General features: G+C 71.7%; 158 protein-coding genes and 5 pseudogenes. 87 read left to right on the plus strand and 76 right to left on the minus strand.

Features of this window, described 5'->3' with window-relative positions:
- Positions 1-131: 131 nt before the first annotated feature.
- Positions 132-887 (minus strand): dienelactone hydrolase family protein, encoded by a 756-nt coding sequence (locus AB0N16_RS27650; RefSeq protein ID WP_365801203.1) that lies wholly within the window; start codon positions 885-887, stop codon positions 132-134.
- Between the two features lie 112 nt (positions 888-999).
- Positions 1000-1620, minus strand: a complete 621-nt coding sequence (locus AB0N16_RS27655) for an L-threonylcarbamoyladenylate synthase (RefSeq protein ID WP_365801205.1) — start codon at positions 1618-1620, stop codon at positions 1000-1002.
- 420 nt (positions 1621-2040) lie between these two features.
- Between AB0N16_RS27655 and AB0N16_RS27660 the strand changes: the two genes are divergently transcribed.
- The gene (locus AB0N16_RS27660) at positions 2041-3570 is read left to right on the plus strand and encodes a helix-turn-helix domain-containing protein (RefSeq protein ID WP_365801207.1); all 1530 of its coding nucleotides are present in this window, start codon (positions 2041-2043) and stop codon (positions 3568-3570) included.
- A 135-nt stretch (positions 3571-3705) separates the two neighbouring features.
- On the opposite strand, the gene AB0N16_RS27665 is transcribed toward AB0N16_RS27660, so the two are convergent.
- The 7 genes from AB0N16_RS27665 to AB0N16_RS27695 form a co-directional block, all read right to left on the minus strand.
- A complete protein-coding gene (locus tag AB0N16_RS27665) occupies positions 3706-4938 on the minus strand; it encodes a cytochrome P450 (RefSeq protein ID WP_365801209.1) in 1233 nt (410 codons plus the stop codon).
- Positions 4935-6161, minus strand: coding sequence for a cytochrome P450 (locus AB0N16_RS27670; RefSeq protein WP_365801211.1), 1227 nt, complete (start codon positions 6159-6161; stop codon positions 4935-4937). The genes AB0N16_RS27665 and AB0N16_RS27670 overlap by 4 nt, the downstream gene beginning before the upstream one ends.
- A complete protein-coding gene (locus tag AB0N16_RS27675; RefSeq protein WP_365801213.1) occupies positions 6158-6781 on the minus strand; it encodes an ATP/GTP-binding protein in 624 nt (207 codons plus the stop codon). The genes AB0N16_RS27670 and AB0N16_RS27675 overlap by 4 nt, the downstream gene beginning before the upstream one ends.
- Positions 6753-7115, minus strand: a complete 363-nt coding sequence (locus tag AB0N16_RS27680) for a DUF742 domain-containing protein (protein ID WP_365801215.1) — start codon at positions 7113-7115, stop codon at positions 6753-6755. Before AB0N16_RS27680 ends, AB0N16_RS27675 begins: the two co-directional genes overlap by 29 nt.
- Positions 7112-7534 carry a roadblock/LC7 domain-containing protein gene (locus AB0N16_RS27685; protein ID WP_360494230.1) on the minus strand — a complete coding sequence of 141 codons (423 nt, stop codon included), beginning with the start codon at positions 7532-7534 and terminating at the stop codon, positions 7112-7114. Before AB0N16_RS27685 ends, AB0N16_RS27680 begins: the two co-directional genes overlap by 4 nt.
- The gene (locus AB0N16_RS27690; protein ID WP_365801217.1) at positions 7531-8967 is read right to left on the minus strand and encodes an ATP-binding protein; all 1437 of its coding nucleotides are present in this window, start codon (positions 8965-8967) and stop codon (positions 7531-7533) included. The genes AB0N16_RS27685 and AB0N16_RS27690 overlap by 4 nt, the downstream gene beginning before the upstream one ends.
- Positions 8968-9184: 217 nt before the next feature.
- Positions 9185-10432 (minus strand): serine hydrolase domain-containing protein, encoded by a 1248-nt coding sequence (locus AB0N16_RS27695; protein WP_365801219.1) that lies wholly within the window; start codon positions 10430-10432, stop codon positions 9185-9187.
- 221 nt (positions 10433-10653) lie between these two features.
- Here AB0N16_RS27695 and AB0N16_RS27700 point away from each other — a divergent pair, with 221 nt between their 5' ends.
- Entirely contained in the window at positions 10654-10827 is a 174-nt protein-coding gene (locus tag AB0N16_RS27700) for a hypothetical protein (RefSeq protein ID WP_365801221.1), read from the plus strand.
- 5 nt (positions 10828-10832) lie between these two features.
- Here the strand turns inward: AB0N16_RS27700 and AB0N16_RS27705 are convergent, their stop codons facing one another.
- Positions 10833-11300 (minus strand): hypothetical protein, encoded by a 468-nt coding sequence (locus tag AB0N16_RS27705; RefSeq protein ID WP_365801223.1) that lies wholly within the window; start codon positions 11298-11300, stop codon positions 10833-10835.
- A 335-nt stretch (positions 11301-11635) separates the two neighbouring features.
- Between AB0N16_RS27705 and AB0N16_RS27710 the strand changes: the two genes are divergently transcribed.
- Both AB0N16_RS27710 and AB0N16_RS27715 read left to right on the plus strand, forming a co-directional pair.
- Positions 11636-12985 (plus strand): transaminase, encoded by a 1350-nt coding sequence (locus AB0N16_RS27710; protein ID WP_365801225.1) that lies wholly within the window; start codon positions 11636-11638, stop codon positions 12983-12985.
- A gap of 38 nt (positions 12986-13023) precedes the next feature.
- Positions 13024-13464 (plus strand): Lrp/AsnC family transcriptional regulator, encoded by a 441-nt coding sequence (locus AB0N16_RS27715; RefSeq protein ID WP_365801227.1) that lies wholly within the window; start codon positions 13024-13026, stop codon positions 13462-13464.
- 31 nt (positions 13465-13495) lie between these two features.
- On the opposite strand, the gene AB0N16_RS27720 is transcribed toward AB0N16_RS27715, so the two are convergent.
- The 6 genes from AB0N16_RS27720 to AB0N16_RS27745 form a co-directional block, all read right to left on the minus strand.
- Positions 13496-14593, minus strand: a complete 1098-nt coding sequence (locus AB0N16_RS27720; RefSeq protein ID WP_365801229.1) for a PP2C family protein-serine/threonine phosphatase — start codon at positions 14591-14593, stop codon at positions 13496-13498.
- Between the two features lie 263 nt (positions 14594-14856).
- Positions 14857-15744 carry a Gfo/Idh/MocA family oxidoreductase gene (locus AB0N16_RS27725; RefSeq protein ID WP_365801231.1) on the minus strand — a complete coding sequence of 296 codons (888 nt, stop codon included), beginning with the start codon at positions 15742-15744 and terminating at the stop codon, positions 14857-14859.
- A gap of 47 nt (positions 15745-15791) precedes the next feature.
- Positions 15792-16775 carry an ATP-grasp ribosomal peptide maturase gene (gene tgmB / locus AB0N16_RS27730; protein ID WP_365801233.1) on the minus strand — a complete coding sequence of 328 codons (984 nt, stop codon included), beginning with the start codon at positions 16773-16775 and terminating at the stop codon, positions 15792-15794.
- A 15-nt stretch (positions 16776-16790) separates the two neighbouring features.
- Entirely contained in the window at positions 16791-16982 is a 192-nt protein-coding gene (tgmA, locus tag AB0N16_RS27735; protein ID WP_133024031.1) for a putative ATP-grasp-modified RiPP, read from the minus strand.
- Between the two features lie 177 nt (positions 16983-17159).
- The gene (locus AB0N16_RS27740) at positions 17160-18026 is read right to left on the minus strand and encodes a fructosamine kinase family protein (protein ID WP_365801235.1); all 867 of its coding nucleotides are present in this window, start codon (positions 18024-18026) and stop codon (positions 17160-17162) included.
- A gap of 27 nt (positions 18027-18053) precedes the next feature.
- Positions 18054-18521 (minus strand): hypothetical protein, encoded by a 468-nt coding sequence (locus tag AB0N16_RS27745; protein ID WP_365801237.1) that lies wholly within the window; start codon positions 18519-18521, stop codon positions 18054-18056.
- A 675-nt stretch (positions 18522-19196) separates the two neighbouring features.
- On the opposite strand from AB0N16_RS27745, the gene AB0N16_RS27750 reads away from it, so the two are divergent.
- From AB0N16_RS27750 to AB0N16_RS27760, 3 genes are all read left to right on the plus strand, one after another.
- Positions 19197-20585 carry a glycoside hydrolase family 43 protein gene (locus AB0N16_RS27750; protein WP_365801239.1) on the plus strand — a complete coding sequence of 463 codons (1389 nt, stop codon included), beginning with the start codon at positions 19197-19199 and terminating at the stop codon, positions 20583-20585.
- A 236-nt stretch (positions 20586-20821) separates the two neighbouring features.
- Complete coding sequence (locus AB0N16_RS27755) at positions 20822-21391, plus strand: hypothetical protein (RefSeq protein WP_365801241.1); 570 nt, start codon at positions 20822-20824, stop codon at positions 21389-21391.
- A 235-nt stretch (positions 21392-21626) separates the two neighbouring features.
- On the plus strand, positions 21627-22181 hold the full coding sequence (locus tag AB0N16_RS27760) for a class F sortase (protein ID WP_365801574.1): 555 nt from the start codon (positions 21627-21629) through the stop codon (positions 22179-22181).
- Between the two features lie 246 nt (positions 22182-22427).
- On the opposite strand, the gene AB0N16_RS27765 is transcribed toward AB0N16_RS27760, so the two are convergent.
- The 6 genes from AB0N16_RS27765 to AB0N16_RS27790 all read right to left on the minus strand — a co-directional run bounded on the left by AB0N16_RS27765 (position 22428) and on the right by AB0N16_RS27790 (position 30037).
- The gene (locus tag AB0N16_RS27765) at positions 22428-23435 is read right to left on the minus strand and encodes a LacI family DNA-binding transcriptional regulator (protein ID WP_365801243.1); all 1008 of its coding nucleotides are present in this window, start codon (positions 23433-23435) and stop codon (positions 22428-22430) included.
- Between the two features lie 2 nt (positions 23436-23437).
- Positions 23438-24742 carry a glycoside hydrolase family 27 protein gene (locus AB0N16_RS27770; RefSeq protein ID WP_365801245.1) on the minus strand — a complete coding sequence of 435 codons (1305 nt, stop codon included), beginning with the start codon at positions 24740-24742 and terminating at the stop codon, positions 23438-23440.
- Between the two features lie 17 nt (positions 24743-24759).
- Positions 24760-26283 carry an alpha-L-arabinofuranosidase C-terminal domain-containing protein gene (locus AB0N16_RS27775; RefSeq protein WP_365801247.1) on the minus strand — a complete coding sequence of 508 codons (1524 nt, stop codon included), beginning with the start codon at positions 26281-26283 and terminating at the stop codon, positions 24760-24762.
- A gap of 420 nt (positions 26284-26703) precedes the next feature.
- On the minus strand, positions 26704-27540 hold the full coding sequence (locus AB0N16_RS27780; RefSeq protein WP_365801249.1) for an ABC transporter permease subunit: 837 nt from the start codon (positions 27538-27540) through the stop codon (positions 26704-26706).
- Positions 27537-29093: an ABC transporter permease subunit gene (locus AB0N16_RS27785; RefSeq protein WP_365801251.1), complete on the minus strand. Its 1557-nt coding sequence runs from the start codon at positions 29091-29093 to the stop codon at positions 27537-27539. The genes AB0N16_RS27780 and AB0N16_RS27785 overlap by 4 nt, the downstream gene beginning before the upstream one ends.
- Positions 29090-30037: an ATP-binding cassette domain-containing protein gene (locus AB0N16_RS27790; protein ID WP_365801253.1), complete on the minus strand. Its 948-nt coding sequence runs from the start codon at positions 30035-30037 to the stop codon at positions 29090-29092. Before AB0N16_RS27790 ends, AB0N16_RS27785 begins: the two co-directional genes overlap by 4 nt.
- Positions 30038-30162: 125 nt before the next feature.
- On the opposite strand from AB0N16_RS27790, the gene AB0N16_RS27795 reads away from it, so the two are divergent.
- Positions 30163-31413, plus strand: coding sequence for a HAMP domain-containing sensor histidine kinase (locus tag AB0N16_RS27795; protein WP_365801255.1), 1251 nt, complete (start codon positions 30163-30165; stop codon positions 31411-31413).
- On the plus strand, positions 31410-32087 hold the full coding sequence (locus AB0N16_RS27800; RefSeq protein ID WP_365801576.1) for a response regulator transcription factor: 678 nt from the start codon (positions 31410-31412) through the stop codon (positions 32085-32087). The genes AB0N16_RS27795 and AB0N16_RS27800 overlap by 4 nt, the downstream gene beginning before the upstream one ends.
- Positions 32088-32311: 224 nt before the next feature.
- Here AB0N16_RS27800 and AB0N16_RS27805 read toward each other — a convergent pair whose 3' ends face one another.
- Both AB0N16_RS27805 and AB0N16_RS27810 read right to left on the minus strand, forming a co-directional pair.
- Complete coding sequence (locus tag AB0N16_RS27805; RefSeq protein ID WP_365801257.1) at positions 32312-33757, minus strand: glyceraldehyde-3-phosphate dehydrogenase; 1446 nt, start codon at positions 33755-33757, stop codon at positions 32312-32314.
- Positions 33758-34146: 389 nt separating this feature from the next.
- Entirely contained in the window at positions 34147-34461 is a 315-nt protein-coding gene (locus AB0N16_RS27810; protein ID WP_365801259.1) for a hypothetical protein, read from the minus strand.
- Between the two features lie 362 nt (positions 34462-34823).
- Here AB0N16_RS27810 and AB0N16_RS27815 point away from each other — a divergent pair, with 362 nt between their 5' ends.
- The 16 genes from AB0N16_RS27815 (at position 34824) to AB0N16_RS27890 (ending at position 94975) form a co-directional block, all read left to right on the plus strand.
- Complete coding sequence (locus AB0N16_RS27815; protein ID WP_365801260.1) at positions 34824-36056, plus strand: DUF1343 domain-containing protein; 1233 nt, start codon at positions 34824-34826, stop codon at positions 36054-36056.
- A complete protein-coding gene (locus tag AB0N16_RS27820) occupies positions 36053-37036 on the plus strand; it encodes a GNAT family N-acetyltransferase (protein ID WP_365801262.1) in 984 nt (327 codons plus the stop codon). Before AB0N16_RS27815 ends, AB0N16_RS27820 begins: the two co-directional genes overlap by 4 nt.
- On the plus strand, positions 37033-38349 hold the full coding sequence (locus AB0N16_RS27825) for an ABC transporter substrate-binding protein (protein ID WP_365801263.1): 1317 nt from the start codon (positions 37033-37035) through the stop codon (positions 38347-38349). Before AB0N16_RS27820 ends, AB0N16_RS27825 begins: the two co-directional genes overlap by 4 nt.
- Positions 38343-39314 carry a sugar ABC transporter permease gene (locus AB0N16_RS27830; RefSeq protein ID WP_365801266.1) on the plus strand — a complete coding sequence of 324 codons (972 nt, stop codon included), beginning with the start codon at positions 38343-38345 and terminating at the stop codon, positions 39312-39314. Before AB0N16_RS27825 ends, AB0N16_RS27830 begins: the two co-directional genes overlap by 7 nt.
- A complete protein-coding gene (locus AB0N16_RS27835; RefSeq protein ID WP_365801268.1) occupies positions 39311-40180 on the plus strand; it encodes a carbohydrate ABC transporter permease in 870 nt (289 codons plus the stop codon). Before AB0N16_RS27830 ends, AB0N16_RS27835 begins: the two co-directional genes overlap by 4 nt.
- Before the next feature lie 321 nt (positions 40181-40501).
- Entirely contained in the window at positions 40502-41806 is a 1305-nt protein-coding gene (locus tag AB0N16_RS27840; RefSeq protein ID WP_365801270.1) for a cytochrome P450, read from the plus strand.
- 344 nt (positions 41807-42150) lie between these two features.
- Positions 42151-55335, plus strand: coding sequence for a type I polyketide synthase (locus AB0N16_RS27845; protein WP_365801272.1), 13185 nt, complete (start codon positions 42151-42153; stop codon positions 55333-55335).
- A 12-nt stretch (positions 55336-55347) separates the two neighbouring features.
- A complete protein-coding gene (locus AB0N16_RS27850) occupies positions 55348-65682 on the plus strand; it encodes a type I polyketide synthase (protein ID WP_365801274.1) in 10335 nt (3444 codons plus the stop codon).
- A 13-nt stretch (positions 65683-65695) separates the two neighbouring features.
- Positions 65696-81721: a type I polyketide synthase gene (locus tag AB0N16_RS27855; protein WP_365801276.1), complete on the plus strand. Its 16026-nt coding sequence runs from the start codon at positions 65696-65698 to the stop codon at positions 81719-81721.
- 2 nt (positions 81722-81723) lie between these two features.
- Positions 81724-87105 (plus strand): type I polyketide synthase, encoded by a 5382-nt coding sequence (locus AB0N16_RS27860; protein ID WP_365801278.1) that lies wholly within the window; start codon positions 81724-81726, stop codon positions 87103-87105.
- Positions 87102-88598: an FAD-dependent monooxygenase gene (locus AB0N16_RS27865; protein ID WP_365801280.1), complete on the plus strand. Its 1497-nt coding sequence runs from the start codon at positions 87102-87104 to the stop codon at positions 88596-88598. Before AB0N16_RS27860 ends, AB0N16_RS27865 begins: the two co-directional genes overlap by 4 nt.
- Before the next feature lie 48 nt (positions 88599-88646).
- A complete protein-coding gene (locus AB0N16_RS27870) occupies positions 88647-89891 on the plus strand; it encodes a cytochrome P450 (RefSeq protein ID WP_365801282.1) in 1245 nt (414 codons plus the stop codon).
- A gap of 86 nt (positions 89892-89977) precedes the next feature.
- Positions 89978-91210 carry a cytochrome P450 gene (locus tag AB0N16_RS27875; RefSeq protein WP_365801284.1) on the plus strand — a complete coding sequence of 411 codons (1233 nt, stop codon included), beginning with the start codon at positions 89978-89980 and terminating at the stop codon, positions 91208-91210.
- A 206-nt stretch (positions 91211-91416) separates the two neighbouring features.
- Positions 91417-92199 (plus strand): alpha/beta fold hydrolase, encoded by a 783-nt coding sequence (locus AB0N16_RS27880; RefSeq protein WP_365801286.1) that lies wholly within the window; start codon positions 91417-91419, stop codon positions 92197-92199.
- A 48-nt stretch (positions 92200-92247) separates the two neighbouring features.
- Positions 92248-93585, plus strand: coding sequence for a crotonyl-CoA carboxylase/reductase (gene ccrA, locus AB0N16_RS27885; protein WP_365801288.1), 1338 nt, complete (start codon positions 92248-92250; stop codon positions 93583-93585).
- A 145-nt stretch (positions 93586-93730) separates the two neighbouring features.
- Positions 93731-94975, plus strand: a complete 1245-nt coding sequence (locus AB0N16_RS27890; protein ID WP_365801290.1) for a ThuA domain-containing protein — start codon at positions 93731-93733, stop codon at positions 94973-94975.
- A gap of 55 nt (positions 94976-95030) precedes the next feature.
- Here the strand turns inward: AB0N16_RS27890 and AB0N16_RS27895 are convergent, their stop codons facing one another.
- Positions 95031-95972, minus strand: a complete 942-nt coding sequence (locus AB0N16_RS27895; protein WP_365801292.1) for a D-2-hydroxyacid dehydrogenase family protein — start codon at positions 95970-95972, stop codon at positions 95031-95033.
- A 245-nt stretch (positions 95973-96217) separates the two neighbouring features.
- Here AB0N16_RS27895 and AB0N16_RS27900 point away from each other — a divergent pair, with 245 nt between their 5' ends.
- Both AB0N16_RS27900 and AB0N16_RS27905 read left to right on the plus strand, forming a co-directional pair.
- The gene (locus AB0N16_RS27900) at positions 96218-96691 is read left to right on the plus strand and encodes a hypothetical protein (RefSeq protein WP_365801294.1); all 474 of its coding nucleotides are present in this window, start codon (positions 96218-96220) and stop codon (positions 96689-96691) included.
- Positions 96688-97692, plus strand: a complete 1005-nt coding sequence (locus tag AB0N16_RS27905; protein WP_365801296.1) for an RNA polymerase sigma factor — start codon at positions 96688-96690, stop codon at positions 97690-97692. Before AB0N16_RS27900 ends, AB0N16_RS27905 begins: the two co-directional genes overlap by 4 nt.
- A 194-nt stretch (positions 97693-97886) precedes the next feature.
- Here AB0N16_RS27905 and AB0N16_RS27910 read toward each other — a convergent pair whose 3' ends face one another.
- On the minus strand, positions 97887-98492 hold the full coding sequence (locus AB0N16_RS27910) for a GPP34 family phosphoprotein (RefSeq protein WP_365801298.1): 606 nt from the start codon (positions 98490-98492) through the stop codon (positions 97887-97889).
- A gap of 394 nt (positions 98493-98886) precedes the next feature.
- Here AB0N16_RS27910 and AB0N16_RS27915 point away from each other — a divergent pair, with 394 nt between their 5' ends.
- Entirely contained in the window at positions 98887-99741 is an 855-nt protein-coding gene (locus tag AB0N16_RS27915; RefSeq protein WP_365801300.1) for a PaaX family transcriptional regulator C-terminal domain-containing protein, read from the plus strand.
- On the opposite strand, the gene AB0N16_RS27920 is transcribed toward AB0N16_RS27915, so the two are convergent.
- Positions 99738-100157: a RidA family protein gene (locus tag AB0N16_RS27920; RefSeq protein ID WP_365801302.1), complete on the minus strand. Its 420-nt coding sequence runs from the start codon at positions 100155-100157 to the stop codon at positions 99738-99740. The two genes, AB0N16_RS27915 and AB0N16_RS27920, sit on opposite strands and share 4 nt — an antisense overlap.
- A gap of 187 nt (positions 100158-100344) precedes the next feature.
- Here AB0N16_RS27920 and AB0N16_RS27925 point away from each other — a divergent pair, with 187 nt between their 5' ends.
- The 4 genes from AB0N16_RS27925 to AB0N16_RS27940 are packed head-to-tail and all read left to right on the plus strand — an operon-like array spanning position 100345 to position 105805.
- Positions 100345-100827 (plus strand): cupin domain-containing protein, encoded by a 483-nt coding sequence (locus AB0N16_RS27925; protein ID WP_360496034.1) that lies wholly within the window; start codon positions 100345-100347, stop codon positions 100825-100827.
- Positions 100824-101723: an acyl-CoA thioesterase domain-containing protein gene (locus AB0N16_RS27930; protein ID WP_365801304.1), complete on the plus strand. Its 900-nt coding sequence runs from the start codon at positions 100824-100826 to the stop codon at positions 101721-101723. The genes AB0N16_RS27925 and AB0N16_RS27930 overlap by 4 nt, the downstream gene beginning before the upstream one ends.
- Before the next feature lie 45 nt (positions 101724-101768).
- Positions 101769-103409, plus strand: a complete 1641-nt coding sequence (locus tag AB0N16_RS27935; RefSeq protein WP_365801306.1) for an AMP-binding protein — start codon at positions 101769-101771, stop codon at positions 103407-103409.
- 11 nt (positions 103410-103420) lie between these two features.
- Positions 103421-105805 (plus strand): bifunctional salicylyl-CoA 5-hydroxylase/oxidoreductase, encoded by a 2385-nt coding sequence (locus AB0N16_RS27940; RefSeq protein ID WP_365801308.1) that lies wholly within the window; start codon positions 103421-103423, stop codon positions 105803-105805.
- Here AB0N16_RS27940 and AB0N16_RS27945 read toward each other — a convergent pair.
- Entirely contained in the window at positions 105788-106144 is a 357-nt protein-coding gene (locus tag AB0N16_RS27945) for a hypothetical protein (protein WP_365801310.1), read from the minus strand. The two genes, AB0N16_RS27940 and AB0N16_RS27945, sit on opposite strands and share 18 nt — an antisense overlap.
- The gene (locus AB0N16_RS27950) at positions 106141-106794 is read right to left on the minus strand and encodes a response regulator transcription factor (RefSeq protein ID WP_365801312.1); all 654 of its coding nucleotides are present in this window, start codon (positions 106792-106794) and stop codon (positions 106141-106143) included. The genes AB0N16_RS27945 and AB0N16_RS27950 overlap by 4 nt, the downstream gene beginning before the upstream one ends.
- 409 nt (positions 106795-107203) lie before the next feature.
- On the opposite strand from AB0N16_RS27950, the gene AB0N16_RS27955 reads away from it, so the two are divergent.
- Together AB0N16_RS27955 and AB0N16_RS27960 are read left to right on the plus strand one after the other, a co-directional pair.
- The gene (locus tag AB0N16_RS27955; RefSeq protein ID WP_365801314.1) at positions 107204-107713 is read left to right on the plus strand and encodes a transglycosylase SLT domain-containing protein; all 510 of its coding nucleotides are present in this window, start codon (positions 107204-107206) and stop codon (positions 107711-107713) included.
- Between the two features lie 414 nt (positions 107714-108127).
- A complete protein-coding gene (locus tag AB0N16_RS27960; RefSeq protein WP_365801316.1) occupies positions 108128-108295 on the plus strand; it encodes a methyltransferase in 168 nt (55 codons plus the stop codon).
- A gap of 10 nt (positions 108296-108305) precedes the next feature.
- On the opposite strand, the gene AB0N16_RS27965 is transcribed toward AB0N16_RS27960, so the two are convergent.
- Entirely contained in the window at positions 108306-109760 is a 1455-nt protein-coding gene (locus tag AB0N16_RS27965) for a cytosine permease (protein ID WP_365801318.1), read from the minus strand.
- A gap of 239 nt (positions 109761-109999) precedes the next feature.
- Between AB0N16_RS27965 and AB0N16_RS27970 the strand changes: the two genes are divergently transcribed.
- Together AB0N16_RS27970 and AB0N16_RS27975 are read left to right on the plus strand one after the other, a co-directional pair.
- Positions 110000-110803, plus strand: a complete 804-nt coding sequence (locus AB0N16_RS27970) for a serine hydrolase (RefSeq protein WP_365801319.1) — start codon at positions 110000-110002, stop codon at positions 110801-110803.
- A 194-nt stretch (positions 110804-110997) separates the two neighbouring features.
- Positions 110998-112086: an AI-2E family transporter gene (locus AB0N16_RS27975; RefSeq protein WP_365801578.1), complete on the plus strand. Its 1089-nt coding sequence runs from the start codon at positions 110998-111000 to the stop codon at positions 112084-112086.
- A 15-nt stretch (positions 112087-112101) separates the two neighbouring features.
- On the opposite strand, the gene AB0N16_RS27980 is transcribed toward AB0N16_RS27975, so the two are convergent.
- Both AB0N16_RS27980 and AB0N16_RS27985 read right to left on the minus strand, forming a co-directional pair.
- A complete protein-coding gene (locus tag AB0N16_RS27980) occupies positions 112102-114354 on the minus strand; it encodes a nitrate- and nitrite sensing domain-containing protein (RefSeq protein ID WP_365801321.1) in 2253 nt (750 codons plus the stop codon).
- A 234-nt stretch (positions 114355-114588) separates the two neighbouring features.
- A complete protein-coding gene (locus AB0N16_RS27985) occupies positions 114589-114873 on the minus strand; it encodes a hypothetical protein (protein WP_365801323.1) in 285 nt (94 codons plus the stop codon).
- A gap of 236 nt (positions 114874-115109) precedes the next feature.
- Between AB0N16_RS27985 and purU the strand changes: the two genes are divergently transcribed.
- A complete protein-coding gene (gene purU, locus AB0N16_RS27990; protein WP_365801325.1) occupies positions 115110-116018 on the plus strand; it encodes a formyltetrahydrofolate deformylase in 909 nt (302 codons plus the stop codon).
- A 118-nt stretch (positions 116019-116136) separates the two neighbouring features.
- Here the strand turns inward: purU and AB0N16_RS27995 are convergent.
- Positions 116137-117027: pseudogene (locus AB0N16_RS27995) on the minus strand (YceI family protein); the annotation flags it as partial.
- Positions 117028-117216: 189 nt separating this feature from the next.
- On the minus strand, positions 117217-118554 hold the full coding sequence (locus tag AB0N16_RS28000) for a jacalin-like lectin (RefSeq protein ID WP_365801328.1): 1338 nt from the start codon (positions 118552-118554) through the stop codon (positions 117217-117219).
- Positions 118555-119131: 577 nt separating this feature from the next.
- On the opposite strand from AB0N16_RS28000, the gene AB0N16_RS28005 reads away from it, so the two are divergent.
- Positions 119132-119734: a lamin tail domain-containing protein gene (locus AB0N16_RS28005; protein WP_365801580.1), complete on the plus strand. Its 603-nt coding sequence runs from the start codon at positions 119132-119134 to the stop codon at positions 119732-119734.
- A 63-nt stretch (positions 119735-119797) separates the two neighbouring features.
- Here AB0N16_RS28005 and AB0N16_RS28010 read toward each other — a convergent pair whose 3' ends face one another.
- Positions 119798-120751, minus strand: coding sequence for a ScbA/BarX family gamma-butyrolactone biosynthesis protein (locus AB0N16_RS28010; RefSeq protein WP_365801330.1), 954 nt, complete (start codon positions 120749-120751; stop codon positions 119798-119800).
- 391 nt (positions 120752-121142) lie between these two features.
- Here AB0N16_RS28010 and AB0N16_RS28015 point away from each other — a divergent pair, with 391 nt between their 5' ends.
- From AB0N16_RS28015 to AB0N16_RS28030, 4 genes are all read left to right on the plus strand, one after another.
- Positions 121143-121874, plus strand: coding sequence for an HAD family phosphatase (locus AB0N16_RS28015; protein ID WP_365801333.1), 732 nt, complete (start codon positions 121143-121145; stop codon positions 121872-121874).
- Positions 121871-122644, plus strand: a complete 774-nt coding sequence (locus tag AB0N16_RS28020; protein WP_365801335.1) for a glucose 1-dehydrogenase — start codon at positions 121871-121873, stop codon at positions 122642-122644. Before AB0N16_RS28015 ends, AB0N16_RS28020 begins: the two co-directional genes overlap by 4 nt.
- Positions 122645-122787: 143 nt before the next feature.
- Complete coding sequence (locus AB0N16_RS28025; RefSeq protein ID WP_365801337.1) at positions 122788-123459, plus strand: ScbR family autoregulator-binding transcription factor; 672 nt, start codon at positions 122788-122790, stop codon at positions 123457-123459.
- Between the two features lie 225 nt (positions 123460-123684).
- A complete protein-coding gene (locus tag AB0N16_RS28030; RefSeq protein WP_365801339.1) occupies positions 123685-124299 on the plus strand; it encodes a ScbR family autoregulator-binding transcription factor in 615 nt (204 codons plus the stop codon).
- Between the two features lie 317 nt (positions 124300-124616).
- Here AB0N16_RS28030 and AB0N16_RS28035 read toward each other — a convergent pair whose 3' ends face one another.
- The 3 genes from AB0N16_RS28035 to AB0N16_RS28045 all read right to left on the minus strand — a co-directional run bounded on the left by AB0N16_RS28035 (position 124617) and on the right by AB0N16_RS28045 (position 128849).
- Positions 124617-125888, minus strand: coding sequence for an FAD-dependent oxidoreductase (locus AB0N16_RS28035; RefSeq protein WP_365801341.1), 1272 nt, complete (start codon positions 125886-125888; stop codon positions 124617-124619).
- Positions 125889-126177: 289 nt separating this feature from the next.
- Positions 126178-128091: a cellulase family glycosylhydrolase gene (locus tag AB0N16_RS28040; protein WP_365801343.1), complete on the minus strand. Its 1914-nt coding sequence runs from the start codon at positions 128089-128091 to the stop codon at positions 126178-126180.
- A 56-nt stretch (positions 128092-128147) separates the two neighbouring features.
- Positions 128148-128849: an alpha/beta fold hydrolase gene (locus AB0N16_RS28045; protein ID WP_365801345.1), complete on the minus strand. Its 702-nt coding sequence runs from the start codon at positions 128847-128849 to the stop codon at positions 128148-128150.
- 173 nt (positions 128850-129022) lie between these two features.
- Here AB0N16_RS28045 and AB0N16_RS28050 point away from each other — a divergent pair, with 173 nt between their 5' ends.
- Positions 129023-129712 (plus strand): DUF6215 domain-containing protein, encoded by a 690-nt coding sequence (locus AB0N16_RS28050; protein WP_365801347.1) that lies wholly within the window; start codon positions 129023-129025, stop codon positions 129710-129712.
- 93 nt (positions 129713-129805) lie between these two features.
- On the opposite strand, the gene AB0N16_RS28055 is transcribed toward AB0N16_RS28050, so the two are convergent.
- The 4 genes from AB0N16_RS28055 to AB0N16_RS28070 all read right to left on the minus strand — a co-directional run bounded on the left by AB0N16_RS28055 (position 129806) and on the right by AB0N16_RS28070 (position 135115).
- Positions 129806-130414: a hypothetical protein gene (locus tag AB0N16_RS28055; protein WP_365801349.1), complete on the minus strand. Its 609-nt coding sequence runs from the start codon at positions 130412-130414 to the stop codon at positions 129806-129808.
- Between the two features lie 410 nt (positions 130415-130824).
- On the minus strand, positions 130825-132858 hold the full coding sequence (locus tag AB0N16_RS28060) for an NAD(+) synthase (RefSeq protein WP_365801351.1): 2034 nt from the start codon (positions 132856-132858) through the stop codon (positions 130825-130827).
- A gap of 184 nt (positions 132859-133042) precedes the next feature.
- Positions 133043-133879, minus strand: coding sequence for a PaaX family transcriptional regulator C-terminal domain-containing protein (locus AB0N16_RS28065; protein ID WP_365801353.1), 837 nt, complete (start codon positions 133877-133879; stop codon positions 133043-133045).
- Positions 133880-134122: 243 nt separating this feature from the next.
- Positions 134123-135115: a phospholipase D-like domain-containing protein gene (locus AB0N16_RS28070; RefSeq protein WP_365801355.1), complete on the minus strand. Its 993-nt coding sequence runs from the start codon at positions 135113-135115 to the stop codon at positions 134123-134125.
- Between the two features lie 833 nt (positions 135116-135948).
- Here AB0N16_RS28070 and AB0N16_RS28075 point away from each other — a divergent pair.
- Positions 135949-138333, plus strand: a complete 2385-nt coding sequence (locus AB0N16_RS28075; RefSeq protein WP_365801357.1) for an excinuclease ABC subunit UvrA — start codon at positions 135949-135951, stop codon at positions 138331-138333.
- 149 nt (positions 138334-138482) lie between these two features.
- The gene (locus tag AB0N16_RS28080; protein WP_365801359.1) at positions 138483-138989 is read left to right on the plus strand and encodes a MarR family transcriptional regulator; all 507 of its coding nucleotides are present in this window, start codon (positions 138483-138485) and stop codon (positions 138987-138989) included.
- A 96-nt stretch (positions 138990-139085) separates the two neighbouring features.
- Here the strand turns inward: AB0N16_RS28080 and AB0N16_RS28085 are convergent, their stop codons facing one another.
- The 3 genes from AB0N16_RS28085 to AB0N16_RS28095 all read right to left on the minus strand — a co-directional run bounded on the left by AB0N16_RS28085 (position 139086) and on the right by AB0N16_RS28095 (position 142065).
- Positions 139086-139517, minus strand: a complete 432-nt coding sequence (locus AB0N16_RS28085) for a universal stress protein (RefSeq protein ID WP_365801582.1) — start codon at positions 139515-139517, stop codon at positions 139086-139088.
- Positions 139518-139812: 295 nt separating this feature from the next.
- On the minus strand, positions 139813-141039 hold the full coding sequence (locus AB0N16_RS28090) for a glycoside hydrolase family 88 protein (RefSeq protein WP_365801361.1): 1227 nt from the start codon (positions 141037-141039) through the stop codon (positions 139813-139815).
- Positions 141040-141492: 453 nt separating this feature from the next.
- A complete protein-coding gene (locus tag AB0N16_RS28095; protein ID WP_365801363.1) occupies positions 141493-142065 on the minus strand; it encodes a helix-turn-helix domain-containing protein in 573 nt (190 codons plus the stop codon).
- A 138-nt stretch (positions 142066-142203) separates the two neighbouring features.
- On the opposite strand from AB0N16_RS28095, the gene AB0N16_RS28100 reads away from it, so the two are divergent.
- Positions 142204-143019, plus strand: coding sequence for an oxidoreductase (locus AB0N16_RS28100; RefSeq protein ID WP_365801365.1), 816 nt, complete (start codon positions 142204-142206; stop codon positions 143017-143019).
- A 421-nt stretch (positions 143020-143440) separates the two neighbouring features.
- Here the strand turns inward: AB0N16_RS28100 and sigJ are convergent, their stop codons facing one another.
- Complete coding sequence (gene sigJ / locus AB0N16_RS28105; RefSeq protein ID WP_365801367.1) at positions 143441-144382, minus strand: RNA polymerase sigma factor SigJ; 942 nt, start codon at positions 144380-144382, stop codon at positions 143441-143443.
- 157 nt (positions 144383-144539) lie between these two features.
- Between sigJ and AB0N16_RS28110 the strand changes: the two genes are divergently transcribed.
- Positions 144540-145169, plus strand: a complete 630-nt coding sequence (locus tag AB0N16_RS28110; protein ID WP_365801369.1) for an LUD domain-containing protein — start codon at positions 144540-144542, stop codon at positions 145167-145169.
- 141 nt (positions 145170-145310) lie between these two features.
- On the opposite strand, the gene AB0N16_RS28115 is transcribed toward AB0N16_RS28110, so the two are convergent.
- Positions 145311-145541 (minus strand): helix-turn-helix domain-containing protein, encoded by a 231-nt coding sequence (locus AB0N16_RS28115; RefSeq protein WP_365801584.1) that lies wholly within the window; start codon positions 145539-145541, stop codon positions 145311-145313.
- Between the two features lie 344 nt (positions 145542-145885).
- Between AB0N16_RS28115 and AB0N16_RS28120 the strand changes: the two genes are divergently transcribed.
- The 4 genes from AB0N16_RS28120 to AB0N16_RS28135 all read left to right on the plus strand — a co-directional run bounded on the left by AB0N16_RS28120 (position 145886) and on the right by AB0N16_RS28135 (position 148693).
- The gene (locus AB0N16_RS28120) at positions 145886-146524 is read left to right on the plus strand and encodes an HD domain-containing protein (protein ID WP_365801371.1); all 639 of its coding nucleotides are present in this window, start codon (positions 145886-145888) and stop codon (positions 146522-146524) included.
- A gap of 262 nt (positions 146525-146786) precedes the next feature.
- Positions 146787-147707, plus strand: coding sequence for an NADP-dependent oxidoreductase (locus AB0N16_RS28125; protein WP_365801373.1), 921 nt, complete (start codon positions 146787-146789; stop codon positions 147705-147707).
- Positions 147708-147986: 279 nt separating this feature from the next.
- Positions 147987-148472, plus strand: coding sequence for a DUF2975 domain-containing protein (locus AB0N16_RS28130; RefSeq protein WP_365801375.1), 486 nt, complete (start codon positions 147987-147989; stop codon positions 148470-148472).
- Positions 148472-148693 (plus strand): helix-turn-helix transcriptional regulator, encoded by a 222-nt coding sequence (locus AB0N16_RS28135; protein ID WP_030724363.1) that lies wholly within the window; start codon positions 148472-148474, stop codon positions 148691-148693. Before AB0N16_RS28130 ends, AB0N16_RS28135 begins: the two co-directional genes overlap by 1 nt.
- Positions 148694-148824: 131 nt before the next feature.
- Here the strand turns inward: AB0N16_RS28135 and AB0N16_RS28140 are convergent, their stop codons facing one another.
- The gene (locus tag AB0N16_RS28140; RefSeq protein ID WP_365801586.1) at positions 148825-149499 is read right to left on the minus strand and encodes a lytic transglycosylase domain-containing protein; all 675 of its coding nucleotides are present in this window, start codon (positions 149497-149499) and stop codon (positions 148825-148827) included.
- A 662-nt stretch (positions 149500-150161) separates the two neighbouring features.
- Between AB0N16_RS28140 and AB0N16_RS28145 the strand changes: the two genes are divergently transcribed.
- The 4 genes from AB0N16_RS28145 (at position 150162) to AB0N16_RS28160 (ending at position 158427) form a co-directional block, all read left to right on the plus strand.
- Positions 150162-150287 carry a hypothetical protein gene (locus AB0N16_RS28145; RefSeq protein WP_365801377.1) on the plus strand — a complete coding sequence of 42 codons (126 nt, stop codon included), beginning with the start codon at positions 150162-150164 and terminating at the stop codon, positions 150285-150287.
- On the plus strand, positions 150284-152680 hold the full coding sequence (locus AB0N16_RS28150) for a glycosyl hydrolase family 65 protein (RefSeq protein ID WP_365801379.1): 2397 nt from the start codon (positions 150284-150286) through the stop codon (positions 152678-152680). The genes AB0N16_RS28145 and AB0N16_RS28150 overlap by 4 nt, the downstream gene beginning before the upstream one ends.
- 412 nt (positions 152681-153092) lie before the next feature.
- The gene (locus AB0N16_RS28155; RefSeq protein WP_365801381.1) at positions 153093-157277 is read left to right on the plus strand and encodes a beta-galactosidase; all 4185 of its coding nucleotides are present in this window, start codon (positions 153093-153095) and stop codon (positions 157275-157277) included.
- Between the two features lie 271 nt (positions 157278-157548).
- Positions 157549-158427 (plus strand): oxygenase MpaB family protein, encoded by an 879-nt coding sequence (locus AB0N16_RS28160; protein ID WP_365801383.1) that lies wholly within the window; start codon positions 157549-157551, stop codon positions 158425-158427.
- A gap of 268 nt (positions 158428-158695) precedes the next feature.
- On the opposite strand, the gene AB0N16_RS28165 is transcribed toward AB0N16_RS28160, so the two are convergent.
- The gene (locus AB0N16_RS28165) at positions 158696-159577 is read right to left on the minus strand and encodes a class I SAM-dependent methyltransferase (RefSeq protein ID WP_365801385.1); all 882 of its coding nucleotides are present in this window, start codon (positions 159575-159577) and stop codon (positions 158696-158698) included.
- A gap of 522 nt (positions 159578-160099) precedes the next feature.
- Here AB0N16_RS28165 and AB0N16_RS28170 point away from each other — a divergent pair.
- The 10 genes from AB0N16_RS28170 (at position 160100) to AB0N16_RS28215 (ending at position 175707) form a co-directional block, all read left to right on the plus strand.
- Positions 160100-161683: an ABC transporter substrate-binding protein gene (locus tag AB0N16_RS28170; RefSeq protein ID WP_365801389.1), complete on the plus strand. Its 1584-nt coding sequence runs from the start codon at positions 160100-160102 to the stop codon at positions 161681-161683.
- A gap of 2 nt (positions 161684-161685) precedes the next feature.
- Complete coding sequence (locus AB0N16_RS28175) at positions 161686-162642, plus strand: ABC transporter permease (RefSeq protein WP_365801391.1); 957 nt, start codon at positions 161686-161688, stop codon at positions 162640-162642.
- Positions 162639-163538, plus strand: a complete 900-nt coding sequence (locus AB0N16_RS28180) for an ABC transporter permease (protein WP_365801393.1) — start codon at positions 162639-162641, stop codon at positions 163536-163538. Before AB0N16_RS28175 ends, AB0N16_RS28180 begins: the two co-directional genes overlap by 4 nt.
- A complete protein-coding gene (locus AB0N16_RS28185; RefSeq protein ID WP_365801395.1) occupies positions 163538-165292 on the plus strand; it encodes an ABC transporter ATP-binding protein in 1755 nt (584 codons plus the stop codon). The genes AB0N16_RS28180 and AB0N16_RS28185 overlap by 1 nt, the downstream gene beginning before the upstream one ends.
- Complete coding sequence (locus tag AB0N16_RS28190; protein ID WP_365801397.1) at positions 165289-167298, plus strand: CocE/NonD family hydrolase; 2010 nt, start codon at positions 165289-165291, stop codon at positions 167296-167298. Before AB0N16_RS28185 ends, AB0N16_RS28190 begins: the two co-directional genes overlap by 4 nt.
- On the plus strand, positions 167295-167963 hold the full coding sequence (locus tag AB0N16_RS28195; RefSeq protein ID WP_365801399.1) for a TetR family transcriptional regulator C-terminal domain-containing protein: 669 nt from the start codon (positions 167295-167297) through the stop codon (positions 167961-167963). Before AB0N16_RS28190 ends, AB0N16_RS28195 begins: the two co-directional genes overlap by 4 nt.
- 538 nt (positions 167964-168501) lie before the next feature.
- Entirely contained in the window at positions 168502-169980 is a 1479-nt protein-coding gene (locus AB0N16_RS28200; protein WP_365801401.1) for a glutamate--cysteine ligase, read from the plus strand.
- A 484-nt stretch (positions 169981-170464) separates the two neighbouring features.
- Positions 170465-172525: a discoidin domain-containing protein gene (locus AB0N16_RS28205; protein ID WP_365801403.1), complete on the plus strand. Its 2061-nt coding sequence runs from the start codon at positions 170465-170467 to the stop codon at positions 172523-172525.
- Between the two features lie 158 nt (positions 172526-172683).
- Complete coding sequence (locus tag AB0N16_RS28210; RefSeq protein WP_365801405.1) at positions 172684-174354, plus strand: cellulase family glycosylhydrolase; 1671 nt, start codon at positions 172684-172686, stop codon at positions 174352-174354.
- Positions 174355-175212: 858 nt separating this feature from the next.
- Positions 175213-175707, plus strand: coding sequence for a DUF3566 domain-containing protein (locus AB0N16_RS28215; RefSeq protein WP_365801407.1), 495 nt, complete (start codon positions 175213-175215; stop codon positions 175705-175707).
- A gap of 60 nt (positions 175708-175767) precedes the next feature.
- Here the strand turns inward: AB0N16_RS28215 and AB0N16_RS28220 are convergent, their stop codons facing one another.
- The 4 genes from AB0N16_RS28220 to nhaA all read right to left on the minus strand — a co-directional run bounded on the left by AB0N16_RS28220 (position 175768) and on the right by nhaA (position 181572).
- Positions 175768-176229: a GreA/GreB family elongation factor gene (locus tag AB0N16_RS28220; RefSeq protein WP_365801409.1), complete on the minus strand. Its 462-nt coding sequence runs from the start codon at positions 176227-176229 to the stop codon at positions 175768-175770.
- A 132-nt stretch (positions 176230-176361) separates the two neighbouring features.
- A complete protein-coding gene (secY, locus tag AB0N16_RS28225) occupies positions 176362-177675 on the minus strand; it encodes a preprotein translocase subunit SecY (protein WP_365801411.1) in 1314 nt (437 codons plus the stop codon).
- A gap of 204 nt (positions 177676-177879) precedes the next feature.
- Entirely contained in the window at positions 177880-179484 is a 1605-nt protein-coding gene (locus AB0N16_RS28230; protein ID WP_365801413.1) for an adenosine deaminase, read from the minus strand.
- A gap of 177 nt (positions 179485-179661) precedes the next feature.
- Positions 179662-181572 (minus strand): Na+/H+ antiporter NhaA, encoded by a 1911-nt coding sequence (gene nhaA / locus AB0N16_RS28235; protein ID WP_365801415.1) that lies wholly within the window; start codon positions 181570-181572, stop codon positions 179662-179664.
- Positions 181573-182060: 488 nt separating this feature from the next.
- On the opposite strand from nhaA, the gene AB0N16_RS28240 reads away from it, so the two are divergent.
- Positions 182061-183245, plus strand: a complete 1185-nt coding sequence (locus tag AB0N16_RS28240; protein WP_365801417.1) for a type III polyketide synthase — start codon at positions 182061-182063, stop codon at positions 183243-183245.
- Positions 183246-183337: 92 nt separating this feature from the next.
- On the opposite strand, the gene AB0N16_RS28245 is transcribed toward AB0N16_RS28240, so the two are convergent.
- The 4 genes from AB0N16_RS28245 to AB0N16_RS28260 all read right to left on the minus strand — a co-directional run bounded on the left by AB0N16_RS28245 (position 183338) and on the right by AB0N16_RS28260 (position 188415).
- Positions 183338-185488, minus strand: coding sequence for a SpoIIE family protein phosphatase (locus tag AB0N16_RS28245; protein WP_365801419.1), 2151 nt, complete (start codon positions 185486-185488; stop codon positions 183338-183340).
- 376 nt (positions 185489-185864) lie between these two features.
- On the minus strand, positions 185865-186548 hold the full coding sequence (locus AB0N16_RS28250; protein WP_365801421.1) for a 3-oxoacid CoA-transferase subunit B: 684 nt from the start codon (positions 186546-186548) through the stop codon (positions 185865-185867).
- On the minus strand, positions 186545-187216 hold the full coding sequence (locus tag AB0N16_RS28255; RefSeq protein ID WP_365801423.1) for a 3-oxoacid CoA-transferase subunit A: 672 nt from the start codon (positions 187214-187216) through the stop codon (positions 186545-186547). Before AB0N16_RS28255 ends, AB0N16_RS28250 begins: the two co-directional genes overlap by 4 nt.
- Positions 187213-188415, minus strand: a complete 1203-nt coding sequence (locus AB0N16_RS28260) for a thiolase family protein (RefSeq protein WP_365801426.1) — start codon at positions 188413-188415, stop codon at positions 187213-187215. The genes AB0N16_RS28255 and AB0N16_RS28260 overlap by 4 nt, the downstream gene beginning before the upstream one ends.
- A gap of 85 nt (positions 188416-188500) precedes the next feature.
- Between AB0N16_RS28260 and AB0N16_RS28265 the strand changes: the two genes are divergently transcribed.
- Both AB0N16_RS28265 and AB0N16_RS28270 read left to right on the plus strand, forming a co-directional pair.
- Positions 188501-189418, plus strand: a complete 918-nt coding sequence (locus AB0N16_RS28265; RefSeq protein WP_365801428.1) for a LysR substrate-binding domain-containing protein — start codon at positions 188501-188503, stop codon at positions 189416-189418.
- Positions 189415-190359, plus strand: coding sequence for an AraC family transcriptional regulator (locus AB0N16_RS28270; RefSeq protein ID WP_365801430.1), 945 nt, complete (start codon positions 189415-189417; stop codon positions 190357-190359). The genes AB0N16_RS28265 and AB0N16_RS28270 overlap by 4 nt, the downstream gene beginning before the upstream one ends.
- A 12-nt stretch (positions 190360-190371) precedes the next feature.
- Here AB0N16_RS28270 and AB0N16_RS28275 read toward each other — a convergent pair whose 3' ends face one another.
- Genes AB0N16_RS28275 through AB0N16_RS28285 form a run of 3 tightly spaced genes read right to left on the minus strand, consistent with a single transcriptional unit; the run spans position 190372 to position 194120 of the window.
- Entirely contained in the window at positions 190372-191280 is a 909-nt protein-coding gene (locus AB0N16_RS28275; RefSeq protein WP_365801432.1) for an intradiol ring-cleavage dioxygenase, read from the minus strand.
- Complete coding sequence (locus AB0N16_RS28280; RefSeq protein ID WP_365801434.1) at positions 191277-192323, minus strand: maleylacetate reductase; 1047 nt, start codon at positions 192321-192323, stop codon at positions 191277-191279. Before AB0N16_RS28280 ends, AB0N16_RS28275 begins: the two co-directional genes overlap by 4 nt.
- 3 nt (positions 192324-192326) lie before the next feature.
- Complete coding sequence (locus AB0N16_RS28285; RefSeq protein WP_365801436.1) at positions 192327-194120, minus strand: FAD-dependent monooxygenase; 1794 nt, start codon at positions 194118-194120, stop codon at positions 192327-192329.
- A 523-nt stretch (positions 194121-194643) separates the two neighbouring features.
- Here AB0N16_RS28285 and AB0N16_RS28290 point away from each other — a divergent pair.
- Together AB0N16_RS28290 and AB0N16_RS28295 are read left to right on the plus strand one after the other, a co-directional pair.
- The gene (locus tag AB0N16_RS28290) at positions 194644-195372 is read left to right on the plus strand and encodes a GntR family transcriptional regulator (protein ID WP_365801439.1); all 729 of its coding nucleotides are present in this window, start codon (positions 194644-194646) and stop codon (positions 195370-195372) included.
- Between the two features lie 286 nt (positions 195373-195658).
- A complete protein-coding gene (locus tag AB0N16_RS28295; protein ID WP_365801441.1) occupies positions 195659-196816 on the plus strand; it encodes a DUF3103 family protein in 1158 nt (385 codons plus the stop codon).
- Positions 196817-197004: 188 nt separating this feature from the next.
- Here the strand turns inward: AB0N16_RS28295 and AB0N16_RS28300 are convergent, their stop codons facing one another.
- A complete protein-coding gene (locus AB0N16_RS28300; protein ID WP_365801443.1) occupies positions 197005-198492 on the minus strand; it encodes an FGGY-family carbohydrate kinase in 1488 nt (495 codons plus the stop codon).
- A 146-nt stretch (positions 198493-198638) separates the two neighbouring features.
- Here AB0N16_RS28300 and AB0N16_RS28305 point away from each other — a divergent pair, with 146 nt between their 5' ends.
- Positions 198639-199067: a ricin-type beta-trefoil lectin domain protein gene (locus AB0N16_RS28305; RefSeq protein ID WP_365801445.1), complete on the plus strand. Its 429-nt coding sequence runs from the start codon at positions 198639-198641 to the stop codon at positions 199065-199067.
- 125 nt (positions 199068-199192) lie between these two features.
- On the opposite strand, the gene AB0N16_RS28310 is transcribed toward AB0N16_RS28305, so the two are convergent.
- The 3 genes from AB0N16_RS28310 to AB0N16_RS28320 form a co-directional block, all read right to left on the minus strand.
- Positions 199193-199813: a histidine phosphatase family protein gene (locus tag AB0N16_RS28310; protein ID WP_365801447.1), complete on the minus strand. Its 621-nt coding sequence runs from the start codon at positions 199811-199813 to the stop codon at positions 199193-199195.
- Positions 199814-200109: 296 nt separating this feature from the next.
- Positions 200110-201222: a histidine kinase gene (locus AB0N16_RS28315; protein ID WP_365801449.1), complete on the minus strand. Its 1113-nt coding sequence runs from the start codon at positions 201220-201222 to the stop codon at positions 200110-200112.
- Positions 201219-201887, minus strand: coding sequence for a response regulator transcription factor (locus AB0N16_RS28320; RefSeq protein ID WP_365801451.1), 669 nt, complete (start codon positions 201885-201887; stop codon positions 201219-201221). Before AB0N16_RS28320 ends, AB0N16_RS28315 begins: the two co-directional genes overlap by 4 nt.
- A 260-nt stretch (positions 201888-202147) precedes the next feature.
- Between AB0N16_RS28320 and AB0N16_RS28325 the strand changes: the two genes are divergently transcribed.
- The gene (locus tag AB0N16_RS28325) at positions 202148-203200 is read left to right on the plus strand and encodes a serine hydrolase domain-containing protein (protein WP_365801453.1); all 1053 of its coding nucleotides are present in this window, start codon (positions 202148-202150) and stop codon (positions 203198-203200) included.
- A gap of 64 nt (positions 203201-203264) precedes the next feature.
- On the opposite strand, the gene mgrA is transcribed toward AB0N16_RS28325, so the two are convergent.
- The 4 genes from mgrA to AB0N16_RS28345 form a co-directional block, all read right to left on the minus strand.
- The gene (gene mgrA, locus AB0N16_RS28330) at positions 203265-204308 is read right to left on the minus strand and encodes an L-glyceraldehyde 3-phosphate reductase (RefSeq protein WP_365801455.1); all 1044 of its coding nucleotides are present in this window, start codon (positions 204306-204308) and stop codon (positions 203265-203267) included.
- Positions 204309-204507: 199 nt separating this feature from the next.
- Positions 204508-208227: a family 78 glycoside hydrolase catalytic domain gene (locus tag AB0N16_RS28335; RefSeq protein ID WP_365801457.1), complete on the minus strand. Its 3720-nt coding sequence runs from the start codon at positions 208225-208227 to the stop codon at positions 204508-204510.
- 757 nt (positions 208228-208984) lie between these two features.
- Positions 208985-210112 carry a glycoside hydrolase family 19 protein gene (locus AB0N16_RS28340; protein WP_365801588.1) on the minus strand — a complete coding sequence of 376 codons (1128 nt, stop codon included), beginning with the start codon at positions 210110-210112 and terminating at the stop codon, positions 208985-208987.
- Positions 210113-210197: 85 nt separating this feature from the next.
- Positions 210198-211016: a lectin gene (locus tag AB0N16_RS28345; RefSeq protein ID WP_365801459.1), complete on the minus strand. Its 819-nt coding sequence runs from the start codon at positions 211014-211016 to the stop codon at positions 210198-210200.
- Between the two features lie 628 nt (positions 211017-211644).
- On the opposite strand from AB0N16_RS28345, the gene AB0N16_RS28350 reads away from it, so the two are divergent.
- From AB0N16_RS28350 to AB0N16_RS28360, 3 genes are all read left to right on the plus strand, one after another.
- Entirely contained in the window at positions 211645-211890 is a 246-nt protein-coding gene (locus AB0N16_RS28350; protein ID WP_365801461.1) for a DUF5133 domain-containing protein, read from the plus strand.
- 341 nt (positions 211891-212231) lie between these two features.
- Positions 212232-212534, plus strand: a complete 303-nt coding sequence (locus AB0N16_RS28355) for an MBL fold metallo-hydrolase (RefSeq protein WP_365801463.1) — start codon at positions 212232-212234, stop codon at positions 212532-212534.
- A 6-nt stretch (positions 212535-212540) separates the two neighbouring features.
- Entirely contained in the window at positions 212541-212813 is a 273-nt protein-coding gene (locus tag AB0N16_RS28360) for a hypothetical protein (RefSeq protein ID WP_365801465.1), read from the plus strand.
- Positions 212814-213045: 232 nt separating this feature from the next.
- On the opposite strand, the pseudogene AB0N16_RS28365 reads toward AB0N16_RS28360, so the two are convergent.
- Both AB0N16_RS28365 and AB0N16_RS28370 read right to left on the minus strand, forming a co-directional pair.
- Positions 213046-213249 (minus strand): annotated as a pseudogene (locus AB0N16_RS28365) (hypothetical protein); the annotation flags it as partial.
- A 158-nt stretch (positions 213250-213407) separates the two neighbouring features.
- Positions 213408-213974, minus strand: a complete 567-nt coding sequence (locus tag AB0N16_RS28370; protein ID WP_365801467.1) for a dihydrofolate reductase family protein — start codon at positions 213972-213974, stop codon at positions 213408-213410.
- 519 nt (positions 213975-214493) lie between these two features.
- On the opposite strand from AB0N16_RS28370, the gene AB0N16_RS28375 reads away from it, so the two are divergent.
- The 3 genes and pseudogenes from AB0N16_RS28375 (at position 214494) to AB0N16_RS28385 (ending at position 216372) form a co-directional block, all read left to right on the plus strand.
- Positions 214494-215195: a 2-phosphosulfolactate phosphatase gene (locus tag AB0N16_RS28375; protein WP_365801469.1), complete on the plus strand. Its 702-nt coding sequence runs from the start codon at positions 214494-214496 to the stop codon at positions 215193-215195.
- 67 nt (positions 215196-215262) lie between these two features.
- A pseudogene (locus AB0N16_RS28380) lies at positions 215263-215499 on the plus strand (hypothetical protein); the annotation flags it as partial.
- Between the two features lie 159 nt (positions 215500-215658).
- Positions 215659-216372: an alpha/beta hydrolase gene (locus AB0N16_RS28385; RefSeq protein WP_365801471.1), complete on the plus strand. Its 714-nt coding sequence runs from the start codon at positions 215659-215661 to the stop codon at positions 216370-216372.
- A 4-nt stretch (positions 216373-216376) separates the two neighbouring features.
- Here the strand turns inward: AB0N16_RS28385 and AB0N16_RS28390 are convergent.
- Both AB0N16_RS28390 and AB0N16_RS28395 read right to left on the minus strand, forming a co-directional pair.
- Positions 216377-216481, minus strand: a pseudogene (locus AB0N16_RS28390) (HXXEE domain-containing protein); the annotation flags it as partial.
- Between the two features lie 185 nt (positions 216482-216666).
- Positions 216667-217356, minus strand: a complete 690-nt coding sequence (locus AB0N16_RS28395; RefSeq protein WP_365801473.1) for a hypothetical protein — start codon at positions 217354-217356, stop codon at positions 216667-216669.
- 192 nt (positions 217357-217548) lie between these two features.
- On the opposite strand from AB0N16_RS28395, the pseudogene AB0N16_RS28400 reads away from it, so the two are divergent.
- Positions 217549-217751 (plus strand): annotated as a pseudogene (locus AB0N16_RS28400) (transposase); the annotation flags it as partial.
- A gap of 347 nt (positions 217752-218098) precedes the next feature.
- Positions 218099-219295, plus strand: a complete 1197-nt coding sequence (locus AB0N16_RS28405) for an MFS transporter (protein WP_365801475.1) — start codon at positions 218099-218101, stop codon at positions 219293-219295.
- Between the two features lie 84 nt (positions 219296-219379).
- Here the strand turns inward: AB0N16_RS28405 and AB0N16_RS28410 are convergent, their stop codons facing one another.
- Both AB0N16_RS28410 and AB0N16_RS28415 read right to left on the minus strand, forming a co-directional pair.
- On the minus strand, positions 219380-219919 hold the full coding sequence (locus tag AB0N16_RS28410) for a GNAT family N-acetyltransferase (protein ID WP_365801477.1): 540 nt from the start codon (positions 219917-219919) through the stop codon (positions 219380-219382).
- Positions 219920-220095: 176 nt separating this feature from the next.
- Complete coding sequence (locus AB0N16_RS28415; protein ID WP_365801479.1) at positions 220096-221214, minus strand: NAD(P)/FAD-dependent oxidoreductase; 1119 nt, start codon at positions 221212-221214, stop codon at positions 220096-220098.
- A 53-nt stretch (positions 221215-221267) separates the two neighbouring features.
- Here AB0N16_RS28415 and AB0N16_RS28420 point away from each other — a divergent pair, with 53 nt between their 5' ends.
- The 4 genes from AB0N16_RS28420 (at position 221268) to AB0N16_RS28435 (ending at position 224852) form a co-directional block, all read left to right on the plus strand.
- The gene (locus AB0N16_RS28420) at positions 221268-221960 is read left to right on the plus strand and encodes a TetR/AcrR family transcriptional regulator C-terminal domain-containing protein (protein ID WP_365801481.1); all 693 of its coding nucleotides are present in this window, start codon (positions 221268-221270) and stop codon (positions 221958-221960) included.
- A 1227-nt stretch (positions 221961-223187) separates the two neighbouring features.
- Positions 223188-223763 (plus strand): sigma-70 family RNA polymerase sigma factor, encoded by a 576-nt coding sequence (locus AB0N16_RS28425; protein ID WP_365801484.1) that lies wholly within the window; start codon positions 223188-223190, stop codon positions 223761-223763.
- Positions 223760-224431 carry a hypothetical protein gene (locus AB0N16_RS28430; RefSeq protein ID WP_365801486.1) on the plus strand — a complete coding sequence of 224 codons (672 nt, stop codon included), beginning with the start codon at positions 223760-223762 and terminating at the stop codon, positions 224429-224431. Before AB0N16_RS28425 ends, AB0N16_RS28430 begins: the two co-directional genes overlap by 4 nt.
- A 121-nt stretch (positions 224432-224552) precedes the next feature.
- Positions 224553-224852 (plus strand): hypothetical protein, encoded by a 300-nt coding sequence (locus tag AB0N16_RS28435; RefSeq protein ID WP_365801488.1) that lies wholly within the window; start codon positions 224553-224555, stop codon positions 224850-224852.
- Between the two features lie 186 nt (positions 224853-225038).
- Here the strand turns inward: AB0N16_RS28435 and AB0N16_RS28440 are convergent, their stop codons facing one another.
- Positions 225039-225245 carry a hypothetical protein gene (locus AB0N16_RS28440; protein ID WP_365801490.1) on the minus strand — a complete coding sequence of 69 codons (207 nt, stop codon included), beginning with the start codon at positions 225243-225245 and terminating at the stop codon, positions 225039-225041.
- 188 nt (positions 225246-225433) lie between these two features.
- Between AB0N16_RS28440 and AB0N16_RS28445 the strand changes: the two genes are divergently transcribed.
- Positions 225434-225673, plus strand: coding sequence for a hypothetical protein (locus AB0N16_RS28445; RefSeq protein WP_365801492.1), 240 nt, complete (start codon positions 225434-225436; stop codon positions 225671-225673).
- A complete protein-coding gene (locus AB0N16_RS28450) occupies positions 225673-226053 on the plus strand; it encodes a toxin Doc (RefSeq protein ID WP_365801494.1) in 381 nt (126 codons plus the stop codon). The genes AB0N16_RS28445 and AB0N16_RS28450 overlap by 1 nt, the downstream gene beginning before the upstream one ends.
- 319 nt (positions 226054-226372) lie before the next feature.
- On the opposite strand, the gene AB0N16_RS28455 is transcribed toward AB0N16_RS28450, so the two are convergent.
- Positions 226373-228100, minus strand: a complete 1728-nt coding sequence (locus AB0N16_RS28455) for an MFS transporter (RefSeq protein WP_365801496.1) — start codon at positions 228098-228100, stop codon at positions 226373-226375.
- A gap of 428 nt (positions 228101-228528) precedes the next feature.
- On the opposite strand from AB0N16_RS28455, the gene AB0N16_RS28460 reads away from it, so the two are divergent.
- Positions 228529-230604: a glycosyl hydrolase family 28-related protein gene (locus AB0N16_RS28460; protein ID WP_365801499.1), complete on the plus strand. Its 2076-nt coding sequence runs from the start codon at positions 228529-228531 to the stop codon at positions 230602-230604.
- Positions 230605-230686 lie beyond the last annotated feature (82 nt).

The following is a 230686-nucleotide window of genomic DNA, read 5'->3' on the forward strand; positions in this document are numbered from 1 at the left end:
CTTCCTAATTTGGGCCCTCCCCTGTCGGTGCGCCCCCCCGGGGGGCGGGTGCGGGGGGGCAATCACATGGTGGGGGCGTTACGGGGGGCCCCGCGGGCGGGGGCCCCCCCGATTCTCGGGACGCGGTGGGATCAGAAGGTGCGCTTCAGCAGACCGAACAGCGCGTCCCAGTGACGCTCGGCGGCCTCGGCGGAGTACGAGGGGGTGTCGGCCTGGGTGTAGCCGTGCTCGGCGCCCCGGTAGATCTCGCAGGTGTTGCGGACCCCGGCGGCGGTGAGCGCCTCCTCGAAGGTGCGGATCTGCTCCTCGGTCATCGACTGGTCCTGGTCGGCGAAGCCGAAGTACACCTCCGCCGTGATTCCGGCGGCCAGCAGGTGCGGGCTGTCCGCATCCTCGGTGACCAGGCGGCCGCCGTGGAAGCCGCCCACGGCCGCGACCCGGTCCGGGAACGCGGCAGCGGTCCGCACGGCCAGCCGGGCGCCCATGCAGTACCCGGTGATCGCGACCGGCCCGTCGGCCACCAGCGGGCTCTCGGCCAGCCAGTCGAGGTAGGCGGCCGAGTCCCGGTCGATGAACTCGGGCGTCAGCGACATCATGATCGGCATGATCCGCTGCCAGATCGTCGGGTCCGCCGAGGGGTCGATGAACTCGGGGAGGTCGATGACGGGCGTGCGGCCACTGCGGTAGAAGACGTTGGGGACCAGCACCGTGTAGCCCGCGCCGGCGAGCCGGTCCGCCATCGACTTCAGGTGCGGGCGGATGCCGTAGGCGTCCTGGTAGAAGAGCACGCCGGGGTGCGGGAGTCCGTCGGCGGGGTGGGCCAGGTAGGCGTCGGCGACGCCGTCCTCGGTGGTGATGTCCACGTCGGTTCCCTGTACGGCGGTCATGGCGCAGTGCCTCTCTGTGGAGTCGGCGTCGGGTCGGGGGAGGCCCGGCGCGGCATGTCACGATCATCGTGGCACGCGAAGGTGAGAGGACCCTCGCGCGGGGACCCCGGCGTCACTCGAAGCGCGAGGTGTCTCCCGCGCCCCGGCGGACGATCGCCGCCTCGCCGCCGGAGAAGTCGATGACCGTGGTCGGCTCGGTGCCGCAGTCCCCGGAGTCGACCACCGCGTCCACCTGGTGGTCGAGCCGGTCCTTGATCTCCCAGCCCTGGGTCAGCGGCTCCTTCTCGTCCGGCAGCAGCAGGGTGCTGGAGAGCAGCGGCTCGCCCAGCTCCGCCAGCAGCGCCTGGGTGACCACATGGTCGGGGATACGCACCCCGACGGTCTTCTTCTTCGGGTGCAGCAGCTTGCGCGGCACCTCCCGGGTCGCCGGCAGGATGAAGGTGTAGCTGCCGGGGGTCGAGGCCTTCACCGCCCGGAACACGTCGTTGTCGACCCGCACGAACTGGCCGAGCTGGGCGAAGTCGCGGCACATCAGGGTGAAGTGGTGCCGGTCGTCCAGGTGCCGGATGCCGCGGATCCGGTCGATGCCGTCGCGGCTGCCGAGCTGGCAGCCCAGCGCGTAGCAGGAGTCGGTCGGGTATGCGATGAGTGACCCCGAGCGCACCGCGTCGGCGATCTGGGAGATGCTGCGCGGCTGCGGGTTGTCGGGGTGCACGTCGAAGTACTTCGCCATTCGACGAGCTTATGCCGTACGGGCCCGGACGACCGCGCGGACCCGGTGGGGCGGGTGCGTTCCCGGGTCTGTGGGTCCGGTAGGGCGGGTGCGTTCCTGGGTCGTTGTGGGTCCGGTGGGGCGGGTGTGGGCCTGGATCGGTGTGGGACCGGTGTCGCCTTTTTCGGAGCCCGGCGGAGGGTGCTGATCCGTCCCAGCCCGCGTCTTCGGAATCCGTGTGCATACCCGCCGGACTTCCGGGGCACCCGCCTATCAGCCGCCCGAGGGCCCTCCCCCCCGGCCCCGGGTGAGGCGTTCTCTGCCGGCGGCCCCTCCCCCGAGGGCCGCCGGCGGAGGTGTAGCGGCGGCCGGGACCCGCCCAGGTTCATCGGGTAACGTCCGTAGGCCGAGGCGGACGCTAGGGACGAGGAGCAGGGCGAGATGGCAGGCCGGGAAGGCGAGGGCCCGCACCCCCCGGCATCCCACGGCGACACCTGGGCCGCGCAGCTCCTCGACCATCTGCGGCCCGGCGCCCGTGACCCGCGCCGCGTGGTCGCCTGGCTCGCCCGCGCGGTGCAGGCCACCGTCTGCCTCCAGGACGCCGACGGCACCCTGCTCGCCGGGGAGCGGCTGTCCCTCGACGACGGCCTCGTCGCCGAGGTGGTCACCGGCCGGATCTCCGCCGCCGCCGTCCAGGACGGTAAGCGGCATCTCCGGGTGGTCTCCGTGCACGCCCCAGAGCAGCGCCCGGGGGCCACCTCGCTGCTCGCCGTGGCCCGTGCCACCCCCTTCGACCGGCGCGCCGCCGAGATCGTCACCCACACCGCCGGCATCGTCGAACTCCTGCTGCGCGAGCGCGAGTCGACGGCCGCCGGACGCCGGCTCCGACGGGCCACCGCCGATCTGCGCCTGGCCATCCTGCAACTGCTGATGGTGGAGGACACCGTCTCCGCCCGGCGGGTCGCCGCCGGGCTGTGGCCCGGCCTCCTCGACACCGACAGCGTCTGCGTGTACATCGTCGAGGGGCACCCGGCGGACCGCGACGGGCTCGCCGAGGACTGCCTCGACATCACCCGCGGCCAGGCCCTGGTGGTGCGCTGCCCCGCCGTCGACGGCCATGTCATCGTCGTCAGCCCCGCTCCCACGGCGGGTCAGTGGCTGCGCTCGCTGGTCGACGGCCGCCCCGGCACCTTCCTCGGCGGCAGCGTCCGGCAGAGCCTCGCCCGCACCGCCACCGCCTACGGCCAGGCCATCAGCGCCCTGGCCGTCGCCCGCTTCCGCCCCGACCAGGCCGCCGTCTACGCCGAACGCACCCACCCGGAACGGCTGATGGACCCCGCCGCGCTGCACGCCTGGTCCACGACCGTGCTCCGGCCGCTGGACACCCTGCCCCACCACACCCGCGCGGAACTCCTCGCCACCACCCGCCTGGGCCTGGAGTTCACCGCCGTCAGCGCGGCCAAGGTCCTCGGCGTCAGCCGCAACACCGTCCGCGCCCGCATGGACCGCGTGGAGGCCCTCCTGGGCGCCGATTTCTCCGACCTCGCGGTGCGCGCCATCGCTCATCTGGCCCTGAACGCCGAGGCGGCCCGGACCGAGGACCTCGGCGCCACGGCACCCCAGACGTCCGGCGCGCGGCTCGGGGACCTGCTGGCCGGACCCGGACTCCGCGCCTGGGCGCACGACCTGCTGGACCGGCTGACCCGGGACGGCCGTGATCTGCGCGGCACCCTGCGCGCCTGGATCTCCGCCGGCGGCAACGCCGAACGCGCCGCCCAGGACCTGGGGGTGCACGCCCAGACCGTCCGCGAACACGTCCGGGGCGCCGAACCCGTCCTGGAGCGTCAGCTGCTGGCCGCCGGCACCGACCTGTACGAGGTCGTCCTGGCCCACCTCGCCCTCGGGGACCTCACCGCCCCCGCCCTGCTCCGGGCGAATCCGGGCCAACCGGACTCACCTGTGCACGGGTGAGCCCTCCGGGTGCCCGATCGGGCATCGACGCGGTACCCAACGGCCGGATCCGCACGTAAGTTCACGTTCCGCGGGGGCACGACCGGAACGGGGGACCGGTCGCAGCCCCCGCGACCCCGGATCCGCGCGGGGGGCTCACGTCCCGAGCCGTACCGGGATCTCCTGCCAGCCGAAGGCGATGAACGACGGCACCTGCCGCAGTTCCTCCGCCCCGACCGCCAGCCGCAGACCCGGGAAGCGGCCGAACAGGGCGGGCAACGCGGCGAGTGCCTCCGCCCGGGCCAGCGGCGCGCCGATGCAGCGGTGCACCCCGAGTCCGAACGAGAGATGGTCGTCGGCGCCGCGCGCCGCGTCGAACACGTCCGCGTCCGCTCCGTAGCGCTCCGGGTCCAGGCCCGCCGCCGCGTACGTCGTGATGATCGCGTCCCCGGCCGGAACGGTGACGTCCGCCACCTTCAGGTCGGTCACCGCGAACCGCAGCGGCAGTGCGGCGATCGACGGATGAACCCGCAGCGTCTCGTCGATCACCGCGCCCCAGCCGACCGTCCCGGCGCGCACCGCCGCCAGCTGCCCCGGATGTGTCAGCAGCGCCACCACCGCGTTGCCGATCAGGTTGACCGTGGTCTCGAAACCGGCGCCGATCACCAGCAGCAGCGTGTACAGCAGCTCCTCGTCGCTGAGCCGGTCACCGTCCTCGTCGCGGACCCGGATCAGCTCCGTGGTCATGTCGTCGCCGGGACGGGCGGCCTTGTACGCGATCAGCCCGCCGAGGACCGTGCCGATCCGCTCCTGCACGAACGCCGCGTGCTCCGGGGTCGGGTCGGAGGTGTCCATGATGGCCGCGATGAGCCGGCCGGTGTCCTCCCGCATGTCCTCGGGCACGCCGAACAGTTCGCAGATCATCCGCATGGGCAGCGGATGCGCCAGCTCCGCACGGAGGTCCACCACCGAGCCGTCGGCGCCCGCGGCCGCCACCGCGTCGAGCAGCTCCCCGGCGATGGCGGCGACGCGCGGCAGCATCGCCTCGGTACGCCGGTGCGTGAAGCTCGGCGCCACCAGCTTGCGCAGCCGCGTGTGGTCGGGGCCGTAGGCGGAGAGCATGTTGACCACGCCGATCCAGCTGACCACCCAGCCCCAGGAGGGGTGTTCGCCGATCTCCGGCCACAACCGCCAGTGCTGGCGCGGGTCCTTGCTGACCCGGGGGTCGAGGATGAGTTCCTTGAGGACGTCGTAGCCGGTGGGCGCCCAGGCGGGTATGCCGCCGGGCAGTTCAACCGGAACGACGGGGCCGAGGGCACGTAACCGTGCGCTCTCCGCCGCGATGTCGGAGCCGAACGGGTCGAGGGCGATACGGTCGGTGACGGTCACGACGACTCTCCAGGCTGGTCGGGGGAGCGGGGGCTGAACCGGACGGGCAGGGCCGTCAGCGAGCGGTGGAACGGGCCGGGCCGCCAGCTGAGCCGTTCGCGGGGCAGGACCGGGTCGAGGTCGGGCAGCCACAGGGTGAGCCGCTCGATCGCCTCGGTCGCGATGAGCAGCGCGTGGTGCCGCACCGGGCAGGCGTGGGGGCCCGCGCCCCACGACAGGTGCGAGGCGTCACCGGCCCGCCGGCCGCTGCTGACCTCCCGCTCGGCGAACAGCCCCACGGCACCGAAGGAGACGACCACCGGGATCGCCGGCCTGACCCACGCCCCGTGGAAGGAGACGGGCCGGCGGGCGTAGTAGATCCCGTAGTTGGCCAGCGGGGTCTCGTGGTGCAGCACCTCGATCACCGCGTCCATGACCGGGCGGGCGCCGCTGGTCAGCGTGGAGTAGTAGACGGAGTTGCCGAGGACCCGGGACAGTGCGTTGGACACCAGGTTGGTGGTCGGCTCGTATCCCGCGCCGAGGGTGAGGAAGACCTGCCAGGTGACCTCCTCCGGGGTCAGCCCGGCCGGATGGTCCAGGAGCATGCTCGGCAGGTCCTCGCCGCGCTCGGCGACCTTGGCGGCGACCAGCCGCAGCACGTAGTCGGCGAACTCCGCCTCGCCCTCGGCCGCCTGCGCGCCACCCTCCATCATCTTCAGGAGGCCCTCGTTGAGCCGGTCGCCCTGGCTGTCGGGCAGTCCGAACAGGTTGTTGAAGACCAGCGCCATCAGCGGCCGGGTGAAGTCGGCGACGAGATCGGCCTCGCCGCGCGGCCCGAAGCGGTCCACCAGCAGGCGTACCGCCCGGTGCACCAGGGCGCGCAGGTCGTGCGGCTCGATCAGGTCGAACACGTCGATGAGGCTGGTGCGGTAGCGGATGTGGGCGTCGGCGTCGGAGAACAGGGCGTTGGGCCGCCAGCGCATCATGCCGAGCAGCGGGGAGTCCTCGGGGACGGTGGCCTCCCAGTCCCGCGGGTCGTGCGAGAAGGTCTCCACGTCCCGCAGCACGTCGAGGGCGGCATGCCGCTCGGTGATCACGTACGCGGGCGTGCCCGGCGCGAGTTCCGCCCAGCCCACCGGGCCCTGGGCGCGCAACGCCGCGTAGTAGCCGTGCGGGTTCCGGGCGAAGCCGTCCTCCCACAGGCGCACCGGTCCGGAGACGGTGAAGGACTGCTGCACGGTCATCGGGCCTCCGCCGGCCGGTCGTCGATCAGATGCTGTACGAGGGCGAGCAGCGCGTCGACCGAGGAGTGCGGGTCCCGGGCGTCACAGGTCACCATCGGGGTGCCCGGCTCCAGGTCCAGGGCGGCGCGCAGCTGTTCGCCCGTGTAGTGGCTGGGCGCGTCGGGAAACGCGTTGAAGGCGACCGCGTACGGCAGCCCCGCCTCCTCCACAAGCCCCAGCACGTCGAAGGAGGCGTCGATGCGGCGGCTGTCCACCAGGACCAGGGCGCCCAGCGCCCCGTAGGAGATGTCGTCCCACAGCGTCCGGAACCGCTGCTGCCCCGGAGTCCCGAACAGATAGAGCACGATGCCGCCGGCCAGGCTGATCCGACCGAAGTCGATCGCGACGGTCGTCGTCTCCTTCTCCCGCACCCCGTCGAGTCCGTCGACATGGACGGAGGCCTCGGTGAGGTGCTCCTCGGTGTGCAGCGGGCGGATCTCCGACACCGAGTCGATCAGGGTCGTCTTGCCCACCCCGAACGGCCCGGTGACCAGGATCTTCACCAAGTCGCGGGCGGTGTCGGGGAGATGGGGGCCGCCCGCGCGGGGCAGCTCACCGGTGCTTGAGGGCGCGGAGGCCATCGGCCACTCTCTTCAGCAGGTCGGGGTCGAACCGTTCGGCGGGCGGGATCGGCGCGCGGGCCTGGACCAGGTCCCGGTCGACGAGGTCGGCGGCCAGCACCCGGACGGCGGAGACCGGCAGCATCAGCAGCGCCGCCGCCTCCACCAGCGTCAGCGCACCACCGGACAGCAGCTCCAGCAGGGCCTGTTCGGCCGCGGGGAGACCGGCGGGCAGGGGGGTGCCGTCGCGGGTGAGCACCGTCAGCCGTTCCAGATACGGACGGCTGGGCCGAGCCACCCCGCCGGTCGAGAGATACGCGGGGACCAGGGGACGGCCGCCACGGCGGCCGGTCATGCCGGCGCGCCGCCGTCGGAGCCTCTGGGCGCCGCCGCCATCGCCTTCTCGCCGAGCCGGGCCACCTGCGAGTGCACCCGGTGCGCCAGCAGGTCCAGCCGCACCTCCGGGTCGCCGTAGGCCGCCACACAGGTGCCGTGGTCGGTCGGCACGATCAGCACGTACCCGTGGTCCGACTCGACGACCACCTGCCGCACCTCGGCCCGGTCCCGGTCCGCGAACGCGGCGGCCGCGGCCCGGCAGGCGCCCTGCACGGTACTGGTGATCGCGGCCACCCGCTCGGCGGTCGCCTGGGACAGGGCGTCGGTGTAGCCCGTCGCGAGGCCGTCCCGGGTGAGCAGGACGGCGGCCAGTACATGCGGTACCTGCAGGATCGGATCCAGCACCCATGCCGTCTCGCCCGCATCGCGGCTGGTCATCTGGCCGCTCCTCCTTCGTCGTCGGTCAGTTGGGGATCGGGCGCGCCGGCCCGCCTGGGAGTGCGCGCCGCCGCGGTGCCGTACTGCAGGGCCGCGAGCGCGGCGGCCGCCTCCTCGGGGCGCCGGGCGGCCGGCTGCTGCCGCGGTACGCCGGGGACGTCGGGACGGGTACGACGCCGTCGCTGCGGCAGACCGCCCTGGTCCCCCGGCTCCTGGTGGCCGGGGGCGCGCTCGTGCTCGGCCGCGGCGGGCGCCGGTGCCGGTGCGGCCGGTGCCGGTGTGGCCGGTGCCGGGGACTCGGCCGACCGCGGCTCGTGCGCGGCCGGTTCGCGCGCCGGTTTCCGGCGCACCACCGTGCGCTCGCGCGTCGAGCGCGGTGCGCTGGCCGACGGCGGCCGTGCCTCCGGGTCGATCCGGCCGAGCAGATGGCTGTCGACCCGCAGCACCGCGCGCACCCCGCCGTACGGCGAGGGGGAGGAGACGTCGACGCTCAGGTCGAACTGGCGGGTGAGCTGGCCGACCGCGGCCAGGCCCATGCGCGGCGGATCGCCGAGGTCGGTCAGCAGGATCGGGTCGCTGCCCGCCACCAGCCGCTGGCCGCGGGCCCGTTCGTCCTGCGTCATACCGAGGCCGGCGTCGTCGACGGTGACGCACACCCCGTGGTGGACGTGCTCCAGATTGACCACGACGTCGGTGTCCGGTGCCGAGTGGCGCAGCGCGTTGTCGAGGAGTTCGGCGACGATGATGGCGACCGGCTCGACCGCGTGGGACACCAGGGCGGTGCCCGGCTCCAGATGGTTGTGGACCGTGACCCGGTGGTAGCCGGCGAGCCGGGCCTGACCGCCGGTCACGGCGTCCACCACGTGCGACTCCTCGCGGGCCAGCCCCACCCAGGCCCCGCATACCACGGCGGCCACCTGCGCCCGCCGCAGCGACTGCTCGTTCTCGTGGTCCAGCGCGAACAGCGTCTGCGCCAACTCCGGTTCGTCGTAGCGCTGCTGGAGTCCCCGCAGGGCGTCCTGCAGGCGGTACAGGGCGGCCTGGATCTCCCGGGTGGCGCCCCGCAGACCGGCCTGGGCGGCCGCGTCGATCCGGGTGCGCTGCGCGGTCAACTCCTCGCGCAGCGCGGTGAGTACGTACTCCAGCGCGATCCCCGTGGGGGTCCCGGGCGTGTTCTGCCCGGCCGGACCCGGCACCTTGAGGTGCGGATGCGTGAGCTGCGCGGCGGCGGCCGGCATCCGGCGGGCGGCCAGATGCTCGATCTCGGCGATGAACGTGCCCTCGACTCCCGCCAGTCGGGCACGCAACTCCTGCGCCTCGGCCCGCAGTGCCGCCTTCTGGCGCCGGGCCCGCAGCAGGCTGCCACCGAGGGCGAGCGCGGAGAGCGTTCCGGCGGCGAGACCACCGGCCACCAGTTCCGGTAATTCGATCATGGAATCGGTTTCCAGGGGGAGTAGGGCAGCAGTGGGCACGGGGAGCCCAGGGCCCTCCCATGTGGCGCTCGCAGCACAGTACACACCGTCATCGACCGGTCCCGCACGGTGAATCGTTACATCACTTCGAATCCGCTCGGTGAGTGTTCGCTTCTGTGTCAACTGTCGGAAATGCCGTACGGAGAAGGCGAGTTGGAGCCGTGTGCGGTTCGTGCCGTCAGCGCGTGGCGGCGGCCGGCGCCGGCAGGTCGAAGACGTGGGCGGGCGAGATGATCTGTGTGATCGTCCGCCCGACCAGGGTGCTGGGCTCGATGTTCCCCCGGTAGCTGATGTCGGTGTTCAGCAGGACGACCACGGTCGTCCGCGCCGACGGCAGGTAGACGGTCAGGGCCTCGTAACCCGGCAGCGAGCCGTTGTGCCCGATCCACCCCTGGACGTCGAAGATGCCGAGCCCGTACCCGGCGCCCGGGATCTCCGTCGGCGGGGCCGTCAGCCGCTGCTTCTGGACGACCGGGCCGACCATGGCCGTACCGTCGGGGAAGACGCCGGTGGCCGCCGTACGCGCCCACGTGTGCAGGTCGTCCAGATCCGAGATCATCGCGCCGGCCGCCCAGGCCCAGGAGGGGTTCCAGCCGGCGGTCTCCTCCACCTTTCCGGTCGCCGTCTGGTCGGTGTAGCCCTGTGCGTGCGGGGCGGGGAACTCGTTCCCGGTCGGGAACAGAGTGTGGCTCATGCCCGCCGGAGCCAGGACGTGCTCCTGGAGGTAGTCGCCGAGCCGCTGCCCGCTCTCCTTCTCGACGAGCAGGCCGAGCAGGATCAGATTGGTGTTGGAGTAGGAGAACTTCTGCCCCGGCTGGAACAGCGGCGGGTGCTTGAAGGAGTAGGCGAGCAACTCCCGTGGCGTGAAGGGGCGTTGCGGATCCGAGGTCAGCGCCTTGAAGAAGCTGTTGTCCTCGGAGTAGTTGAACAGCCCGCTGCGCATCCCGGCCAGGTCCCGCAGGGTGATCCGGTCGCCGCCCGGCACCCCGTCGAGGTACTCGCCGATGGGGTCGTCCAGGCCCACCTTGCCCTGGTCGACCAGTTGCAGCACGGCCGTCACGGTGAACATCTTGGTCTCGCTGCCGATCCGCATGTACAGGTCGGACGACATCTTCTGCCCGGTGTCCTTGTTCGCGACCCCGAACGAGCGAACGTAGTCGGGCCGGCCGGGTGTCCAGACCCCGACCGTCACCCCGGGCACGTCGGCCTCGCGCATGACCTTCCGCACGGCCGCGTCGAGTTGCCGGGCCACGGCCGGGGTCATGCCCAGGACGTCCGGGCTGCCGGACGGTGACGGGGTGGGCGAGGGCGCGGCGATCGCGGCCGGTGCGGAGGCGGCCGCCCCGTCGGCCGGCGGCACCGTCAGTGTCCCCAGCACGACGGCGATCGCGGCCCCGCCGCGCAGCATGGCGGACGTGTGCGACATGGGCTGACTCCAAGCACGTGAGAGGGACGTGCGGTGGGGTCGGACGTCAGAACCCTGACTTCACAGGATACGAGTGCGCGTCCGACGGTGCCTGTCGACCGGGGGACCCCGGAATGCTTGTAGGACAGGCGGCCGGGTCCGATCGGGGGGCTGTGCTCACCCGACCCGGTGAGCGCGTCGGACGGCGCGTACCGCCGGCGCGTTCCGGGCGTTGCTCCGGCATGGACGGATCCTCACCCACGCCCTGGCACCCGGCCCGGGAGCCGCGCGCCCTCCGCTCCAGCGAGCCGATCTACGCCCAGCTCCGGCAGGAGTGGCGGGACCAGGGCCGTACCGTGCCGGCCGGCCCCGAGAGCCGGCGCGCCATCGTGTTCGTCCCGCCGCCCCGTCGCTGACCTCGCTACTCCCCGCACATCGGGGCCAGCACCGCCAGCGCCCCGTTGGCCTCCCGCAGGGCCACCTCCAGCGTGCCCGGCGGATGCAGCGCACCACTGCCGTCCGGCGGCACCAGCCACTCCAGATACCGCGCCGGCCGGTACGGCGGCGGTACGGCGACCCAGGCGCCCTTGGTCGCATAGCGCAGGCCGGAGCCGATCCAGCCGCCGGACGGATCGGGCGGCAGGAAGAAGCCGACCCGGCCCGCGGCGCTGTCCACCAGGGTGGGCCCGGGCACCGGCAGCGACGGCCGCCACAGCAGGTCCAGGGTGAGCAGACCGAGCCGTTCCGGGACGCTCAGGACGTCCCAGAAGCGGCCCGCCTCCAGCAGGGCCACGCCCTCCCCGTGGTCCCACTCCCGCTTGCACGTCCGGGGGTCCGCCGAGGCCGCCGCGAGCCATTCCACACCCTGCATCCACATCGCGTTCGTCATGCACCGCTCCGGGGGATCACCGCTCACCTGTTTCGGGCGCAGGGAACGACCGACACCGGGCAGTCGGTGCGTTCGCACGCCGACCCGGCATATGCATGCTGGTAGATATTTCTATGTGGCGGAAGGGGTGGCGAACCCTGGCGTTTTGGGGCGAATGTTCGAACACCGAGTGCCGGTGCGCTTGGCGAGCGGTGCGAGGCAGTCCCTCGGGCGCGGGTGGCGCATGAATCCGTCGTCGCGGCAAATGATTCGAGCGTCAGATGTTGTAGTCGCGCTGGTATCGGTCGTATGCTCCCGGCATTCCGTCGCCGCCCGCTCCCGACCAGGGGTATTCCATGGACCGCACCCGACTGCACGCCCTGCTGGCCCGGGAGAGCGCCGAGGCCGAGCGGCGAAATCCCCGCTCCCGAGCGGCATATGCCGACGCCGGCCATCTCTTCGGCCGGGTCCCGATGACCTGGATGAACAAGACCGCCGGTGCCTTCCCGCGCTATCTGGCGACCGCGCGCGGCGCCCGGGTCACCGACATCGACGGGCACACGTACATCGACTTCTGCCTGGGCGACACCGGCGCGATGGCCGGTCACTCGCCGGCCGTCGTGACGGAGGCGGTACACCGCAGGTTCGCCGAGTTGGGCGGGGCCACCGCGATGCTGCCGACGGAGGACGCGGAGTGGGTGGGCGCGGAGCTGACCCGCCGCTTCGGGCTGGCCCGCTGGAGCTTCTCGCTCACCGCGACGGACGCCAACCGGTGGGCGATCCGGCTCGCCCGGGCCGTCACCGGCCGCCCGAAGATCCTGGTGAACAGCTACAGCTACCACGGCAGCGTCGACGAGTCCCTCATCGTCGTGGGCCCCGACGGCCAGGGCGCACCCCGCCCCGGAAACGTCGGCGCGCCCTGTGACGTCACCCTGACCAGCCGGGTCGCCGAGTTCAACGACCTGGCGCAGCTGGAGCGCGAACTCGCCCACGGCGACGTGGCCGCCGTCCTCATGGAACCCGCGCTCACCAACATCGGCATCGTCCTGCCGGAGCCCGGCTACCTGGCCGGCGTGCGCGCCCTGACCCGGCAGTACGGCACGCTGCTGATCAACGACGAGACGCACACCTTCTCCGCCGGCCCCGGCGGCTGCACCGCCGCCTGGGACCTGGAGCCGGACCTGCTGACCATCGGCAAGGCCATCGGCGGCGGCATCCCGGCGGGCGCCTACGGCCTCTCCGCCGAGCTCGCCGAGCGCCTGCTGGCCCGTGCCGACCTGGACCTGGTCGACATGGGCGGGGTCGGCGGCACCCTCGCCGGCAACGCGCTCTCGGTCGCGGCGACCCGGGCCACCCTGGAGCATGTCCTCACCGACGAGGCCTTCGCCCGCATGGCGCGGCTCTCCGAACGCTTCGAGACCGGCGTCCGGCAGGCCGTGGACGCGCACGCCCTGCCGTGGTCGGTCAGCCGGCTCGGGGCCCGCACCGAGTACCGCTTCGCCGCCCCGGCCCCGCGCACCGGCACCGAGTCCGCGGCCGCCGCCGACCCCGAGCTGGAGGACTTCCTGCACCTCTACCTCGCCAACCGGGGCATCCTCCTGACCCCGTTCCACAACATGGCCCTGATGTGCCCCGACACCACCGAGCAGGACGTCGACACCCACACCGCGGTGTTCGGCGCCGCCCTGCTCGCACTGGTCGGCTGAGGGCGGGAAAGAGGACGGGAAGGGGAGTCGGGACCCACATGGACGACATCGACCGGGCCATCCTGCGCGAGCTGCAGAACGACGGCCGGATCGCCTACGCCGACCTCGGACCCCGGGTCGGCCTGTCCGCCTCCGCGGCCCGGCAGCGGCTGCAGCGCCTGCTGGACTCCCGGGCCGTGCAGGTCGTCGGCGTCACCGACCCGATGGCCATGGGCGGCCAGGCGATGGCGTTGCTCGGCATCGGCGTGGACGGCGACCCCCGCGTCGTCGCCGACGCCCTCGCCGCGCACCCCGAAGTGGTCTACTCGGTGTTCGCCTCGGGCGGCTTCGACCTGTTCGCGGAGGTGGTCACCCCCGGCCCGAAGGACCTGCTCGACTTCGTCAACGACGTCGTCCGGCCCATCGAGGGCGTGCGCGAGGTCCGCTCGTTCCCGTACTTCGGCATCCACACCCACCGCTTCCTGTGGGACGTGGGCTGAGCCGGGACGTGGGCCGGGATGGGCCGGGACCTCAGGTGATGGCGGGCGCCAGGACGAGCATGGTGGCGTCGTCCCGCACCTCGCAGCGCCGGGTCAGGTCGGCCCACACCAGTTCGGTGAGCTCGGGGGCCTCCGCGCCGGCGAACACGGCCAGCCGGTCCGGGAGCGGGTAGAAGCGCCCGGCCCGGTCACGCGCCTCCCAGACGCCGTCCGAGGCGATGAACAACCGGTCGCCGGGCCCCAGCTCGACCGTGACCTCCTTCGGCGGTTCCACCCCCACCAGACCGAGCCCCACCGGTGCCCCCGGCGCGACCGCCAGTTCCTGGGCACGGCCGTCGCGCAGCAGCACCGGCGCGGGATGGCCGCAGGCCACCAGCCGCACCGACCGCAGATCGGCGGAGAACTCCACCAGCAGGGCTGTCGCGAACAGCTCCGCGTGCGGTACGTCGCCCGAGTCCACCGTCAGCCGGCGGTCCATCCGCGCCGCCACCGACTCCAGGTCCGGCTGGTCGAGGACCGCCTCCCGGAACGCGCCGAGCAGCGACACCACCGTGGAGACGGCGGCCAGCCCGTGCCCGCGTACGTCCCCCATCACCGCCCGCACGCCGAAGGGTCCCTCCCGCACGTCGAAGAAGTCCCCGCCGACCAGCGTGCCGTGCTGTGCGGCCCGGTACAGCCCGGCGCACCCCACCGCCCCGACCCGCTCCGGCAGCGGCGGCAGCACGGCCCGTTGCACCGCCTCGCCCACCGCCCGCTCGGTGACCAGCTGAGCGTCCCGGTGACTGCGCACGTACGACACGAACACGCTCAGCAGTGCGACGAAGGTGACCGTGAGCAGGTCGGTGTCGCCGGGATGGTTCAGATGGGTGGCGGGCACGTTCAGCAGGACCACGACCAGGCAGCTGAGCACGGCCGTCGCCAGCGGGCCGTACGACAGGACGGCCAGCGGCGGGATGGCCCCGAGCAGGAAGCCGAAGTCGTGTCCGTCGGGGCTGATCAGTGTCGCCGCGGTCACGATCGCGAGCAGCAGCAAGGGCAGCACCCGTACCCAGCGCGGCGGCGGCGCACCCTGCAGCCAGCCACGTCCGTCCCGGTAGCCACGCGGCGACCAGCCGCGCACCGAAGTCACATCCCTAAGCTACGCCCGTGCCCGGGCACCGGTCCCGTGCGGATCTTGAAATGCCGTGGTGGCGCATTCCGCGGGCGGGTCCGGATCGGGGCCCCACCGTTGGGCCGCACGCCCGAGACGGGACGGAAGGAGGCGAGTGTGATGTACCTCACCCACCCCGCGCTCCCTCATGGCCTTCCGGGCGCGACAGGTCGGAGACGGCCCGGGAGCCGGGCGACGACCGCCGCCGGCGCCGGGTGACGTGCCGGACCCTTTGCAGAGCGCTAGCCGACGTCCTTGCCCAGCAGGGTCTCCGCCTCCGTGAGGATCTCGGTGACCCGCAGCGCGAACGCGGCGTCACAGGGGTGCGGGCGGCCCGTGCGGGCGGCGGTGACCAGGGCGTCGGCGGCCCGGGACAGGGCGGGTACCGCTCCTTCCGTACTCCTCGGCAGCAGCGTCACCCCTGCCTCGCCCCGCAGCTCCACATCGGCCCCGGCCGCCGCCGGGGGAGCCGTGAGGCTCAGGGTCACCGTGCTCGACGCGCCGCCGGCATGGTCGAGAACCAGATGGACGGTGTCCGCGGGGCCGTGCACGGCGGCCGCCACCCGCCGTACGTCGCCCAGGACCGGCAGCAGCACGGAAAGGGCGTGCGGGCCCACGTCCCACAGCGCGCCCTTCTCCCGTCGCCACGGCGACGCGGCGAACGGGCTCTCGTCGGTGAACACCGACCCCAGCCACTGCGCCCGTGCCGTGAACCAGCCCGCCGTGGCGGCCTGCTCGCCGATCCACGCCTCGGGTTCGCCCTGGAAGCGGGTGGTGAAGAAGACCACCGAGGCGACCCCGGCCCGCTTGGCCGCCGCCACCACCGCCCGCCCCTCGGCGACGCCGAGCGCGAGGGGCTTGTCCAGCAGCAGATGCCGGCCCGCCGCCGCGGCCCGCACCGCCAGTTCCGCCTGGACGGCCGGCGGCAGCGCCACCGCCACCGCGTCGACATCGGCGAACAGCGCGTCCACGTCGTCGTACGCCCGGACCCCGTACTCCTCGGCCAGCTCCGCCGCAGCTTCCGGGCGGCGGCCCCACACCCCGGTGAAGTCCAGCGATCCGTGCCCCGCCAGCGCGGGGGCGTATGCCGCCCGTGCCCAGGGGCCCGTCCCCAGCAGTCCGATGCGCATCTCCCGTTCCCTTCTCCGTGCCCGGTTCCACCTCGTCGCCCAGACCGTCAAGGCGTCCTGCTTCGCCCGCCGTTGACGTACGGCCGGTGCTGCTCCGTGCCGTGCGCCAGCCAGCCGGCGATGGTCTCGGCGATCGGCTGACCGGTGTCCATCTCGACGAAACCGAACTGACCCGACTGGTTGCACTCCAGGAACCACCAGATGCCGTCGGCGTCCTCCGCGAAGTCGAAGGCACCATAGGCCAGCTCGGCGTCCTTCATATACGTGTGAACGGTCTCGGCGACTCGCGGCGGTACCTCCGCCGCCAGCCAGGGAGAGTTGGACGGGGCGAACCGGACGTCCACGTCGTCGGGACGCGCGTCCGGGCTCACCGGCTTGCGGGCGGCCAGCAGCCGCTCGCCGACCACCGTCAGCCGGATGTCGGCCCGCTTGGCCACCCGTCGCTGCAACAGCGTCGGCCCGAACGCCACCGCCGCGAAGTCGGTGTCCGGTGCCACCCGGCTGGTCGGCACCGCCCGCGGCGGCTCCTGCGGATGCGCCCCCGACACCGGCTTGACCACCAGGTCCGGAAAGCGCTCGGCGAACTCCCTGGCCGCCTGCGGGAACGTGGTGATGAGCGTCGCGGGCACGGCGAGCCCGCTGCGCTGCGCCAGCCGTAGCTGCCACGGCTTGTGGCGGGCCCGGCGGGCCGCGTCCGGATGGTTCATCCAGCGCGCGTCGGTCCCGCGCAGCATGCCGTACAACGCCTGTTCGGACTCCTCGGTCAGCCAGGCGGACGGCTGGGGGGCCCGGGCGGCCGCCACTCCCGGCCTGCGCACCCAGATGGAGCGGAGGCCGTTCATGCTCACCAGGCGCCCGTTCACGGACAGGTGTCCGCGACTGGCGCCCTGCACATACTCGCCCGACAGGGCCACACCGCTGGTCAGATCGGCAGGATCGAGGCGAACGACGGGCACTCCGGTCTCGTGCAGCCGGAGGACCACCATGTCCGCCGTCACGTCCTCGTCACTGGTCAGGATGAGCACGGTCATCGTCGGGGTCCGCGCTCAGTCGTCGAAGTGCGTCTTGGAGCCCGCCGTGGAGGTCGTGGTCCCCAGGGCTCTGAGCGTTGCGTGATCGGTGGCTGCGATCCGGCCATCGAGGAGAACGTTCAACTGCAGTCCGGAGTCATACGCGTACGGAGTGGTGACGTCCAACTGCACTGCGGGGCGTGCGTAGTTGAGCGCGAACGGTTGCATGGTCTCTCCCTGTTTCGTTCTTCCATGCACTTATACGATTCGAACGCGTGGTTGGTTTCCTTACTCTGCGTAATCTCAGTCCTAATTAAGGGGTTGTTAAGGAATCAGCCCGAAACCAAGCGGCGAATAGCTCCCGCCCGTGGCCGATTTCACATGCCGGTCCGGCATGTGACGGCGTCAGATGCCCGCGATGGTCCGGGATGTCTCCAGGGTCCGTTCGGCGTAGCCCCGTCCGAAGAGCGCGGTATGCACCAGCAGCGGAAACAGCTGATGCACCGCCACACGCTCGGCCCAGCCGACGGCCAGGGGGGTCACTTCCTGGTACCCCTCCAGAATCAGGTCAAGGTGCGGGCAGCCGAAGAGACGGAGCATCGCCAGATCGGTCTCGCGGTGCCCGCCGTGCGCGGCCGGGTCGATCAGCCGGACCAGGCCGTCGGCGCCCCACAGGACATTGCCGTTCCACAGGTCTCCGTGCAGCCGGGCGGGCGGCTCGGGCGGCCCCGCCACCTCCGGGAGCCGCTCGCAGACCCGCTCGACCACCGCCGACTCGCCGGGCCGCAGGGTCCCCCGGTCGACCGCCATCCGCAGATACGGCAGCACGCGGTGCTCGGCGTACCAGTGCGGCCAGTCGGTGCCCGGCTCGTTGCGCATCGGGGCGCGGCCGATCCAGGCGTCGTCCGGGCCGTCCGGTGGCGCCGCCCCGAAGGCCGGGGCCCCGGCGGCGTGCAGAGCGGCGAGCGCCTGGCCGAAACGCGTCGCCGCCTCGGCGGCCGGGCGTCCGGCGGGGACCAGTTCGGTCACCAGCCACCGCTCGTCGTGTCCCAGCACCTCGGGCACCGCGACCGCTCCGGCGGCGGCCAGCCAGCGCAGCCCGGCCGCCTCGGCCGGTACCGTGCCGGGGTCGTCGCCGCGCTTGACCATGACGGCGTGCCCGCCCGCGAGCATCACCTCCGCCAGGCTGTCCGACCGTGCCCGCACGGCCGAGACCGGCCGCCCGGTGAGCCGGGCGGCCGCCGCGCCTGCCCCTTCGCCGTCGTCGACCACGGTCACCAGGGTACGGGCCGTCCCAGGTCAGGAGCCCCAGGTGCCCTGGTCCACGGCGCAGTTCCACCCCGTGCCGTGCAGGGCGAACTTCACCTTGTAGGTGTGGGTGTTCAGCAGATGCGTCTGCACCTTCACGCCGAGACTGGCCTTCTTCTTCAGCGTCGTCGTGTACACCGACACCGTCTTCGACGTCTTGTGGCTGACCTTGCCGCCCTTGGCCGTGGCGCTGCCGAAGCGGATGTTCTTCACGTCCGTGACGGTGAACGTGACCTTCTTGAAGCTCTTGCTCGCGCTGGTGTTCTTCACCGCGAAGTACAGGCCGCCGTTGGTGACCCAGCCGCCCGAGTTCACGTAGAAGCGGCTCGGATAGACGATGTCGACCGGGCAGCCGGTGCTCCGGGCCGCCCCGGCCTGCGCGGACGCGCCGGTCGCGAGGCCCAGTTGGGCGGCGGTGACGACGCCGGTGGCAGCCAGGACGCCGAAAGAAGTGAGCATACGGTTCACTGCGGTGATACCTCCCCCTGCGGTATTCATCGGACAGTAGAGGAGGTTGCCACCTCGGCGGCCTGAAAGCACCCGTATTTCCACGGGACTTCCCTGGTCCTGCTCGACAGGCTGCCGGACCTCGCCCTGGCCGTGCCGGCCGCCCAACCGGTATGGCGGACGGCTTCATGAAGCGTATCCCGGAGCGGCTGCCGGTGACCTGGCAGCCCTCAGTCCGGCCGGCCTCGGGCGCAGAGCAGGAGAGTGAGCACACGTCGGGGGAGGCGGCCGGGCATACGGGTCCTGGTCCTTGTCAGGCGGGCTTTCGGAGTCGGACGGCCTTTCGGATCGAGGCTAGACGCGGCCGCGCGGCCGCGCGACCGTACGACCCGACCGGTCCGGACGGGGGAGGGGGCATGGCCGAACCACGCCCGGGGGGCCGGGGACGGGTGCACGGCCGGTACCCCGGCCGCCCTGTGCCCTGGGAAACAGCCAGGTCACATTGACCCTCACAGTGATGGCCCCGGAGCGCGCCCCGCGACCCTCCCGCTCCCGGTGAGGAGAGCGACATCCGAGTAACTCCCTTGTTACGCAAGGATTGACGCGCCCCACGTGCCCCTCTAGTTTCTGATCGCCCCTCCGAACTGCGTTCGAAATCTCGGACACCCCCCTTCGTCTGGAGCGCACATGAACGGCACCCCCCTGTCGCGCCGTCACTTCCTCGGCGCGGCCGCGACCGTCCCCCTAGCCGCCACCGGCGCCCTCGCCCTCGGCGCCGGAACCGCCCGGGCCGCCACCAACTCGGCCTACGTGATGTGCTACTTCACCGAGTCCCCCGACATGCTGGCCGCCAACTACGGCCTGCACCTGGCGGTCAGCACCGACGGCCTCCAGTGGACCCCGCTCAACCAGAACAACCCCGTCGCCACCCCCACCGCGGGCTCGCTCGGCCTGCGCGACCCGTTCATCCTGCGCAAGCAGGACGGCACCTTCGTGGTGCTCGCCACCGACCTGAACGGCACCGACTGGACCTACGTCAGCCAGTACATCCATGTCTGGGACTCCACCGACCTGCGCAGCTTCACCGGCTACCGGCGGATGAAACTCCACGACATGGACACCCACAGCTGGGCGCCCGAGGCGTTCTGGGACGCCGGCCGCGGCGAGTACGGCGTCATCTACTCCGCCGTCAACGACAGCGGCCACAACGTCATCATGATCAACTACACCGGTGACTTCGTGACCGCCGGCGACCCCCAGGTCTTCTTCGACCCCGGCTACGACGTCATCGACGGCGACCTGGCGGTCGGCGTGAACGGCGTCAACTACCTGTACTTCAAGAAGAACTCGACCCTGGTCGGCGCCCGCTCCACCTCGCTCAACCCGGGCAGCTTCACCGAGTTCAGTACGGCCGTCTCGCACAACGGCACCGAGGCGCCGACCCTGGTCAAGTCCCTCGCCTCCGGTTCGACCTGGTACCTCTGGGGCGACACCTGGTCCCCGAACGGCGTCTTCTACGCCTGGGGGACCAGCGCCCTGTTCGCCGGTACCTGGACGGCCCTCGACCAGAAGACCTACACCCAGCCGCTCAACTCCAAGCACTGCGGCATCCAGCCCATCACCTCGACCGAGTACAACAACCTCGTCGCCAAGTGGGGCACCCCCGCCTGGAACCGGCTGAAGTCCTACAACTATCCGGCCCGCTACGTCCGGCACAGCAACTTCGTCGGCCGGATCGACGAATACGCCTTCGACCCGTACACCGACGGCATGTGGAAGCTGGTCCCGGGCCTCGCCGACGGCAGTGGCGTGTCCTTCCAGTCGGTCAACTACCCGACCCGCTACCTGCGCCACTACAACTACCAGCTGCAGCTCGACGTGAACGACAGCACGACCGCATTCGCCCAGGACGCCACGTTCTACCGGACGGCCGGCCTCGCCGACTCCTCCTGGTCGTCTTTCCGGTCGTACAACTACCCGACGCGCTACATCCGCCACTCCGACTACGTGCTGCGGATCGACCCCGTCTCCACGAGCACGGAGCAGGCCGACGCCACCTTCTACGTCGGCTACTGACGCCGCGGCGGGTCCGTCGTGCGGCGACACGCCGACGACGGGCCCGGCCACCCCCGAATGGCGGTGTGCCGCCGGGTGCGATTGACCCAGCCGGGCGGTGTTGGGCGTGTCGTCACCACGGATGGGCGGCCTGGATGGTGCAGCGCGTGGGGCTGGCTGACGGTGGTTCATGTCGGGGCCGGGTCGTTTCAGCCGATGGAGTATCCGCTGCCCGGCCACGGCGGAAGGACATCGAGATGCGTTCTGCCCGCATGATCCTCGCGACGACGGCCGCCACCGCAGCCCTCGCCTTCGCGGCACCCGGCGCTCAGGCCGCGGTCGCGCAGGACTGGGACAACGGAGGCCGTGACGACTCTTCCTACAGCAAGGAGCACAACGACGACAGCAGCCACGAAGTGCCGCGTGACGGGATGTACACGGGCGGCGGAGTACTCGCCGTGGCGAAGCTGAGCGACGAATGGGACTCGGACAGCGGCAGCGACAGCAAGTTCGACCCCGAAACCTACAAGGACAAGGACGAAGGCCAAGGAGGCAAGGGCGGCAAGGGCGACAGCGGAGACAAGGGCGATAAGGGGGACAGCGGAGACAAGGGCGACAAGGGTGACAGGGGGAGTGGCGAGGGCCGGGACGAGGGCGGCTCGTGGGGGGACGACGAGGACAGTGAGAAGCCGCACGGCGGTATGCACACCGGTGGCGGCGGCCTCGCGACGCCCGGGGTGACGGCCGGCGGGCTGGCCGTCCTCGGTGTGGCGGCCGCCGGTGCCTACGCGCTGCGGCGCAGGAAGGCCGTCGGGTCCGTGTCCTGACGGGCTTGCGCATACGGGAGCCGCGGCCGCCGACCGTCGTGGGCGCGGCCGCGGCCCCGTTCCGCCCCTCCCGCTGCCGTGCCGAGAAAGGTGACCTGTGATGGCAGCCGGCTCCTCCTCCCCGAACCCCGAGACCCCCCGCCCCGACGCCCCGGATCCCGAGAACCCGGATGGCACCCGGCGCGCCGGACGGCTGCCCGTGTGGGGCGTGGCCGTCCTGCTCCTGGCCGTGGCGATGCTCTTCGGACACGGCAAGGCCTCCGACGCCTCGGGCAACATGCCGGCCGAGAGCGCGGACGCCGCCCCCTCGGGCGGTGCGCGCCGGTCCGGCGAGGCGCTGTCCCGGTCCGCGCCGACCCGTCTGCTCATCCCGAAGATCGGTGTCGACGCCCCCTTCACCACTCTCACCCTCGCCCCCTCGGGCCAGCTCCAGCCACCGCCCGCCGCCGACACCAACCTCGTCGGCTGGTACGCCGAGGGCCCCGCGCCCGGCGAGGCGGGCACCGCGATCATCGCCGGGCACGTCGACACCAAGACCTCGGCGGCCGTCTTCGTCCGGCTGGACGAACTGGAGCCCGGCGACCGCTTCACGGTGCTCCGGGACGACGGCACGCAGGCGGACTTCGTGGTCGACAGCGCCGACACGTTCGCGAAGGACGACTTCCCCAGCAAACGCGTCTACGCGGACACCTCCCGTCCGGAGGTACGCCTGATCACCTGTGCCGGCGACTACGATCATGACGTGAAGGACTACACCGAGAATCTGGTGGTCTTCGGCCACCTCGTCTGAGCGGCCTCTTCCCCGACTCCCTGGCCTTCGACCCGGACCGCGCGACCCGGACCGCTGACCCAACGCCGAACAGGCGCCTCCGCGGGGCGACCATGATTCGGCGGGTACGGCTGGAGCTCGCCCCCGGCCGGGCCGTCCGGCCGGGGGCCCTGGCGACGGTCCGCCGCGCCCTCGTGATGAAGGTACGGCGGCGCGCCGAGCGCGCATGAGCACGGTAAGGGTGTCGTCCGCGGGCGGCTGAGTGGGTCAGCCGCCCGTCGACTCCCGTACCACCAGGCGGAAGGGGCCGATGAACTCCTCCCGCTCCGGCCCGGGCCCGGCCGGGTCGATGCGCGCCGCCAGCAGGGCGACCGCGCGTTCGGCCATCAGGTCGTGGTCCGGGTCGACGGTGGACAGGGAGGGGACGAGGTAGGCGCTCTCGTCGACGTTGTCGAAGCCGATCACCTTGACCCGCTCCGGCACCCGGAGTCCGGCGTCGGCGAGCGCGCGCAGGACTCCCATGGCCACCGTGTCCGTCACACAGAACACCCCGTCGAGATCGAGGCCGCCGGCCACCTTCTCCCGGATGCGGCGGGCGGCCTCCCGCATGGTGAGCGACTCGGCGGTCACCACCAGCTCCGGGTCGGCCGGCAGCCCCGCGGCCGCCAGCGCCCGCAGATATCCGGCGTGCCGCAGACTCGACACGTCGGCCTCGCTGCCCAGCCGCCCGCACACCAGGGCGATCCGCCGGCAGCCCCGCTCGACGAGATGGCGGGTCGCCGCCTCCGAGGCCGCCTCGTTCGGCATGGCGACATGGTCGACGGGCCCGCCGAAGATCCGCTCGCCCAGGATCACCACCGGATGGTCGACCTCCAGCGCCTCGACATCGGCCGGTCCCATCCCGACGGTGCTGAGGATGAGCCCGTCGTAAAGCCGGTTGCGGGACAGGGCGAGGGCCGCCAGCTCGTTCTCCCGGCGGGCGCCGGTCTGCTCGATGCTCACCCCGAGGCCGTGCCGGTCGGCCGCCGCGATGATGGAGGCGGCCAGCCGGCCGTAGTACGGGCGGTTGATCTCGGGGACCGCCAGGCAGATCGTCCCGGTACGGCCCTTGCGCAGATTGCGGGCGGCTACGTTGACCCGGTAGTCGAGCCGGGTCATCGCCTCCAGGACGCGGTCGCGGGTGGCGGGGCGGACGTTGGGATGGCCGTTGATCACGTTGGAGACGGTCATCGCCGACACTCCGGCCGCCTTCGCCACGTCCTGGATCGTCGCCACGCTCACTCCCGCCTGCTGTCCTCGGCAACAAGACGATAGAGGGCCGCCCCATGGGCGGGCAGTTCGACGATCAGCCGCCGGCCGTCGTGGGCGGTGTCGGTGCGGGTCCAGACCTCCCGGACCCGGTCGCGGGGCTCGGCCCCGATCGACCCCAGGGGTACCTCGAAGCGGCGCTCCTCGTCCGCCAGCGAGAACACCGCCGCGTACCGGGTGTGCCCGTCGGTGTCCCGGGCGGTCCACAGCACCAGGTCCCGCTCCCGCAGCACCTCCCGGTTGCCGGTGCTGTGCCACAGGACGTCGAGCGCCTCGTCGTTGGTGAGCAGTTCGATGGTCTCGGGCCGGCTGGTGGGCAGGTCCCCGCCCATCATCAACGGTGACCGGGAGATCAGCCAGAGAGTGAGCAGACTGGTCTGCTCGGCGTGGGTGAGGGCCGACTGGCGGTCCGCGCCGCGCTCCGCGCGGATGCCGATGCGGCCCAGCGGCAGCATGTCGGCGTCCGCCCAGCCCTGTCGGCCCTGCCAGGGGGCCCAGCGGGCCATCCGCGCGAACTGCGCCTCGACGTCCTCCCAGCGGTCCCACAGGTCGTCGCAGACCCGCCACATGGTGGCGTGCTCCCGCAGGTGGTCGAGGCGCGCCAGGGACATGTCCGTGCCGGGGGAGAGGCTCAGCTCGATCGGCCGCCCGCTGCGCTCGACGGCCCGGGCGTAGGCGGCGATCTCCCGCTCGTGGTACGGGAAGAGCATGTCGTCGGCCTTGACGAAGTCGACTCCCCAAGCCGCGAATTGGGTTACCTGGCTGTCGTAGTAGGCCTGGGCGCCGGGGTGGCCGTGATCGAGGCCGTAGTTGTCGGAGTTCCAGGGGCACACGGAGTCGGTGTCGGCGACGTCGGCGGCCGTGAACTCCGTCCCGAGCACCGGGAGTCCCGCCTCGACCGCCCGCCGCGGGATGCCCCGCATGATGTGCAGCCCGAACCGCAGGCCCATGCCGTGCACTCGCTCGGCCAGCGGACCGAACCCGGCCCCGGCCGCGGCGGAGGGGAACCTGTTCGGTGCGGGGAGCTGACGGCCGTGGGCGTCGAGGACGAGCGGGGCGTCCGGGTTGTAGCCGTGCGCCCGGGCGGTGGGCTCGTACCACTGGATGTCCACGACCACGGTGTCCCAGCCGTGCGGCAGCAGGTGCTCGCGCATGAACTCCGCGTTGGCGAGGACCTCTTCCTCGGTGACGGTGGTGCCGTAACAGTCCCAGCTGTTCCAGCCCGTCGGCGGCCGCAGGTGGCGCGGGGGCAGCGGGCGTGGGGATCGGGTCATGGGCGCACTCCTGGGGGTCAGCGCTGGGTCAGTGGGGCCTGGACGGTGACGAACGAGTGCGGCGGGAGGGAGAGCCGAAGGCCGTGAGCGACGGCCTCGAGGTCCTCGAACGCCTGCGGAGCAACGGCCCTCGAGGCCTTTGGCGAGTTGTGGGCCTGGAGCTTGTCGGCCGTGAGGACCCGGGCGGTCGGCTCGCCCAGGGTGCCGCCGCGCAGGTCGAGGGTGACGTCGGCGGGTTCCTCGGCGTCGAGGTTGCTGAGCGAGATCAGGACCGTGCCGTCCTTCACGCTGGCGGAGGCGGAGAGGGTGTCGAGTTCGGCGTCCCCGACCCGGCGCCGGGTCCCCTCGCCGCGTAGGTGCACCGGTAGCGACGTGGCGTCCTGATGGCCCTTGTTCATCTCGAAGACGTGGTAGGTCGGGGTCAGTACCAGGGTGTCGCCGTCGGTCAGGAGCATGGCTTGGAGCACGTTGACGGTCTGGGCGATGTTGGCCATGTGCAGGCGGGCGGCATGCTTGTGGAAGATGTCGAAGTGGGTGCTCGCCACCAGCGCGTCGCGCAGGGTGTTCTGCTGGAAGAGGAAGCCGGGATCGGTGCCGGGCTCCACGTCCCACCAGGTGCCCCACTCGTCGAGGACCAGGCCGACCGTGCGGCCCGGGTCGTAGACGTCCATCACCGTGGAGTGGCCGGTGAGGATGCGGTCGACGCGGCGGGCCGACAGCATCGTGCGGTAGTAGTCGTCGGCGGTGAACTCGGTGGCGCTGCCCTTGGCCTCCCAGGGGCCGGAGAGCGTGTAGTAGTGCACGGACAGGCCCTGGAAGAAGGTCTTCGGGGTGGCCTCGCAGCCGAAGCAGCTGATCTGCTGCATCAGGGTCTCGGTCCACTTGTAGTCGGCGTCGGAGGCGCCCGAGGCGATGCGGTAGAGCTTGTTGTCGCCGTGGTCGCGGCAGTAGGTGGCGTACTGGCGGGCGAGGTCGGCCGAGTACTCGGCCCGCATGTTGCCGCCGCAGCCCCAGGTCTCGTTGCCGATGCCCCAGAACCTGACCCGCCACGGCGCCGCACGGCCGTTCTCCTTGCGCAGCCGCACCATCGGGCTGTCGCCGTCCCGGGTGAGGTACTCGACCCACTCGCTCATCTCGCGGACGGTGCCCGAGCCGACGTTGCCGCTGATGTAGGGCTCGGCGCCGAGGAGTTCGCACAGGGCCATGAACTCGTGGGTGCCGAAGTGGTTGTTCTCCTCGACGTTGCCCCAGTGCGTGTTGACCATCCGGGGCCGCTGTTCGCGCGGGCCGATGCCGTCCCGCCAGTGGTACTCGTCGGCGAAACAGCCGCCGGGCCAGCGGAGGTTGGGGATGTCCAGGGCGCGCAGCGCTTCGACGACATCCAGACGGATGCCGCCCTCGTTGGGGAGCGGGGAGTCTTCGCCGACCCAGAAGCCGCCGTAGACGCAGCGACCGAGGTGTTCGGCGAAGTGGCCGTAGAGGTGGCGGCTGATGATCGGGCCTGCGATGTCGAGATTGATGATCGCGGTGGCGGTGGGCACGCGGGTACTCCTGTCCGGGAGGCCGTTTGGTCGATATACCGAACGGCGTTCGGAGACCGCTTGTATCGATAAAAAGCTGCCATCGGGGCGGGGATGCGTCAAGGGTGGTGCACCGGGCGGGAAGGGGTCGGGCCGGAAGACGGGCGAAAGGTGCCACGTCGTTGTTTCACCGCTGGCAGAGGCCGGCGCGGGTCGCCCGAAGTGACGCCTCCGGCATCTCACATACGCGGGTCTGCTCCACGGCCGAGGCGTCGGCTACGGGGAGAAGCATCAGGACCGGCATCCCCCAAGACCTCCCTGCACCGCTGCCTGAAGCGGTGGCGGTGCAGGGAGCCGGGTGGCCGTCGCATACCTGCTATAGGTCCGTTCCCGGAGTCGTCGGGGCCGAAGCCACCGCGCTCGCGGTCGGCTCGATTCGGGCTAGGCGTCGCGCCTGTGCAGCAGCAGGCTGCCGACCAGCAGCGCGGCCGCGGCCCACGCCGCGAGCACGCCCAGGCCGGCCCAGGGGCCGATGGGCAGCTCGTGCAGACGGACGGTGGCTTGGACCGCGAGTCCGGCGGTCATGGGCGAGATCTCCTGGAGGCGGCGCTGCCACTCCGGGTCCTTGACCACCTGGGTGACGACCGGGAAGAGGTAGAGCAGCCCGAGCACGATCCCGATGGCGGTCGTGGCCTCCCGGACCGCCGTCGCCACGCCGAGGCCGATCAGGGCGATCAGGACGAGGTAGAGGACCGAGCCCACGGCCGCGCGCAGGGTCGGTCCGTCGGCGAGGGACAGCGGGGCGTAGCCGTGCGCCTCGGTGAATCCGTTGCCGGGCAGGATGTAGCGGCCGACGAGGAGGGAGGCCAGAACGGCAGCCGCCCCGGAGGCCAGGACCACCGTGGTGAGGACCGTCGCCTTGGCGGTGAGGACGGTGAGCCGGTTCGGCACCGCCGTGAGCGTGGTGCGGATCATCCCGGTGCCGTACTCGCCGCTGACGGCCAGCACCGCGAAGACGGCGATGACCGCCTGCCCGACGGTGACGCCGGTCAGGGCGAGCTGGACGGCGTCCCGGCCGCACCCCGCGTCCGGGCACTTCACGGCCTTGGCGGTACCGCAGCCGACGGCCAAGGTCAGCGCCACGGCGAGCAGCAGCAGCCTCCCTGTTCCCCCTGCGGTGCGCAGCTTCGTCCACTCCGCGCGCAGGGCACGGCCGAAGTCCCCTCGCCACGCGCCGTCCGCCGTGCTCGTGAGGCGTGCACCGCTCAGGAGAGTCATACGTCCCTCCCGCGCAGCCGCACCACGGCCAGACCAAAGACGAGCGCGGCGTATCCGCACAGCACGGCGAGGCCGGCCCATGGTGCCAGCGGGTAGTAGCCGGTCGACGGCTGGTACACGCTGAGTACCTGCGCGTACTGCGGCAGGGTCTGCTGGATGGCGAAGCCCGCGGCCGGGGTCACCCGCAGCAGCCATTCCGATGCGCCCGGGGGCAGTACGCCGGAGGTGGCGAGCAGGAAGGGCAGCACGATCGACGCGATGACCAGGGCGACCGCCGTGCCGCTGCGCCGCAGCAGGGCACCGACGCCGAGTGCGAGCACGGCGGCCGCCGCGCAGAGCAGGCCCGTGCCGACCACGACGCGCACCTCGGTCGCCGACGTGACGGGAAAGACATGGAAACCCCTGCCGTGCGCGCTGCGTTCCCCGATGGGAACGGTGATCGCGGCGGCCACCAGGCCGATGGCGGACGCGACGCCACCGGCCACCAGCGCCTTGGCACCAAGCACCTGGCCGCGCAGGGGAGTTGCCGCCATGGTGGTACGCAGCAGACCGCGTCGGTACTCGCCGGTGATGAACACCGTGCCCACGGCGATCACCACGATCAGCCCGGCGAAGGTGCCGACGAGGAAGTTCTCGACGGAGAAGCCGACGCCCATGACGGGCCCGCCGACGACCGGTGCGACGTCACCGGCCCCGGTCACGGTGAACCCGCCGCCATCGATCTGGGTGAAGCCGCCCTTGGTGGTGTTCGGGTAGCTGCCGGAGGTGCCCGCGTCGCTGCCCACATGTATGCCGCTCCACGCGCTCCGGGACCAGCCGCCGGTGAGGCCGGGACGGCCGAAGGTGCCGGTGGCCACAGCGGGGCTGAAGCCCGTGCCCGCCCCGGTGTCCTGCTTCGCCTCCGGTGACGTCGCGAAGAGCCCGGCCTGCACGGTGCGCGCAAGCCCCGGCAGCTTCGCATGGCCGACCCTGGCCCAGTGGGAGCCGTCGGTGGAGGTGGAACCGGTGAGACTGTCACCGGAGCGGACCAGGCGCAGCCAGCGCGGGGACTCCTGGGAGACAGGGCCGGAAGGGCCCGCCGTGTCGTGCGTGTAGTCGTACTGCATGCGCACGCCGTGGCCGCCGGTGGCCATGACCGCCGCGTACGGGGATCCCTGGGTGAGGCTTTCCTTCACGATGATCCCGGCCTTGGCCCAGGGCTGGGCGCTCTGGGCTTTCTTGCCGGTCCCGGGGTCGGCCACACCAGTCAGCGACAGCAGGGGAACGGTCAGGGTGCCGTCGCCGGTGAGCGACTTGCGAACGAAGTAGAAGCTGTCGTTGACGGCCTCGCCGCCGGGGCCCTTCGGGTACGAGGCGGAGTGGGCACCGCGACCGCCGGGGGCGGCCGTGCCGAGCAGGCCGACCACGATCGTCACCAGGAGCGCCCCCGCCATGGCGAGGACCCAGCCGTGTACCGTACGGAACTTCGTCCACTCGGCGTGCAGCGTCCTGAGGAACCCGCTCCGCTCAGCGCGCCTCGTGGCCGGGGGGCGAGGGGTGAGGGTGGCTGTCATCGCGTGGCCTCCCTCGCCGGGATGCCCCGGTACTCCACCGCGTCCCGGGTGAGCTCCATGTATGCCTCTTCGAGCGTCGCCCGATGCGTGGACACCTGGGAGAACGGCACCCCGTTCCGGGCGAGCAGGGCCACGATCTCCTCGTCGGGCAGGCCCGTGACGCCGAGAGTGTCGGGGCCGGTGGCGAGAACGGTGGCGCCCGCGCCGTGCAGGACCTGGGCGGCGCGCGGAGGCGCGGAGGTACGCAGGGTGACCCGGCCGCCGGACGCCGCGGCGAGCAGTTCGGACACGCTGGCGTCCGCGACGACCCGGCCGCGGCCGATCACCACGAGATGGTCCGCGGTGTCCTCGAGTTCGCTCATCAGGTGACTGGAGACCAGGACGGCGCGCCCCTGCCGGGCCAGCGACGACAGGAAGCCGCGCATCCACACGATGCCGTCGGGGTCGAGGCCGTTGAACGGCTCGTCCAGCATGACGATCGGCGGGTCGCCGAGCAGCGCCGCCGCGATTCCCAGGCGCTGGCGCATGCCCAGCGAGAAGCCGCCGGCCTTGCGCCGGGCCGCCGTGCCCAGACCGGCCTGTTCGATGACCTCGTCCACCCGCAGGGCCGGCACGCCCTGTGAGTGGGCCAGCCACAGCAGGTGGTTACGGGCGGTGCGGCTCGGCTGCAGCGCGGAGGCGTCGAGCAGTGCCCCCAGGTGCCGAAGCGGGCGGCGCAGGGTGCGGTACGGCACCCCTGCGACCAGAGCATCTCCCTCCTCAGCCGCGTCAAGGCCCAGGATCACGCGCATGGTGGTGGACTTGCCCGCGCCGTTCGGGCCGACGAAGCCGGTCACCCGGCCGGGCCGCACGGTGAACGTCATCCCGTCCAGAGCCAGCTGTGACCCGAAGCGTTTACGCAGACCGATGACCTCGATCGTCGCCTTCGTACTCTCCTTGTTCATGGGCCCCACCCTGTGACGAAGCGAGTTACAGGGGCCGAACGGCCGCTGTCATCTCCCTGTTAGGCGCCACGGCTTAGCCTGGCCCGGTACGTGTCCTCGTGCGGTGGCGAGAGGGGAGCATGCGGATGAAATGGGGTTCGCCCCGACGGCTCGCGGGCCTGACCGCCCGGCTCGGCCTGCGCCGTGGCACCGCCCGCACCCGCTTCACCGCCTGGTACGTGACTCTGTTCCTGCTGTCAGGAACGGCGCTGCTCGCGATCGCGGCCGTGGTGGCATCCGGCGGATCGCGCTCCAGCCAGACCGCCCCCGATGGCGGCACTCGGCCCGCCACGGCGGCACAGGCCCAGGGCCGCATCGACGACCTGGAGCAGCAGCTGGCTCAGGCGCACGGTACCCCGTCCCAGCAGATCCTGATCGGCTCCGCCATCGCCCTCGGCGTCATGACGGTGATCTCGGTCGGCCTCGGCTGGTTCGTCGCCGGCCGGGTGCTGCGCCCGCTGCGCGTGATGACAGCGGCCACCCGCCGGATCACCGCCGACAGCTTGCACGAACGCCTGGCCATCGGCGGCCCCGGTGACGAGGTGAAGGACCTCGCCGACACCATCGACGACCTCCTCGGCCGCCTGGAGGGCTCCTTCGACGCCCAGCGCCTCTTCGTCGCCAACGCCTCCCACGAGCTGCGTACCCCACTCACCACCATGCGGGCCTCCCTGGACGTGGCGCTCGCCAAGCCGGGCCCGGTACCCGAGACCACGGTCACGCTGGCCGCCAGGATGCGCGCCGAACTCGACCAGGTGGAGCGGCTGCTGGAGAGTTTCCTCGTCCTGGCTCGCACCCAGCACGGCGAGTTCACCGACCGGGCGCGCCTCGGCCTCGGCCAACTCGCGCTGACCGCCCTGACCGGACGGGCAAAGGACATCGAGGCCCAGGGCCTGACCGTGCGCGAAAACCGGATCGACGGCTCCGCGTGGGTGTGGGGCAGCCAGACGCTGCTGCGCCGCGTGGCCGACAACGTGGTCGACAACGCGATCGCGCACAACGCCCCCGGGGGCTGGATCAGTGTCGCGGTACGGGCTGAAGGAGACGACGCAGGCGCGGTGTCCCTCGTCGTCGAGTCCAGCGGACCGGTCCTCGACCAGCAGCGGGTGGCGGACCTCGCGCAGCCTTTCCGCCGCCTGGGCGCCGACCGGACCGGCACCGGCCGGGGCAGCGGCCTCGGCCTCTCCATCGTCGCGGCCATCACCCAGGCCCACCACGGCACCCTGGACCTGCGCGCCCGCCCCGACGGCGGCCTGCGCGTCACCATCACCCTCCCCCGTACGGACGGCAGGGCGACGGCGGGAGCCCCCGACGCGGAGACGGGCGTGGTGTGTTGAGGGTCCTGGTGGTCGAGGACACCCGCCCCCTCGCCGAAGTCATCGCCGAGGGACTGCGCGACCAGGGCATGGCCGTGGACGTGGCCCACGACGGGCTCGACGCCGCGGCCAAGTTGGACGTCACCACGTACGACGTCGTCGTACTCGACCGCGACCTGCCAGGCATCCACGGCGACACCCTCTGCCAGATGATCACCGAGCGGGACGGCCGCGTGATGGTCCTGATGCTGACCGCCGCCGGCTCACCCGGCGACCGCGTCAGCGGCCTGACCCTGGGCGCCGACGACTACCTCGCCAAGCCCTTCCACTTTCCCGAACTCGTCCTGCGCATCCGCGCCCTGGCCCGCCGCCGCCCCGCCGCCCGATCCCGCACTCTGCGCACGGCGGGCATCGAACTCGACCCGATGCGCCGCACCGCCAGCCGCGACGGCCGCCAACTCGACCTGTCCGTCAAGGAGTTCGCGGTACTCGAAGCCCTCCTGAGCGCGAGCCCCGCGTTCCTCAGCACGGAGGGCCTCCTCGAACAGGTCTGGGACGAACACGCCGACCCGTTCACCAACACCGTCACGGTGACCATCAGCCGCCTGCGCCGCAAACTCGGCGACCCCCCGGTCATCGCCACCACGCCCGGCGTGGGGTACCGGATCACCGACCCGTCCGTCCCGCCCGGCTGAGCAGCCGACAGGGGCCGGCGGCCCGCGAGCGGAGGGCGTGCCCGGTGCACCCGACTCCAGTCGTCTGCGCAGCCGACGTCGGAGACTGACACGCGCGATTCCACGCGCCAGAAGTCGTCGCCCACGACCCGGACTTCGCTCGTATTCCGGTCCCTCCCCGGAAATGACGAACGGTCACCTCCCGCGCGCTCGCGAGGGAGGTGACCCGTGCGGAGAGAGGGGCGTCAGACCGCCGTCGCCGGGAACGTCGGGTACTCGACACCGGAGACGTGCTGGACGACCCGGACCACCTGGCAGGAGTAGCCGAACTCGTTGTCGTACCAGAGGTAGAGGATCGCGTTGTCGCCCTCCACCTTCAGGGCGCCGGCGTCGACGATCGACGCGTGGCGCGAGCCGATGAAGTCGCTGGAGACCGCGTCCGGGGCGGTGATGAAGTCGATCTGGCGCCTCAGCGGCGAGGTCAGCGACACCTCGCGGAGGTAGTCCAGGACCTCCTCGCGGGATGCCTCGCGGGCCAGCTGGAGGTTGAGGATCGCGATCGACACGTCCGGCACCGGGACCCGGATCGAGCTGCCGGTGATCCGCGCCTTGAGGTCGGGCAGCGCCTTCGCGACGGCGGACGCGGCACCCGTCTCGGTGATGACCATGTTGAGCGGCGCGGACCGGCCGCGACGCTCCGACTTGTGGTAATTGTCCAGCAGGTTCTGGTCGTTGGTGAACGAGTGGACCGTCTCCACGTGCCCGCGCAGCACCCCGTACTCGTCGGCCATGGCCTTGAGTGGCGGCACGATCGCGTTGGTGGTGCAGGACGCGCAGGACAGGATCTGCTCGTCCGGCTTGATGGTGTCGTGGTTGACGCCGTGCACGATGTTCGGGACGTCACCCTTGCCCGGCGCGGTCAGCACGACCTTCTCGATGCCGGGCCGCAGGTGCGTCGACAGGCCCTCGCGGTCCCGCCACTTGCCCGTGTTGTCGATGAGGATCGCGTTCCGGATGCCGTACGCCGTGTAGTCCACCTGGGACGGGTCGTCGGCGTAGATCACCTTGATCTCGTTGCCGTTGGCGAGGATCGTGCTGTTCTCCTCGTCGACGGTGATCGTGCCCTGGAACTGGCCGTGGATGGAGTCGCGGCGCAGCAGCGAGGCGCGCTTCACGATGTCCTGGGCCCCGCCGCCGCGCACCACGATGGCCCGCAGGCGCAGCCCGTTGCCGGAGCCGGACTTCTCGATGAGCAGCCGGGCGACCAGGCGGCCGATGCGGCCGAATCCGTACAGGACGACATCGCGCGGCTCGCGCTGCTCGATCTTGTTGGCGCCGGTGGCCCCGGCAACCGCCTCCGCGGTGAACGCCTCGACGTCCAGGCCCCGGTCATCGGCCTTGTAGGTCGCGGCGAGCATGCCGATGTCGATCTGGGAGGGGCCGAGGTCGAGCGTGGTGAGTGCCTGCAGGAAGGGCATCGTCTCGGTGACGGAGAGCTCGGCGCCGGCTATCTGGCGGGCGAACCGGTGCGTCTTGAGGATGCTGACCACCGACTTGTTCACCAAGGAGCGGCTGTGGAGGAGGACGGTCACGTCCCGCTCTCGGTGCAGCTTCCCGATGATCGGGATCATCGACTCCGCGATCTCCTCGCGGTTCTTCCAGTTGGTGAACGAGTCGTCGTTGACAGTCACAGATCTACTCTCGATCGAGCTAGGTGGCGCTCATATGCTAAACCGACCGGTCGATGATCGATCAAGGGGGTCCCGGTGTGATGTGGGCCGACCCGGTGTGACGTCCGTCGCGGGGCTCCGATCCGGTGCGGGCTCAGGTCCTGGCGGTGGCCCGCGCGCCCCTGCGCCCGGGTGCCTTCGGCGCGCAAAAAGACCGGTGGCGCCGATCACTGTGTCGAGATCGGCGCCACCGGTCGGGGGCTGGACGGCACGCGGCCCAAGCGGCTCGGGCGGCGTCGGCCGCGGTGCGGCAGCCCGTCGAAGGGGCGCGGGGCCGCACCGCGATGCGGTCCCGCCGCGACGGAGCCGCAGCCGGACGACGGCACGTCACGCCGTCTGCGGGGAAGCGCCTAGCGAGGGTTGAAGATCACGCTCGCGAAGGGGACGCTGCGGGGCGCCGAGTGCCCGGGAGCGATCCGCAGCGCCGTGCCCTTGCACTTCTGCTTGCTGTAGACGACGAGCGCCTTCTTCGTGGCGTTCTGCGGACCGCGCGCCTCCTGCGCCAGGTCCAGGCACCTGCGGTCCGGCGGGTTCTGGATGGCGTACGCCTTGCCCTTGGGTCCGACCCAGACGAACGTCCCGTCGGCGGCGGCGGCAGGACCGATGGTGATGACGGCGAGGGCGAGGCCGCCGAGAACGGCGGCGATCGGACGGCTGAGGCGCATCGTGATGTCCTTCGTGAGCGGTGAGAACGGTGAAAAAGGGCGACGCCGGAATCGACGGGGAGACCGAGGCCCGTCGCCATCACACACCGTCACCGCGCCCGGACGCCCCGACGACACGGAAACGTCCCACGTCCGGGGGACCTCCGTCGACCTGCCGTGACGCTCCGGGCCGCCCGGCGGGGCGGTGAGGGCGAGGACAAGTGCAGGAACCGCCAAGGCGGTTGGCCGATACCGGCCACCCGTGCGGGTGCGACGCGACGGGGGCGGGAACCGTCGGCGATTCATTGACGCTAAATGCGTGACATAAGAGTAAATTCCCGACCATTGCTTGCGAGAGGTGTCACCGGCAGACGGGGCAAGGGATGAGCACGGACGAGGGTGTCGCGGTGACGACCGGGATCGCGCGACTGCACGAGTCGCCCGGACTCGCCGGGCCCGGCCGGTTCGGACTGGTGACCAACCACGCCGGAGTCCTCCCCGATCTGCACCCGGCGGCACCCGCGCTGCTCGCGGCGGGCGCACCGCTGGCCGCCCTGTTCGGTCCCGAACACGGGCTGCACGGGACCGGCCAGGCCGGCGAGACCGAGGCGGTCCGGTTTGCCCCCGGCACCGGCCTGCCGGTGTACGACACCTACCGGTGCGAAGGCGGGCACCTCGACAAGCTGTTGATCGACAGCGGCGTCGACGCCCTCGTGTACGACCTCCAGGACATCGGGGCCCGGTTCTACACCTACGCGTGGACCATGTTCGACCTGATGGTCTCGGCGGCCCGCACCGGCGTCCGGTTCGTGGTCGCCGACCGGCCGAATCCGCTCGGCGGACTCGTCAGTGAGGGCCCGCTTCTGGACCCGGCGTGGGCCAGCTTCGTCGGGCGCGCCCCGATCCCCGTCCGGCATGGCCTCACCTGCGGCGAACTCGCCCGGCACTTCAACGCCTCCGCCGTGCCCCAGGCGGCGGGCGCTGCCGTCGAGTTGACGGTGATCGAGGCCGTCGGCTGGCAGCGCGCCATGGACGCCGAGGCCACCGGGCTGCCGTGGATCGCCCCCTCGCCGAACATCCCGACGCCGGCGACCGCCGTCGTCTACCCCGGCACCTGCCTGTTCGAGGGGACGAACCTCTCCGAGGGCCGCGGCACCACGCAGCCCTTCGAGATCGTCGGCGCCCCCTTCCTCGACGCACGGTTCGCACCGGCGCTCGCCGAACTCGGCCTGCCCGGAGTGCACTTCCGCGACCTGCGCTACGTACCGGCCTTCCACAAGCACGCCGGACGGCCGCTGCGCGGAGTCCAGCTGCACATCACCGACCGCACGGCGTTCGCACCGGTACGCACCGCCGTCGCGATGCTCGCCGTGCTCCGCCGGCTGTACCCGGACGACTTCGCCTGGCACACCGTCGACAGCGGCGCCGAGGGGACCGGTCACCGCCACTTCGTCGATCTGCTGTGGGGCTCCGACCGGTTGCGGAGGGCCGTCGACGCGGGCGAGGACCCGCTGCCGCTGTGCGATCCGCCGGCCCCGCCCGGCCGGTGGGCGGGCGACGACGTACTGCTCTATCCCGCAGAACCGACCTGTTCGGAAGGACGAACCCGTCGATGACCGACCGCACGCCGACAACCCCGGCCGGAATCCGTGGCTTTCGTGCGGGCGACGGCCCCGAGGTGGTGGAGGCCTGGCGCCGCAGCGCACCGGCCGACCCCATCACCCCGGACCGCTTCCGCACCCTGGTGCTGCTCGACCCCAACTTCGATCCCGAAGGGCTGCGGGTCGCCGTCGACGGCGACCGTGTGGTCGGCGCCGCCTACGCGGTACGGCGGGTGACACCGATGGCCGGTACCGACCTGGAGCCCGAGCAGGGCTGGATCCCGTTCTTCTTCGTCACCCCGGCCGCCCGCGGGCAGGGCCTCGGCCGCCGGCTGCTGACCGACGCCCTCGACTGGCTGCACGGCCACGGCCGTACCCGGGTGGACTTCTCGTCGTACACCCCGAACTACGTGTTCCCGGGCCTGGACGCGGAGGCCTACCCGGAGGCGGCCGGGCTCCTGGAGTCCCTGGGCTTTCGCACGCTGTACGAGGCGGCCGCGATGGACCGCGTGCTGGTCGGCTACCGCTTCCCGGACGAGGTCACCCACCGCCTGGACCAACTCACCGGACGGGGCTACCGGTTCGCCACCCCCGCCGACGACGACCTGGTGGATCTCCTCGCGCTCGCCGGGCACCACTTCGGCCCGGACTGGGCGTGCACGATCCGGGCGTGTCTGGCCGCGGGCACACCGCTCGACCGGATCGTCGTCGCCCGCGACCCGGCCGGCCGTATGGTCGGCTGGGCCATGCACGGCGCGTTCGACTCGGTGGACGAACGGTTCGGCCCCATCGGGGTGCTGGAGGAGATGCGCGGCACCGGACTCGGCGAGGTCCTCCTCCACCTGGTCCTGGAACGGATGCGGGCCCTGCGCGCGCACTCCGCGTGGTTCCTGTGGACCGGCGCGCAGTCGCCGGCCGGCCACCTCTACCGCAAGACCGGATTCACCACGACCCGGCTGTTCCGCGTACTGCGCCGGGAGGCGGCCGCCCGATGAGACCGACCCCTCCGGCCGGCCGGCTGAGCCGCCGGCACCTCGCGCTCGCACTGCCCTCGGCGCTGCTCGCGTCCGCCTGTGCCGCGCCGTCCCGGGGCACCGGGCGGGCCGGGGACCCGGTCGTCCTCACCCTGCTCTCCCACTACGCCAGCGGGGAACTCAAGAAGGCCCTGCAGGGCCCGGTCGACGAGTGGAACGCCACCCACGACCGGGTCAAGGTGGCGACGAAGGCCGTCGAGTTCACCGACCTGCTGACCACGTTCATGGTCCGCCAGGCCGCGGGCCAGGGCGCCGACATCCTCCAGCCGTACTGCCTGTGGAACGGCCAGCTCGTCCAGGCCGGCGTCCTGCGGCCGGCCCCGGCCGAGCACGCCGAGGAGATCAGGCGCGGCTACGGCACGGCCGCGGTCGGCTCCTCGTCGGTGGCGGGCCGGGTCTACGGCTACCCGACCGAGACGCAGACGTACGCCCTGTACTACAACAAACGGCTGCTGCGCGAGGCCGGCGTGGACGGACCCCCGCGCACCTGGCGGGAGCTGGAGGAGGCGGCGTACCGCACCGCCCGGCGGGACGGCTACGGCAACACCCTGGTCCAGGGGTTCGGCCTGTCGACCTACGACGACTCCACGACCGTCGGGCAGACCCTCGCGCTGCTCAACGCCGCCGGCGGACGGTTCGTCGCCGCGGACGGCCGGAGCACCGCCATCGACTCGCCGGCCGGCCGGGCCGTCCTCGACCTGGAGCACCGCCTCGTCGCCAAGGGCGCGAGCGACCCCGGCGTCAACGTCTACAAGGCGTTCGCGTCCGGGCAGGTGGCCATGGTGATCAGCGCCGGCTGGTGGACGGCGAACCTCAAGTCCCTGATGGGCGAGGCCTACCGCGACGTCGGCGTGGCGGCGGTGCCCCTGCCGGAGGCGGACGGCCCGCGCGCCACGCTCTCCACCGGGTTCATGCTCGGCGTCAACACCGCGAGCGAACATCCGTACGAGGCCTGGGAGTTCCTGCGCTGGCTCAACACCGAGAAGGTGCGCGGTGCCACCCGGATGAGCGCCCTCCAGGTGTCCGTCGGCTCCCTGACCGGCCGCGCCGACGACATGCGGACCCTCCTCGGCGCGGGCGGCGACCCCAACCTGCGGCCGTTCCTGGACGCGCTGGCCTACGCGGTACCGGAGCCGAACGGGCCGGGCGCGCAGCAGGCCAAGTCGCTGCTGCGGAAGAGCATCGAGGCGCTGTGGACCGGCCAGCAGTCCGTCGACGAGGCCCTGCGCACCACCCGCCGCCAGGTCGACCAGGAGGTGTCGCGCGCATGGTGAACGCCACCCTGACAGCGGAGGCGGCCGAACAGGCGGCCCGCCACCCGTCCGCCGTCGGCGTCCGCGGCGGCGGCGGCGGACGCGACCGGCACCGGCGCCGCCAGGCCGTCGTCGCCTACCTCTTCCTGGCGCCGACACTGCTGTTCTACGCCGTCTTCCTCGTCCTGCCGCTCGCCTTCGCGCTGCTGCTGTCCATGTCCCGCTGGGCGGGCTTCGACCTCGGCGACATCGACCCCGTCGGAACGGACAACTTCGCCGGCCTCTTCGCGGACGGGGCGACGTTCCTGACCCCGGTCCTCACCAACACGCTGCTGTTCGCCCTCGGCACCGTGGCCCTCGCGCTGGCCGGCTCCGTGCTCGTCGCCACCTGTATCGACAAGCTCCGGTTCCAGGGGCTGTGGCGCACCCTGTACTTCCTGCCGATCGTCACGACCGTCGTCGCCGTCGGCAACGTCTGGAAGTACATGTACGAACCCGGTGGCCTCGTCAACGGCGTCCTCAACGCCCTCGGACTCGGCTCGGTGGCGTTCCTCCAGGACCCGGACACCGCGCTGCCGGCGGTCGTCGTCGTCCAGGCCTGGGCCTCGGTCGGCTCGGCGATCCTCGTCCTGACCGCCGGGTTGAAGTCCGTCCCGCAGTCGTACTACGAGGCCGCCGCGCTCGACGGCGCCGGGCCCGTCACCGTCTTCTGGCGGATCACGCTGCCGCTGCTGCGGCCGTCCCTGCTGTTCGTGTGCGTCACCCAGTTCCTCACCGGCCTCCAGTCGTTCGCGCTGATCATCGTGATGACCAAGGGCGGCCCGGGGGACGCCACCGACGTGGCCGCACTCGAGATGTACCGGCAGGCCTTCTCCTACGGCGACTGGGGCACCGCCGGCGCCGCCGCCTTCGTGCTCTTCGCGGTGGTCCTCGCGGTCACGCTGGTCCAGTTGTGGCTCTTCCGGCGCAAGGGGGAGGACGCGTGATCCGCCGACGGTTCCCGTGGCTGTCGTATCTGCTGGTCGTCACCGGCGCCGTGCTCACGGTGGTGCCGTTCCTCGACATGGTGATGACGTCCTTCAAGGGCGCCGACGAGGCCGGCCGGCTGCCCTACCGGTTCCTGCCCGAGGCGTTCGACCTGTCCAACTACCGGGCCGCCGTGCACCAGCTGGACCTGCCGGTGCTCTTCCGGAACAGCGTCGTCGCCACGGCCGTGATCAGCGTTTCGGTGCTGGTCACCTCGTCGCTCGCCGGCTACGCGCTCGCCAAACTCCGCTTCCCCGGCCGGGACTTCGTCTTCCGCCTGGTGCTGTCGACGATGATGTTCCCGCCGTTCCTCTTCCTCGTCCCGCACTTCCTGATCCTGGTGCACTGGCCGCTGGCGGGCGGCAACGACCTGTTCGGGCGCGGCGGGGCCGGGCTGACCGTCAGCATCGCGGCGCTCGCCATGCCGTTCCTCGTCAGCAGCTTCGGGATCTTCCTGATGCGCCAGTTCATGGTCTCCATCCCGGACGAGGTGCTGGAGGCCGCCCGCATCGACGGGGCCGGGGAGTTCACCGTGTGGTGGCGGATCGTCGTCCCGCAGACCAAGCCGGTCCTCGTCACCCTCGGGCTGCTGACGTTCGTCGACGCCTGGAACGAGTACATCTGGGCGCTGCTCGTCTCGACCGCCAACCCGGACGTGATGACCCTGCCCGTCGGCATCCAGCTCCTCCAGGACTACGTCGACCCGACCCGCACCACCCCGATCGTCATGGCCGGCCTGGTCCTGAGCACGCTGCCGGTCCTGGTGCTCTTCCTGCTGCTGCAGAAGTACTACATCCGTGGTGTGATGCTCAGCGGCCTCAAGTGAACCGCGCATCCTACCCAGATCGTGGTGTCGATACGCTCTTTGTCGTAGCACAGCGGATTGTCCCTGGGGTTTGTTCTCTCATCGGCCGTGCGGTACGCCTGCACCATGCAACAGTTCAGTCCATCCGCGCCTAAGCACCTCCCTTGTGGTGAGCGGCCCCAACTGCCCGGGCCAGGGACGTTCCTTGCCGGTCCTGCCTAAAGGACATCCCAGCGTCAGCCCAACTTCTCCAAGGGCCGCTTGACGTCAATTCCACGATCGGGTGACACTGATGTTGCTTTTGACGTTCCTCGATACGTCAGTGCAAAAAATGGAGAGCTAATGTCATTGGAACAGCCCGCCCTCCCGTTATCGCGAAGCGCCACCGAGGTTTCCGCCAGCGAGTTACCCGCCGTTCTCGACGGGTTCGATCTCAGCGACCAGGACCGGTTCGGTGCCGGCTTCCCGCACGAGGTCTTCGCCCGGCTCCGCCGGGAAGCACCGATCCTGCTGCACCCGCCGGGCCGCACCCGTGACGGCGAGAACTTCTGGGTCCTGTCCCGCTACGCCGACGTGGTCGAAGCCGCGGCCCATCCGCTGCTGTCCTCCCAGGGCGGCGGCGACCGCGAGGGCGGCGGCACCCACCTCGACGACCTGCCCGCCGGCACCTACTCCGGCGCGATGCTGAACATGATGGACGACCCACGGCACCGGTTGCTGCGCGACCTGGTCAGCCCCTCGGTCACCGGCCCGGTCCTGGAGGCGCTGGCCGCGACCATCACCGAACGCGCCGAGGCCATCATCGACGAGGTCGTCAAGCAGGGCTCCTGCGACTTCCAGAACGACGTGGCGGGCCGGTACTCGGTCGAGGTCATGGCCGCGCTGATGGGCATACCCCGCGCGGACTGGCCGCAGTTCGTCGACTGGACCGAAGTCGTGATGGGCTACGAGGACCGCGAGTCCGGCGAGGCATCCTCTCGCAGCCAGGCCTCCCTGCTGGCCATGTACCAGTACGGCGTCAAACTGATCGCGGAGAAGCGCGCCGACCCGGCCCGGGACTTCCTGTCCGTGATCGCCGCCGGTGATCTGCCGGAGGGCCACGGCGAACCGCCCCTGCGCGAGTACGAGCGCGAGGTGTTCGTCAACCTGCTGACCCTGGCCGGCAGCGAACCCACCCGCAACGTGATCGCGGTCGGCCTGCTCGCCCTGGCCGAACGGCCGGAACAGTGGCAGGCGCTGCGCGCGGACCGCTCGCTGCTGGACAGCGCGGTCGAGGAGATGATGCGCTGGTCCACACCGACGCCGTACAACCGGCGGACGGCGACCGAGGACTTCACCTTCAACGGCGTACGGTTCGGCCGCGGCGACAAGGTGACCCTGTGGTGGTCCTCGGCCAACCGGGACGAGAGCGTGTTCGACAACGCCATGTCCTTCGACGTGCGCCGGAACCCCAACCCGCACGTGGCCTTCGGCCAGGGGCCGCACAGCTGCCTCGCGGTCGACCTCGCCAGAATCGAACTGCGCACGCTCTTCGGCGTGCTGCTCGACCGGGTCGCCGAGGTACGGCTGACCGGTCCGGTGCCCTGGGCCAACAACAGCAAGCACACGGTGGCCCTGAGAGTGCCCGTGGAGTTCGTCCGCGCCTGAGCGGGCCCGCGTCCTGCCGCGCACGGCGGACGCCCTCACCCCGGCGGCCGCCGCGGCGGTCCGGGGACGACGGTCACGACGTGGTGACCGCGGCAGCCTGAAGCGGACCGGTACCGAACGCCGGTCCGCGCTCCGCCCGCAATCCGATCGGCCCGGTGCTGCCCCGGGCCGGGCCTGCGGCATGCCCGCCGACCGAGACGCGCCGAGTGCGGCCCATGGACCGCCCAGGTCAAGGGACCACTCAGGCCTGCCCGTGGCACAGCGCAACCGTGGACGTCCGGAACACCGACTGCCGGGCAGATCAGACGTGTCCTCGAGGAGACGACGTGGAGGGTGAGACCGGCGTGGGTAACCGAGTGGGCAACGCCGCCGACCAGGAACAGGTGGCCGTCGTCGGCCTGGCGTGCCGGCTGCCGGGGGCGGGAAACCCCGCCGAGTTCTGGCGGCTGCTGCGCGACGGACGGGACGCGCTGGGCGAACCCGGGCCGCGGCGCTGCCACCCGGACGGCCCGGCCGTACCCGTGCTGCCCTCCGGCGAACCGGTACGGGCCGGCTTCCTGGACCAGGTCGACTCCTTCGACGCCGGGTTCTTCGGCGTCTCCCCGGGCGAGGCGGCCGTACTGGACCCGCAGCAGCGGCTGGTCCTGGAACTGGCCTGGGAGGCCTTCGAGGACGCCGGGATCGTCCCGGGCGACGGCGACCGCCCAGGCGGCACCGGGGTGTACGTCGGCGCCACCTACGACGACTACGCGACGCTGCGCGGCGCCCGGCTGAGCCCGCACTCGGCCACCGGACGCAACCGGGCGATGATCGCCAACCGGGTGTCCTACGCCCTGCGGCTGCGCGGCCCCAGCCTGGTGGTGGACAGCGCGCAGTCCTCCGCGCTGCTCGCCGTCCACCTGGCCTGCCGGGCGCTCGCGGCGGGGGAGTGCACGACCGCGCTGGCCGGCGGCGTCAACCTGAACCTCACCCAGGACGGCTACGACGTCACCCGGGCACTGGGCGCGATCTCACCGGACGGGCGCTGCTACACCTTCGACGAGCGGGCCGACGGATTCGTGCGCGGCGAGGGCGGCGCGGTGCTGGTGCTCAAGCCGCTGTCGGCGGCACTGGCCGACGGGGACACCGTGCACGCGGTGATCCGGGGCAGCGCCGTCAACAACGACGGCGGCGGCGACTCGCTGACCGCGCCCCGCCAGGAGGCCCAGCAGGACGTGCTGCGCCTCGCCTGCGCGGCCGCCGGCGTGTCCCCGGCCGAGCTGGACTACGTCGAACTGCACGGCACCGGAACGCCGTTGGGCGACCCCGTCGAGGCCGCGGCCCTCGGCGCGGTGGCCGGACGTGAGCGGGAGCGGCCACTGCTGGTCGGCTCGGTGAAGACCAACATCGGGCACCTGGAGGGCGCGGCCGGCATCGCCGGACTGCTCAAGACGGTGCTCTGCCTGTCGCGCCGGGAACTGGTACCCAGCCTGAACTTCCGCACCCCCAGCCCACGGATCCCGCTGACGGAGCTGGGCCTGCGGGTCGTCACCGAACCCGGCCCCTGGTCTGCCACGAAGGGCCCGCTGCTCGCCGGGGTCAGCTCGTTCGGCATGGGCGGCGCCAACTGCCATCTGGTGCTCACCGAGCCGCCCGCTCCCCGCCCGGCACCGGATCCCGACGCCGAAGGCTACGACGGCCCGGTACTGGTACCGCTGACCGCACGGGCCCCGGCGGCGCTGACCGAACTGGCCGGCCTGGTGAGCGCGTCGGCGGAGTCCCCGGTGGACCTGGCCTACTCGCTGGCCACCACGCGCAGCCCGCTGGAGCGGCGGGCGGTGCTGGTCGCCGAGTCCGCGCAGGAGGTGCCCGGGCTCCTCGCGGCGCTGGCCGGGGACACGGCGAACGCCCGGGTGGTGCGCGGCACGGCCGTCGAGGGGCGGACCGTCTTCCTCTTCGCCGGCCAGGGCAACCAGCGGCCGGGCATGGGCCGGGAGATCTACCGGCGCCACCCCGTGTTCGCCGCCTCCGTGGACGCCGTCGCCGCGGAACTGCGCCCGCACCTGCCGCGGCCACTGCTGGACGTGGTCTTCGCCGAGACGGGCTCGGCGGACGCGGCCCTGCTGGACGAACCCGCCTACACCCAGCCCGCGTTGTTCGCCGTCCAGGTCGGGCTGTACCGGCTGGTGGAGAGCTGGGGGATCACCCCGGACGCCGTCCTCGGCCATTCCTTCGGCGAACTGGCCGCCCTGCACGTCGCCGGCGCGATGTCCCTGGCCGACGCCTGCGCGCTGGTCGCCGCCCGCGGCCGGCTGATGCAGGACATCCCGCCCGGCGGGGCGATGATCCTGGTCGAGGCCTCCGAGGCGGAGCTGCTGCCGGACGTCGAGGCGACCGGCGGACTTGTCTCGATCGCCGCCCTCAACAGCCCTACCGCCACGGTCCTTTCCGGAGACGAGGACGCCACGCTGGCGATCGCGGACCACTGGTCCGCGCGGGGCCGGCGCACCCGGCGGATCCAGGTCCCGATGGCCAGCCACTCGGCACACGTGGACGGCATCCTGGACGGGATGCGCGCGGCCGCCGCCCGGATCGACTGGCGACCCCCGACCCTGCCGGTCATCTCCTCGCTGACCGGCGCCGAACTGGACGTCACCGGCCTCGACTGGCCGGAGTTCTGGGCCCGGCACACCCGCGGTACGGTACGGTTCGCCGACGCCGTCGCCACCGCCTGCGCGGGCGGCGCCCGGACCTTCCTGGAGCTGGGCCCGGACGGGACCCTGTGCGCGATGGGCCCGGGCAGCGCGCCCGAGGACGTGGCGTTCGTCTCCGCGCTGGCCGGCGGGGAGCGCCCTGACCTGCGATCACTGCTCACCGCGGTGGCCCGGGTGCACACCCGCGGTGTCCCGGTGGACTGGGCACGGTTCTACGACGGCTCCGGCGCCCGGCGGATCCCACTGCCCACCTATCCCTTCCAGCGGCGGCGGCACTGGATCGCCGGGGTGACGGGCACCGGCGGCGCGACCCCCGCCGTACCCGCCGCACCTGCCGTACTGGCCGCACCGGAGACCGGGACGCCGGCCCGGCCGGACTCGGGACTCGCCGGGCTGCCCGCGGCCGAGCGGGAGCAGACGGTACGGGCACTGGTGCGCGCCGAGGTGGCCGCGGCCCTGGAGCTGGACTCCGCCGAACAGCTGGACATGCGGCGCCCGTTCAAGGACCTGGGCTTCGGCTCGCTGATGACGGTGGAGCTGGGGCAGCGACTGACCGACGTGACCGGGGTACGGTTGCCCGCCACCGCCGTAATCGATCACCCCACCCCGGAACGGATCACCGCGCACCTGATCGCCGAACTGGCCGCCGGGACAGGGCCGGACGCCGGACTCGAGAGGCCGCTCGCGGATCCCGTGCCAGCCGCCGAGCCGATCGCGATCGTCGGGATGGCCTGCCGGTTCCCCGGCGGGGTCGGCTCGCCCGAGGACCTGTGGGACCTGGTGGCCGCCGGTACCGACGCGATCGGCGGCTTCCCCACCGACCGCGGCTGGGACCTGGACGGGCTCTTCGACCCGGACCCGGAGCGGCCGGGCCGCAGCTACGCGCGCACCGGCGGATTCCTCTACGGGGCCGCCGAGTTCGACGCCGGGCTGTTCGGCATCTCGCCGCGCGAGGCCCTCGCCATGGACCCGCAGCAGCGGCTGCTCCTGGAGACCTCCTGGGAGGCACTGGAGAGGGCCGGCATCGACCCGCTCTCCCTGCGGGACAGCGCGACCGGCGTGTTCTCCGGGGTGATGGCACAGGACTACGGCCCCCGGATGCACGAGGGCGCCGACGGCCTCGACGGCTATGTGCTGACCGGCACCACGGCCAGCGTCGCCTCCGGCCGCATCGCCTACAGCCTGGGGCTGCGCGGGCCCGCGGTCACCGTGGACACCGCGTGCTCCTCGTCGCTGGTGGCACTGCATCTGGCCGCCCAGGCGCTGCGATCGGGGGAGTGCTCCCTCGCGCTGGCCGGCGGCGTGACGGTGATGCCCACGCCGGGCATCTTCGTGGAGTTCTCCCGGCAGCGCGGACTCGCGCCCGACGGGCGGTGCAAGTCGTTCGCGGCGGCGGCCGACGGCACCGGCTGGGCGGAGGGCGCCGGTCAGCTCGTCCTGGAACGCCTGTCCGACGCGCGCCGCAACGGCCACCCCGTGCTCGCCGTGCTGCGCGGCTCGGCGGTGAACCAGGACGGCGCCTCCAACGGCCTGACCGCTCCCAACGGCCCTGCCCAGGAAGGCGTGATCCGTACCGCGCTGGCCACCGCCGGACTGTCCGGCGCTGACGTGGACCTGGTGGAGGCGCACGGCACCGGCACCACCCTGGGCGACCCCATCGAGGCCCAGGCGCTGCTGGCCACCTACGGCCGGGACCGCGCGGGCGACCCGCTCTGGCTGGGCTCGCTGAAGTCAAACATCGGGCACACCCAGGCCGCCGCCGGGGTCGCGGGCGTGATCAAGGTCGTACAGGCGCTGCGGCACGGGCTGCTGCCGCGCACCCTGCACGTGGACGAACCGTCGCCCTACGTGGACTGGGCGTCCGGCGAGGTGCGGCTGCTGACGGAGGAGCGGCCATGGCCCGAGCGCGGACGGCCGCGCCGGGCCGGGGTGTCCTCGTTCGGGATCAGCGGCACCAACGCCCATGTCATCGTGGAACAGGCGCCCGAAACGGTGCCGGCGGAACACACGTCGGCACTGGGCCCGGTGCTGCGGTCCGCTCCGGTGCCGGTGGTGCGATCCGGTCCGGACCCGGTGCTGCGGTCCGCTCCGGTGCCGGTGGTGCTGTCCGGGCAGACCGCGGCCGCGTTGCGGGCACAGGCGGCACGACTGGCCGCACACCTGGAGAGCGACCCGGGCGCGGCGCTCGCGGACGTCGCGCGCGCGGCGGCGACCACCCGGGCCGCCCTGCCGCACCGCGCCGTGCTCACCGCGACCGACCGCACGGATCTGGCACGGGGCCTGCGCACCCTCGCCGCCGACAAGGAGACGCCCGACCTGGTGCGCGGGGTCGCCGACGTCGACGGCCGCACGGTGTTCGTGTTTCCGGGGCAGGGCGCGCAGTGGGCGGGGATGGCGGTGGAACTGCTGGACTCCTCGCCGGTGTTCGCGGAGCGGATGGCTGAATGCGCCTCGGCGCTCGGTGAGTTCGTGGACTGGTCGCTGCTGGGTGTGCTACGCGGGGAGGCGGGTCAGCCGTCCCTGGAGCGGGTGGACGTCGTCCAGCCGGTGTCGTTCGCGGTGATGGTGTCCCTTGCCGCGCTGTGGCGGTCCTTCGGCGTCGAACCGGACGCGGTGGTGGGGCATTCGCAGGGTGAGATCGCCGCCGCCTGCGTGGCGGGAGCCCTGTCCCTGCGCGACGCCGCGAAGGTGAGCGCCCTGCGCAGTGCCGCGCTCGGCGCGCTGTCCGGTGCCGGCGGGATGATGTCGGTGGCGCTTCCGGTCGCCGCACTGGAACCGCGGCTGGCGCGCTGGGACGGGCGGGTGTCGGTCGCCGCGGTCAACGGCCCGGCGGCGGTGGTCCTTTCCGGAGAGCCCGGAGCCCTCCGGGAACTCGAAGCCGAGCTGACCGCCGAAGGCGCGCGGGCCCGGCTGGTCGCGGTGGACTACGCCTCGCACTCCGCACAGGTGGAACGCATCCGCACCGAACTGCTGGACCGGCTCGCCGGACTGGAGCCGTGCACCGCCGAGATCCCCTTCTACTCCACGGTGACCGGCGCGCGGCTCGACACGGCGAGCCTGGACGCCGAGTACTGGTACCGGAACCTGCGCCAGACCGTCCGCTTCGAGGAAACGATCCGTGAACTGGACCGCGCCGGGCACCGCGTGTTCGTGGAGACCAGCCCGCATCCGATCCTGACCGCGGCCGTCCAGGACACCGTCGAGGCGGCGGGCAGCACGGCCGTGGTGGTCGGCTCGCTGCGCCGCGACCAGGGCGGCCCCGGCCGGTTCCTGCGGTCGCTGGCCGAGGCGCAGGTGCGCGGGGTCCGGGTGAACTGGACCGCCGCCTTCGGTGCCCAGGGCCGCCGTGCGGAGCTGCCCACCTACGCCTTCCAACGCCGGCGCTACTGGCTGCCCACCCCCGCGGCCGGCACGGACACCGCAGGGCTCGGGCTGGACGCCACCGCCCACCCGCTCCTGGGCGCCGCCGCACCGGTCGCCTCCACGGGCGAGCTGCTGCTGACCGGTGAGCTGTCCCGGCAGCGGCAGCCCTGGCTGGCCGACCACACCGTCATCGGCACCGCCGTCCTGCCCGGCACGGCCTTCGTCGAGCTGGCCGTGCGCGCCGGGGACGAGGCGGGCTGCCGGGTGCTGGAGGAGCTGACCGTGCACGCGCCGCTGACTCTGCCCGAGCGCGCCGGTGTACGGGTGCAGGTCGTGCTCGGCGCGCCCGGCGAGGACGGCGCCCGCGCCGTGGACGTGTACTCCCGTCCGGGCGAGGGCCCCGAGTGGACGCACCACGCCACCGGCAGACTCGGCATGACGGAGGCGTCCCCGCCCGCGACCGGCGACTGGCTGCCTGCGGGCGCCACGCCGGTCGACCTGGCCGACCGTTACCCGGCACTGGCCCGGCTCGGCTACGGCTACGGGCCGGTCTTCCAGGGCCTGCGCCGGCTGTGGCGGCACGGCGAGGACCTGTTCGCCGAAGTCGCCCTGCCAGAACCGGCGTCGGCGGACGCCGGAGCGTACGGGCTGCACCCCGCGTTGCTGGACGCGGCACTGCACGCGGCCGTCCCGGCCGACGACACGGCCACCATCGGGCTGCCGTTCGCCTTCACCGGGGTCCGGCTGTACCGGACCGGCGCCACCGCGGTGCGGGTCCGGCTGCGCCCCGCGGCCGGGGGAGCCGTCTCCCTCACCGTGACCGACGCCGAGGACAATCCGGTCGCGGCGATCGACTCGCTGGCGTTCCGCCCGGTCAGCGCCGAACAACTCGCCGCCGGCCGCCGGGATCACCTGTACCGCACCGGCTGGGTTCCGCTGGCGTCCCCCGCACAGGACGGGGCCTGGGCGTGGCTGTCGCACCTGGATCCGGACGGACCGATGCCCGCGGTGGTAGGTGCCGCGGTGTCCGGGGTGACCGACGCCCTGGCGGTGACGCGGCGCTGGCTGGCCGACGAGCGGCTCACCGCGTCGAGGCTGGTACTGCTCACCCGCGGCGCGGTCGCCACCGCCCCGGGCGAGCCGGTCGACCCCGATGCGGCGGCGGTGTGGGGCCTGGTGCGCAGCGCGCAGACGGAGAACCCGGACCGCTTCGTCCTGCTCGACACGGACGGCCACCCCGCGTCCGAGGCGCTGCTGCCCCGGCTGGCGGCGACCGGGGAGGCTCAACTGGCCGTGCGTGCGGGGCGGATGTTCGTGCCGCGGCTGGCGCGGGTGTCGGAGACGGCCGGGGAGGTTCCTTGGGCGGCTGAGGACGTCGTGCTGGTCACCGGGGCGAGTGGGACCCTCGGGGGCTTGGTGGCGCGGCATTTGGTGGAGCGTCACGGGGTGCGTGGACTGGTCCTGGCTTCCCGGCGCGGCCCTGGCGCCCCGGGCATGGCGGAACTCGTCGCCGAGCTGAGTGAGTTGGGCGCCGAGGTGACGGTGGCCGCGTGCGACGTCGCCGAGCGGGATGCGGTGGCCGCGCTGCTGGCCGAGCACCCGGTGACCGCCGTGGTGCACGCCGCCGGAGTTCTCGACGACGGCGTGCTGGCCGCGCTCACCCCCGAACGGGTGACCGAGGTGTTCCGGGCGAAGGTGGACGGCGCGCGCCACCTGGCCGAGCTGACCGGCCCGGAACTCAGGGCGTTCGTGCTGTTCTCCTCGGTGGCCGGAACGCTGGGCAACGCGGGGCAGGCCGCCTACGCGGCGGCCAACGCCGCGCTGGACGGGCTGGCGGCCCAGCGCCGGGCCGCCGGGCTGCCCGCGACCGCGGTGGCCTGGGGGCTGTGGGCCGAGCGCAGCGGCATGACCGAGGGCATGGCCGACACGGACCGGGCCCGGCTGGCCCGCGCCGGTGTGGTGCCGCTGGACGCCGCCACCGCACTGGACCTGCTCGACACGGCCACCGCGTTGGACTACCCGGTGCTGGTCGCAGCCCGCCTGGACCCGGTGGCGCTGCGCGAGCGGGCGGCCGAGGGCGTGCTGTCGCCGGTGCTGCGCGCACTGGTGCCGGTGGTGCGTCGCGCAGCCGCCACGGAGGGCGCGGCGGACGGCGCCGAAGGGCTGCGGCGGCGACTGGCGGAGGGCGAACCACTGCGGGTGCTCCAGGACCTGGTGCTCACCCAGGCGGCGACGGTGCTCGGCCACACCGACCCCGGCGGGCTGTCACCGGACCGGCCGTTCAAGGACTTCGGCTTCGACTCGCTGACGGCGGTGGAACTGCGCAACCGGCTCGGCCGGGCGGCCGGCGTACGGCTGCCCGCGACCGTGGTGTTCGACCACCCCACCCCCACCGCACTCGCCGGATACCTGCGCGGCGAACTCGTCGGCGACGCCGCCGTGAGCGCCCCGGCGACCGCCGCGCCGGTGGTGGCCGCCGACGAGCCGATCGCCATCGTCGGCATGGCCTGCCGCTTCCCGGGCGGCGTCGCCTCCCCGGAGGACCTGTGGGACCTGGTGGCCGACGGGGTCGACGCCGTCGGCGGGTTCCCCACCGACCGGGGCTGGGACGTCACCGGCCTGTACGACCCCGACCCGGACCACCCGGGCACCAGTTACACCCGGCACGGCGGCTTCCTCTACGACGCCGGCCGGTTCGACGCCGGGCTGTTCGGGATCTCGCCGCGCGAGGCCCTCGCCATGGACCCGCAGCAGCGGCTGCTCCTGGAAACCGCCTGGGAGGCACTGGAGCGGGCCGGGATCGACCCGTCCTCGGTACGCGGCAGTCAGACCGGTGTGTTCACGGGCGTGATGTACCACGACTACGCCACCGCGCTGCGGGAACTGCCCGAGGGTGTCGAGGGGCACCTGCTCACCGGCACCGCCGGAAGCGTCGCCTCCGGCCGGGTCGCCTACACGCTCGGCCTGCAGGGGCCCGCGGTCACCGTGGACACGGCGTGTTCCTCCTCGCTGGTGGCGATGCACCTCGCGGCTCAGGCGCTGCGCTCCGGTGAGTGCTCGCTGGCCCTGGCGGGCGGTGTGACGGTGATGGCCGAGCCGACCACGTTCACCGCGTTCTCCCGGCAGCGCGGACTCGCCGCCGACGGACGCTGCAAGCCCTTCGCCGGGGCCGCCGACGGCACCGGCTGGTCCGAGGGCGTCGGCCTGCTGCTGCTCGAGCCGCTGTCCGCCGCGCGCCGCAACGGCCACCGGGTGCTGGCCCTGATACGGGGCTCGGCCGTCAACCAGGACGGCGCGTCCAACGGCCTCACCGCACCCAACGGCCCCTCTCAGGAACGGGTGATCCGCACCGCGCTGGCCGCCGCCGGAGTCCGGGCCCAGGACGTCGACGCGGTCGAGGGCCACGGCACCGGGACGCCGCTGGGCGACCCGATCGAGGCCCAGGCGCTGCTGGCCACCTACGGGCGGGACCGCGCCGGCGATCCGCTGTGGCTGGGGTCGGTCAAGTCCAACATCGGGCACGCGCAGGCCGCGGCCGGAGTGGCCGGGGTGATCAAGATGGTGCAGGCGATACGGCACGGCGTGCTGCCCCGCACCCTGCACGTCGACGAGCCCTCACCGCACGTGGACTGGACGTCCGGTGAGGTGCGGCTGCTGACGGAGGCGCGGCCGTGGCCGGACCGCGGCCGCCCGCGCCGGGCCGGGGTGTCCTCGTTCGGCATCAGCGGCACCAACGCGCATGTCGTCATCGAACAGGCGGAGCCGGAACCGTCCGCCGAGGCCGGGCGAGTCGACGGCGCCGGCAAGCCTGGACAGGCCGAAGTGCTCGCTGGGCCCGGGCGGGTTGAAGGGCTTGCCGGGGTTGGGCAGACGGACGTGGTCGCTGAGGCGGGGCGGGTTGAAGGGCTTGCCGGGGTCGGGCAGGCGGACGTGGTCGCTGAGGCGGGGCGGGTTGAAGGGTTCGCCGGGGTCGGGCAGGCGGACGTGGTCGCTGAGGCGGGGCGGGTTGAAGGGCTTGCCGGGGTTGGGCAGGCGGACGTGGTCGCTGAGGCGGGGCGGGTTGAAGGGTTCGCCGGGGTTGGGCAGGCGGACGTGGTCGCTGAGGCGGGGCGGGTTGAAGGGTTCGCCGGGGTCGGGCAGGCGGACGTGGTCGCTGGGACGCGGCCGTACACCGAGCCGTGGCTGATGCCCGTCGTCGTGTCGGGGCAGAGCGACGAGGCCCTGCGCGCGCAGGCCGCCCGGCTGGCTGCGCATCTCGCCGCGCACCCCGGAGACCGGGTGCGGGACATCGCATGGTCCAGCGTGGCCGGCCGGGCCGCGCTGGAGCATCGCGCGGTCGTCCTGGCCGCGGATCCGGAGCAGCTGGGCGAGCGGCTCGGCGCGCTGGCCGAGGGCCGGGACATCCCCGGCGTGGTACGCGGCACCGCGGCCGACACGGCACGGCGGGTGGCGTTCGTGTTCCCCGGCCAGGGCGCGCAGTGGGCCGGGATGGCGCTGGAACTGCTGAACACCGCGCCGGTGTTCGCCGCCCGGCTGGCCGAGTGCGCGGCCGCGATCGAGTCGTACGTCGACTGGTCGGTGCTGGACGTGCTGCGCGGTCTGCCGGGCGCGCCGACGCTGGAGCGGGTGGACGTGGTGCAGCCGGTGACCTTCGCGGTGACCGTGTCGCTGGCCGCGCTGTGGCGCTCGTACGGCGTGGAACCGGAGGCGGTGATCGGCCACTCGCAGGGCGAGATCGCCGCCGCCTGCGTGGCCGGGGCACTGTCACTGGCCGACGCCGCCGCGGTGGTGTGCCTGCGCAGCCGCGCGCTGACCGAACTGTCCGGCAAGGGCGGCATGATGTCGGTGGCGCTGCCCGCCGATGAGGTACGGGCCCTGTTCACCGACGACCGGCTGGGCGTGGCCGCGGTCAACAGCCCCACCTCCACCGTCGTCTCCGGCGACCCGGACGCCCTGGAAGAGCTACGGGCCGCGTGCGAGGAGCGCGGGGTGCGGGCCCGCCGTATCGCGGTGGACTATGCCTCGCACTCCACCCAGGTGACCGCCGTCAAGGACCGCCTGGCCGAACTGCTCGCGGGGATCAGCCCGCGGGCGGCGCGCACCGAGCTGTACTCCACGGTCACCGGGCAGCGGTTGGACACCCGCGAACTCACCGGCGGGTACTGGTACACCAACCTCCGTCAGACCGTCCGGTTCGCCGACGCGGTGCGCGCCGCGCTGGACGCGGGGATCGGCACCTTCATCGAAGTCAGCCCGCACCCGGTGATCGCCCCGGGCGTGCAGGAGACGGTGGACGCCGTCGGCGCGCGGGCCGCCGTACTCGCCACGCTGCGGCGTGACGACGGCGGCTGGCCGCGCTTCGCCCAGTCGCTGGCCGAAGCGCAGGTGCGCGGGGCCGGGGTACGGCTGGCCGAGGTGTTCGAGGGGACCGGTGCCCGACGGGTCGACCTACCCACGTACGCCTTCCAGCACCGCTGGTACTGGCTGGCCGAGCAGGCCGGACCTCGCTCCGACAGCTGGCGCTACCGCGTCGAGTGGCGGCCCGCGGACCCGCCGGAGCGCACCGGACCGGACGGCGAATGGCTGGCCCTGGTGCCCGCCTCCGGCGCCGACCAGGACTGGCTGAAGACGCTCACCGGCGGCCTTCCGGTGCGGACCGTCACCGTGGACACCGGGCACGCCGACCGCACCGAACTCACCGACCGGCTGCGCCGCGCGCTGGCCGAGCACACCCCGCGTGGGGTGCTGTCCCTGCTGGCCGCCGACCGCCGCCCGCATCCGGACCACCCGGTGGTGCCCGCCGGGGTGGCCGCCACCCTGGCGGTGATACAGGCGCTCGGCGATCTGGACGCGACGGTGCCGCTGTGGCTGCTGACCTCCGGCGCGGTGAGCACCGGTGCCACCGATCCGCTGCGCCAACCGAGTGTGGCCCAGGTGTGGGGCCTGGGCCGGGTGGCGATGCTGGAACACCCGGCGTTCTGGGGCGGCCTCATCGACCTGCCCGCCGAACTCGACGACGCCGCGCTGGAACAGCTGCGCGCAGCACTCGCGGGCGGCTGGGGCGCGGAGGACCAGCTCGCGGTGCGCGGATCCGGCACACTGCTACGGCGGTTGGTGCGCGCCCCGCTCGACGGCGGCGCGGCCGGCCACTGGCAGGCCCGGGACACCGCGCTCGTGACCGGCGGCACCGGCGCGCTCGGCCCGGAGGTCGCCCGCTGGCTCGCCACGCAGGGCGTACGGCACGTGGTACTGGTCAGCCGCAGCGGCGCGGACGCCGACGGGATCGCCGAACTGACGGACGAACTCGACGGCCTCGGCGTCCGGCTGACCGCGCGCGCCTGTGACATCGGCGACCGGGCCGCCGTGGCCGCGCTGCTGGCCGGGCTGCGCGAGCAGGGCGAGACGGTACGCACGGTGGTGCACGCTGCCGCGCTGATGCGGCTGGCCCCGCTCCCCGACACCGACCTCGCCGAGTACGCCGACGTCCTCACCGCCAAGGTGCAGGGCGCCCGGCACCTGGTCGAACTGCTCGACCCGGCCGAACTGGACGCACTGGTCTTCTACTCCTCCATCGCCGGGGTGTGGGGCAGCGGCGACCACGGCGCCTACGCCGCCGCCAACGCCGAACTCGACGCCCTCGCCGAGCAGGCCCGCGCCACCGGTCTGCCGGTCACCTCGGTGGCCTGGGGCGTCTGGGACGGCGCCCGCTTCCCCGACGGGGTCGACGCCGACCAGCTGCGCCGCCAGGGACTGCCGTTGATCGCCCCCGGACCGGCGCTGGACGCACTCCGCACCGTCCTCGAACGCGCCGAGAGCGGACTGTCGGTCGCCGACGTCGACTGGGCCAGGTTCATGCCGCTGTTCGCCTCGGCCCGCAGCAGGCCGCTGTTCGCCGAGATCCCCGAGGCCCGGCGCGTGCTGGACGGCCCGTCCGAACCAGGGCCGCAGCCGGCCGGCTCGCCCTGGGCCCAGCGGCTGGCCGGGCTGTCGGACACCGAACGCCGCAGCACCCTGCTACGGCTGGTCCGCGAGCAGGCGGCCGTCGTGCTGGGCCACTCCGGCGCGGCCGCCATCGGCGCCGACCACGCCTTCCGCGACCTCGGCTACGACTCGCTGACGGGGATCGAGCTGCGCAACCGGCTCGGCGAGGCGACCGGCCTGGCGCTGCCGGCCACCCTGGTGTTCGACCAGCCCACCCCGGCAGCGGTCGCCGCATACCTGCGCACCCGGCTCGCGCCCCCCGAACCACCCCTCCTCAGCGAACTGGACCGGCTCGCCGAGCGGCTCTCCCGGGCGGACGCCGACGACGACCGAGCCGGCATCGAACTGCGGCTTCGGACGATGCTCTCGCAGTTCAGCAGCGACTTCACCAGGGACTTCAGCAGGGACTCCACAGGGGACGAGGAGGACTTCGACCCGATGTCGAACGAGGAGATGTACGACCTCATCGACCGCGAACTCGGCGCGAACTGAAGGGGGTTGCACATGTCCGAGGAAGAGAAGCTGCGCGGCTACCTGAACCGGGTCATGGTCGACCTCCGCAAGGCCAACCGCCGCTTGCAGGACGTCGAACAGTCCCGTACCGAACCCATCGCGATCGTCGGCATGGCCTGCCGCTACCCCGGCGGGGTCCGCTCCCCGGAAGACCTGTGGCAGGTGCTCTCCGAGGGCCGGGACGTCACCGGCGAACTGCCCACCGACCGCGGCTGGGACGTCGACGGCCTCTACGACCCCGACCCGGAGCGCTCCGGCCACAGCTACGTACGGCGCGGCGGCTTCCTGGACGACCCCGGCGCGTTCGACGCGGGCTTCTTCGGGATCTCGCCGCGCGAGGCGCTGGCCATGGACCCCCAGCAGCGGCTCCTCCTGGAGACCTCCTGGGAGGCACTGGAACGGGCCGGCATCGACCCCACCGCACTGCGCGGCAGCCGCACCGGCGTGTTCGTCGGCCAGAACTACCAGGAGTACGGCACCGGACTGGCCCACGCCCCCGCCGGCGTCGGGGGACACCTGGTCACCGGCGTGGTACCCAGCGTGCTGTCCGGCCGTATCTCCTACACCCTCGGCGTCGAGGGCCCGGCCATCACCGTGGACACCGCCTGCTCCACCTCCCTGGTCACCCTGCACCTGGCCGTGCAGTCACTGCGCAGCGGAGAGTCCACGCTGGCCCTGTCGGGCGGCGTGACCGTGCTGGCAGGTCCGGGACCGCTCATCGAGTTCAGCCGCCAGAGGGTGCTGGCCGCCGACGGCCGTTGCAAGGCGTTCTCCGCCGATGCCGACGGCATGGGCATGGCCGAGGGCGTCGGCATGCTGGTGCTGGAGCGGCTGTCCGACGCGCGGGCCAACGGCCACCAGGTGCTGGCCGTGCTGCGCGGTTCGGCGGTGAACCAGGACGGCGCGTCCAACGGGCTCACCGCACCCAACGGACCCTCCCAGCAGCGTGTCATCCGCGCCGCCCTGAACGCCGCCGGGCTGACCCCCGCCGACGTCGACGTGGTGGAGGCGCACGGCACCGGCACCTCCCTGGGCGACCCCATCGAGGCACAGGCCCTGCTGGCCACCTACGGCGCCGACCGCGAACGGCCGCTGCTCCTCGGCACGGTGAAGTCCAACATCGGGCACACCCTGGCCGCCGCCGGGGTGGCCGGGGTCATCAAGTCCGTGCTGGCACTGCGCCACGAGACCGTACCGAAGACCCTGCACGCGGACACGCCGTCCCGGCACGTCGACTGGTCCACCGGCACCCTCTCACTGGCCACCGAGGCGGTGCCCTGGCCACGCGAGGAACGGCCGCGCCGCGCCGCCGTGTCCTCGTTCGGTATCAGCGGCACCAACGCCCACGTCATCCTCGAAGAGGCTCCCGAGCCGGAGGACGCGGAGCAGGTGGCGGCCCCGCGGCCGGTGCTCTCCCTCCCGGTGCCGGTGGTGCTCTCCGGCCGTGGCGCGACCGGCCTGGCCGACCAGGCCGCGCGACTGCGCGAGTTCGTCGCGGCCGACCCCGAACTGACCGTGGCCCGACTGGCGTTCGCCACCGCCACCACCCGGGCTGCTCTGGAGCATCGGGGTGCGGTGGTGGCCGCAGACCGGGATGAACTGCTTGCCGGGCTCGCGGAGTTGGCGGACGGATCAGTCACCGGCGTTACCGGGTACGGGGGTGGGCTGACGGGGTTCTTGTTCTCGGGGCAGGGGTCGCAGTGGTCGGGTATGGGGCGGGAACTGGTCGAGCGGTATCCGGTGTTCGCGGAGTCGTTCGGGGACATCTGTGGGCGGCTGGAGTCGGTGTTGGGGCGGCCGGTGCGGGAGGTGGTTCTCGGCGGTGGTGATCGGCTGGGTGAGACGTTGTTCGCGCAGTGTGGTCTGTTCGCGGTCGAGGTCGCGTTGTTCCGGTTGTTGGAGTCGTTCGGTGTGGTGCCGGATTTTGTGGTGGGGCATTCGGTGGGTGAGGTGGCGGCTGCTCATGTGGCGGGGGTGTTGTCGCTGGATGATGCGGTCACTTTGGTGTGTGCGCGTGCCGGGTTGATGCAGGGGTTGCCGTCGGGTGGGGCGATGCTCGCGGTCAATGCCACGGAGGCGGAGGTCGCGGAGGTCCTGTCCGGTGAGGTCGGGATCGCCGCGGTCAACGGGTCTCGTTCCGTGGTCGTCTCGGGTGTCGAGTCGGCGGTGGAGGCGGTCGCGGCGGAAGCGCGGGTGCGGGGTTGGCGTAGTACCCGACTGCGGGTGAGTCATGCGTTCCATTCGTTGTTGATGGAGCCGGTGTTGGGCAGGTTCCGTGAGGCGATAGCCGGGGTTGCCTTCGCCGCTCCGGGCATTCCGTTCGTGTCGACGGTGGATGTGGGTACGGCGCCGGTGGATGCCGATTACTGGGTGCGCAATGTCCGTGACACGGTCCGGTTCGCCGATGCGGTTGCCCATCTGTACGAGCAGGGTGTGACGAGGTTCGTGGAGGTGGGTCCGGATGCCGCGCTGACCGCCGTAGGGCCGGACTGTCTGCCGCAGGAGGCGACGGCGGCGTTCGTGCCGCTGCTCCGCCGCGACCAGCCGGAATCGGTGACGCTGCCCACCGGACTGGCCCGCTTCCACGCACATGGCGGTGGCATCGACTGGACCCGCTATCTACCCGCCGCCGACCCGGTCGACCTGCCCACCTACGCCTTCCAGCACCGCCGCTACTGGCTGGAGAACACCGAGCCGGTCGACCCGGCCGCGCTGGGTGCGCTGCCCGCCGGGCATCCGCTGCTCGGCGCGCTGGTCGCCCTGCCCGGCGCCATCGACACCGTCCTGACCGGGCGGTTGAGCCTGCGGGCCCAGCCCTGGCTGGCCGACCACCGGGTCACCGGCACGGTGCTGCTGCCCGGCACCGCGTTCGTCGAACTCGCCCGGCACGCCGCCGAACTGCTCGGGGACGACCAGCTGGACGAATTGACCCTGGAGGTCCCACTCGTCCTGCCCGCCGAGGGCGCCGTCGCCCTGCGGGTCGTCGTCGCAGAACCCGACGACGCCGGCTGCCGCGGTATCGAGGTGCACTCCCGGCCGGAAGGCTCCACAGCGCCCTGGACCCGGCACGCCACCGGCGTGCTGTCCGAGAACGGCGACGACAGCGGCGGTGTGGATCTCGTGCGGTGGCCCCCGGCCGACGCGGAGCCGGTAGACCTGGACGGCTTCTATCCCCGGCTCGCCGAGACCGGCCTCGGCTACGGTCCGGCGTTCCAGGGGCTGCGGGCGGCCTGGCGGCGCGGCGACGAGATCTTCGCCGAGATCACCCTGCCTGACCGACAGCGAGGCCAGGCAGCGGAGTTCGGCCTGCATCCCGCGCTGCTGGACGCGGCACTGCACGCCCTCGCCCTGCGTGGTGACGACGGCCTGCGGCTGCCCTTCGCCTTCCGAGGGGTCCGGTGGTACGACACGGGCGCGACCGCGCTGCGGGTCCGGCTCACCGTCGTCGGGGAGGACGCGGTCCGGTTGGACCTGGCCGACGGCAGCGGCGCCCCGGTCGGCACCGTCGAGCACGTGGTCCTGCGTGCCCTCACCGGCCAACTGCGCGCGCCCGCACGGCTGGACTCGGTGTACCGGCTGGAATGGACGCCCGCCCGCACCGGACGCCCCCGCGACACGGGAGCCGATGTGCTCCTCCGGGTCGAGGACACGCCCGTGGCCGAGCGGACCGCCGCCGTACTGGAACGGATGCGCGACCGGCTGGCCGAGGAGCCCGCGCCGGGTGGCCGGCTGGTCCTGGTCACCCAGGGCGCGGTCGCGGCCACCGCCGACGAGGTGCCCGACCCGGCCGCCGCGGCCGTGTGGGGGCTGGTGCGCTCGGCGCAGATCGAGTGGCCCGACCGGTTCGTACTGCTGGACACGACCGACCCCGCCGTCACGGACGCCGATCTGACCGCGGCACTGGCCACCGACGAACCTCAACTGGCCGTGCGTGCGGGGCGGGTGTTCGTGCCCCGGTTGGCGCGGGTGACGGAGTCGGTCGGGGACGCTCCCTGGTCGGCCGGGGACGTCGTGCTGGTCACCGGGGCGAGTGGGACGCTCGGGGGCTTGGTGGCGCGGCACTTGGTGGAGCGTCACGGGGTGCGTGGTGTGGTGCTCGCCTCCCGGCGGGGCGGTGACGCGCCGGGTATGGCGGAACTGGGCTCCGAACTGCGTGCGTTGGGTGCCGAGGTGGCGGTGGTGGCGTGTGATGTGGCCGATCGGGATGCGGTGGCCGCGTTGCTGGCCGAGCATCCGGTGACGGCGGTCGTGCACGCGGCCGGTGTGGTGGACGACGGTCTGGTCACCGGTCTCACCGAGGAGCGGCTACGGGCGGTGCTGGCGCCGAAGGTGCTGGGCGCACGCTGGCTGGACGAGCTGACCCGCGACCGGGACCTCACCCGGTTCGTCCTGTTCTCCTCCGCCTCCGCGACCCTCGGCAACGCCGGCCAGGCCGCCTACTCCGCCGCCAACGCCTACCTGGACGCGCTGGCCCGGCAGCGCCACGCCGTCGGGCTCCCGGCCACCTCGCTGGGCTGGGGGCTGTGGGAGCAGCGCAGCGGCATCACGGGCGAGCTGTCCGAGGCAGACCTGGCCCGCATCGCCCGCAGTGGTATCGCCGCCCTGCCCACCGCGGAAGCCCTCGCGCTGCTGGACGCCGCCGTGGGGCTCGGTGACGCGGCCGTACTGCCGCTGCGGCTGGACACCCCGGCCCTGCACCGGCTCGACCCGTTGCCGGCCGTGTTCGCCGGCCTGGTCCGTGGCCGCCGCCGTACCCGCCAGCAGTCCGGCTGGGCCGACCGGCTGCGGGCGCTGCCCGTACCCGAGCGCCGCCGCGCCGCCCTGGACCTGGTGCGCACCCAGGCCGCGGGGGTGCTGGACCTGGCCGGAGCCGAACAGGTCGGCGCCGAGCAGTCCTTCGCCGACCTCGGCGTCGACTCACTGACCGCGCTGGAACTGCGCAACCGGCTCGGCACCGCCACCGGGCTACGGCTGCCCACCACCCTGGTCTTCGACCACCCCACCCCGGCCGCGCTGGCCGGATTCGTCCTCGCGGAGGCCGGTGACCTGCGGACCGCACCGGAACCCGCCGCACCCACGGTCACGGCCTCCGCGGACGAGCCGATCGCGATCGTGGGCATGGCCTGCCGCTACCCCGGCGGAGTCGGCACGCCCGAGCAGCTGTGGGACCTGATCGCCGCGGGCCGGGACGGGATCTCCGGGTTCCCCGCCGACCGAGGCTGGGACCTCGGGGCGCTGCCGGTCGGCCTGGGCGGATTCCTCGACGACGTCGCCGGCTTCGACCCCGGGCACTTCGGCATCTCGCCGCGCGAGGCGCTGGCCATGGACCCGCAGCAGCGGCTGTTGCTGGAACTGTCCTGGGAGGCACTGGAACGCGCCGGGATCGACCCGACGGGTGCCAGGGGCAGCCGAACCGGCGTGTTCGCCGGGCTGATGTACCAGGACTACGCGACCCGGCTCGCGCACGTGCCCGAGGAACTGGAGGGCTACCTGGGCAACGGCAACCTGGGCAGCATCGCCACCGGCCGGGTCGCCTACACCTTCGGGTTCACCGGCCCCGCGGTCACCGTGGACACCGCCTGCTCTTCCTCCCTGGTGGCCCTGCACCTGGCCGCCCAGTCGCTGCGCTCCGGCGAGTCCACCCTGGCCCTGGCCGGCGGGGTGACGGTCATGTCCAGCCCGACCCCGTTCCGCGAGTTCGACCGGCAGCGCGGCCTGGCCGCCGACGGCCGCTGCAAGTCCTTCTCCGCCGACGCCGACGGCACCGGCTGGTCCGAGGGCATCGGCATGCTCGTGCTGGAGCGGCTGTCCGACGCGCGGGCCAACGGCCACCAGGTGCTGGCCGTGCTGCGCGGTTCGGCGGTGAACCAGGACGGCGCGTCCAACGGGCTCACCGCACCCAACGGTCCTTCGCAGGAGCGTGTCATCCGTGCCGCGCTGAGCGCCGCGGGGCTGTCCCCCTCGGACGTGGACATGGTGGAGGCGCACGGCACCGGCACCACACTCGGCGACCCGATCGAGGCGCAGGCCCTGCTGACCACGTACGGCGCCGATCGCGAGCGGCCGTTGTGGCTGGGGTCGGTGAAGTCGAACATCGGGCACACGCAGGCGGCCGCGGGTGTCGCCGGCGTGATCAAGGTCGTACAGGCCATGCGGCACGGGCGGCTGCCGCGCACCCTGCACGTCGACGAACCGACCCCGCACGTGGACTGGTCGGCCGGTGACGTACGGCTGCTCACCGAGGCGATCGACTGGCCGGAGACGGAGGTCCGTCGGGCCGCGGTGTCGGCGTTCGGGGTGAGCGGTACCAACGCGCACGTGATCATCGAGCAGGCGCCGGCTGTTGAGCCTGTATCTGTCGGCGAACCGGTGTTGCCGGTGCCGGTGCCGGTGCCGGTGTTGGTGTCCGGGCGGAGTGCTGAGGCGTTGCGGGGGCAGGCGGCGCGGTTGCGTGAGTACGTGCTTGCCCAACCGGGCGTCGGTGTCGCGGAGGTGGCTCGTGCGGCGGCGCTGTCCCGGTCCGCTTTGGAACATCGGGGTGCGGTGGTGGCCGCGGATCGAGAGGAACTACTGGCTGGGCTTGCGGAGTTGGCAGCTGATGGTGGTGTCTTGGCCGACCGGGGTGGGCTGACGGGGTTCTTGTTCTCGGGGCAGGGGTCGCAGTGGTCGGGTATGGGGCGGGAACTGGTCGAGCGGTATCCGGTGTTCGCGGAGTCGTTCGGGGACGTCTGTGGGCGGCTGGAGTCGGTGTTGGGGCGGCCGGTGCGGGAGGTGGTTCTCGGCGGTGGCGTGGGGCTGGATGAGACGTTGTTCGCGCAGTGTGGTCTGTTCGCGGTCGAGGTCGCGTTGTTCCGGTTGTTGGAGTCGTTCGGTGTGGTGCCGGATTTTGTGGTGGGGCATTCGGTGGGTGAGGTGGCGGCTGCTCATGTGGCGGGGGTGTTGTCGCTGGATGATGCGGTCACTTTGGTGTGTGCGCGTGCCGGGTTGATGCAGGGGTTGCCGTCGGGTGGGGCGATGCTCGCGGTCAATGCCACGGAGGCGGAGGTCGCGGAGGTCCTGTCCGGTGAGGTTGGGATCGCGGCGGTCAACGGGTCTCGTTCCGTGGTCGTCTCGGGTGTCGAGTCGGCGGTGGAGGCGGTCGCGGGCGCGGCGCGGGTGCGGGGTTGGCGTAGTACCCGGCTGCGGGTGAGTCACGCGTTCCATTCGGCGTTGATGGAGCCGGTGTTGGGCAGGTTCCGTGAGGCGATCGCCGGGGTTGCCTTCGCCGCTCCGAGCATTCCGTTCGTGTCCACGGTGGATGTGGGTACGGCGCCGGTGGATGCCGATTACTGGGTGCGCAATGTCCGCGACACGGTCCGGTTCGCCGATGCGGTTGCCCATCTGTACGAGCAGGGTGTGACGAGGTTCGTGGAGGTGGGTCCGGATGCCGCGCTGACCGCCGTAGGGCCGGACTGTCTGCCGCAGGAGGCGACGGCGGCGTTCGTGCCGCTGCTGCGCCGGGACAAGCCCGACGTCCGTTCGCTGGCGACCGGGTTGGCCCGGTTCCATACGTATGGCGGTGGCGTCGACTGGGCGTCGTATCTGCCCGCCGCGGCTCGGGTCGACCTGCCCACCTACGCTTTCCAGCACCGCCGCTACTGGCTGGACAGCGCCGAACCGCCGCACCGGAGCGGCTATCCGCTGCTGGACGCGGCCGTGGAGTTCGCGGAAGAGGACGGTTTCCTGCTGTCCGGGCGGCTGGCCACCCGTGCGCAGCCCTGGCTGGGGGAGCACACGGTGCTCGGCGCGACTGTCGTGCCCGGCAGCGTGTTCGCCGAACTGGCCCTGCACGCGGCCGCGGAAACCGGCGCCGGCGAAGTCGCCGAGCTGACCCTTCAGGCGCCCCTGGTGCTGCCCGAGCATGGGGCGGTCGAGGTACAGATGAGGGTCGGCGCGCGAAGTGCGGCGGGGGAGCGGCCGCTGACCGTGCACGCCCGCCCGGCCGAGGACGGCACCCCGTGGACCTGCTACGCCCGCGCTGTACTCGGCTCGGTGTCGGCAGAACCTCAGGACGCGCAGGACGCCTGGCCGCCGCCGGGAGCCGTCGCCCTGGACGTCGGTTCGGCCTACGTCGAGTTCGCCGCCACCGGGCTGGAGTACGGACCGGCGTTCCAGGGGCTGCGCGCGGCCTGGCGGCGCGGTGACGAGATCTTCGCCGACATCGAGCTGCCCGATCTGACCGACGCCGGCCGTTACGGGCTGCACCCGGCCCTGCTGGACGCGTCGCTGCACGCCCTGCGCTATCTGCACGAGGACGAAGGCGACCGCACCTTGTTGCCGTTCGCCTGGAACGGGATCGCGCTGCGCCGCACCGGGGCGTCCGCGCTGCGGGTGCGGATCTCTCCGGTCGCCGCCGAGGCGGCCAGGATCGAACTGGCTGACGCGACGGGCGCCCCGGTCGGGGTCGTCGAGTCCCTCGCGGTCCGGCCGATCTTGGCCGAACAACTCGGCCACCATGAATCGCTGTACGCCGAGGAGCTGGTGCCCGCCACGCTGCCGGGCGGCCCGGAGCCGACCGTGCTGCACTGCGCCGACCTGGGCGAGCTGCCCGACGGTGAAGTGCCCGAGGTGGTGGTGCTGGCGGCCGGGACCGAGGCCGATCCAGTGGCCGCGGCCGGCCGTGCGCTGGACGCGGTACGCACCTGGCTGGCCACGGACCGCTTCGCCGGCACCGGCAACCGGCTGGCGCTGCGGACCCGGAACGTCCGCACCGATCCGGCCGCCGCCGCGGTATGGGGTCTGCTGCGCTCGGTGCAGCAGGAGCACCCGGACCGCTTCCTGCTGGCAGACCTCGAGGACGCCGACGGCACCAATGGCACCGACGGCACCGACGGCACCGACGGCACCGACAGCGCCGGGATTCCCGCCGCCGCGTGGAACGTGCCCGGTGGGCAACTGGTGGTGCGCGACGGCACGGTGCTCGTGCCACGGCTGTCCCATGTCCCGCTGTCCAGGATCACCGACCGGGACGGCGCCACCTGGGACCCGGGCGGCCCGGTGCTGATCACCGGGGGGCTGGGCGCCCTCGGCGCGGCCCTCGCCCGTCATCTGGCCGGCGACTGCGGAGTACGCGAACTGGTGCTCACCGGCCGCCGCGGCCCGGACACGCCGGGCGCCGCCGAACTGTGTGCCGAACTGCGTGCGTTGGGTGCCGAGGTGGCGGTGGTGGCGTGTGATGTGGCCGATCGGGATGCGGTGGCCGCGTTGCTGGCCGAGCATCCGGTGACGGCGGTCGTCCACGCGGCCGGTGTGGTGGACGACGGTCTGGTCACCGGTCTCACCGAGGAGCGGCTACGGGCGGTGCTGGCGCCGAAGGTGCTGGGCGCACGCTGGCTGGACGAGCTGACCCGCGACCGCGAACTGACCGACTTCGTGCTGTTCTCCTCCGCCGCCGGGGTGCTCGGCGCCGCCGGGCAGAGCGCCTACGCGGCGGCCAACGCCGCACTGGACGCGCTGGCCAGGGCCAGGCACACCGCCGGACTCCCGGCCACCTCGCTGGCCTGGGGTCTGTGGGAGCAGCGCAGCGGCATCACCGGCGAACTGTCCGATGCCGACCTGGCCCGCATCGCCCGCGCCGGGCTGCGACCACTGACCACTCCCGAGGCACTCGAACTGTTCGACCTCGCGCGCATTGTCGACGAACCGGTACTCGCCCCGATGCGCCTGGACCGGACGGCCCTACGGACAGGCGGCCCGGTCCCGGCGGTCCTGCGCGGCCTGGTCCGGGAAGCGTCCACCACCATGGCCGCAACGGACTCCGGCGCTCGCTCCGGACCTGCCGCCGCACTGGCCGCGCTGTCCGGACCCGACCGGGAGAAGGCGCTCGTGGAGCTGGTCCGCGCCGAAGCGGCCCGGGTGCTGGCCTACGACTCACCGGCCGCCGTGGCCGAACACCGCACCTTCGCCGAACTCGGCGTCGACTCGCTTGCCGCGGTGGAGCTGCGTAACCGGCTGTCCGAGACCACCGGCATCCGGCTGCCCGCAGCGGTGGTGTTCGAGTACGCCACCCCGGTGGCGCTGGCCGCGCATCTGCACACGTCCATGCCCGCGGCCGACGGCGCACAGGCCGGCTCGCCGCTCGCCGGGCTCGACCAGCTCGAAGAAGCCCTGGCCGGTGCCGAACCCGGCGCCGTGGACCAGGCGAAGCTGCGCATGCGGCTCACCGCGCTGCTCGCCAAGTACGGCGGCGAGGAGCAGCCCGGCGCCGCACCGGAGCACGACCTGTCGTCGGCCTCCGACGACGAACTGTTCGGCCTCGTCGACGGCCTCGGCGCCGACCAAGGGTGAGGAAGGGAACCGCGTGGCTAACGAGGACAAGCTCCGGGACTATCTCCGGCGTGCGCTGAGCGAGGCGCAGAGTGCGCAGCGCAGGCTCACCGAGATCGAACAGGCCCGGCGCGAGCCCATCGCGATCGTGGGCATGGCCTGCCGCTACCCTGGTGGCGTCGGCACCCCCGAGCAGCTGTGGGAGATGCTGGCCGCGGGCCGGGACGGGATCTCCGGGTTCCCCGCCGACCGCGGCTGGGACCTGGCCGGACTACCGGTCGGGCTCGGCGGGTTCGTCGCCGACGCCGGTGACTTCGACCCAGGGTTCTTCGGCATCTCGCCGCGCGAGGCGCTCGCCATGGACCCGCAGCAACGGCTGCTCCTGGAGACCTCCTGGGAAGCGTTCGAACGCGCCGGGATCGACCCGCTCACCGCACGCGGCAGCCGCACCGGTGTTTTCGCCGGCGTGATGTACCACGACTACGCGACGCTGATGGACAGCGTGCCCGAGGAGCTGGAAGGTTTCATCGGCAACGGCAACGCCGCCAGCATCGCCACCGGCCGGGTCGCCTACACCTTCGGGTTCACCGGCCCCGCCGTCACCGTGGACACCGCCTGCTCCTCCTCTCTGGTCACCCTGCACCTGGCAGTGCAGTCGCTGCGCTCCGGGGAGACGACGCTGGCCCTGGCCGGCGGGGTGACCATCATGTCCACCCCTGGCACCTACGTGGAGTTCGACCGGCTCGGCGGCCTGGCCGGTGACGGCCGCTGCAAGGCGTTCTCCGCCGACGCCGACGGCACCGGCTGGTCCGAGGGCGTCGGCATGCTCCTGCTGGAGCGGCTCTCCGACGCGCAGCGCAACAACCACCCCGTCCTCGCCGTCGTCCGAGGCTCCGCCGTCAACCAGGACGGCGCCTCGAACGGGCTCACCGCCCCCAACGGCCAGGCACAGCGCCGGGTCATCGTCGAGGCGCTGACCAACGCGGCGCTGTCCCCCGGGGACATCGACGCGGTGGAGGCACACGGCACCGGCACCTCGCTGGGCGACCCGGTGGAGGCACAGGCCCTGCACGGCGTCTACGGCGCGGATCGCGACCGGCCGTTGTGGCTGGGGTCGGTGAAGTCGAACATCGGGCACACGCAGGCCGCCGCGGGTGTCGCCGGCGTGATCAAGGTGGTAGAGGCGATACGGCGTGGGGTGCTGCCCCGCACCCTGCACGTCGACGAGCCCACACCGCACGTCGACTGGGCCGGCGGCCCGCTGGAACTCCTCGCCGCATCACGGCCCTGGCCGGAGACGGAGGTCCGTCGGGCCGCGGTGTCGGCGTTCGGGGTGAGCGGTACCAACGCGCACGTGATCATCGAGCAGGCGCCGGCTGTTGAGCCTGTATCTGTCGGCGAACCGGTGTTGCCGGTGCCGGTGTTGGTGTCCGGGCGGAGTGGCGAGGCGTTGCGGGGGCAGGCGGCGCGGTTGCGTGAGTACGTGCTTGCCGAACCGGTTGTCGGTGTCGCGGAGGTGGCTCGTGCGGCGGCGCTGTCCCGGGCTGCTTTGGAGCATCGGGGTGCGGTGGTGGCCGCAGACCGGGATGAACTGCTTGCAGGGCTCGCGGAGTTGGCGGACGGCTCGGTCACCGGCGTTACCGGGTACGGGGGTGGGCTGACGGGGTTCTTGTTCTCGGGGCAGGGGTCGCAGTGGTCGGGTATGGGGTGGGAACTGGTCGAGCGGTATCCGGTGTTCGCGGAGTCGTTCGGGGACATCTGTGGGCGGTTGGAGCGGGTGTTGGGGCGGCCGGTGCGGGAGGTGGTTCTCGGCGGCGGTGATCGGCTGGATGAGACGTTGTTCGCGCAGTGTGGTCTGTTCGCGGTCGAGGTCGCGTTGTTCCGGCTTCTTGAGTCGTTCGGTGTGGTGCCGGATTTTGTGGTGGGGCATTCGGTGGGTGAGGTGGCGGCTGCTCATGTGGCGGGGGTGTTGTCGCTGGATGATGCGGTCACTTTGGTGTGTGCGCGTGCCGGGTTGATGCAGGGGTTGCCGTCGGGTGGGGCGATGCTCGCGGTCAATGCCACGGAGGCGGAGGTCACCGGAGTCCTGTCCGGTGAGGTCGGGATCGCGGCGGTCAATGGTGTGCGCTCGGTCGTCGTCTCGGGTGTCGAGTCGGCGGTGGAGGCGGTCGCGGCGGAAGCGCGGGTGCGGGGTTGGCGTAGTACCCGGCTGCGGGTGAGTCACGCGTTCCATTCGTCGTTGATGGAGCCGGTGTTGGGCAGGTTCCGTGAGGCGATAGCCGGGGTCGTCTTCGCCGCTCCGGGCATTCCGTTCGTGTCGACGGTGGATGTGGGTACGGCGCCGGTTGATGCCGATTACTGGGTGCGTAATGTCCGCGACACGGTCCGCTTCGCCGATGCGGTTGCTCATCTGTACGAGCAGGGTGTGACGAGGTTCGTGGAGGTGGGTCCGGATGCCGCGCTGACCGCCGTAGGGCCGGACTGTCTGCCGCAGGAGGCGACGGCGGCGTTCGTGCCGCTGCTGCGCCGGGACAAGCCCGACGTCCGTTCGCTGGCGACTGGGTTGGCCCGGTTCCATACGTATGGCGGTGGCGTCGACTGGGCGTCGTATCTGCCCGCCGCGGCCCGGGTCGACCTGCCCACCTACGCTTTCCAACGCCGCCGCTACTGGCTGGAGTCGGCCCCCGGTGGCAACCTCGCCGCCTCGGGGCTGCTCCCGGCCGGCAATCCGCTGCTCGGTGCGGCCACCGCGCTGGCCGGGTCGGACGCGTATCTGCTCACCGGCCGGCTCTCGGTGGTGTCCCAGCCCTGGCTGGCCGAGCACCGGGTGTCCGGCGCGATCGTGCTGCCCGGCGCGGCGTTCGTGGAGCTGGCGGTACAGGCCGCCGACCGGGTCGGTTGCGACCGGGTCGAGGAACTCGTGCTGCGGGCGCCGCTGGTCCTGACCGACACGGGTGCGGTACGGCTGCAGCTGGCCGTCCGTGAGGCCCAGGACTCCGGCCATCGCGCCGTGGAGATCTACTCGCTGGCCGAGGACGCGTCCGAGGACGAACCGTGGACGCTGCACGCCACCGGCACCCTCGCCGTCGGCCCGCACGAAACCGTCGCCGCCGAGGAGAACTGGCCACCGACGGGCGCCACGCCGGTGGCCGTGGACGCCGCCTACGCCGATCTCGCCGCTCGCGGCCTCGGCTACGGTCCGGCGTTCCAGGGGCTGCGCGCGGCCTGGCGGCGCGGTGACGAGATCTTCGCCGACATCGCCCTACCTGATGAACTCCGCGACAGGGCAGGCGGGTTCGGGCTGCATCCCGCGTTGCTGGACGCAGCCCTGCACGCGCTCGCGCTCACCGACGATACCGGTACCGCGCGGCTGCCGTTCTCCTGGGCCGGCGTCCGGCTGCACGCCGCCGGAGCAGCAGCCGTGCGGGTGCGGCTCGCCCCCACCGGCGAGGGTGCCTTCGCGCTCGACCTGTTCGACGGCACCGGTGCCCCGGTCGCCTCCGTCGAATCGCTGACTCTGCGGGCCGCCACCGGACAGGGGACGAGCCGGGTGCCCCGGGACTCGCTGTTCCGGCTGGACTGGGACACCGTCCCGGCCCCCGCCGAACCGGCCGCCGGCCGGTGGACGGCGCTGGGTGCGCTCCCCGATTCCCTGGCCGCCGACCTGCGGGCCGGCGGTGCCGACCTCGCGGGTGATGGTGCCGACCACGTGGGTGACGGTGCCGACCTCGCGGGTGAGGGGACCGACCTCGCGGGTGATGGTGCCGACCACGTGGGTGACGGTGCCGCCGACATCACCGTGCTGGCCGTTCCGGTGGGGCAGCCCGCCGAAGCGGTCACCGCCACCGTGCTGCGGCAGGCGCAGGACTGGCTGGCCGACAGCGCGGCGCCCGCCCGGCTGCTCGTGGTCACCACCGGCGCGGTCGCCGGCGAACCCACCGACCCCCCGGCCGACCCGGGAGGGGCGGCGGTGTGGGGGCTGTTGCGTGCCGCGCAGGCCGAACAGCCGGGACGGATCGTGCTGGCCGACCTCGACGACACCGCCGAGTCCCGCCGCGCGCTGTCCTCCGTGCCGGCCATCGAGCAGCCTCAACTGGCCTTGCGTGGCGGTCTGTTGCGCGCGCCCCGGTTGGTCAGGCCCGAGCTGGTGCCGCCCGTGGAACCGCACTGGCGGCTGGCCGTCACCCGCCCGGGCACCCTGGACAACCTCGAGCTGGTGCCGGCCCCGGCCGCGGCGGCCCCGCTGCGGCCGGGCCAGGTGCGCATCGCGGTGCGGGCCGCCGGGCTGAACTTCCGCGACGTGCTGATCGCTCTGGGCATGTACCCCGGTGAGGTGGCCCTCGGCGGCGAGGGCGCCGGCGTGGTCACCGAGGTCGCCGACGACGTCACCGACCTCGCTCCGGGCACTCGGGTCACCGGCCTCTTCGGGGACGCGTTCGCCCCGGTCGCGGTGGCCGAGCGGGCGGCCGTGGCACCGATTCCGGACGGCTGGACGTTCGAGCAGGCCGCCGCCATGCCGATCGCACACCTCACCGCCCGGCTCGGCCTGGTCGAACTCGCCGGACTGCGGGCCGGGGAGAAGGTGCTGATCCACTCCGCGGCCGGCGGCGTCGGCACGGCCGCCGTACAGCTGGCCCGGCACCTCGGCGCCGAGGTCTACGGCACCGCGAGCGAGGGCAAGTGGCAGGTGCTGCGCGACCTCGGCCTGGACGACGCGCACATAGCCTCCTCACGGGACACCGGCTTCGCCGCGAAGTTCGGCCCGGTGGACGTCGTACTGAACTCGCTGTCCGGCGAGTTCGTGGACGTCTCCGCGCAACTACTGCGCCCCGGCGGCCGGTTCCTGGAGATGGGCAAGACCGACCTGCGCGACCCGGCCGACTTCCCCGACATCGACTACCTGCCGTACGACCTGATGCAGCTACCGCCGCAGGAGATGCGGCGGCTGCTGGTCGCGGTGCTGGAGCTGTTCGCCGCGGACGCGCTGACCGTACCGCCGCCGTCCGTGTGGCCGGTCTCCCGTGCGGTGGACGCGTTCCGCCACCTGAGCCAGGCCCGGCACACCGGCAAGCTGGTGCTCACCCTGCCCCGCCGACTCGACCCCCGGGGCACCGCCCTGATCACCGGCGGCACCGGCACCCTCGGCGGACTGGTCGCCCGGCATCTGGTGCGCGAGCACGGCCTACGGCACCTGATTCTGACCAGCCGCCGTGGCAGCGCCCCCGAACTGGAGGCCGAGCTCACCGAACTCGGCGCCGACGTGCGCGTGGTGGCCTGTGATGCCGCCGAACGGGACGCGCTGGCCGCGTTGTTGGCCGACGTGCCCGCCGAACATCCGCTGACCGCCGTGGTGCACGCGGCCGGGGTCTCCGACGACGGGTTGTTCACCGCACTCACCCCGGAGCGGCTGGCCGCGGCGCTGCGGCCCAAGGTGGCCGCCGCACTGCACCTGGACGAGCTCACCCGCGGCCTGGACCTGGCCGCGTTCGTGCTGTTCTCCTCGGCCACCGGCACCCTCGGCGGCCCCGGCCAGGCCAACTACGCCGCCGCCAACGCCTGCCTGGACGCACTGGCCGGCCGGCGACGCGCCGCCGGGCTCCCCGCCCAGTCGCTGGCCTGGGGACTCTGGGCCCCGCCCAGCGGCATCACCGGCGAACTCTCGGCCGCCGACCTGGCCCGGATGGCCCGCGCCGGAGTGCAGGCGCTCTCCGCCGAGGAGGGGCTGGCGCTGTTCGACACGGCGCTGGCCGTCGACGAACCAGTGCTGCTGCCGGCCAAGGTCCGGTTGCACACCGCCGACCCGGCATTGCTGCCACCACTGCTGCGCGGCCTGATACGCGGCCCGCGACGTCGTACCGCCGCGGCGGCCGGGTCCGGTACGGCCGCCCGGGCGGCCCGGCTCACCGCCGAGGAACTGCTGACGCTGGTACGTGCCGAGACGGCCGCCGTCCTCGGCCATGCCGACGCCGACGCCATCGACCCGCGGGCGGAGTTCCGCGCGCTCGGCGTGGACTCGCTGTCCGCGGTGGAACTGCGTAACCGGCTCACCGCGGCCACCGGCACCGCCCTGCCCGCCACCCTCGTGTTCGACTACCCGACCCCCGCCGCGGTCGCCGGACACCTGCGCCAGGACGCGCCCGAGGACACCGCCGCGCCGACCCCGGCCGGCGTCGGCACCGAGGAGCCCATCGCGATCGTCGGCATGGCCTGCCGGTTCCCGTCGGAGATCCGCTCCCCGGAGCAGCTGTGGCGGTTCCTGCTCGACGGCGGTGACGGCATCACCGAGTTCCCGGCCGACCGCGGCTGGGACCTGGACTCGCTGTTCGACGCCGACCCCGACCGGCCGGGCACCTCCTACACCCGGCACGGCGGGTTCCTGCGCGCAGCCGCCGACTTCGACGCCGACTTCTTCGGCATCAACCCGCGCGAGGCGCTCGCCACCGACCCGCAACAGCGGCTGCTCCTGGAGACCTCCTGGGAGACCTTCGAACACGCCGGGATCGACCCGACCGCGGTGCGCGGCAGCCGGACCGGGGTGTTCGTCGGCGTGATGCGCCAGGACTACGGCCCGATGCTGCACCACGCCGCCGAGGGCGTGGAGGGGTACCGGCTCACCGGCAGCGCGGCCAGTGTCGCCTCCGGCCGGCTCGCCTACGCGTTCGGCCTGGAAGGCCCCACCCTGACCGTGGACACCGCCTGCTCGTCCTCGCTGGTGGCACTGCACCTGGCCGCCCAGGCGCTGCGCCGCGGCGAGTGCGACCTGGCGCTGGCCGGCGGCGCCACCGTGATGGCCACCCCCGGGCTGTTCGTGGAGTTCTCCCGGCAGCGCGGCCTGGCCGCCGACGGGCGCTGCAAGTCGTTCTCGGCCGACGCCGACGGCACCTCGTGGTCGGAGGGCGCCGGGATGCTGCTCGTGGAGAGGCTCTCCGACGCCCGCGCGGCCGGGCACCCGGTGCTGGCCGTGGTACGCGGTTCCGCGGTCAACTCCGACGGCGCCTCCAACGGCCTCACCGCGCCCAACGGCCCGTCCCAGCAGCGGGTGATCCGCACCGCGCTGGCCACGGCCGGACTGTCCACCGGGGACGTCGACGCGGTGGAGGCGCACGGCACCGGCACCATTCTGGGCGACCCCATCGAGGCCCAGGCCCTGCTGGCCACCTACGGCCAGGGCCGGGACGGCGAGCCGCTGTGGCTCGGGTCGGTCAAGTCCAACATCGGGCACACCCAGGCCGCCTCCGGTGTCGCGGGGATCATCAAGATGGTCCTCGCCCTGCGGGAAGGGCTGCTGCCCCGCACTCTGCACGTCGGCGCACCCAGCCCGCACGTGGACTGGGCCTCCGGCGCGGTGTCCCTGCTGACCGAGGCACGGCCCTGGCCGGAGACCGGCCGGCCCCGCCGCGCCGCGGTGTCCTCGTTCGGCGTCAGCGGCACCAACGCGCACATCGTCATCGAGCAGGCCCCGGCCGAGGCGGCTCCGCAGCCGCCGGACCGGACGCCCCTGCCGCTGCCGGTGGTGCTCTCCGCGCGCACCGGGACGGCCCTGCGCGCGCAGGCCGCCCGGCTGCTGACCCACCTCGGCGACCACCCGGATCTCGAACCGGCCGCGCTGGCGCACTCGCTGCTCACCACCCGCGCCGCGCACCCGCACCGGGCGGTGGTGCTGACCGGTACGCATGCCAGGGGGCTCCAGACCGGGCTGGCCGCCCTCGCCGACGGCACCCCCGACGCCGACGTGGTCACCGGCTTCGCCGCCGACGCCGGGAAACTGGCCTTCCTGTTCCCCGGCCAAGGCTCCCAGCGCCTTGGGGCCGGCCGCGAACTGGCCGCCGGGTTCCCCGCCTACGCCGAGGCGTTCGACGCCGTGTGCGCCGAACTCGACCGGCACCTGCCCCGGCCGCTGCGCGAGGTGCTGTACGCCACCGAGGGCACCCCCGAGGCCGCCCTGCTCGACCGCACCGACTTCACCCAGGCGGCGCTGTTCGCCGTCGAGGTCGCACTGGTCCGGCTCACCGAGAGCTGGGGACTGCGCCCCGACCTGGTGGCCGGCCACTCCGTCGGCGAGATCGTCGCCGCACACATCGCCGGTGCGCTCACCCTCCCCGACGCCGCCAGGCTGGTCACCGCCCGCGGCAGGCTGATGGCGACGGCCACGGCGGGCGGCGCGATGGTCGCCGTCCAGGCCACCGAGGCCGAACTCGCCCCGCTGCTGGCCGAGTACGCCGGGCGGGTGCGGCTGGCCGCCGTCAACGGCCCGAGTGCGGCGGTGGTGTCCGGCGACGTCGACGCGGTCGCCGAGATCGGCGCGCACTGGCGCGAACGAGGCCGCCGTACCCGGCAGTTGCGGGTCACCATGGCCCCGCACTCCCCGCACGTGGACGGCATCCTGGCCGAGTACCGGGAGATCGTCACCGGCATCCCGTTCAGCGCGCCGCGCCTGCCCGTCGTGTCCACGGTGACCGGGGCACCGCTGTCCGAGCGGGAGATCACCGACCCGCAGCACTGGGTGGCCAACGTCCGGGACAGCGTGCGGTTCCTGCCCGCGGTGCGCGCCCTGGGCGAGGCCGGGGCCACCGCGTTCGTCGAGATCGGCCCGGGCGCCGCACTGACCGCGATGGCCCGCGACTGCCTGACCGCGACCGAACCCGACGGCGGCTCCGTCGACGAACCCGACGGCAGGTCCGTCGACGAGCCCGACGCCGGATCCGCCACCGAGCCCGGCGCCGGAACGGTCGTGCTGCCCACCCTGCGTGACGGCCGGGACGAGATCCCGGCCCTGCTGGAGACACTGGCCCGGCTGCATGTGCACGGCATCTCCGCGGACTGGGCGGCGGTCGGCGAAGGCCGCGCCCCGGCGCCGGTTCCGCTGCCCACCTACGCTTTCCAGCACCGCCGGTTCTGGATGACCGGCGAGACGGCCGCCGACGCCGGCGCGGCCGGCCTCGGCAGCGTCGGGCACCCGCTGCTCGGCGCGGCCGTCACACTGGCGGACGGCGCCGGGGTGCTGTTCACCGGCCGACTGTCCACCACCTCCCAGCCCTGGCTGGCCGACCACGTGGTAGCCGGCCGGATCGTGCTGCCCGGCACCGCGTACGTCGAACTCGTCGCCCGCGCCGGGAACGAACTCGGCTGCGACCGGATCACCGAACTCACCCTGGACGCACCGCTGGTGCTGCCCGAGCGGGGCAGCGCCGTACTCCAACTGGTGCTCGGCACCCCCGACGACCAGGGCCGCCGGACGGTGACCCTGTACTCCCGGGCCGAGGCGGGCACCACCGACGAGCCCTGGACCCGGCACGCCACCGGCACCGTCGAACCGGCGGACGACAGCGCGCCACGGTGGGACGAGTGGCCCCCGGCCGAGTCCGAGTGGGACGAGCCCGGCGGGCTGTACGACCTGCTGGCCGACCGTGGCCTCGCCTACGGCCCGGTGTTCCAGGGCCTGCGCCGGGTCCGGCGGCACGGCGAGGAGCTGTACGCCGAGGTCGCCCTGCCCGAACCGGCCGAGGCCGCGGGCTTCGGGGTGCACCCGGCGCTGCTGGACGCCGCGTTGCACGCGCTGGCCACCGACCCGGGGGCGACCACGGCAGCCCTGCCGTTCGCCTGGACCGGCGTGACCGTCCGGCAGCCCGGCGCCGACTCGCTGCGGGTGCGGTTCACCCCGGCCGACGGCGGCTTCGCCATCGCCGCGTACGACGGCCACGGCGTCCCGGTCCTCACCGTGGACAGCCTCGCACTGCGCCCGGTACCCGCCGGACTGACCGCCTCGGACCCCGGGACCGAGGCACTGCACAGGGTCGACTGGACGCCAGTGCCCATCGCCACGGAGGACCCCTCACCGACCGGCCCCAGCACCGGCACCGAGGACCCCGCGCCCGTCCGGCTCGGCGCAGACCTCGACCTCACCGCGGTGACCGACCCCGGAGAGTGGCTGCTCGCCACGCTGCCCGCCACCACGAACGACCCGGCCGGCATCGCCACCGCCACCCACCGCGTCCTGGCCCTGCTGCGTACGTTCCTGACCGAGGAACGCTTCGCCGGCACCACGCTCGCCCTGCGCACCACCGGAGCCGTCGACGGCACCGACCTGGGCGCCGCCGCCGTCTGGGGCCTGGCGCGCTCCGCCCAGTCGGAGAACCCGGGCCGGATCGTGCTCCTCGACAGCGACGACAGCCTGCCCGACCCCGTCGCGCTGGCCACCGGCGAGCCTCAACTCGCCGTCCGGGACGGCGTGGTGCGCGTACCCCGGCTGGTCCGAGCCGACGCCGGCGAGTCCGCCGTATGGGACCCGGAAGGCACGGTGCTGATCACCGGCGGTACCGGCGCCCTCGGCTCGGTACTGGCCCGGCACCTCGCGGCCGAGCACGGCGTACGGCACCTGGTGCTCACCGGCCGCCGTGGCCCCGACGCCCCGGGCGCCGCCGAACTGGTCACCGATCTCGCCGAACTCGGCGCCACCGCCCGGGTGGTGGCCTGCGACGTGGCCGACCGGGACGCGCTGGCCACGCTGCTGGCCGGCATCCCCGACGCGCACCCGCTGACCGCCGTGGTGCACGCCGCCGGGGTGCTGGACGACGGGATGCTCGCCGCACAGACCCCGGAGCGCATCGACCGGGTGCTGCGGCCCAAGGCGGCCGCCGCCCTGCACCTGGACGAGCTGACCCGCGGCCTGGACCTGGCCGCGTTCGTGCTGTTCTCCTCGGCCGCCGGGATCCTGGGCAGCCCCGGGCAGAGCAACTACGCCGCCGCCAACGCGGTCCTGGACGGCCTCGCCGCCCGCCGCCGCGCCGTTGGCCTGCCCGCCGTCTCGCTGGCCTGGGGGCTGTGGGCCGGGGGCATGGGCGACACGGCGGACGGCACCGCCCGGCAGCGCGTCGAACGCCTCGGTGTGGTGCCCCTCGAACCGGCCGAGGGCATGCGGCTGTTCGACGCCGCCGTACCCGGCGAGAGCGCCCTGGCCGTACCGGTCCGGCTGAACCTGGCCGCCCTCCGCGAGCAGGCCCGCACCGTCCCGCCAACCCCGGTACTGCGCGGCCTGGTCCGCGTCCCGGCCCGCCGTGCCGGCGCCACCGGCGCGCTCCGGGCGGCGTTCGCCGGGCTCGACGAGGCCGCCCGCGGCCGGCTGGTGCACGACACCGTACGCGCCGCGGTCGCCGCCACCCTCGGCCACGGCAACGCGGCCGAACTGGCCGACCGGCGCGCCTTCACCGACCTCGGTTTCGACTCGCTGACCTCGGTGGAACTCCGCAACCGGCTGGCCGCCGGCACCGGCCTCGCGCTGCCCGCCACCCTGGCCTTCGACCACCCGAGCATCGCGGCCACCGCCGCGTACCTGCTGCGCAGGCTCACCGCGGCCGCCGCCCCGGCGCCCACCGCGCCCCGCCGCACCGGCCCGGCCGACGAACCGATCGCCATCATCGGCATGGCCTGCCGCTACCCCGGCGGAGTGCGCTCCCCGGAGGACCTGTGGCGACTGGTGACCGCGGACGGCGACGGCATCTCGCCGTTCCCCACCGACCGCGGCTGGAACACCGAACAGCTCTACGACCCCGACCCCGACCGCGCCGGGCACACCTATCTCACCAAGGGCGGATTCCTGCACGACGCGGCCGAGTTCGACGCGGGCCTGTTCGGGATCTCGCCGCGCGAGGCCCTTGCCATGGACCCGCAGCAGCGGCTGCTCCTGGAGACGTCGTGGGAGGCGCTGGAACGCACCGGCATCGACCCGCTGTCCCTGCGGGACACCGATACCGGCGTGTTCGTCGGCGTCATGTACCACGACTACGCCACCCGGCTCCCCAGCACCCCCCAGGATGTCGAGGGCTACCTCGGCGCCGGCACCGCGGGCAGCGTCGCCTCCGGCCGGGTCGCCTACACCTTCGGCCTGCAGGGCCCGGCGGTCACCGTCGACACCGCCTGCTCGTCCTCCCTGGTCACCCTCCACCTCGCGGCGCAGGCGCTGCGGGCGGGGGAGTGCTCGCTGGCGCTGGCCGGCGGCGCCACCGTGATGTCCACCCCCGGCACCTTCATCGAGTTCTCCCGGCAGCGCGGCCTGGCCGCCGACGGCCGGGTGAAGGCCTTCTCCGCCGACGCGGACGGCACCGTATGGTCCGAGGGCGTCGGCCTGCTGGTGGTGGAGCGGCTCTCCGACGCGCGCCGCAACGGCCACCGCGTCCTCGGTGTGCTGCGTGGCTCGTCGGTCAACCAGGACGGCGCCTCCAACGGGCTCACCGCCCCCAACGGCCCCTCCCAGGAACGGGTCATCCGCACCGCGCTCGCCGCCGCCCGGCTGTCCCCCGCGGACGTCGACCTGGTGGAGGCGCACGGCACCGGTACCGCCCTGGGCGACCCGATCGAGGCCCAGGCGCTGCTGGAGACCTACGGCGCCGACCGCGAACAGCCTCTGTGGCTCGGGTCGGTCAAGTCGAACATCGGACACACCCAGGCCGCCGCCGGGGTGGCCGGCGTGATCAAGGTCGTGCAGGCGATGCACCACGGGGTGCTGCCGCGCACCCTGCACCTCGGCGAACCGACCTCGCACGTGGACTGGTCGGCCGGTGCGGTACGGCTGCTCACCGAGGCACGGCCGTGGCCGGAGCGCGAGGGACCGCGGCGGGCGGCGGTGTCCTCGTTCGGGATCAGCGGCACCAACGCCCATGTGATCATCGAGCAGGGCCCGGAGGTCCCGGCCCCGCAGCCGGCGCCCCGACGGCTGGTGCCGGTGCCGCTGTCCGGCAACACCGAGGCCGCACTGCGCGCCCAGGCCGGCCGGCTGCGCACCTGGCTGACCGCCGAACCGACGGCCGGAATCACCGAGTTGGCCGCCGCGCTGACCACGGGGCGCTCCGCGCTGACCCACCGCGCCGTGGTGGTGGCGGCCGACCGCGAGGAACTCCTCACCGGACTGACCGCACTGGCCGCCGGGGACGCCGCACCGCACCTCGCCACCGGAACGGCCGGGACCACCGGCCGCACGGTGTTCGTGTTTCCGGGGCAGGGCGCGCAGTGGGCGGGGATGGCGGTGGAACTGCTGGACTCCTCGCCGGTGTTCGCGGAGCGGATGGCGGAATGCGCCTCGGCGCTTGGTGAGTTCGTGGACTGGTCGTTGCTGGGTGTGCTGCGGGGGGAGGCGGGTCAGCCGTCCCTGGAGCGGGTGGACGTCGTCCAGCCGGTGTCGTTCGCGGTGATGGTGTCCCTTGCCGCGCTGTGGCGGTCCTTCGGCGTCGAACCGGACGCGGTGGTGGGGCATTCGCAGGGGGAGATCGCCGCCGCGTGTGTGGCGGGGGCGCTGTCCCTGCGCGACGCCGCGCTGGTGGTCTGCGTGCGGAGCGGGCTGATCGCCGGAGAACTGGCAGGCCACGGCGGAATGGCCTCCGTGACGCTGCCCGCCGACGAGGTGACCGCCCTGCTGCCGCCGGGTGTGACGGTCGCCGCGGTCAACGGGCCCGCCTCGACGGTGGTCTCCGGCGACCCGGCGGCCCTGGACCGGCTGCTGGCCGATTGCGAGGAGCGGGGCACCCGCGCCCGTCGTATCGCGGTGGACTACGCCTCCCACTCCCCGCAGGTCGAACGCATCGAGGCACGACTGGTCGAGGCGCTCGCGGAGGTGCGGCCGCGGGCGGCCGACGTGCCGATGTTCTCCACGGTCACCGCCGACTGGGCCGACACCGCCACGCTGGACGCGGAGTACTGGTACCGCAACCTCCGCCAGACCGTTCATTTCGAAGCAGCAGTCCGCGCCCTGGCCGAGCAGGGCCACCGAGGCTTCGTCGAGGTCGGCCCGCACCCCGTGCTGACGCCCGGCATCGACCAGACGCTGGACGAGGTGACCGTCGTGGGCTCGCTGCGCCGCGACGAGGGCGGCCTCGAACGGTTCCTGCTCTCCGTCGCCGAGGCGCAGGTCGCCGGGCTCCCGGTGCGGCTGACCGCGGCCTTCGACGGCACCCGGCCCGCCGCACCGGACCTGCCCACCTACGCCTTCCAACGACAGCGCTACTGGCTGGCCGCCCCGGAGCACACCGGCACCGACGCGGCGGACGGCACGTTCTGGGCGGCCGTCGACCCGGGCGACCCCAAGGCCCTGGCCGACCTGCTCGGCGTGCCGGCCGAACCGCTCGCCGAGGTGCTGCCCGCACTGGCCGCCTGGCGCGCCGCCCAGGAGACGACCGCCACCACCGACAGCCGGCGCTACACCGTGGGCTGGCGGCCCGTCGAGGCCACCGACGCGGTGCTGAGCGGCACCTGGCTGGTGCTCGGCCCGGACGTCCCGGCCCTGGCCGAGGACTGCGCCGCCGCGCTCAGCCGCGCCGGGGCCGAGGCCCGGGTGGCCGACCTGGACACCGTCGCGGCCGAGGCCGGTACCGCGTCCGGGGTGGTCTCGCTGCTCGGCCTGCTCGAGGGCCAGCACCCGGACCACCCCGCCGTGCCCGCCGGACTGGCCGCCACCCTCGACCTGGTGCGTGCCCTCGCCGACACCGGCACCGCGCTGTGGCTGGTCACCTCCGGCGCGGTCGCCGCCACCCCGGCCGACCGGCTGCCGCGCCCCGAACAGGCCATGCTCTGGGGCCTGGGCCGCACCCTCGCACTGGAGCAGCCGAAGCTGTTCGGCGGCATCGTCGACCTACCCGAGGAACCGGGCCGGGGACTCGACCGGCTGGCCGCGCTGCTGGCCGGCACCGAGGACCAGGCCGCCGTACGCGACACCGGGCTGCTGGTGCCACGCCTCGCGCACGCCCCGCTGGGCGGGCGCACCCCGGCCCGGCCGTGGCAGCCCACCGGCACCGTGCTGGTCACCGACGGCCTCGGCCCGATGGGGCTGCCGGTGGCCCGCTGGCTGGCCGCCAACGGCGCACAGGCGCTGGTCCTCACCACCGACGACCCGGCCGCCACCGCACCGGACGACCTCGGCGTCCCGGTCAGCGTCAGCACCTGCGACCCGGCCGACGGGACCGCGCTCGCCGAACTGCTCGCCGCCGTCCCCGCGGAGACGCCGCTGACGGCGGTGGTGCACACCGCGGGCACCCTGCGCTCCGGCCCGCTGGCCGGCACGGACCTCGCCGAGGTCGCCGCCACCCTCGACACCAAGGTGCGCGGCGCGGCCAACCTGCACCGGCTCACGGGTGAGTTGGACGCCTTCGTGCTCTTCTCCTCGGTCGCGGCGACCTGGGGCGGCAGCGAACAGGGCGCCTTCGCCGCGGCCAACGCCTACCTCGACGCCCTCGCCCAGCACCGGCAGGCCCGCGGGCTGCCCGCCACCGCCGTCGCCTGGGGCCCGTGGGAGGGCGCCGGGTTCGGTGCGGCGGACGCCGGCACCGAGGCCCGGCGCCGGGAGGAACTGCGCCGCCGAGGCGTGGTGGCCCTGCCCCCGCAGGAGGCGCTCGCCGCGCTGGCCGACGCGGTGCGGCACGCCGACACCACCGTGACCGTCGCCGACGTGGACTGGGCCGGCTTCGCACCCGCGTTCACCGCCGCCCGGCCCAGCCCGCTGCTGGGCGACCTGCCCGAGGTACGGGACGCGCTCACCGCCGTGACCGGTGCCCCGGATGCCGCCGAGTCCCGGCTCGCCGACCGGCTGGGCGCGCTGCCCGAGGCCGACCAGCAGCGCGAACTCGTCGAACTGGTACGCCGGGAGGTCGCCGTCGTCCTCGGGCACGGCGACCCGGACGCGCTGCCCACCGGGCGCCCGTTCACCGACCTCGGCTTCGACTCGCTGGCCGCGGTCAACCTGCGCAACCGGCTCGGCGCGGCCACCGGCGTACGGCTGTCGGCCAGTGCCGTGTTCGACCATCCGACCCCCGCCGGACTCGCCGACCACCTGCGCAAGCAGCTCGTGGCGCCGGCCGCCGCGGCCGTCGGCTCGCTGGACGAGGAACTCGACCGGCTGGCCGGCGTACTGGCCGAGGTGTCCGGCGAGGACGACCGGCGGCGGGCACTGACCCGGCTGCAAGGGCTCGTCGGCCGGCTGACCCCGCGCGCCGACGGCGACCGCGAGTCGGTCACCGAGCAGCTCGGGGCCGCCAGCGACGAAGAGATCTTCCGGTTCATCGACTCGGAGTTGAGCTGATCATGAGTGATGTCGACCGTCTCCGCGACTACCTGCGCAAGGTCACCGTCGACCTGCACGAGACCCGGCAGCGGTTGCGGGACTACGAGCAGCGCGACACCGAGCCGGTGGCCATCGTCGGCATGGCCTGCCGCTTTCCCGGCGGCATCGCCTCGCCCGAGGACCTGTGGGAGGTGGTGGCCGCCGGGCGGGACGTGATGTCGGCCTTCCCCCCCAACCGGGGCTGGCCCCTGGACCGCCTCTTCGACCCCGACCCGGACCGGCCCGGCACCACCTACGTCAAGGAGGGCGGGTTCCTGTACGACGTGGCCGACTTCGACGCCACGTTCTTCGGGATCTCGCCGCGCGAGGCCCTCGCCATGGACCCGCAGCAGCGGCTGCTCCTGGAGACGTCCTGGGAGGCGCTGGAACGGGCCGGCATCGACCCCCTGTCGCTACGCGGCAGCCGGACGGGCGTGTTCGTCGGCAGCGGCGCCCAGGACTACGGGATGCTCGCCGCGCAGGCCGCCGAGGACCTGGAGGGCTACCTGCTCACCGGCAACGCGATCAGCGTGCTCTCCGGGCGGCTGTCGTACACCCTCGGTCTGGAGGGGCCCGCGCTCTCCGTGGACACCGCCTGCTCCGCCTCGCTGGTCGCCCTGCACCTGGCCCGCCAGTCGCTGGCCCGCGGCGAGTGCTCGCTGGCGCTGGCCGGTGGCGCGTCGGTGCTGTCCACCCCGGCCGGGTTCGTGGAACTGTCCCGGCAGCGCGGCCTGGCCCCGGACGGCCGCGCCAAGGCGTTCGCCGAGGCCGCCGACGGCACGGCCTGGGCCGAGGGCGCCGGGATCCTGGTGGTGGAGCGGCTCTCCGACGCGCGCCGCAACGGCCACCGCGTGCTCGCCGTGGTGCGCGGCTCGGCGGTCAACCAGGACGGCGCCTCCAACGGGCTGACCGCGCCCAACGGGCCCTCCCAGGAGCGGGTCATCCGCGCCGCGCTTGCCGACGCGGGCCTGGCCGCCGCCGACATCGACGCCGTCGAGGCGCACGGCACCGGGACCGCGCTGGGCGACCCCATCGAGGCCAACGCGCTGCTCGCCACCTACGGCCGGAACCGGCCCGCCGACCGCCCGCTGTGGCTGGGCTCGCTCAAGTCCAACCTGGGCCACGCCGGCGCGGCCGCCGGGGTCGGCGGCATCATCAAGACGGTGATGGCGCTGCGCGGCGACCGGCTGCCCCGCACCCTGCACGTGGACGCGCCCACCTCCGAGGCGGACTTCGCCTCCGGCGCGGTGGCGCTGCTCACCGAGGAGCAGCCCTGGCCGGAGACCGGTCGCCCGCGCCGGGCCGGCGTCTCGGCGTTCGGCATCAGCGGCACCAACGCACACGTACTGCTGGAACAGGCCGATGAGTTCGAGGCACCGGAGCCGGGAACGGCCATGGCGGCCGAGGCGATCGGCATGCTCACGCCGGTGCCCCTGGTGGTCTCCGCCCGCACCCGCGAGGCCCTGCACGCCCAGGCCGAACGCCTGCTGCCCCTGGTACGGAGCGGCACCCCGCTGCCCGACCTCGCGGCGGCCCTGCTGCATTCCCGCGCCGCCCTCGAACACCGTGCCGTGGTCGTCGCCGCCGACGCGGACACCGCCGCCGAGGGCCTGTCCGCCCTCGCCGCCGGTCGGCCACACGACACCGTGGTCAGTGCCACCGCCGCACCGGACGACCGGGTGGTGTTCGTGTTCCCCGGCCAGGGCTCGCAGTGGGCCGGCATGGCCGCCGAACTCCTCGACTGCGCCCCGGTGTTCGCCGCGCACCTCGCCGAGTGCGACACCGCGGCCCGCGCCTTCGTGGACTGGTCCCTCACCGACGTGCTGCGCGGGGCGCCCGGCGCGCCCGACATGGAGCGCATCGAGATCCTGCAACCCGTGCTGTTCGCGGTGATGGTGTCGCTGGCCGAACTGTGGCGCTCCTACGGCCTCACCCCGGCGGCGGTGGTCGGCAGCAGCCAGGGCGAGATAGCCGCCGCCTACACGGCCGGGGCGCTGTCCCTGCACGACGCGCTGAAGATCGTGGTGCTGCGCAGCCAGTTGTTCGCCGACGAACTGCGCGGCAACGGCGCGGTGGTGTCGGTGGCCGCGCCCGAGGAGCAGGTCCGCGCCCGGCTGGTAGCGCAGGGCGACGCACTGCACATCGGCGGGGTCAACGGCCCGAACGCGGTCACCGTCGTCGGCGAGCCGGCCGGCCTCGACCGGTTCGTCGCCGAGGCCACCGCCGACGGGCTGCGCGCCCGCCTGGTCGCCTCCACCGTCGCCTCGCACTGTGACCAGGTGGACCCGCTGCACGACCGCATCGTGGACATGTTCGCGGACGTCCGGCCCACCGCCACCGAGGTGCCGTTCTGCTCCACCGTCACGGGCGCCTTCACCGACACCGGCACCCTGGGCGCGGAGTACTGGTTCGACAACGCCCGCCGGCCGGTGGCCTTCGATCCCGCCGTGCGCACCCTGCTGGCCGCCGGATTCCGGCACTTCGTCGAGGTCAGTCCACACCCGGTACTGGTCACCGCCGTGCAGGAGATCGCCGAGGACGCCGGGGCCGATGCCGCCGCGGTCGGTTCGCTGCGCCGCGACCAGGGCGGCCTGGACCGCTTCCTGCGCTCGGCGGCCGACGCCCACACCCGCGGCGCCCCGGTCGACCTCGGCGCCGCCCTGGCCGGCCGGGACACCGCCTGGGTGGACCTGCCCACCTACCCCTTCCAGCGGCAGCGCTACTGGCCGGAGCCCGGCCCCACCGCCGCCACGGCCACCTCCGATCCGATGGAGTCCGGCTTCTGGGAAGCGGTCGAGAGCGCCGACCTGGCCGGCCTCAGCGACGCCCTGGAACTGGACCCCGCACCGCTGGCCGCCGTACTGCCCGCGCTGTCGGCATGGCGGCGGCAGCGGCGTGAACAGTCCGTCGTGGACTCCTGGCGCCACACCCTGGACTGGTGGCCGGTGCCCGATCCCGCGAGCGCCCGGCTCTCCGGGGACTGGCTGGTCGCCGTACCCCCGGGGCACACCGGTCCGGAACCCGACGCGCTGGCCCGGCACGGCGCCCGGGTGATCCGGGTCGAGGTCACCGCCGGTCCGCCGGACCCGGAAGCCCTGCGCACCGCACTGGCCGGCGCGCAACCCGCCGGGGTGCTCGCCCTGTTGGCCTGGCCGGCCGCCGTGTCCCTGGTCCGCGCCCTCGTGGAAGCGGGCGTGACGGCCCCGCTGTGGTTCACCACCACGGAAGCGGTGGCCCTGGACGCGAAGCCGGACGGCGACCCGGACCGGGCAGGGCTGTGGGGCCTGGCCCCCACCGTCTCCCTGGAACACCCCACCCTCACCGGCGGCATCGTCGACCTGCCCGCCCAGGCCGACGAACGGGCGCTGACCCGCTGGTGCGCGGCGCTGTCCGGGCGGACCGGCGAGGAACAACTGGCCGTCCGCCCGGCCGGGTTGTTCGCCCGCCGCCTGGTCCGCAGCCCGCTGACCGCCCCGACCGGCGCCGGCTGGCGGCCCACCGGCACCACCCTGGTCACCGGCGCGGAAACCGCCGTCGGCGCGGCCACGGCCCGCTGGCTGGCCGCCGCGGGCGCCCCCGCGCTGCTGCTGACCACCGCCCCGGAGGCCACCGTGGCCGCGGACGTCGTCACCGACCTGCGCGACCTCGGCACCGAAGTGCACACAGCCGCCTGCGACCTGACAGATCGTCAGGCAGTCGCGGAACTGCTCGCCGGGCATCCGGTCACCGCCGTGCTGCACACCGCCGTACCGCTGACCGAGACGCCGCTGACCGCCCTGGACGGCACCGCGGCACCCAACCCCGGGGTCACCGCCGCCCGGCATCTGCACGACCTCACCCGCGACACCCCGCTCACCGCGTTCGTGCTGTTCTCCTCCGTCTCCGGCACCTTCGGCGGCGTCGGCCAGGCCGGCTACGCCGCGGCCGCCGCCGCACTGGACGCGCTGGCCGAACACCGCGCCGCCGCCGGACTGCCCGCCCTCTCGGTGGCCTGGGCACCCTGGGACGACCCGGCCGACACCACCGGCGTGGCGGCCACCCGCCGGGAACGGCTGGCCGGACGGGGCATCGCGGTCCTCGACGAGCACCGTGCCCTGGCCGCGCTCGGCGCCGCGCTCACCGCCGGGGACACCCGGCTGCTGCTCGCCGACGTGGACTGGCCGCGGTTCCGGGCCGCGTACACCGTCACCGGACCGCGCCCGCTCATCGCCGACTTCACCCCTGACCGCGGCCGCCGCGAGCCCACCGGCCCGGACACCCCGGACGCCGGCCGGCTGGCCGCCCTGCCCGCCGCCGAGCGGTACGGCGCGCTGCTGGCCGCGATCACCGGGCAGGCCGCGGCCGTCCTGGGCTTCGCCGACGGCTCCGCGATCGACCCGGGCCGCCGCTTCCTCGAACACGGCTTTGACTCGCTGACCACCCTGGAGCTGCGCAACCGGCTGTCGGCGGCCACCGGGTTACGGCTGACCGCGGCCACCCTTTTCGAGCACGACACCCCCGAGGCGCTCGCCCGGCACCTGCGGGGCGAACTCCGCCCGGACCCGGCCGCCACCCCCGAGGCCGGGATGTTCACCGGCCTGTACCGCGAGGCGACCGAGGCCGGGAAGACCGGCGAGTTCATCGAACTGCTCGGGGCCGCCGCCACCTTGCGTCCCACCTTCGGCTCCGCCGACGAAGCCGGACCGCTGCCCGGACCGGTGGAGCTGACCGCCCACGACGAGGGCCCGCTCCTGATCTGTCTGCCCACCGTGCTGGCCACGTCCGGCCCGCACCAGTACGCCCGGTTCGCCGCCGGACTGCGCGGCCGGCGCGCGGTCTCGGCCCTCGCCCTGCCCGGCTACCTCGACGGCGAACCGCTGCCCGCCGACCGGCCCGCCGCCATCGCGGCCACCACCCGGCAGGTGGAGGTGGCGGCGGGGGAGCGGCCGGTGGTGCTGGTCGGCTACTCCTCCGGCGGCCTGCTGGCCGACGGCGTCGCCGCCGAACTGGCCGCACGGGGCCGGCCGGCCGCCGGGCTGGTCCTCGTCGACACCTTCGTCTTCGGACCCGAACTCCCCACCGACGGCGCCGCCCTGTTCGAGCAGATGCTCGCGAGGCTGGCCGACAACGGCGCGGTCACCGACGCCCGGCTCACCGCCATGGGCGGCTATCTCCGGCTGCTCACCGACTGGGAACCCGCCGACTCGACCACGCCGGTCCTGGTGGCCCGCGCCACCGAGCCGCTCACCGGGTTCGACCGCCCGCCCGCCTCCTGGGCCTACCCGCACGACGTGGTGGAGCTGGCCGGCGACCACTTCACCGTCCTCGAAGAGCATGCCGACCGTACTGCCCAGGCGGTGCACGAGTGGCTGGAGAAACAGTGACACAACGACGTACCACCGTTCTGGTCGTCGGCGCGGGCCCGTGCGGCCTGGCCATGGCCGCACAGCTCAGCCGGCTCGGCGTGGCGGTCACCGTGGTCGACGCGGCCGACCACCCGCACACCGGCTCCCGGGCGATCCTGCTGTGGCCGCCGGTACGCGAAGTGCTCGGCGAACTGGGGCTCGCCGAGCGGGCCGCCCGCGACAGCGTCCAGCCCGCCGCGCTCCACTACCACCTGGGCTCCGGCGGCAGCGTGCGCGTGCCGCTCAGCGAGGCCAACGCCCCGCTGATACTGCCCCAGGAGCACACCGGCCGGCTGCTCGCCCAGGCTCTGGCCGACCGGGGCGTCGACGTCGAGTGGGGCACCCGGGTCACCAAGGTCGCCCCGGACGCTCACACGGTCACCGTCACCGCGAGCCGTACGGACGGTTCCACCACCGAGATCGAGGCCGACTGGGTGGTGGGCGCGGACGGCCTGCACAGCCAGGTCCGCGCCCAGCTGGGCATCGACTTCTCCGGCGCCCGGTTCCCGGCCACCTTCCTACTCGCCGAGGGACGCATCGCCGGCGAGCACGGCACCGGCGGGATCAGCACCGAGGAGATCCACTACTTCCTCGCCGACACCGGGGTCGCGCTGATCGCCCCGCTGCCCGGCGGCGAGTTCCGTATCTCCGGCGCCGTCCCGGACGGCACCGAGGCCACCGCCCAGCAGGCCCAGGCGCTGCTGGACGAACGCGGCCCCGGCGGGCTCCGCTTCACCGAGGTGCGCACCGTGACCCTGTTCGCCAGCGACGAGCGGGTGGCCGGCGCGCTGCGCTCCGGCCGCTGCTTCCTCGTCGGCGACGCCGCCCACGTGCACAGCCCGATCGGCGGCCAGGGCCTCAACCTCGGCATCCCCGACACCCGCAACCTGGCCTGGAAGCTCGCCGGCGTGGTGCACGGCCGACTCCACGAGTCGATCCTGGACACCTACGACCCCGAGCGCCGCGCCGCGATCGAGCAGACCCTCCAGGCCACCGGCCGGATGGCCCGGCAAGCCGTGGTCGGCCCGCTCGCCCGTCAGATCCGTAACCTCACCTGGCGGTTGCTCGACGCCACCGGTGTACTGGCCCGCGGCTACGCCCCGATGCTGGCCGGCTGGCGCAGCCACTACCCCGACGTGCTCTTCGGCGGCACGGAACGCGCCCGGCCGCGCCCCGGCACCCGGGACCCCCGGTGGATCCCCAAGGCGTCCGACGAACTGGCCGGCCGGTTCCAGCTGATCACCTACGGCGGCAAGGACACCCGACTGGCCTCCGAGGCCGCGGAGTTGACCGACCGGCTGCCCGAACTGGTCGCGCACTTCCCGCTGGACGGCCCCACCGAGAAGTACGTGCTGCTGCGCCCGGACGGCTATGTGGCCGCCGCGGGCCCCGCCGACCGGTTCCCCGGGGCCGCCGCGAGGCTCGCCGCACTGGTCCCCACCCCGTCGTCCCCGGCCGCGACCACCCCGTGACGGCCGAGCACCCCACGAGCCGAGCACCCCACGATGAGAGGACACGACATGCCCAACCCCGACGGCGCGCCGGCCACCGGCTGTCCCGTGCACGCCGACGCCACGGCGGGCCCTCGCCCCTGGGCGCCCGGGCTGCCCGAACCCGGCCCGGTGGAGCAGCTGTTGCTGCCCGACGGCAACCCGGTCTGGATGATCACCCGGTACGACGACGCGCTCGCCGCACTCAACAACCGCAAGCTCAGCAAGCACTTCGACAACGCGCTGCCCGAACTGTGGCCCTCCGTGGGCTACGACGGCCGTAAGTCCATCCTCAACCAGCACATGAACCTCGCCGACCCGCCCGAGCACACCCGGCTGCGCAGACTGGTCTCCAAGGCGTTCACGCCGCGCCGGGTCGCCGACCTCGGCGAGCGGATCCAGCAGATCACCGACGAACTGCTCGACGCGGTCGCCGAGGCCGGCACCGCCGACCTGAAGGCCTCGTTCATCTCGCCGCTGATCTCCACGGTGCTCTACGAGATGCTGGGCGTGCCGCTCGCCGACGTCGAGGAGTTCGAGCGCAACACCTACATCTTCGTCGGCCTCGGCAACTCCTCAAGCCCCGAGGAGGTCGTCGCCTCGGTCGGCTGGTTCGAGGAGTACCTGACCAAGCTGACCGCGCAGCGCCGTGCCGACCCCGGCCCGGACCTCATCTCCGGTCTGGTGCAGGCCAACGAGGACGGCGACGCCCTCGCCGACCTGGAGATCCGTTCCACCGTCATGCTGCTGCTCCTGGCCGGTGCCGAGACCACCATCAACCTGCTCTCCAACGGCATCCTCGCGCTGCTGCGCAACCCGGAGCAGCTGGCCGAGCTCAAGGACGACCCCGAGCGGCTCGCCCCGGCCATCGAGGAACTGCTGCGGCTGACCAGCCCGGTGTTCACCGTGGTGTACCGCTTCGCCACGGAGGACATGGAGCTGGGCGGGGCGCAGGTCAAGGCGGGCGAGCACGTGATGATCTCACTGGCCGCGGCCAACCACGACCCGGGCCAGTTCAGCGACCCGGAGACGCTGGACATCCACCGTGACGCCTCCAAGCACCTGGCGCTCGGTCACGGCACCCACTTCTGCATCGGCGCCCCCCTGGCCAGGCTCAAGGCCCGGATCGCGCTGCGCACCCTGTTCGACCGGTTCGACGACCTCCGACTCGCCGTCCCCGACGAGAAGCTGACCTGGACGCCCAGCCTGGTGGCCAACAGCCTGGACCACCTGCCGGTGACGTTCACCGCGGCCACCCCGGCCGCCACGGGCTGACCTCTCCCGCGTATCCCCCCTCTCCATACCGAGACTCTCTTCCGCGCGGTGACTGCCGTCCCCGCGCGGGGTTGGGAACGACAGCGATGACCGAGGCACCGATGCTGGACCCGGGCTTCATAGCCCAGCTGCTGCCCTTCGACCCCTTCGACCCGGCCTTCCTGGCCGACCCCTACCCGATCTACGCGCAGATCCGGGAGAAGGGCCCGGTGACCCGCACCCCGCTGGGGCTGTGGGCGGTGACCGGGCACGAGGCCTGCTCGGCCGTACTGCGCGACCAGCGCTTCGGGTGGGGCGACGGCGCCACCGTCGCCGACCACTTCCGCACCGAGGCCGACGGCACGGTGGTGCGGCCGTTCATCTTCTCCGACCCGCCGGAGCACACCCGGATCCGCGCCCTGGTCGGCAAGGCGTTCGCGGCCCGTCAGGTGGACCGGATGCGGACCACCGCCGAGCAGGTCGTGCGCGAGCTGATCGAGACCGCGCGCGCCGAGGCCGGCGACGGTCCGATCGACCTGATGAGCGCGGTGGCGCACCCGCTGCCGGGCCGGATGCAGAACGCGCTCCTGGACGTCCCGGCCGAGCACGCCGCCCGTTTCGACGAGCTGTCCGGGGACATCGCCCGCGGCCTGGACCCGAGCTTCCTGCTCGCGCCCGAGGAGATCGCCAAACGCGACAACGCCCGCGCGGAGCTGTACCGGTACATCGGCGAACTGGCCGAGGAGCGCCGGGCGAAGCCGGGCACCGACCTCATCAGCGAGCTGGTCGCCGTCGAGGAGGGCGGCGACACGCTGACCCCCGAGGAGCTTGAGGTCACCTGCACCCTGCTGCTCTCCGCGGGGTACGCCACCACCGTGAACCTGATCGGCAACGGCATGTTCGCGCTGCTGGGCCGCCCCGACCAGCGGGACTGGCTGCGCGCCCACCCCGGCCAGGTGCCCGCCGCGGTCGAGGAGATGCTGCGCTTCGACACGCCGGTGCAGATGATCTCCCGGGTCGCCCTGGCCGAGGCCGAGATCGCCGGGCACACCATCCAGCCGGGCGAGCAGGTCATGCTGATGATCGGCGCGGCCAGCCACGACCCGGACGTCTACGACGACCCCGACGAGCTGAGGCTGGACCGGCCGGCCGGCCGCAACCTGGGTTTCGGCCTCGGCATCCACTTCTGCGTCGGCGCGCCACTGGCCCGGCTCACCGCACAGGCCGCGGTGTCCGCCCTGGCCGCGCTGGACCTGGAGCCGGTCACCGAGAGCCCGGCCCGGGTGCCCAACATCATCATGCGCGGCCTGGCCGAACTGCCCGTCCGGGTCACCGGCTGACCCGCAGGACACCGGGCGGATGCCCACCGGAGCCCTCCGGTGGGCACGCACCGCATCCCCCACGGCGTCCCGCACCCGACCACACGGCCACGGCCTCACCGCACCCGACCACACGGCCACGGCCTCACCGCACCCGACCACACGGCCACGGCCTCACCGCACCCGACCACACGGCCACGGCCCCACCGCACACGGAGAGTACGGGGATGACCGACACCCTGACCGCACCAGAACTCTGGATCCGCCGCTACCGGCCGGCGCCCCTGCACACCGACCTGTCGCTGGTCTGCTTCCCGCACGCGGGCGGCTCCGCCAGCTACTTCCGGCCGCTCGCCGACGCGCTGGCCCCCGTCGCCGACGTCCTGTCCGTGCAGTACCCGGGCCGCCAGGACCGGCGTGCCGAACCGCCCCGCACGGCGATCTCGCAACTGGCCGACGAGATCCTCACCGTGTTGGAGTCCCTGCCGCGCCGCCGGCTGGTGCTGTTCGGGCACAGCATGGGCGCCTGCGTGGCGTTCGAGGTGGCCCGCCGGATCGAGCGGGACTCCTCGCTCGACCTGCTCGGGCTGGTCGCCTCCGGCCGCACCGCCCCGCCCAAGGTGCGCGACCGCGGGGTCCGTTCGATGGACGACGCAGGTGTCGTCGCCGAGATCCGCCGGCTGAACGGCACCGACGAGCGGCTGCTCCTCGACGACGACGTCATCGAGATGATCATGCCGGCCATCCGCGGTGACTACACGGCGGTGGAGTCCTACCGGTACCTGCCGGGCCCGCCGCTGCGCTGCCCGATCAGTGTGCTCGTCGGCGACGACGACCCGCAGGTCTCCCTCACCGAGGCCGAGGAGTGGCGCGCCCACACCGCCGGCGCCTTCACCCTGCGCGCCTTCCCCGGCGGCCACTTCTACCTGGCCGAACAGCAGGCCGGAGTGGTCCGGGCGCTGACCGAGGACCTGGCGGCCTTCCGCCGCGGCCCGGGACGCGACGCCTGACCGAACCGTCCCCTAGTACGTCCCCCAGACCGAAGGAAGCCTGTGGTGATGACCGACCTGGCCGCCGCGATCGAGTCACCCGACGCGCAGACACGTGACTTCGCGTCCCTTCCGGTACCGGAGTCCTACCGGGCCACCGTGCTGCGCAAGGACGAACAGCACATGTTCGACGGGGTTCCGGTCGGCGACCGCGAACCCGCCAAGGCCCTGCACCTCAGTGACGTACCGACCCCGGAGCCCGGCCCCGGCGAGGCCCTGATCGCCGTCATGGCGAGCTCCGTCAACTACAACACGGTGTGGAGCGCGCTGTTCTCGCCCGTGCCGACCTTCGCCTTCCTCGAACGCTACGCCCGCACCGGCGGCCCGGCCGCCCGGCACGACCTGCCCTACCACGTGATCGGCTCCGACCTGTCCGGTGTGGTCCTGCGCACCGGGCCCGGGGTGCGCCGCTGGCAGCCCGGTGACCGGGTGGTCGCGCACTGCCTGTCCGTCGAGCTGGAGGACGCGGCCGGCCATGACGACACCATGCTCGACCCGGAGCAGCGGATCTGGGGCTTCGAGACCAACTACGGCGGGCTGGCCGAGCTGGCGCTGGTGAAGGCCAACCAGCTGATGCCCAAGGCCGGGCACCTGACCTGGGAGGAGGCCGCGGCCCCCGGCCTGGTCAACTCCACCGCCTACCGTCAGCTCGTCTCGCGCAACGGCGCCGCCATGAAGGTCGGCGACACCGTGCTGATCTGGGGCGCGGGCGGTGGTCTCGGCTCGTACGCCACCCAGTACGCGCTGGCGGGCGGCTCGATACCGATCTGCGTGGTGTCCAGCGAGCAGAAGGCGGAGATCTGCCGCGCCATGGGCGTCGAGGCGATCATCGACCGAGGCGCGGAGAACTACCGGTTCTGGCGGGACGAGGAGACCCAGGACCAGCGGGAGTGGAAGCGGTTCGGCAAGCGCATCCGCGAACTGACCGGCGGCGACGACGTGGACATCGTCTTCGAGCACCCGGGCCGGGAGACCTTCGGCGCCTCCGTCTACGTGGCCCGCAGGGGCGGCACGATCGTCACCTGCGCCTCCACCTCCGGCTACCGGCACGAGTTCGACAACCGCTACCTCTGGATGCACCTCAAGCGGATCATCGGTTCCCACTTCGCCAACTACCGCGAGGCCTGGGAGGCCAACCGGCTCGTCGTCAAGGGCCGTATCCACCCCACCCTCTCGCGTAGCTACCCGCTCGCCGAGACGGGCCGGGCCGTCACCGACGTCCACCGCAACCACCACCACGGCAAGGTCGGCGTGCTGTGCCTGGCCCCGCGGGAGGGACTCGGCGTCACCGACCCCGAACTGCGGGCACGGCACGAGCCGGCCATCAACCGCTTCCGCACGGTGTGAACGCGGGCCGGCAGGCCCGAGGTTCCCGCCGGCACGGCACCCACCGATGTTTGGTCTGCACCATTGACATGTACGCCGACCAGGGCCTTCAATGCGGCACGTCTACGTATGTCTTCCGACGTTCACGTATGAGGAAGGTCCTGGCATGAACACCCCCCACCCGGACATGGCCTGGCCCCGCACCCTGTTAAGACTCCTCGCTCTGCTCGCCGTGGTGCTCGGCGTCCAGGCCGCACCCGCGGCCACCGCCCGGGCCGCCGCGCCCGTGAATGTGATCGCCTTCTACGACGGCACCTACGACGCGGCGCACATCAGCTTCGACCACGAGGCCAACACCTGGTTCCCGCAGGCCGGCGCCCAGAACGGCTTCACCTACACGGCGACGACGGACTGGAGCCGGCTCAACTCCGCGACGCTCGCCAACTACCAGGTGGTGATGTTCCTCGACAACTACCCGCACACCGCGTCGCAGCAGTCCGCCTTCCAGACCTACATGGCGGGCGGCGGCGGATTCATCGGCTTCCACGTCTCGGCGTACAACGACAACACCAGTGACTGGCCCTGGTACCACAACACGTTCCTCGGCACCGGCACCTTCAAGAGCAACAGCTGGGGTCCGACCGCGGAGACCCTTCAGATCGACGACCCCACCCACCCCGCGACCGCGAACCTCCCGGCCACCATCACGTCCTCGGTCAGCGAGTGGTACAGCTGGCAGAACGACCTGCGGCAGAACCCTGCCATCGACATCCTCGCCTCGATGGCCCCGTCCACCTTCCCGATCGGCACCGACCCCAACCAGACCTGGTACAGCGGCTATTACCCGATCGTCTGGTCCAACCGCAACTACAAGATGGTCTACAACAACTTCGGCCACAACGCGATGGACTACGCGACCAACACCACCCTGTCGTCGACGTTCGGGAGCGCCCAGCAGAACCAGCTCCTGCTCCAGGAGATCAAGTGGGCGTCCGGCCAGTCCGGTCCGGTCACCCCGCCCGCCAACACCACCGGTCCGATCCACGGCTACGGCGGCAAGTGCGTGGACGTGGCAGGCGCCGCCACCGCCAACGGCACCGCCGTCCAGCTCTACGACTGCAACGGCACCAGCGCGCAGAACTGGACGGTCTCCACGGCCGGGACCCTCAGCTCGCTCGGCAAGTGCATGGACGTGACCGGGGCCTCCACCGCCAACGGCGCCAAGGTGCAGCTCTACGACTGCAACGGCACCGGATCACAGGTCTGGCAGCCCGGCGCGAACGGCTCCCTGGTCAACCCGCAGTCGGGCAAGTGCCTCGACGCGACCGGTCCCAGCTCGGCCAACGGCACCCGGCTGCAGATCTGGTCATGCTCGAGTTCCGCCAACCAGAGCTGGACGCTGCCGTCCTGAGCCGACCCTCCGTAAAGGCCGGCGTGCCCCAGCCGCGGCATGCCGGCACCGGGGGTCAGAACAGTGTGCGCACGGGCGCTCCGGCGCTCCAGGCCGCGATGTCCTCGACCGCGTCCCGGTAGAAGACCTCGTACAGATCCCGGCTGACGTACCCGATGTGGGGGGTGACCACGGCGTTCGGCAGGGTGCGCAGCGGATGGCCGGCGGGCAGGGGTTCCCGGTCGAAGACGTCCAGTGCCGCCGACCTGATCCTCTTCCCGGTCAACGCGCCGATCAGCGCCGCCTCGTCCACCAGGGGCCCGCGCGAGGTGTTCACCAGGATCGCCGTCGATTTCATGAGGCCCAGTTCGCGCTCGCCGACCAGGCCCCGGGTACGGTCGCTGAGTACGAGATGAATGCTCAGCACATCGGAGCGGGCGAAGAGTTCGTCCCGCGAGACGTACTCCGCTCCCTTCGCCTGCGCGTCCGCGGGCGTCAGATTCTGGCTCCAGGCGATGGTCCGCATACCGAAGGCGCGCCCGATCTCCGCCACCGCGGTCCCGAGCCGGCCGAGACCCAGCACCCCGAGAGTGGCACCCCTGAGGCTCGTCCCCAGACCCTCCTGCCAGCCGCCCCGGCGTACGGAGTCCACCTGCTGCGGGACCATGCGGGCCGCGGAGAGGATGAGCGCCCAGGTGAGTTCGACCGTCGGGTACCCGAAATAGCCCGTGCCGCAGACGGTGATCCCCGCACGGCGAGCGGCTTCCAGATCGATCGCCGCGTTGACCGGTCCGGTGGTCACGAGCAGTTTCAGCCGGGGCAACCTGACCAGGGTCGAGGACGGGAAACGCGTCCGCTCCCGCATGGCGACCACCACCTCGTACTCGGCGAGGGCCGCCACGACCGCCTCCTCGTCCGCGAAGGCCTCCCTGAAGACGTGCACGTCGGCCTGGAGCGAGTCCCAGTCGGCCAGGCCCAGGGCCACGTCTTGGTAGTCGTCCAGGATCGCGATCCTCATGCGCATTCCTCTCGCTCTCGGCAGCCGGGCCGACATACAGATGGGTGAGGCGTGTACCGAACGAGGGTACGGGGGTGGAACCGCCGGGGCTCCTGTGGCACGTGGGCTCCATGACCGAAATGGTCGTCAGCAACGTGTGGTTTCTGTGCCCACACCTCGAAAAGACCGGTCAAGCGCGATGTTCCTCACAGGAAAAAGCGGCTCCAGGGCGGCCGTCTCCAGCAGTTTTGCGGTGGTAGCCTCAAATGAGTGAGCAATCGACTCCTCGTCAAGGCGCCGGCCGGCACAACTTCCGCGATGCCTCGGAGGATTTTCCCGAGAACTTGCTCGTCGTATTCGAGGGAGTTTCCGGTCCGGGTAAGTCGAGCCGGGCGTCCGACACCGTATTCACGGAAGGCCGGCCGAGGTATATGGAATCGCTGTCCGCGTGCGCACGGCAATTCCTCGGACAGCTCGACGAGTCCACCACCGGTCCGTACTCCGTCGACGCGGAACGTCTGCCGACGGCCCCGCATCGACTGGTCGAGGGCGGGAACACGGTCATCGTCGCGTACCACCCCGACGCCGTCACGACGGCCGGCCGGCTGATCGGCATGGGCCCGGAGGGGGGGCGCCAGGGCGGACAGGCGATCGCCGCGGGCACCCCGGAACAGATCGCGGCCCACCCGGGATCGCACACCGGCGGGCATCTCGGTGCGCTGCTGGAGGAGACGCTATGAGCCTCGCCCACATGGAAGCCGCGACGGCGCAGGCGCTGTCCCCGTTCGACGACGAGACCGACGGTCCTGAACCGCGGCTCCCGGCGGAGGGCGGCAGCACCGACCCCGTGAAGGACTACCTGCGCCTCATCGCCCGGGTGAAGCTGCTCACCGCGGAGCAGGAGGTCGACCTCGCCCGGCGCGTCGAGGCCGGCCTGTACGCGCAGCGGCTGCTGACGGAGGGCGAGAACCGGCATCCCCGGGAGGAGCTGGTCCTGCTCGCCGAGGACGGCCTCCGGGCGAAGGCCCACCTCACCGAGGCCAACCTCCGCCTGGTCGTCTCCGTGGCCAAGCGCTTCACCGGCCGGGGCCTGGACTTCCTGGACCTCGTCCAGGAAGGAAACTCCGGTCTCATCCGGGCGGTGGAGAAGTTCGACTACGCCAAGGGCTTCAAGTTCTCCACGTACGCGACCTGGTGGATCAAACAGGCGGTCACCCGCGCCCTGGCCGACCAGAGCCGCACCATACGGATCCCGGTCCACACCGTGGAGCTCATCAACCGGGTTGCCCGGGCGCGCAGGGAACTGATGCTGGACAGGGGCGTGCTGCCCACCCCGCAGGAGGTCGCCGTGAAGGCCGAGATCCCGGTCGCACGGCTCGTCGAACTCGACGCCTACACCAGGGAACCCGTCTCCCTGCACGCCGCGCTCAACGAGGAGGGCGACGGCGAGTTCGGCGACCTCATCGAGGACACCGACACGCCCGCTCCCTGGGAGGCCGTCACCCACCATCTCCTCCAGGACACCATCCGCCGCCTGCTCAGCGGCATGACCGCCCGCGAGGCCGGCATCATCGCGCTGCGCTACGGACTCACCGACGGCCGCGCCCACACCCTGGAGGAGATCGGCGTCGTCTACGGCGTGACCCGCGAACGCATTCGGCAGATCGAGGCCAAGACGATGAGCAAGCTCCGTCACCCGTCCCGCTCCCAGGTGCTGCGGGACTACCTCGACGACACCTGACCCGACCGGCCGCGCCTCCGTCCCCGGCCTCCTCCACCACGGCACCCGGCCGGGGCGCGGGCAGGCCGGCGCTCCAGGTGGTCGACTCCACCGCAAAGCGGGGGACCTTGAACGGCCGGGGACTCGACGGGAAGTGGGGCACGGTCGGCCGGGGAGAAGGCGACCCATGGGCGGTCGGCCGCGTACGGCGACCGCTACAGACCGCGCCACACGTTGTCGAAGGCCGCGTTCTCGATCTCCCGCCGCTGCCGGACGGCCGCCAGCTCCGTCACGGCGCCGTCCACCGCGGCCACCACCGTCACGGTCGCGTCGGAGACGGTACTCGCGAGGTCCTTGGGGGTCTCGTCCTGGATGCCCACCGCGGCCGCGAAGGCGGCGAGCACTGGCTCACCCGACGTCCAGCGCTCGCGCGCCCGGGCATGCTCGGGCGAGTCGGCCGGCGCCGTCCGCCCGGTCGGCAGCGGCAGCCACCGTCGCCGCTGCCGGGTGACCGTGCCGTCCTCCTCCAGTTCGGCGAGATAGGTGGCGGACAGGCCACGCCCCCGGCGCCACAGCCAGTCCTCGACCGACTCGTAGGGCGTGTCGCGCTTCAGCGCCGCCGAGGCCTGGTCGAGGAGCCGGTCGCCTGTCCCGCCCTGGGAGGCGGGCACGACGATCTCGTCGTCGAGGGTGGCCGCCCCGGCGTCGAGGAGATCGACCAGTTCGGCTCCCGCGAGCGCCAGCGAGAGGTCGCCCTGCTCGACGGGCCGGGCCGCGGCGTCGTACACGGTGACGATGAACAGGTCCCGGGGTGTGGTCATGTCGGACTCCCCAACAGAGAGGGCGGCAGAGGCATCTGCGGCCATGGTGGCGCGGAAGAACACGATGCCCGGTGCGGGCGCCACGCAGTCTCTCGCGCTTCGCCCGCGCAGGTCACTCGTTCCGCCCAGGCGAGACGTGTGGTGTGCCGCTTCGCGCGCCGTACCACCACGATGTGCCGCGACGAGCCGACGCGCAGCGCGACACGGGCGGGTGCGGGGCCACGGGAGCGGCGATCGACAGGGCCGGGGAGCAGGGGCCCGCACGGGCGGGCCGGGGAGCGGGAACCGAACCCGCACCGGCGGGAGCGGCTATCCACAGCGCCGATGGAGTGCCGGCATGCGCGATAGGCTGCTTGGCGATCAGAAGGGTGACATCAACCGGAGGTCGGTGGACATGACAGCGGAGGTCGAGCCGTCGTCCGCCGTCGGCGCGGGCGGCCGGGACAGCCGGCTGGGTCCCCTGATCATCACCCTCTTCGGACTGTACGCGCGCGGTGAGCACAACTGGCTCTCCGTGGCCTCGGTGATACGTCTCATGGCCGACCTCGGTGTCGAGGGTCAGGCCGTCCGCTCGGCGGTCTCCCGGCTGAAGCGGCGCGGGGTGCTGCGCAGCGAGCACCATGAGGGAGCCGCCGGATACGCCGTCGCCGACAGCACGCTGGAGGTGCTGGAAGAGGGTGACATACGCATCTTCGAGCGGAACCGGGCCGCGGCCGACGACGGCTGGCTCGTCGTCGTCTTCTCCGTGCCCGAGTCCGAGCGGGACAAGCGCCACGCCCTGCGCACGGCCCTGACCCGGCTGGGCTTCGGCACCGCGGCCCCCGGCGTATGGGTGGCCCCCGGCATCCTCGCCGACGAGACCCGCCGCACCCTGCAACGCCTCGAACTGACCCCGTACGTCGACATCTTCACCGGCGACCACTTCGCCTTCGGCGACCTGTCGGCGAAGGTCCGTGAGTGGTGGGACCTCGACGAGCTCACCGCGCTCTACGCGGACTTCCTCACGCGGTACGGGTCGGTGCGCGAGCGCGCGGCCGCAGGCGGGATCGCGCCGAGGGAGGCGTTCGGGCTCTATCTGCCGATGCTCACCGAGTGGCGCCGGCTCCCGTACCGCGACCCCGGCCTGCCGCTCTCCCTGCTGCCGCAGGGCTGGCACGGTGAGACCGCCGGCGCGCTCTTCGAAGAACTCGACAGGACGCTCCGGGCGCCCGCCCGCGAACACGCCCTGGCGGTCATCCACACCGCCTAGGCCTGGGGCCTGATCAGCCGTTCCTCCGGGATCACGGCCACCCCGAGGATCTCGATCATCGCCTCCGGTTGCCAGAGCGCCGTGCAGCCGATGCCCGCCATCGCCGGGTACACCGGCCCCGCGAGCTCCCGCCACACCCTGCCGATCTCCTTGCCGTGGGCCTGGTAGTCGGGGATGTCGGTGAGATAGATCGTCACGCTCACCAGGTCCGCCGGCTCGCCGCCCGCCGCCCGCAGCGTGCTGAGCACGTTGCCGAACGCCTGACGGAACTGCTCCACGATCCCGCCCGGAACGATCTTCATGTCGGCGTCGAGCGCGGTCTGGCCGCCCAGGTGGAGCGTGTTGCCAGCGAGCGTTCCGTGTGAGTAGCCGCTCGGGGCGGGCAGTTCGGGCGGGTTCACGGCGACGGGAGTCATGAGGCCTCCGGTTCGGTGGTGTCCGGCTCCGGCCGCACGGCCGGTCATATTGACAATAAATGACGACCGTGAAATATACGAGATAGGGCGCGGTCCTCCTCCGGACCCGACGAGCCGACGCCCCCGACGAGCCGACGCCCCCGACAGGCCGACGCCCCCGGCAAGCCCACGGAAACGGAGCCGTTCCATGGAGCCCGACCTCAGCAAGTACCGACTCGAAGGCGACAGCGAGATGTACCGGCTGCCCAGCGGTATCGTCGCGCCCGTCGTCACCCGGGCCGGTCAGGAGGACGTGAACACCGCCGACTCGGGCGGCGCCGTCCGGGTGTCGGGCGTCAGCGCCCAGCACACCCCGGCGCGCCGCCTCTGGTACGGCAAGGTCAGCAACGAGCCCGGCTACCGCTCGGTCACCCACCACCACGGCGAGGCCGAGACCGGCGGATACGTCCTGTCCGGCCGGGCCCGGATCTACTTCGGCGAGAAGTTCGAGGACTACGTCGACATGACGGAGGGCGACTGGGTCTTCGTCCCGCCCTTCATGCCGCACGTCGAGTGCAACCTCTCCCGGAGCAAGCCGCTGGTGTGGATGACCACCCGGACCCCGGAGAACATCGTGGTGAACCTGCCCGACGTGGCCGACACCGACCTGCGCGACTGGCTGAACCGATGACCGCCGCCCCGACCTCGGCGATCGTCACCGCGGCCCTCACCCTCAAGCCGGCCGCGCCCGAGCACTTCGACCTCGCCTTCACCGCCACCACCCAGCCCTGCCCCTGGCCCAAGGCCTACGGCGGCGACCTCGTCGCCCAGGCCGCCGCGGCCGCGATGCGCTCGGTGACCGACGGCAAGTCGCTGCACTCGATGCACAGTTACTTCCTGCGCCCGGCCGACATCGGCGCCGAGGTCCGCTACGAGGTGGAGGTGGTGCGCGACGGCCGCGGCTACAGCACCCGCCAGGTCCGCGGCTACCAGAACGGCAAGGCGCTCTACGTCTGCCTCGCCAACTTCGCGGCGGGGGAGCCGGGTGGCTCCTTCCACACCGAGTTCGCCGGGGAGATCCCCGGCCCCGAGACGCTGCCCAGCTCTGCCGAGTACCTCGCCGAGCGCACCGGCGGCACCATGACCGCCGAGTCCAGGGCCTACTGGCGCGGCGGCCGCGGCTTCGACATGCGCCACGTCCCCGGCCCCGTCTACCTCACCGTCGAGGGCGAGCGGCTGCCCCACCAGGCGGTCTGGCTACGGCCGTTCGACGCGCTGCGGCCCGTCGAGGGACTCACCGACGCCCAGCGCGACCTCGCCGCCCTCGCCTACGTCTGCGACTACACGATCCTCGAACCCGTCCTGCGGGTCCTCGGCCTGGCCTGGGCCGACCCGGGCCTGGTCACCGCCAGCCTCGACCACGCCATGTGGTTCCACCGCCCCGCACCGATGGGCGACTGGCTGCTCTACGCCCAGGAGGCGGTGGCCGCCGACGAGGGCCGCGGCCTCGGCACCGGACGCTTCTTCACCCGCGACCACCGTCACCTGGCCACAGTCGTCCAGGAGGGCATGATCCGCCCCGCCTGACCGCCCGCCGCATTCCACCGGCGGGCTCCCGGAAGGAACCCCACGTTGGCTGTTCCGCTCTCACCGACCTCACACCTGGACACCTTCGCCCGGGACCATCTCCCGCCCGCCGGTCTGTGGCCCACGCTCGAGTTCACCACGCCCGAACTGAGTTACCCGGCCCGCCTCAACGCGGCCACCGAGCTCATCGACGCGGCCGTAGAACGCCACGGCCCCGACCGCCCCGCCTTGCGCACCCCCGCCGGGGAGCTGTGGACGTACGGCGAACTGCGCACCCGCGCCAACCAGGTCGCCCAGGTCCTCACCGAGGACCTCGGCCTGGTCCCCGGCCGGCGCGTCCTGCTGCGCGCACCGAACACCCCCTGGACGGTGGCCTGCTGGCTCGGCGTCCTGAAGGCAGGCGGGGTCGTGGTCACCACGATGGCCGCCCTGCGCGCCCGCGAGATCACCCCGATCGCCGAACGCACCAAGCCCGCCATCGCGCTGGTGGACCACCGCTTCACCGACGAGATCCGCACCGTCCTGCCCGACCTGACGCTGGTCGAGTACGGCGGGCCCGGCCCCGACGACCTGGTCGCCCGGTGCGCCGCCAAGTCCGGCGAGTTCAGGGACGTGGAGACGGCCGCCGACGACGTGGCGCTGCTCGGCCCCACCTCCGGAAGCACCGGCGTCCCCAAGATCACGATGCATTTCCACCGTGACATCCTGTCCATCGACAACACCTTCGGCCGCCACCTGCTGGGGCTGCGCGAGGACGACCTGGTGGCCTGCACCGCGCCGTTCGCCTTCACCTTCGGCCTCGGCATGCTGGTCGTCTTCCCGCTGCGGGCCGGCGCCTGCGCCCTGCTGACCGAGACGGCGACCCCGGCCCAGCTCGCCGACCTCGTGGAGAAACACGGGGTCACCGTCCTCGCCACCGCGCCCACCGCCTACAAGGCGATCGTGCGCGACGGCAAGGAAGGGCAGCTGAGCAGCGTCCGGGTCGGCGTGTCGGCGGGCGAGCACATACCGCTCACCACCTGGCAGGAACTGCGGGACCGTATCGGGCTGAAGGTCATCGACGGCATCGGCGCGACCGAACTGCTGCACATCTTCATCTCCGCCGCCGGCGACGACATCCGGCCCGGAGCCACCGGACGTCCCGTGCCCGGCTACCGCGCCACGATCCTGGATCTCGACGGCGAGGAGCTCGGCCCGGGTGAGCCGGGACGGCTCGGCGTCATCGGCCCGGTCGGCTGCCGCTACCTCGACGACAAGCGCCAGCAGGACTATGTCGTCAACGGCTGGAACGTCACCGGCGACATCTTCCACCGCGACGAGGACGGTTACTTCCACTACCACGCCCGCAGCGACCACATGATCGTCTCCTCCGGGTACAACATCGGCGGCCCCGAGGTGGAGGCCGCCATCGACACCCACCCGGACGTCGTCGAGTCGGCGGTGGTGGCGCGCCCCGATCCCGAACGCGGCTCGGTCGTCTGTGCCTTCGTCGTCCTGCGCGAGGGCGTCACCGGGGACCCGACGAAGGCCAAGGAGATACAGGACCACGTCAAGCAGGTCCTGGCGCCCTACAAGTACCCGCGGGACGTCCGCTTCCACGACGTCCTGCCGCGCAACACCAGCGGAAAACTCCAGCGGTTCGCGCTCCGCAAGATCATCGAAGCCGAACAGACCGCTGAGCAGTGAGAGGAACTGCCTTGAAGATCGCGATCATCGGCGGTGGCCCGGGAGGGCTCTACCTCGCGGCGCTGCTGAAGCAGCTGGACCCCGCCCACGAGATCACCGTATGGGAGCGCAACGCCCCCGACGACACCTTCGGGTTCGGCGTGGTGTTCTCCGACGAGACACTCGGCGGCATCGAGAACGCCGACACCGTCTTCTCCGAGGCCATGTCCCGCCGCTTCGCCCGCTGGACGGACATCGACATCCACTACCGAGGCGAGAGCCACACCGTCGGCGGCCAGGGCTTCGCCGCCATGAGCCGCAAGGAACTGCTGCACCTCCTCCAGGAGCGCTGCCGGGAGCTGGGCGTCACCCTGCACTTCTCGACCCCGGCGCCCGAGGTGGCCGAGCTGCGTGCCTCGCACGACCTCGTGGTTGGCGCGGACGGCGTCAACTCGGCCGTCCGGGCGGCCCACGCGGACGCCTTCCGCCCCTCCCTGGACCGGCGGCGCAGCAAGTACATGTGGCTGGGCACGGACCGGGTCTTCGAGGCCTTCCAGTTCTTCGTCAAGGAGACCGAGTGGGGGGTCGTGCAGGTCCACGGCTACCCCTACTCCGACACCGGCTCGACCTTCATCGTGGAGATGCACGAGGACGTCTGGCGCCGGGCCGGCTTCGACGTCACGGAGGACACCGTGTTCGCGCCGGGGGTCTCCGACGAGCAGGCCGTGGCCCGGATCCGGGAGCTGTTCGCCGACGAACTCGGCGGGCACCAGGTGTTCGCCAACAACTCCAAGTGGCTGAACTTCACCACCGTCCGCAACGAGCACTGGCACCACGGCAACCTCGTCCTCATCGGCGACGCCGCCCACACCGCCCATTTCTCGATCGGCTCCGGCACCAAGCTGGCCATGGAGGACGCCCTCGCCCTGGCCGCCTGTCTGCACGAACACCCCGACGCGGAGAGCGCGTTGACCGCCTACGAGAGCGAGCGCCGCCCGGTGGTGGAGTCCACGCAGCGGGCCGCGCAGGCCTCGCTGGAGTGGTTCGAGAACATCGGCATGTACGCCGGCCAGGAACCCACCCAGTTCTGCTTCAACCTCCTGACCCGCTCGCGGCGTATCACCTACGACAACCTGCGCACCCGGGACCAGGAGTTCGCCGACCGCGTCGACGCCGCCTTCGCCGCGGCGCAGGGACTGAACACCGAGGCGCCCGCGATGTTCCAGCCGTTCCGCATCGGGCGGCTGGAGTTGAAGAACCGGGTGATCGTCTCCCCGATGGACATGTACTCCGCCGTCGACGGCGTGCCCGGTGACTTCCATCTGGTCCATCTGGGTTCGAAGGCGATGGGCGGGGCGGGCCTGGTGATGACGGAGATGGTGTGCGTCTCGCCCGAGGGCCGCATCACCCCCGGCTGCACCGGCCTGTGGAACGACGAACAGCGCGGCTCCTGGCAGCGGATCGTCTCCTTCGTCCACGACCGCAGCACCGCCCGGATCGGCCTCCAGCTCGGCCACTCCGGCCGCAAGGGCTCCACCCGCCTGATGTGGGAGGGCGTGGACGAACCGCTGCCCGACGGCAACTGGGAGGTCGTGGGCCCGTCCGGACTGCCGTACGGCCCCGGATCGCCCGTCCCCCGCGAACTCACCCGCCCCGAACTCGACGCCATCACCGCCGAGTTCGCCGAGGCGGCCCGCCGGGGCGCCGAGGCTGGCTTCGACCTCCTCGAACTCCACTGCGCCCACGGCTACCTGCTCTCCTCCTTCCTCTCGCCCCTCGCCAACCAGCGCACCGACCAGTACGGCGGCTCGCTGGAGAACCGGCTGCGCTATCCCTTGGAGGTCTTCGACGCGGTCCGGTCCGTCTGGCCCGCCGAGCGGCCGATGACCGTGCGGATCTCCGCCACCGACTGGGCCCCCGACGGCAACACCGAGCACGACGCCGTGGAGATCGCCCGCGCCTTCATCGCGCACGGCGCGGCCGCCATCGACGTCTCCACCGGTCAGGTCACCAAGGACGAACGCCCCGCCTACGGGCGTTCGTACCAGACCCCCTTCGCCGACCGGATCCGGCACGAGGTGGCCGCCGAGAGCGGTGCGGCCGTGATCGCGGTCGGCGCCATCGCCTCCTACGACGACGTGAACTCGATCCTGCTGGCGGGCCGCGCCGACCTGTGCGCCGTAGGACGCACCCATCTGTACGACCCGCACTGGACGCTGCACGCGGCCGCCGACCAGGACTACCGGGGACCGGCCGCCGAGTGGCCGGTCCAGTTCGGGGCCGGGCGCCGCAAACCGCCCACCGCGCGCACCGACGCCGTTCGCCCCCGCCTGTCCCTGCTGCGGGCGGACTCGGCGGGGGAGAGCGTCCACCTGCGGTGGAAGCCCCTGGGGGAGGGACTACCGGTGGTGGGGTGACGTCAGGTAGTGCTGGCGGATCAGCTCCTTGCCGTACTCGGCCGTGGTGATGCGGCCCCCGTCGACGAGAGCGGCCAGGGTGCCGGTGTGCTGGCCCCGTTCGTTGAGGAAACCGAGGTTCGCGCCGGGCGGCCCGTGCTCCCGGCCGCCCTGGCTGTGCTCGGCGGCGTCGGTCACCCGCTGGTCCAGGTCCCGGATCAGGTAGCAGCGCTGGACGAGCACGGTGGCGACGGCCATCGCCGTGCAGACGACGGCCAGGGTGACGGCATGGACGAGGACCATACGGGCCCGCAGCGAGCGCCCGCGGAGATGGGCCAGGGCGCGGCGGACCGCCGTCATGCCTCGTCGTCCGCCGGTCTGAGGACGTATCCGGCGCCCCGCACGGTATGGATCATGGGCTTGCGGTCCTTGTCGATCTTCGTCCGCAGGCCGTAGACGTACACCTCCACCAGGTTCCCGCCGCCGTCGAACGAGCTGTTCCACACGTGGTCGAGGATCTGCGTCTTGCTGAGCACCTGGCGGGGGTGGCTCATCAGGAACCGCAGCAGGTCGAACTCCTTCGCGGTGAGCGGGATCGGCGTGCCGCCCCGGCGCACCTCGCGGGTCTTCTCGCCGAGCACCAGGTCGCCGAGGACCCGCACCCCTTCCTCCTCGGGGACCTCGCCGGCCCCGGAGCGGCGCAGCAGCCCGCGCAGCCGGACCATCACCTCCTCCAGGGAGAAGGGCTTGGTCACGTAGTCGTCGGCACCGGAGGACAGTCCGTCGAGCCGGTGCTCCACCGCGTCCCGGGCGGTCAGCATGAGCACGGGCAGCCTGGCGTTCTCGTACCGCAGCCGGCGCAGTACCTGGATCCCGTCCAGATCGGGCAGCATGCCGTCCAGCACGACGGCGTGCGGGCTGTGTCTGCGGGCGGTGCGCAGGGCGCCGTAACCGTCCCCCGCCACGAAGGGCCGCCGGCCCGCCGCGGTGACCGCCACCGAGAGCACCACATGCCCCCGATGCTCTCCTGGCGGGCTGTACACGAGCTGTGGAACGACCGCCCGATGATCATGGTGAACCGTTCGGTTTTCGCCCTCCGAAGAGGCCCGGAGGCGTGACGCCACCCATAGGAGCCAGATCACATCCTATCGGGGTTAGTAGGCGAGGAACGCCCTGAACGCCATGCAAGCCGCATCAAAAGGGGCATTTCGGCGATTTATACGAAGTTACGTAGTACGTCACATCATTGCGTCCTGCTGCGGCCGCCGTTAACCATGGCTGTCGTCGCCGGGAGACGGGCGATGGACCGAGCGGATCCCCGCCGGGTCCGCCCACTCCCGCCGGTTGTACGGGGCTCCGCCCCACGCCGCCGCACACAGCGGCCGGCGCCGACGCCGTCCCCACCGGAGATTCGCTCACATGACCATGACCACTCGCACCCGCATCGCTCGCCTCCGCACCATCGGCCTCACCGGCCTCGCCACCACCGGTGCCGCGGCGGCCGCCCTCACCCTGATGCCGACGACCGCGCAGGCCGCCGAAGCGACGCAGGCGCACTCCTCCACCGCGGTCACGGCCTCCAGCAACGACAGCCAGAAGTCCGGCTACTCGAACAACCTCGACGGCTGGATCAAGCAGTCCCTGCAGATCATGAAGTCCAAGGGCATTCCGGGCAGCTACGACGGCCTCAAGCGCAACATCATGCGCGAGTCCGGCGGCAATCCCTCCGCCCAGAACAACTGGGACGTCAACGCCCAGAAGGGCACCCCTTCCAAGGGTCTGCTCCAGGTGATCGACCCCACCTTCAACGCGTACCACGTCAACGGCACCGCGAAGAGCGTCACCGACCCGGTGGCCAACATCACCGCGGCCGCCAACTACGCCGCCCACCGGTACGGCTCGATCGACAACGTCAACTCCGCGTACTGAGCGCGGAGGCGACTCAGCGGGGCCGACCCCGGCCCGTCGTGCCGAGGCGGGAACGCGTCGGCAAGAGCGTCGGTGAACTCCTCGCCGAACGGCCCGGCCGACCCCGGCACGCGGTAGGAGAGCAGAGCGGGCTCGCCAACCGGCCCGCGTCGGCGTCCAGGACGAGCCCGGCGGGCAACCGGCCCGCCGCCACGGCCCGTTCCAGCAGGACGCGGTCGCGCCGGTGCTGCGGCTCCAGGCAACGCGACCTGAACTCCCGGCAGGGAGGCCGCCCCGGAAGGCGGCCGCAATCCCTGAGACCGGCCTGGACGACCTGATCACCGTGGTGGAGACAGACGCCCGTGACAGCCTCGCAGGTCACGGCTCCCGGCCGACTGCGTGCTCCGCGACGGCTGTAGAGACCTTTGCCCGCCCGTGCTGAAGCCGCTGGAGCCGTCCCTCGCCCCCGGCACGCTCGTCGTCGGCGGCGACTCCACCTACGCGAGACGCGGCCCTGCCTCGACTACGCACGACCCGGCGAACGGCTACCGCGGCGTCGGCTTCCCGGTCGAGGACGGCACGGAGATCAGCTGCCGGCGGTGACGGCTCCCGGCTAGAAGGGCTCCCGGTGCTCGTGCGCCGCCTGCTCCAGGGCCGCGGCCTCCGCCTCGGCGATGCGGGTCTCCGCCTCGACGTCGATCGAGCGGGTCAGCCACCAGTACAGCAGCGCCGAGACCGGCAGCCCGACGAACAGCGAGATGTCGGCGCCGTCGAGGGCCTTGGCGGCGGGACCGACGAAGAGCGTGCCGACGGAGAAGAACGGGATCATGGCCGCGAACCCGACCAGGTACGAGATGATCCCCTGCCAGCCCCATCGGCCGTAGATGCCGTTCGGCTTGAAGATCTCGGCGATCGCGTAGTGGCCGCGGCGCACCACGTAGTAGTCCATCAGGTTCACCGAGGTCCACGGGATGAACAGATAGAGCACCAGCAGCAGGAAGTTGTTGAAGTTCGTCAGGAAGTTCGAGGTCGCCGCCAGCGCGCCGACCAGGGAGAGCGCCGCGGTCACGCCGATGGTGATCAGGCGCACGCCCAGCGTCGGCCGCACCCGCTTGAACGAGTCGATGGCGCTGATCAGCGTCAGTGAACCGCCGTACATGTTCAGCGCGGTGACGGAGATCAGGCCCAGGGCGGCGAACAGCAGCACGATCGCGCCGAAGCCGTTGAAGACCTTGTCGCCGGCGGCGTTGATCGAGGGGATCGTGTCGAAGCTGTCGCCCGCCCAGGCGGCCAGCAGCGTCCCGAGCACCATCAGCCAGATACCGCCGAGCGCCGAACCGAAGTAGGTCCAGTAGAACGTCTTGCGGACCGTCACGTCCGGCGGCAGATAGCGCGAGTAGTCCGAGACGTAGATGGCCCAGCTGATCTGGTAGCCGGCGACCACGCCGAACTGGGCCAGGAACGGCGTCCACTTGAAGGCGCCGAGATCGAAGGAGCCCGGCGGGTAGTGCAGGGTGACCAGGACACCGACGGTGAAGATGCCGAAGATGACCAGGAAGGTGTAGGTCAGGAACCGTTCGGCCTTGTGGATGATGTCGTAGCCCACCAGTGCGATGACGAACGCGACCATGGTGACCACGATCACCCACAGCTTCACACCGCCGTGGATCGTGGAGTTCAGCGCCTCACCGGCCAGGCTGGTGTTGAACACGTTGAACCCCGCGTACTGCACGTACGCGAACAGCCACACCAGCAGCGCCCCGACGTAGCCGAACTGGGGCCGCGACTGGATCATCTGCGGCAGCCCCAGCTGCGGCCCCTGCGCCGAGTGGAAGGCCATGAAGAACGTTCCGATCACGGTCCCCGCGACGATCGCGAGGAGCGACCAGATCAGATTGCCGCCCTCCGTGATGCTGATCAGCCCCACGGCCAGGGTGGCGATCTGCGCGTTCGACATGAACCACAGCGGCCCCAGATGCCACAGCTTGCCGTGCCGCTCGTCCAGCGGCACATAGTCGATGGACCGGACCTCCAGACCGCTCACCCGCGGTTCCGCCGATGTGCTCATGGCACCTCCCAGGGGTCGGTCCGTCACTCTGGTCACATTCTTCCCCCGCAAAGCTCCGGTTGAGGCATGCGGAATCCATGTTCCGTATCCCGGAAGGCCGACCTGCCTGCGGCCTTGTTGCTCTGCTCACAATTCGCCCGGAACCGCCCGTTTCGTGGCGGTGGTCACGTCGCCGACCGGGCATTTTGTCTATGTTCGCAGTTCTGTGTCCCTCCGACCTGAACTGCCGAGGCTCCCGCATGCTCAACCGCACCCTCGCCGTCGTGGCCACGGTGGTGACCCTGCTCGCCGGCGCCGCGCCGGCTGCCCTGGCGGCCGGAGCCACCACCGGCTCCGCGGACTTCCGTACGGCCGTACGGGCACCGGCCGAGGCGCGAGTGACCGCCGCCGTCCTCGACCTGGACGGCACCGGCCGGGAACCCGTGGTCTACGGCGACGACACGCCGTACGACACGGCGAGCATCGTCAAGGTCGACATCCTCGCCTCGCTGCTGCTCCATGCGCGTGACCACCGGCGCGCCCTCACCGCGCGGGAGAGCGCCCTGGCACAGGTGATGATCCGCGACAGCGACAACGACGCCGCCAACGCCCTGTGGCACTCCATCGGCGGCGCCCCCGGACTGGCGTCGGCGAACAAGCGGCTGGGTCTGACCTCGACCACGCCCGGCACCGGAGGCCGCTGGGGGCTCACCCGGACCACGGCAGGCGATCAGATACGCCTGCTGAGCGCGGTCTTCGGCGTCGGCCCCACACCGCTCGACACGGCCTCCCGAAGCCGTATCGGCACGCTGATGACCGAGATCGCCGCCGATCAGTCCTGGGGCGTCTCGGCCGCCGCCGACTCCGGATGGGCGCTCAAGAACGGCTGGCTCATGCGCACCACCACCGACCTGTGGGACATCAACAGCGTCGGACGCGTCACGGCCGGCGGTCACCACTACCTCGTCGCGGTCCTCTCCAACGGCAACGCGTCCATGCCGGCCGGCGTGCACCTGGTCGAACGAGCCGCCCGTACGGCCGTCACCGCAACGGCGGCACACTGACCCCCTTGGCGCAGCACACCCCGCCCGCCGCCCGCGTTGCCCCTAACGTGCACTAGAGGTGCTCTGAAGCGCACCCGAGGTGACGGAGACCGGCAACGGGAGGCGCGGTGGCGGGTTCGGGCGGACCGGCGGCCGGGCGGGGCCGGGCGCGCCCGGCACGGGGCACGAAGCGGGGCACCAGGTCCGCCCGCGTGGTGTGGGTCCCGAAGCGCGCCCGCGATCCGCGTGCCTCCGCCTCCGTCAGCGCGATCGTCGTACCCGTCCTGCGGATCGCCGCCGCCTACGCCTGGCGGCTCATCGTGCTCGGCATCGCCGTCTACGGCGTCTTCATCGTCCTGGGCCGCTTCCAGCTGATCGCCGTCGCCCTGTTCCTGGGCCTGGTCATCACCTCGGTGCTGCGCCCGTTCACCGACCTGCTCAGCCACTGGCTCCCCCGGCCGCTGTCCGTGGCCGTGAGCCTGGTCGGCAGCATCTGCGTGTTCCTGGGGCTGCTGGCCCTGGTCGGCAACGCGATCGCCCAGGAGTCGGCGACCCTGGCCGAAGAGTTCCGCGGTGGCATCCATCGCATCGAGGTCTGGCTCCAGCGCCCGCCCTTCCGGCTCGGCCCCGGCGCCCTGTCGCATTTCCAGCAGCAGATCGTGGACTACATCCAGGCCCACCGCTCCAACCTGGCCGGCAGGGTGCTCAGCGGCTTCGGCACGCTCGTAGAAGTGGTCACCGGGGGCGCGCTCGCGCTCTTCGCCTCCGTCTTCTTCATCAACTCCGGCGAGCGGCTGTGGGCCTGGACCAGCCGCGAGCTGCTGCCCGCCGGCGCCCGGAACGCCTGGGACCGGGCGGGGCACGCCGCCTGGCGGACGTTCGCCGGGTACACCCGGGGCATCATCATCGTGGCCGCCGTCAACGCCGTACTCGTCGGCATCGCCCTGCTGGTGCTGCGGGTGCCGCTCGCGCTGCCGCTCACTCTGCTGGAGTTCTTCGCCGCGTTCGTCCCGCTGGTCGGCTCACCGGTCGCGCTGGGCGTGGCCACCGTGGTGGCGCTGGCCGGGCGCGGGCCGCTCACCGCCGTGGGCGTCCTCGTTCTGATCGTCGTCATCGGCCAGCTGGAGGGACATGTGCTGCACCCCTTGGTGATGAGCTGGGCGGTGCGCCTGCACCCCCTCGTCGTCGCCGTCTCCGTCATCGCGGGCAGCATCGTCGCGGGGGTGATCGGCGCCGTCGTGGCCGTGCCGTTCATCTCCGTCGTCTGGGCGGTGGCACGGGCCCTGCGGACCGCGCCGCCCTGACCCGGCCCCCGGGGCTCAGCCGTCCTTGGCGGTGCGACGGGTGCGCTTGGGGGCACGGCGGGACCGCCCGGACGGTGTGGGAGCCCCGGTCGGAGCGGCAGGCTCGGACGCCGGGGCCGGGGCCGGGGCCGGAGCAGGGGCGGGGATGCCGTCGTCCCATGCCTCGTGTGCACCGAACGGGTCGGCGGGCTCCGCCGCGAGCAGCGCTTCGATGGCCAGGCCGGGCCTGGCGCGCACCTTGACCGTGGCCAGGGCCAGCGTGTCGGCGTCGGACTCCGCGACGTCGCGCCACAGGACGGTGCCCGGGAGCATCACCAGCGAGGTCGTGCCGGACTCCCCGGCGGCCGGCCGCAGCTGGACCCGGACACCGTGCAGGTCGGCCAGCCTGCCGACCACGAACAGGCCCATGTGCTGGTAGACACCGGCGTCGGCGGTCGGCGGGTTCGCCAGCTTGTGATTGATCAGCGCGAAGTCCTCGGGCATCAGGCCGATGCCCTGGTCATGGATCTCGATCATGGTCTGGGCGTCGGGCAGCCGGGTCGCCGTGACGCGGACCGTCGAGCGCGGCGAGGAGAACGCGGTGGCGTTCTCCAGAAGCTCCGCCAGCAGATGCACGAGGTCGGTGACGGCCCGGCCGTGGATCTGGGTCTCCGGGATGCCCGACAGTTCGATCCGCTCGTACTGCTCCACCTCGGAGGCCGCCGCCCGGATGACGTCGACCAGGGGGAGCGGGTGGTCCCACTGCTGGGTGGGCCGCTCACCGCCGAGCACCAGGAGGTTCTCGCCGTTGCGCCGCACCCGCGTGGCCAGGTGGTCCAGCTTGAACAGGTTGGCCAGCTGCTCGGGGTCGGCCTCGCGCCCCTCCAGGTCGGTGATCAGGGCCAGCTGACGCTCGACCAGCGACTGGTTGCGGCTGGAGAGGTTGGTGAAGACCGTGTTGATGTTGCCGCGCAGCAGGGCCTGTTCGGCGGCGAGCCGGACCGCCTCCCGGTGCACATGGTCGAAGGCCCGGGCCACCTCGCCGATCTCGTCCGTGGTGGTGATTGGGATCGGCGTGACCTTGGTGTCCACCTGGCCGGGCACGGCCTGGGACAGCTGGGCGATCACCGCCGGCAGCCGCTGTTCGGCGATCTCCATCGCCGAGGTACTCAGCCGGCGCATGCCGCGGCTCATGGAACGGGCCACCCAGGCCGCGAGCAGCAGCGCCGCGAGAACGGCGCCGAGCGCGAGCGAGCCGTTGGTGATCGCGTCCCGCTGGGCGTCGGCGGCGACGCTCCGGGCGTCGGCGAGCGCCGTGTCGGTGAGGTGGACCTCGATGCCCCGGCAGGCGTCGAAGGCGAGGGTGGACGCCGCGAAGAACGACTCCGGCGTGATGCCCTCGGCGGCCAGCTGATCGGTCGGCTTCCCGGTGGCGATCTCGCTGATCATCTTCGCCAGGTTCGGCGGTGCCACGAACGCCCGCCCGGCCGCCTTGGCCTCCTCGGCCGCCTTCGCGGTCTGCTCCGCACCCTTCTTCTCGGCGTCCGCGAACGCGGCCCGCAGCCGGGTCATGTCCTGCGCGGTACCGGCGCCCGCGTACTCCTGGAGCGCGACCTGCTCCAGATAGGCGTACGAGCTGAACGAGCCCAGCTGGGTCGGCAGTTCGCCCTCGGTGAGGGCGGTGCGGTCCTCGACCAGCAGATGCGTGCCGATGGAACGGATGAGGGACTCGGCCGCCTGGGTCAGGGAGACGGCGTAGAGGGTGCGCCCGAAGCTCGCCTGGTTGCTGCTGCCGAAGCCCAGTTCGTTGGAGAGCTCCATCAGCGGGTGCTGGACGGCGTGATAGCTCTCCTCGGCCTGCACCCCCGTCAGCCGGCCCGTGAACGCGTTGGCTCGTACCACCGGCAGTTGTTTCTCGCCCGCCCGGACCAGTTCGATCCGCCTGGTGAGGCCCGCCGTCCTGGGCGCGCGGGCCACCGCCCGGTCGAACGCCTCGGCATCCGCGTCGGTCACCTTGCGCGCCGCCACCACCGCCGGCGCGTTCCGCTCGCCCTCCAGCAGCGGGATCACCGACTCGTCCCGTTCGTTGATCGCGTCACTGGCATAGGCGTTCGCCGCCTGCACCAACTCCGCCACACGCACCGCGTCGTCGGCGTCCCGCAGGGTGTCGACCGAGTTCTTCACCCGGACACCGCCGAGTCCGAGCGCGACCAGCACGGGGATGAGCAGAATGGCCTGGAGGCGTCTTGCGACGCGCCAGTTGCCGGTCAGGGGCCTGAACTTGGGCAAGGTCGATCCACTTCACGACAGGGAGGGTGCGCAGGGCCGTCTCAGCCAGACGCTTTGTGGCCAAGTTCTAACACCCAGCGATCGGCTCCGACCGGTGTTTTGTGAAGCGGTTTCCAGTGAAGTGGTGCAAATCTCAATCAAAACCATCGGTGGTCAACGCACGTACCAGGGGGTTGATCCCCGGCGTCCGGTGGTCCGTACGGCCGGGCGAAACAGTCAGCGCTTGTCCTCGGCCTAAGGACAGCGGGAGACGGTGGGGCGGACGGTGGTCGGCCCGTGCCGTTCCCTCGCGGGGGCTGCCGGATCCACCGTACGGCCGCACCGGGTCGACGAGGCGACGAGCCGTGCCGGGTTGACCGCGAGGAACTGCTTCGCCGTCATCGGGCCGAATCCGGCGAGGGTGTTGGTGCCGGTACCGGACAACTCCCGCGAAGATGTGGGTGCCGCTACCGGACAACAGGTGGTAGTGGTCAGGCCCTTGGGCCGCAGGTCCGACATGTGGTGGGACGTGCGTGTCACGGGTTCCTCCTGACGGACGGTCAGGGCAGCGCGGGTGAACTGTGAGGGAGTCCCGGATGCGACCCCCGACCCCCGGTGTTCGAAAATCGGAGTTTCACGTTCGGCAAGGAGCACGATGACCACCCTCGACACGGCCTCGGCTGCGGTGAGCACCGCACTGCTGGAGGACTTCTCCCTGGCGGCGGGCTGCGGGCCACCTCCGAATGGATCGCCCGGTTCAGGAAGGACCACCACGGATGAGCCTCGCCCAGCACACCCCGGCCCGCCCCGTCAGGCAGCACGAGGAACCGGACCACCAGGCCTCGCTGATCGTCCAGGGCGCCGACGCCACCGGGATCGTCGCCGCGCTGACCGCCCTCCTCAGCCGGCACGGCGCCAACATCGTCTCCCTCGACCAGTACTCCGAGAACCCGCAGGGCGGTGCCTTCTTCCAGCGCACCGTCTTCACCCTCCCCGGACTCCGGGCCACCCTGCCCGCCCTGCGCGCCGACCTCGACGAGCGCCTCGTCAAGGAGTTCGGACTGCGCTACACCCTGCGCGACCTGTCCGTGCCCAAACGGGTCGCGATCTTCGCCAGCAAGTCCGACCACTGCCTGCTCGACCTGCTCTGGCGGCACCGGCAGGGCCAGCTCACGGTCGGCATCCCGATGGTGATCTCCAACCATCCCGACCTCGCCGAGGAGGTCCGCCCGTTCGGGATCCCGTTCTTCCACGTCCCCTCCATGGGCCCGGACAAGTCGGCGGCCGAGGCCGAACACCTGCGGCTGCTCAAGGACAACGTCGACTTCGTCGTCCTCGCCCGCTACATGCAGATCCTCTCCGGCGACTTCATCGAGAGGGCCGGCGTGCCGATCATCAACATCCACCACTCCTTCCTGCCGGCCTTCATCGGCGCCGGGCCGTACGCCAAGGCCAAGGAGCGGGGCGTGAAACTGGTCGGGGCCACCGCCCACTACGTCACCGAGGACCTCGACGAGGGCCCGATCATCGAACAGGACGTCGTGCGCGTCACCCATGCGCACACCGCCGCCGACCTCACCCGCCGGGGCGCCGACGTGGAACGCGCCGTCCTCTCCCGTGCCGTGCTCTGGCACGCCGAGGACCGGGTGATCCGCGACGGCCACCACACCATCGTCTTCGCGTAGGCGGGCAGCCCCATGACACGCACGATCGACGGACTCCTGCGCACCCGGTGCGCGGAGTGCCGCCTGCCGCCGGGCCCGGCCGGGAGCCCACGGCGCGTACCCTGAGACGGCGTGATCGTCACTCCGGGGGAGTGGGCGTGTCCGGCGAGCGGTACATCGCCTGGACGTCCAGCTCCAGTTGCACCGTCGGACCCACCACGGCGATGCCACGGGCCAGCATCGACCGCCAGTTGAGGGTGTAGTCCTCGCGGTGCAGCTCCGCCGTGGCGAGCGCGGCGCAGCGCAACTCCTCGCCGTAGCCACCGTTGACGGTGCCCAGGTACGTGGTGTCCAGCGAGACCGAGCGGCTGACGCCGTGCATCGTGAGCGTACCGACGAGCGTCCACTTGCTGCCGCCCCGGTAGGCGAAGCGCGTGCTGGCGAAGTCGATGTACGGATACCGCTCGACGTCCAGAAAGTCCCCGGAACGCAGATGGTTGTCGCGGGTCGTGTTCCCGGTGTTGATGCTCGACGCGTCGATACGGACCCGCACGGTCGACTGGCCCATGTCCGGGGCGATGCTGATCGCGCCGTCGAACCGCTCGAAACGACCGTGCACATGAGCCATGCCGACATGCTTGGCGATGAACCGGATCGCGGTGTGCGGCGGATCGAAGACCCAGCCACCGGTCGGCGGCAGCGGCAGCTGCCGGGCCGACTGCAACCGGATCCGCCCGGGCGCCGGACAGCTGTCGGCGACGATCTCGACCGTCTCCCGGTGCGGATCCAGACCCTCCGCGACGATCAGCAGGCTGTAGCGCCCGGGCCGCAGTGCGGCGACGAAGAAACCGAACGGGTCGGTGGTGCCACGTGCCGCCACCTGATGGGTGTCGAGCGCGGTGACCGTGACCTCCGCGCCGCCCAGCGGCTGGTCGACGGGGTCCAGGACGGTGCGGGCCAGGCCGCCCGCACCGGAGGGGAGGGGGACGGCGAGTTCCGCCGAACGGGCCGGGGCGTCCTTGGACCACCGGCACGGCGCTGTACGGGCACATGACGGGCGTCGTACACGGAGGAACCGCTCTCCCCGGTCGCCGGGCAGGACCGTCCCGGCAGATCGGTCGCGTCGACACGGATGGGCGTCCGGCCGTCATCACCGACGCGCCCGCCCGCTCCGACGGCCGGCGAACCTCACGAACGGTTCGCCGGCCGTACGGCCCGGTCAGCGCTTGGTGTAGATGAAGCCGACCTTGTCGAGCTCGTCACCGGAGCGGCCGTGGAAGCCGGCGATCTGCCAGCCCGACGGCGCGGTGCGGGTCACGCAGTCCGAGGTCGTCGTACCACCGGCGAGGGTGTTGCCCAGGTTGGTGGTGAACTTGGCGTAGAAGATGCGGGTGGTGTTGTTGTACTTGCCCTCGCACAGGTACGCCGAGGTCACGTACTCGCCGCTGCCCAGCGTCAGCGACGACGCCGTGCCGCCGGTGCCCCCGTGGGTCAGCGTGGTGCCGTTGCCCAGGGTGATGCCGACCTGGTCGACCCGGGAGCCGGAGCGCAGCGAGATGCCGGTGGCGCGGGCGGCGGCCGGGACGCTCGGAAGATCCTGGTAGTAGTCGCCGTGCGGACCGCCGAACTGATCGCTGAGCTGGAAGGCCGGGTTCTGCGACCAGGAGAAGCCGACCGTGATCGGATCGTGGTCGGAGAGCATCAGACCGTCGGCGTTGAGGAACTTGGCGTGCTCGTTGTTGTACGAGGTCGCGGTGAGCGTGACCAGCTTGCTGCCGCGGTACAGGACCTTGTCGACGACCTCACAGGTGTTGGGCACGGTGGCCCCGGTCTGGTCGCAGAGCAGGGTGTCGCTGCCCTTGGCCGGCGCGCTGCCGCTGCGGATCAGCTGGACCCAGGCGTCGGTCAGCCCGTTGTTCGAGGCGAACTCCGCGATGGTGTCGGCGGTGCGGGTGTAGCGGGTGTTGGTGTCACCCATGACCACGACGGCGTTCCCGGCCGAGTGGATGCTGATGAACGACGTCAGCTGGCTGAGGTTGTCGGCCCGGGAGGCCTCGTCGCCGTCGTTCGTACCCGCGTTGGTGTGCAGGTTGTAGAAGTCGACGTAGACGCCCTCGGCGAGCCGCTCGCGCATGAAGGTGAAGCCCTTGGGGGTCAGGCAGTCACCCGAGTCGAGCTGGCAGGAGTTCCAGCCGACCCGCTCGAAGTCGTCGCCGTCCCAGGCGTAGTCGGAGACGGTGTTGAGCCCGCTGCCGATACCGGCGCCGCCGCTGGTCGCGGTGCGGTACGGGTGGGTGTCCGTCGAGTACAGGTACGCGTGGTAGTTGAAGTCCTCCTGGACGTTGACGATGTCGTACGGCGCGATCCGCCTGCCGATCTCCGTGGTGCTGGTGTCGCGCGGCGTGGATGCGCTCGACAGCGACTCCGGAAGTCCGGCGACGTTGTACGTGAGCACGCTGAACGTGCCCGAGCCGGCCGCCGTGGCCGGAGTGGCCGTCGCCGTGAGCCCGCCGAGGGCGGCGACCGCGGCCGCCAGGCAGGCAACGAGTCTGCGCATGGGGGTGTCTCCTACGGGGAGGTGTGCGCTGAGAGGGTGTGAGCATGCCAAGAATGCAAGCCAAAACGTAGTGGCAAACGCTTTCTCCGGACCCCTGTCGCGGCCGACCAATCGGGGAATTCCATATGACGACCAGAAGATCAACTTTTATCGGTGGGCCGATCGGCCGCTGACTGTTACTCACTTTCGGGTGAGTGGACCCTGTTTGCCGGGCGACCGTGGCGCCGGAGAGGTGTCACGGCCCCGCTGTCTGCGCGGCACACGGGTCGCACGGCGGGGCAAATCGGTGCATTCACTTGATAAATGGACAGTACAGTCGAGCGTCATAGCCGCGCGAGAGATCGGTAACGGGGCGGTGCGTGCCGCGCATGTCCCGCCGCCCGGTCGGAGGGTGTGGCTGCGCGGCCGCCCGGCCGTTGCCTCGCACCACACACCCCCTCGCGGGCCGCGGCTTCGCACGGCACGCGTCGGGGTGTGCCCGAACCCCGAAAAGGGGGACCTCGTGTCCGTATCCGTCTTCGCGACCGGCCGTCGTCTCGGTTCCGTCACCGCCGTGGCGGCCGTCCTGGTGGGCGCGGTGGCCCTGCCCGCCGCCGCGGCCGCCACCACGCACTCCGCGAATCCGCCCCGCGACGCGGTCGTCATCAGCGCCGTCCAGCACGACCTGCAGGGACGCGCGGTCTTCTCCGGCCGTGCCCTGAACCGGGAGTGGGTGGACGTCACCAACACCGCCCGCCGGGAGGTGAACCTGAGTGGCTGGACGCTGTCGGACGCCGACGGTCACAGCTACACCTTCCTTCACTACCGGCTGGCCGGCCGCGCCACGGTCCGGGTCCACACCGGACAGGGCCGGGACACCTCGACGGATCTGTACCAGGACCGCCGCCAGTCGGTCTGGGACCACGGCGCCGACACCGCCACCCTGCGCAACGACCACGGGCGCTATGTCGACTCCGCCTCCTGGGGTCTGCACCACCGCAGGGACGCCGACGACCGGCACGCCGACGACCGGCACGCTCTCGGTCACCGCCGGGAGGCCGATGACCGGCGCGTCCTCGGTCACCGCCGGGAGGCCGATGACCGGCGCGTCCTCGGTCACCGCCGGGAGGCCGATGACCGGCGCGCCCTCGACTACCGCCGGGACGCCGATGACCGGCGTGGTCTCGGCCACCGGCACTGACGAGACGGACGGCCGCCGCCGGGTCCCGGTTCGGGGCCCGGCGGCGGCCGTTTCGCGGCGCCTTCAGCCGACGACGGGCCCGTGCACGGTGGAGGTGAAGACGGTCTCGCCGCCCTGCCGGCCGACAACCTGGACGGTCACCGTGCCGTCGCTCCCAGAAGTCACCTCGGTCACCTCCACCCAGCACGGGCTGTCGAGTTCGACATAGCGGTCGAACGTCGTGGAGGTGCTCGCCGGTATCAGCGCACGGGGAGCCAGCCGGGCGCAGGCGGCCTGGCGGGCACCCTCCAGCAGGACCATGCCGGGCAGATGGTCACCGCCGTGGTCGAACAGGATCGGATGGGCCAGGTCCGGGGTGAGCAGCCACCGGCCGGGCCTGGCCGTGGGCGTCAGCACCACGTCGGCGGGGGAGGTACGGCCCACGGCGGACGGCGGCATCGGGTCGGCCGCGACCATCGGGTCCGCCGAAGCCGCCTGCTTTCCGGGCCGGTTGGCCCGCAGGCGCGCGTAGACGGACGGCGTGACGATGGAGTACAGCCCGTCTCCGTGGGCCACGGGCCGGCCGTCCCGGCGCAGCGCGAACCCTATGCCCATCCGGCGCGCGGACGCCCTGCCGCGCGGCGCGGTGTCCGGGCACGTGACCTCCAGCTCGAAGTCGGTCGGCCGGGAGCCGATCCGCAGCTGGTCCAGATCGGTGTGGCAACTGAGCGACCACAGGACGAAGTGGTGCCCGAGCGGGACGCCGTGCTCGGCGTGCGTCACGAACATGCCGGCCTGCCGAAACGTCTCTGCGGCCTGAAGCGGATCGTGACTCGAACCGTCGGCGCTGTTGAAGAACGTGTGGGCGCGTGGCCATTGTCCGGTGAGGGAGAACCGCAGCCCGTCGTCCTGTGCGGTACAGCCGCTGAGGAACACCTCGGCCAGGGACGCCCGGTGGACGTACTCCTTGGGGACCGTGGTGGTCAGCCGGGGCAGTGCGGGCAGACCGACTCCGATCTCGCTGGCGGACAGGCTCATCGACAACCCCCCGTCGGAAAGCTCTTCGTTGGCCGAAGCTCTGTTCGACGCCTATAAGATACGGACCTACCGGTTTTCCCGGGTCGGCCGCCAGGTAAAGGATTCGCCAAGTGTGGTGGTACTCCATCCATGCATGACTCCGCTCCGTGGTGGTTTGGCCAAGTATTTTCGCGCTCAATCAAGTCGAAGGCACGGCGAAAAACGGACTAACTGGCAGATGTCGGCGGCTGGTTATCGGTGGGTGACGAGCCTGGCCGCCTCGGTCGAAACCGGTCCAGCGGTCTCTTTCGGCCATCTCCCACGGGGGAGTTCGCCGCCCGCCGAGGCACCCGCCCCCCTGGTCCCGACAGCCACTGCATGATGATCGAACGGCCCGCGAGAGGAAGACCTGATGGAACCACTGCGCACCCTGCGCCTCGCCGCCGTCAACATCGACGGCGTCCTGCTCAACGACAGCTTCAGCCCCGTCCTGCACCGACTCGTCCTCAAGTACGGCGGTGCGTACACCCGGGAGCTGGAACAGCGGCTCTTCTCCCAGTCCCGCCTCGCCGCCGCCCGGGTGCTGCTGGAGGAGACCGGTGCCGACGTGAGCGAACAGGAGGCCATCGCCGACTACTTCGCCGAACGCGAGCACTACCTGCGCACCCACCCCGTCCGCACCCTCGACGGCGCCGAGGAACTCCTGCACCGGCTGCGCGCCATGGGCCTCGACGTCGTCTGCTACGGCGGTCTCGACGAGGACCACTTCCGCCGCCATCTCGGCGCCTGGGAGCGGCTGTTCACCGCCCCGCACTACATCTGCACCAACGACTTCCGCCCCGGCATCCGGGAGATAGCCGAGGACCACTTCGGCCTCGACCGCCATCAGGTCCTCTTCATCGACGACGTGGCCCGCTTCGCCGGCCACGCCAAGGAACTGGACGTGCCGTTCGTCGGGCACCCCAGCACCTTCGAGCACGGCTTCCAGCGTGAGCTGATGCGGGAACTCGGCGTCCGGCACCTGGTCGGCGGGCTCGCCGAGATCGACGAACAGCGCCTGCGCACCCTGGACCGGGAGGCCGGGCTCGACATCTTCTGGCATGATGCCGACTCCCTCTCCACCGCCCCGGAGGTGACCAGGTGACCACAGCGGAAGGAGCCGCGCTGGCCGGCCGGGTCGCCCTCATCACCGGTGCCAGCAGCGGTATCGGCGCGGCCGCCGCCCGGGTCTTCGCCCGGCAGGGCGCCACCGTCGTCCTGACCGCCCGCCGCGCGGACAGGCTGCGCGATCTCGCCGACGAGCTGCGCGCCGAGGGCGCCGAGGCGAGCCACCGCACCCTGGACGTGCGCGACGGGGAAGAGGTGCGCCGGACCGTCGAGTTCGCCGTCGAGCGCTACGGCCGTCTCGACGCCGCCTTCAACAACGCCGGCGTCGCACTGCCGAAGACCCCGATGCACCTCATCGACGACGCCGACTACGAGCGGGTCACCGAGACCAACGTGCGGGGAGTGTGGAACTGCCTGCGCCACGAGATCACGGCCATGCTGGAGACCGGGGGCGGCTCCATCGTCAACACCAGCAGCGTGGGCGGCCTGGTCGCCTCCTCGACGGCCGCGCCCTACATCGCCTCCAAGCACGCGGTGATCGGACTGACCAAGGCCGCCGCCGTCGAGTACGCCCCGCACCACATCCGCGTGAACGCCATCGCCCCGGGCCTGACCCGCTCCGAGATGATCGACGACTGGTTCGCCAAGTCGCCCGAGAACGAGGCTCGGGCCTACCGCTCCGCACCGCAGGCGCGCGCCGCCGACCCCGAGGAGGTGGCGGAGGCCGCCGCCTGGCTGTGCAGCGACAGAGCGAGCTTCGTCACGGGTGCCACACTTACCGTGGACGGCGGGCGCACCGCCTGGTGAACTGCCCGACAAGTACCGTGGCGACGCCCCGGCGGCGCCGCCGCGGGACCGGCCGGGAATCGGCCCGGTGCGGCCGAAATACCGACCCCCGATTGGGGTAAGGTACGTCACGTCCGGTTTTGTTTTGACCGAGGAGGGGTCCCATGGCGCGTCAGGAGCGTGCGATTCGGACCCGCCGTGCTGTTGTCGAGGCCGCCGCCGCGGTCTTCGCCGAGCGCGGATACACGGCGGCGACGATCGCCGAGATCCTTGAGCGGGCCGGAGTGACCAAGGGGGCCCTGTACTTCCACTTCGACTCCAAGGAAGCCCTCGCGCGGGGCGTGATCAACGCCCAGATCAGTGACGACTACTGGGTGCCGCGCGAGCTGAAGCTCCAGGAGTGGGTGGACATCGGCATGACGCTGGCCTACCGCATTCCCAAGGAGGTCATCCTGCTCGCCGGTATACGGCTGTCGGCGGACCTCCAGGGACGCTCGCTGTTCGGCAGTGCCTGGCCGGCCTGGACCGAGGTGGTGACCGAGAAGCTGGTGGAGGCCAAGGAGCGCGGCGAGGTGCTGCCGCACGTCACGCCCCAGGAGACCGCGGAGTGCTTCCTCGGGGCCTGGATCGGGACCCAGTTCATGTCCGAGGTCGTCTCCGACTGGACGGATCTCAACGACCGTATCTCCGTCCTCTACAACCATGTGCTGCCGGCCATAGCCACTCCCGCGGCCCTGATCCGGCTGGACACCGCGCCCGACCGGGGCGCCCGAGTCGTCCAGGAAGTCGAGCGCCGCCGACAGGAGCAGGAACCGCTGGTGGCCACCGAGGCCTGACCCGCCCCGGACCAAACCACCTTGCAGGTTTGTTATGCGAAGCGGCGTGCTCCGGATGGCCGTGCTCCGGAGGAGCCGGGAGGCCTCGAGTCCTGCGCCCCTTCTTCAACCGCTCGCAAACCTACCAATCATGCTGTTTGTTAGGGTTCTCGAATCGCAATGTTGTAGGACCAGGGAGAATCGGAACGTCCAATCCGGATTCGCCCGGATCAACAGGGGGACGCGATGGTCAAGCAGCTCCGGGCGGCCCGAACCCGCCAGGCCCTCGTTCATGCCGCAGCCGAGATCTTCGCGGAGGACGGCTACGCGCTGTCGTCGCTGCCCGCGATCAGCCGGCGGGCCGGAGTGAGCGCCGGAGCGCTGCACTTCCACTTTCCCAGCAAGGACGCTCTCGCGGCCGAGGTGGAGGGCACGGCCCGGCGGACGATCGAGCACATGGTCGCCGACCGGAGTCCGTCGGCAACCTCCGCACTCCACCTGCTGATCACGGTCACCCGGGAACTGCTGGTCATGGTCGCCACCGATGGCGTCGTGCGCGCGGGCATCAAGCTGAGCGTCGACCCCTCCCGCAAGAACGGCATGGGCTTCGGTTGCTGGTGGCGAACCTGGGTGTGCGAACAACTGGGGCGGGCCCAGCATCAAGGAGAGCTGGCCGAGGGGGTGGCGCCGGACCGGGTGGCCGCGGTGATAGTCGCCGCGACGATCGGGTTCGAGGTGCTCGGCGCGGCGGACCGTGACCGGATCTCGCCGCAGCACGTCGAGCAGTTCTGGTCCCTGGTGCTTCCCCAACTGGCCGCGCGCGAGAGCGAGTTCGCGGGCGCCGCCCTCTCCGACTCCTGACTCCAAGTCAAGAGCCGACAATGTCACCGGTGTTCGGTTTGACAAACCGCCTATGCCGTTTTTCTACTTGGGTACCCGGGACTCGGCCTCGGAGCCCCCGAGTGGCGGACGGGCAGGGGACGGCCTGGACATCGGCATACTCGGCGCGAAGGCGGCCAGCAGCAGGGCGCCGAGCAGCACCGGCCCGTGCCACCGGGCCGGTCGCCGCACACGCAGGCGGTCACCACCCGCCCTCGCCCGGCACGCCTGCTCCACGGCACCGTCCATGGAACCAGCTCACCGGGCTCACGGGCCCCGCCGCAACCGAATTCCGCTGCTCAGGAGGTTCCGATGTGCCGGGCGATCCGTACGGCCGCGAACTCCGTGCCCGCCACGAACCGCATCATCGGCCCGAACATCGGCGCCGCGAGCGAGCCCGTGAAGTACAGGCCGGGCACCGACGACTCGAACGTCCCCCGCAGCGCGGGAGCCCTCGAACCGGGCACACAGGCCACCTCGCGGCGCACCGTGGGGGACAGGAAGGGCAGCGCGTCCAGGTCCAGCCGGTAACCGGTGGCGGCCAGCACGTGGTCGACGGTGAGGGTCTCCCGCTCGCCCCCGGGACCGGCGACATCGAGGCGCACCACCGGCCCGGAGAGCACGGCACCGGTGACCCGGCGCGAGGTGTGCACCGGAACCACACCCACCACCCGCTCCCGCAGCCACCAGCCGCCCGACGGGCCGAGCGCCCGCCGGAAGAGCAGTAGCCGCGCAGGCGCCGGAAACCACCGCACAGCGCCCGGAGCCACGCAGACCCCGGCCAGGATCCAGCCGGTGCCCAGCGGTGAGGCCGGCTTGGCCAGCCGCTGCACCCAGGGCCGGGCCAGGTCCGGGGGCATGCCCCACAGCACCTTCCGCTCGCGCACCAGAACCTGCGCCTCGGCGCCCGCCTCGTGCAGCAGCGCGGCACTCTCCAGCGCGGACTGGCCACCGCCGACGACCGCCACCCGCCGGCCCGCGTACGCGGACAGGTCGGTGTGGTGGCTGGTGTGCGACACCGGCGCCCGGGGGCCGGGCCCCTCGGGCGCGAGGTGCCGCAACTCGTCCGGGACATGGGCGAGTCCGTTCAGACCGGTCGCCACCACGACGGCCGAGGCCGCCATCTCCTGCCCGTCGTCCGCCCGGACCAAGAAGCCGGCGCCGGACCCGGGCCGCTCGACCGCCGTCACCCGGGCCGACTCCACCTCACCGACGTACCGCTTCTGGAACCACTGCCCGTACCGTACGAAGACGTCGCACGGGATCGGGGTCAGCTCGGTCAGCTCCGGCTCGCCGTGCTCACGCCGGAAGTCCGCCAGCCGGCCGCCCGGCTCCGGCGCCGACAGATCGGTGGCGGCAGGTGTCGATTTCAGGAACATCCCAGTGGCCATGGCATGCCGCCAACTGCCCATCACATCACCGAAGACGCGGACCGGCGCCCCCGCCGCCCGTAAGTGGGCGGCCACCGACAGTCCGTACGGCCCGGCTCCGATCACGACGACCGGTGGCCGCCCGTGGTCGGCGAACGCCTGCTCCTGGGCAGGGTGCTGCCCCGGAAGCGACTGCGTCATGGATCCCTCCGCTGGTCTGCTCGCCGCCTTCCCCTGGGCGACGCGACACTGCGGGGTGGCACGCCCGGCGTGACTCGGCCGTGCTCGTCCCCCCTCCGCGGGTGAGTCTCTCCCACGGGGTGGACTCCGGAAACGATATCTACGCACGTTGGCCAAAACTTGGTCGAATCATACGACAAGCGGACCCAGGGATGTCATGGACGTGCGGCGGCTGGGACGCGCGCGACGACGAGCGCGCGGCCGGCGCCGCCGCCACCTGGTCGGGCGGCGGCGCCGTTGACGTACGGGGTCAGGACGGTACCGGCGCGCACAGCACGGCGGCGGGCCCCGGCGTGCTGCCCACCCGGGTCGTGAAGGCGACTCCGGCGAGGTACTCGGCTGCGGCGCACTGGCCCTTGTAGGCGCCGGAGGCGAAGTCGTCGCCCGCCCCGTCGGCGGGGCGGTTGTCGGACCGGTCGAACCACACCGTCCGGCCGCTCGCGCTCGCCGCGGCACGTGCGGGCACGCACAGGACCGCCGACACCCGCTCCCCGCGACGGCTGTAGCCGATCACGAACTGACCTGCCGGGCACTGGAGTTTGGTGTATCCGGAGGCCCAGTCGCCACCCGCCGGAACATACCGCTCGTCCGTGACGACCGTCTGGGCGCTGCCCGTGGCCCGCAGGTCGCCGGTGGTCGCGTCGGTGCACAGGCCGCGTCCGCCGGAGTGTGCGAGGCCGATCAGCCGCAGCCCGTCAGGGCAGACCGCCTTGTAGGCGCCCGAGTCCCAGTCGCCGCCCGCCCGTACGCGCAGGGACTGGACCGCGTCGCCGTGGTCCGTGGCCAGCATCCGCCAGGTCGTCCCCCGCTCGATGTAGCCGGTGCGGCTGGGGGAGTTCATGAGGTGATCCCAGGCCGTGGCCCGCCAGTCGCCACCGTCGAGGAGGCCGTACCGGTGCCCGGCGGTGTCGTAGCGCAGCAGCGCCCAGTCGTCGTGGCCCTCCCAGCCGACCAGCGGCCAGTAGGCGAAGTCGGTGTCGTGGTCGGCGAAGTAGTCGGTGATGTTGCCGAACCAGGTGCGGGCGGCCGTACCCGTCTCGCCGGCGCCGACGCCGAACTCGCTGATCCACACGGGCGCCGTGTAGTGCTTGCCCTCGGTGGTGACGAAGAAGGCCTGGTCGGCGAGGACCTGGTACAGCTCGTCGCGGGTCAGGTCCTGGTAGCGGGGGTCACTGGTCTCGCCGATGCCGGTGGCGCCGCTGTGCCGGGGGCCGGTATAGCCGTAGAAGTGGGCGGAGTACACCAGCTTGTGGGCGTCCACCAGGGTGTGGGAGAGGGTGCGGACGGGGGTGAGGGTGGGGCGGTCGTGCGGGAGGCCGTCCACCGGCAGCCCGGTCCAGTTGATGCCCTCGATGACGATGAGGAGGTTCGGGTCGGCCTCGGTGAGGATGCGGTCGGCGGCGAGCTGGGCGGCCGCGTACCAGTCGTGGTCGTCGCCCATGCCCCAGTTGGGGTCGTTCAGGACGTCACGGCGTACCTCGTTGTAGAGGTCGGCGCCCACGACACGGGAGTTGGCCGCGTAACGGCGGGCCATGAAGACCCAGTCGTCGGCCCACCGCTGGGTCGACTGGCTGCTGTTCCACCGCTCATTGCCGTCGATGCCGCAGCACCAACGGGAGGTGTTGGTGTGGTTGTTGAGGATGACCGCGAAGCCCGCGCCGGTCAGCGCGGCCACGACGGCGTCGTAGACCTCCAGGGGGGTCTTCCCGCGCAGCTGCGGATTCGCGGTGACCGCGACGTCCGGAACCGGGACCGTCGTGTGGATCATCTCGTTCGAGAACGGCAGCCGGATGCTGTTGATGCCGAGCGCCTGGAAGTCCGACAGGAGCTGAGGGAGGGAGGCGCGGTCCAGGCCCAGGGGGATGCCGTGGGAGTCCTGGCCGGCGTGGTGGTCGGCGGGGTCGGTGCTGCTGCCGCTTCCGGTCCAGGAGCCCTGGGCGCCGTCCCAGTTGGCGGCCTTCAGACGGAAGTGGTGGCCGGCGGCGTCGACGATGTAGCGGCCCCGGGTGGACAGGGGTGGCTGCCAGGCGCCGGTGGCGGAGGCGGCCGGTGCCGGGTCGGCGGACCGGGGTGCGGCGGTCGCCGGGGCGGCGCCGGACAGGGCGAAAACCATGAGCGTTGCTGTCAGGTACTTGACAAACTTGACAAACTTCTTGATCGACATCAGCCGTCCTCGGAGTGGATGCCGCGTGGGGGCGCCGCAATTTATCAGGGCGGGCGTCAACGCAGAAGCGGCTCCTCGGCCCCACAGGCCTCGGCCGTCCAGCCCTCCAGATCACGTTCGGGGCGCAGCAGCCGGCGGACGGCGGCGGCCGAGGCCCGGTGCCAGTCGTGGCTGCGGCGGAGCATCGCATGGTCCCCGCCCCTGAGCAGCACCATGCCGGCCTGCGCACCGGCCGCACGGGCCTGCCGTACGTACGCGGCCGACTCGGCGGGCTTGATGACCCGGTCACGGTCGCCGTGCAGGACGACGATCCGCGTCCCGGTGAGGTCGTCCACGGGGTCGCCGGGCGGGCACCAGGGCGCCAGCGCGAGCACACCGCGCACCCCGGGGTCGGCCGCCGCCCGCAGTGCGGCGCGGCCGCCCATGGAGTGGCCGACCAGCACCACGGACACGTCCCCGGCCCGGCCGCGCAGCTCGTCGAGGGCGCGCAGGGTGTCCTGGAGCGGGTCGGCGTCGTTCCAGCCGCGGTACCGGTAGCGCACCTGGCCGACCAGGACGTCGCGGGGCGAGGAGACCGACGCGGCGGCGCTCAGGAAGGGGCGCATGCGCAGGGCCGGCGGATGCCACGGGCGCGCCGGCCGGAGCCCCTTCTCCTGGCCGCCGTGCAGGACGAGCACCGCCGCGCGCGTCCGGTCCCGCGGTGCGCGACGCACCACCAGTGCGCTCCCACCCGCCTCGACGACCCGTCCTTCGGTCACCGCGTCCACCTCTGCTTCTCCGGCCCGGTGCGTGCTGCCGCCATCAAACACCGCCGGGGGAGGCCGCAGCCACCGAGGAGGCTGAGCGGCCCGTGCCCTCCCCGTGAACATCGGTACCGCGAACATCAGTTAGGCTCCACGGCGCACAGGGGACGCACAGTGGGGGTGGGGGCATGACCGAAGGATTCAGTGAGCCCGAAAAGGAAGGCAGACCGGTCGTCCAGGCGATCGCGGCGGTGGCCGTGTTCCTGGGCGTGGTGGGCGTCCTGTGGGCTCAGAAGGCGTTCGTCCACCCGCAGGGCGCGAGCAGTGAACCGGCGGCCTGCTCGAAGTCGACCGACCGGCTGCCGCGCCGCTATGTCTCGGGCGCACGGCTGTGCGAGGCGCTGAACCGCCCGGACCTTCCGGCCCTGTTGGGGACACCGCAGGAACAGGCCGAGACGGCCAGCGGCAGCGGGGACTGGATCACCCTCGCCGGGGGCACCAAGATCCCCTCGCCCGACGCCACGGTGACCCTGAAGACGTACTCCGTGAAGCTGTCGGCGTCCTACGACGATCTGTCCGTCGCCGAAGTGGGCGACCTGATGGGTGGCGCACGCAGGATGACCGTTGCCGGGCACCCGGCCGTCCTCTACTCCAGCCCGACCATCTCCATCGGCTTCAACCTCGGCGGCGGGAAGGCGACCACGGGGCCCGGCGGCACGGCGCGCTGCCTCCTGGTCTCGAAACACGCGAAGGACGACGGCAAGGGCACGTTCGAGGTCGCGATCTGGCGGCAGGACGACGTGCTGCCCGACGACACGGCTCTCGAACGGGTCGCGGAGCAGGTGTTGCAGACGGTCCCGGGCTGGAACGGGAACTGACCCGACCGCTCCGGTACCGAACGGGTTCGCCGCCGCGGCGCCCGTGTTCCAGGGCGCCGTGGCGGCGAACCATGGTTGTTCCGGGTCAGTTCCTCACGGAGCGACGATCGTCGTCGACGCGGTCGCACCCTCGGCCGGCAGCGACGGCAGCGACGGCAGCGCTGGCACGGCGCCGAGGAGGCCCGTGACGGCGTCGAGAATGGACCCGAGCAGCCCGGTGACGGCGTCCAGTACCCCGCCGAGGTCGAGCGAGGTCAGTGAGCTCAGCAGGCTGTTGACGGCTGCCTGGATCGCGCTCAGCAGGTCCGAGACGGGGTCGGCGGTCCGCGCCGAGCGGTTGGTGCCGTCGGTGTCCAGTTGCCTCAGCCGCTTCTGGAGAGCGTCGCTCCACTCCCGCACTTCCTTGGCGTAGGCGGCGGCCCGAGCGGGGTCGAGGGCGCTGCCGTCCGCCGTGACGAGCTTGGGCAGCGTGTTCAGGAGGGGGGCCAGGGCCGGGTCGTACCGCGTCGTGTCCATCGCTTCGATGCGGTCCAGGAGGGTGGCGACATCGGTACCGGGCCCCGGAACCGTGTGTGCGACACCGGTTCCCGAGGCTTCTCGGCCGGCGTCGGCGGCGGCAGCGGTGGCGGCGGCCGGGCCGAAGACCAGGGCGGCACAGACCAGGGGGGAGACGAGGAGGCCGCGGGAGACTAGGGCGCGCATGGGGTTCCTTTCGAGACTGCTGTCCTTGCGCCCACCGTGGAAAACCGTGCGGGGCACCGCAACCGGTGCCCCGGCCTCCGACCTGCCCGCCGTACCGCCCGGCCCTCCCTGACCAGGTGTTTTGCCCTGCCCCGAGGCTCCTTCCGGGTGTCGGTGGAAGATTCGCCCGTCCGGGTGCGTACGGCCGTCGCCGAGAGCCGCACATGCGAAGAGCCCCGCCCCCGACGGATCGGGGGCGGGGCTCTTCGGACGGAGCGCCGGGCAGGCCTTGCACCTGCATCTCCCCACAGGAAGTGGGGCGTCTTTCCTTGGACCACCAACGCATCGCACGTTACCCGGATTTGGAGTGCCGCGCGCAAGATCAACCATAGCGTGGCCACAGGGCGGACACCAAATCGCGGGCAGGGACGCTACGCCTCCGGGACGCGGGCCAGGTCGTGCAGCCAGGCCTTCGCCGAACTGTCCGACGGGGCACGCCAGTCGCCGCGGGGGGACAGGGAGCCGCCCGCCGAAACCTTCGGGCCGTTCGGCATGGCCGAGCGCTTGAACTGGGCGAAGGCGAAGAAGCGGCGGCAGAAGTAGTCGAGCCAGTGCCGGATCTCGGCCAGGTCGTACGCCTTGCGGTCGGACTCGGGGAAGCCGGGCGGCCAGGCGCCCGCCTCCCGGTCGTGCCAGGCGTGCCAGGCCAGGAAAGAGATCTTCGACGGCCGGAACCCGTGCCGCAGCACCTGGTAAAGGGTGAAGTCGTGCAGCGCGTACGGGCCGATCTTGGACTCGGTGGACTGCAGCTCCTCGCCCGGCACCAGTTCGGGACTGATCTCCGTGTCGAGGATCGCGGCAAGCGTCCTGCCGGTCTCCGGGTCGAACTGCTCGCTGCTGATGACCCAGCGGATCAGATGCTGGATCAGCGTCTTCGGCACACCGGAGTTGACGTTGTAGTGGCTCATCTGGTCGCCGACGCCGTAGGTGCACCAGCCGAGCGCCAGCTCGGAGAGGTCCCCGGTGCCCAGGACGATGCCGCCGCGCTGGTTGGCGAGCCGGAAGAGGTAGTCGGTGCGCAGACCGGCCTGCACGTTCTCGAAGGTGATGTCGTACACCGGCTCGTCGGCCGCGAACGGGTGGCCCATCTCCTTGAGCATGAGCCGTGCGGTCGGCGTGATGTCGAGCTCGGCCGCGGTCACGCCGAGCGAGTTCATCAGCCGGTGGGCGTTTCCCCTGGTGTGCTCGCCGGTGGCGAACCCCGGCAGGGTGAAGGCCAGGATGTCGCTGCGCGGGCGGCCCGCGCGGTCCATCGCCCGGGCGGCGACGATCAGCGCGTGGGTGGAGTCGAGGCCGCCGGACACCCCGATGACCACCTTCGGGCCACCGATCGCCGCCAGCCGCTGCTGGAGCGCCGCGACCTGGATGTTGTACGCCTCGTAGCAGTCCAGGGCGAGCCGCTCGGGGTCGGCGGGCACGAAGGGGAAGCGTTCGACCCGGCGGCGCAGGCCCAGGTCGGCGGTGGGCGGGTCGAGCCGGAAGGGGACGGTCCGGAAGCCGCCGGTGCGTGCCGCGTGCGTACGCCGGTTGTCGTCGAACGAGCCCATCCGGGCCCGCTCCTGGCGCAGCAGGTCCAGGTCCACGTCGGCCACCGCGTACTGGTCGTCCAGCGGGAACCGGTCCGTCTCGGCGAGCAGCGCGCCGTTCTCGTAGATCATGGTCTGGCCGTCCCAGGACAGGTCCGTCGACGACTCGCCCAGTCCGGCCGCCGCGTAGACGTAGGCGGCGAGACAGCGCTGTGACGCCGAGCGGCACAGCAGCTTGCGGTCCTCCGCGCGGCCGACCGTGATCGGGCTGCCCGAGAGGTTCACCAGGACGGTCGCGCCGGCCAGCGCGGCCTCCGCGCTCGGCGGCACCGGCACCCACATGTCCTCGCAGATCTCGGCGTGCAGCACCAGACCAGGGACGTCCTCCGCGTCGAACAGCAGGTCCACCCCGAACGGCACGTGCTCACCGCCGATCCGGATGGTGCCGCCCCGCTCGTCGTCGCCCGAGGCGATCTGCCGGCGCTCGTAGAACTCCCGGTAGTTCGGCGGGTACGACTTCGGTGCGACACCGAGGATCCGGCCCCGGTGCACGAACACCGCGCAGTTGTAGATCCGGTTGCGATGACGCAGCGGGGCGCCGACGACGAGGACGGGCAACAGCCCGGCCGAACCGGCCGCCACCGTCGCCAGGGCCTCCTCGACCTGGTCGAGCACCACGTCCTGGAGGAGCAGGTCCTCGATCGAGTAACCGGTCAGGCCGAGCTCCGGGAAGACGGCCACGGCGACCCCGTCCTCCGTGCAGCGGCGGGCCAGGCGCAGGACCGCCTCGGCGTTGGCGCGCGGGTCGGCGATGACGGTGTGGCCGGTGCACGCGGCGACACGCGCGAAGCCATGCTCATAGATCGACCAGAAGTTCAACGGGGGCTTCCTCGGGAGAGACGGACACGGTATGGATGCCGGACGGAGAGCGTCGCCGTACCCGGGCATCCTCTCCTTCGACGGTCCGGCGAACCTCCTGCTCCAAGAAGCATAGATCGGCGGTGATCCGTGCTGACCAGGGGATTCCGGGCGCGCCGCGGGGCCGCCGACCGGGCGGGCGGGGTCACATGGGCGTGGTGTCCAGCAGATCCGCGGCCATCCGGCGGGCCGGCGCCTCGGTCTCGGCCGCGATCCGGTGGAACGTGGTCTCCGCCCGGTGGGCCGGCCAGCCGGGCGGCAGGTGCCGGACGGGCAGCCGGGGGTCGGTGCGGATGACGCCCAGCCACTCGCTGACCAGGCGCAGCCGGGTGACGACCGGGTCATCACCGGAGCCGGCCCGCCACGCCTCCCAGCGGGTGTGGAAGTCCTCGTAGCGGGCGGCGATCGACCCCAGGTCCCAGGTGTCGCGGATCATGAGGTCGATGTCCGTCGCCGCGTCGGCCAGCGCGTGGAAGATCTTGACGTGCGCGGAGAGTCCCAGTTCGGCGACGACGGCGGAGACGTCCACCCGGCCGGGCGCGATCCACAGCCCGCTGTAGAGCGGCCCGAACCCCGACCAGCCGAGCCGCGAGCGCAGATCGTGCCGCTGGCGCTGCCAGGACTCCGGCAGCGAGAAGCCGAGCAGGGTCCAGGAGCCGTCCCAGTCGTCGTTGACCGCACCCGTCTGCCAGATGCGCCGCCGGCCGTCGTGCAGGATCTGGGTGGCGAGCGGTGTCAGGCCGAAGTACGTCTTGCGCCCCTGCCGTTGCCGTCGCAGCAGGTTCCTGCTGACCATGCGGGTGAGCGTGGAGCGCACGGCCTGTTCGCCGACGTCCGCCCGGCCCAGGACCGTGATGATGCTGCCCGAGTACACGCCCAGCGGGCCCTGCTCCAGCACATGGTTGCCGAAGAAGGCGAGCAGCAGCGACTGCGGACGGGCCTGCGGGGAGTCCAGGGGTTCTGGCACGGTCACGGCGTTCACGTGCGCAAGATTACGGCCACCCGGCGGACGTACGACGGGCTGCGCGATCTCGCTTCCGGTACTGGTCACGGCGGTGGGCCGGGTCGAGCCGCGGCCGTACGGCAGGATCGTGCCGTTCCCGCCGCCGGGCATGCGGAGGGACCCCCGCCGCGCTGTCGCGTCAACATCCCTGTCGGTCCCCCCCCCGCCTGGGCAGGCCTCCGCCCCGGCCGCGCACGCGCCGCCGGGGCGGAGGCCCGGTCGCTACGCGGCGGTGCCGCCCTTGTAATCGCTGTTGAACGTGGTCTCGACGGTCGTGGCCACCGACTGCGCCACGCCCGTGCCCGTGAGGATGATGCCCAGCTCCCGGTTGTTGGACAGGGAGTTGCTGCTGATGTTCATGGAGCCGGCTTCCACCTCCTGGGTGGACAGGCCGTAGTCGGCGACCATGGCCTTGGCGTGGATGTAGAAGCCGTCGGGGTCGGAGTAGCCGACGACGGTGCCGCCGGCGTCCTCGATGTCGGAGACCTCGCTGGAGTAGTCGTCCGGTGTCTCCAGGACCACCCGCACCTTCACGCCCGCCTCGGCCCGGGCGACGATCGCGTTGCCCACCGTGCTGTCGCTGAACTCCAGTTCCTCGACGTCGAGCGTCTTGGTGGCGGCGTTGATCACGGACAGCAGCCGGCTGCGGGAGTCGGTGGGGGACCAGAGCAGGTGGTCGCCGTCGGTGGGGGTGACCGAGGTGCCGGCGTAGTCGGCGGCGAACACCTTCTCGATCGCGGCGACATCACGGGTGTCGTCGGTGAACACCCCGTAGTCCCGGCCGGTCGAGTAGTACTGCGAGGTCAGGTTGCCGGTCAGGACCAGCGACTTGGTGGCGTCCACCGTGATGGTCTTCTGGTGCGTGTAGACGAAGCTGGACGGCGACCACACCACACCCACGCCGGCATTGGTCAAGGCGCTGTACGCGGAGCTGTTGGCGCTCTGGTGCGCCCGGTCGAGGACCACTCGCACGGTGACACCCTTGTTCTTGAGGGCTATGAGGTCGTTCACGGCCGTGGTGTCCTCCAGCTCGTACATCGTCATGTCGAGCGAGCTGGTGGCCGAGTTGATGAAGTCGTAGATCGTGGGCTCGCTGCCGCTGAGCGAGAAGGCGAACGCGGTGTAGCTCGCGGCGTTCGCGGGGACCGCGGCGGCGACCACGGCCGCACTGGCCGCCAGGGCGACACCCGCGCGACCGAGAAGCTTCGACAGCATGCGTGACTCCTAGTCGAGTTGACGCTCACGTGGGGGGTGGGTGAGCGTGGGCATGACACCACGCGCGTAGACTGCCGAGGAAGAGAAGCATGGTGAACTCGCCGTTACCTGGGGGCCGTAGGGTCGGACAAAGCGGACTCCTGGCAGGTCGGCGCCGGTTCATGGGCATCCCGCGAGAACGCAAAATCTTCGTAGCCGAGCCCGGCAGGGCAGAGGGCGGCCGAGGCGAACCCGGCAGGGCAGAGGGCGGTTGAGGCGAACCCGGCAGGGCAGAGGGCGGTCGAGGCGAACCCGGCAGGGCAGAGGGCGGTCGCGCCGAGAGTGGTCGGTGGGAGTGCGGCCGAGCCGAGTGCGGCCGGTGGGAGTGCGGCGCCCGGGGGCAGCGGTGGCCGAGGGCCCGGCCTCGGGCCGCCCGAACGCCTGGGCCGGCCCGGCGGCATCCCGCAGGCGCGGCCGAGGGGGACTCCGCGGTGAGACCTGACCTCCCGCCGGTCCGCCCGCCGCCGCTGCCCCGGGCACGACTCGGCACCGGCGCCCTGCACACCACCGCCCGGCCGATCACCGAACACACCTGGGACCTGGGCCTGCCGTCGTTCACTCGAGGTGGGGGAGAGCCACCCACCGCTCCCCGCGCCTCGCCCACCCCGTCACCGCCGGCGCGGTCACGGCGTCGCTGACCAGGCAGCCCACCGCGCCGGCCCCCGACCCCGGCTCGCCGACGGCCGGGCGGGCGGCAAGACCGGTCAGTAATGGAGAAGCGCTACTGTTCCACCCCGGCTAGCGTGGCGGCCGTCGACGGAGGCCCCGCGCAGCGGATGGAGACGGGTTTGAGCATGGCCAGAAAGACCGAGACGCAGGTGTCCGCGCCGCACGTGGCGGACAGCCACGACCTGATCCGTGTGCACGGCGCGCGAGAGAACAACCTCAAGGACGTCAGCATCGAGATCCCGAAGCGACGGCTGACGGTCTTCACCGGAGTCTCCGGCTCGGGCAAGAGTTCGCTGGTGTTCGACACCATCGCCGCCGAGTCGCAGCGGTTGATCAACGAGACCTATCCCGCCTTCGTCCAGGGCTTCATGCCCAACCTGGCCCGCCCCGAGGTCGACGTCCTCGACGGACTGACCACCGCGATCATCGTCGACCAGCAGCGGATGGGCGGCGACCCCCGCTCCACCGTCGGCACCGCCACCGACGCCAACGCGCTGCTGCGCATCCTCTTCAGCCGCCTGGGCAAGCCGCACATCGGCTCGCCCAAGGCGTTCTCCTTCAACATCGCCTCCATCAGCGGGGCGGGCGCGGTCACCGTCGAACGCGCCGGACAGCAGGTCAAGGAGCGCCGCAGCTTCAGCATCACCGGCGGCATGTGCCCGCGCTGCGAGGGCCGCGGCGCCGTCACCGACCTCGACCTCGGCCAGCTCTACGACGACACCAAGTCCCTCAACGAGGGCGCGATCACCGTCCCCGGCTACAAGGGTGGCGGCTGGAACTCCCGCCTCTACGCCGAGTCCGGCTTCTTCGACCCGGACAAGCCGATCCGGAAGTTCACCAAGAAGGAACTGCACGACTTCCTGCACCGCGAGCCGACCCGGATGAAGATCGCCGGTATCAACATGACCTACGAAGGTCTGATCCCGCGCATCCAGAAGTCGATGCTCTCCAAGGACAAGGAGTCGATGCAGCCGCACATCCGCGAGTTCGTGGAGCGCGCGGTCACCTTCGCCACTTGCCCCGACTGCGACGGCACCCGCCTCAACGAGGGCGCCCGCTCCTCGAAGATCTCCGGGATCAGCATCGCCGACGCCTGCGCGATGCAGATCAGCGACCTGGCCGCATGGGTCGAGGGCCTCGACGAGCCGTCGGTGGCACCGCTCCTCAGGACGCTCCACGACACCCTGGCGTCGTTCGTGGAGATCGGCCTCGGCTATCTCTCGCTGGACCGTCCGGCGGGCACCCTGTCCGGCGGCGAGGCCCAGCGAACCAAGATGATCCGCCACCTCGGCTCCTCGCTCACCGACGCCACCTACGTCTTCGACGAGCCCACCACCGGTCTGCACCCGCACGACATCCAGCGCATGAACGGCCTGCTGCTGCAACTGCGCGACAAGGGCAACACCGTCCTCGTCGTCGAGCACAAGCCGGAGGTCATCGCGATCGCCGACCACGTCGTCGACCTCGGCCCCGGCGCCGGTGCGGGCGGCGGCACCGTCTGCTTCGAGGGCACCGTCGAAGGCCTGCGCAAGGCCGGCACCGTCACCGGCCGCCACATCGACGACCGGGCCACCCTGAAGGAGAGCGTCCGCAAGCCCACCGGGGCGCTGGAGATCCGGGGCGCGAGCACCCACAACCTCCAGGGCGTCGACGTCGACGTCCCGCTCGGGGTCCTGACCGTCGTCACCGGCGTCGCCGGCTCCGGCAAGAGCTCCCTCGTGCACGGCTCGATCCCGGCCGGCGCCGGCGTGATCTCCGTCGACCAGGGCGCCATCCGCGGCTCCCGGCGCAGCAACCCGGCGACGTACACCGGGCTTCTCGAACCGATCCGCAAGGCCTTCGCCAAGGAGAACGGCGTCAAGCCGGCCCTGTTCAGCCCCAACTCCGAGGGCGCCTGCCCTACCTGCAACGGTGCCGGCGTCGTCTACACCGACCTGGCGATGATGGCCGGCGTCGCCACCACCTGCGAGGACTGCGACGGCAAGCGGTTCGAGCGATCGGTGCTCGACTACCGACTCCACGGCCGCGACATCAGCGAGGTGCTGGCCCTGTCGGTGAACGAGGCCGTGCCGTTCTTCACGGCGGACGAGGCGAACGTCCCGGCCGCCCAGCGGATCGCCCAGCGGCTCCAGGACGTCGGCCTCGGCTACCTCACCATCGGCCAGCCGCTCACCACCCTGTCCGGCGGCGAACGCCAGCGCCTCAAGCTGGCCACGCACATGGCCGACAAGGGTGGCGTCTACGTCCTCGACGAACCGACAGCGGGCCTGCACCTCGCCGACGTCGAGCAACTCCTCGGCCTCCTCGACCGGCTGGTCGACGCCGGCAAGTCCGTCATCGTCGTCGAGCACCACCAGGCGGTCATGGCCCACGCCGACTGGATCATCGACCTCGGCCCCGGCGCCGGTCACGACGGCGGCCGGATCGTCTTCGAGGGCACCCCCGCCGACCTGGTCGCCGCCCGCAAGACCCTCACCGCCGAGCACCTCGCGGAATACGTCGGCGCCTGACACCCCCTCAGCCCGCCGCGGAGCGCGGGAACCCCCATCGGAGGTTCCCGCGTGCCGCTCCGGGACATCGCAGAGAGCTCGGCCGCGGCGCCGGAACACCCACCCGCAAGAGGTTTGAACATTCAAACGTAACTGGTTACAGTGCGCGCATGACCACGACGCCACGCTGGCTGAACCCCGAGGAGCGACGGGCGTGGCTCGCCTACGTCCAGTTCTCCACGCACCTGTCCGACCACCTGAACCGCCAGCTCCGGCGTGATGCGGGCATGACCCACGCCGACTACACCCTGCTCGTCCACCTGTCCTCGGTCAAGGACCACAGCCTGACCATGTCCGAACTGGCCGAACGCCTGAAGATCACCCGAAGCCGCCTCACCCACGCCGTGACCCGGCTTCAGGAGACCGGCTACGTCGACCGCCGCGAGGATCCCGGCAACCGCCGCACCCAGTTCGCCGTTCTCACCGAGGAGGGCATGCGCCTCCTGGAGCGCGCGGCCCCCGGCCATGTGGAGGCGGTTCGCCGAGCCGTCTTCGACGCTCTCACCCCCGAGCAGGTGACCCAGTTCGCCGCCATCGGTGAGTCGATCAACACCGCGCTCCAGCGCATGGACGCCGATGGCGACGAGCAGGAGGCACTGCCCTGGCGCCGACGCTAGGAGACGGCGTCCGCCGCGCCGAGGGGCCGGGCATGGGTGAGCCCCGGGGTGGCCACGGACACGGACATCCGCGGCGGCCCCGGGGCTCATGTCCGGTCAGCCCTGGTCCTGCGCCTCCGGGGCGAGCAGGATCGCGGTGTGGGTGCGGTGCGCGACGGCATCGCTGACCCGCGGGTCGAACAGCGCCTGCGCGGCGCTGCGGTGGTGCGGGCTCAGCACGATGAGATCGGCGTCGAACTCCTCGGCGGTCTCCGAGATGGCGGCCGCGACCTGGGTGGTGAGCCCCCGCAGGAGGGTTCCCTCGGCCTTGACGCCCTGGTCCCGGAGGGCGGCGAGCGCCTCGTCCAGGACGGCCTGGGCCTCGGTGTCCTCCTCCAGCGGGACGATCGCCGCGACGGAGGCGGCGGAAGCGATGACGTGCACGACGCGGACCTCGGCGTTCGCGAGCCGCGCCAGCTCGCCGGCCAGCCGTACGGCGGAGCGGCGGGCGGGGCTGGGATCGACGGCGACGAGGATGCGCTGGAACACGGACACGGTACTTCCCCTTTCGGGGTGCGGAAGGTCGACTCGGTGGTCTGGGACGCCGGGTTGCGGCGTGACGGCTCGGCGCGTCCGGCGCCGAACGAGTTCTTCCGTCCCCATGGCGTGATCATCTCACCGCTCGCCGGCGTGGCGGACAGCGGTCCATGTAACAGCCACTGAACTGCGGGAAGCCGACCGGTGCCGGGTGGACCACCGAACGCGTCGGCCTGCCGTCGTCGCGGCTGCGCGCCTTCGCGACCGGCGCCTTCGCGGCTGTGCGCCTTCGCACCTCCGCCGTCGGTCAGGGCATCGTGAGGTCGATGGCACGGTCGAGGGCCTGGGGGTGGAGGACCCGGTGGATGCCCTCGAGGAGGTAGTAGTCGGCGTAGGGGAGGGAGACCTCGATGCCGTCCTCGGCCGGCCGGTTGCGGGTGCAGCGGGCGACGACTGCGTCCGCACGGGTGGAGGCCCTGGTCAGGCAGGTCTCTGCGAGCGCGGTCAGCAGTCGCAGGGCGACGTCGCGGTACTTCTCGCGGCCGGTCGCGGCGGCCAGGTCGAGGAGCCCGCAGGCCATGACGGCTCCGGCGGACGCGTCCTTGATGTCGTGGGGGTGCTGGGGCGCTCGGTAGTCCCAGACGGGGACGTGGTCGGGGGTGAGCGCGCCGATGGCGTACTCGGCCAGACGCGTCGCCGTGGCGAGGAACCGGGCATCGGCGGTGCGGCGGTAGAGGGTGGTGAATCCGTAGATCCCCCAGGCCTGTCCACGGGACCAGCAGGAGGTGGGGCTGTAGCCCTGGACGGTGTTGGGGCCGATGGGGGCGCCGGTGGCCGGGTCGAGGTCCCAGACGTGCGGGGTGGAGCCGTCGGCCCGCGGGAAGAGACGCCGGGTGGTCTCGGCGTGGGCGACGGCGATGTCGAGATAGGTGGTGTCGCCGGTCTGCTGCGTGGCGAAGGCGAGCAGATCGAGGTTCATCATCGTGTCCATGATGATGCGCCCCGCGTTGGCGGGGTCGTCCAGCGCGCCCCAGGCCCGCAGGAACCGGCCGCGGGGGTTGTAACGCCGGATGAGGGAGTCGGCCGCCTGGATGGCGCCGGTGCGCCACTGTTCCTCTCCGGTAAGGCGCCAGGCGGTGACCCAGGAGGGGGTGAACAGGAAGCCGAGGTCGTGGGTGGTCGTGTCGTTGCGGCGGGGGGCGAGCTTGCGTGCGGAGTCGAGGGCGAGGGTGCGGAACCGGTCGTCGTCGGTGTGGAGCCAGCACATCCACAGGGTGCCGGGCCAGAATCCGCCGACCCAGTCGCCGTTCTGGGAGTAGGTCCACTTCTCGAACCTGGTCACCACGGGGAAGCCGGTGACGCCGGGTGCGACGGTGCGGACCTTTTCGACCGCGTAGTCGGCGGCGGCTCTGAGGGTGTGCGTGGTGGCGGCCGGCGCGTGCCCGGCCTCGGCATGCGCGGGCAGAGGTGCGCTGGCGTAGGCGACCGCGGCGCCGCCTGCCGTGGCCAGCACGGCCCGCCGGGAGATGGACATGACTGCCTGCCTCTCCAACTGGACTGTTGGTGCACGGGAGTTGAAGGAGTGTGGCATGTCTGCTCGACCTGTGTACACCCATGTGCATGATGTTCACGTATATGAATGACCTCGGCCGGTCGTTGTGCGGATCCGTGCTCGGCCTCGTCGTCGAAGGCCTCCAAGGTGGCGACCGGGGCGAGGATCTCCGCATGGACCAGGACGGCGTCGGGGTCGGTGACCTCGATCAGGCTGGGACGGTGGAACGCGCCGCGGCGAGCGGACCGTCGGTGGCGGGGTCGCCGCGCACGATCGCCTTGTCATTGTCCGGCCACGTCTGCCACTTCGGAGTTTGCCGCCGTGCTCGCCGACATCGGCGACGACCGGCTGCGGCAAGAGGTGGAGACGAAGGTCCTCGGCTGTCTGCGCCGCGATCGACCGGCCTGCCGCAGCGGCGACCGGTGGCTCCGCCGCTCAGTCGGTGGCCCTGACGGGGCGCGCCTCGCGGAAGCAGCGTTCAAGGCGTTCCAGGAAGCCGTCGAAGGAATCGTCGTCGGGCCAGGTCTGGTACGCGGTGTTGGCGGCGGCCAGGGCGAGGTTGAACTGCAGGGTGGCGGTCAGCTCGTCGTCGTGGGCGGCGCGGGACGTCACCCACTCCCTCAGCTCGGTGAAGAACCGCTCGCCGAAGTTCTGGCCCGACTGGGCGAGGACGGGCGACTGTGCCTTGAGGCGGCGCTGCAGGGGCATCCGGTCCCGCAGGCTCTCCAGGAAGCCGGTCAGGATCGCGGTCAGCGAGTCCCACAGCGGCTCGTCCGCGGGGCGGCCGGTCATCAGGGCCTGCCAGGCCTGCCGCTCCTCGGGGTCCTGGTCGAAGACCACGGCCTCCTTGCCGGAGAAGTAGTTGAAGAAGGTGGCACGCGAGACGTTCGCCGCGGCCGCGATCTGCTCGACGGTCGTGGCCTCGTAGCCCTGCTCGTCGAACAGCCGCAGCGCGGCCGACCGGATGGCATGCCAGGTCGCGAGCTTCTTGCGCTCCCGCAGGTTCATCGCACCTCTTTCTGTCGGTGTCATCTTACGTGCCGAACTCTGGACTCCTCTATTTTTGGACTCATCTAAGTTTCGGGCTACAGTGCAGTCGGCCCCGGGAGGTATGTCCCGGGAACGCCGGATCCGAAGGAGAACACCATGAGCAAGGTCTGGTTCATCACCGGTACGTCCCGCGGCCTGGGCCGCGCGTTCGCCGAGTCCGCCCTGGAGCGTGGGGACAAGGTCGTCGCGACCGCCAGGAACGCCGCCTCGCTGGACGGCCTGGTCGCCACATACGGAGACGACGTGCTGCCCGTCGCGCTGGACGTCACCGACAAGGCGGCCGTGGCCGCGGCGGTGGCCGCGGCGCAGGAGAAGTTCGGCCGCCTCGACGTGGTCGTCAACAACGCCGGCTACGGCCTGTTCGGCATGATCGAGGAGATCGGCGAGCAGCAGCTGCGCGACCAGATGGAGACGAACCTCTTCGGCGCCTTCTGGGTCACCCAGGCCGTCCTGCCGGTCATGCGCGCCCAGGGCAGCGGCCACATCGTGCAGATCTCGTCCGTCGGCGGCGTCGCCGCGTTCCCCTCGCTCGGCGCGTACCACGCGTCCAAGTGGGCGCTGGAGGGCTTCAGCGAGGCCCTCGCCCAGGAGGTCGCCGGCGCGGGGATCAAGGTCACCGTGGTCGAGCCGGGCGGCTTCACCACCGACTGGGGCGGCTCCTCCAGCGCGCACGTCGAACAGAACCCCGCCTACGACGAGGTCCGCGCGGCCATTGCCGCCCGTTTCGGCGACGCCCGGTACGCCGACCCGGCCGATGCCGCCACCGCCCTGCTCCAGATCGTCGACGCCGAGAACCCGCCGCTGCGGGTGCTCTTCGGCACCGAACCCATCGAGATCATCGCGCCCCTCTACGCCGAGCGCCTGCAGACCTGGGCCGACTGGCAGCACGTCTCCCGAATCGCCCAGGGCTGACCGGGCGGGCAGGGCCGGTCACATATGACGAGCGTCCGTATCGCTGCTCGTCTGGGACGGCCCGGCCCGGCCCGGTACGGAACACGGATGCGATCGGCGCCTGGGCGGCCAAGGAAGACGTGCTCGGGCAGGGGCGGCAACGGTACCCCGGTCTGCGCGACGGGAGGCCGTGCGCCGGGCCGCCGCCTGGCGCGCCCCCGGCGTCCCTGAGCGTCGTGACCGATCCCGCGAGCGCAGCCTGGACGGGGTCGTGGGCGTGGTGCAGCAAACGGCAAGGACCGTCAGCGCGGCCGGTGAACCGGCCCGCCGCCCAGGACGTGTCTGCCGCCGAGAGCCCTCTCGAGGTGTCGCCGATGGGGCTGTGTACCACCGCCGGGTGGCGGCTGCCCGGGGGACCGGACCGGCGGTGGGGAGACGCGGGTCAGCCCGCCTTCGTCCAGCGACGGAGTTTCTCGGGGTTGCGTACGACCCAGATGCGCGTGATCCGGTCACCCGCGACGTCGAACGCGAAGACCGTCACGGTGACGCCGTCCTGCTCGGCCACCAGACCGGGCTGACCGTTGACCATACGCTCCAGGAGCTCCATGTCGCCGGTCCTGTGGCGGGCGATCTCCATCCAGGCGTACGCGATCTGCTCGCCGCCTTCGATGGGGTGCGGGAAGGTCACGGCGAGGCCACCGCCGTCCGCGATCGCCGTGGCATCGGGGTCGAGCAGGCCGATGAGTGCGTCGATGTCCTGGGCCTCCCACGCCTGCTTGAAGTCCCGGATGACGCCGGCGCGCTCGGCAGCCGAAGTCGCGGAGGGCTGCGCGGCCCGGATACGGCGGCGGGCCGAGGAGGCCAGCTGGCGGCAGGCCGCCGGGGTACGGCCGACGATCTCTGCCACTTCGGCGAAGGAGTGGCAGAAGACGTCGTGGAGGATGAACGCGACGCGCTCGGCCGGGGTCATCGATTCGAGCACGACCAGGAAGGCCAGGTTGACCGATTCGTCCAGGGTGACCCGGTCGGCCGGGTCGGCGGTGGTGCCGCCGGGCCGCACGGTGGTCCACTCCGTACGTTCGGGCAGCGGCTCGGGGATCCATGCGCCCACATAGGTCTCCCGCCGGGCCCGGGCGGAGCCGAGCAGGTTGAGACAGATGCGGCTGGTGACCGTCGTCAGCCAGGCGCCGGGGGACACGACGGCGTCCCGCTGCTGCGGGGACATCGTGTACCAGCGGGTGTAGGTCTCCTGGACGGCGTCCTCGGCCTCGGCCAGGGAGCCCAGGAGCCGGTAGGCGATGTTCATCAGCTGACGCCGCTCGCTCATGATCGCGTCCAGGCCCGGATCGGCCTGTGCGTGTCCTTGCCCGGATCGGGTGGTCATGGTGGCGACTGCTCCCTCGGTCGTATCCGCCCTCACCGGTCCGACAAGACAGCGCATCGGAATGTGAGGGCCGCGCCCGCCTCACATTCCGGCGGGCTGTGCTGTCGAACCGACGAGACGGACACATCATCCAGCGAACAGGAAGCTCAGGGACACCATGACCACTTCCGTGCCGGCAACACCGTTCACCGACCCGGCGCCCGCGCAGCGCCTGGAGCGGGCGGCCACCGCGCTGACCGGCCACGGTTTCACCGTGGAGATCCTCGACGATGCCGCTGCCGCCCGTACCCGCGTCAAAGAGCTGATACCGGAGGGCGCCAGTGTGTTCACCGGGGCCAGCGAGACCCTCCGGCGGTCCGGGATCGACGAGGACATCAACGCCGGCGGACGGTACCAGGCCATCAAGCCACGCGTCCTGGCCATGGACCGGGTCACCGGCGCCGACGAGATCCGGCGGCTGCTGGCCGGCCCCGACGTCATCGTCGGCAGCGTCGCCGCGGTCACCGAGACCGGTTCCCTCGTGGTCGCCTCGGGCAGCGGAAGCCAGTTGCCCGGCTACGCGGGCGGCGCGGCCCGTGCGATCTGGATCGTCGGGGCGCAGAAGGTGGTACCCGACCTGGACACCGCGCTACGGCGCGTCGAAGACCACTGCCTTCCGCTGGAAAGCGCCCGCACCCAGGAAGCCTACGGGTGGCCCAGCGCCGTCAACCGCCTTCTCATCCTCAACGGAGAACATCAGGCCGGCCGCGGCACCGTCCTGCTGCTGCGCGAAGCCATCGGTTTCTGAACCACCGGGAACCCCTGGCGGGTGCGGTTGGCGCCGTGACGGCCTCCCCTCCTCGTCGCCCTCGACGGCCACGTCCTCGCCAACAAGCCCGGTCGGCACGGCCACCACGAACCGGGCAAGCCGGCGAGGGCGTCGTCGAGGTCAGGGAGTGCGGCGGGCGGTGCTGAAGCGGTGCTGGTATGCGGCCGGGCTGATCGACAACTCCCTTGCGAAGACCTGCCGGAGACTCTCATAGCCCGGGACCCCGGCCAACGCGGCGGCCTGGGTCGCGGTGTGCCCCTGGTCGAGCAGCGCCTTCGCGAGATCGAACCGGCTCGACTCGACGTAGCGGGCCGGTGCGGTGGCCGGCTCCTCCCGGAACAGCCGCGTCAGATGGCGGGCGGGCTGAGGTCGAGATGCCTGGCGAGTTCACCGAGGGGGTGGTCTCCCGCAGGGGCCGCCGTCACCATGTCCACGACTGTGCGCAGTGCCGGGGACCGGGGCGGCGGCGGGGCTGTCGTCGACGGCGATCCGGATGCCGATCGACGAGGCGACGTCGGCACCGGTCGTCGAGGATCGCGACCCGATGTGTTCCGGAGCCCGCAGTCCCCTTCCTCAGGTGTCTCGATTCGAGGGGTTCCTGGCCGTACCAGGGCGGCGGCGGAGCAGCGCGGCCGCCATCGTGGAGAACGAAGGAACTGACTGCTCCTTATCGGCGCATCGAAAGGAAGAACATCGTGTCCGACATCATCGCGGGTGTGAAAATCCCCGATACCGCGGCAGTGACGGAGGCCACGGATTTCCTCCGGGAAACGGCCAGCCCACTCATCTTCCACCACTCCCGGCGGGTTTTCCTCCTCGGTTCCCTGCAAGCGCGCGCGCTCGGTCTCCGGCCCGATCCCGAGCTGCTCTACATTTCCGCGATGTTCCACGACACGGGGCTTTCGACCCCGTTCTCCGACACGGAGCAGCGCTTCGAGCTCGACGGCGCCGACCACGCGCACGCGTTCCTGCTCGAGCGCGGCTTCTCGAAGAGCGCGGCCGACGTCGTGTGGACGGCGATCGCACTGCATACGACGCCCGGGATTCCCGGCCGGATGGGCCCGGAGACGGCCGCCACGAACTACGGCGTGCTGACCGACGCGATCGGCTGGGGACTGGAGCGGCTGCATCGCGACCGCGTGGACGAGATCCTTGCCGCCCATCCCCGTGGACAATTCAAGAAGGGATTCCTGGAGGCATTCGTCGAGGGACTCAAGAACCGTCCGGACACCACCTACGGAACCGTCAACGCGGACGTGCTGGAGCACTTCGTTCCGGGTTTCCGTCGCACGACCATGGTCGAACGCATCATGGAAGCGCCCTGGCCGAATTGACATCGAGGGCGCCCAAGGAAAACCGACGACACCAGCGGCTTCCGCCGCAGCCGCAGCCGTCGTCGTCCTGGCCGGCCGGCCGCCTTCACCGTGCCGGCGCTCGGCCCCCCCTGGTCGCCCTCGTCCACGTCGGACGGTCACCTCTCCACGCAACCGCCGGTCGCCTGATGCGATGGATATGCGCACTTTGCGGGAAACCAGACAGAGGCCGGTCGCAGACCGGCTCACCGGCGAGTTCACCGACCAGACAGGAAGAACGCTCATGCAAGCCATCACCGCCCCCGACCGCGACGCCGGAGTCAGCGGACTGATCCTCACCGACCGGCCGTATCCGCATGCCGCCGAGAACGACGTCGTCGTGCGGGTGCATGCCGCGGGATTCACCCGGGGGGAGCTCGCCTGGCCCGGAACGTGGACCGATCGCGCGGGCCGCGACCGGACGCCGAGCGTGCCCGGGCACGAGGTCTCGGGTGTCGTGGCGGAGCTGGGCTACGGAACCACCGGTCTCACGGTCGGCCAGCGGGTCTTCGGTCTGACCGACTGGGCCCGCGACGGCTCGCTGGCCGAGTACGTCGCCGTGGAAGCCCGCAACCTCGCCCCGCTGCCCGCGGATGTCGACCACACGGTGGCGGCCGCGCTGCCGATCTCCGGTCTGACGGCCTGGCAGGGCCTGTTCGACCACGCGCGGATCGTGACCGGCCAGACCGTCCTGATCCACGGTGCCGCGGGGGCCGTCGGCTCGCTCGCGGTGCAGCTCGCGCGGGAAGCGGGCACCCGCGTGATCGGCACCGGCCGGTCCGCCGACCGCGACATCGTCCTCGCGCTCGGCGCGCACGCGTTCCTCGACCTCGGCGCCGGCCGGCTGGCGGACGCCGGCGAGGTCGACTTGGTGTTCGACGTGATCGGCGGGGACGTCCTCGATCGTTCGGCCGCGCTCGTACGGGCCGGCGGCACGCTCGTCTCCATCGCCCAGCCGCCCACGGTCCGCCCCGAGGACGGGCGGGCCTTGTTCTTCGTCGTGGAACCCGACCGCACACGCCTCACGGACCTGGCGCAGCGCCTGCGGGACGGACGGCTCCGGGTGCGCGTCGGCGCGGTGCGCCCGCTGACCGAGGCGGTCGCGGCCTTCGCCCCTGGGCAACGCGTCCCCGGCAGGACCGTCATCCGGATCGCCGAGGACTGAGGAGCGGGATGCCTCCCGGCATGGCCAGCACAGTGTTCTGGGCCGACACCTGTCCGGTGCGGGCAGAGGAAGGCCACGAGGGCCCTTCCTGAGGGCGGCCACGAGGGTCCTTCCAGACGGCGGCCACGAGGGTCCTTCCTGACGACGGCCACCAGGGTCCTTCCTGACGACACGTCCTCGATCCGTCGGCACCACGGATCCAGGATCACGGCGGTCACCCCTTGCCCGATCTATCGAAAATCGATAGTTTCCCATCGTTGCTCGATGGAAGGATGGGTTGTGGGAAAGCTGACCGTGCGTGCGCTGCGCGCCGTGCTCGCGGTGGTGCTCGCCGGCACCGTGTTCGTACAGGCAGGGATGGTGTGGGCGTTGGCCACCGATCCGGAGGACGGGTCGCTCCCGCTGACCCCGCTGCGGGTGATCACGATCCTGGGCATGGTGTCGGCCCAGGTCGCCGTGGTCTCCGTATGGCGGCTGGTGACGATGGTGCGACGCGGAACCGTGTTCTCCCACGCCGCTTTCCGGTACGTGGACCGCGTGATCGGCGCGATCGCGGCGGCTGCCCTGCTGTGGTTCGCGGTCACGGGCATCAATGCGCCGGGTCAGCGGGACGACCCGGGCGTCTCGGTCATCATGGGCGGGATCGGCCTGGCCATCCTCGGGGTCGCGCTCATCGTGCTGGTGCTGCGGATGCTGCTCGCCCAGGCCGTCGCGCGCGACGTGGAAGCGGCGCAGATGCAGGCCGAGCTGGACGAGGTGATCTGATGCCGATCGCGGTCGACATCGACGTGATGCTGGCCAGGCGGAAGATGTCCGTGGGCGAGCTCGCCGACCGGGTGGGGATCACGCCCGCCAATCTGGCGGTACTCAAGAACGGCCGCGCCAAGGCAGTACGCTTCGCGACGCTCGCGGCGCTCTGCGAGGTACTCGAGTGTCAGCCGGGCGACCTCCTGCGCTGGGAGGCCGAGGACGCCGCCGGCGGATGACATGCCCCAGGGCGGGCGTGAAAGCGCCTGGCACGACCGGCCTGTGACACGCCACGTGGACCGCATGTCGGTGTCGAGCCCACGGTCGCCGTACAGGTCCTGAGGACAGTGGGTCTGTTGGTGCAGGGCCGTCAGTACGCGTGGTGGACCTGCCAGAAGGCCCAGGCCTGGCAGGGGCTGCCGTAGGTGGTGTTCATGTAGTTGAGGCCCCACTTGATCTGGGTGGCCGGGTTGGTCTGCCAGTCGGCGGCGACGGAGGCCATCTTGGAGCCGGGCAGGGCCTGCACGAGCCCGTAGGCGCCGGAGGACGGGTTGACGGCGAGGTAGTTCCAGGTGGACTCGTGGTCCACGATGTTGCTGAAGCACTGGAACTGGCTGCTGCCCACGATCTGCGCGGCCATCGCTTTGAGCTGCGCCACGGTGTAGGAACTCCGCACCGGGAAGGTGGAGGCGGAACCGCCGGCCGTGGTCTTTGCTTCTTCACGGTCCTCGGCGGCCTTGTCGGCGGCGGCCTTCTTGGCCTGTGCGGTCTTGGCCGCCGCCGCCCGGGCGGTCTGCTCGGCGTTCCTCCTGGCGCTCGCGTCCGCCTGGACGGCCACGGCGTCGGCCTGCCGCGTCAGCGACGCGGTCTGCACCTGCGCCTGCTGGCCCGGGGGCAGGTCCGCGAGGAGGGTGGCATCGGTCGCCGGCGCCTGCGCGTCGTTGTTCTGCGCGCTACTGCCGGAGGCGACACCGACGACGCTTCCGACAGCGGTGACCGCGGTGGCGGAGGCCACCGCCAACCCCCTCAACGGCATGGGGCTCACGTGCATCCCGTCCTCTTCGCCCGCGCCTCCGTGTGCGGTGTCCGACGGAAGCATCTCGCTTGCTGGATTCGGCAGTTGGAACACTCTGGCGTGCCGGACCGGCCGACGCAATCCCGGAGGAAGTGTGGATCCTCACACCCGCCCGAGAGCCGGTCGGGGCGCCCACCGTGTCGATCCGCGGTGAGCGGTCAGGGTAGAGGCAGTCGAAGATCACGCGGGATGGCGTCGATGGGGTGTCGAGCGGCAAAGGCCCCCCCGGGAGACGGGGACGGTGCGACGGGCTCCGGGAGAAGCCCGGCTGGAGGCCTGCTCTGTTCGGAACCGCTCGGCAGCGCCGCGGTGATGTGGGTCGCGGATGTCGCCGGGCCCGCCTCGACCGAGCGGGTGCCTTCCGGCGTGCCGGGCAGTGTGTGCGGACCGTCGGCGGTGGGCACCGCCTAGCCTCGTCGCCGTATCCCCCCGGACCGTGAAGCTGTGTGCGGCTGCCCGGAACAGGATGCCCGACGAATATCTCCGCAAACGCGTCACAAGTGAGGCGACTGACTTTGTGCCCTTCGAGGTGGTGGACGACCACGACGAACGCATGGACGGCTGGCTCCGTGAGGTTGGGGCGTCCATGCTTCTGGTCGCGCGCGGCATCCACCCGCGGATCGGGTGAGCGGGTGAGCGGTCTGGTGCGCCGCCGGATCCGTGCGGAGGGGGCGGAACCCGGCGAGGACCCGTTCCGCCACGTCCGCGTGGCGGACGTCGTGGTCCCTGGTCCGGCCGAGATCCTGGAGTCGCGGTGATCACTCATCCCAGTTTCACGGTGGAACCATGGTGCCTGCGTGAAAACGAGTTGAACCTCGACCTGCTCGCCCAGAGCGAGTCGGTGTTCGCCCTGTCCAACGGGCACATCGGATGGCGGGGAAACCTCGACGAGGGGGAGCCCCACGGGCTGCCCGGCGCTTACCTCAACGGCGTGTTCGAACGGCATCCACTGCCCTACGCGGAGGCCGGCTACGGGTACCCCGAGTCCGGCCAGACGATGATCAACATCACCGACGGCAAGATCATCCGGCTGCTGGTCGACGATCACCCGTGCGACCTCCGCTATGGTCGGCTGCTGGAGCACGAGCGGGTGCTGGACTTCCGTACGGGTGTGCTCAGCCGCACCGCGAAGTGGACCTCGCCCGGCGGTCGTACGGTCCGGATCACCTCGCGGCGGCTGGTGTCCTTCACCCAGCGGGCGGTGGCCGCGGTGGTGTACGAGATCGAACCGGTCGACGGACCGGCCACGGTGGCCGTGCAGTCCGAACTGGTCGCGAACGAAGAACTGCCCCGCCTGGTGGGCGATCCGCGAGTCGCCGCGGCGATCGAGTCCCCGTTGAGGTCGGAAGACAGCTTCGCGCAGGGAACCCGGCTACGGCTGCTGCACTGCACCGACCGCAGCGCGCTGCGGGTGGGAGCGGCGGCCGACCATCTGATCGAAGGACCGGAGAGCACCCGCTGGACCGCAGAGAGCGAGCCTGACGTCAGTCGTCTGACGGTGACGGCGGACCTGACGCCCGGGCAGCCGCTGCGGCTGTTCAAGTTCGTGGCCTACGGCTGGTCTGCGGAGCGTTCGCTGTCGGCCGTGCACGACCAGGTGGACGGAGCGGTGGCGGCCGCGGTCAGCACCGGCTGGGACGGGCTGGTGGCCGGGCAGCGGGCCTATCTGGACCGGTTCTGGGCCGGAGCGGATGTGGAGGTGGAGGGGGACGCGCAGATCCAGCAGGCGGTGCGATTCGCTCTCTTCCACGTGCTCCAGGCGGCCGCCCGTGGCGAGAACCGGGCGATTCCCGCGAAGGGGCTGACCGGGACGGGGTACGACGGGCACTGCTTCTGGGACACGGAGTCCTACGTGCTGCCGGTACTGACGTTCACCGCTCCGGAGGCCGTCGCGTCGGCACTGCGATGGCGGCACGGGATGCTGCCGGCGGCGCGGGACCGCGCCCGTGAGCTGAATCTGGCGGGGGCCATGTTCCCCTGGCGGACGATCGACGGTTCGGAGTCGTCCGCCTACTGGCCGGCCGGGACGGCCGCCTTCCACATCAACGCGGACATCGCCATGGCCGCGGTCCGGTACGTCATGGTGACCGGAGACGAGGAGTTCGAGCGAGGCGAGGGGCTCGACCTCCTCGTCGAAACCGCCCGACTGTGGCGTCGCCTCGGCCACCACGACGCGGACGGCGTCTTCCATATCGACGGTGTCACCGGACCCGACGAGTACAGCGCGATCTCGCGGGACAACCTGTACACCAACCTGATGGCGCGCCAGAATCTGCTGGCCGCCGCGGACGTGGCCGCGCGTCATCCGGACCGGGCCGAGGAACTCGGGGTCGACGAGGAGGAGACCGCCGGCTGGCGCGAGGCCGCCGCCCGCATGGCGATGCCGTACAACGAGACTCTCGGCGTGCACGAACAGTCGGCCGGATTCACCAGCCTCCAGCACTGGGACTTCGAGGCCACCCCACCCGAGCGCTACCCACTTCTCCTGCACTACCCCTACTTCGACCTGTACCGCAAACAAGTGGTGAAGCAGGCCGACCTCGTGCTGGCGATGCTGGAGTGCCCGTGGGCCTTCACCGACGAGGACACGGCACGCAACTTCGCCTACTACGAGGCGCTGACCGTCCGTGACTCCTCCTTGTCGGCGTGCTGCCAGGCGGTCCTCGCGGCCGAGACCGGGCATCTGCGGCTGGCCTACGCCTACCTCGCCGAGGCCGCGCTGATGGACCTCGACGACCTGGAGCACAACACCCGTGACGGTCTGCACATCGCCTCCCTCGCCGGGACATGGATCGCCTTGGTCGCCGGCTTCGGCGGCATGCGGCGACACCTTGACGACGACGGGAGGCCGGGTCTGGTGGGGTTCGCACCGCGCCTGCCCGAGGCGCTGTCCAGGGTGGCCTTCACGGTGCAGGCACTCGGGCAGAGGCTGAAGGTCGATATCGGGCAGACCCATGTGCGGTACCGGCTGATGGAAGGCGAACCGCTGATCGTGCTCCACTTCGGGGAGCCACTGACCATCACCGTCGACGAGCCGGTGGACCGCCGAGTCCCGCCCGCACCCGTCAACCCCGAGCCCCAACAGCCCCGGGGCCGCCGCCCGGAGGGCCTTCCGGTCGAGGAGGAGCCTCACGAGGAGACCCAGGGCTGACCTCCTCACCCTTGGTCCGGCTGCCTTGCGTCGACAGGAGCAGGAGCCGCGCAGAGCCACGTGCGGACGTGGCCCACGCCGTCCTCTTCGCCCCGACGAACACCCTCCTGACCGGCACCTGCCTGGCCGTCGACGGCGGCCGGCCCCTCAGAGTCGCCGCGGGCACCTGACCCGGAGACCGCGCCGACGGTTTCGGCGACCGGATGACAATCCTGAACACCATCGGTCGCCGGGCGCCGAGACGGTCGCCGCGACAGAACGCCTCGCTTCCGTGCGGGAGGGAAGCAAGGTCGGGACCTCCGCCGCCTCGGCCATGTCCTCCCGCCCCATTGTGTTGGACCTTGTGGCCCCTTACTGTTCGGCTTTGCCTGAGTCTGTTCGATGCTGATTGCTCAGGCGGATGGAGGCCGCAGTGCGAGGCAGTGGGATCCGTTCAGAGGTCGCGAGACCCGGTCGCCGTCGGTGGGGGAGGGTGCTCCTCGCGACGGCCGCGACCATAGCTCTGGCCATGGGCGTGACCGCGCCCGCCGCGGCGCGGGACGCCGGCAAGCAGACATCCGCCGCCGCACCCGCCGCCGCACCCGCCGTCAGTCCGCAGGCGCACACGGTGAGCCTCGACGGCTACTCGTTCCTCGTCGACGGCAAGCGCACCTACCTGTGGTCCGGCGAGTTCCACTACTTCCGGCTCCCGAGCCAGGACCTGTGGCGCGACATCTTCCAGAAGATGAAGGCCGCCGGTTTCAACTCCACCTCCCTGTACTTCGACTGGGGATACCACTCGCCGAAGCCGGGGGTGTACGACTTCACCGGGGTGCGGGACGTCGACAAGCTCCTCGACATGGCCCAGGAGGCCGGCCTCTACGTCATCGCCCGCCCGGCGCCGTACATCAACGCGGAGGTCGACAGCGGCGGATTGCCCGGCTGGCTGACCACCAAGGCAGGGCACAACCGCAGCGACGACCCGCAGTTCCTGAAGTACGCGGACGAGTGGCTGACGCAGATCGACCGCATCATCGCCCGCCACCAGCTGACCAACGGCACCGGCTCGGTCATCGCCTACCAGGTCGAGAACGAGTACTACAACGGCTCGGCCGCCGGCCGCTCCTACATGCAGCACCTGGAGGACAAGGCCCGCGCCGACGGCATCACGGTCCCGCTGACCGGCAACAACAACGGCACCTTCAACTCCGGTACGGGCGCCCTGGACGTCGACGGCCCGGACTCCTACCCGCAGGGCTTCGACTGCTCGAACCCCTCGAAGTGGAACGGCGTCCCCGACATCAGCTACGACCACCCGGCCGGAAAACCGCTGTACTCACCGGAGTTCCAGGGCGGCGCCTTCGACCCCTGGGGCGGACCGGGCTACGACAAGTGCGCCCAGCTGATCAACGACCAGTTCGCCAACGTGTTCTACAAGCAGAACATCGGCGTCGGCGCCACCGCGCAGAGCTTCTACATGACCTATGGCGGCACCAACTGGGGCTGGCTCGGCATGCCCGAGAACTACACCTCGTACGACTACGGGGCCGCGATCCGCGAGACCCGCCAGCTCGATCCCAAGTACTACGAGGACAAGCTGATCGGGTACTTCACGCAGTCGGTCGCCCCGCTGACCGAGACCGAGGCGATCAGGGCCACCCCGCCGGACGACTCGGCGATCGTCGACACCGCCCGGATGAACCCCGGCACCAAGACGCAGTTCCACGTCCTGCGGCACGGCAACTCCACGTCCACCGCGGTCGACAAGACCCACATCTCGCTGGACTTCAACGCCCAGCCGTCCGCGGACACCACCTACACCTGGGACGACCCCGACTCCGCGCTGCAATACACCGGTTCGTGGTCGCACGTGGCCAACACGAGCTACACCGGCGGCGACTACAAGCACACCGAGTCGTTCTCCAACAAGGCCGGTGACTCGGTCACCGTCCCCTTCGACGGCACCGCGATCCGCTGGATCGGATCGAAGACGAACAACCACGGCAACGCCGACGTCTACCTCGACGGCACCAAGGTGGCGACGGTCGACGACTCAGGCAGTGAGAGCCAGGCGGTCCTCTTCCAGAAGACCGGCCTGGCGCCCGGCGCACACACCCTGAAGATCGTCGTCGACGGGAACCACGGTTCGGGCTCCACGGACAACTACGTGGCCATCGACGCCATCGACGTCCCGACGGCCGACGCCACGCAGCCGACCTACCCGGTCGTGCCGCAGCAGCCGGGCACCGCGATCACGCTCGACGGACGCGACTCCCACGTGATCGTCGCGAACTACCGGCTCGGGGACGCACAGTTGCAGTACTCGACCTCGGAGATCATGACCAGCGCGACGATCGGCGACCGGGACGTGGCCGTGCTCTACGGCGACCAGGGCAGCGACGGCGAGACCGTCCTTCGCTCCGCGGCCAGGCCCACCGTGACTTCCACCGGCGGAACCGTCACGACCACCTGGGACGCCGCCACCGGCGACCTGCGGCTCAACTACACGCACAAGGGTCTCGTCCGCATCAGTATCAGCGACGGCGGGAAGCGCCCGCTGCTGCTGCTCGTCGGTGACAAGGCCACGGCCGAGACCTTCTGGCGCCAGGACACGGCGGCCGGCCCGGTACTCGTACGCGGTACCCATCTGCTGCGGACGGCGACCAGCCGGGACGGCGGCCGCACCGTGGCGCTCACCGGCGACAACGCCGACGACAAGAACATCGAGGTGTTCACCTCCGCCGCCCATGTCACCTGGAACGGCAGGACTCTGTGCAACAGGGCGACGGACACCGGGAGCCTGACCGGCACCATCCCGGTGGCCGCCTCGATACACCTGCCGGCGCTGACGAACTGGAAGCATGCCGAGGAATCCCCCGAAGCGGCGCCCGCATTCGACGACTCCAGCTGGCAGGTGGCCGACAAGGCGACCACCAACAGTGTCTCCGGCGCCAACTCACTGCCGGTGCTCTACGCGGACGACTACGGATTCCACACCGGCAACACCTGGTACCGCGGCCGCTTTAACGCCACCGGCAAGGAGAGCGGCATCCACCTGGTCTCGGACTCCGGCGGCAACGCCCAGGCGTTCTCCGCCTGGCTCAACGGCACCTTCCTGGGCAGTTCCACCACGGGCAGCGGCGACTTCGCCTTCCCGGCCGGCGCCGTGAAGTCCGCGGGCGACAACGTCCTCTCCGTGCTCACCGTGAACATGGGGCACGAGGAGGACTACAACTCCACCAACGGCAACAAGACCGCGCGCGGGCTGACCAGCGCCTCCCTCGTCGGAGCACCGTTGACCTCCGTCACCTGGCGGCTGCAGGGCGTGCGGGGCGGCGAGGACCTCCAGGACACGGTGCGCGGACCGCTCTCGACGGGCGGCCTGTACGGCGAACGGGCCGGGTGGTCACTGCCCGGCTATCCGGACCACAACTGGAACCAGGTGTCCCTGCCGACGACCGACACCCGTCCCGGGGTCTCCTGGTACCGAACCGACGTCGACCTCGCCCTGCCGCACGGCCAGGACACCTCGCTCGGGCTGACGTTCACCGACGACCCGGCACGCAAGTACCGTGCCACGATCTTCGTGAACGGCTGGCAGGTCGGCAACTACGTCAACTACCTGGGTCCGCAGCACACGTTCCCGGTCCCCGACGGGATCCTGAACCCGAACGGCCACAACAGCATCGCCATCGCCGTGTGGAACCTCGACGGCAGCACCGGCGGCCTCGGCAAGGTCTCGCTCACCGACTACGGCAGCTACGCCTCGTCCCTGCGCGTCGCGCAGAACGACAGCCCGCGCTACGACGCCCGGACCTACGCCCTGCCGAAGCGCCCGGGAGCGGATGTCACCCTGGACGTGCCGGACACCGCGCAGCCGGGACAGGCCTTCACGGCCAAGGCGACGGTCGAGGTCCCGAAGAACCGGCCGTCCGCCTCCGGGCTGACGGCCTCGCTCTCCGCCCCCGACGGCTGGAGCGTGAGCGCCACGAGCCCCACATCGGTCGACCGCCTGCGACCCGGCAATGCGGCCACCTTCACCTGGCAGGTCCAGCCGCCGGCCGGGACGCTGCCGTCCGCCTCGACGCTCACCGCCACGGTGCGCTACCGGCAGAGCGGCCGGCAGGCCACCGGCGCCGACGAGCGCATCGTCGGCGGGATCCCGCCCGCTCCGCCGGCCGGCAAGAGCGAGGTGAGCGACCTGGCGTTCCTGTCGTCCACCAACGGGTGGGGTCCGGTGGAGCGGGACAGCAGCGTCGGCGAGCAGGCCGCCGGGGACGGCCGTCCGATCGCCATCGCCGGTGTCGGTCACGCCAAGGGCCTGGGTACCAACTCCGTCAGCGACGTCCAGCTCTACCTCGCCGGACAGTGCTCGCGCTTCACGGCGGACGTCGGAGTCGACGACGAGACGGGCGGTGCGGGCACGGTGACGTTCTCCGTGATCGCCGACGGCAGGACCCTCGTGACCACGCCGACGATCCGCGGCAAACAGGCCGCCGTGCCGATCGACGTCGACGTCAGCGGCGCCCAGGTGATCGACCTCAAGGTCGGTGACGCGGGCGACGGCAACGGCAACGACCACGGAGACTGGGGGACACCGACACTGACCTGCGGCTAGTGCCGCGGCAGGCAACGTTCGCCGTCGCGACGCCCGGCACGCTCCCCCAGAGGGGGGTACCCCCACCCGCCGCACCGGGCGCAAGCCCAAGTGCATCCAGTACGAGGGCTCGCACCCGGCACGCCGAGAGCACGCACCGGACGCCGCTCCTCGAAAGGGCAAACGTTGCTTGCCGCGGCACTGGGCCGTCGCCCTCATCCGGCCCGGGCGAGCCCGGCCGGGCCGGGCCACGGAACCACCGGGGGTGACGGGCCCGCCGGTCGGTGACACGATGCGAGAGGCGAGAAAGGTGGCAGCCGTGGTGCCGGACGTCCGTGCGTTTCTGGGCGCGATGCTCTTCCGCCGGGTGGCAGGCCCCGACGGTCCGGCCACCCGTGCCCGTATCCACGGCACACCCGGCCCCCGCTGGTTCGCCCCCGGTCGTCCGATCCGCGTCGTCCACGGGGACGCCTCCATGTTCGTCGGCGGACTGAGCGCCCTTCTTCTGCAGTCCCTGCATCCCCTCGCCATGGCCGCCGTCGCGGCGCACTCCGGATACCGCGGCGACCCGTGGGGACGGCTCCAGCGCACCAGCGCCTTTCTGGCGGTGACCACCTACGGCGTGGCGGACGACGCCCAGGCGGCCGTTGCCGCGGTGCGGGGCATCCACGAGAAGGTGCGCGGGACGACGCCGGACGGCGAGCCGTACCACGCGGCCGACCCGCACCTGCTCGGGTGGGTGCACGCGGCCGAGACGGAGTGCTTCCTGCGCGCACACGAACGCTTCGGCTCCGCTCCGCTGGACCGGGCCGGCTATGACGCCTATGTCGCCGACACCGCGCGGGTCGCCGAGGCACTCGGGGTGATCGATCCGCCGCGTGACCGCCGGGAGCTGTCCGCGCGGCTGACCGGCTACCGGCCCGAGCTCAGGGCCACGCCCGAGGCCCGGTCCGCGGCCCGCTTCCTGCTCCTGGAACCCCCGCTGCCCCTGCCGGTCCGTCCCGTGTACGGGGTACTCGCCGCCAACGCCGTGACACTGCTGCCCTCCTGGGCCAGGTCGCTGCTGCGGCTGCCCCGTCTCGCGGTCGTCGAGGACGTCACGGTGCGCCCGGCCGGGCAGCTGCTCACCCGCACGATCCGCTGGGCCATGAGCACCCCCGACGTTTCGTAGCGGCCGCCCCGGCACAGCGGGAACCTGCCGTGCCCCGAGGGGCACGGCAGGTCCGGTGGTCACCTCAGGTCCGGTGCCCGGGGCATTCCGCGCGTCTCCGCCCACTCCGTCCCCCGTGACCAGAGCCCGGCACCGCCCCCGTGCCGGACGCGGCCCCTGGTGAGCAGCGCCGTGTCCGCCGAGGTCCGTGGCGGTGAACCCGGCACGGCAACGCCGTCGGACATCCTCCGCAAGACGGCATCGGCCCGTCGGCCCGCTACCGGCGGGCTCACCCGCGGTGGTACTCCGCGACCGCCACGCGACCGGACCGCAGGGACGACCGCCGCTGCGCCGGGCTGCCCAAGGTGTGCGCGAGCGCGAGGAGATCGTCGTCCGACACCACCCGCAGGCCGAACTCCGCCAGCAGCGCGGCCATCCGCCGCGGCCGCCACAGTGAACGCCACGGTTCGCCCGACGTCACGGAACTGCCGAGCAGGCGTGCCAGCAGCCGCCCCACGGACGCCCGTGCCGACGGCGCCTGGTAGTTGACGACGAGCGTGCTGCCCGGGGCCGACCGGGCGGCGAGCGCGGCGACCGTGGCCCGGACCTCGTCGCGGGTGAGGTAGGGCACGACGCCCTCCCACAGCCATGTCGTCAGGGCGGACGGGTCGTGCCCGGCCGCATCCAGCACCGCACCGAGATCATCGACAGCGAGATCGACCGGCGTGAACTGTACGGAACGGGCGGCGGCCGGCAATTCCTCGGCGACGGCGAGGCGGGCGCGTTTGTCCTGCTGGGAGGCCGGATGGTCGACCTCCCACACATCCGTCCGCGCGAGCTCGGGCAGCCGCCACGCGCGGGTGTCCAGGCCGGCGCCGAGGATCACGAGCTGGCCGGTCGGGCGGGCGCGCAGGGCCCCGTCGATCGCGACCGTCCGCGGCGCGACCACCTCGGCGCACGCCCGCACACTCTCGTACGTGACGCGCGCCTGCCAGCCCTCCGGCACCGTGCCCGCGCGTACCTCGTCCACGGGCGCGCGCTCCGCGGCGCGCAGCAGCCGTACCGCCACCGGATCCGCGAACCGGCCCGCGGCGATCCTCCCGTCCGCCGCCGCCCGTCCCTGGCAGACCAGGACCGCCGTCCGGCTCGCCGCACGCCCGCTCTCGCTCATGGAGCCGTATTCAACACCACCCCCACCGCGCCCCTCACTTGGCGTCCGAAGGCGGCGGACGGCAAAGTCCGTGCCCGGCGGGGCGAGCGCGAGTCGGCGGCGCGCCCGTGCCCGGCGATCCCGTCGTCCGAAGACGTCTAGTGCTGTGACCGGAAAGGGTTGCCGGGAAGCTCGCGGCGTCCGGTGCGGTGCATCGCAAGGCGGAGCATCACCCGCGTACCGGATGTACTCGCTGGATGTACTCGGTTGGTGCGACACCGCGGCGAGGTGCCGTGCCGGGCGTCGCGAGCCGGTGAACCCTTCCGGTCGCGGCACTAGGCGCCGGCCCGCACGACGCGCCCCGACCGCGCCGGGTGGCCGCGCCGTCTGCAAGGCCCCCGCCTCGCGCGATCTCGTTACCGATCGGTTTCGCGAGGTTAATTTCCGCGTCCGAAGGGTTGGCTGGAAGTCGGCTCCTGGTTATCGTTCACGAACTTCACTCAATCGTTCCAGTGAACGAATAGCGAGAGAGACGGTCGGTCCATGTCCGACATCCACCTGCCGGGGCGTCGCTCGGTGCTCGCCGCCGGCATGGCAGGCGCGGCCTCGCTCGGCGCGTCCTGGCTGCTCACCGGCTGTACGGGGGCAGCCGCCGCCCCCGACCTGACGGCTGCCGCTCTGAAGGGCACCCCCGACGCGGGCGGCACCCTGCGCATCGCCCGGCCCCCGGCCTCCGACGCCGAGACCCTCGATCCGGCCAGTTCCCTGTCGGCGTACGAATATCTCGGCGCCCTGTACAACCGGCTGATCCGCGTCGGCGCGGACGGCGAACTCGCACCCGACCTCGCCGAGTCGTGGGAGCCCGACGCCAAGGCACGCACCTGGACCTTCAGGCTCCGCAAGGGCGTCACCTTCCACGACGGACGTGCCTTCACCTCCGCCGACGCCGCCTACACGCTGCGGCACATCCTCGCCAAGGCGACCGCCTCACCCCAGGCCGCCGTCCTCGCCCCGCTCGTCGACCCGGGCACGCTGCGCACCCCCGACGCCCACACCCTCGTCGTCCCGCTGAAGACCCCGAACGCCGAGTTCCCGAGCCTGCTGACGCACTACAACTGCTATGTCGTCCCGGACGGCAGCGCCCAGGGCATCGGCCGCACCGGCATCGGCACCGGCCCCTTCAAGCTGGAGTCCTTCACCCCGGCGGGCCCCGGCCGGGTCACCGCGTACCGGGACCACTGGGCCGGCCGCCCGGTCCTCGACGCGATCGCCTTCTACTCGGTCGCCGACATGTCCGCCCGCTCGGGCGCCCTGCTCGCCGGTCAGGTGGACCTGCTGTCCCAGACCAACCTCGACTTCGCCACCGCACGCGTCGTCGCCGCCTCCGACCGGGCCACCATCGCCCGGGTGAAGGACGCGCAGTGGTACGTGCTGCCGATGCTCACCACCGAGAAGCCCTTCACCGACGTACGGGTCCGGCAGGCCATGAAGCTCGCCTACGACCCGGAGCACGTCGTGAAGGTCGCGCTCCAGGGCGCGGGCAGCGCCGGCTGGGACAACCCCGTACCGCCCACCGACCCCGCCCACATCGCCGCGCACCCCGCGCACGACCCCGAGCAGGCCCGCCATCTCCTCAAGCAGGCCGGCCACGAAGGCCTGGCCGTCGACCTCTACACCTCGTCCTACGACCCGCTGTTCACGCCGATGGCCCTCGCCTACCAGGACTCCGCCAAGCGTGCCGGCATCCGGGTCCGGGTCAAGACGGCCGCCGCGGACTCCTACTACACGCAGATCTGGATGAAGAAGCCGCTGATGGCCACCTACTGGTTCACCGGGCGGCCCGTCGACCAGCTCTTCACCCAGATCTTCCGCAGCGGCTCCTCCTACAACGAGACCGCCTGGTCCGACAAGGAGTTCGACACCGTCCTGGACCGGGCCCGCGCCGAGACCGACGACACCGAGCGCCGTGAACTGTACGGCGAGGCGCAGCGCCTGGTCATCGAGCGGGGCGGGGCGATGACCCCGATGTTCGCCGACCGGCTGGTCGGCATCTCCCGCAAGGTCCGCGGCTACGCCGAGCACGGCTTCGAGTTCGACTACCTCAACATCGGCGTGAAGGGGGCCTGAGCATGCTGTCGTTCATCCTGCGCCGACTGGCCTCGGCCGTCGGCACGCTGTTCCTCTCCTCGGTCCTCGTCTTCCTCGCCGTCCAGGCGCTGCCCGGCGACGTGGCCACCCAGATCCTCGGCAAGGACGCCACCCCGGACGCCGTCGCCGCCCTCCGCGACCAGCTCGGCCTCGACCGGCCCGCCTGGGAGCGCTACCTCGACTGGGTCGGGGGCGCCCTGCACGGCGACTTCGGCACCTCGCTCGTCTCCGGGAAGGGCGTCGGCGGCGAAGTCGCCCAGTACCTCGGCAACTCCGCGCTCATCGCCCTCGTCACGATCCTGTTCGCGGTGACCGGCTCCCTCTTCCTGGGCGTCCTCGCCGGCCTGTACCGGGACCGCTGGCCCGACCACCTCATCTCCACCGTCAGCCTGGTCGGCATGAGCGTCCCCGAGTTCGTGGTCGCCACCGTGCTGGTGCTGTGCTTCTCCGTCGCGCTGCCCTGGTTCCCCGCGGTCGTCCTCTACGGTCCCGAGGCGAGCGTCGGCCGGCTCCTGCCCGCCGTGTGGCTGCCCGCGCTCGCGCTCGCCGTCGTCATGGCCGCCTACATCGTGCGGATGGCCCGTACCTCCGTCATCGACGTGCTGGCCGGCGAGTACGTCACCACCGCCCGCCTCAAGGGCCTGTCCACCTGGCGGGTCGTCACCCGGCACGCACTCCCCAGCGCACTGCTGCCCACCCTGCACGTGATCGCCCTCAACGTCGCCTGGCTCGCGGGCGGAGTCGCCGTCGTCGAGAACGTCTTCAACTACCCCGGCATCGGAAAGCTGATGCTCTCCTCCGTGCAGAACCGCGACCTGCCCGTCATCCAGGCCATCGCCCTCGTCAGCGCCGTGATCTACGTCGTCTGCAACCTCGCCGCCGACCTCGGCGCCATGGCCCTCAACCCCAGGCTCCGCACCCGAGGGAGGACCCGATGACCACGCTCGACACCACCCCGGCCACCCCGGCCACCGCTCCGGCCGCCCCCCGCTCCGCCGTCCGCGCCTGGCGCGGCCTGCGCTCCTCCCGCACCGCCCTGGTGGGCCTGGCCGTCGTCGCCGTGCACATCCTGGTGGCACTGCTCGCCCCGCTCCTCACCTCCTACGACCCCATCGCCAACGACGCCTCGCACGCCCTGCTCGGCTCGAGCTGGGAGCACTGGGCGGGCACCGACCAGTACGGCCGCGACGTCCTGGCCCGGGTGCTGTACGGCGGCCGGTACGCGCTCGGCGTCTCCGTCGCCGCCACCCTGATCACCGTCGCCCTCGGCACCGTGATCGGCTGCGCGGCCGCCCTGCGCGGCGGCTGGTTCGACGACCTGCTAGGCCGGGTCCTCGACGCGATCCTGTCCGTGCCGTCGATCCTCGCCCTGCTCGTCGTCGTCACCGCGCTCGGCACCGGGCCCGCCGTGATCGTCCTCGCCATCGCCGTCGTCTACGTCCCCCAGGTCGTCCGCGTGGTGCGCGGCGCCGCGCTGGCCGTCGTCCCCATGGACTACGTCACCGCCGCCCGCGCCCGCGGCGAGAGCACCTGGGCGATCCTGCGCCGCGAGGTCCTGCCGAACATCACCGACGTGGTCTGCGTGGAGTTCGCGATGCGCGCCTCCTGGGTGGTGCTGCTGATCTCCTCGCTGTCCTTCCTCGGCTTCGGCGCCGACCCGCCGACCCCCGACTGGGGGTTGATGGTCGCCGAGAACCGCACCGCCATCACCGTCGTCCCGATGGCGAGCCTCGCACCGATCTTCGCCCTGGCCACCCTCGTGGTCGGGCTCAACCTCGCGGCCGACGGCCTCTCCAAGGCGTGGGGCGTGGACCGCATCAGGGAGGGTTCCTGATGACCTCTGTCGTCTCCGCCGGCCCCGTCACCTCGGTCGTCTCCGTCGACTCGCTCTCCGTGGCCTACCGTTCGGGCGGCCGCGACGTCCCGGTCGTGCACGAGGTGTCCCTCGAGGTGGCGCCGGGCCGGACCCTCGCCCTCGTCGGCGAGTCCGGCAGCGGCAAGTCCACGGTCGCCGCCACCCTCCTCGGCCATCTGCGGCACGGCTCCCGGATCACCGGCGGCGGCGTCCACGTCGACGGACAGGACGTGTTCGCCCTGCCCGCACCGCGGTTGCGGCGGCTGCGCGGCGGGACCGTCGCCATGGTCGCCCAGAACGCCGGGCAGGCGCTGACCCCGACCATGCGGATCGGGCGCCAGATCGAGGAGGCCGGTGGGCACATACCGGTCGTCGACCTGCTCGAGCAGGTCCGGCTGCCCCGCCCCGCCGAACTCGCCCGCCGCTACCCGCACGAGCTGTCCGGCGGCCAGCAGCAGCGCGTCGCCATCGCCATGGCCGTCGCCGCCCGCCCCAAGGTCCTGGTCCTCGACGAGCCGACCACCGGCCTGGACGTCATCACCCAGCGCAGCGTCCTGGACCTGATCGCCGCGCTGCGCGACGAACTCGGCCTGGCCGCCGTCCTGGTGAGCCACGACCTCGGCGTCGTCGCCCACCTGGCCGACGAGGTGTGCGTCCTCAAGACCGGCCGCGTGGTGGAGTCCGCGGCCACCCGGCGGCTGTTCGCCGCGCCCCAGGACCCGTACACGAAGCGGCTGCTGGCGAGCGTGCCGCGGCTGGACGACGCCGGTCTCGCGGTCGTGGACGAGGAAGGGGAACGGACGGTCCGCGCCAAGGCCGTGGTCCCGGACGGCTCACCGGTCGCGGTCGCCGCCGACGACGTCACCATCGACTACGGCAGCACCCGCGCCGTGCACGGGGTCTCCTTCGACGTCCGCCGCGGCGAGGTCCTCGCCCTCGTCGGCGAGTCGGGCAGCGGCAAGTCCACCCTGGCCTGGACCCTGGCGGGCCTGCGCACCCCCTCCGGCGGCACCATGACGCACGAGGCCGGGGACCTGGCCCGCCCCGCGCCCCAGCGGCCGCTGTCGCTGCGGCGCCGGGTCCAGCTGGTCTTCCAGAACGCCGACACCTCCCTCAACCCCCGCCGCTCCGTCGGCGACGCCGTGCGCCGCCCGCTGCGGTTCTTCGGCACCGCGACCGGTCGCACCGAGACCGCCGAACAGGCTCGCCGGCTCATCGCCGACGTACGCCTGGACCCGGCCCTCGCCGACCGGCTGCCCGCCCAGCTCTCCGGCGGACAGCGCCAGCGCATCGGCATCGCACGGGCGCTGGCCGGCGAACCGGACGTCCTGATCGCCGACGAGATCACCACCGCCCTGGACGTCTCCGTCCAGGCCGAGGTGCTGCGCCTCCTCGACGACCTGCGCCGCGAACGCGACCTGGCCTGCCTGTTCATCAGCCACGACCTCGCCGTGGTACGCGGCATCGCCGACCGCGTCGTCGTACTGCGGCACGGAGTCGTCGTCGAGGAAGGCCCCACGGAAGCCGTCTTCGACGCACCCGGCCACCCCTACACCCGCCGGCTGATGGCGGCCGCCCTCGAACCCGACCCCGACGCACCGCCCCTGACCGGCGAGGCCCCCGACTGGGCGGACGCCGCCGAGGCGGACGACACCTGGACGGACCTCGGCGACGGCCATCGGATCCGCCGCTGGCAGCCCGTCGACGCCCCCGTGGCCGAAGGAGTTTCGTGAAGTACCGCGACCAGTTCGAGCGCCAGGTCGTCCGCGAGGACGTCTGGATCCCCACCCGGGACGGCGCCACCCGGCTGCACGCGCGCATCTGGCGGCCCGCGGACGCCGGGTCCGACCCGGTGCCCGCGCTGCTCGAATACCTCCCGTACCGCAAGAGCGACTGGACCGCGCCCCGCGACGCCCAGCGCCACCCCTGGTACGCCGGCCACGGCTACGCCTCCGTACGGGTCGACATCCGAGGCCACGGCGACAGCGAGGGCACCCCCGGCGACGAGTACGACGCCCAGGAACTCGCGGACGGCGTCGACGTCGTCAACTGGCTTGCCGCGCAACCCTGGTGCACCGGCAAGGTCGGCATGTTCGGCATCTCCTGGGGCGGCTTCAACGCCCTCCAGATAGCGGCCCTCGCCCCCGAGCCGCTCAAGGCGGTCGTCACCGTCTGCTCCACCGACGACCGCTACGACAACGACGTCCACTACACCGGCGGCGCCGTCCTCGGCATCGACATGGTCGCCTGGGCCGGCACCATGCTCGCCTTCGCCTCCCGCCCCCCGGACCCGGCGAGCGTCGGCACCGACCGCTGGCTGCCCATGTGGCGCGAACGCCTCGACGCTCTCCAGCCCTTCCTGCACACCTGGCTCGACCACCAGGAGCGCGACGCCTACTGGCGGCACGGCAGCGTCTGCGAGGACTACACCGCCATCGACGCCGCCGTCCTGGCGGTCGGCGGCTGGCACGACCCCTACCGCGACACCGTGCTGCGCCTGGTCGAGCACCTCCCGGCCGACCGGGTGCGCGGCCTGATCGGCCCCTGGTCCCACCAGTACCCGGACCGCGGGCTGCCGCCGGGCCCGGCGATCGGTTTCCTCCAGGAGACCCTGCGCTGGTGGGACCAGCACCTCAAGGACACCGACACCGGCGTACTGCGCGAACCGCTGCTGCGCGCCTGGATCAACGACCCGGTCCCGCCCGCCACTTCGTACGACACGATGCCGGGCCGCTGGGTGGGCGAGAGCAACTGGCCCTCCCCGCAGGTGACATGGAGCGAGCGCGCCCTCGCCCCCGACTGCCGTACCCCGGTCCTGGTCCGTTCCCCACTCCACACCGGCCTGGACGCCGGCCGGTTCTTCCCCTTCGGCAACGCGAGCGACCTGCCGCCCGACCAGCGCGAGGAGGACGGCCGTTCGGTGTACTTCGACTCCGCACCCCTCGCCGAGCGCGTCGAGATCCTCGGCCGGCCGCGCGTCCGGCTGCGCCTGGACAGCGCCACCCCACGCGCCCACGTGATCGTCCGGCTGTGTGACGTCGCTCCCGACGGCTCCTCGACGCTGGTCACCCGGGGAGTGCTCAACCTGCTGAGCAGGTACGGTCGCGACCGGGCGGTCGAGTGGACCCCGGGGACCTACGAGGACGTCGAGGTGGACCTCACCGGCATCGGTTACGCCTTCCCGCCCGGCCACCGGGTCCGGGTCGCCGTGTCCGACGCGTACTGGCCGTGGGTGTGGCCGCACGGTGAGCGCGGCGAGCTGCGGGTCGTACCCGGGGACAGCGCCCTGCTCCTGCCCGTGCGGGCGGCCGTCGAGGAACCGCCGATCCTCTTCGAGGAGCCGGAACAGGCGTCACCGCTGCCGGTCAGCTACGACCGGCCCGCCGAGCCGCGGCCCGAACGGCTCGTCACGCACGACGTGGCGGCGGGCGAGTGGACCCTGGAGGTCGACCCCAACTACGGCGGATCACGGACGTATCCGGACGGACTCCGCTACGAGGAGAGCGCACTCGAGACGTACCGCATCCGCGGCGCCGACCCGCTGTCGGCGAGCGCCGTGTCCCAGTGGCGGATCCGGCTGCGGCGCGGCGACGACTACGACGCTGAGATCATGACGCGTACGGAGTTGCGCGCCACGGCCGCGGACTTCGTCATGGACAGCCGTATCGAGGCACGGGCGAACGGAGAGACAGTGGCCAAGCGCTCCTGGCACCACACCAGCGCGAGGACGTCCGGATGACCGCCGCCAAGCCGCAGCGCTCCGCGAAGACCCCGCGCCGTGCCGTCGCCGCCGCCGACCGCACCCGTCAGCCCACCGAGGTCCGCCGCCGGCTGATCGTCGAGGCGGCCGTTCCGCTGATCGCGGAGCGCGGCTACGCCTCGGTGGGCGTCCGGGACGTGGCGGCGGCGGCCGGGGTCTCCGTCGGGACGGTCACCTATCACTTCGGCAGCGTCCAGGAGATCCTGTCCGAGGCCATGGTGCTGCACATCGAGCGGTACTACACGGCGCTCAGCGAGGCCGCCGAGCAGGCCGGCAGTGGTGCCGAGGCGCTGCGCCTGCTCGTCGACGCGCTCTTCACCGAGGACACCGACCGGCACTGGCGGATGTGGTTCGACTACTGGAACGCCGGTGACCCGGACACCGACGAGGCGTTCACCCGTGGCCAGGCCCAGCGCTACACGGCCTGGCACCAGCAGATCCGTGCGCTGGTCGAACGGGGTGTCGCGGACGGGGAGTTCGCCGTCGACGACCTCGACGGGTTCACCGTCCGCTTCGCCGCCCTCGCCGACGGCCTCGCCCTCCAGCGGCTGCGCCAGACGCCGCCGCTCAGCACCCAGGACGCCCGCCGGCATCTGAACCGGCTGGTGGAGACCGAACTCGCCGTCCGCCCGGACCGCGACTGACGTGCACGGTCGTGTGCACCGCCCTGTCGAGCAGGTGTCGACGGCAGTCGGGTCGTGCTCCGGACCGCTCCCCCAAGGCGCCGGTACGGGACCGGGCGGACGGCGTCCGGGCACGGCCGGTCGGGCCGCCGGGCGCCGTTCAGGTCGAGCCCGTGGAGAACGACGGCCAGAGGTCCCGCCGCCACGGGACCGTCCACCCCGAGGCGGCGCGACAGGCCGCCGACGACGTCCGGCGGCCCGGCATGAGCCTCGACGGCCATCGGGGCCCCTCGTCCGCACACCCGGCGACCGCCACGCCACCGGCGACGGGGACCGACCACGGAGGCCGGTGTCCCCGCCGCACCTGTGACCGCCTCGGAACAGCCGAACCACGATGTTTTGGCATGCCTGGGCTAAAAGCGGGAAGGCGCGGCCGGTCACGCTGCGCAGCCCTGCCGGGCGCAGCTCGTGACCCGGCGGCTCGACGAGTGTCCGGGACGCCCGGGAGGTGCGACGCTGGGACCGACAGGCATCCGCCGAGGGGACTCGGGAGGGCCCGATGGGACGTGATGTGCCGGCCCGGGTGTTCACGCGGGACGACCGGCGCCGGTACCGCGAGAAGATGCACACCTGTCTCGACGTACTGGCGGAGATGCTGCGCGGGTCGGGCTTCGAGAGCGAGCGCCTCCAGGTGGGCATGGAGATCGAGCTCAACCTGGTGGACGACGACGGGCTGCCGGCGATGCGGAACACCGAGGTGTTGCGGGCGATCGCCGACCCCGCCTGGTCGAGCGAGCTGGGCCGCTTCAACCTGGAGATCGACATCCCGCCCCGGGAGCTGACCTCCGGCGGCCCCGGTGCCTGGGAGCAGACGATCCGCGACGCCCTCAACCATGCCGAGGACCGTGCCGCGACGGTCGGCGCCCACCTGATCATGATCGGCATCCTGCCGACGCTGGGCGAGCCGGACGTGGGTGAGAAGTCCCTGTCCGGTGATCCGCGCTACCGGCTGCTGAACGAGCAGATCTTCGCGGCGCGCGGCGAGGACCTGCGGATCGGCCTCGAGGGCGTGGAGCGCCTTTCGATGTACGCCGACGCCATCACCCCCGAGGCGGCCTGCACCAGCACCCAGTTCCATCTCCAGGTGGCCCCCAAGGACTTCGCGGACTACTGGAACGCGGCCCAGGCGATCGCGGGCGTGCAGATCGCCCTCGCCGCCAACTCGCCCTTCCTCTTCGGCAGGGAACTGTGGCGCGAGACCCGCATCCCCTTGTTCGAGCAGGCGACCGATACCCGCCCCGAGGAGATCAAGGCCCAGGGGGTACGGCCGCGGGTGTGGTTCGGAGAGCGGTGGATCACCAGTGTCTTCGACCTGTTCGAGGAGAACGTGCGCTACTTCCCGGCGCTCCTGCCCCTGTGCGACGACGAGGACCCGCGGCAGGTCCTCGACGCCGACGGTGTGCCACAGCTCGGGGAACTCACGCTGCACAACGGCACGATCTACCGCTGGAACCGCCCCGTCTACGCCGTCACCGACAGCGGGCCGCACCTACGCATCGAGAACCGCGTCCTGCCGGCCGGCCCCACCGTGGCCGACACCATCGCCAACGGCGCCTTCTACTACGGCCTGACGCGCGCCCTCGTGGACGAGGACCGTCCGGTGTGGTCACGGATGTCCTTCGCGGTCGCCGAGGAGAACCTGCACGCGGCGGCCCGCGACGGCATCGACGCCCGCCTGTACTGGCCGGGGGTGGGCGAGGTACCGGTCACGGAGCTGGTGCTGAGGCGCCTGCTGCCGCTGGCGCACCGGGGCCTGGAGCTGGCCGGCCTGGACTCCTCCTGGCGTGAGCCGATGCTGGGCATCATCGAGCAGCGCTGCGTGAACGCCCGCAACGGGGCCCTGTGGCAGGCGGAGACGGTCCACCACCTGGAGCGGACCGGCACCTGCGACCGCGGCGAGGCGCTGCGGCGGATGACCACCACGTACATGGACTACATGCACCTGAACGCGGCGGCCCACACATGGCCCGTGGAGTGAGCGCCGCAACGCGCTGAGAGGGCGGCCCGGAGTTCCCCGCACCCGCCCGCGCCTCGACGGCGGCCCCTGGTCCGGCGGCAGGGCCCCGCCGTGGCCCCCGCGCCGTACCCCCTGCTGCTGCCCGGCGGCGGAGCCGCCGCCGACGCGTGGTCGCCGGACCCGGCGCTGAGACACCTGCGCGACGGCTCGTTCGGCGCCGTTCCTCCGCCCACGCCAACAACACCCCGGCGCCTACAACACCCCGGCGCCTACAACGCCCCGGCGCCTACAACGCCCCGGCCGACTGCGAGCACGTCGCCGGGAAGCGTGTCCCCGTGCCGGGTGACCGGGCCCGGGAGCAGCACTGTTGAGTGATCAGGTCAAGCGTTCCGGCCCCTTGACTCGGTAGGCACACAACCGGATCCTCGTCCCAGGCATTGCGCGGGTCATGACAACTTCAAGGGTTGGCCAACCGCGCCTTTCCGCCGACCGAGGGACGTGGCCCGTGACGCAGACTCGACGCTCGTACCGCAGACGCAGAAACGTCACCCTGCTGTCGTTGCTGCTCCTGGTGCTGAGCGTGGCCCTCGGGCCCACCCCGAGTTCGGCCGCCGGCAACGACTGGTGGACGCCGACCGCACGGCCCGCCCCGGACGTCCGGATCGACGTCACCGGCGAGCCGTTCACCGGCACCACCTCCACGGGCGAGGTACGCGGGTTCGTCGACGCGCACAACCACCTGTTCGGCAACGAGGCCTTCGGCGGCCGGCTGATCTGCGGCAAGGTCTTCTCCGAGGCCGGTGTCGCCGCCGCCCTGAAGGACTGCCCCGAGCACTACCCCGACGGATCGCTCGCGCTCTTCGACTACATCACCCACGGCGGCGACGGGAAGCACGACCCGGTCGGCTGGCCGACGTTCAAGGACTGGCCCGCGTACGACTCGATGACCCATCAGGCCGACTACTACGCCTGGGTGGAGCGGGCCTGGCGCGGTGGGCAGCGCGTGCTCGTCAACGACCTCGTGACCAACGGCATGATCTGCTCGATCTACCCGTTCAAGGACCGTGGTTGCGACGAGATGACGTCGATCCGGCTGCAGGCGAGGATGACGTACGACCTCCAGGCGTACATCGACAGGATGTACGGCGGCACCGGTAAGGGCTGGTTCCGGATCGTCACCGACAGCACGCAGGCGCGTGAGGTCGTCCAGCAGGGCAAACTCGCCGTCGTCCTGGGCGTCGAGACCTCCGAACCCTTCGGCTGCAAGCAGATCCTCGACATCCCGCAGTGCGGCAAGGCCGACATCGACAAGGGACTCGACGAGCTGTACGCGCTCGGCGTCCGCTCCATGTTCCTGTGCCACAAGTTCGACAACGCGCTGTGCGGCGTCCGCTTCGACTCGGGCGGCCTCGGGACGGCCATCAACGTCGGCCAGTTCCTGTCGACCGGCACCTTCTGGGGGACCGAGAAGTGCACCGGCCCGCAGCACGACAACCCCATCGGGAGCGCGTCGTCCGCGGCGGAGGCGGACCTGCCGGCGGGCGTGACCGTCCCGTCGTACGACGCGGACGCCCAGTGCAACAAGCGCGGTCTCACCGAGCTCGGCGAGTACGCGGTGCGCGGCATGATGAAGCGCAAGATGATGCTGGAGATCGACCACATGGGCGTCAAGGCCGTCGGCCAGGCGCTGGACATCCTCGAATCGGAGTCCTACCCCGGCGTGATCTCCTCGCACAGCTGGATGGACCTGAACTGGACCGAGCGGGTCTATTCCCTCGGCGGCTTCGTAGCCCAGTACATGCACGGCTCCGAGGGGTTCGTCGCGGAGGCGGCGCGCACCGACGCGCTGCGCGACAAGTACGGCGTGGGCTACGGCTTCGGCACTGACTTCAACGGCGTCGGCGACCACCCCGCCCCGCGCGGCGCGGACATCCCGAACAAGGTCACGTACCCCTTCAAGAGCGTCGACGGCGGCTCCGTCATCGACCGGCAGACCTCCGGCGAGCGCACCTTCGACATCAACACGGACGGTGCGGCCCATGCCGGCATGATCCCCGACTGGATCGAGGACATCCGGCAGGTGGGCGGCCAGGACGTGGTGAACGACCTGTTCCGGGGCGCCGAGTCCTACCTCGGCACCTGGCGGGCCACGGAACAGCACCAGGCCACGGTGAACCTCGCCAAGGGACGCCAGGCGAGCGCCAGTTCGTCCGAGTGGAACCCGTTCACCAGTTACCGGCCGGACCGTGCCGTCGACGGCGACGACTCCACGCGCTGGGCCGCCGACTGGAGCGACGACCAGTGGTGGCAGGTCGACCTGGGCTCCACACACCTGGTCTCCCGGGTGACGCTGGACTGGGAGCGCGCCTACGGCAGGTCGTACCGCATCGAGCTCTCCACAGACGGCACGAACTGGGGGACCGCCTGGTCCACCACCTCCGGCGACGGCGGCCTGGACACGGCCCGGTTCACCGGAACCCCGGCCCGCTATGTCCGGGTCCACGGCCTCACACGCGGCACCGACTGGGGGTACTCGCTGTACGAGGTCGGGGTCCACAGCGCCTGAGGCGAGGCTGCCGGGCCCGCACGCATGCCGTCGGCACAACGGTGCCGACGGCCCGGCCGCACGGCTTGACGTGTACTCGCCGAAGTGGGTTCATGGGAGCGCTCCCACATTATCCGTCCGCTGCCTGAGTTTCTTGGCGCTCACTTCCTGGAGCCGCAGTGAGAAGAACAAGAAGCACGACAAGCACGTCACGAGAGCACCCCTTACCCCGCCTGCTGGCCGCCCTGGCGACCCTCCTGGGGCTCGTCCTCGCGGGCACCGCTTCCCCCGCCGCCGCCCGTGCCCAGTCACCCGGGGTGCAGGCCACCGGTCTGCACATCAGTGCCGGCCGGCTGGTCGAGGGCAACGGCAGCGACTTCGTCATGCGGGGCGTCAACGCCGCGCACACCTGGTACCCGGGCCGCACCGAGCAGTCCCTCGCCGACATCAAGGCGCTGGGCGCCAACACCGTCCGCGTGGTGCTCGCCGACGGCCACCGCTGGGCGGCGAACAGCGCCTCCGACGTGGCGAACGTCGTCGCACAGTGCAAGGCGAACCGGCTCCTCTGCGTCCTGGAGGTGCACGACACCACCGGCTACGGCGAGGACAGCGCGGCCGGCACGCTCGACGAGGCCGCCGACTACTGGATCGGCCTGAAGGACGTGCTCGCCGGACAGGAGAACTACGTCGTCATCAACGTCGGCAACGAGCCCTGGGGCAACACCGCCCCCGACGGCTGGACCGCCCCGACCATCGCGGCCGTCAAGAAGCTGCGCAACGCCGGACTAGCCCACACCCTCATGGTCGACGCGCCCAACTGGGGCCAGGACTGGCAGGGCGTCATGCGCGCCAACGCCCGGTCCGTCTACGCCGCCGACCCCACCGGCAACCTGATCTTCTCCATCCACATGTACAGCGTCTTCGACACCGCGCAGGAGATCACCGACTATCTCAACGCCTTCGTCGACGCCGGACTGCCCCTCCTGATCGGTGAGTTCGGCGGCCCCGCCGACCAGTACGGCGACCCCGACGAGGACACCATGATGGCCGCGGCCCAGCAGCTGAGGCTCGGGTACCTGGCCTGGTCCTGGAGCGGCAACACCGACCCGATCCTCGACCTCGCCCTCGGCTTCGACCAAAATCAGCTCAGTTCGTGGGGCCGGCGCGTCTTCAACGGTGTCAACGGCATCGCCCAGACCGCGAAGGAGGCGAGCGTCTTCGGGGGCGGCAGCCCGGACACCCAGGCGCCGACCGCCCCCGGCACCCCGAACGCCTCCGCGGTCACGGCCACCTCCGCCACCCTCACCTGGCCCGCCGCCACCGACAACGTGGGCGTCACCGGCTACGACGTCGTCCGCGTCAGCGGTGCCACCGAGACCACGGTCGCCGCCTCCACCACCGACACCGTCACCGTGACGGGCCTGGCCGCCGAGACCGCGTACACCTTCGCCGTCTACGCCCGTGACGCCGCCGGCAACCGCTCGGCCCGCTCGGCCACGGTGAACGTCACCACCGCCAAGGGCGCCGACCTCTCCTGCTCGGTCGGTTACCGCGTCGTGGGGGAGTGGCCCGGGGGATTCCAGGGCGAGTTGACCATCGGAAACGGCGGCACCACCGCGATCAACGGCTGGCGGCTCGGTTTCGCCTTCACCGACGGCCAGACCGTCACCAGCATGTGGGGCGGCACGCCCCAGCAGACCGGTGCCGCGGTGACCGTCACGCCCGCCTCCTACACCACCACCATCCCCGTCGGCGGCTCGGTGACCGCCGGCTTCCTGGCGAACAAGGGCGCCACCAACACCGCCCCGACCGTCTTCACCCTCAACGGCTCCGGCTGCGCGACGAGGTGAACACGCCGGCCGGCGAGACGGTGGGACGCACACCTCGCCGGCCGGCCCTCCTGCCCACCACGGCCAGGCCTACGCCCCTCCGGAGCGTCCGGCAGCGGATGAGAAGAGGGTGCCTGCGAGGCGGCCGCGAGGTCCGACCCCGACCCCGTATGCCGGCGGCATGAGCGTCGCCGACGCGGCACGCAACGTCGGATTCGGTGTCGCCCGTGTGCGTGGAGAGGCGCCCGGCAAAACCGGCCGGCCGCCGGTACCCCCGGGTGCGTCGCCAGGAATGCAAGGTCCCACGGGAGCCCATACCGTCGAAGGCAACGACCAGCAGGCCCCCACAGGCCGCCGGGCGGTCGACGGAGGCCCGTTCGACGCGGGAAGAGCCCCTGCGAGACTGCCAGGCCACTCAGGGAGACACGCATGAGTCGCGCCAAGCGCAGGTCCCGCAACACCTCCCGCAAGCGGGCCGCACCGGGGCCCAACGGCACCGTCCGCACCACGAGGAAGACCCGGTCCGTCGACGAGCCGGGGCCCGCGGCACACGGTGAGGACGCCGACGAAGGGGCTCCCCCCGCTGTCCCGGCACACCGCGGCGGGCGAGTGCCGCCGGAGCACGCCGGCGCTCCTGGTCGCGGCGAGACCGCGGCGACGACCGCCGCTCAGAATGAGGCGGCGCCGGGCGGCCCGGCTGCGGACAAGCGCGCGTCCCGGCCCGTCCGGGCACTCGGCTCACGGCCTGACACGTCCTCGCCGGACACGTCCCTGCCCGACGCGTCCTTGCCCGATGCGGCAGGCCGCCCGACCGCGTGCGACACGCTCCCGGACCACCGCCCCGCACAGGGCCCTTCGCCCCGGCCGCGGACGCTGCGCATGCGCATATCGGAGGCAGAACCCTGGTCCGTGACGGTGATGAGCTTCCTGCTCCTCGGTGGTCTCGGCGTCCTCACCGTCGTCACCTCGGCCGCCGCCTGGGGCCTGGCCGCGATCCTCGCGCCGGACGCCCTGCCCCGGCTGAGCACCTTCCTGACCGTCGCGTTCACCGTCATCATCCTCGAAGTCGTCCTGGGCTCGTGTCTGGCAGCCCTGACCACCTTCCTGTACAACCTGACCGCCCCGTACAACGGCGGCCTCGAAATCTCCCTCACCGACGATCTCGGCCCCACCGAGGCGGGCGTCAACGCCCAGTTGGCCATGGAGCGCGCCGGCATCCGCGCCCGCCGCTACCTGCGCGCCCGCACCCCGGCCTGGGCCACCGGCGCGGTGCGGCACCTGTCCGCCAGGTACGGCTCCCTGCGGGGCGGGAAACCGACCGCACCGGGCGAGCAGGCGGCCCCGGTCCGGCCGGACGCCGGCCAAGAGGAGTGACCACCCTGTCACGGGCCCTGCTCAGGACCGTCCGCCTCCGGAGGCGGACGTTGTCTCGGCCTAGGCGCCGCCCAGCGACACCACGGTGGCGTTCGCGGATCCCTGGGGCGTCTCGAAGCTGACGGTGTCGCCGACACGGTGTCCCAGCAGCGCGCGCCCCAGCGGACTGTCCTGCGTCACCAGGTTCTCGTCCGTGGCGGAGGCGATCTCACCGATCTCGACGCTCTGCACCCCGCCGTCCGTGAACCGCACCGTGACGGTGCTGCCGACACCGACCACGCCCGCGGGGGCCGGTCCGGCGACCGCCGCCTGGTGCAGCCGCAGCGTGATGTCCTCGATGCGGGCGTCCAGGCGCCGGAGGTCGTCGGCCCGCTGCAACTCGTCGGCCTCGTCCGCGTGGTCGCCGGGGGAATCGTCGCCGCGCAGCGTGGCGGCGACGCCCTGCCGCTCGGTGTGGAGATCGGCAAGCTGCTGCTCCAGCGCGCGACGACCCTCGGCGCTGATCGGTTCAGGCTCACCCATGTCCGCTCCTTCGGTGACGGATCCTTCGGCGACGGAACGACCGAAGTCGGGGTACGGATAACGCACTGCACTGATATTACCGATATGTCCGTCACCATGGCTCCGTCAAGCCGCGGGCCTCCGGCGCCCGGGTCAGCGGAGGAAGCCCTCGTAGTTGCGCTGCTGGAGCTGGCTCTCGATCTGCTTCACGGTCTCCAGGCCGACACCCACGATGATCAGGATGCTGGTGCCGCCGAACGGGAAGTTCTGGCTCGCACCGAACCCGACCAGGGCGATGGTGGGGACGAGGGCGATCACCCCCAGATACAGCGAACCCGGCCAGGTGATCCGGTTGAGCACGTACGACAGGTACGTCGCGGTCGGCCGCCCGGCCCGGATGCCCGGGATGAAGCCGCCGTACTGCTTCATGTTGTCCGCGACATCCTCCGGGTTGAAGGAGATGGAGACGTAGAAGAACGCGAAGAACACGATGAGCAGGAAGTACAGGGCGATGTAGATCGGGTGGTCGCCCTTGGTCAGGTTCTGCGTGATCCACCGTTTCCACACGGAGTCGCCGCCCGAGAACTGTGCGACCAGGGCCGGGATGGAGAGCAGCGAGGAGGCGAAGATGACCGGGATCACGCCTGCCTGGTTCACCTTCACGGGGATGTAGGTCGCGGTGCCGCCGTAGGACCGGCGGCCGATCATGCGCTTGGCGTACTGGACCGGGATCCGGCGCTGGGCCTGCTCGACGAAGACGACCAGGCCGACCATGGCCAGGCCGACGAGGATCACGGCGCCGAACTCGATCCAGCCGCCCGCCAGGGTGCCCTGCTTCTTGATGGCCCACAGCGCGGACGGGAAGGAAGCGGCGATCGAGATGAACATCAGGATCGACATGCCGTTGCCGATGCCGCGGTCGGTGATCAGCTCACCGAGCCACATGACCGTGGCCGTGCCGGCGGTCATGCAGATCACCATCGTGACGGTGGTGAAGATCGACTGGTCCGGCACGATGCTGGAGGCGACCGAGCAGCCGGAGAAGAGGGCGCCGCTGCGGGCGGTGGCCACCAGGCCGGTGCCCTGCAGGACGGCGAGGGCCACCGTCAGGTACCGGGTGTACTGGGTGATCCTCGTCGTGCCCGCCTGGCCCTCCTTCTTCAGGGCTTCCAGACGCGGGATGACCACGGTCAGCAGCTGGAGGATGATGCTGGCCGTGATGTACGGCAGGATGCCGAGCGCGAAGATCGTGATCTGGAGCAGCGCGCCCCCGCTGAAGAGATTGACCAGTCCGAACAGGCCCTGGTTGCCGGAGGCCTCGTTCACGCACGTCTGGACGGCCTGGTAGTTGACGCCGGGGATCGGGACGTGGGTACCGACCCGGTAGAGCACGATCATGCCCAGCGTGAAGAGCAGCTTCTTACGCAGGTCAGGCGTCTTGAAGGCATTGACGAACGCGGTGAGCACGGTCTCTCCTGCAACCCTTCGCGCATGGGCCGTCGGGGTCGGCGATGACGACAGGACATCGGTACGACAGCTGGTGCCGCCGTCCTGAACGGTTCGGGCCCCACATGAATGACTCCCCATGTGTCGCCCGACACCTGTTCAACGGAATTTGCGGCATATGGGCGCACACCCGCGGGGTGCGCATCCGCCCGGGGGCGTGGTGACTCACCTTTCGAAGGAGGCGTAGGCAGCCTCCTGCCGCCATTGGACGCCGGCCTTCGGGCTGCCGGCGACGAGCCGGCGGCACTCCGCGCTCGGGGTACGGCCGCTGCCGGGCAACTGTCCGGTGCAGGCGGCCGTGGGGCGGTAGCCGTCGCGGGTGGGGTTGCCCCGCCACAGGCTCCGGCCGGGGAGGAACGCGTACTCGAGGGACGCTCGGGCCAGGTCCTTGAGCTCGGGGTAGGTCAGGCCGTAGGTCTGGGCGGCGTACTGGTACTCGTGGGTGACGTCGACGCGGGAGACACCGGGGTCGTCGGTAGCCAGGACGACCGGTACGCCGTAGGAACGGTAGGTGGTGAAGGGGTGTTCGGCGCCGCGCACGCCGAGGATCTGGGCGTTGCTGGTGAACGGCACCTCGACGGCGATCTGGCGGGCGGCCATCGTACGGGCCGTCTGCTGCCAGTCGTCCTCGTGGACCAGGTCGACGCCGTGACCGACCCGTTCGGTGCCGGCGACGTTCACGGCTTCCTCGATGTGGAACTTGAGGTCCTCGGGCTTGACCAGCCCGGGCCACAACTCGCCCGCGTGCAGGGTGACATGGGCGTGGGGGTAGACGGTGCGCAGGTAGTTGAGCATGCGCATCTGCAGGCTGTAGCCGGCCAGCGAGCTGTCCCAGTCCTCGGGCTGGACGAGGTTGACGGCGACGAACCGCGAGTCGCGCTCGGCGAGCCGCATGCCGAGGGCCAACTGCGTGAAGACGCGCTCCGCCGAACTGCCGCGGTTGACCTGGGAGATCCAGCGCACGGTCAGCGCACAGCCGGGGCGGGGACGGCTGGTGCCGCAGCGGGCGGCCGTACGGAACTCGGCGTCACCGTCGTCGGCTTCCTTGCGGGCGTCGGCCACGACCTTGTCGAGCCTGCCGCCGGCCACGAGCCTGGCGTGCAGCTCGGCCAGGTCGGGGTCCCAGCCGACCTCGGCGGCCAGCTGCCTGGTGCCGTCGGAGGCCGGGGTGATCATGGTTTCCAGGTAGAACTGGTTCTGCGCCGCGTCCGTGTCGGCGACCTGGGCGAGCAGCTTTCCGCGATGACGCCAGGGCACCTCGCCGAACTTGTTGAACGTGTCGAAGAAATGGTCGTGACCGTTCTGGTCCGGCGGGAAATCCTGCATCGACCAGGTGCGCACGATCGCGTCATGGAAGTCGCGGTCGGTGCGGGCGTCGGCGGCCGGGCGGGTGCCGGGGCCGCACGGCGGTACCACAGCGGCCAGCGTGGCCGTGCCGATACACAGCCCGTCCTCAGCGGCCAGCTCGATCAGGTACTCGGTCCTGACCGCCCCGGAGAGGTGGTTGTGCAGGTCGCCGCCCTTGGGCAGGTGCCGGAAGAAGCCGTGCAGCAGCCTGGGGTCGTTGCGGATCGACTCCAGATACGCGGCCGTACGCGCCTCCGCGGCCGTCGTCGGCCGGGGCACGCCTGGGACCGCCCCGGTGTGCGCGGCCGCGGGCGGCGCCGCCGGCAGGGACGCGAGGCAGAGCAGGGACAGGGCGCCGAGTCCGGCGGAGAGCGCCGTGCGGCGTGCGGGGTGCGCGGCCCGGGGGCCGTCAGGGGTCGTCACATCAGGATGATCATCACATCATCCCGGCGGATCCCGGCTGCCGCGCGGTGAGCACGGCGGAGTCACCCACGCGGGCGCAGCCGCGACCGGCCCGCCCGCTCCAGGCCGACCGCTCCAGGCCGCCCGCTCAGGCCGCCCGCTCAGGCCGCCCGCGCCGTACGGGTGCGCACAGGCCGCTCAGCCGGTAGCCGGTTTCGGCCGGCTGACGATCGCATGCTCCGCCAGCGCCCGCTGCCGGGCGTAGTCGACGGCCGCCGCCAGTGTCTGGATGTCGTAGGCACCGTGGTGGCGTCGGCCGTTGATGAAGAAGGTGGGCGTACCGGAGACGCTGCTGAGGTCCGCGGAGTCCATGTCCTCCGCCACCCGGGGGGCGCCACGGTGCCGCTCCAGGTCCTGCCGGAACCGCTCCATGTCCAGCCCGAGTTCTTGTGCGTAGCGCAGCAGGTCGCGTGCCTGGAGAGCGTCCTGCCGTTCCAGCAGGAGGTCGTGCATCTCCCAGAACCGCCCCTGGCGAGCGGCGGCTTCCGAGGCTTCCGCGGCCAGTTGCGCGTGCGGATGGACATCGGTCAGGGGAAGGTGCCTCCACACGTAGCGGACGTCTGTGTCGCTGCCCAGCAACTCCCGCACCACCGCCTCGGCCTGGCCGCAGTACGGGCATTCGAAGTCGCCGTACTCCACCAGCGTGACCGCTGCCCGTTCGGGTCCGCGGATACGGTCATGGCGCGCGTCGACGGCTACCGCGAGGTCGGTCAGCGGATCGGCGTTGCCCAGCAGCGCCCGGGCCCGGCGGGCGGGCGGCAGCAGGTTCATCACCCCGGTGACCGCCCAGCTCACCGCGAAGGCGCCGACCAGGGTGGCGAGGATGCCGATGCGCGCCTGGTCCAGTTCCTCGCCCTCGAAGGCCAGTGAGGCGATCAGCAGGGACACCGTGAAGGCCGCCCCGGCGATCGCTCCGCCGGCGGTGACCGAGCCCCAGCCGACGCCGGGCCGTAGCCTCCCGCCCGACAGCAGTCGTGCGGCTGCCATGGACCCGACGAGCCCGATCATCTTGCCCACCACACAGCCGCACACGATGCCCAGCGTGATCGGCGAGGTGAACGCCTCGGCGAGTTTCCCGCCGCTCAGTTCGATGCCGGCGTTCGCCAGCGCGAACAGCGGCACGATGCCGAAGCTCACCCATGGCAGGAACTTCTGTTCCAGCCGCTCGTTGGGGGAGATCGCCGCGGTCAGGCCCAGTACGGCCGAGCGCTGCAACTCGGGTGTGGGCTGTTCCCGGAACAGGCGGAAGAGACGGCTGGCCTGCTCCAGATCCTCGCGCGGTGCCGGGTAGGCGACGACCAGCGCGCCGACGGCGAGTCCGGTCACGACCGGGTCCACCCCGGCCTCGTGCAGTGCCACCCAGACCACCAGCGACAGCACGGCGCAGTACCGCCCCTTACGGACCCGTGCCATCCGCAGCAGCGTGATGACCAGCAGCGTGCCCACGGCCACCAGCAGCGCGGGCAGGTGGATGTCGTCGCTGTAGAAGACCGCGATCACCAGCAGCGCGACCAGGTCGTCGACGACCGAGATGGACAGGATGAACGCCCGCAGGGAAGCCGGCAGTCGCGACCCGAGTACGGCCAGGATGCCCAGCGCGAAAGCGGTGTCCGTCGACATCGCCGTACCCCAGCCGTGCACCGAGTCCCGGCCCGCGTTGAACGCGAAGTAGATCAGCGCCGGAACGACCATGCTGCCCAGGCCGGCCACCGCACTCAGCAGCACCCAGCGCCGGTCACGCAGTTCCCCCATGTCGAACTCATGCCGAGCCTCGAGTCCGACGACGAAGAAGAACAGGCTCATCAGCCCGGCGTTGATCCACTCGTGCAGGGTCAGCGACAGGTGCTTCGTGTCGAAGCCGATCGTGAAGTGCGCCTGCCACACGGCCTCGTACGAGTGCATGTCGATGTTGGCCCACAACAGCGCGACGGCCACTGCGCCGAGGAGCAGGACGGCACTGCCTGTCTCGGTCTGTACGAAGGAACGCCAGCGCGTCTTGCTCTGCGTGGCCAGTCCTTGGGACGCCTCAGTGGACTCATCGCCGCTCACGTGCCGATTATCACCGCAGCCGAACAGCCGCACATGCATCGCGCGACTTCACCCCCGGCCCGGTGCCCTCATCGGACCAGCCGGTCTCCCGGCACCGGACGCCACGGGCTGCTGCTGCCACAGCGCCACCGGCTTCGACCGTACCGCGTACCGGAACGGCGCCGTCGTGTGAGCCGGACCGGCCGGCGCCGGTGCGCCCGTCCGCCTGCGGCGGCCTGCCGGACGGTTCTGTTGACGGCACGTCAGGTAAGGCGCCCGGAACCGTTCCGGGCGTCCCTGGCCCAGAGGTGTGTGACTTGTCACGGCAGACACATGCGGTCTGAGTTGTCTGCATCACAGCGGAAATGTCCCTTTGGCGTCCATGCTCGAAGCGGCAACCGGCTCCCGAAGTGGAGCCCATCGTCAGCCTCTTGGGCGCGAAGTCCAAAAGTGACCCATGACACGGCTTTCGTGACATTTACCCCTTTTCTTCCGGAAGGTGCTTCACCATGGCCGCTTACCTCTGTCCTCCTGCCGTGATACACGGCGAGCACGCTGTGGAAACCAGCCAGATCGTGGCGGAGGTGCGCGACCGGCATCCGCATGCCGCGTGGACGCCGCGGATCGACGGCATCGCGGCCAGCACGGGCATCGAGACCCGCGGATGGATGCTGCCGCTGGAGGCCGCCGTCGCGCCCGGCAAGGGCGGTGGCCTGCAGGCTGTCGGAAGTGCGCCGGCCCAAGAGGCTTTGGCGCGCGAAGGGTTCACCCAGGAGGACGTGGATCGCGTGATCGCCGCACTCGAGGCGATACCCGCGCCGCAGACCGTCCAGGAGCGCACCGCGCCGGCCTGGGAGGCGGTGCGGTCCTACGGGGAGCATGCCGCGCGCGGAGCCCTGCAGATCGCCGGGCTGGACGCCGCGGACGTCGACTGCCTGATCACCAGTCACTCCACCACCCCCGCGTTGCCGGGGCTGGACATCGCCCTGGCCAACAGGCTTTCGCTGCGCAACGACGTGATGCTGCTGCCGGCCACACAGTGGGCCTGCATCGCGGGAACCCGCTCCCTGGCGCTGGCGGCGGATCTGGTGGCCGCGGACCCTGACCGGGTGGTCCTGGTCGTGATCTCGGAGGCGCTGAGCACCACCTACCAGCCCGCGGACGACACTCTTGAGTCCCTGATCGTCCGGCTGCTGTTCGCGGACACCGCGGTCGCCGCGGTGGTCACGGGCCGCCCGAGGAGCGAATCGGTGCTACGGCTGGACGCCGCCTGGCACCACACCCTGCCGGGCACCCAGGACCTGCACCGCCTGGACACGCGGGCGGACGGCACTCACTTCGTGATGGACCGGCGTGGACCGCGCGCCGTGCAGGAGACGGTCACCGCGATGTGGGAGTGGCTGCGCCTCCGTTACCGGGACGACCCCGACTCCTGGCACCCCGACGTGCTGCTCGCGCACCCCGGCGGGACCCGGGTGCTGGAGTACATGGAGCAGACGATGCCCGACGCGTGGCCGTCGGGACTGCTGGAGTACAGCCGGGACAGCTACACCAGCGGCAACCGCGGAGGTGCCGCCGTGTTCGACATCATGCGGCGGGCGTACGACGCCGGGCAGAAGTCGGGCAGCCGCGCCGTCCTGTACGCGGCGGCACCGGGCCTCACCGCCACCGCCCTGGAAGGGGAGTGGCTGTAGCGGGAAGGACGGGAAGGACGGGAAGGACGGGAAGGAGGGGTGGCGGCCAGTACGAGGCCGCGCCACCCGTGCGGCGCACGGCCGTCCCCGCGTCACCTCGCGACCTCCGCCCAGACGACCTTGCCGGTGTCCGTCCATCGCACGCCCCACCGCGTGGTGAGCCTGTGCACGACGTACAGGCCGCGACCCCGGTCGTCGTAGCGGCCGCCCCGCCTCAGACGCGGCCTGCCGTTGCCGGTGTCGCCCACCTCGCACAGCAGGCTGTGTCCGGTCCTGATCAGCCGTACCGTGACGGGGCCGGTGGCGAAGCGCACCGCGTTGGTGACCAGCTCGCTTGCCAGCAGCACCACGTTGTCCCGGGTGTCGTCCCTGGCGTGCCACTGCCGCAACAGGGCGGAGAGCAGCGCGCGGGCACGGGCGGGCGCGTCGTCGCGGGCGGGCAGCCGCCAGGTCGCGGTGTCCCCCTTGCGGTGGCCGATCATCCGCGCCAGCAGCAGGGTCACGTCGTCGCGCTGGTGCGCGGGTGCCAGCGCGGACACCACGTGCCGTGCGGCCTGCTGGAGGGCGTCCCAGGGGTGCACGGTGGACATGACGTCCGCCAGCCTGCCGATGCCGTCGTCGATCGACACGGTCGGATCCTCCACCAGGCCGTCCGTGTAGAGGGCGAGCAGGGAACCAGGGGGAATGTCGAACCTGTGTACGTCAAACGGCTCTCGCAGTGCGAACTCGGCGCCCAGGCCGGGATGCGGGTGGATCGCGAGCGGCCCGGCTCGCCCGTCCGGGGACACGAGGACCGGGGGGAGGTGGCCGGCGCTGGACAGCGTCATGCTGTGGCTGACCGGATCGTAGAGGGCGATGCAGCAGGTCGAACCGAGGGCGCTGTAGCCGGCCGCCAACCCGGACTCCGTGTCGTCCAGCAGCGTCACGGTCTCGTCGAGGTGCTCCAGTACCTCGTCGGGCGCGAGCCCCGCGGACAGCAGTGCGCGGGCTTCCATGCTCAGCTGCCCCATGGTCGCCGCGGCTCCCAGGCCATGTCCGACGACGTCACCCACCACCAGCGCGGTACGGCCGTCCGGCAGCGGAAAACTGTTCACCCAGTCACCGCCGACCCCCGCGCTGTCGGGCGTGGCGGGCTGGTAGACGCTGGCGATCTCGACGGTGTCGCCGCCCGTGCGGGGCAGCAGCCGGCGCTGCAACGCCAGCACCTGCTTGTGCTCGCGCTGGTGCTGACGGGCCAGGTCGACGTGATGGACGGTCCTGGCGACCAGCTCCTGCAGGTCGAACAGCTCGCTGTCGCGGAAGGGGCTGTCGGCCCGCCGCCAGATCTCCGCCAGGCCCAGCACGACGGGCGGCGCGCCGTCCAGGACCAGTGGTATGCACGCCACCCCCGCCGACCGGTCGCCGGGCACCAGGGCACGTATCAGTCGCGGACTGCCGAGGACCCGCTCGACCGCCTTCCGGTCGGGTATGACGATGGCCTGCGGGGCGTCGTCCCGCCGCACCGCCTGCGCCAGCAGGCGACTCGCGTCGCCGGGAAGATCGTCGCCCGGAGTGAGATAGCCCTCGGGCCACGCCCGGTTCGGCACCAGGGCCGCCCGCCGCAGCCGGATGCGCCCCTGCGCCTGCCCGGTGACTCCCTCGCCCGTCCACACGGTGAAGTCGAGGTCGACGGCGGCCACGTCTCCCCAGGCCAGCAGGGACTCCGCCAGTGACTGCGCGGTCTCGCCGATGTCCAGCGAGGTGCCGATCGCGGTCTCGGCGGCGTACAGGTGCAGCCTCTTGGCCATGGCGATCACGGAGACGGTCAGGCCTTCCTGAGGCGCCGCGGCGGGCAGGATGCTCAGCGACACCACCAGCTCCGACCCGTCGCGGCGCCGCAGGCGCTGGATCCGCGCGACATGCGCCTCACCGGTCTCCAGGACCTGCCGCAACCGGCGGGTGACCGTCGGTACGTCCCCGGGGGGCAGGAGATCGACGAAAGCACTCCCGGACACGGCGTCCAGACCGGCGAATACCGGGGCGTCCAGATTGGAGCCGAGCACTCTCAGATCCCTGTCCAGGTTGATCACGCCGAGTATCTGGTCCTGACGGCCGGCCGCCGGGCCGTCGGGTACGCGTAGACCCGTGCCCCGTTCGCCGCGCCCGGCGGCCGGTTCCGCTCCGCCACGGGGGACGTAACGCCCCAGGGCGCTGCTGACCATGTCGAACGGCGAAGACGAGGAGGAGGATGGTGTGGCGTCCATGAGGCTCTCTCAGCAATCGCCGACGCAGCGCCGGAGCCGTGCTCGGACCCGGCGAGGGGCCCCCGAGATCCCTGACCGCACACCTCATTGAATATCACCGGGGCCCGCTTCGCCCACACCAGCGGATCACGCGACGAACGCGCACAGTGAACGAGCACCGGTCCTGACGCACTCACCGGAGCCGACGGCCGACCGTGAGGAACACCGTCGAAGCGTGACCGACGGCGGCTGCCCCACGACGGCGTCGAGTTGCGCGACGCGAACGTCGGGCGCGTGCGCCCGACGTTCCCGGGTGGCCCAGGTTGACCCTGGACGAGGCCGGCCACACCCCGACCTCCCCGGTGCGCCTCGGTAGCGGCCCGGGCAAGGCGTTGTCTCAGGCGGGCTGCTCAGGGGAGCCGGTCAGCAGCGGCAGGCCCAGGCGATCGGCGAGTTCGGGTACGGCGATGCCGAAGGTCTGCCGCACGCGGACCCCGTCCGAGGTGATGTCGAACACGGCTAGATCCGTGTAGACGCGGTCCACGCACGCCAGGCCGGTGAGCGGGTAGCCGCACTCGGAGACCAGCTTGGGTGCACCGTCCCGGGTGAAGAGATTCATCATCACGAAGACCTTCTTCGCCCCGATGGCCAGGTCCATGGCTCCGCCGACCGCGGGAATGGCGTCGGGTGCGCCGGTGTGCCAGTTGGCCAGGTCGCCGCGGGCGGAGACCTGGAAGGCGCCGAGGACGCAGATGTCCAGATGACCGCCGCGCATCATCGCGAAGGAGTCCGCGTGGTGGAAGTAGGCGGCGCCCGGCAGTTCGGTGACGGGAACCTTGCCCGCGTTGGTCAGGTCCGGATCGATCTGATCCTCCGAAGCGGCGGGGCCCATGTTGAGCATGCCGTTCTCGGTGTGCAGAACGACGCCGGAACCGGGGGAGAGGTGGTCGGCCACGAGGGTCGGCTGGCCGATCCCCAGGTTGACGAAGGATCCGTGCGGGATGTCTCGGGCGATGAGGGCGGCGATGTCGTGCTTGCCCAGCGGGCCCTGACCGCCGGTCGTCGGGGAAGTCTGTGTCATGAGTGATCAGCCACCTGCACCACGCGGTCGACGAAGATACTGGGCGTCACGACGGTCTCGGGATCGATCTCACCGGTCTCGACGACCTCGCGGACCTGGGCGATCACGGTGGTGGCCGCGGTGGCCATGACGGGACCGAAGTTCCGCGCGGTCTTGCGGTAGACGAGGTTGCCCATCCGGTCGGCACGATGAGCGCCGATCAGCGCGACGTCTCCGCCGATGGGGTACTCCAGCACATGGAGACGGCCGTCTATCTCGCGCACCTCCTTGCCTTCCGCGAGAAGCGTGCCGACTCCAGTGGGGCAGAAGAAGGCACCGATGCCCGCCCCCGCCGCCCTCAGCCGTTCCGCCAGAGTGCCCTGGGGGACCACCTCGAGTTCGATCCGGCCGGCCCGGTAGAGGCCGTCGAACACCCAGGAGTCGGCCTGGCGGGGGAAGGAACAGATCACCTTGCGGACCCGTCCCTTGGCCAGCAGCGCGGCCAGACCGGTGTCGCCGTTGCCGGCGTTGTTGGAGACGACAGTGAGGTCCGTTGCCCCCTGCCGTATCAGAGCGTCGATGAGCGCCACCGGCATGCCGGCCATGCCGAAGCCCCCGACGAGCACGGTGGAACCGTCCTGGACGCCGGCGACCGCCTCGTCCGCGCTGGCACACAGCTGTGGGGTCACCTGCTGCCCCCGGCGACGTTCTCCAGGACCACGGCGAGGGCCTGGCCGACACCGATACAGATCGCCGCGACGCCCCACCGCTTGCCGGACTCCTGCAGGCGGCGGCAGAGGGTGCCCAGCAGGCGGCCGCCGGAGGCACCGAGGGGATGGCCGAGCGCGATGGCCCCGCCCTTGGCGTTGACGATTCCCGGGTCGACATCCCAGGCGTCCACGCACGCCAGCGCCTGGACGGCGAACGCCTCGTTCAGCTCGACGGCGTCGACGTCGGCCCAGGAGATGCCCGCGCGCTTCAGCGCCCTGTTCACGGCCTCGACGGGCGCGTATCCGAACATCTGCGGATCCACCGCGGCCACCCCGCGGCCCGCGACGCGGGCGAGGGGATCCACGCCGATGCGGTCGGCGGCCGCGGCCGAACCGAGCAGTACCGCGGAGGCGCCGTCGTTCAGCGGCGAGGCGTTTCCGGCCGTGATGAGGCCGTCGGCGCGGTAGGCGGGCTTGAGCGTGGCGAGCTTCTCCATGGTGGACCCGGGACGGATGCCTTCGTCGCGTTCCAGAACGGTGCGCCCGCCGTCCGAGACGGGGACGACCAGGTCGTCGTAGAAGCCCGCGTTCCAGGCGTCGTCGGCGAGACGGTGGGAGCGGAGGGCGAACGCGTCCTGGCGCTCGCGGGAGATGGCGAAGCGGTCGGCGAGCTGCTCGTTCGCCTCGCCCAGGGAGACCGTCCACTCCTTGGGCATGCGCTCGTTGACCAGGCGCCAGCCGAGCGTGGTGGACACGGCGGTGACGTCTCCCGCGGGGAAGCCGCGCCCGGGCTTGGGCAGCACCCACGGGGCGCGGGTCATCGACTCGACTCCGCCGGTGAGGACGATGTCCGCGTCGCCGCTCTCGATGTGGCGTGAGGCGATCAGGGCGGCGTCGAGGGACGATCCGCACAGACGGTTCACGGTGGTCGCGGGCACCGAGGTGGGCAGCCCCGCCAGCAGGACGGCCATCCTGCCGACGTTGCGATTGTCCTCCCCGGCGCCGTTCGCGTTGCCCCAGACGACGTCGTCGATGCGTCCCGGGTCGAGAGCGGGGGTCTTGGCGAGGACATCGCCGATGACCTGTGCCGCGAGGTCGTCGGGCCGGACCTCGGAGAGCGCGCCCCGGAAGCGGCCGAAGGGGGTTCGCACCGCCGAGTAGAGATAACTGTCGGTCATGCCGTCAACGGTAGGAGCGCGGACTACAGCGCGTCCAAGACTCAATCTGTATGGATTGATAAGTCGATCCTATAAAATCGGGGGCATGGAGCTGCGGCAGATCCGGTACTTCGTGGCGCTGGCCGAGGAATGCCACTTCGGACGGGCGGCCACCCGCCTGCACGTGGCTCAACCGGCCCTCTCCCAGCAGATCAAACAGCTGGAGAAGGAGCTCAGGACCACACTCTTCACCCGCTCCACCCGGCACGTCGCCCTCACCGAGGCCGGACACCACCTCCTGGAGCACGCCCGCACCCTCGTCGCGGAGGAGGAGCGCGCCCGCCGGCACATGGCAGAGCTGGCCGACGGCCACGTCGGACGCGTCTCGACCGGCTTCATCGGCACCGCCACCTACGACCTTCTGCCACAGGTCGCACGCACCGTACGAGCCCGGCTGCCCGGGATCACCATGGACCTGCGCGGCGAACTCCTCACCCCCGACCTGGTCGACGGGCTGCTCGCCGGCACCTACGACCTGGCGGTCCTGCGCGGCCCCGCCGACCACGAGGACATCCGCACCACACCCCTGCGCTCCGAATCCCTGGTGGCCGTGCTCCCCTCGCACCATCCCCTCGCGGCCCGGCGACGCATCTCGCTCAAGGCCCTGGCCGACGAGCCGTTCGTCGTCCACTCCTCGCGATCCTCCATGTACGGCCGGGTCCTGGCCGCGTGCCGGCGCGCCGGATTCCAGCCCACCTCACTGATGGAGGTCGGCGAGACGGCCACACTGGTCGTCTTCGTGGCCGCCGGACACGGCGTCGCCCTCGTTCCCGAACCGGTACAGAGCCTCCGCCTCGCCAGCGTCGCCTACGTGCCCCTCACCCAGACGGAATCCGTCGATCTGGTCCTCGCGAGCCATGCCCGGCGCGCCACCCCCGCGACCGATCAGGTCGCCTCCGTGATCAAAGAGTGCGTGGACGGCCTTGAACACGGGGACGCCCCGCCCTCTACGCTGGAGGGATGACGAGCGGCACAACCGGTGCTCCGGTGCGCTTCAGCACGACCGGCCTTCCCGACGCGGAGCGCATCGCCCTGTGGGAAGAACACAACGCCGAGGCCCTGATCGGGCTGCGCTGCCGTTCCCTGCACGACACCGCCCTCGACGCGACGGAGATCAACCTCCAGCTTTCCCGCGCGCATCTCGCCCGGGTCCTCGGCAGCCCGCACGTCGTCGAACGACCCGACGCCGAGATCCGCCGCGTGCCCTCGGACGCCGTGGCCTGCTATCTGACACTGGCCGGTGACGCCTTCTTCTACTACGACGACGGCGTACGGCTACTGCGTCCGGGACAGCTGCTGGTCTGCGACGCCGACCAGCCCTTCGTCCGCGGCTTCTCGCACGGCCTGGAGGAACTCGCGGTCAAGATCCCCCACACGGTGTGGCGTGACCTCGGCGGACCGGCCTCCCTGCCGCAACCGCTGGTCATCGACGCCGGCGCCGTCCACATCAGGACGCTCGCCACCCTCGTCGCCCGGGCACTGCCTCCGGAGTCCTCCGTCGCCGCGAGCGTGGACGAGGACGCCGTGCTGGACCTGCTCGTATCCGCCGCGAGCGGCCGCGCCCCCTCCCTCTCCACCGTCCACCTGACCGTCGCGAAGACCTACATCGACGACCACCTGGCCGATCTGGGGCTCTCGGCGGCCCGCATCGCCCGCGGCATCGGGATCAGCGAGCGCCATCTGTCCCGGGTGTTCGCCTCGGGTGGCACGAGCGTGCCGCGGTACCTGCTGCACCGCCGCCTCGAGCGAGCCCGCACGCTGCTGAACGCCGGGGGAGAGGCGACCGTCGCCGAGGTGGCCGCGCGTTGCGGGTTCGCGTCGGCCGCCCACTTCTCCCACCGGTTCAAGGAACGCTACGGCCTGCGCGCCACCGACGTCCTGCGCGAGGCGCGCTCCAGGTCGTAGCGGGATGCGGGATCACGTGCCGTCGGGCGCCAGCACGATGTCGAAGCGGACCCGGGACCAGGACCGCTCGCCGAGGTCGCGTCCGTCCGGCGTGGGTGTACCCGCCGGCTGCGTCACGAAGTCCTTGACGAGCGACTCCTTCACCCCGAACACGGAGTCCCGGCCCAGCAGTTCGTCACCGCGGACGAAGATGTGCGTGACCAGCGTGCGCAGTGCCGGAGCGCTCACCATGAAGTGCAGGTGGGAGGCGCGCATGGGCGATCGGCCGGTCGCCGCCAGCAGTGCTCCCACCGGCCCGTCGTGCGGAATCGGATACGGCGTCGGGGTGAGCCCCCAGAACCGGTAGCGGCCGTCGGCGTCGCTGAACAGGTGCGCCCGCGCCGCCATCCGGTCGTCCCCGTACTGCGTGTCGTAGAAGCCGTCCTCGTCGGCCTCCCACACCTCGATCCGCGCCCCGGCCACGGGTTTTCCGGCGGAGTCGGTGACGGTGCCCTCCACCCAGCAGGGTTCCCCGGCGGCCCCGAAGGCGAGATCGCCGCCCTGGGCGATCTCGGGACTGTTGTCGACGAAGAACGGGCCGAAGACGGTGGCCTCGGTGGCGTCGCCGTACGCCTCGTTGTTGACGGCGACCGTCTGCATGGAGGCTCCGAGCACGTCCGACAGCAGGATGAACTCCTGACGGCGCTCGTCGGTGATGTGACCGGTGCGGGTGAGGAACTCGATCCCCTTGCTCCACTCGCCCTCGGTGAGCCGGACCTCTCGGACGAACGCGTGCAGGTGGCGGACCAGCGACTGCATGATCTCGCGCAGCCGAGGGTCGGTGCAGTCGCCGAAGGACGCCAGCACCTGGCGGGTGATCTGCTCCTCGCGCTCCTGCTGCTCGGCGGGGACGGGGGCGCGGGGGGTGGGGGTGTCGCTCATCGGCCCTCCCAGGCGTTCCGGACCAGATCGGTGATCGCGTCGAGGGTGACGGGCCGCGGATTTCCCGCGGGCGCGGCGGCCACGACGGCCTCGGCCACGGCCTCCACACCGTCCCGGGGCATCCCGAGGTCGCGCAGCGAGCGCGGCGCGCCGAGCCGGTCACGGAGCGCGGCGAGCCCCTCGACAGCGGTCGGGGAGCCGAAGGCCGCGGCCAGGCGCCGTTCGGCGTCGGGGGCGAAGGGCACGTTGAAGGCGAGGACATGGGGGAGGACCACCGCGTGGGTCTGGGCATGGGGAAGGTTGAACATGCCGCCCAGCACATGGCAGATCTTGTGGTGCAGTCCGGACCCGGCGGAGGCGAACGCCACGGCGGCCAAGTAGGCGCCGTACAAAGCCTGTTCCCGGCCGTCCAGCGCCTGCGGGTCCTTCACGACCAGCGGCAGCCCCGCCCGCAGGGCCCGCGCGCCCTCGGCGGCGAGGGCCTGGTTGATCGGATCGGTCCGCGGTGCCCACAGGGAGTCCACGCAGTGGGCGAGCGCGTTGAGACCCGAAGCGACACTCAGTCCGACCGGAAGGGAGAGCGTCAGCGAGGCGTCGTAGACGATGGCACGCGGCAGGACCTTCGCGTCCGTACCGGTGGTCTTCACGGAGTCCTCGGTCAGCCCCCATACGGCGGTGGCCTCCGAGCCGGCGTAGGTGGTCGGGACGGCGACGATCGGCAGCCCGGTGGTGAGCGCGACCGCTTTGGCCAGGCCCGTGGTGGAGCCGCCGCCGACACTGACCAGGGCGTCGACGTCCTGGTCGGCGGCCGCCGTACGAGCCCGCAGGGCGACCTCGACGGGCACGTGCATGACGACGTCGTCGTGCCGGTGGACCACGGGCAGGCCGGCGGTGACACGATCGGCGAACTCCCGCTCGGTCGCCCCCGCGATGACCATCACCCGCCGGGCGCCGAGCGCGGCGACCTCCGCGGCCAGGCCCTCCTCGGCCGCGCCGGAGGCGAACCGCACCCGCTGCGGCAGCGTGTCGTGGACGAACCGCATGGACTAGTCCCTTCCCAGGACGGAGAGCAGAGCAGCACGCAGCTGATCCTCGGGGTTCTCGGGCAGTTCCATGGCCCGCCACGCGATGTGCTTGTCGGGCCGCACCAACAGCACACCACTCTCGTCGATCTCGCGCAGCTTGGCCCAGTCGTAGTAGAGGTCGGTCACTTCACGTCCCGGGCCGATGACGACGGTCGTGAGCGGTATGCCCAGCTCCTTGCCAACCCTCTCGGCCGCCTGCTCCCACTCCTCGCCCGCGATGCCGGTCAGCAGCGTCCAACGGTCGTACGGCGCCAGGTCCATCAGCGCGTGACGGTGTGCGCTGTCCCCGACCCAGGCGTGCGGAAGATGCGCGCCGGGGACGGTCGACATCTCGTAGTACAGGTCGGCGTCGCGGGCGGGCGTGGGCAGTTCGCTGCCGTCGGAGACGACGGCGGTCGAGGTGTAGTGCTGGCCGAGCTCCACACCGTGCGCGTTGAACTCGTAGTTCTTCAGCTCCATCGCGCGCACCAGCGCGGCCCTCTTGGCGGCCCCGGCAGGGGTGTTGGCCTTGCGTTCCTCGATGGCGGCCGTCATCGCGGCCTCGTCCGGCGCCCCGAGAACGCCCAGTGCCTCGAAGATGTCCACGAACTCGCGGCTGGACTTGTTGGCGCGCTTGACGATGCGCTCGGCGACGGGAGCCCGCTCCGCCGTGTAGGTCTCCAACAGGGCAGGCCCCGCATGCCCCTTGAGCACGGCCGCGATCTTCCACGCGAGGTTGTACGCGTCCTGGACGGAGGTGTTGGAGCCCAGGCCGTTGCTCGGCGGGTGCCGGTGCACGGCGTCGCCCGCACAGAACACCCGGCCCTGCTGGAGCCGCGTCGCGTACATCTCGTTGTTGCCCCACAGGCTGGTGCCGGTGATCTCCACTTCCAGGTCGGGTGCGCCGAGGAGGTTGCGGACGATCTGTACGGCGGCGGCCTCGTCGACGACCGGGGGTTCCCCGGCGATGTCGTAGCCCCACACGATCAGCCACTCGTTCCACGGGCGCACCATGCGCACGAGCCCGGCGCCGATGCCGCCGACGTTCGAGCCCGGCTGGACGACCCAGTACAGGACGGACGGCCGGTGGGCGACGTAGCGGCTGATGTCGGCCTTGAACGTGATGTTCATCGAGCCGGCGATGTCCATCGCGCCCTCGAAGGGCAGCCCGATGTCCGCGGCGACCTTGGAGCGGGCACCGTCCGCGCCGATCAGGTACTTCGCGCGGATGCCGTACTCGTGCCCGGTGAGCCGGTCCAGCACCCGCACGGTGACGCCGTCGGCGTCCTGGGTGTGGGACAGGTACTCGCTGGAGAACCGGGTCTGCGCGCCGCGCTGCGTCGCGTTGCGGACCAGGATCGGTTCGAGATACGTCTGCGGGATGTCCCCGGTGAGGCAGGGGGACGCCAGCCGGTAGTCCGCCTCCCGGTCCGGCCGGGTCCCCCAGGTGTGGATACGGCCGATCTCCTCACCGGTGATGCTGGTGCAGAACACCGTGTCGCCGACGAGGGAGTGGTCCGTGGCGTCGGCCAGCACCTGCCCTTCGATGCCCACATCGCGGAAGACCTCCATCGCGCGCTGGTTGGTGATGTGCGCGCGGGGGGTGTTCGCCGTCCACCGGTACTTCGTGATCATGATGGTGTCGACGCCCAGCGTCGCCAGCAGCAGCGCCGCGGAGGCGCCCGCGGGGCCGGAACCGACGACCACGACGTCGGTCGTGACGGCCGAGTCGGCCGGCAGCTCGGTCTCGGACATCCCGTCGTTGAACATCGGCATCGTGCTGACCTTTCATCGATCCGGCGGCGTTGCCGGCTGCGCCAGTCTGAGGCGGACTCGGACGGGACGGAACAGCGCGGCGGCGAGGTCGGCGGATACACCAAGAGATGGCGGATCCACGAAAGACCGGCCACACCGCCAGGTCTGAACGTGCGGCTGCCGCGGAGCATGTCGTGCGGGGACGGGCGTCTCCAGACCGGCGCAAGCCCGGGCCGACCACGGCAGGTCGACGCTCGCCGCGGCGTGAGTGGGACATCCCCCGCACACCACGAGAGACGATCTCCCAACGGCCGGTCCACCCGGTTTCCTTGAGGGGCAGGCCTCACACCGCCCGTCCGCGCCCCGGACGTCTACGCGCGTACCTCTGCACAACTCCTCTGTGCCGTCAGGTAATTGACGTGGCGGCCGGGTGACTGCTTCACTGAGGCAGTGGCTGAGCCACTAGACCAAAGAAGTCGCTGAACCAGTGGGCCATCAGACCAGTGAGCCGCTGAACCACTGACCGAAGCCTGGGAGATCCTCCGTGGCCGTCGAAAGCATTCCGCGCCGAACCGTGGTCGACCTGCTGGAAGCACGGCTGCGTGACGACATCCTGAGCGGCACGCACGAACCCGGATCCCTGCTGCCCCCCGAGAGGGAGCTGGCCGCCGGGTACGGGGTCACCCGTACGACCTTGAAGCACGCGCTGACCCGGTTGGAGCAGGCGGGACTGCTGAGCACCCGGCACGGCATCGGCACGCGCATCCTGGACTACCTGCGGGTCGGCGGCGCCGACCTGCTTCCCATGCTGGCCGCGCAGGACCCCACGTGGCTGCGGGAGGTCTTCGAGGTACGACGGCAGATCGGCACCCTGATCGCCGGCCGCGCGGCCGACCGGCGCACGGAACGACAGGCTCGGCGGCTGGAACACCTGTTGCGTCAAGTCGCGCAGGGCGCCGACGCCGACGCCGTTCAGCTCGCCGACGCGGAAGTGCACCGCGAACTGGCGCGGGCCACCGGGAACCGGGTCTATCTGCTCCTCACGAACACGCTGTTCAACGCCTACCTTCCGGTACGTGCCGCGCTGCGGGCGCCGTTCGAGGACGCGGCGCGGGCGACGGACCGGCTCGCCCCGGTGGTACGGGCCGTCGTCGACCGGGACGGCGAGGAGGCGAGGCGTGCCGCGGAGGCGTACCTAGCCGGCACGGAGAAGATCATGCTCGGTTCGCTGAGCAGCCCTCGTGGGCGGCCGACCGCCGACAGCCCCCGGTAACCGCGCTTCCCGGCCACGACCCCGGGCCCGCCGGCTCCCGCCGGGGCGAGGTGTGCGGCGCAGCGGCCCGGCCGTCTAGGCGTGGCCCCGATCATGCGCGAATGTCCGTTCGTGTTGCTTGTCTGTCATGTACGGGTCATGTCTGCGCGCCCTGGTGAACGCCCGGCGAGGCGGCACCAGGTACGCGGCTGCGACCCCTCGGGAGCCCGGGGTAATCCGGGCCCCTCACCCCCAGGACGGCCGCCCGTTCACCGTGGGCGCGGCGGCGACCGACAACACAAGGAGCATGGTGAGCAGATCAAGCAAGAGACGCGGCGTCCTCATCGGTGTGATGCTGTCCGCGGTCATCGGCGGCACCGTCCAGCCCGCGATGGCCGCGCCGGTTCGGAACGCGGGCGACCAGGCCACACCGTTCCGGAAGTCTCCGGTGCGGTCGACCGAGCGGGAGATCGCGCGTGCGCTGTCCGCCTCGCTGCGCGACCCGCAGTGGCGCGAGCAGGTCCGTGCGGCCGCGCTCGGCACCGAGGACGTGGACCTCCAGGCACTGACGGGCGGGACCGCCGCTCCGGAGGGCAGGAAGCTGCGCACCTCCGTCTCCGTCGCGGACCGTCGCATCGCGGGCCTGAAGGGCCTGCCCGCGTCGACCGGGTCGCTGCTGCGCCTTCGGCTGGGCGCGCCGTCCATGCGGTCGCACCTGAACGCCGAAGTCACTCCCTGGATCGCCGTCGCCGCGGCCGACGACGACGCCCGGACCATCACGGCGTACGACAGTCGGGGTCACGCCCACGCCATCGACACCGCGCGCGTCCCCGACCGCCCGCTGTACGTCCTGGACATCGACGTCACCAAGGCGCACCGGGCCGGCCTGCAGGTGCTGGGGAAGGCCTTCGCCGCCAAGGGACTGACCTCCCTCCCGTCGAAGGCGGCGAACAACGGCTACGCCGCGAGCACGGCGGGCTGGTGGGCGACCAAGGTCACGGCCGTCGAGGTGAACGACGACCAGGAGCCCTGGTTCAAGGGCGCCGCCGAGATGTTCTCGCTGGTGACCGGATTCGGCAAGGACGGCACGGCGCGCGCCGACTCGGTGGACATGCCCTACCTGGACGACGACGGCACCGTGTACTACCCGAACCAGATCCTGGTCAACTGGTCGACCTACAAGTACAACCTGGCCGACGTCGTCATGATGGAGGACGACGACGGCACCAACTACCGTGCGCTGGCGCAGGCGATCACCACGGCGCTGCTCACCGTGACCGACCAGGGCACCTACATCCCGTTGGTGAACGCGGTCCTGAGCGCGATCCCCGACAGCTGGTTCACCGACGACCCCGACTACGTGGAGTCCTGGTACACCCTCGCCCAGAGCTCCTCGGGCCGGTTGAACGGCGCCTCGGGCAACGGCTGGATGACCGTCGAGCCTTACTTCGTCGAGGAGTTCTAGACCTCGCACACCAGCGCGGACCGGCCACCGCACGTCGACGAACGCGCCGGTCCGCGCGGTCGATGCTCGCGGCCGAGGTCGGGCCAGGTCAGGTCGCTTCGTCACCGGTCGGCGGTGGCTCGGCGTTGGTGCTCGCCGTCCCGCTTCAGGATCGGACGCGGAGGGGGCGGGCAGGCCGTAGGGCGACGTCACGAGGTGTCTTCCGCACGGTCGGTGTGCTGGTCGTGGGCCAGGGCGTGGGTGACCGCGGTGGTGCTCTCGTACAGGACCCGGTACTGGGTGAACCGGCGGTCGTAGACATCCGATGTGGCGGGATCGGGCCGGACCGTCGATTCCGCCGGATTCCAGGCGGCGATGTCCGGTCGGCCGATCAGCCCGGCGGCGAGGAAGGCCGCACCGTAGCTGGCACCGATGGTCGTGCGGGCCACGATCTGTTCGAGACCGGTGACGTCGCTGACGATCTGAGGCCACAGTCCGCCCCGGGTGCCGCCGCCGACCGCGACGACCCGCCGGATGTCGGCGCCGGCCGCGCGCATCGTCTCGACGTTGTGCCGGACACCGTAGGCGGTGGCCTCCAGCGCCGCCCGCATCAGGTCGCCCCGGGTGTGACTCAGCGTCAGACCCGCGATCACGCCACGGGCGTCGGGGTCCATGACGGGCGTGCGTTCCCCAGCGAAGTACGGCAGCATCACCAGGCCGTTCGCACCCGGCGGCGAGGCGGCCGCTTCGTCGAACAGCACGCCGAGGTCGACGTCGCCGAAGAGGTGCCCGAGCCAGTCGGTGACGGCTCCGGACGTGGCCATACCGCCGGCCAGGCAACGGGTGCCGGGCAGGGCGCCGACCGTGGACCACATCGACGGGCTGGTCACGAGCCGGTCGACGGTGTTCACCAGGAACATCGTGGTGCCGTACATCAGCATCAGGTCGCCGACACCGTGGCCGCCGACGCTGACGGCCTCGCTCCAGGCGTCGATCGTCCCCACGATGACGGGCGTCCCGGCCGGGACGCCCACGACGGGCGTGCTCACCCGGCCGGCCTCCTCGCCCGGCCAGCACAGCGGGGGGAGTTCGATGCCGGGTGCGATGTGCTCGGCCCACTCCGGGATCCAGCGCTGCTCGTGGATGTCGAACAGCGGGGTGCACTGGCTGGCGGAATGCAGGTCCAGCACGTAGGCGCCGGTCAGCCGGTGGGCGAGCCACGAGGCGGGCATGAAGAGGCGGCGGGCGCGTGCCCACGCCTCGGGCTCCCGCTCGCGGATCCAGGCGAGTTTCGGCCCGACGGCCTGGGACGACAGCGCCGAACCGCACCTGCGAAAGACCGTGTCCGACCCCAACTCCCGGTTCAGCCGGGTGATCTGTTCCTCGGCGCGGGTGTCCACCCCGTACAGCACCGCCGGACGCAGCGGCTCTCCCGCGTCGTCGACCAGCAGGGTGCACGGGCCCATGCCGCTGACCCCGACGGCGCGGACCACGACGTCGTCGCGATCGAGCAACTCGGCCGCGAGCGAGACGAACTCGTCCCACCACACGTGTGCGTCCATCTCCACGTGCCCCGGCCGGGGACGGTCGACCACGTGAGTGCGTACGGCCTCGCCCAGGATGCGGCCGGCGGTGTCGACCACCACGCCCTTGGTGCTGGAGGTGCCAACGTCCACTCCGAAGACGACGTCGATCATGCACTGCCTCCCTCGGCGCCGGTGCGCCACCGTAGGTTGCCGCTCGGTCCGGCGGGCGGCCTCGGTCAAGCCGGACCGCCGCCGGAGATGCCATCACATCTGCACCTCGGACGAGCGCGGCGGCGCCCCCACGGTAATGCGACGGCGTGCGCGACAAGACGCAGGGCACGGTCAGGGCGATCCAGGACCAGATCTGGTCGAACACCCCGGGCGGCCCGGCCCACGGCAACGACGATCTCAACACGTCATGGGCGACGGCGGCCACCGCGGCTCCACCCTCGTACGCGGGGGACACCACCGCCCCGGCTTCGCCGCGCGTCGGTCCGCTCACCTCGGCGGTGGCCTCAAGCCTGTGTGTGGACGACGCGTCCTCCGGCACCTCCGACGGCACCCACGTCCAGATCTGGGGCTGCGACGACACGTACGCCCAGGACTGGATCATCGCCGGCGACGGAACGATCCGGGCCCTCGGCAAGTGTCTGGACGCAGATCACAGCGGGACCACCAACGGCACACTGATCCAGCTGTGGACCTGCAACGGCAAGGCGGCCCAGAACTGGAGACTGCCGACCTGAGCCGTCGGCGGGGGAGCTGACAGCCCCGCTCGTGTGCTTCGGTGTGGCGCGTTCCCGTGGGTCCAGAGCGGTGGGCCGGGACACAGGGGAACGCGTGCACCCGGGCCGGTCGGCCCCCGCGCTGGTCAGGCCCTACCCACCGCGAGCGGTGCACGTTGAGAGAAAAGGCGACGCCGGGGCTCCTGCGGTGAGACGCCGCCGAACTGGACGTCCCAGCAGCCGCCGCGCCAGCTGAGGAAGACCGTGCACAGGGGCGGCACGACGAGATGCCAGAACGCTCTTGCCGGTACGGCCAGAGCATCGATGAGCACGGCCCGGATGACGGCCGCCTCAGTGATGGCCACCACGTGGCCCGTGTGCGGCGCCATGCTGCTCAGCCAGTCCGCCGACCGGTGGCAGAGCTGTCGTACCGACTCTCCGTCGTGCGGCGTGGCATCCGGATCCGTGAGCCAGGCGGTGAACCCGTCGGGGTCGGTCGCGGCGACTTCGCCGACAGTGCGGCCGCACCACCTGCCCACGTCGATATCGCGCAGCATGCGCTCGGCCGATGCCACGAGCCCGATGGCGTCAGCGGTCTCCGAGCAACGGATCGACGGCGCCCGGATGGCCGGCTCGCGGGGAGAGAGCACCGCTCTCGCAGCCCCTGCCATGTGCATGCCGTCCTCGCTCAGATGAGCGTCGCCGAGGAGCGGATCCAGAGTGGGGTCACCGCCGGGCGCGCACAGAAGTGTCAGGTGGATCGACATGGGACCTACCTCTTTCCTGGCCGGGCGTGGCTTCAGACGGTGTGGACGGCTGCCGGCACGTTGCCTCACGTGCTCCACAGTCGGTGCGGGCCCCTCCGCGGCACCATCCGCCAGGTGTCCGAAACCACCCCGCCGACCGGCCGGCCTGTCCCTGCGGCCCGACCCGGCCCGAACCAGGCGTCGGCCACCGGTCGCGTTTCGCCCGGCCGGGCACCGAAGCGGACCGTGGTCTGGTGGCGGGTGGAGTGCCGGCGCGCGGCCTGTGAACGCGCGGGCGGTCGGTCTCGGCGCGGCGTTCACCGGTCGGGCTCATGGGGCAGTTCCAGCCGGAGCTCGTAGCCACCCTGATCCGTGGGGCCGGACGTGACGGTGCCGCCGAGGAGCTCCGCCCGCTGGGCCAGACCCGCCAGGCCGTGGTGGGCGCTGGGCAGCGCGAGCGGGCTTCGGGTGGGGGCGGTGTTGGTGACCGTGGCGCGCAGAACACCCTCCCTGAGCCCGATGCGGACGGTCACGGCGGCGCCGGGGGCGTGTTTGCGGACATTGGTCAGCGCTTCCTGGACGGTCCGGTAGACGGCCCGCTGCACCGTGGGCGGAAGCTCCTCGGGCACATCGGTCTCCAGCTTCGCCTCGATGCCGCCGGCCTCCAGCAGGTGCTCCAGGTCGGCGAGCGAAGGCTGCGGAGTGAGCTCCGTGGGCCTGCTGCCGGAGGCCCGCAGCACGCCGACCATGTGCCGCAGCTCCTCCAGGGTCTGCACGCTCAGCCGGCGGATCGTGGCCGCGGCCTGTCGCGTCTCGGCGTCCCGGCCGCCCACCTGGAGCGCTCCGGCCTGTACGGCGATGAGACTGACCTGGTGGGAGACCACGTCGTGCATCTCCCGGGCAAGCTGGGCGCGCTCCTTGGCCAGCACGCTCTGAGCGGTCAGCAGCCGTTCCTGCCTCCGGGCCTCGGAGATGTCGGCGAGCCGCAGCGAGAGCTCGCGTCGGGCCTGGACGAGCTGGCCCAGGAAAACGGGAGCGGCGGCGGTGGCCAGCGTGTAGCTGAGGTGGAACAGGCTGTTCGTCTGGGACAGCTCGGTGGCGTCGAGGGACGACCATGGCCAGGGCAGGAAGTCGATGATCGCGTAGAGCAGCGCGCAGCCGCCCAACAGGAAACGGTGGCGATTCAGGGAGGACAACGTGTACAGCGCGACCGTGGGGGCGACCACCGCGTCGGTGACCAGGCCGGTGGGGAGCGTGAGCACGAAGGTCGTCAGGGGCAGCCGGTGACGCAGCACCAGGGCGACGGCGCCGAGCAACGCGCAGGCAGTGGTCGGCCGGTCCTCGATGTCGACGTGAGCCCACGCGTCCGCGAGCGCCACCCCGACGAGACCGAGGTCCATGAGCGCGGCCCGCGGCTGTCGCCGTCTCATCGGGCGCGCTCGTCCGGTGCGTGAGTGAGCAGGCCCGCGCGCTCGGCGATCAACGCCGCCTGGACACGGCTGCTCACCCGCAGTTTGCCGAGCACGCCGGTGACATGGCCCTTGATGGTGCCGGTGCTCAGATGCAGCCGTTCGCCGATCTCGTTGTTGGCGAGTCCTTCGGCCATCAGGACCAGCACAGCCCGCTCACGCTCGGTGAGGCGAGCGGTCAGACGGACGGCGCCGGGCTCACGAACGTTGTTGTCGAGGTAGCCGCCCACCACCAGTCGGGTGACCTTGGACGACAGCACGGTCCCTTCCTCGGCCAAGGTGCGCACCAGGTAGGGAAGCTGCTCGGGATCGGTGTCCTTGAGCAGGAATCCGGCGGCGCCCGAACGCAGGGCGGTCGCCACGTACTCGTCGGTGTCGAACGTGGTGAGCATGGCCACCACCGGGCCCTTCGGCATGCGGCGCAGTTCGGCCAGGATCGTGAGCCCGTCCACGTCCGGCATCCGGATGTCGAGCAGGACGACATCGGGGCTCAGTTCCCGCACCGTCCGCACGGCCTGGCCACCGGGTACCGCCGCGACGACTTCGATGTCGTCCGCCGCTTCGAGGATGTGCGTGAAACCCGTACGGATCAAAGCTTCGTCGTCGACCACCAGCACCCGGATCATGTGCGCTCCGCTCGTCGCATGCCCGGGTCGATGCCTACCCCCGCGGGAGCAGGCCTTCGGGCGACCGGCACGCAGAAACCGCCGGTTGGCGGCGCGACCTCAGCCGGTCGGCGGGCGGCGCGCGCTCGTCGGCTCGGCGGCAGGCGCGCGACCTCGGCGAACAGCACGGCCGGCTCGCCGTGGCGCAGCCACTACCTTCCCGCCCGCCTGACTACGCTGAGCGACGGGAGACCACACGGCCCAGGACAGATCGGGAGACCATGGCCCTCGACCTCGACATCGACCGTATCCGCCATGTCGTCGGCGAAGGCGCCCGCGCCAAGGTCTACCCGGGGGCCGTCTGGGCCGTCGGCGACCACTCAGGAAGCATGACCTTCGGCACCCAGGGGGTCCTGGATCCCGACCAGCCCGACGAACCGATGCGGCACGACACCGTCTTCGACGTCGAAGGCCTCACGGAGGTCCTCGCGGTGTGGTCGTCCGTCGGAGCCCTTGTCGAAGTCGGCAAGCTGCACCTCGACGAGCCACTGGGTGACTTCTGGTCCGAGGCGCGCGGTCACCCGCTGGGCCGGGTGAGCACGCGCCACCTGCTCACCCATACGGCGGGCCTCCCGGTCCGGACCGACCTGTCGAACCTGTACGGCACCGACCCCCAGGACATTCGCGACGGCGTCCTCCACGAGGCCGTACTCCGCCCGCCGGGGGAGGCCGTGGAGTACACCGAACGCGCCGCCCTCGTCCTCGGCTACCTCGCCGAGGAAATCTCCGGCCAGAGCCTCGACGTCCTCGCGGCCACCGAGGTGTGGCAGCCCCTCGGCATGACACGCACCCGCTACGGTCCGTTGCCCGACCAGGCGACCGCCCGGTGCGCGCCCACCGAACTCGACGACATCACCGGGGCTCGCCTGCGGGGCACCGCCCACGGACTGCCGGCACGCCTGCTCGGCGGAGTCTGCGGCACCTCAGGAGTGTTCTCCGTCCTCCCCGACCTCGCGGCCTTCCTTCGCCACCTGCTCCGGCCGAGACATGACGGCGGGCAACCTGGGTTCGGCACCACCTGGATCCAGGAGTCGCTGCGCATCCAGACGGGAGAACTCACACCCGTCGGCGGACTGTTCTGGCGCCCGGCCCCGGGAACGGCCCCCGGGACCGACGACATCTGGGAGCACTACGGCGACGGCGCGGCAGGCGCATGGCTGGCCCCCGAGCAGGGCCGCTGGGCGGTCCTGCTGACCAATACGCGCTACTGCACCGGGGACTACGGATCCCTCATCGACATCCGCGACACGTTCCGCTCGCTCGCCTTCGCCTGACCGCACGCCGACGAGGCCGCCAAAGCCAGGGTCGCGTCGGCCGTCGGCCGACGCGTGTAGGGCCTCAGCCCATCTTTCCGGTCCGGGCGTCGTGCCACAGGTCGACGCCGCCGTCGACAGCGTACGTATCGATTTCGGCCAGCTCCTCCGCGGTGAACTCCAGGTTCTCCAGCGCGGCGACGTTCTGCTCGAGCTGTTCGGTACGCGACGCGCCGATGACCAGCGAGGTGACCCGCTTGTCACGCAGTGCCCAGGCGAGCGCCATCTGCGCGAGGGTCTGGCCACGGCGCTGGGCGATGGCGTCGAGCGCGCGGAGCCTGTTCACCATGTCGTCCGACAGCCAGTCCGTGTCGAACGACGTGCCGGCCGCGGCCCGCGAGTCCTCCGGGATGCCGTCGAGGTAGCGCCCGGTGAGCAGGCCCTGGGCGAGCGCCGTGAACCCGATGACGCCGAAGCCCTCTTCCTGCGCCGCGTCGAGCAGCCCGTCCGTCTCGATCCAGCGGTTCACCATGCTGTACGACGGCTGGTGAATGAGCAGGGGCGTCCCCAGTTCCCGCAGGATCGCGGCGGCCTGCCGGGTGCGCTCGGCGTCGTAGGAGGAAATTCCGACATACAGGGCCTTGCCCTGGCGGACGGCGGTGTCCAGCGCGCCCATCGTCTCCTCCAGGGGCGTGCTCGCGTCGAGGCGGTGGGAGTAGAAGATGTCGACGTAGTCCAGGCCCGTGCGCTGCAGGGACTGGTCGAGGGAGGCCAGCAGATACTTGCGGGAGCCACCGCCCTGGCCGTAGGGGCCGGGCCACATGTCCCAGCCGGCCTTCGTGGAGACGACCAGTTCGTCCCGGTACGGCGCGAGGTCCCGCTTCAGCAGTCGCCCGAAGTTGACTTCCGCGGAGCCGTAGGGCGGCCCGTAGTTGTTGGCCAGGTCGTGATGGGTGATTCCGAGGTCGAAAGCGCGCAGCGCGATCTCCCGCTGGCTGTCGAACGACCGGTCGTCACCGAAGTTGTGCCAGTAGCCCAGGGACAGGACGGGCAGGTCGAGACCCGAGCGCCCGGTGCGCCGGTAGCGCATCGTGCCGTTGTACCGCTCGGGGTCCGCGACGTGGTTCATGGGGATCTCCGCAGGTGACAGTGGGTTTCATGCTGTTCGGGGGGCGAACGTGCCTACTGTGCCCTGGCTCGATTCCCGAGTCCAACAGCTCACGCATCGCATTCATCGGTGTCACTTCTCAAAGAGAGCCTCGCGGAGCGAGCCGTGGGGGTTGTGCGGGGACGGCGGGTGCGCCCGTCCCCGCACATGTTCCGCGTGGTCAGACGACCGCCGTGAAGGTGTAGTGCCCGGCCGGCAGATGGTAGTTCGCCGGGCCCGTCGGGACGGCCTGTGCCGGGGCGACGACCGACTCCGGCCGTGAGGTGGGCACGGTGACGTCGGCGAAGGTGTTGACCGGCACGGTGACGTGGAGCCTGAACCGCCCGCCGGAGATGGCCCAGTTGCTCGTCGCGCTGCCGTACGGGGTGTCGTACGTGCTGATGGCGGAGGTCAGGCCGCCGCCCGGTCGCGGCGCGATGCGCAGGGAGGCGTAGCCGGGGCCGGCGGGGCCCAGGCCGCCGACCTGGCGGTAGAGGAAGTCGCCGACCGAGCCGAGACCGTAGTGGTTGAAGGAGTTCATGCCCGGGTCGTTGAACGAGCCGTCGGTGCGGATGCCGTCCCAGCGTTCCCAGATCGTGGTGGCCCCGTGGTCGATCATGTAGCCCCAGCCGGGGAAGTCGCGCTGGAGCAGGATCCGGTACGCGGTGTCGACGTGGCCGTGGTCCGCCAGCACGGGCAGGAGGTTCTCCACGCCGAGGAAGCCGACGCTGAGGTGTCCGTCCGTGGCCGCGACCTTTGCGGCGAGTTTGTCGGCGGCGGGCCGGGCCAGGGACGTGGGCAGCAACTCGAAGGCCAGGGCCAGCACATAGCCGGTCTGGGTGTTGCCCCGGACCGTGCCGTCGTCCGAGACGAAGCGGGCGCGGAAGGCGGCTGCGACCTGGTCGGCGAGCTGCCCGTAGGCGGTGGCCTCGGCGCTGCGGCCGGTGGCGGCCGCCATGCGCGACACCAGGCGGGCCGACCAGGCGAAGTAGGCCGTGCAGACGAGGTCCTGGGCCGTGTTGTCGTTGACGTTGAGCCAGTCGCCGTAGGTCTGCTGATCGCGTATCAGGTCGCTGCCGGAGGTGGCGCGCAGATAGTCGACCCACCGGGCCATCGCCGTGAAGTGCCGGTCCGCGACGGTGAGGTCGCCGAAGCGCTGCCACAACGTGTAGGGAATGACCACTCCCGCGTCTCCCCAGCCGGCCGTGCCGGAGCCGCCGATCACCGCGGGCGCGACATCCGTGAAGGCGCCGTTCGCCTGCTGGGCGTCCGCCAGGTCGTCGACGAACTTGGTGAGGAGGGCATGTGTGTCCAGGTTGAAGGTGGAGGTCGCGCAGAAGGCGGCGATGTCCCCCGTCCAGCCCAGCCGCTCGTCCCGTTGGGGGCAGTCGGTCGGGATCGAGAGCATGTTGCTGCGCTCGCCCCACACGATGTTGTGCTGGAGCTTGTTGAGCAGCGCGTCGGACGCGCTGAACGTGCCCGGCTGCCGGGCGTCCGTCCACACCGCGCAACCGGTGACGGTGGTGCCGTCGGGCCGGAAACCGGACGGCAGGCCGCTGAGTTCGACGTAACGGTAGCCGTGGACGGTGAACCGGGGCTCGTACGTCTCCACGCTCCCGGTGCCGGCGAGGGTGAAGGAGTCGGTGGCCTGGGCGGCGCGCAGGTTGGTGGTGTAGAGCGTGCCGTCGGGGTTGAGGACCTCGCCGTGCCGGACGGTGACCGTGGTGCCGGCGTCGCCGCGGACCGCGATGCGGTTCCAGCCGGCGAAGTTCTGCCCCATGTCGAAGATCCACACGCCCGGCTGTGGCTCGGCCACCGACACCGGACGGAGTTCCCGCTGCACGGAGACACCGTCGTCGACCTGTGCCACCAGCCGCGGGGCGGGTCCGTCGTGGATGGCGACGGCGGTCCAGCCGCTGTCGTCGAAACCCGCCGAGTCCCAGCCCTCGACGTGCAGGCGCGCGTCGTAGGTCTCCCCCTGGTACAGATCGTCCGCGGTGATCGCGCCGGTGGCCGTCTTCCAGCTGCGGTCCGTCGTCACCAGCTGGGTGGATCCGTCGGTGTAGGCGATGAGCAGTTGTGCGCCGTAGAACGGCTGTGCGCCGTAGTGCCGGCTGCCGGCGAAGCCCAGGTTGCCGGAGTACCAGCCGTTGCCGAGCCACGCGCCGAGCACGTTGGTCCCCCGCCGGAGGCGCGCGGTGACGTCGAACACCTTGTACTGAAGGCGTTTCGCGTAGTCGGTCCACCCGGGGGCCAGCACGTCGTCGCCGACCTTCGCGCCGTTGAGCCGGGTCTCGTGAAGACCGAGTGCGGTGGTCAGCAGCCGTGCCGAGGCGACCCGCCCCCGCACGCTGAAGCTCTTGCGCAGCATCGGCGCCGGCCCCACGACCTGGACGTTCGATCCCCACGGACCGCTCCCGTACGGGGCGAGCGCGCGGGCGGCGGGCCAGGCGCTGTCGTCGTATCCGGGACTCCGCCAGTCCGTGGGCGGGTCCTGGTACGTCTTCCAGGCATCGTCGGTGACCACGGTCGGGCCGCCCGTCACCGTGAGCTTGGCGATGAGCCCGGCCGGGGACAGGCTCGTGTTCCGGCTCGCGACCGCGAGGGTGTTGGCGCCGCTCCGGAGATACGCGGTGACATCGACCATGGCGGCGCTCTTCCAGGAGTCGGTCACGCGTCGTGAGGTGCTCACCTGGGTTCCGTTGACCCAGACGTCCGCGGTGTCGTCCCCGGTGACGATCAGGCTCGCGGCGGCGGGTGCCTCCGCCAGCGTGAAGGTGCGCCGGAAACAGCGGGTCGCGACGGGTGCCTGGGACGCCGGATCGCCTTCCGGATACCAGATCCAGCTCGCCCCCGAGAGATCCGGGCCCGGCGGCCGGCCGATGAACGCGGCGGACCACTCCTGGGCGGGCGCCAGCAGCCCGGTCTCGAACCACTCCGGCTTGCTCCAGGCGGCCGCCCGGCCCTGCGTGTCCCAGACGCGCACCCGCCAGAAGTAGCGGGTCAGGCTCTTCAGGGGCTCGCCGGCGTAGGCGATGTCGATCTGCCGGTCGGACGCGACACGCCCGCTGTCCCACAGATCACCGGAGCCGTCGGCGGTGGCCGAGACCTGGATCCGATAGCCGCCCTGGCGCTGCTGCCGTTCCGTCGAGTCGAGGACCCAGCCGAAGCGCGGGTGCGTCGCGTCCACGCCCAGGGGGAGGGCGCGGTGCTCCACGGTGCAGGCGGCCACGCTCAGCGGAGACGGGGACGAGAGGTCGGGGTCGGCGACCCGGGAGTACCAGGGGGCCGTACCGTAGGCGCCGAGATCCCGGGCGGCCGGCCAGCCGTCGTCGGCGAAGCCGGGCTGTTCCCATCCCGCGGGCACGTCCTTGCCCGCCGACCAGCGGCCGTCGGTGACGACGTCGGTCGTGCCGCCGCTGGTCTGCACACGAATCCGGCCGATGACACCGGCCGCGCCGCCCTCGTTCCGGCTCGCCAGCGCGATGGTGTTGGTCCCCGCGGTCACGGCGAGCCGCAGGTCCACGTACAGGGCCTCGCGCCAGGACCGGGCGACTCTGGGGGAGCCGGCGAGAGGTCTCCCGTTGAGCCATACGTCGACGGAGTCGTCGCCGGTGACGACGAGCTGCGCGTCGGTCACCTCGCCCTCGGCGACGGTGAAGCTCGTACGGAAGTAGCGGTGTCCGGCGGGGGTGTCGGAGCCCTGATGTGCTTCCGGGTACCAGATCCAGTGGGCCGGGGCCAGCCCGACGGGTCCGACCGACGGCGTTCCGGTGGCCGCCTGCGCGTGGCCGGCGAACGCGCCGACGGCTCCCGCGGCGAGAGCGCCCGCCGCCAGCGCCGACGCAGTGCCGAGGAAGCCGCGTCGGCTGACCGGGGATTCCTCGAGAGGCGTGCGCAAGGCGGAGTCGGGTGAGCCGGGTGAGCTTGATGAGTCGGGGGAGGGGGGTGTGGTCTGACTGGCCAACGGAGTACTCCTTCACGCGCGTCGGGCGAAGCAGAACGGCTCGGTGAGCGGCGGACGCGGACGGGAGCTCCCGGCCGGTCACGGTGGCGGGCTAGTCATTGAATCGTTTCAAAGCGTTAATGCGGTGGCAATGTATGAAAGTTGATGAGCGGCGTCAATAGGGTGGCGCATCGTTTCATCGAAGGCTCGTACGCCGCTGTGTAAGGCGACCGTGCACGCCCAGGGCGCCGGTCAAGGGGGGAGTCCGCGCCGTCGTCGGTGCGTCCATGTCTCGTATGCGATAAGGCCGTTCGCCGAAGACTCGCTGCACCGACACCGCCCTCGGTCAGCACACCCGGGGTGCGGGTGCCGTCTCGTCGAAGGCGGCGCGATGTGCGCAGACGCCGTCCTGGGGGAGTGCCTGCCCAGTCGATGAGCGCAGCGACGGCGTCGAGCAGGGTGGCGCCCAGATCGGTCGGTGGAAGCGCATGGTGTCTCGGGCGGCTGGGGCCGGGTTCGACGTTCGGCCACCGGGCCGGCTCGCATCGTCCGGCACCAGCGGGTCGTTACCCGGCCTGCCCGCGCCGGTTGGGCACCGGTCGTCCCAGGGGGGTATCAGCTGCGGTTACCCACCGCGAGAACCGGCCGCGGGAGCACCGGCGGACCGGTGGGGGATTCCACCGGTCCGCCGTGCGGGGAGGCACCGAGATGATCAGCAGTACAGGTTGCTGCCGGGGCTGACCCCGAGGATGGAGGTGATGCGGTTGTAGGCGTCGACGCGGCTCTGGACCTGGGCGGGGTTGCGGCCGTCGCACTCGAGGGAGCCGTTGATGGAGCGGATGGTCTGGCCGAAACCGGCGCCGTTGACCATGGCGTTGTGCGGGGTCATCGTGCCCGGGCCGGACTGGGTGTTCCAGTACCACAGGCCGGTCTTCCAGGCCACGGCCGAGTCGTTCTGCACCAGCCAGGGGTTGTTGAGGAGATCGATGCCCAGGGCGTCGCCTGCTGCCTTGTAGTTGAAGTTCCAGGACAGCTGGATGGGGCCGCGCCCGTAGTAGGCGGCCTGTCCGGCCGGGCAGCCGTAGGGCTGACTCCAGTCGCAGTACGTCGGGTAGTTGGCGGTGTTCTGCTCGACCACGTACACCAGCCCGCCGGTCTCATGACTGACGTTGGCGAGGAAGGCGGCGGCCTCCTGCTTCTTGACGGTGTCGGAGCCGGTGTTCGCGAAGCCCGGGTAGGCCGACAGGGCGGCGGTCAGGCCGCTGTAGCTGTAGAACGAGTTCCGGCTCGGGAAGATCTGGTTGAACTGGGCCTCACTCACCACGAAGCCCGAGGGATTGCCGCCGCCACCGCCGCTCGCGGGGGCGCTCCACTTCTGGTTCGCGCCGCCCGAGCAGGTCCAGATCTGCAGCCGGGTGGCGTTGGCCGAGTTGTTGCCGGTCACGTCCAGGCACTTGTTGGCCTGCGGGTTCACGATGTCGTTGGCCGAGCTGACGGCCCACTGCTGGGCTGCGGTGCCGTTGCAGTCGTAGAGCTGGACCGTGGTGCCGTCGGCGGTGCCGCCACTGGTCACGTCCAGACACTTGCCGAGCGCGCGCAGGGTGCCGTCGCCGGAGTTGGACCAGGTCTGGGCTGCGGTGCCGTTGCAGTCGTAGAGCTGTACGGCGGTCCCGTTGGCGCTGTTGGCGCCCGCCACGTCGACACACTTGCCGGCCAGCCCGGTGATCTGGCCGGTTGCCGCCTGGGCCGGGACGACGGTGAACAGGGCGGACAGGACGGCGGCGAGGACGACGCCCAGCGTCAGCCGGCCGAGGGCACTGCGCCCGCGGAGGCGGGACATCGGGTGAGGAAGGCGCATGGAGAGCTGCTCCTGACGTGGGACGAGGGGGGTGAGAGTGCGTGACCGGCCTGCGGAGGCAGACGTCTCAGCCGAGGACCTGCTGGGTCACGACGATGTGCCCGGCATCGGGGTCGAGGACGCCGCCGAGCCGGCTGAACGCGCCGTCGGTCAGGTCAAGGCACTTGGGCTCCTGCGGAGTCTGGACGAACGTGCCGCGGTCGTTGACCCGCACGGTCAGGGACCGGCCGTTGGCGACGTTGGTGACCTGGACGCGCGTACCGAAGGGCAGTTGAGGCTGGCGGGAGAGGGAGGTGGCGACCGTGTCGGCGTTGTTGTCGAAGACCTCGCCGCTGGCGGTCAGGGCGCCGGGCGGCTGGGGGCCGTAATGAGTGGCCCAGCACTGTTCGCCGCCCTGCTCCACGGGAGCGCTCCACTTCTGGTTGTCGGAGCCGGTGCAGGTCCAGATCTGGATCCGCGCGCCGTTCGCGGAGGAGCGGTCGGTGACGTCGAGGCACTTGTTCGCCGCCGGGTTGACGATGTCGTGGGCGGCGGTGACGGTCCATTGCTGATTGGCGGCGCCGGTGCAGGACCACAGTTGGACCTTGGCGCCGTCGGCGGTGGAGTTGGCGGTGACGTCGAGGCATTTGCCCAGGGCGCGCAGGGTGTTGTCGGCGCCTTGGGTCCACTGCTGGGCGCTGGTGCCGTTGCAGTCGTAGAGCTGCACCGGGGTGCCGTCCGCGGAGCTGGCGCCGGCGACGTCGAGGCACTTGCCGGCGAGGCCCGTGACCGTACCGGTCGCAGCGGCCGCCGGTGTCGCGGTCAACGGGCTGAGCGACAAGGCCAGCAGGGCTATGAGAGGAGTACCGCGTAACGCGGTGGTGAGGAGGGGAGAGCGAGTAGGCATGGGGGGTGGGGAAGCCTTTCCGAAGTGGCACGTAGGTGTGGCGGACACCGACAGGACGCACGTCGGGACGACCTGACATCGGGAAAGCTAAAGGTCTATACCAACGTCGTCAAGATGTGGGCATGACAGATGTGGCCGGTGCCCCCGCTGCCGCTCGTCCGGCGTTCGGGTGCACCGGTCCTGGCCGGGTATCGCAGCCGCGGGCACCAGCACTCGCGCGACCGCATCGGGCGTTGGGTGCGATCGAGCGATCGGACAGCCGGTTCCGCCTCGTTCAGGGCGAAGACGGCGCGTGGTGCGGCCGCCGCCCACGGCCTCGCCGTGCTCCTCCGCCAAGGCCTGTTCGGGGCCGGCGGCGAAGCCCTCGCCGGCACGGAAGCGTGTCGCCCGTACGGGCCGGGACATCGCCCTCCGGCACTTCGGACAGAAGACCGGTCCGTGTCACCGTCCACCCCGTCGCGGCGGGCCTCTTTCACCACGCAGGTATGGACGTCTGGATGCGGGGCAGTCGGAGGTGCAGTCGGCGCGGTTCCGCGTCGAAGGGTGGCGTAGGACGCCACCTGTGCAACCTATGCCTCGCGGTGGCACCGACGTGTCCGCGAGCCGAGCTTGGGGGAGTGGGAATCTCATGATTCTTCCGGCGGAGAAGGAACTGCGTGCCGCACTGGCCCGGTTCGCCGACGCACGCATCGAGCACGACGTACGCCCCACCGGGCGCACCAGCCGCCTACTGGAGGACGCCACGTACACGCTGTGCGTGATGACCGGAGCGGCCGACGCGGAGCAGGCCCTGCACGTGGCTGACGGCCTGTTGCAGGGCTACCGCTCCGGCTGCGAGGGCAGCACCCGGAAGGACGAGACCCTGGCCGCGTAGGCACGACCTCTTCTGCTCCGCCGCCCTGCCGAAGCCGCCGAAGGCCTACTGCTTCGGGCGAGAAGACCGCGGCAAAGTGGCGATGAGCGTGTCGGCCAGCCACTCCTGGTACGTGTCGGCCGACCAGCCCCGCCCCGGTGAGCTGCGTGTACAGCTGCGGGCCGGGCAGCGCCCAGAGGCCGTCCGCGAGGTGCGTCGGATCCGCTTCCGGATCCGGCGCACCGGTCTCGTCGAGGTGGGTGACGAACGGGGTGACGGCGGTGAGCCGTTCCCGTTCGGCTACCTCCAGCACCTCCCCGACGTCCGGCCCCGAGGTTGCTGGAGGTCCATATGCCCGTCCCGTGCCCACGCAGGTGGCGTCCGGCGTCCACCGCTTTGGCGATCACGGCATCACCCTCTACCTGATCGAGGGCCCCGACGGTCTCACCCCGATCGACGCGGGCGTGCCCGCGCATCTGGACCAGTCGCACGGGCTGCCGGCAGGCCTCGGCCGCTCCGTCGCCGACATCCGTGCCGTGCTCCTGACCCACGGCCACCTCGACCCCACCGGCCTGGCCCGCCCCCACCCTCCAGGAGGCCGGAGCCGACATCTGGATCCACGACCGGGACGCCCGCGATCCTGCACGACGGCCGGCGCAGCGTGAATCGCCATGCCAAGCCCGAGCGTTCGATGCTCCCCCCACCCCCTCCTGGCCGTCAGCCCGCAGGGCTTCGCCGCGCACTTCCCCCGCGGACCGCACAGCAGCCGCTACTACCTCCAGTGCCCGCCCGACGACCACCCCGGCTCCTGGCCGGACACCCGCGTCTGGGACGCGCTGCGCACCCGGCTCGCCGACCCCGCGCTGACCGCCGGCCCGATCACCGACCGCGAGACCTTCGGCCTTGACCCGGCCCGGGACCACCCCGCCGCCACGGGCCGCTGACCACTGACGGGAATACGCGGACCGGCGAAGGACCCGCGCGGCGGAAGATCCTCGCCCGCCGCCCGCCGCCCGCCCGATCGTCACGGCCGCGGCGACGGCTACGGTCTCGGCCTCGCCATCGTCAATGCCGTCACCGACGCCCACCACCCCACCCCCACCACGGGCGCACGCCCCGAAGGCGGTCTGTCCATCGCCGTACGGTTCGCGCACGCATCTGCCTAGTACTGCTTCGTCAGGTTCCGGGCAGGGGACGGCCGCAGGCGGTGCAAGTGCCGACCCAACATTTCGGCAGGTCTTGAAGGCGCCGAGTACCTGTAAAGGGTGGGACCGGCGTGTGTGCTTTTGGGGCGCTTCTCAGCCGGGAGAGGAAGGCCTGGGCGGCGGCGACGAGGGTGACGTGGTGGTGCCAGCCGCGCCGGGTGCGGCCCTCGAAGTGGCAGCCGGTTGCCATCGACGGTCATGACCTGCCCCGGTGGAACAGTCCTGCAGTCCGGGCGTGGAAGACCGTCTCCCGGCCCCGCCGGTGGCCGGTTCCGATCCACAGCAGCCGTAGGCCCGGCATCTCCCACGTGTGCCACCTGCTTCTTGCCGAGATCAGCGTTGGCTGGCAGGCTTGCCTGGAAGTTCAGTGCGACTGCCCCGGCAGGTGTAGACGATCTCCACTGAACCGCCGGGGAGGGCACGCTCGCGTTGGAAGGTCAGCCCGGTGTCGGGCCTGAGCATGGGTGTCAGTCGCATCCCACCGCCGAACAGCATCGGCAGTACGACCAGTTCGAGGGTGTCCAGCGCGCCAAGGGCGTGGAACGTCCCGATCGTCTGCGGGCCCCCGATGAGGTGGACGTCGCCACCGCGGTTGGTCGAGCGGAGCTTCTCCAGCAGCCGCACCGGGTCACTGTCGGTGATGACGTGGTCAGGGGTGCCGTCCGGACGGTGCGAGCCGAGTACGAACACGTCGAGGTCCGGCCATGGCCAGCGGTTGTTGGCCATCGCGGGCTCGAAGGTGGTGCGGCCCATCAGCGCCGCCTCGCAGCCTTCCAGGAACTCCCGGATACCGTGGCTTTCGCCGGAGACGAACGCGGGGTCCGCAGTCAGGGCGGGCCACCCGTTCGGTGTGGTCACGTAGCCATCGGCACTCATGCTCATACGGGCGCGGATCTGCATGTTTTCTCCTCGGGGCGTCCGGCGGCCGGCGATGCAGCCGACAGCCCGACGCATTTCGACGAATGGACAGCACTTGCTGATCACAGAGCCCCGGCCCGTCCGGATTCCGCGTAGCGGATCGCGCCTCCACTCAAGCGTCGAACGGGGGACCCCTCGATCGACATGCTGCCGAGAAATCCTTTCCCATGACGAGATCCAGATCACCGACAGCCCCGCCGGACGGCCGACATCCTTAGGAAGCCGCCTCGCGCGTCGAGGCGAACTTGTTTCTGGCCTTGGGGCACGGGTTGATCAGCGGGCGACCGTTCATCTCACCAGGTGCTCAGGGTGAGCCCTTCGGTCGCGAGCCAGGTGGCAGAGGCCGTGTGCGGGTGACCCCCGTGTGGCGATTGAGCAGGCGTGTCGTCGCGGACTGCTCTCGCGACGCAGGCAGCCGGAGGCGTCGCCTTCCGAGACCCCCGATGTGACGCGAATCACTGTCCGGGTACTTCGGGTCGGGCATGCGCGATCATGATCGGAATGGACGCTCGTTTCCTTGGCATCGCTGATCTGGTCGAAGCCCCGTCCGTGGCGGTCGTGGTCGACGTCATGCGTGCTTTCACCGTGGCTGCCTGGGCCTTTGCCCAGGGGGCGGAAAAGATCGTTCTTGCTGAGTCGCTGGACGAAGCCCTGGCGCTCAAGGCTCGCCACCCGGATTGGGTGGCCCTCAAAGACGGTCCGCCCGCGCCCGGGTTCGACACCGTCAACTCGCCGGGCCTGCTGCGGTCCATGGACGTTCGCGGACGGACCGTTGTGCAGAAAACCACGGCAGGGACGGTTGGCGCCCTTGCGGCCAAGGAGGCGTCGCTGGTGCTGTGCGCGAGCTTCGTGGTGGCGGAGGCAACGGCTCGGCTCTTGCGGACGGGCAGGAGTGGCAGTGTCACGTTCGTGGTCACGGGCGAAGATGGGCAGGCCGATGAAGATCTGGCGTGTGCTCAATACATCGCTCGGCGGGTCACCGAGGCTGGGACGGATGCTACTGAGTTCCTCCGCCGCGCTGCCGAGTCGCGCGCCGCCGCCGAACTGGCGGAGGGGGTGCGTCAAGGAGTCCATCCTGATGACGTTGCGCTCTGTCTTGAGGTCGACCGGTTCCCCTTCGCCATGGTGGCGACCTTGGAAGACTCGCTCCTGGTCCTGCGTCCGCGCGCCGTGCCTTCGCCGGCCGGCGACGCCTCGATCTGATGGGCGAGAGCCGGCCTGCGGTCGGGTATGCGGCATCAACGGCATCTCTTCCGCGCGGCCGCCTTTTCCTCGAGTGCAGCCCCTGTTCGGGCTGCCGCCCCGACCAAGTCGGCCTCCGGCAGTGCGACGTGGCCCCGGCCAGTGGGTGCGCCGGCAACTCAACTATCGCTTCAGCAGCGGGGCCGGGATACGGGACCGGTCGTACTGGCTCGACACGTTCAACATCGCCCACGGCCCGGTGAACATCGACGTGTTCCTGTCCGCGCCCACTGTGTTCGTCGACGAGCAAGGACCGCTCCGATGACCTGGGTCCCCAGGTCGGCCACGGTCCCAGATGACCGCCTGAGCCGCAGCACGGTAGTTGTCACAAAGCAGGGGGTGTTGTCACCGCCGCTGGCAGAGGTCGGTTCGGCTGTGGGTGAACGGTGCTTCTGCGCCGCGGGCGCCCCGATACTTTCCCGGCATGGCTGATCATCACGTGATTGACGTTGGAGGCGTCCGGCTGGCCTATCAGGTCTCGGGACCGCCGGACGCTCCGCCGCTCGTCATGTTGCATGCGCTGGGTGAGGACGCCACGGACTGGGACATCGTGGCACCTGCCTTCGTCCGCAGGCGGCGTGTCTATGCTCTCGATCTTCGCGGTCACGGCCGGAGCGATTGGCCACGGGAGTACTCGCTGCAACTCATGCGGGACGACGTGCTCGGATTTCTGGATGAACTGGCACTCGACCGGGTGGATCTGGTGGGGCACTCGATGGGAGGGGTCGTTGCCTATCTGCTTGCTGAGGACTGTCCGCAGCGTGTGGACCGGCTCGTCCTGGAGGACGTTCCGATCCCACGCCCTCGGGAACAGACCACTCCGACCAGGCCGGATGGAAAGCTGGCATTCGACTGGGACATGGTGATGGCCGTCAGGCGGCAGATCGACACGCCGGATGCGGGATGGCTGGAGCGCCTTGGCAGGATCACGGCGAGGACCCTTGTCGTGGCTGGCGGGCCACGCAGTCACGTGCCTCAGGACGGTGTCGCCGAGTTGGCCCGCCGTGTTTCGCATGGGCAGGTCGTCACCATTCCGGCCGGGCACTTGATCCATAAGTCCGAACCGACGGAGTTCACGAAGGCCGTTCTGGCGTTCCTGCGGTCGGAGGACGAACCCCGCCCTGCACCGGAAGCCTGAGATTCAGCTGTACCAGGGCGTGCAGCCCGAACCCGTTGAGAGCCCCTTGATAGAAGCCGGAGCGTCCACCCGTGCGGTGCCCGTCGGCAGCAGCGGCGGCTACCACCACAGGCCACTCATGGACAAGGAGTCTGTCAGCACGCACCACGCACCTCCCGAGAGCTCCTGGCACGCTGGATTCGTCCAGAGAACGGGCCGGAGGCAGAGGAAAAGCTGAGCTTGTTCTCTGCCTTCCGGTCTCGACACATTGAACAATCCGAAACGAGGGCAGGGAGCGCCGGAGGGTTCGGTGGATCAGTAGCGGTGGCCGGGCCAGTGAGGGTCCTCCCAACGAGCGTCGCCGGTGAGGCCGAGCAGCCGTATTCGGTGGAGCAGTTCCCCTGACACGCCGTGAGCCCGGAGCCGGGCCGGGGCATTGCGGACCAGCCAGGCGGTCAGCTCGGTGCGTGTCTCTTCCCCGTTCTCGTTCTCCCAAGAGTCCCAGGGGAGTTGGTCTCCGAGCAGGTCGTACTCCCACTGTGCCGTAGCCAAGGCCAGATGGTGGTCGGCCGGGCGGTCGGTCAGCGTTGCCCATGTGGCGAGCCACGGGGTGAGCGTGGCGGATGCCTCGGTGATGAATGCCAGCACCTCGTACGCGGGTACTGCGGGATGGGGATCGGTGAGCGTGTGGGTCCACCAGGCGTGCAGGAAGTCCCTGACTGCTTCGGCTTGCACGGTGGGCCACTGCTGCCAGTGACCGCGGGCAATCGAACGGCCGGCTTCCGCCAAGGCGAAGAGCGGCTCGACGGAGCCTTCGACCAGGGCCGTGGCGAACTGGGGCAGGATCCGGCGTAGTACGGATGCGTGGTCGCTCCAGTCGGGGGCCTGCCAGGTGCGGTGTAGGAGGTCGAGGTCCAGCTCCGTATCCGGCACCTTGAGCTGCGCGAGTTCTTCGGCGCTGCCCCAGTGACACTCGCAGTTGTACTCGTCGGGGTGGGCCGTCATCCCGCTGAAGGCGGCGGCCAGGCCGTCAAGCGCGGTAGCGAGGCGAAGTCGTGCTGGGGGCTGGTGGGGGTTCATCATGGCGTTCGCATTCAGGGACTCCGGAAGCATCTGCCACCCGAAGATCGCTAACTTACCCGGGTGGTTCTCAGGCCGCCATCGCCATGAGGCATCCCGACTGCGCGCGCCGGCACTCTGGACTCTCACGGCGGGGAGGCGTTAGCGGAAGCGTCACGCTTTTCGGGAGGAGTTCCATCCTTGCCTGACCGAGCGTCGTGATGAACTGTTCGAGCTGGCAGATGCCGTTCTCTGCCCGGACGGCCCGGTGATGCCTCCGGTGGACCTGACGCTCCGGCCCGAACACCGCCGTGGGCGCCGTGCGGTACGGCGGTCTGAACCTGGCGCCGATTGCGGCTGAACGCGCCCTGTTCGGCGACTGCTCCGACGACCTCCATCGGACGAAGATTCACGGCCGCCGACTCTTCCATCTCTCATGAAGATAACCATCATCTTGGACTATCTCCGGCGAATGGGAAACAACGGCTCGGCTCCTTCGTTGGTCATCACAGGCGGTGAATGCAGGGCCGTGTGGTCCGGCCGCCGACGGAAACCAACGACAAGGATCGGAGGGCTTCCGATGTCGCTCACGTCGGCCACGGGTCTGCGTACAGACCGTATATCTGCTCGGAAGGGCCGAGTCGGTGAGCAACTGCTCGCTGCCGGCCGGTACGGTGCCGGGTTCTGGATGGTCGCGGGGGTGTTCGTGACGGCCATGGCCTTCTCCACCGTTCCCACTCCGCTGTACCCGCTGTACGAGGCGCACGACGGGTTCTCCACGTTCACGGTCACGGTCGTGTTCGCCGTCTACGCCCTCGGCGTGCTGACGAGCCTGCTGCTCGCCGGGCACGTCTCGGACTGGCTGGGCCGCAAGAAGGTCATGACGTCGGCGCTGGCGCTCGAACTGCTCGCCGCCGCGTTGTTCCTGGCCACGCCGTCGCTGCCGGTGCTGATCGTGGCCCGGCTGGTCACCGGCCTCGGCGTCGGCATGCTGACGGCGACCGCCACCGCGTATCTGCAGGAACTGCACAGCGCGCACCGGCCCGGTTCCTCGATGCGGCGGTTCGAGATCGTGTCGACCGTCGCCAACATCGGTGGGCTCGGCCTGGGCACCGTCGCCTCGGGCGTTCTCGCCCAGTACCTGGGAGCGCCGCTGCGGGTGCCGTACGCGGTCTTCGCCGTTCTGCTGCTGACGGGTGCGGTCGCCATCGCGCTGACCCCCGAGACCGTCCGTCGGCCCGACGTCAGGCCGACCTACCGCCCCCAGCGGGTCGGAGCCACTCACGGAGTGCCTGGATATCCTGTGGCCGGCGCGGCCGGATTCACGTCCATGGCCGTGTTCGGCCTGTTCACCTCCGTGGTGCCCGGCTTCGTCGGCGGGACCCTGCACCACCCGTCCCGGGCACTGACCGGACTGATCGTGTTCGCGGTGTTCGCGGCCGCCGCGGCGGCCCAGACGGGCACAGGCCGCCTCGGCGCCCGCACGCGCTGGTACGCCGGGCTGTTCGCCCAGGCCGTGGGCATGGCCGTCCTGGCGTTCGGTGTGCACCTCGCCAGCCTGCCCGTCTTTCTGCTCGCGGGGATCATCGCCGGGGCCGGAGCCGGGGTGCTGTTCAAGTCCGCCATCGGGCATGTGGCCGCTACGGCCGCCCCGGCCGGGCGTGGAGAGGCCCTTGCCGGCCTGTTCCTCGCCTCCTACCTCGGCCTGGCCCTGCTGCCCGTCGGCCTCGGCGTCGCCAGCCGCTCCATGAGCCTGACCAGTGCGACGACCTGGTTCACCGCCGTCGTACTCGTGCTGCTCGCCGCCATCGCCGTAACCACCCGCCGTCACGGCCCCACGGCCGAGGCCCTCTCCCCGCTGCCGGGCCCTGACGACATCGAATGAGGTGTGCCCGTCATGCAGACCGTGACCACTGACGGGTAGCCCGGGGGAGTAGCCCCTCGGGCTACCGACCGGGCGACCCTGGGCTCAAGCGGCCGGCGTGACCGAGGACCGCAGGCCGAGCCACTGCTCGGCGCCCCAGGCCCGGAACCTCTCTACCTCGGTGAACCCCAGCTTTGCCGCGAGCCGCATCGAGCCGACGTTGGCGGTCTGGGTGGTGAGCACCACCGGCTCGCCGGGAAGGACGCCTTCGAACCAGTCGAGTGCCGCCGCGCACGCCTCGGCGGCGTACCCGAACCCCCACGCCCGCGGCAGGAACAGGTAGCCGAGCTCGACCTTCCCCACGGCAGCCGGGCGACGGTGCTCCGTTGCTCTCCTGAGCAGGATCTGGCCGATCATCGCCCCGTCGAGATCAACGACGAAACTCCCGGGCCACCGCTCGGGCGCCTCGGGCAGCTCGCGCTCAAGCTCGTCACGAGGCCTGGGGCCACCGAGGTAGGTGTGCACCTCTGGCGACGCCAGCAGCTCGATGAACACTGGACGGTCCCGGGCCTCGGGCTCGCGGAGCACGAGCCGCTCGGTCTTGACCGGGGCAGGTGGCCAGGTGAGGGACTGTAGTTCAGTCATGGCGGCCAACCTACCGCTGGCCTCGCTCTCACAACTCCGGCTCTGGCTCAGCTTCCGTGACGAGTGCGCGCTGGGGCGACGACTGTGAGTCGTTGGGCGGCTTGGCAAGTTGCCGCAAAACGAACAGTGGCCAGGGTGGTTGGGCCGACAGGTGCTGGTGCTCGCAGGCTTGGCGGTCAGGAGGGCTGGACCTGGTCGAAGACGGCGAGGGCTTCGGCGGGGTCCGGGCTCACGAGGCGTTCCAGACCGGCCGTCGTGATCTTCGCCCACTTGGCCGCCCGTGCCCACATCTGTGCCTCGAAGGCGCGGACGGTGCCGTCCAGATCTCCAGGGCCGGTGGCGATGGCCTCGGCGAGTTCGGCACCTTCCAGCATCGCCAGGTTCGCGCCCGCCCCCAGTGGGGGCATCAGATGGGCGGCGTCGCCCAGGAGCGTCACGCCGGGGACGTGGGTCCAGGTATGGGACACGGGCAGGACGTAGAAGGGGCGGTGGACGAAAGCCGTGCCGTTGCGGAGGAGGTCGAGGACGGGAGCGGCCCAGCCGTCGAACAGAGCCGGCAGGTACGATCGCACGGCCTCGACGTCGGCCAGGTCCAGGTTCGTGTGCCACTCCAGCGGCGCACGGAATTTGGTGTACACCTTCACGTGACCGCCGCTGTTGCGCTGGGCGACGAGGCTTCGGTTCACGCCATACACAGCCATGGAACCGTCGCCGATCAACCGGGCGAGGTCAGGGTGGCGGGTGTCGACGTCGTCGAGGGAGGTCTCGATCGAGGTGACGCCGGTGTAGTGCGGCGTCACCGACGAGACTGCCGGGCGGACCCGGGACCAGGCGCCGTCCGCGCCGACCACGAGGTCGAACGTCTCCTGTCGTCCGTCCGCGAAATGGACCCGTGCGCCATCCCGGGTCCCCGGCACCACCTGCGTCACGCCCCGGCCCCACTGGACATCGAGAGGGCCCAGCAGCAGGTCACGGAGTTGGCGGCGGTCGATCTCGGGATTGGCCTGGTCGTCTGGACGGGGTCGCCAGTCGCGCAGGACGGTCCCGTCCGTGTCCAGAATGCGCATGGCCTGCCCCTCGGGACGGGACAGCGCCTGGAACTCCGCCCGCAGCCCCGCCTTGTCCAGTGCGAGCTGGCCCATCCCTTCGTGCAGGTCCAGCGTGCCGCCCGGGGGACGGGCGTCGGGGGTGGGATCGCGTTCGAGGACGGTGACGGGGTGATCATGGCGGTGCAGGACGCGGGCGAAGGTAACGCCGGCAGGACCGCTGCCGACCACTGCGATACGATGTCTCATGTCGATACACTGTATTGGTTCATGACGATGCATCGCAACGGTACGGTGGGATCATGACTGTGTGGGACCGGCCGGAGCCGCCGACTCAACCCGTGCCGCTCGACCGGGAGCGGATCGTCGCCGCCGCCATCGCGCTGGCCGACGAGGGTGGGCTGGAGGCGGTGTCCTTGCGCAAGGTAGCCGCCCGCCTGGACGCCGGCCCGATGCGGCTGTACAGATACATCTCCACCAAGGAGGAGCTGTTCGACCTCATGGTGGACGAGGTCCAAGCCGAGATCCGACCCGAGGAGCAGGCCGGTGACTGGCGGGAGGCGTTGCGCGTCCTCGCCGAGCGCACCAGGCAGGCCGCTCTTCGTCACGAATGGCTGGCCGACCTGCTCGGCGGTCGCCCGGCCCTGGGTCCGAACGGCCTTGCCGTGACCGAGGCCACGCTGGCCGCCTTCGACGGTCTCGCCGATGTCGACACCGTCATGCGCGCCGTGGAGACCGTCAGCGCCTACTTCATCGGGGCGATCAGGCGCGAGACCGCGAACCTGCGGGCTGAGCGCGCCACGGGCCTGTCCAAGCGCGACTGGCAGCGTGCCTCCGGCCCGCACGTGACGAGAATATTGGCCACGGGCCGCTTCCCGGCGCTGGCCAAGGCCGTGCACGACGGCACACACGTGGACGCCGAGACGTCCTTCGCAACCGGCCTGGACTGGGTCCTCGACGCAGTGGCCGCCAAGCTCACCCGGCTGCCGGGGTGACACTCAGCGCTTGTCGAAGGTGAGCGAGGTCGGGGTCGGCGTCCACGGGCCGTGCCCGCTTTCGCCGCACGTCATCGATCGCCCGCACCTCGGGCGCGACAACTCCGGGCAGCCGCGCGGCGATCCGCTGCCCGGACGGAAGCGAATCCCACGGCGACTCGGGGCCCGGGGCGAGGTGGACTGGACCTCGGCGATCGTCGACGCGGCCTCCGTTCGCGCCACGAGGGGAGATCGCCGACCGGGCCGACCCCGGTCGATCGCGGCAAGAACGGCAGCAAGCTGCACGTGCTGTCCGAGGCCCACGGCATCCCGTTCGCCGTCGCCGTGTCCGGCGCGGGAAGTACGACGCGCACGACCTACGGCTGGTGCGGGAGATCCGCGCACCGAGCGACCTCGGTATCCCTGTGGAGCGCACCCGCCCGTTCCTGGAATGCCTGGACGACGGTGCAGCCGCCCACCTGGCCCAAACGCCGGTCCCGCGCCTGGAACTGCGCAAACCGCCGTGACGTTGCCGAACCGTTCCCAGACCCCGTACTCCCAGGCGCCGTTCCCGTCCTCGCATGCCCTGAGTGCGGTGCAGGACCTGGAGCTCGCTGTACGACGCCGAGCCTGCACCCTCACAAGGCGCACGTGACGCGGTTCAGGCTCCGATTCGGGCCTGCCAGACCCAGCCAGAAGGGGCTGGCCGACGACCGCAAGTGGAACCAGACCTTCCCACCAGCAACGGTCTCATACGTGAACCCTGCTTCCCCGGGGCATGCCGGCCGCCCCCGTACCCGCATTCAACAGGCAGCCATGTGGTCACGATGGGTGAAGCTCAGGGGTGTGCATGTGGTGGGTGCTTGCCGGTGCGTGCCGGTCGTGCGCCGATTGGTGGACCTGGTGTGATGCAGAACACGATGGAGATGCGAAGGTCTGTTCGGGGCATCCCTCTCTCGGGTTAGCCCTGATCAGAAGGCTACCGAGGGTGACTAGCAGTGCTTGTTGAAGATTGCAGGATGCTGCGGGGCGGGACGCTCGGTGATTTTTTCCACGTGTGCATGAGTGATCGGACGCGTGAATCACTTAGGTAGGTCTCAGGCCCAACGGGCCGTCGGCGCACACGAGTTGGCGCCGGTCCCAGCCGACCCCGATGAAGAGGGAGAGCCTGCCCATGTGCCGTGCCGCCGGGAGGTCCGCGTGAGTCATGACGACGCCCCAGAGGACACCCCAGCCCCAGACCAGGGCATGAGGCTGTCGCAGGACATGTACCAGCCGCTGGACCTGCCGATCGACTTCGAGGCGTTCTACCTCGGGCACCAGGAGCCGTTCCACGCCTACGCGGAAGTCCACTTCGGGACCCGCGAGCTGGCCGAAGAGGTCATACACGAGGTATTCCTGCAGATCCACGCCGGCTGGACGCAGCTGCTCAGCTCGGGCTCCCTGGAACAGGGCGCCTGGGCGATCATGCGACGGGCCGTGCACGACCGCCTCGAACGCGAAGGCCGCGCACCCGCGTTCGTCATCAACGGGCCCATCACCCAGGCGCTGGCCCCGGCACTCGCCACAGCCCGCGACAAGCTGCACAAGATGGAGTCGACCAGCGGCCTGTACGAAGCGATCGCCGAACTGCCCAACCGCCAGTTCGAGGTGATCGTGCTGCGCTACATCCTCGGCTACCCCACCGCCAAGGTCGCCTGGTACGTCGGCATCGACGAACGCACCGTCGGCCACCACCTGCGCCGCGGCAAGGAACGCCTGCGCATCAAGCTCGGCCTGCCCGACGACCGCAAAAAGCCCCACCAGAAAGGGGAACGGACGTGACCACCACTCTCGACGCCCTGCTGGACGAGGTCCGGCTGCCCGTCACGACGCCGAGCCGGTTCGACGTCGCCGCGGGTCTGCGGCGGCTCGCTGCCGACGCCCGCCGCCGCACCCCGACCACGGACATCGCCCGCGCCGCACAGGCCGGCCAGCGGTTGGGCGTGGTGTGCCGGTGGGTCCTCAACGAACCGGCTGTCGCCGACCACGTCGCCAAAATCGCCGAAGGCCCCGACCGGGGACCGCTCGCGGAGGAACATCTGGACGTCGACGGCGCCCTCGCCTTCGCCTGCCTGCTCTACCTCACCCGCCACCCCGAGTCCGCCCAGTTCTGGTGGCAGCTCGCCGCCGGCGCCGGCAGCCGCGCCGCCGCCTACTGCCTGCACCTGCACCACTTCGCCGTCGGCGAATCCAAGCGGGCCCGGCACTGGTTCCACCAGCTCACCCACTCCATGGCCGACACCACACCACCGGACGTCGCGTTCCTCGAAGGACTCGAACTCTTCGCCCGCTACGTCCGCACCAACGGCTCCACCGCCGTTGCCCCCACCGGCCGCCTGGAGCACGAGATCGACCGGCTCGCCGCCCGCGCACCCGGCCGCTCCGTCATCGTCGCCCGGCCCGACCGGCAACTGGTCGACCAGCTCCAGGAGTTCGCCGCCGGCCGCTGAACCGGGCCCGAGCACCAGGAAGAGAAAAGAAAGGAGGGGAGTCCCGTTCCGGCCACCGGTTCCGAGGCCACCGGCCGGGCGGACTCCCCACCTCGACGCCATACAGAAAGAGACGTCCGCCATGCACTTTAGCCCCCGCCCGCCCGCGCCGGACCACAATCCGCCGGCCGGCCCGACAGCCTGGCCCGTCCGCGTCCAGCGCCCCGGCCTGGTGTATCTCCTGCACGGCACCCGATACGGCATCCGAGCTGATGTCATCGGCCTGGTCGTCATGCCGTGCGACAACCCCTGCTGCAGCCCGCGGCCGCCGGCCCCGCCCTCGAATGAGCCGGCCGTGCCGATCCGGGTGACCAGTGGCACGGCAGAGGCCAAGCAGGCCGCCCGCCCGCGCATCACCATGACCCGGTTCCCGCTGCACTAGACCGAGACCCTCATGCGCGTGGCCGCCGGCAGGCGACAGCGGCCACGCGCACGTCACATCCCTCTCCCGCCGTAGGAGGTGGCTGCGGCTGTGACAGGCTGGATGCGCCGGCCCGTCGCTTTCCCCCGTGGGGGCGGGCCAGACCTCTACCGCCTGTCGGCGCTCTGCTCGGACCGGCGGCGAGGATCAGACCGCGATGACCACCGTCAGCACAGCCCCGGCCGACGCGATGCCCAGATGGAGCAGCGTCCACAGCCCGCGCAGCCGGACTCGCCACAGCACCCGGTGCCAGCGCCGGTGGCCTTCGCGTGCGCCCTGCCGGTCGGCCTCCAGCCCCAGCCCGGGAGCGACTCGGGCCTGATCACGCCGCTCCCGAGAGAACTGAAGCAGCACGTCATTACCTTCGTGCAACTCCTCCCCCTCCCGATCGCCATGTACATGCGGGTGGTGAACCCTTCTCATGAGTGAGATAACCGCTTCAGCACGTCGGTCCGAGGGCGGTGGCGCGCTTCGACCCCGCAGACCCCGTCGCGCCCACTCCCGCTGTACCCGCGTGGCACCTAGTAGGTACCATCACAGGTATGCCATCCCTGAACGTGTCCTTCACCGAAGAGGAACTCGAAGGTGTGCGGGCCGCGGCTGCCGCCGAGGGCAAGAGCCTCAAGCAGTACCTGCACGACCTCGGAATCCGCGAGATGCAGCGCAAGCGGTTCGTCTCCGGCGCGACCGAATGGGCCGAGCGACTGCGCGGCGAGTTCGACGAGGCCTTCCCCGAGGAAGTGCCGCCCGCCGAACGCGGCAACGGGGTCGCGGCCGCCTGATGCCGCCTCTCTACGTCGACGTCTCCTGGCTGCTGGACGTCCAGGAGAACGCGCTCGGCCACGACGACCTGACCGTGGCGGACTACTCGGCGTTGGTGGCCGCCGTCGCCCGCCACAAGACCCGGCTGCCCACCCTCGCGGCAGCCGACCCGGACACGGCCTGGCGCGCGGCGGCCCTGCTGCACACCATCGTGCGCCTGGAGCCGCTCCCGCACCGCAACAGCCTGTACGCCGCGTTCATCGCCGCCCAGTACATGGCTCAGGCAGGCGAAGGCATCGATCCCCCCTACGGCGCCCTGTCCGACCTGGTCCGCAAGGTTCGCGACACCCGCATAGGCGTCCAGGACGTCGCCGACCAACTGCGTACCTGGAGGCTCTAGGCGTTCCGGCCCGTACGGCGGGTTGGACCGGTGGTCGTAGTGGTCGGTGCCTGCTTCTGAACTGACCTGGCACCAGCGCGAGTTGCTCGGCAGCGTAGGGTTGCACCGCGGAGCGGATCAGGCCGTGGAGGTGGAACGGTCACAGGCCGACCAGGGTGTAGCGGACGAAGGGGTCCTCGGTCAGTCGCAGCGCGCGCCCTTCATGAGTGAGGCCGTCGGGTCGGGCAACCGGCATCCGGCGCATCGCATCGTGCCGCATGTCAGACACCCCATCCCGCGTCCGGCCGCCCCGTCCACGGACGGCCGGTTCCGCGTCCGATCACTCCGTGGCGGCGAGGGCGGCCAGCTCGCGGTTGACGGCAACCTGGTGTGCCTCAGCGTCCAGACGTGCCCTCTTCGGGCTCCAGCGACCCGCCATCACGAAGACGAGGGGCAGGAAAAGCACCTGGCCGCCGACACAGATCCACCACCAGGTACGCCATTCGCCGGGCCCGTCCTTCGACGCCTTCTGGACCTCGGCGCCGTACTCCTGCAGCAGCTTCAGCTGCGGCGCCGCCTTCTGCACGACCGCGAGGTTCTCCGCGCCGACCTCTTTGGCGGCGCGGGCACCCAACGCGGGCGGCACCGTGGCCGGGGTGTACTTGTTCAACTCGGCGAAGAGATCCGGGTGCGCGTTGACGATGGCCAGCGCGGGCGCCGCCTGCGCCGAGGCGACCTTGACCTCGGCGCCGTGCTCCACGAGCGGGGTCACGGAGGTGACCAGTACCGGGATGAAGGCGGCGGACACGGCGACCACGATGCGCACCGTCCAGCCCCACACCGCCAGACCCGCCGCGGTCGCCGCCGGGTTGTGCTTCTCCACCGTCTCGGTGAAGCTCGCCATCCAGGGGGCGTAGGCGATGCCGCTGAAGACGCCGATCCCGATGAACAGCCAGGCGAAGGTGTAGTAGTCGGTCGTCAGGTGGGTGGCGCGGGTGGCGAAGATCGCGGTCACCACGACGGAGCCGACCGCACCCACGATCATGAAGGGCTTGCGCACCTTCAGCCGGTCCGAGACCAGGCCGACCAGGACCAGGGCGATGGCGTTCGCCCCCCAGTACCAGTTGGCCAGCGCGTTGGTGCGCTGCTCGCTGTAGCCGAAGACCGTCGAGAAGTAGACGACGAAGTTACCGACCGCCGCGTAGTACAGCAGCAGGAACACGGCGATGGCGAAGGCCGAGCCCAGCACGTCCAGGCGCATCATCTGCCGCCACTCGCCGCGGCGTACCGCCTCGGTGTCCAGCCCCTTGGCGCGTGCCTCGATCAGCGCCCGGTCCCGCAGCGTCACCATGATCTGGTCGCGTAGCGCCGGTGACAGCTCGCGCAGCGCGCAGACCGCGGCGATGAAGACGACGAACCCTGCGATCGCCGAATAGCGCAGTTCGTCCTGCCAGGTGGCGCTGTCGAGGGTGTTGCTGGTGACGGTGGTGACCACCAGGGAGCCGATGACCGGGCCCATCGTCCAGTACCCCATCGCGGTGGCCCGGCCGAGTTGCGGGGAGAAGTCCCTGATCAGTGCGGGGGTGGCGACCAGCACGATGCCCTCGATGAAGCTGACGAGCGCGAAGAGCACCAGATAGGTGGTCTTGTTCGCCGCGTTCGGCAACCCGAAGAAGACCAGCAGCGCGGCGATCAGCAGGCCGTAGACCACCAGGTTCGCCCGGCCCCAGCGGTCCGCCAGACCCGCCACGAGCGAGGCGAAGGCCCCGACCGCGTTGCCGATCACCGAGACCCAGATGAAGTAGCGGTACGTCATACCGAAGTGCGTGATGATCGACGTCGCCACCGCGTACTGGATGTACAGCATGTAGTACAGGACGACAGTGGTGACGACCACGATCGCGAGATAGACCATACGGCGAGCGGTGGGCGGGTAGTCCGCCAGTTCGCGGCGGTACAGCCGGCCCAGCGGGCCGCGGGCGTCCGCGGAGGGCACATCGGGCGCGGCGGTGGCCGACTCGGTGCTGCTCGGTCTGTCGGCGTCGGACGGTGTCGTGGCGGCGGACATACGGCTCCTCCCAGGGATACCCGGAACCAGGTGTTCGCATCGGTGTGACGACCATGCGCGGAGGCCTGGCTCCGAGAGCGTGGCCAGAGGCTAGTACCGACTAGTCGGTACGCCTAGAGGGTCTGCGCGAGATCATGTCCCGGGTTCATCCCGGCGCTGACGGCGCGAGTACCGAACGGCCATCCGTCCCGTTCATCGGGCATGCGCAGGGAAAGAGAGCGACGTGCTGGTGCCGCCGCCACCATGCAAGGAATCGACAATCGCTTGCAGGATCTGTACTGACAGATGGAAAGAAGTGTCCGACGTCTTGTCCGGCCGTCCTGCCGCGCCCTAATGTCCCGGTACGCAGCGGCACGGCCCGTTACCGCCGTGCCGCCGTGCACCGAGCTGCCCTCGGTGACCTCCGCTCCCAGAGAAACGAGAACCCGATGGCGCGGGACACCAACCACGTGGCTGCGGAGCGGCTTTGGGGCCGTGCGCGAAGACCGGCTCGGACCCTCGCGGCCCTGACCGCGACCGCCGCCGGACTCGTGCTGGGGCTCGGCGCTCCGGCCCCGGCGGCGTCAGGGCACGGTGGCCGGGAGGGCACCCCGGCCACCATGACCCGGGCCGGGCTCGATCCCGCCCTTGTCGCGGGGCGGGGCGCCGCGGTGGACTTCGACGAACAGGAGGCGGAGAACGCGGCGACGGACGGCACCGTCATCGGCCCCGACCGCACCGCCTACACGCTGCCCTCGGAGGCATCCGGCCGCACGGCGGTGCGCCTGGAGCCGGGCCAGTACGTCGAGTTCACCCTGCCGCGCGCGGCCAACGCTCTCACCGTGCGGTACAGCATCCCCGACGCTCCCGAAGGCGGCGGCATCACCGCGCCCCTCGACGTCTCCGTCGGCGGCGGCCGCCACACCACCATGACCCTCACCTCGCAGTACTCCTGGCTCTACAACCAGTACCCGTTCAGCAACGACCCCCAGGGCGACCTGCTGCACCCCGACTGGTGGATCACCGAATGCGGTTGCGTTCCCGCCGCCACCAGCCCGACACCCACCATCGACAAGCCGTTCAGGCCAAGCCACTTCTACGACGAGCAGAGACTGCTGCTCGGCAAGCGGTACGCGGCCGGCGACACCGTCCGCCTCACCGCGCCCAAGAACAGCACCGCGGCCTGGACCGTGATCGACCTGCTCGACACGCAACTCGTGGGCGCGCCACACGTCGAGAAGCACGCCGCCAACGTCATCGCGTTCGGGGCCGATCCCACCGGCCGGCGTGACGCGGGCGACGCCTTCGACCGGGCCATCGCCTACGCCGAGAAGCGGCACCTCAAGGTGTACCTGCCGCCGGGGACGTACCAGGTGAACCGTCACATAACGGTGGACGACGTGACGATCGCCGGGGCCGGCAGCTGGTACACGATCGTCAAGGGTCACCAGGTCACCCTCGACACCCCTGCTCCCGACGGTTCGGTGCACACCGGTGTGGGCTTCTACGGCAAGGACGCCGCGGACGGCGGCAGCCACGACGTCCACCTGTCAGGCTTCGCCGTCGAGGGCGACGTACGCGAACGCATCGACACCGACCAGGTCAACGCCCTCGGCGGGGCACTCAGCGACTCGACGATCGACGGCCTCTACCTCCACCACACCAAGGTCGGCATGTGGTTCGACGGCCCGATGACCCGTCTGCGCGTCACCCGCACCGTGATCGCCGACCAGATCGCCGACGGCCTCAACTTGCATACCGGCGTGACCGATTCGAGTGTCTCCAACACCTTCGTCCGCAACACCGGCGACGACGGTCTGGCCATGTGGTCGGAGAAGACGGGCGACGCGCGCAACGTCTTCGCCCACAACACCGTGCAGACCCCGGTCCTCGCCAACGGTATCGCCCTGTACGGCGGCACCGACAACACGGTCACCGGCAACCTCATAGCCGACCCCATCAGAGAGGGCAGCGCTATCCAGGTCGGCTCCCGGTTCGGCGCGCAGCCGTTCACCGGACGTCTGAAGATCACGGACAACACCACAGTCCGTTCAGGGCCGTTCGAGCTCAACTGGAAGATCGGCCTGGGAGCCATCTGGTTCTACGCCCTGGAGCGGGACATCGACGCCGACATCCAGGTCACCGGCGACCACTTCCTTGACAACACCTACAACGCGATCATGCTGGTCTCCGACTTCCCGGTGAAGGACAAGTACGCGATCCGAGGCGTCCGCTTCAAGGACATCCGCGTGGACGGCACCGGTACCTCCGTGCTCAGCGCCCGCTCCGCCGGATCCGCGTCCTTCGAGAACGTGGACGCCCGTAACGTCGGCGCGGTCGGCATCAACAACTGCGGATCCTTCAACTTCCCCCCTTCCGGCTCCGAGTTCGCGGTGAACGACCTCGGCGGCAACGACGGAGGTGGCGCGACCGGCCCCTGGCTGGCGTCCTGGGAACTGCCGAACACCATCACCTGCGACGACCGTCCCCCGGTGGCCCCGCCACCGGCCCCGGCACCTTGGTGAGACACGCCGGGCGACGTATTTCGGGTGAGTGCCTGTTTCACATGCTCAGCTCAGCCCGGGCCGGCGGCCTCACTGCCGATGC

This window comes from Streptomyces sp. NPDC051105 (genome assembly GCF_040682795.1).
Taxonomy (GTDB): Bacteria; Actinomycetota; Actinomycetes; order Streptomycetales; family Streptomycetaceae; genus Streptomyces.

Excerpts from the sequence above, each read along its gene's own strand:
- AB0N16_RS28000 (WP_365801328.1), bottom strand. The coding sequence starts at position 118,554 with ATGCGCAGACTCGTTGCCTGCCTGGCGGCCGCGGTCGCCGCCCTCGGC.
- AB0N16_RS28270 (WP_365801430.1), top strand. The coding sequence starts at position 189,415 with ATGACGAGCGGCACAACCGGTGCTCCGGTGCGCTTCAGCACGACCGGC.
- AB0N16_RS27900 (WP_365801294.1), top strand. The coding sequence starts at position 96,218 with ATGAGTGAGCAATCGACTCCTCGTCAAGGCGCCGGCCGGCACAACTTC.
- AB0N16_RS28420 (WP_365801481.1), top strand. The coding sequence starts at position 221,268 with ATGACTGTGTGGGACCGGCCGGAGCCGCCGACTCAACCCGTGCCGCTC.
- AB0N16_RS28195 (WP_365801399.1), top strand. The coding sequence starts at position 167,295 with ATGACCGCCGCCAAGCCGCAGCGCTCCGCGAAGACCCCGCGCCGTGCC.
- AB0N16_RS27685 (WP_360494230.1), bottom strand. The coding sequence starts at position 7,534 with ATGACCAGCCGCGATGCGGGCGAGACGGCATGGGTGCTGGATCCGATC.
- AB0N16_RS27715 (WP_365801227.1), top strand. The coding sequence starts at position 13,024 with ATGGACGACATCGACCGGGCCATCCTGCGCGAGCTGCAGAACGACGGC.
- AB0N16_RS28220 (WP_365801409.1), bottom strand. The coding sequence starts at position 176,229 with ATGGGTGAGCCTGAACCGATCAGCGCCGAGGGTCGTCGCGCGCTGGAG.
- AB0N16_RS27710 (WP_365801225.1), top strand. The coding sequence starts at position 11,636 with ATGGACCGCACCCGACTGCACGCCCTGCTGGCCCGGGAGAGCGCCGAG.
- AB0N16_RS28460 (WP_365801499.1), top strand. The coding sequence starts at position 228,529 with ATGGCGCGGGACACCAACCACGTGGCTGCGGAGCGGCTTTGGGGCCGT.
- AB0N16_RS28410 (WP_365801477.1), bottom strand. The coding sequence starts at position 219,919 with ATGACTGAACTACAGTCCCTCACCTGGCCACCTGCCCCGGTCAAGACC.
- AB0N16_RS27755 (WP_365801241.1), top strand. The coding sequence starts at position 20,822 with ATGCGTTCTGCCCGCATGATCCTCGCGACGACGGCCGCCACCGCAGCC.
- tgmA (WP_133024031.1), bottom strand. The coding sequence starts at position 16,982 with ATGCAACCGTTCGCGCTCAACTACGCACGCCCCGCAGTGCAGTTGGAC.
- AB0N16_RS28050 (WP_365801347.1), top strand. The coding sequence starts at position 129,023 with ATGACCGAAGGATTCAGTGAGCCCGAAAAGGAAGGCAGACCGGTCGTC.
- AB0N16_RS27920 (WP_365801302.1), bottom strand. The coding sequence starts at position 100,157 with ATGACTCCCGTCGCCGTGAACCCGCCCGAACTGCCCGCCCCGAGCGGC.
- AB0N16_RS28445 (WP_365801492.1), top strand. The coding sequence starts at position 225,434 with ATGCCATCCCTGAACGTGTCCTTCACCGAAGAGGAACTCGAAGGTGTG.
- AB0N16_RS28015 (WP_365801333.1), top strand. The coding sequence starts at position 121,143 with ATGGAACCACTGCGCACCCTGCGCCTCGCCGCCGTCAACATCGACGGC.
- AB0N16_RS28345 (WP_365801459.1), bottom strand. The coding sequence starts at position 211,016 with ATGCCTACTCGCTCTCCCCTCCTCACCACCGCGTTACGCGGTACTCCT.
- AB0N16_RS28075 (WP_365801357.1), top strand. The coding sequence starts at position 135,949 with ATGGCCAGAAAGACCGAGACGCAGGTGTCCGCGCCGCACGTGGCGGAC.
- AB0N16_RS27925 (WP_360496034.1), top strand. The coding sequence starts at position 100,345 with ATGGAGCCCGACCTCAGCAAGTACCGACTCGAAGGCGACAGCGAGATG.
- AB0N16_RS27780 (WP_365801249.1), bottom strand. The coding sequence starts at position 27,540 with ATGACTCTCCTGAGCGGTGCACGCCTCACGAGCACGGCGGACGGCGCG.
- AB0N16_RS28030 (WP_365801339.1), top strand. The coding sequence starts at position 123,685 with ATGGTCAAGCAGCTCCGGGCGGCCCGAACCCGCCAGGCCCTCGTTCAT.
- AB0N16_RS27895 (WP_365801292.1), bottom strand. The coding sequence starts at position 95,972 with ATGAGGATCGCGATCCTGGACGACTACCAAGACGTGGCCCTGGGCCTG.
- AB0N16_RS28325 (WP_365801453.1), top strand. The coding sequence starts at position 202,148 with ATGGCCCTCGACCTCGACATCGACCGTATCCGCCATGTCGTCGGCGAA.
- AB0N16_RS28070 (WP_365801355.1), bottom strand. The coding sequence starts at position 135,115 with ATGCTGTCGAAGCTTCTCGGTCGCGCGGGTGTCGCCCTGGCGGCCAGT.
- sigJ (WP_365801367.1), bottom strand. The coding sequence starts at position 144,382 with ATGACCACCCGATCCGGGCAAGGACACGCACAGGCCGATCCGGGCCTG.
- AB0N16_RS27870 (WP_365801282.1), top strand. The coding sequence starts at position 88,647 with ATGCCCAACCCCGACGGCGCGCCGGCCACCGGCTGTCCCGTGCACGCC.
- AB0N16_RS28160 (WP_365801383.1), top strand. The coding sequence starts at position 157,549 with ATGCGAGAGGCGAGAAAGGTGGCAGCCGTGGTGCCGGACGTCCGTGCG.
- AB0N16_RS27915 (WP_365801300.1), top strand. The coding sequence starts at position 98,887 with ATGACAGCGGAGGTCGAGCCGTCGTCCGCCGTCGGCGCGGGCGGCCGG.
- AB0N16_RS27860 (WP_365801278.1), top strand. The coding sequence starts at position 81,724 with ATGAGTGATGTCGACCGTCTCCGCGACTACCTGCGCAAGGTCACCGTC.
- AB0N16_RS28285 (WP_365801436.1), bottom strand. The coding sequence starts at position 194,120 with ATGCCGATGTTCAACGACGGGATGTCCGAGACCGAGCTGCCGGCCGAC.
- tgmB (WP_365801233.1), bottom strand. The coding sequence starts at position 16,775 with ATGACCGTGCTCATCCTGACCAGTGACGAGGACGTGACGGCGGACATG.
- AB0N16_RS27700 (WP_365801221.1), top strand. The coding sequence starts at position 10,654 with ATGGACGGATCCTCACCCACGCCCTGGCACCCGGCCCGGGAGCCGCGC.
- AB0N16_RS28215 (WP_365801407.1), top strand. The coding sequence starts at position 175,213 with ATGCGCATATCGGAGGCAGAACCCTGGTCCGTGACGGTGATGAGCTTC.
- AB0N16_RS28010 (WP_365801330.1), bottom strand. The coding sequence starts at position 120,751 with ATGAGCCTGTCCGCCAGCGAGATCGGAGTCGGTCTGCCCGCACTGCCC.
- AB0N16_RS28265 (WP_365801428.1), top strand. The coding sequence starts at position 188,501 with ATGGAGCTGCGGCAGATCCGGTACTTCGTGGCGCTGGCCGAGGAATGC.
- AB0N16_RS27880 (WP_365801286.1), top strand. The coding sequence starts at position 91,417 with ATGACCGACACCCTGACCGCACCAGAACTCTGGATCCGCCGCTACCGG.
- AB0N16_RS28320 (WP_365801451.1), bottom strand. The coding sequence starts at position 201,887 with ATGATCCGGGTGCTGGTGGTCGACGACGAAGCTTTGATCCGTACGGGT.
- AB0N16_RS28375 (WP_365801469.1), top strand. The coding sequence starts at position 214,494 with ATGGACGCTCGTTTCCTTGGCATCGCTGATCTGGTCGAAGCCCCGTCC.
- AB0N16_RS27675 (WP_365801213.1), bottom strand. The coding sequence starts at position 6,781 with ATGGCCTCCGCGCCCTCAAGCACCGGTGAGCTGCCCCGCGCGGGCGGC.
- AB0N16_RS28165 (WP_365801385.1), bottom strand. The coding sequence starts at position 159,577 with ATGAGCGAGAGCGGGCGTGCGGCGAGCCGGACGGCGGTCCTGGTCTGC.
- AB0N16_RS28180 (WP_365801393.1), top strand. The coding sequence starts at position 162,639 with ATGACCACGCTCGACACCACCCCGGCCACCCCGGCCACCGCTCCGGCC.
- AB0N16_RS28250 (WP_365801421.1), bottom strand. The coding sequence starts at position 186,548 with ATGACACAGACTTCCCCGACGACCGGCGGTCAGGGCCCGCTGGGCAAG.
- AB0N16_RS27760 (WP_365801574.1), top strand. The coding sequence starts at position 21,627 with ATGCTCTTCGGACACGGCAAGGCCTCCGACGCCTCGGGCAACATGCCG.
- AB0N16_RS27655 (WP_365801205.1), bottom strand. The coding sequence starts at position 1,620 with ATGGCGAAGTACTTCGACGTGCACCCCGACAACCCGCAGCCGCGCAGC.
- AB0N16_RS27815 (WP_365801260.1), top strand. The coding sequence starts at position 34,824 with ATGAGCACGGACGAGGGTGTCGCGGTGACGACCGGGATCGCGCGACTG.
- AB0N16_RS28175 (WP_365801391.1), top strand. The coding sequence starts at position 161,686 with ATGCTGTCGTTCATCCTGCGCCGACTGGCCTCGGCCGTCGGCACGCTG.
- AB0N16_RS28240 (WP_365801417.1), top strand. The coding sequence starts at position 182,061 with ATGGCCGCTTACCTCTGTCCTCCTGCCGTGATACACGGCGAGCACGCT.
- AB0N16_RS28275 (WP_365801432.1), bottom strand. The coding sequence starts at position 191,280 with ATGAGCGACACCCCCACCCCCCGCGCCCCCGTCCCCGCCGAGCAGCAG.
- AB0N16_RS27825 (WP_365801263.1), top strand. The coding sequence starts at position 37,033 with ATGAGACCGACCCCTCCGGCCGGCCGGCTGAGCCGCCGGCACCTCGCG.
- AB0N16_RS28300 (WP_365801443.1), bottom strand. The coding sequence starts at position 198,492 with ATGATCGACGTCGTCTTCGGAGTGGACGTTGGCACCTCCAGCACCAAG.
- AB0N16_RS28090 (WP_365801361.1), bottom strand. The coding sequence starts at position 141,039 with ATGTCCATCTCCCGGCGGGCCGTGCTGGCCACGGCAGGCGGCGCCGCG.
- AB0N16_RS28110 (WP_365801369.1), top strand. The coding sequence starts at position 144,540 with ATGACCACTTCCGTGCCGGCAACACCGTTCACCGACCCGGCGCCCGCG.
- AB0N16_RS28310 (WP_365801447.1), bottom strand. The coding sequence starts at position 199,813 with ATGTCGATCCACCTGACACTTCTGTGCGCGCCCGGCGGTGACCCCACT.
- AB0N16_RS28315 (WP_365801449.1), bottom strand. The coding sequence starts at position 201,222 with ATGAGACGGCGACAGCCGCGGGCCGCGCTCATGGACCTCGGTCTCGTC.
- AB0N16_RS28170 (WP_365801389.1), top strand. The coding sequence starts at position 160,100 with ATGTCCGACATCCACCTGCCGGGGCGTCGCTCGGTGCTCGCCGCCGGC.
- AB0N16_RS27820 (WP_365801262.1), top strand. The coding sequence starts at position 36,053 with ATGACCGACCGCACGCCGACAACCCCGGCCGGAATCCGTGGCTTTCGT.
- AB0N16_RS27785 (WP_365801251.1), bottom strand. The coding sequence starts at position 29,093 with ATGACAGCCACCCTCACCCCTCGCCCCCCGGCCACGAGGCGCGCTGAG.
- AB0N16_RS28435 (WP_365801488.1), top strand. The coding sequence starts at position 224,553 with ATGCACTTTAGCCCCCGCCCGCCCGCGCCGGACCACAATCCGCCGGCC.
- AB0N16_RS28080 (WP_365801359.1), top strand. The coding sequence starts at position 138,483 with ATGACCACGACGCCACGCTGGCTGAACCCCGAGGAGCGACGGGCGTGG.
- AB0N16_RS28280 (WP_365801434.1), bottom strand. The coding sequence starts at position 192,323 with ATGCGGTTCGTCCACGACACGCTGCCGCAGCGGGTGCGGTTCGCCTCC.
- AB0N16_RS27930 (WP_365801304.1), top strand. The coding sequence starts at position 100,824 with ATGACCGCCGCCCCGACCTCGGCGATCGTCACCGCGGCCCTCACCCTC.
- AB0N16_RS27790 (WP_365801253.1), bottom strand. The coding sequence starts at position 30,037 with ATGAACAAGGAGAGTACGAAGGCGACGATCGAGGTCATCGGTCTGCGT.
- AB0N16_RS27725 (WP_365801231.1), bottom strand. The coding sequence starts at position 15,744 with ATGCGCATCGGACTGCTGGGGACGGGCCCCTGGGCACGGGCGGCATAC.
- AB0N16_RS28415 (WP_365801479.1), bottom strand. The coding sequence starts at position 221,214 with ATGAGACATCGTATCGCAGTGGTCGGCAGCGGTCCTGCCGGCGTTACC.
- AB0N16_RS28125 (WP_365801373.1), top strand. The coding sequence starts at position 146,787 with ATGCAAGCCATCACCGCCCCCGACCGCGACGCCGGAGTCAGCGGACTG.
- AB0N16_RS28370 (WP_365801467.1), bottom strand. The coding sequence starts at position 213,974 with ATGCAGATCCGCGCCCGTATGAGCATGAGTGCCGATGGCTACGTGACC.
- AB0N16_RS27945 (WP_365801310.1), bottom strand. The coding sequence starts at position 106,144 with ATGACGGCGGTCCGCCGCGCCCTGGCCCATCTCCGCGGGCGCTCGCTG.
- AB0N16_RS28245 (WP_365801419.1), bottom strand. The coding sequence starts at position 185,488 with ATGGACGCCACACCATCCTCCTCCTCGTCTTCGCCGTTCGACATGGTC.
- ccrA (WP_365801288.1), top strand. The coding sequence starts at position 92,248 with ATGACCGACCTGGCCGCCGCGATCGAGTCACCCGACGCGCAGACACGT.
- AB0N16_RS28135 (WP_030724363.1), top strand. The coding sequence starts at position 148,472 with ATGCCGATCGCGGTCGACATCGACGTGATGCTGGCCAGGCGGAAGATG.
- AB0N16_RS28350 (WP_365801461.1), top strand. The coding sequence starts at position 211,645 with ATGATTCTTCCGGCGGAGAAGGAACTGCGTGCCGCACTGGCCCGGTTC.
- purU (WP_365801325.1), top strand. The coding sequence starts at position 115,110 with ATGAGCCTCGCCCAGCACACCCCGGCCCGCCCCGTCAGGCAGCACGAG.
- AB0N16_RS28395 (WP_365801473.1), bottom strand. The coding sequence starts at position 217,356 with ATGACGGCCCACCCCGACGAGTACAACTGCGAGTGTCACTGGGGCAGC.
- AB0N16_RS28025 (WP_365801337.1), top strand. The coding sequence starts at position 122,788 with ATGGCGCGTCAGGAGCGTGCGATTCGGACCCGCCGTGCTGTTGTCGAG.
- AB0N16_RS27650 (WP_365801203.1), bottom strand. The coding sequence starts at position 887 with ATGACCGCCGTACAGGGAACCGACGTGGACATCACCACCGAGGACGGC.
- AB0N16_RS27830 (WP_365801266.1), top strand. The coding sequence starts at position 38,343 with ATGGTGAACGCCACCCTGACAGCGGAGGCGGCCGAACAGGCGGCCCGC.
- AB0N16_RS27875 (WP_365801284.1), top strand. The coding sequence starts at position 89,978 with ATGACCGAGGCACCGATGCTGGACCCGGGCTTCATAGCCCAGCTGCTG.
- AB0N16_RS27955 (WP_365801314.1), top strand. The coding sequence starts at position 107,204 with ATGACCATGACCACTCGCACCCGCATCGCTCGCCTCCGCACCATCGGC.
- AB0N16_RS28360 (WP_365801465.1), top strand. The coding sequence starts at position 212,541 with ATGCCAAGCCCGAGCGTTCGATGCTCCCCCCACCCCCTCCTGGCCGTC.
- AB0N16_RS27910 (WP_365801298.1), bottom strand. The coding sequence starts at position 98,492 with ATGACCACACCCCGGGACCTGTTCATCGTCACCGTGTACGACGCCGCG.
- AB0N16_RS28455 (WP_365801496.1), bottom strand. The coding sequence starts at position 228,100 with ATGTCCGCCGCCACGACACCGTCCGACGCCGACAGACCGAGCAGCACC.
- AB0N16_RS27810 (WP_365801259.1), bottom strand. The coding sequence starts at position 34,461 with ATGCGCCTCAGCCGTCCGATCGCCGCCGTTCTCGGCGGCCTCGCCCTC.
- AB0N16_RS27695 (WP_365801219.1), bottom strand. The coding sequence starts at position 10,432 with ATGTCGCACACGTCCGCCATGCTGCGCGGCGGGGCCGCGATCGCCGTC.
- AB0N16_RS27795 (WP_365801255.1), top strand. The coding sequence starts at position 30,163 with ATGAAATGGGGTTCGCCCCGACGGCTCGCGGGCCTGACCGCCCGGCTC.
- AB0N16_RS28405 (WP_365801475.1), top strand. The coding sequence starts at position 218,099 with ATGGTCGCGGGGGTGTTCGTGACGGCCATGGCCTTCTCCACCGTTCCC.
- AB0N16_RS27965 (WP_365801318.1), bottom strand. The coding sequence starts at position 109,760 with ATGAGCACATCGGCGGAACCGCGGGTGAGCGGTCTGGAGGTCCGGTCC.
- AB0N16_RS28055 (WP_365801349.1), bottom strand. The coding sequence starts at position 130,414 with ATGCGCGCCCTAGTCTCCCGCGGCCTCCTCGTCTCCCCCCTGGTCTGT.
- AB0N16_RS27840 (WP_365801270.1), top strand. The coding sequence starts at position 40,502 with ATGTCATTGGAACAGCCCGCCCTCCCGTTATCGCGAAGCGCCACCGAG.
- AB0N16_RS28340 (WP_365801588.1), bottom strand. The coding sequence starts at position 210,112 with ATGTCCCGCCTCCGCGGGCGCAGTGCCCTCGGCCGGCTGACGCTGGGC.
- AB0N16_RS27770 (WP_365801245.1), bottom strand. The coding sequence starts at position 24,742 with ATGACCCGATCCCCACGCCCGCTGCCCCCGCGCCACCTGCGGCCGCCG.
- AB0N16_RS27970 (WP_365801319.1), top strand. The coding sequence starts at position 110,000 with ATGCTCAACCGCACCCTCGCCGTCGTGGCCACGGTGGTGACCCTGCTC.
- AB0N16_RS28185 (WP_365801395.1), top strand. The coding sequence starts at position 163,538 with ATGACCTCTGTCGTCTCCGCCGGCCCCGTCACCTCGGTCGTCTCCGTC.
- AB0N16_RS27670 (WP_365801211.1), bottom strand. The coding sequence starts at position 6,161 with ATGACCGTGCAGCAGTCCTTCACCGTCTCCGGACCGGTGCGCCTGTGG.
- AB0N16_RS27905 (WP_365801296.1), top strand. The coding sequence starts at position 96,688 with ATGAGCCTCGCCCACATGGAAGCCGCGACGGCGCAGGCGCTGTCCCCG.
- AB0N16_RS27690 (WP_365801217.1), bottom strand. The coding sequence starts at position 8,967 with ATGATCGAATTACCGGAACTGGTGGCCGGTGGTCTCGCCGCCGGAACG.
- AB0N16_RS27850 (WP_365801274.1), top strand. The coding sequence starts at position 55,348 with ATGTCCGAGGAAGAGAAGCTGCGCGGCTACCTGAACCGGGTCATGGTC.
- AB0N16_RS27680 (WP_365801215.1), bottom strand. The coding sequence starts at position 7,115 with ATGACCGGCCGCCGTGGCGGCCGTCCCCTGGTCCCCGCGTATCTCTCG.
- AB0N16_RS28095 (WP_365801363.1), bottom strand. The coding sequence starts at position 142,065 with ATGAACCTGCGGGAGCGCAAGAAGCTCGCGACCTGGCATGCCATCCGG.
- AB0N16_RS28035 (WP_365801341.1), bottom strand. The coding sequence starts at position 125,888 with ATGACGCAGTCGCTTCCGGGGCAGCACCCTGCCCAGGAGCAGGCGTTC.
- AB0N16_RS28385 (WP_365801471.1), top strand. The coding sequence starts at position 215,659 with ATGGCTGATCATCACGTGATTGACGTTGGAGGCGTCCGGCTGGCCTAT.
- mgrA (WP_365801455.1), bottom strand. The coding sequence starts at position 204,308 with ATGAACCACGTCGCGGACCCCGAGCGGTACAACGGCACGATGCGCTAC.
- AB0N16_RS28260 (WP_365801426.1), bottom strand. The coding sequence starts at position 188,415 with ATGACCGACAGTTATCTCTACTCGGCGGTGCGAACCCCCTTCGGCCGC.
- AB0N16_RS27745 (WP_365801237.1), bottom strand. The coding sequence starts at position 18,521 with ATGCTCACTTCTTTCGGCGTCCTGGCTGCCACCGGCGTCGTCACCGCC.
- AB0N16_RS28100 (WP_365801365.1), top strand. The coding sequence starts at position 142,204 with ATGAGCAAGGTCTGGTTCATCACCGGTACGTCCCGCGGCCTGGGCCGC.
- AB0N16_RS27705 (WP_365801223.1), bottom strand. The coding sequence starts at position 11,300 with ATGACGAACGCGATGTGGATGCAGGGTGTGGAATGGCTCGCGGCGGCC.
- AB0N16_RS28040 (WP_365801343.1), bottom strand. The coding sequence starts at position 128,091 with ATGTCGATCAAGAAGTTTGTCAAGTTTGTCAAGTACCTGACAGCAACG.
- AB0N16_RS28295 (WP_365801441.1), top strand. The coding sequence starts at position 195,659 with ATGGTGAGCAGATCAAGCAAGAGACGCGGCGTCCTCATCGGTGTGATG.
- AB0N16_RS27890 (WP_365801290.1), top strand. The coding sequence starts at position 93,731 with ATGAACACCCCCCACCCGGACATGGCCTGGCCCCGCACCCTGTTAAGA.
- AB0N16_RS28450 (WP_365801494.1), top strand. The coding sequence starts at position 225,673 with ATGCCGCCTCTCTACGTCGACGTCTCCTGGCTGCTGGACGTCCAGGAG.
- AB0N16_RS28425 (WP_365801484.1), top strand. The coding sequence starts at position 223,188 with ATGAGGCTGTCGCAGGACATGTACCAGCCGCTGGACCTGCCGATCGAC.
- AB0N16_RS27750 (WP_365801239.1), top strand. The coding sequence starts at position 19,197 with ATGAACGGCACCCCCCTGTCGCGCCGTCACTTCCTCGGCGCGGCCGCG.
- AB0N16_RS27660 (WP_365801207.1), top strand. The coding sequence starts at position 2,041 with ATGGCAGGCCGGGAAGGCGAGGGCCCGCACCCCCCGGCATCCCACGGC.
- AB0N16_RS28200 (WP_365801401.1), top strand. The coding sequence starts at position 168,502 with ATGGGACGTGATGTGCCGGCCCGGGTGTTCACGCGGGACGACCGGCGC.